The sequence below is a fragment of the Microvirga sp. VF16 genome, assembly GCF_016864375.1.
Taxonomy (GTDB): domain Bacteria; phylum Pseudomonadota; class Alphaproteobacteria; order Rhizobiales; family Beijerinckiaceae; genus Microvirga.
This window is the reverse complement of sequence record NZ_CP069354.1, coordinates 3518125-3744958: the sequence shown is the minus strand read 5'-3', so window position 1 is coordinate 3744958 and position 226834 is coordinate 3518125. Positions and strand designations below refer to the sequence as shown.

Genomic DNA, 226834 nt, shown 5'->3' with positions numbered 1-226834 from the left:
TAGCGGTCTGCAGGCAATATCAATTCAAAGCTGCAGAACGTTATTCCGTGCAATGTGTGGCCCCGCACGGCCCGGGACAAGCCGTTCAGCATTAAAAAAATTGCCAAGCTGTTGCAAAGATTAGCAAACCGGCTGCAGCGATCATTTTCGACAGCGTACTCCTTCGTCTTTGCAATCTTGCAGGCTCTCTTTGCACATGCGTAAACGGCCGAGCTTAGGCCTGAGCAAACAATCCTAGAAACGTATGTTCGAAGTGGACGAAACTTTGTCTGAACAACATCAGTACCTCGACGATTCAACCAGCTTGTCGGCCTTGGCTGCGATTGAGCCGGATATCATTCACGGCAATGACACCGCTGAAACGCTGAATGGACACAACGACATTTCCGTCGACTACGCCGACATCATTTACGGTCATGGCGGCGACGACACGATCAACGGCGGAGACGGCAAGGATTATCTCGACGGTGGCGCCGGCAACGACGTTCTCAATGGTGGCGACAACTATGATGACACTCTTGTCGGCGGAGAAGGCGCGGATGTTCTGAACGGCGGTTCCGGAAGCACGTATTGGGACTACGCGTCCTATGCAGGCTCTGGGATCGGCCTGACCCTGAACCTGCGCAACACGACGCTCAGCACCGGCGAAGCGAAGGGCGATGTCTACAACTCCATCGAGGGCATCATCGGCACGGCTCACAACGATCTGATCATCGGCAATGGCGAGAAGCATAAATTTCTCGGCGGCGCCGGCAACGACACCATCATCGGCGGATCGGGCCAGGAGGTCATGGATGGTGGTGATGGCATCGACACCGTGTCCTATGCTCTGTCAGGCCAGGGTATTTCCGTCAGCCTCGGCGCAGGCGGAGGCGGGGTCAACGACTCGCAAGGCGATACCTGGGTGAACTTCGAGAACGTCGTCGGTTCCAATTACAACGACTCTCTAACCGGCGATGGACAAGCCAATTCCATCTTCGGCGGTTTCGGCAATGACTCGCTCTATGGTTCCGGAGGCAATGACACCTTGGATGCCGGCGCAGGCACGGACCATATGCAGGGCGGCGACGGCAGCGATGTCTATTACGTCGACAGTGCCAAGGATGAGGCCCGCGAGCAGTCGTATCACGCCGGCACGGACACCGTGATCGCGAGCGTGAGTTATGACATCGGCATGAGCGCCGTGGAAGTTCTGCGAGCTGCCGATGGCTATGCTCCGATCAACCTGACGGGGAACGAGTACACCACGACCCTGGTCGGCAACGAGGGCAGCAACGTCCTCAGCAGCAAGGGCCGCGGCAGCGTCATGCAGGGCGGTGGCGGAAACGACGTATATTACGTCGACAACGTCAATGACGTCATCGTCGATACCGGTGGTGTGGATGTCGTCTATGCCAGCACCAGCTTCACGCTGGGGTCGAACTCCGGAATCGACACGGTTTATGCGGTCGGCAACGTGCCGGTTCTCAACGGCAATGCGTTCGACAACGTATTGCTCGGAACCTCGTCCAAAAACACGATGAATGGCGGCGCCGGAAACGACAAGATCTACGGCAAGTCCGGAAAGGATGTTCTAACCGGCGGCATCGGAAAGGACTGGTTCGTGTTCGATACGACGCTAGCCAAGTCAAACACCGACACTGTCAAGGATTTCAAGGCGGGGCAGGACAAGATCGTGTTGGACAACAGCTTGTTCAAGTCGAGCAAGTCCTTCTACAGCGCGATCAAGAAGGGCAATCCGGACAAGCCCCTCAAGCTTGCAAAGGCGTTCTTCACCATTGGCAGCCATGCCAAGGACAAGAGCGATTATCTCGTCTACAACAAAAAGACCGGTGTCCTCTCCTACGACAAGGACGGTTCAGGCAAAGCTGCAGCTGTCGAGATCGCCAAGTTCAGCAAGGCATCCATCAGCGAGAAGGACTTTTACATTATCTGAGCCATGCGCATCGGCCCCGCAGGAGACTGCGGGGCTTTCGCTTGGGACAGTGAGGTTGCGCCCGAAGTGCCTCTGAGAGTGCTAGATTGACGAACCATCGATCACTGCCGAATGTAGGCGCCCTCATTCGGGAGAGTCTTGAAAGGTTAGGTTGATGACGACGTTCGATGTGGCGGTGATCGGGCTTGGCGCCATGGGCAGCGCCGCTCTCTTCAACCTCGCTCGCCGGGGACAGCGCGTCATCGGCATCGAGCAGTTCGAGCCGGGACATGACAAGGGCTCGTCGCATGGCGAGAGCCGGATCATTCGGCTCTCCTATTTCGAGCACCCATCCTATGTTCCGCTGGCGCGCCGGGCGATGGAGAAGTGGCGCGAGTTGGAACAGCTCTGCGGCCAGACCATTCTCACCGTCACCGGTATCCTCGAGGCAGGCTATCCGGGCTGCCAGGTCGTCGAGGGCTCTCTCGAAGCATCCAGGCTCCATGGCCTGGACCATGAGGTTTTGAGCGCCGCCGAGATCAACCGGCGCTTTCCCGCTTTCAAGGTGCCGTCCCATTGGACAGGGCTGTATCAGCCCGAGGGCGGTTTCCTGCGGCCGGAACTCGCGATCCAGCAATTCGTCGGACTGGCGGAAAGGCATGGCGCAGAGGTTCGCACGCAGACCCGCGTCCTGGCCATCGAGCCGCTTGGCTCCGGCGTGCGTGTGCGAACGGAAACCGGCGAGATCGAGGCCGGGTCCGTGATCATTGCGGCAGGTGCCTGGATCGGTGATTTTGCGCCCAAGCTGAAGCCGCATCTCAAGCTGACGCGTCAGGTGCTCGGCTGGTTCGAGCCCCTGCAACCAGCCTATTACTCTCCGGATCGATGCCCGGTCTTCATTCTCGAATCCGAAGACGATGCCTGCTATGGTTTCCCGGATTTCGCCGGCACCGGCGTCAAGACCGCCTCTCATCGCAAAGGTGCCTATCTCACGTCGGCCGACGACCTGACTCAGGACGGTGGCCCCGCCGACGAGGCGCAGATCCGGCGCATGCTGGCACTTGCGATGCCGGACGCGAACGGTCCGCTCAAGGCCATGCGGACCTGCATCTACACCCGCACGCCAGACGAGGATTTCGTGATCGATCGTTCGTCTGTCGATCCGCGGATCGTCCTGGCCTCGCCCTGTTCCGGGCACGGCTTCAAGTTCGCAAGCGTGATCGGGGAAGTGCTGGCCGATCTCGCTCTTGGAAAACCGCCTGCGAACGACATCTCTCGTTTCAAGCTCGATCGCTTCCGGCTGCAATCGGCCTGAAGTGTCGAAGCATGAAGCTGGAGGCATAGCCATGAAGAGAGGGTACGCCTATCACCTATCCGTCCTGGCCCTGCTGGCGGGAACCGGATTTGCTCGCGCAGAGGATATCACCATCGCCGTGGCCGGTCCGATGACCGGAGCAGTGGCCAGCATCGGCGAGCAGCTTAAGCACGGCGCCGAACTCGCGGCAGAGGCCATCAACAAGAATGGTGGCGTGAACGGGAAGACCGTCAAGGTTGTCGTCTACGACGATGCCTGCGATCCCAAGCAGGCCGTTGCCATCGCCAACCGTATCGTCGCCGAGGGCATTAAGTTTGTCGACGGCCATGCTTGCTCAGGCTCCTCGATCCCGGCCTCCGAGGTCTATGCCGAGGCGGACGTCCTGATGATGAGTCCGGCCTCCAGCAATCCGGCGATGACCGAGAAGGCGGCCGAGCAGGGCTGGTCGACCATCATGCGCCTTTATGGCCGTGACGATGCGCAGGGCAAGTTCATCGGGCCATGGATCAAGCAGAACTACGGCACCAAGAAGATCGCCATCCTCCACGACAAGAGCGCCTACGGCAAAGGCCTCGCTGATGTGGTGAAGGCGTCCCTCAATGGGGCCGGAGTGAAGGAGGTGCTCTACGAGGGCATCAACGCGGGCGAGAAGGATTACAAGGCGGTGGTCAACCGCCTCCAGAGCCAGGGTGTCGAATTCCTCTATTTCGGCGGCTACCACACCGAAGCCGGCCTCATCATGCGTCAGGCCGCGGATCAGGGTTACAAGTTCCAGCTGATGATGGGAGACAGCATCGCGACGCCGGAATTCGGGGCTGTGGCGGGCCCGGGGGCCGAAGGAACCCTGTTCACCTTCCCGCCCGACGGTCGTGACAGCGAGGCGGCCAAGGGAGCGCTGGAGCAGTTCAAGCAGATCGGTTTCTCGCCGGAAGGCTTTACGCTGTTCTCCTACGCGACTGTTCAGGCCCTCGCCGAAGGAATCGGCAAGGCCGGCAGCACAGATCCGAAAGCCGTGGCAAAGACCCTGCGCAGCACGAATGTCGATACGGTGCTCGGGCCGGTGACCTTCGATGAGAAGGGCGACATCAAGGATCCGAAATACAACATCAATGTCTGGAAGGGTGGCAGCTACAGCAAGCTGACTCAGTGAGGGAAGACTTGCTCGGGCAAAGCAAAGGGCGGCTCCTGACGGAGCCGCCCGGATGGTGTTAAGGGTGGTTTATTCGCCTGCCGCAGCCTTGTCGGGCTCCTGTGTTGGAACGAGGTGCTCGATGGAAACCCAGTCAGTGCAGGCTCTGAGAATAGGGGCGAGATATGCACGATTGCCCTCGATCTCGACAACCCGGCAGGAATAGGCTCTGCGATCACCTGGCGGACGGTATACGACCGTCGTGCCGGGCCTGATGTCCTCATGGACCGATGAAGGCAGTCCGCCGCTCGAGGACATCTCGCCCTGGCTATTGTCTTGCGCGAGGGTGGCCTTCTGACCGGCCCGATAGCGCTCAAGGGCTTGAATAGCCACCCTGGCCCTATCGCGGTAACGGTCGCAGACGACCCTCATGAGGGTTCCTTTTTCGCGTCCTGGATACCAAGTCACGCCACCGATCTTGGCCAGTTCCTCCGCAACGATTTCGATTTCTTCCTCAGTCATTGTCGACAATCCCTCATGAGCAGTTGGTATGTGCTCAGGTCTTGTGAACGCACCCATCTAACCTGACTCGTTGAGTGCTTATGCCCCTGGAGAATTACTGTTCTTGGCTTCGGCGGCTGGCGTTTGGATCGCGCCGAATGATGAGACGTTTGACTACGCTCTTAATTCCATCATGCGTTTCTGCAGGACGGCGAGTTGCTGGATGTAAGGCTGCCGGCGCTCATAGTGGCGGGCCTTCAGCTTCTCGAGAGCGCGGATCTTGATGTTGGTGTCTGGTGAGGTGTTGCTCAGCTTCTCGCGTTCCTTTTCGTAATCGAAATCGATATCGGCCAAGGTCGCAAGGAGAGATTGAAGCAACGGCTGGTAGGTGGGCGAGTACATTCTAGGAAGGAGAGCCCCGTTATTAGGTTCATTGTTATGAAACTTAGTATCGCTCATCTCGTCCCTCATATTAACTTTTCGTTAATAGGGTTTGAAGGTACTAAGGTAGGGTTACTCCGTCTGTTGGGAACCCGACAAAACCAGAAGAAATCTTTCTTTCCGATCAAGCCACTGTGTTTCGATGCTTTGCCGGGGTAAGGCGAGAACTCGCGCTTGGCTCAGTCCGTTTGTGGCCTGCCGGCAGGAGCCTTTCGAAGCTTTGATGGATCGCGTGGTAGCACTCGCAGGCCGTTTCCTCGAGCCCGGCACGGTCGGTAATCCTGATCGTTCCCCGACCCTGGCTAATCAGACCCATCCGCTGGAGCGCACTCGTGACGCTGCTCACTGTCGAGCGCTGAACCCCGAGCATCTCGGCCAGAGTTTCATGGGTGAGAGGGATGTCGTCCTTGTCGGTTCGGTCGTGGGTGCTCAGAATCGCGCGACAGCATCGGGCTTCCACACCGTGCACAGCATTGCAGGCAACGGTCTGGAGGGTCTGGGCTAAAAGGGCTTCTGTGTATCGGAACAGCACCCTGCGTATTTTGGGGCGTTGGTCGATGGCGTCGCTCAGCCGATCCAAAGCAACGCGAGATGCCTTGCCGGAAATCTGGGTGATATAACGGCCGAACGATTGCCGGGTGACGAGCGCGCTCACGAAGCCTAAGACAGATTCCTTGCCGAATACCGCCATCTCGACGGATCCGCCATTCTGCAGCACGGTGACCAGAGAAACGACGGCATCATGTGGGAAGTAGGTATGCCGGATGGTCTCGCCGCTTTGATAGATGACCTTGCCCCGAGGCAAATCCACGATTTCGAGATGAGGTTCGAGCCATGAATAATCGTCCGGCTCCAAAGCGGCGAGGAGCCGATTTCTTCGGTGAATGGCAGCCTTCGCACCATTCTTCATGGCAGGGTATCACCGTGTTGCAGATCCCCGGTCGGAGAACCGAGCATCTCCTCATGATAATAATAACACAACCTTAAGATGTGCAATTTCGCACATTACTTATAAACAGACGGCTCAGGCTCTGAGGGGACGCCTCACAGGAAGGCGGTCGGCTGCGGAGAAACTATAGGGGCTCCGCTTTGTGCCGGAATCTGACGGACATGCCTCCAAAGAGTATGACGCCGCAAGCGCTTACGGACGCCTTCCTGGCCTGCCTCTGCGTTGATGTCATGGGCCCATGCACATGATCAAAGACAAAACCGGTTTACCGGTCTCATGGAAGAATCCAGCATGGCTGCGGCCGATTCCTTGAGGAGAATTTCGCATTGAGTACGCAATCGTCTTCGTATCAGACACAGGGCAATTCACCGGCAGATTTGGCCGATTGGTCCGCTCCTCAGCTTCTCGAAGCTTATGGCCGCAAGGCGGTATCTCCTGTCGAGGTCACGAGGGCTGTGATTGCACGTATCGATGCTTATGAGCCGAGACTCCAGGCTCTGTATGCCTTCGATCCGGATGCGGCGCTTCGCGATGCGAAGGCGTCGGAGCAGCGCTGGATGAACGGGGAGGCGAGGGCGCTCGACGGCATTCCCGCGACGATCAAGGAGAACATCGCCACCAAGGGCACGCCGGTGCCGCTCGGCACGGCGGCGCGTCCGCTCATCCCGGCTGCAGAGGATGCCCCCTCGGCAGCACGCCTGCGCGAGGATGGCGTGGTCATTCTCGCCAAGACGACCATGCCGGATTACGGGATGCTTTCGTCTGGTCTTTCGAGCTTTCACCCGCTGGCGCGAAATCCGTGGGATCTGTCGAAGAACCCGGGCGGCAGCTCGGCGGGCGCGGGCGCTGCGGCGGCGGCCGGCTATGGACCGTTCCATATCGGCACCGATATCGGCGGATCGATCCGCCTGCCGGCCTCCTGGTGTGGCGTATTCGGCCTGAAACCGAGCTTCGGCCGCATTCCTATCGACCCGGCCTATTATGGCCGCGTGGCCGGGCCGATGACGCGCACGGTGCGTGACGCCGCTCTCATGATGACGAGCCTCACGCGTCCCGATGTGCGAGATCCCATGAGCCTGCCTTACCAGGATCTGCCCTGGCTCGATCTTGGCATAAACATCAAGGGGCTGAAGATCGGCGTGATGATGCAGGCAGGCGTTGGCATGACGCTCGATCCGGAGGTCCGCGCCACGGTCGAGAGTGCAGCAAAGGCATTCGAGGACGCCGGCGCCATCGTCGAAGAGGCGCCGCCCTTCAGCACCCGTGAGATGCTCGATGGCCTCGACGACTTCTGGCGCCAGCGGGCCTGGATGGACATGGCGCCGCTAAGCGATGAGGAGCGCGCGAAGATCCTGCCCTACATCCTACAATGGGCCGAGGGCGGTAAGGCGCTGACGGGTGCGGAAGTCTATCACGGCATGAATCAGATGCTGGCGATGCGGCATGCCGCCGTTGCCGCCACGCACCGCTTCGACTTCGTGATCTCGCCGGTGGCGCCCTGCGTTGCCTACTCTGCCGAGTTGGCATCGCCCATCCACAATCCGGAGGAGCCGTTCGAGCATATCGGCTACACGGTCGCCTTCAACATGTCGGACCAGCCTGCATCCTCCGTCAATGCCGGCTTCACGAAGGCGGGCCTCCCCATCGGTCTCCAGATCATCGGCCGCCGCTTCGACGATGTGGGTGTGCTGCGGCTCTCTCAGGCCTGGGAGGAGATGTGCGGGGATAAGCGGCCTTGGCCGAAGCTTTGACGGGATTTGGATTCCCTTCCCCTCCGCGTCGCTTCGGCCGGGAATGACACCACGGTTAGCGCCACGCTGTCATCCCCGGCGAGCCGTAGGCGAGGGAAGGGGATCCATTGAGCCCATGCATCCGGGGCGACATCGAGGCCTGGGGGCATGGGTTTCTTCGCGTGAAGGCTGCTGATAAACAGCAGCCATGACGTACAAAGTTGCCGCTCTCTACCAGTTCGTCCCGCTGCCTGACTTCCGGGAGTTGAAGGATCCGCTGCACAAGCTTTGCCTGGATCTCGGGATCAAGGGCACGCTTCTGCTCGCCCATGAAGGCATCAACGGGACTGTGGCCGGGGACGATGAGGCCATCGATGCCCTCGTGGCCGAGCTGCAAGAAGGTATGCTCTTTAAGGGTCGTCTCGACAATCTCGAGCTGAAGTTCTCGACAGCGGCCGAGATGCCGTTCAAGCGGATGAAGGTGCGCCTCAAGAAGGAGATCGTGACCCTGGGCGATCCGCAGACCGACCCGTCGCGCCGGGTCGGGACCTATGTGACGGCGGCCGAGTGGAACAGGTTGCTGGACGAGCCCGGCATCGTGCTGCTCGACACACGCAACGATTTCGAGGTCGAGATGGGCACCTTCGAAGGAGCGGTCGATCCCCGGATCAGCCGCTTCGGCGAGTTCAAGGATTTCGTGAAGAACGAACTCGATCCGGCGAAGCATAAGAAGGTCGCCATGTTCTGCACGGGCGGCATCCGCTGCGAGAAGGCCAGCTCCTACATGCTCGCCCAGGGCTTCGAGGAGGTCTTCCACCTCAAGGGTGGCATCCTCAAATACCTGGAAGAGGTTTCGGAAGCGGAGAGCCGCTGGAACGGCGGATGCTTCGTCTTCGACGAGCGGGTTGCGCTCGGTCACGGACTCCTGGAGCAGCGGGGCGAGATAGGATCATCCGATGAGTGATCTTGAGGCCCACATTGAAGCGCTCGAGGTGCGTGTCGCCTATCAGGATCAGGTGATTGAGGATCTGAACCAGACCGTCATCACCCAGTGGAAGCAGATCGACAGCTTGAAGCGGCAGCTGAACGAGCTCCTCGACCGCGTTCAGGAGGTCGAGGACAATGCGGGCGGGCCATCCGCACCCGAACCTCCGCCGCCGCATTATTAATCCAGATGATGTATACTTTGTGGGATTGGTTTTCCTGCCCCTTCGCTCTGGCCGGGAATAGCAGCCGGATGTCGTCCCCGGCGGCCTGCAAGGCCGGAAAGTGGGGCTGGAAGGAGAGGGCTCTTAAACCTTCTTCACGAAGCTGGTCTTGAGCACGAGGCCTTTGATCTGGCTTGACCGGCACTCGATCTCACCTTCGTCATCCGTCAAATGAATGTTCTTGAACACGGTTCCTCTTTTCACCACGGTGGACGAGCCCTTCACCTTCAGGTCCTTAATGACCTGAATGGAATCGCCCTCGTTGAGGGTGGCCCCGTTGCTATCCTTGACAACCATGCCGTCTCCTTGATGCTCATGCGAGATTGTTAAAGAGGGCTTTGGAGCCTGGCGGCTGAAATGTCCATCAGGTTATCGTCGATGCTGTGCCCGGGGCTCTTCTGCGATGAATACCAAAAATTTTTCGCGACCCCTCATAAGGCCGCAAGCTCTTCGGGCAGGAGATCGCGTTGCTATAGTCTCGACGAGTTGGGGCGGGCCGGCCACTTTTCCTCATCGCTATGAGGCGGGCAAGAAGTACTTGGCGGAAGCCTTTGGTCTCGAACTCGTCGAGATGCCCCATGCGTTGCGTGAGGCGGCTTGGCTCGACCAGAATCCGCAGGCACGGGCTGAGGACATCAACCGCGCTTTCGCGGATTCGTCGATCAAAGGTATCATTGTTAGCATCGGCGGTGACGATGCGATTCGTCTGATCCCGCATATTGACCTGAACGTGATCGCGGACAATCCAAAAATCTTCCTCGGCTATTCCGATCCAACCGTCCTGCATTTCGGCTGTCTCAAGGCAGGCCTCGGCTCCTTTTACGGTCCGACGATCATGACGGGCTTCGCCGAGAACGGCGGCATGCATGCTTATGCCGAGAACTCCCTGCGCAAGGCGATCTTTCAAACGGCGCCTATCGGCGAGATCGAACCGAACAGGGAAGGGTGGACCGTCGAGCACCTACCTTGGAAAGACCCTGAGAATCAAAACCGCCGCAGAACGCTGATGCCCTCGACGGGACCGCGAACTCTGCAGGGAACCGGTACCATGCGCGGGCATCTCATCGGCGGATGCGCCGAGGTTCTGGAGATGCTGAAAGGCTCGGATTGGTGGCCGCCGCTGGACTACTGGAACGGAGCGATCCTCTTCTACGAGACCTCCGAGGAGGCGCCGCCGGCAAATCTGGTCCTGCGCTGGCTGCGCAATTTCGCTGCTCAGGGCATCCTGTCCCGGCTATCCGGGATCGTTCTCGGCCGTCCCGGCGGCCAGACAGATGAGACATACAGGAGCGAGCAGGAAGAGGCAGTCGTGCGTGCGCTTGCTGAGGCAGGCCTGGAAAGCCTTCCGGTTCTGGCCGAGTGCGATTTCGGGCACACTGATCCGATCGCCACACTGCCCTATGGCGTGATGGCTGAGATCGATTGCAGCCGGGCCCGACTCACGATTTTAGAGCCGGGCGTGTCAGACATTCGCGGTTGATGCTGATCTGAAAACTAGCGATGCCGGATCAAAGAGCCGTCCTCCGGTTCGGCCACGCTGGTTACGATCGAACCGGTCGTTTCCTCAGGCGCGACTTTGCGCAGCTGTTTCACGAAAGCCATCAGACTGTTTGTGTTCTCCGGTTCGGGAGCGAGGAAGGATAGAGCGCTGCTGTCAAACGGCTCCTCCTCGATCGTACCGTCGATCATGACCGTCGTCTTGATGCCGGACTGGATATCGAAGGAGACGGACTTCACCTTTGTCTGACGCTCCGGATCGACCGGTTCGGCGATGACGAGAGCCACTGGAGGCGCTACCCGCGTCGGGCTGGCCGGTGCCCGGACCACGACGATGGATTTTTGCGGAGCCTTGGCGATGGAAGCTGGACGAGACGGCTTGTCCTGGGGCTTCTTGTCGGAGACGTCGGCAGGTTCGCGGGCAGGTTCCGAAACCGCCATGTACTCAGGCGGCCCGGAAAGGAGTTTCTGAAGTCGCTCCTCCGCCTCTGAGGCTTCTCTCTGCGCTGATGAGCCGAAGGCCGCAGTGAGAGGGTACTTGGACTTTTCCGCCTCGGCCTTTGCTTTCGCAGCTTCTGCCGCCTTCGCCGCCGCAATCCGCTTCTTGGCCTCGGCAGTCTGGGCGCGGTTGTTGGTGCTGTAGGAGTACTGTTTTCCGTTGATCTCATAGCGGACCAGCCGGGCCTCCGCACCGCTAAACATCATCCCATGCGTGACGATGGAGGCTCCAAGCAAAATAAGCGTCTTGTTCATCGGCCTATAAGAGCGCGTTGGCCCTTCCCCTTGCTCGGGTAAAACTCATTTAATGACTGTGGCAAATCTGTGGCCAGGGATAAATAATCCGATGACTCGTAAGGGGTATGCTTTCGTAATACTGATGCTTCACAAAGTAATTGCTACAAGATTCTCATAGTTTATTTATGAGAATTATTTTTCGCGATGATGATTAAGTTCATCTACTTTATATCATATGCTATATGTTATATCATTTCATTTAATCAAGCCTGAAGAGGCGATCGATAAGCTCAAATCGGGTAGCGCCTCTTTAGATTTAGCTGCCCCTCGTCATGCTTCTCATGCAAGCTTGGCAGGGACCCGTTGCATAGAAATCATGCCCGGGCAATTTGTGGCGATGCCATTCAGCTGGCGCCTCGTTCGTCGGAGTCCGCTACATCTCCGTCAAATCAACGGTTTGAGGTGGAGGCAGCCCACGGAACAGGAGGGAGGGCTATCCGGTTGCCAGGGACGCAGCTATGCGAACTTCGCCTTTCGTCTAACTTTACTCGGGCTCAGCCATCCCTTGTTACCGAGCCTCTCTCAAAAGCGCGACATGCCCTCGAACTGGAGTAGGCACTCATGAAACGCCGCAATTTTCTCGCCACGGCTGGCGCCGGCCTTGCCGCAGGCGCCGTCGCCAAGCCCGCCATTGCTCAGTCCAGCCCGGAAATCCGTTGGCGTTTGACCTCCGGCTTCCCGAAGTCGCTCGACACCATCTATGGCGGCGCCGACTTTTTGGCGAAGTACGTATCTGCAGCCACCGACGGCAAGTTCCAGATCCAGCCGTTCTCGGCCGGTGAAATCGTTGGCACCTTCCAGGCTGCCGATGCGGTCGCTGCCGGTACGGTCGAGATGTCCCATACGGCGGCCTATTACTACGTCGGCAAGGACCCGACCTTCGCGGCAGCAGCGGCACTTCCGTTCACGCTCAATGCCCGCCAGCTCAACGCCTGGAACTACCACGGCGGCGGCATCGGCCTCGTGAACGAGTTCATGGCCAAGCACAACCTCTACGCCCTTCCCGGCGGCAATACCGGTACCCAGATGGGCGGCTGGTTCCGCAAGGAGATCAAGACGCTCCAGGACCTGCAGGGTCTGAAGATGCGCATCGCCGGTATCGCCGGGCAGGTGATGCAGAAGCTCGGCGTCATTCCGCAGCAGGTGGCCGGCGGCGACATTTATCCGTCGCTCGAGCGCGGCACCATCGATGCGGCCGAATGGATCGGCCCGTACGACGACGAGAAGCTCGGCTTCCAGAAGGTTGCGCCGTATTACTACTATCCAGGCTTCTGGGAGGGCGGCCTGACGATCCACTTCCTGTTCAATAAGGGCAAGTGGGAATCCCTGCCGAAGAACTATCAGGCGATCCTCGAATCCGCCTGCATGGCCGCCAACATGGACATGCTCGCCAAGTACGACGCCAAGAATCCGGCCGCTCTGCGCAGCCTCGTCGGCGCCGGCGCTCAGCTGCGCCCGTTCTCGCAGGAGATCCTCGACGCCGCCTACAAGGCGACGAATGAGGTTTATGCTGAGATCTCCGCGCAGAATGCGGACTTCAAGAAGGTGATCGACTCGATCCGCGCCTTCCGCAACGAAGAATACCTCTGGTTCCAAGTCGCCGAATACGCCTTCGATACCTACATGATCCGCGCCCGCACCCGCGGCTAAGCATTTTGCCGTGACTTGATTGAGAGCCCGGCGCTGATCCTTCAGTGCCGGGTTTTCTTTTCGCTGCATCCCGCGCACGGCTCAGTTGAGCTCAACGGTGCGGACCGTGACTTGCATTGAGGACCCGCAGACCTGATCTGATAAGTCTCTGCGGCTCAAGCGCAGAAGCAACCAGAAAGCTGCCTCGCCATGCCTCTCTTTTCGGTCCTCGATCTCGCGCCCGTTCCTGAAGGCTTCACACCTTCCGATGCCTTGCGCAACACGCTTGATCTGGCCCAGCACGCTGAACGATGGGGCTACAATCGTTACTGGCTTGCCGAGCACCACAACATGGTCGGCATCGCGAGTGCTGCGACGAGTGTCGTGATCGCCCATGTGGCCGGCGGCACCAACACCATGCGCGTCGGCGCGGGCGGCATCATGCTGCCGAACCACTCGCCCCTGGTGATCGCAGAACAATTTGGTACGCTAGACGCCTTGTTCCCGGGCCGCATCGATCTCGGCGTTGGGCGTGCGCCCGGCACCGACCAGCGTACGCTTCGTGCGCTACGTCGCGACCCCACCAGCGCCGATACTTTCCCGCAGGACGTGCTCGAATTGCAGGCTCTGCTCGGAGCCGTGCAGCCGGATCAGGCGATCCGGGCGGTGCCGGGAGCGGGTTCGAACGTGCCGATCTGGGTTCTCGGCTCCAGCCTGTTCGGGGCGCAGCTCGCCGCGATGCTGGGTTTGCCTTACGCCTTCGCGTCGCATTTCGCGCCCGGCGCCCTGATGCAGGCGCTGCAGGTTTATCGCGAGCGTTTCCAGCCATCAGTCCAACTCGACCGGCCATACGCCATGGTCGGCGTCAATGTGATCGCCGCCGATACGGATGACGAGGCGCGCCATCTCTTCACCTCGGCGCAGCAATCCTTCACTAATCTGTTCCGCGGCGCCCGCGGCAAGCTCCAGCCGCCCATCGACGACATCGAAAGTTACTGGACGCCCAGCGAGAAGGCGCAGGCCATGAACATGTTGTTGTGCTCCTTCGTCGGATCGCCCAAGACGGTGCAGGACGGGTTGGAGAATTTCATCGCACAGACCGGCGCCGACGAGGTCATGGTCGCAGCCGCGATCTATGACCATTCCAAGCGCCTGCGCTCCTACGAAATCCTCAGCGACGTGCACAAGACGATGTCCGCCTGAGCTTTAGGCCGGAGCGCCTCGCCCTTTCAACGTCGGATCAAGCGCATCGCGCAGGCCGTCGCCTAAGAGGTTCAGACCCAGCACCGAAAGTGCGATGGCGACGCCGGGCGCGATGGCGAGGTGAGGAGCCTGCGAGAGATAGGTCTGCGCGTCGCTGAGCATCCGGCCCCAGCTCGGATTGGGCGGACGCACGCCGAGGCCGAGATAGCTCAGGCCCGCTTCCGTCAGGATCGCGAGTGCAAGTTGGATCGTCACCTGGACGATGAGCGCGCCCGCGATGTTGGGCATCACGTCTTCCCAGGTGATGCGCAGCGGATGCTTGCCGATGGCGCGGGCTGCTGCGATGTAATCGAGCGTCCAGACTTGGAGTGCGACGCCGCGCGTGACGCGGGCGAAGACGGGAATGTTGAACACGGCAATCGCAAGGATCGCCGCAAGCGGACCCGAGCCCACCAGTGCGCCGATCATGATCGCGGAAAGCACGGCAGGGAAGGCGAAGACCACGTCCGAGACGCGCATGGCGATCTCATCGGCGAGACCCTTCCACGCGGCCGCGGCGCAGCCGATGGCGGTGCCGATGGCTGCGCCCAGGAGAACCGCCGGCCAAGCGATGGCGAGCGAGTTCCATGCTCCCACCATGAGAAGCGAAGCGACGTCGCGGCCGAAATGATCGGTGCCGAGAAGTCCCACTTCGCCAGGGCCTTTTAGGCGCATGGCGACGCGCACGCGCGTCGGCACTTCCGGAGTCCAGACGAGCGACACGAGCGCGGTGGCAATGAGCAGCGCGGTGAGAATTCCGCCGACGATGAGGGCAGAATTCAGTGGGATGCGGGAGCGCTTGCTCATGACCGACCCCTCAAGCGCGGATCGAGAATGGCGTAGCCGATGTCGACGAGGAAATTCACGACGATCACAAGTCCGGAAAAGATCAACACGATGTCCTTGATCACCACGAGATCGCGCTGGTTGAGCGCCTGATAGGCCAATCGTCCGAGGCCCGGCAGGTTGAACACGTTCTCGACAAGGATTGCGCCACCGAAGAAGAATGAGAGCTGCAGCCCGAGGATCGTCGTAACAGGAATGAGCGCATTCGGCACCACGTGACGGCGCAGGGTCCCGCCCTTGTCGACGCCCTTGGCCCGCGCCGTGCGCACGAAATCGGCGCCGATCACTTCGAGAGTCGCGGAGCGTGTAACGCGGGTGAGCACAGCCGCCTGCGGCAGGGCGAGCGCTACAGCGGGCAGCAGAAGCGCTTGGAAGGCCGGCCAGATTCCGGCGCTCCAGCCGGGAAAACCGCCGGCGGGAAACCAGCCGAGCCAAGTCGAGAAGAAGAGGATGAACAGAAGGCCGATCCAGAAATTCGGAACGGCCACACCGAGTTGGCTGAACACCAGCACGGCGCGATCCACCGGCCCGTCGCGACGCGCCGCGGCTGCAACCCCGAGCGGAAGTGCAAGTGCGGTCGAGATCAGAATCGCGAGCAGGCTCAGCGGCAGAGTCACGTTCATGCGCTCGGCCACGAGAGTGGCGACCGGCATCTTGTAGGTGATCGACGTGCCGAGATCGCCGTGAAGAATCCCGCCGATCCATTGCAGGTAGCGCACGAGCGCAGGCTGATCGAGCCCGAGCTCCTGCCGCAGAGCCGCAAGCGTATCCTCACGCGCGGCCGTGCCGAGCATGATGGCGGCCGGATCGCCCGGCAGGACTTCCATGATGAGGAAGATCGCCAGCGAGACGGCAAGCAGCGTGACGGCTAGCGAGACGAGGCGGGAGAGAATGAGACGCAGCATGAATTTACTCGACGCCTGCTCCCCCTTGCGGGGAGGGGTAGGACGGGGGTGTGCAAGTGTCATCCCCGGCGGCCGCAGGCCGGGAAGGGGATCCATAATATAGCACGTGTCCGTGGATTCCCTTCCCCTCCGTTGACGCTTCGGCCGGAAAAGACACCCACTCGTCATGGCCGGGCTCGTCCCGGCCAACCCGATTATGTGGAACGCAGCGCCTCTCGCATCGGGATCACCGGCACAAGGCCGGTGATGAGGTGGCGTTCCAGAGGAAACGGCGCGCGTCGATGCGCCAGGCTCACTCGCTCCACGAAACCTCCGTCACATCGTTCGACGGGATCGGTGAGTTTTCCCACAGACCCTTCACCTTCGCGTTCCACACGCCGAGCTTCGGCAGCTGGAAGAGGAATAGAGCGGGGACATCTTCCGCGAGGATCTTCTGAGCTTCCGCATATTTGGCGTAGCGTGCCTTCTCGTCCGTTGTCTTGGCGGCTTCCGCCAGAGCGGCCTTGAACTTGTCGTTCTTGTAATTGAAGTAATAGTTGTCGCGGGCGAAGATATCGATGTCGAGCGGCTCCGTGTGCGACACGATGGTGACGTCGTAATCCTTGTTCTTGAAGACCTCTTCGATCCACTTGGCCGGAAACTCCGTGGGAATGATCTTCAGGTCCACGCCGACCTCGGACATCATGGCGGAGAGCAGCTCCGCCGAGCGGCTGGCATAGGCCATCTGTGGACTCTTGATGGTGATCGACAGACCGTTACCGTAGCCTGCTTCCTTCAGCAGCGCCTTAGCCTTCTCGACATCGTAGGCAACGATATTGGTCGTATCCACGAAGGCCGGATGGTTCGGCGAGAAGAAGCTGCCGATGGGCTGGCCGAAGCCGGAATAGGCTCCCTCGACCAGCGCCTTGCGATCCACCGCATGCATGAGCGCGCGGCGCACGCGCACGTCGTCAAACGGCTTCTTCGCGCTGTTGAGGCCAGCGACGATCTCACCTTCGGTGTTGCCGGCAACCGCCTTGAAGCGCGAATCCTTCTGGAACTCGGCGAAGAGTTCGGGTGCGCCGAGATTGGAGAAGGCATCGACATCGCCGGCTTTAAGGGCTGCGACCTGCGCCTGCGCATCATTGATGAAGCGGAAGGTGACGCTGTCGAGCTTGATCTTGTCCTTCTGCCAGTAATCGGGATTGCGCACGAGTTCGACCCGGTCGCCGCGCGTCCAGGACTTGAACTTGAAGGGCCCGGTGCCGACCGGATTGGCTTTGTTGTTCTCCGCCGTCTCCGGCGCCACGATCACCGCGTCGCCCCAGCCAAGATAATAGAGGAAGTTGCCCGAAGTCTCCTTCAGCTTGATCACCACGGTCGCGGGATCAGGCGTCTCGATGGAGGCGATCGGCGCGAAGATCTGCTTCTGCGCGTTGGTCGATTTCGGATCGCGGGCGCGGTCGAAGGCGAACTTCACGTCGGCGGAATCGAAGGCCGAGCCGTCATGGAACTTCACACCCTCCTGCAGGCGGAAGGTATAGGTCAGGCCGTCCGGCGAGACCTCCCAGCTCTTCGCCAGAAGCGGCTGGACCTTGCCGGTCCGGTCGATGCGCACGAGGCCCTCATAGAGATTGACCCAGGTCACTTCGCGAATGGCCACGGGAGCGGCCACGGTCGGATCGAGACCCGGCGGCTCGATGGGCATGCCCACCACGAGGGAGGTCTTGGCGGCATAGGCCGGGATGACGCTGACGGAGAGAAGAAAGGCGGCAGTCAGGAAGCGCTTCGTCATCAGGCTTGAACTCCATCCGGTATAGGCGGCGACAGATCGCGGTGGCCTAACCTTACGCAGGACGGCGCCGGATGGAAGATGCTCATTACCGATTCTTCACTTAACTTCAGCGTGACTGAGGCTTAAGCATTGGAGTGAACAGATCCGCCGGATGCCGGCCGGTTCGAGGCTACAGGCGGAATGAAAGGCTAAAAGAATGGCTCTTGAGACCGCGCGGGTGTCCACCGCGAACGGCGCCAGATACCTCCAGCAGCTTTGCAAGCACTGGAGCCACAAGCTGGACGTTCAATTATCGGAGAACGAGGGCATCGTGCGCTTTCCGAGCGCAGTTGCCACCATGAAGGCTGATCCCGAGGCATTGACGGTGAGCGTGGAAGCGCAGGACGATGAGACCCTTCAGAGGATGAAAGGCGTCGTGACCTCGCATCTCGACCGGTTCGCCTTCAAGGAGGCGCCGCTGCCGTTCGAGTGGCGGAAGAATTGAGGCGGGGACGTCTTGTGTCATCCCGGACGCCACAGGCGATCCGGGATCGCGGGACGAGGATAGCGCGGGTATCCCCTCCCTCCTTGTGGGGGGAGGGCTAGGGAGGGGGCTGGCCGCCGGACCTTGATCGGCTATCGCTCCCACCCCCTCTCCATCTCTCCCCCACAAGGGGGGAGAGGGCCTGTTGCGCCTGATCAGTGAGGCTTTAAATACACCGCCCGCCGTCGACCTCCAGCACGACACCGGTGATCATGCTGGCTTCGTCCGAGGCGAGGTAGAGCGCTGCGTTGGCGATATCCTGCGGGGTGGAGAAGCGGCCGAGGGGAATCGAGTTGACGAACAACTCACGCTTCTGGGGCGTGTCTTCACCCATGAAGGTGGCGAGCAGCGGCGTCTCGCCGGCGACTGGGGCCAACGCGCAGACGCGGATCTTGTTGGGGGCGAGCTCCACGGCCATGGATTTGGTCATGGTGTGCACGGCGCCCTTGGTGCTGTTGTACCAGGTGAGGCCCGGACGCGGGCGCAGGCCAGCCGTCGAGCCGACATTGATGATCGCGCCGCCGCCTTGACTTTGCATCAGCGGAACGGCCGCCTTGGCGAAGAGATAGATCGACTTCACGTTGACCGCGAAGACGCGGTCGAACTCATCTTCCTCGACCTCCAGCATCGGCCGGTTGCGATGGCTGATGCCGGCGTTGTTGACGACGATGTCGAGCTTGCCGAAAGCGGCAACGGTCTTCTCCACGGCCGCGTTCACATCGGCGGCCTTCGACACGTCGGCGGCGAGGCCGATGGCGGATGCGCCGATCTTCTCCGCCGCCGCCTTGGCTGCTGCTTCATTGATGTCGATGATAGCGACCTTTGCACCCTCGCGGGCGAAGGTTTCCGCAATCCCTAAGCCGAAACCGGAGCCGGCGCCTGTGATCAGCGCGACCTTGCCTTCAAGGCGATTCATATTTCTTCCCTTTTCAAAAAGTCAGCTTGTTTCATCCTCGGCCTCATTCTGAGAGGCGTTCGTTTTCGTGTCCCTTCCCCTTGTAGGTAGGGTAGGGGGATGGTGAGATGGGCAAACCATTCTCTGACGTCATGGCCGGGCTTGTCCCGGCCATCTCGACTGGAGGAGCGCGGCGCTTCACCGAAGCGGGATCACCGGCACAAGGCCGGTGATGACACGGGAGGGGCGACCCGTGGCCACCTATCCATGCGCGATCACGAGCGTCTTCGTCGTTGTGAACTCGATCAGACCCTCAAAACCCTTCTCGCGGCCATGGCCCGAGCGGCCGAAGCCGCCGAAGGGCAGCTCGATGCCGCCGCCGGCGCCGTAGCAGTTCACGAAAACCTGGCCCACGCGCATGGAGCGGCCGACGCGGGTGGAGCGCATGGCATCGCGCGTCCATACGCCTGCGGCAAGGCCGTAAGGCGTACCGTTTGCCAGCCGGATTGCGTCCGCCTCGTCCTCGAAGAGCGTCGCCACCAGAACCGGGCCGAAAACCTCTTCCTGCGACAGGATGCTCTCATGCGGCACCGGCGCCAGGAAGGCCGGGGCTACGTAAAAGCCGCCTGCCGGTGCGTCGAGCGCGACCACGCCTTCGCCAATGACATTCAGGCCCTCGTTGCGGCCGCGCTCCAGATAGCCGAGGACGCGGCGCTGCTGGGCCTGGTTGATCATCGGCCCAAGATCGGGCTCGCGCTCAGGATGTCCGGCGCGCAGGCCGCGGAAGCGCTCGGCCACCGCATCGACCACGTCCTGGAAGATGGCGCGCTGGATCAGGAGGCGGCTACCGGCCGAACAGGTCTGGCCGCCGTTCTGGATGATGGCGTTGACGAGGGTGGGCAAAGCGCGTTCGAGATCTGCATCGTCGAAAACCAACTGGGCCGATTTGCCGCCGAGTTCGAGGGTGACGCCTACATGGTTCTTCGCCGCCGCCGTCTGAACGGCCGTGCCAGTCTCCGGGCTGCCGGTGAAGGATAGGAAATCGATGCCCGGATGAGCGGCAAGGGCCGCGCCCGCCGTGCGGCCGAGGCCCGTCACGATGTTGAGCGCGCCATCGGGGAAGCCGACCTCGCGGGCCAGCGCCGAGACGCGCAGGATCGTGAGCGAGGCATCCTCCGCAGGCTTCACCACGGTGGCGTTGCCGGCGGCAAGCGCCGCACCGACCGAACGGCCGAAGATCTGCATCGGGTAGTTCCACGGCACGATATGCCCGGTCACCCCATGCGGCACCCGCTCGACACCGATGAAATGGGTGTTGAGATAGGGGATCACATCGCCGTGCAGCTTGTCGGCGGCGCTGCCGTAGAACTCAAAATAGCGGGCGAGCGCGATGGCATCGGCCCGCGACTGGCGCAGAGGCTTGCCGTTGTCGCGGCTCTCGAGAATGGCGAGTTCGTCCGCATGGGCCTCGACGGCCGCAGCGAGCTTCATGAGCAGGCGTCCGCGCTCGGTCGCCGTCAATTTGCCCCAGGCACCGTCAAAAGCCTCACGGGCGGCCTTGACTGCCTCGTCGATGTCCTGGGCGGTTCCGGCTGCGATCCGGGCGAGGAGCGAGCCGTCGATAGGCGACAGGACGTCGAGGGTCAGGCCGTCTGAGGCCGGGCGGTCGCGTCCGCCTATGAGATTCTGGAACACCATGTTGGGCGCGAGCGTCGCACTGACCTGATCGTTCACGGATTTCGTCTCCCTAAATCATCTTGTTCATGCCCGGCACGGCGGCCAGGAGCTGGCGCGTATACGCGTCCCGCGGATGGGCGAAGAGTTGCGCGGTTTCGGCCATTTCCACAATCCGCCCTTTTTGCATAACTGCCACGCGGTCGCAGATCTGGGCTGCAACCCGCAGATCGTGGGTGATGAAGAGAATGGCAAGGCCGAGCTCTTCCTGCAGCCCTCGGATCAGCTTGAGGATATCGGCCTGAACCGACACGTCGAGGGCTGAGACCGCCTCGTCCGCCACCAGCACGTCCGGCTTCATGGCGAGCGCCCTGGCGATGCCGATGCGCTGGCGCTGGCCGCCGGAGAACTCGTGCGGATAGCGCTCGATGGCCTTGGCGGGCAGGCCGACTTTCTCCAGAAGGATGCGCGCCTCGTCCAGGGCCTTGGCCGGGTCTTCGCCTTGCGTGATTGGCCCCTCGGCGATGATGCGCCCAACGGTTCGCCGTGGGTTGAGGGAGGCGAAGGGATCCTGAAACACCATCTGGATCCTGCGCCGGTAGGGACGCAGCTCGCGCTGGGACAGGGAGCTGAAACTCAAGTCACCGATCTCGATGGCGCCGCCGTCCGGCTCGATGAGGCGCAGCACGCAGCGTCCCACGGTCGACTTTCCGGAGCCGGATTCGCCCACGAGCCCCAGGGTCTCGCCGCGTCTGATGTCGAAACTCACCGCGTCGGCGGCCTGGACCTCGCGACTTCTCCGGAAGAAGCCGCGCCCGCCATAGGATTTGGTCAGGGCATCCACCTTCAGGGTGATCGGTTCACCGGCGAGGAGCTTCGGAGCGGGAGGGGTCAGCGATGGCACCGCTGCCAGGAGGCGCTTGGTATAGGGATGCTGCGGGCGGGTGAGCACCTCCACGGCCGGTCCCTGCTCGACGAGTTCGCCGTGCTGGAGCACGGCGACCCGGTCGGCGATCTCGGCCACCACGCCGAAATCGTGGGTGATGAAGAGCACCGCCGTGCCCTTCTTGTGGCGTAGGTTGTCGATCAGCTTCAGCACCTGGGCCTGGGTGGTCACGTCGAGCGCGGTCGTGGGCTCGTCGGCAATGAGGAGTTTGGGTTCCAGCGCTAGGGCCATGGCGATCATTACCCGCTGGCGCTGACCGCCGGAGAGCTCGTGCGGATAGGCTTTCGCGATCAGCTCGGGGTTCGGCAGGTTGACCTCGGTGAGGAGGTCGAGCACTCGACGGTCGCGCTCGGCAGGGGTGAGTAGGCCGTGGGCGCGAAAAGTCTCTGCGATCTGGTCCGCCACACGCATCACCGGGTTGAGCGAGGTCATCGGCTCCTGGAAGACCGTGCCGACCTCCCTGCCGCGCACGTCGCACCAGCCAGCCTCATTGAGGGCGAGAAGATCGCGCTCGCCGAGCCTGATCGAGCCGGACAGGGCCTCCACGCCAGCGGGCAGGAGGCCGATGGTCGCCATGGCGGTCATCGACTTGCCCGAGCCGGATTCGCCCACGACACAGAGCGTCTCGCCCGGATTGATGGAAAGCGACAGATTCTTGATCGCGTGCTGCCGGTCGGCCAGGGCAGGAAGGCCGATGGAGAGGTTTTCGATCGACAGCACAGGGGAGGGGCTGCTCAACATCATGCTCCTGATAACGATTGAGCTCATCCTTGCGATCTCTGCCGCTTCGTCAATCCGTCTTGTCCGATGCCGTGTTGAGAATGGTTTCAGTCTCGATTCACGAGATGAAGATCGCCGATCTCTAGGCTGCCGCACTCGCCGTGTGAGCGAGGGGGACAGAGATGTCATAGGCGACGCCGCCTTCCGCGAAGTTGAGCACCATGTAGCCGCCCAATTCACCCTCGATGCTGCGGCGGATCAGGCGCGAGCCAAAGCCCTGGCGTTTCGGCGGCGCGACGGGCGGCCCACCGCTCTCGGACCAATGGATTCGCAATTGATCCGGGCGATCATCGTTCTCGACGATCGACCAATTCATTTCGAGGCGCCCCGCATTGGTCGAAAGCGCTCCGTATTTGGCGGCATTCGTCACCAGTTCATGCAGCACAAGGCCCAGGTTGATGGCATAGCGCGCCGGTAGCCTGACATTCGGCCCATTGAGAACAATCCGTTCATCGCCCTGCTTGCGATAGGGTGCCAGTTCCTGCTCGGCCACATCGCGCAATTCCGCCTCGCGCCAGGATTTGCGCGTCAGCAGGTTGTGCGTTTTCGACAAAGCGAGCAGGCGGCCCTCGAAGGCTTCCTTGAATTGGGCCGGGGTCTCGGTCGTGCGCAGGGTTTGGGAGGCGATGGATTGCACGGTGGTCAGGGTGTTTTTCACCCGGTGGTTCAACTCGTCGAGGAAGAAGCGCTGCTGCTCCTCCGCATGTTTCTGTTCCGTGATGTCCTGGAAGATCCCGATGAAATAGACCGGCCTTTTCTGGATGTCGAAGAAAACCCGGCCCCTGGAATTGATCCAGCGAAGACTGCCGTTCGGCAGCCGGATCCGATATTCGTCCTGGTAATCCCCCTGGTTTTTTACGGTATCGTACCATTTCTGAACGACACGATCCAAATCCTCGGGATGGAGGATGTCCAGCCAGTATTGGTGGTCCATGATCTCGTTCGCATGAGGAAGCCCTAGCATCGCGGTTGCCTGGCTGGACCAGCCGCCGACACTCTTGGTCGGGTCGTACCACCAGGTTCCCATATGCCCAGCTTCAAGGGCCAGGCGTGCTCTCTCTTCGCTCGCCTGAAGCGCCTTCTGGCGCTCGGCCACGTCATCCATCAGATCGTTGAAGGCCCGCGCCAGGATGCCGAACTCACCGGACTTCCCCGGAAGATCGATGCGCGCCTGGTAATCGCCCTGGCGCCAGGCTCGGATGCCGTTCGTCAAGAGTTCGAACGGTCTCGTGATGAAGGCGCGGCTGAGGAGGGCGGACAGGGACAGGGCCAGGATGAGCGCCGCTGCGATCAGCATGAAGCCGCGCCTCGCTGCCTGGTTGATCGACGCGAAGGCGGCCTTCGTCGACAGGCCTACGTTGATGTAAATATTTCTGGGCGGGACTCCGAGGGGGATATAGCCCAGAACCCGCTTGACGCCGTCCGTGCTGATGGTTTCGGCAGTCCCGGCGGTCTTCGCCCTGGCTTGAGCCTGATACTCCTGGGGAAGCAGCTTTCCGAGCATGCGTTCCGGATGAGGGTGCTGCACGATCACAATGCCTCTCCGGTCGGCAATCGTCACCGAGCCGTCCTCCGGCACGGTGCGCTCTTTCACCTTTTGATTGAGCCAGCGCAAATCCAGGGCCGCCGCCAGGACGCCGACCACGTCACCTCGGTCGTTCCAGATCGGCAGAGCCAGGGGCAATACGGGGTGGGGCCCAAGACCCCCTTCCTCGAAGACAGGAGTATAGTCTCCGACAACGAATCCCAGCTTGCCCAGCGCATCATGGAAATAGGCGCGATCGGCGAAATAGTGCTGTGTGTCGATGGTCCCGACCGGCCGACAGCGAACATGTCCGCTGATGTCCATCGCCACGAAGGACAGGATGTAGGGAACCTTTTCCTGAATGGCCTTCAGATAGGGGCTGCACGCAGCTGTGTCGAAAGAGCGGATGGAGGGGGTCTCGTCTACGGCAAGCAGAAGGCTGTGGATGCCGTCGAAGATCCGCTCAAGCTCCGCTCCCACCAGCTGCGCTTGCCTGATGGCGAGGTCGTTCACCTCGGCTTCCCGGGCGCGGCGCAGAGAGACTTCCGTGTAAGTCCAGATGACGATCGCCGGCAGAACCGAGATCACAGCAAGAAGAAGCAGACGCCTCGTCAGTGTCATTCAAACGCTCAGCTTAACGTTGGAAGGGGAACATAAAGTTCGACGACCGTCCACCCCGTAACAAAACGGAGCGGCCTTGCATCTGCGACTAAGAGGTGTCAGGTGAGCGGCGATGGCGCTTCCTCCTCTTCTCCTCCTCCAAGACATCGCTCTCACGTTCGGCGGCACGCCCCTGATCGAGAGCGCCGAGCTTTCCGTCTCCCCAGGCGAGCGGGCCTGCCTTGTCGGCCGCAACGGTTCGGGCAAGTCCACCCTGCTTAAAATCGCCGCAGGTCTCGTCGAAGCCGACCATGGCAAGCGCTTCGTGCAGCCAGGAGCCACAGTGCGCTATCTGGCGCAGGAGCCGGATCTCTCCACCTATCCGACGACGCTCGCCTATGTGGAGGCGGGGCTTGGACCAGGCGACGATCCCTACCGGGCCCGCTACCTGCTAGAGCAGCTAGGCCTGACCGGCGAGGAGAAGCCCGCTGACCTTTCCGGCGGCGAGGCCCGGCGTGCGGCGCTCGCCCATGTTCTGGCGCCAGAGCCCGACATCCTGCTCCTCGATGAGCCCACGAACCATCTCGACCTGCCGGTGATCGAATGGCTCGAAGGGGAGCTGAAGGGTCTCCGCTCGGCCCTCGTGCTCATCAGCCACGACCGCCGCTTCCTGGAGAGCCTGTCCCAGGCGGCCATCTGGCTCGACCGCGGCAGGACCCGGCGCATGGACCGAGGCTTTGCCCATTTCGAGGAATGGCGCGATCAAGTCCTGGAGCAGGAGGAAGCGGAGCACCACAAGCTGGGCCGCAAACTCGTGGCCGAGGCCGACTGGCTGCGCTACGGCGTGACAGCCCGGCGCAAGCGCAATGTGCGGCGCCTCGGCAATCTCCATGCCATGCGACAGCAATTCCGTGAGCGCACCCGCGCCGTCGGCACCGTCAATATGAGCCTGGCAGAAGCCGAGCAGTCCGGCACCCTTGTGGTCGAGGCGGAGGGCATCGCCAAGACTTATGGCGACCGCCCCATCGTCTCGAACCTGTCCCTACGCGTTCTGCGCGGCGACCGGCTCGGCATCATCGGGCCGAACGGGGCCGGCAAGACGACCCTCATCAACATGCTCACCGGCGCCCTGGAGCCGGATGAGGGCCGGGTGCGGCTCGGCTCCAACCTGCAGATGGTGACGCTCGATCAACGCCGCGCGAGTCTCGATCCCGACGCCACCGTGGCGGAAACACTCACCGGTGGGCGCGGCGATACGGTCACCATTGGTGGCCAGACCAAGCATGTGATCGGCTACATGAAGGACTTCCTGTTCTCGCCCGAACAGGCCCGCACCCCCGTGGGTGTGCTCTCCGGCGGCGAGCGCAACCGCCTCATGCTGGCCCGTGCTTTGGCGCAGCCCTCGAACCTGCTCGTGCTCGACGAGCCGACCAACGATCTCGATCTCGAAACCCTCGATCTCCTGGAAGAGATGATCCAGGATTATTCCGGCACCGCGATCCTTGTCAGCCACGACCGCGATTTCCTCGACCGCACGGTCAGTTCCGTCCTGGTCTCGGAAGGCGAAGGGCGCTGGCTCGAATATGCAGGCGGCTATACCGACATGGTGGCCCAGCGCGGCCGTGGTGTTCAGGCCCGCGTGGTCGAGAAGGAAGCAAAGCCGAAGAGCGCCGATAGGCCGGCCACGGTTGCTCCGGCTCAAGCAAAGCGTAAGCTCTCCTTCAACGAGCAGCACGACCTTAAGACTCTGCCTCAGCGCATGGGTGAGATTGAAGCCAAGATCGCCAAGGTGCAGGAGATCCTTGCCGATCCGGAACTCTATTCCCGCGACCCCGCCCGCTTCCAGAAAGCCATGGACGCGCTTACGCAATTGCAGACGGAGCTGCACGCGGCCGAGGAGCGGTGGCTGGAGCTTGAAATACTGCGCGAGGAACTGGAGGGGTGATGTTTTTTTGCAACATCCTTTCAAAAGCGCGTTGAATACCTCTTCTGGGATATACTCCTAGGCCCATGGATGAATAATCTGAGACGATATATCGTCTTGGAGGGACATCGTGGCCAATTTTAGCATTATCTCCGACGAGGGGTTCGCTCTCGACCAGTTCTTTCCCGCGCCCTTCCCAGAGGTGCCTGACGGAGAGTCTACCAGCACGAGACTGGTCTATACGATCGGGATTCGGAAGGTCGTCGTCACGGGAACCGGCCTCAATACGGGTGCAGGGACGATCAGCGAAATAGAGCTGGTCGAAGCGGACGGCACGACTGTCGTTGCGGAATTCACGGGGCTGAACCTTGCCCAGTTCGTGTTCGATGATGCGCTGGCGAATCCCGCCTACACAATCCGTGACATCTTCGACCTGTTTCTCGTCGGAGATGACGCGATCTTCGGGAATGACAATAACAATGAACTGGTCGCGGGCTTCGGGAACGACACGATCGATGGCGGCGAGGGGTTCGACGATCTCATCTACCTCGCCGAATCCAATCTGATGAACCGGCCGAATGGCATTACCGTTGAGTTTACGAGCGAAGGGACCGGAACGGTTCGGGCCAACGGTTTGAACGAAATCGACACGTTCACCGGCATCGAGGCGGTTCACGGAACTCAGTTCGACGATCACTTCATCGGCCATGATGGCTTCCAGCGTTTCCGCGGCTTCGGGGGCAACGACACCTTCGACGGCGGGGCCGGTGACGACGAGGTCGATTATCGGAACGATGCACGCGAGAGCGGCATTGGCGTCGACGTCGATCTGTCGAAAGTCGGCGCCGACGGGTTCGTGACCGTTTCGTGGTTCAACGGCGACGTCGACAAGCTGAAGAACATCGAGTTCCTGCGGGGAACCCGCCATAACGACCACCTGATCGGGGACAGCCTCAACAACCGGCTGCGGGGCGACAGCGGCAACGATACGCTGAATGGTGGTCTTGGCAGCGATACACTGGATGGCGGTGAGGGCAACGATGTCATGATCGGCGGCATCGGCGGAGGTTTCGGGGAGGATCTGTTCGAGGGCAGCGCCGGCGACGATACGATCCATGGCGGCAAAGTCGGCGCAGACGACGACCCGGACGCGAACTGGAATGTGCTCAACTACCACAACGCTGCCGGGTTTACGGGCATCACGGTCACATTCGGCGCGACCTCTCGGGCCGGAACCGTACAAAAGACGGGCGGCGGTGGCGGCATTGACACGTTCCACGCCATCGATGCCGTGTTCGGCACCGACGGTGCGGACATGTTCATCGGCGGCTCAGGCGCCAGCAACCAGCGCTTCGTCGGTTATGCCGGCGATGACGTCTTCGACGGCACCTTGGGCATCAACGAGGTCGATTATCGACAGGAAGGGCGGAGCACGAACCTTACGTCAGGCCTAACCATCGATCTCGTAGCGGGCGAGGTAACCGACGTCTTCGGCGATACCGACACGCTGATTAAAATCGAGCGTGTCCGCGGCACGGACCTCGCCGACACGATCATCGGCAACGAACTCAACAACCGGCTGCGCGGCGCCGGCGGTGACGACACATTGAGCGGCGGTCGCGGCAATGACACGCTGGATGGCGGCGACGGTAATGACGTTCTCGTCGGCGGTTCCAACGTGGGATCAGGCGAGGAGGAGGATCTGTTCGTCGGCAGCGCCGGCAACGATACGATCCATGGCGGTGAGATCGGGGCTGACGACAATCCGGACCTGAACTGGAATGTGCTGAACTACAGCAATCTGGGCTTCACGGGGATCGTAGTGACCTTCGGTTCGACCGCCCGCTCTGGAACTGTCAAGAAAACCGGCAACGGTGGGGGCACCGATACTTTCTTCGCCATTGACGCGGTGTTCGGCACCGACGGCGCGGATACGTTCATTGGCGGCTCGGGCGCCGGCAACCAGCGCTTCATCGGCTATGCGGGGAACGATATCTTCAACGGCACCCTCGGCATCAATGAGGTCGACTACCGGGCTGATGCAAGAGCCGTGGGGCTCCAGACCGGATTGACGATCGATCTCACCAAGGGACAGGTCCGGGATGCCACGGGTAATCTCGACACGCTGATCGCCATCGAGCGTATTCGCGGCACGGACAATGCGGACACGATTATCGGCGATGGCCTCAACAATCGCCTGAGAGGGGAAAACGGCAACGATACGCTCTCGGGTGGGGCAGGCAATGACACGCTGGACGGTGGGACGAGCGTCGACGTCGTGGCCTATGCGGGAAGCCGCTTGAACTATGCGGTCACAACGAATGGGACCGATCAGGTCGCTATCATCGACAACCGAGCCGGTGATGGTCAGGATACCGTTCTCGGTGTCGAGTTCTTTGATTTTGCCGAAGGCCGGTTCACCCTCGACCAATTGCTGGCTTCACCGACGGTCCAGGTCACGAAGAGCGTGACGCTGGACCCGGGCGTGGTGAGCGTCACTGCCTCCGGCAAGTCCAACCTGAACATCACCGGTAACGCCCTCGACAACACGATCAAGGGCAATGTCGGCAAGAACACGATCAAGGGCGGCGAGGGAGATGACACGATCTCCGGCGGTTCGGGCAGCGACAAGCTCTATGGCGGTGTGGGCCGCGATATCTTCGTTTTTGACGCCAACAAGCCTAGCAAGAGCAAGAACCTCGATACGATCTACGACTACAAGGCCGCAGACGACGCGATCTGGCTCGACAACAAGTACATGCCAAAACTGGGCAAGGGCTCGGAGGTCAATCCGGGCAAGCTGAACAAGAAATTCTTCATGATAGGCGACAAGGCCAAGGATCAGAACGATTATCTGGTCTACAGTAAGAAGACGAAGACCCTGTACTACGATGCCGACGGCTCGGGCTCGAAGAAGGCGATCGAAATCTTCAAGTTCTCCAAGGACGTCAGCAAGGAACTGAAGTACACCGAGTTCTTCATCCTATGAACCAGCGGCTTGCTTCATGAAGGGGCGCTACGGCGCCCCTTTTTACAGAATGCAGGCTTTCTTCCTCCACGGAGAGGATGGGCGGCGTCAACGTCATGGCCGTCCCCGGACGCGACCGGGGCAGTCCCGGCCATCCTGATCCTGTGAGGCGCGGCGCTTCAATCCCTCGGGATCACCGGCACAAGGCCGGTGATGACGTGAGATTTGGGGCAGGCGTTCGGCTCTTCGTAGAGATCGCGGGATAGAGATCGCGGGGCGCTATCATCCTCTGCGGCCCAGGATGACGGCCTACTTGCGCGTCGCCAGGGCTGCGGTGACCCCGAGGCCGATGAACGAGGTTCCGGAGAACCAGCGCAGGAGACGCTGGAGACGCCGGCTGCGGCGAAGGGCATCGCCGGCTGCCCCGGCCAGCAGCGCGAAGATTCCATCGCTCAAGATGCCGAGCCCCATGAAGGTCAGGCCAAGGATGAGGATCTGCCAATGGAGCGCGCTGCGCGCGGGATCGACGAATTGTGGCAGAAAGGCGAGGAAGAAGATCGCCGTCTTCGGATTGAAGAGATTGACCACGAAGCCGTCGCGAAAGGCGCGGTGCAGTGGCTCGGCGGGGACCAAGGGCATTTCGGGGCTGGGATCCTTGGCCATGAGGGTGCGGATGCCCATCCAGATGAGATAGGCGGCACCGAGATACTTGACGATCGCAAAGGCAAGGGCCGAGGACACGATCAGGGCTGAAAGCCCGACCGCTGCCGCAACGATGTGGACGATGGTGCCGAGATGGATCCCCATCACGGAGACGAGCCCCGCTGTCCGGCCCTGCTGGACCGAGCGCGCGATGATGAAGAGCACGGCCGGGCCGGGTGTCAGAAGCAGCACCACCGATGCCACGACGAACAACCCCCACAAGGTGGGATCGGGCATGGATATTCTCCCTCGCATTGCACTTTTTGCGACCAAGCCACATCGCGGCGGTCAAGACAAGAGGCCCAGAAAGGAGGCCCTCGACTAAAACGTCTTTACGAATGGATAGCGGGACGTCGGGCGCGACACTAAACTGACATCACCCGCTCGTTAGAAGCGGATCGTCACTGAAGGAGGAACGCGATGGGCTGCTTTTCGAGACGTTGCCTGACTACGATTCTGACGATGCTCTGCCTCGGGGCTGCGCCCGCGGCCCTCATGGCTGCGGAGCCCGACCGGGACGCGCTGGCCGAGCGCGTGACGAAGCTGTCGCGCGGAACACAGTGGAAGCCCGTTTCCGCTGTTCCGGTCAATTTCCTCACCCATCATCCGCAGGGCATGGTGAAGATCGGCGATACGCTGTTCGTGTCGTCCGTCGAGATCCAGCAACCGACCAAGCGGTTTCCGCAGCCGGTGGACGGATATGATCGCGATACGGGCGCCGGTGTCGGGCACCTGTTCAAGCTCGACATGAAAGGCAATCTCATTGCCGATATCACCCTGGGTGAAGGTACGATCTATCATCCGGGCGGGATCGACTATGACGGGAAATATATCTGGGTTCCCGTGGCCGAGTATCGGCCGAACAGCCGTTCCATCGTCTATCGCGTCGATCCGGAGACCATGAAGGCCGAGGAGATGTTCCGCTTCGCCGATCATATCGGCGGCGTGGTGCACAACACCGCCGACAAGTCCCTGCACGGAGTGAGCTGGGGTTCGCGCCGCTTCTATCGCTGGTCTCTCGATTCCAATGGCAAGCCCACCAATGCGAACGAAAGTCCCGAGAAGCTGCGGGCGCTCAACACCTCGCATTCTCTCGATTACCAGGACTGCAAATATGTCGGCAAAAGCCGCATGCTGTGCTCCGGCGTGACCGAGATGCGCGTGACGCCGGAGGCTGCTCCGTTCCGTCTCGGCGGGCTCGATCTCGTCAACCTCGCCGACGGCCGCCCGATCTTCCAGACGCCGGTCCTGCTCTGGTCGGCCGGCGGTATGGACATGACCCACAACCCGGTCTGGATGGAAACGAGCGATTCCGGAATCCGCGGCTACTTCATGCCCGAGGACGACAAGTCCACGCTCTACATTTACGAGGCCGAGGTGAAGTAGCGGACTGACTGCGGAAGGATCCAGTGCGTTGCACGCCTAGAGCACCGGACCTAAAAGTGGGCTCACTTTTGGGTCCGATGGCCCACTCTTTGAAGAGCGCATCGGTCGGAGCGGACCCGGAGGTCCGCGTCAGCGACCCGAAGGGCCACGTCAGTGAAAACCGGGTCCACTTTTCACTCGCGTGGCCCTTCGGGTCCGCACGATGCGCTAGACCGAAACTCTCACGTCATCACCGGCCTTGTGCCGGTGATCTCGATGAAGTGAGGCTCAGCGCTTTTCCAATCGGGATGGCCGGGACAAGCCCGACCATGACGAGGCGGTTGTCATCCCCGGCGAGCGAGGCGAGAGCAGGGGATCCAGCTGCACGCTAACATCGTGAATTCCCTTCCCCTCCAATGGCTCCGCCATCTCCGGCCGGGAATGACACCGGGGAGCGGCCGGTTACCCACCTGCCTCCAAAGTAAATCCAGCCTTGATCACCACCTGATAATGCCGCACCTCGCCGTCCTCCACATGGCCGCGGGTCTGGATGACCTCAAACCAGCGCAGGTTCCGCAAGGTATGGTTCGCGCGCCGGATCGCCGTCTGGATGGCATCCTCGATGCTGGTCTCGGACGAGCCGACGAGTTCGACGATCTTGTAGACATGGTCATCCATGGGCCGCTCCATGCTTTGCTGGAAGCATGAACGTAGAGCGCCGAATGGCGTCGCCTATGGGGCCTTTCAGCCTTCCTTGCGATAGGCCTCGACCTTCTGCTCGATGGCTCCGAAGATCGAGTGGCCCTGCCTGTCCTTCATCTCGATGCGGATCGTGTCGCCGAAGCGCATGAAGGGCGTCTTCGCCTCGCCCTGAAGGATCGTCTCCACGGTGCGCAGCTCCGCCAGGCAGGAATAGCCGAGGCCGCCATCTGTGATCGGCTTGCCCGGTCCGCCTGCCTCGTCCTTATTGGAGACCGTTCCGGAGCCGATGACCGTGCCGGCTCCGAGCGGCCGGGTCTTGGCCGCGTGAGCGATCAGGGTCGGGAAGTCGAACGTCATGTCGACGCCCGCATTGGGCTTGCCGAAAGGCTTGCCGTTGAGGCTGGAGAGCAGGGGGAGGTGGAGTTTGCCGCCGTCCCAGGCCTCGCCCAGCTCGTCGGGCGTGACGGCCACCGGCGAGAGGGTGGAGGAGGGCTTGGCCTGGAAGAAGCCGAAGCCTTTTGCCAGCTCGTCGGGAATCAGGTTCCGGAGCGAGACGTCGTTCACGAGGACGATCAGGCGGATGGCTCTGGCTGCCTCCTCGCGGCTCGCGCCCATCGGGACGTCGTCCGTGATCACCGCGACCTCGGCCTCGAAGTCGATCCCATGGGCCTCGCCCATCGCCAGGATCGGATCCCTTGGTCCCAGGAAGGAATCGGAGCCACCCTGATACATGAGCGGATCAGCCCAGAAAGAGGCCGGCATCTCGGCACCGCGCGCCTTTCGCACCAGCTCCACATGGTTCACATAAGCCGAGCCGTCGGCCCATTGATAGGCGCGGGGCAGCGGCGAGGCACAGTCATGCTCGTGGAAGCGGAAGGCCGGTACGGAACCATGCTCCAGCTGCTCTGCGAGGTCACGCAATTGAGGCTCGACTTTTTCCCAATTGTCCAAGGCTTGCTGAAGCGTCGGAACAATGAAAAAAGCATCTGTCGCGCGGGTCAGGTCTTTCGAGACGATGACGAGGCGGCCGTCACGGCCTTGGTTGAGGGAGGAGAGCTTCATTGCCACCGACCGGGTTGTTATGGTCCATTCAACTTGCAACAGAATGCTTTCCGGGGAAACGCCAATGACGACGATGAAGAGAAGAAACTTTCTGAAAGGGGCAGGGCTTGCTGCTGCGGCCGGAACGGTGGCGGCCCCGGCCATCGCCCAGAGCATGCCGGAAATCCGCTGGCGTCTGACCTCGAGCTTCCCGAAATCCCTCGATACGATCTTCGGCACCGCCCAGACCTTCGCCCAGTACATGGCGGAGGCGACCGACAACAAGTTCCAGATTCAGGTCTTCGCCCCAGGCGAGATCGTTGGTGGCCTGCAGGCCATGGATGCGGTGCAGAACGGCGTCGTGGAATGCGCCCATACCCCGCTCTACTACTACATCGGCAAGGAGCCGGCCCTGGCCATGGGCACGGGCCTGCCGTTCAGCCTCAATGCACGCCAGCTCCATTCCTGGTGGCACTTCGCCGGCGGCAAGGAAATCATCAACGAGGTGATGGCGCGGTATAACTGCACCTCCCTCGTCTGCGGTAATTCCGGCGCCCAGATGGGCGGCTTCTTCCGCAAGGAAATCAACACCATCGATGACCTTAAGGGCCTCAAGTTCCGCATCGGCGGCCTGGGTGGGCAGGTTCTGGCCAAGCTTGGCGTCGTGCCGCAGCAGATCGCTCCCGGCGACGTCTATCCGGCGCTGGAGCGCGGCACCCTCGACGCAGCCGAGTTCGTCGGTCCTTACGATGACGAGAAGCTCGGCTTCCTGAAGGTCGCCAAATACTATTACGCTCCCGGCTGGTGGGAGGGTGGCGCGATGCTGCACCTCGTCGTCAACCAGCAGAAGTGGAACGAGCTGCCGAAGCAATATCAGGCCATTATGAACCAGGCGACGGAAGCCGCGAACAACTGGATGCTGGCGAAGTACGATGCGGTGAATGGCCAGGCCCTGCGCCGCATGGTCGGTGCGGGCGCTGAGCTGCGTAGCTTCTCCCCGGCCATCCTGGAGGCCTCGCTCAAGGCCGCCAACGAGCTCTATGCCGAGCTCTCCGCCAAGAACGCGGACTTCAAGAAGGCCTATGACTCGATGGTAGCCTATCGCAACGATGTTCTACCCTGGTGGCAGCTCAACGAATATGCGTTCGACACCTTCATGATCCGCACCCGCGGACGGGCGTAGTCCTTGAAGGATGTTCCCGGAATGGGGCGGCGCATATTCTGGCCCATTCAACCGGTCGCGAAAGCGCCGCCAGTTATATTGGCGGCGCTCGTCTGCATGGCGACGATCGGGAGCTTTCTTGGCCCCTGGTCGTGGCAGCTCGATCTCCTGACGCATTTCCGCCCGCAGCTTGCTACCATAGGATTGGTCGCCATCGTGATGGCGCTTCTGACGTCTGCACGGATGGCTTTGGTCGTGAGCCTTATAACGACCCTGATCAACGTTGCTCCTCTGGCACCTTACCTATCCGGCGGCGTCCGTGCCGCTGAAGGCAGTAGTGCCGCTGATCATGTCCGGCTTCGCGTTCTGACCTTCAACATGCATGGGCAAGGCGCCGACCCGGATGCTTTTCGGCAGATGGTCGAGCGGGAGAATCCGGATGTGATCCTGTTGGCCGAAGCGCCACATGACACAAGCTATCTCCTGCATGGATGGGAGAACCGCTACCCTCATCGCATCTCAGATTATCAGGGCTTCCCGCTCGGTGTCGTACTCCTCAGCCGCTGGGAGCCCAGGAGTTGGTCCGCGGACAGGAGTGCCGCGCGATTTCGCTCTGTCCTGACGACGCGTCTGTGCCATCCCAACCTCTCTACCCGTTGCTTCACATTGGTCGGCCTGCATGCCGCTCAACCCTTCGGGAACGATCTAAAACGACAGCGCACACAGCTCGATATCGCCGCACGCGAGGTCAAGGCAGCTTCGACCGATGCTGTCATCCTTATGGGGGATCTCAATTTGACGCCCTGGTCGCCGGCATTTCAGTCGCTGATCGGCGATGCTGAATTGTACGACACGGCGAGAGTGCGCAAATTCACGGCAACATGGTCTTCTCGGTTTCCGTTGTTCGGGCTGCCGATCGATCACATTCTCATCAATCGAGGCTTTAGCGTTATCGAGAGCAGGGTGGGCAGGGACCTGGGATCGGACCATTTCCCAGTCCTTGCTGACCTGATGCTTGCCGCGAAACCATAGGTGCGGGGAAGGTTGTCGCAAGTTTCGCCTGGGCGTTGAAATCCTGAGCTCATCGCAGAAGTCCTCGTCTCCGCCCAAACATGTTGGTGCTCCGAGGGAAACCAGGAGTTCTCAAACCTGGTTGCATGCGCAACGAACTTGATCTATTGGTTGCATGAGCAACGGTTTTTGTCCACTATGGCACCTCAGTCTGCAATGAAGAACGAGGACGCGCCAGGCCCCCTGGTGGTTCTGGAGCACTTCCTCCCTTATCGCCTGAATGTTCTGGCGGGCCTGACGTCGAGTGCGCTTGCCCAGATTTATGCCGAGCGATTTGGCCTCTCGATTCCCGCTTGGCGGGTCATCGTCACGCTTGGGCAATATGAAGTCCGCACGGCGCGGGACATGGCACCCGACGGTGTCATGCATAAATCCACCGTTTCACGGGCAGTCTCGGCTCTCGAGAAGCGCGGGCTCGTTGTTCGCCGCCCCAATCTCGACGACCGGCGCGAGGAATGGCTCGCCCTGACCCCGGAAGGGCGGGCGATCTACGAGGCTGTCGCTCCCGAGGCTCTCGCCGTCGAGGAGCGTCTCCTGTCGGCTCTGACCCCGCAGGAGCAGAAGATGTTTGCTGCCTTGATCGACAAGCTCACCCAGCAGGCCCGTTCGCTGGCGCCTCAGGACGTCGAGGGGGATGACGCGTGAAGCTCTATACCTATTTCCGCTCCTCTGCCGCCTACCGTGTCAGGATCGCTCTCAACCTGAAGGGCGTGACATACGAATCCGTGTCGATCAATCTGCTGAAGGGGGAGCAGCGCGAGGATGGCTACAAAGCCGTCAATCCTCAGCGACGCGTGCCATCCCTCAATATCGGCGCCACGACCCTGATCCAGTCTCCGGCCATCCTCGAATATCTCGACGAGGTTTATCCCGAGCCGCCCCTGCTGCCGGTCGGTGCGGTCACTCGCGCAAAGGTGCGGGCGATTGCCAGCCTGATCGCCTGCGATATCCATCCGCTCAACAACTCCGGAACGCTGGCCTATCTCAAGAACCGACTCGGGCACGATAAGGCCGCTGCCGACGAGTGGTATGCGCATTGGGTGCGCGAAGGTTTCGAGGCTATCGAAGCTCTCATCGGGCCCGGGCCCTATGCCTTCGGTGCCCGGATCACCCTGGCCGATATCTATCTGGTGCCGCAGGTCTTCAATGCACGGCGCTTCAACATCCCGCTCGAGGCCTATCCGAAGATCGTGGCAGTCGATACGGCCTGCGCCGCGCACAAAGCCTTTCAGGATGCAGCCCCGGCCAATCAGCCCGACGCGGCCTGACGAAGAATCGCATCCGTTCCAGGGCGAATGCGTTGTTTTCAGAAGCACAGGCCTCTCGATCGTCAGAGGCAAAACAGGAGGATAATCATGGGACCGTTCCCGCACGATGCGCCGCCAGCCGCCATCTCTGAAGAGAATCCCATGGGCACGGACGGCTTCGAATTCGTGGAATATTGCCATCCCGACCCGCAGGCCCTGGATCGCCTTTTCAAGACGATGGGCTTCAGCGTCGTCGCCAAGCACCGCTCGAAGAACGTCATTCTCTATCGCCAGGGCGATATCAATTTCATTGTCAATGCGCAGCCAGGCTCCTTTGCCGAGCGTTTCGCCGCGCAGCACGGCCCGTCGGCGCCGGCCATGGCCTTCCGCGTCGCCGATGCGAAATACGCCTATGAGCGCGCACTCTCGATGGGCGCCAAGCCGGTCGAGACGCAGGTCGGCCCCAACGAGCTCGAGATCCCGGGCATCGAAGGAATCGGCGGCCTGCAGATCTATTTCGTCGACTGCTATGGCGCGAAAGGCTCGATCTACGATGTGGATTTCGAATGGCTGGGCGAGCCCGATCCGAAGCCGAAGGGCGTCGGTCTCTATTACATCGACCACCTGACCCATAACGTCTATCGCGGGCGCCTGAATGAGTGGGCCGGCTTCTACGAGCGCCTCTTCAACTTCCGACAGATTCGCTACTTCGACATCGAGGGCAAGCTGACGGGTCTGCATTCCCGCGCCATGACGAGCCCGGACGGCAAGATCCGCATCCCGATCAACGAGGATGCAGGCGAGACCGGGCAGATCGAGGAATATCTGCAGGAGTACAAGGGGGAGGGTATCCAGCATGTGGCTCTTGGCTCGCACGATCTCTACGAATCCATCGAGGCGCTTATTGAGGGTGGGCTGGAGTTCATGCCGGCACCGAACGAGATTTATTACGCGCGTGTCGACAAGCGCCTGCCCAGCCATGAGGAGCCTCTCCACCGTCTGAAGAAAAACGGAATTCTCATTGACGGGGAGGGCGTGGTCGAAGGCGGCTTCACGAAGGTCCTGCTCCAGCGCTTCGGCAAGACCGCCATCGGACCGATCTTCTTCGAATACATCCAGCGCAAGGGCGACGACGGATTCGGTGAGGGCAACTTCAAGGCGCTCTTCGAATCCATTGAAGAGGATCAGATTCGCCGAGGCGTGATCGGTCCCAAGGTCGCCTAGCCTCTGACAGTCCTACGATTCGAGAGAGGCCGGGTCCGCCCGGCCCTTTTCCTATGTGCCTTGGTAAGCGAGCTATCGAAATTGTGACGGGCGTTATTCACAGCCCCGGTCTATGGGTTGCCCTCCAATCATTGCCTGGCCTCTCCTCCACCGGCATCCGGGCTCAAGCTAAAATCCTTGTTCCTTAAGGATTTCTGAAGAACGGGCGCATAGTCTTAACAAGCAGTTAAGGGGGAGGTGCCGAACGTTGCGTTTGTGCAACATGCCCCTGAAAAGCCCCCTCTCTTGCCCATTTTGTGCCTTCATTCGGTTGCTTGCGGAAATGTCCTGGATAATGTGGCTGCAGCGACGGGGGCACCCCAGTCGTCATCCTGGTGAGTTCGAATGAAAACGGGCCGCCGGGTACTAGGGGAAAAGGGACGTGTTTGAAGGCTTCGTTGAAGCTGCCGAAGCACAAAAACCCGGCCCCCCAGGGTCTCGAAACTTTGGAGGTTTAACCATGAAGCTCGCTAAGAGCCTCTTCCTCGGGTCGGTCGCGGGTCTCGCGGCTGTCGCCGGGGCTCAAGCCGCCGACCTTCCCGCGAAGAAGGCCGCTGCTGTCGAATACGTGCGCGTCTGCTCCACCTACGGTGCAGGCTTCTTCTACATCCCCGGCACCGAAACCTGCCTCCGCGTCGGCGGCCGTGTTCGCGCCGAGTTCCGCTACCTCGAGCCGACCGATCGCGCCCAGGATGCGATCGGCTTCCGTGCTCGTGGCCGCATCCAGCTCGATGCCCGCACTGCCACCGCTTACGGTCTGCTCCGCACCTTCGTGCGCTTCGAGATGACCCGCGACACCGGCGTCTATGGCTTCAGCGCCACGACGGCCAACGTCGACCAGGCCTTCATCCAGTTCGGCGGCCTCACCGCCGGTCGCGTCGTGTCGTTCTACGACAACAGCGACCTGCCGACGGGCCACTTCGGCACGCTCCGCTTCTCGGACGCCCCGACCGTGAACCTGTTCGCCTACACCTTCTCGTTCGGCAACGGCTTCTCGGCCACGCTGTCGGCTGAAGAAGGCCGCTTCGCTGGCACCACCTTCGCTGGCACCTCGGTGTTCGCCGAAGCCGGTCAGACGATGCCTGACATTGTCGGTAACCTGAAGTACGCCGGCACCTGGGGTTCGCTCCAGCTCTCCGGTGCTCTGCACCAGCTGCGCAGCGACAACCTGGTTGAAGTTGCTCCTGGCATCTTCGACTTCCCGGACTCCGAGCTCGGCTGGTCGGTCTCGCTCCAGGGCTCCGTGAACCTGCCGATGCTGGCCGCTGGCGACGCCCTCTGGCTCGCCGCGTCCTACGCTGACGGCGCGCTCGGCTACCTCGGCTTCGGCTCGTCGGTCACCGTCGGCTCGCTCACCGAGTCGGTTGTCGACGCTTACGTCGGCGTGGACGGCGACATCCACACCGGCGAAGGCTGGTCGATCGCCGGTGGTCTGCGTCACTACTGGACCCCGACCATCCGTCAGAACGTGTTCGGTTCGTGGGCTCGTGTTGAGTACCCGAACGTGGCTCCGGCCGTGTTCCCGGGTGGCCTCGGCATCGGTGTTGACTTCACCGAGTGGCGCGCCGGCACGAACGTGATCTGGACGCCGGTTGCTGGCCTGGACCTCGGTGTCGAGGTTCTCTACGCCAACATCGATCCGCGCGGTCCGGATCCGGTCGACCTGAAGAACGACGTTTGGGAAGGCCGTATCCGCGTTCAGCGCGACTTCTAATCGGCTTGTCCTGATCGGATGAGAGAACCCCGGTGGCAACACCGGGGTTTTTCTTTTCGTCAGCGTGAACGATCAAATGGTTCGTTCACGCTGACAAAGCGTTCTCGGCAACGTGGATTGGTTTGGCGTTAGAAGAAGCGGAAAACCGAAGAAGTGGAATGGGCCACGGCACTGAAAAAGCTCGCAAGCCTTTTCCATCTGATCTCGGGGAGAAGAAGCTTCCTGTCAGTCCTGGACATCAACCCCGACGGCAAAATCTCTGATGATCTGAATGAGATCGCCGTCGAGAGAGGGGGTATGACCCTGGTCCGGCAGCGTGATGGCTGTGAGGTGCGGATGCCGCTCCTGCATCATCCGCAGGGTTTCGACCGTCAACAGGTCGGAATTGTTCCCCCGAATGACGAGAAGGGGAACCGGCTTCAAATTCTCGAACAGCGGCCACAGATCCGGCAAAGGCCCTTCGAGATCGAGAGTCTCGAGGTTTTTCGCCAAGTTAGGATCGTAGTTGAGAACGAAGCCGTCTTCACTCTCACGCCAAGTACCCCGCGCCATCCTTTCCCATTGCTCGTAGGTGTAAAGAGGAAACTGAGACTGCGAGATCTGCCGCAGGATTTCTGCGGCTTCACTCATAGTCCGGGGGGTAGAGAGCTTGCCGACATAGCCTCGGATCCGCATCAGCCCTTTGGCTTCAAGGACCGGACCGACATCGTTCAGAACCGCGCCGGCGATAAGTTCAGGACGGACCGCACTCAAGGCCATCGTGATCAGGCCGCCGCGGGAAGTTCCGATGAAGATTGCCCTTTCGATCCCGGCTGCTGCCAGCATTCGTAATGTATCGTCGAGTTCGATCTTGAGGTCGTAATTGCGCCAGTCCTCGTCCCATTCGGAGCGCCCACGTCCTCGATAGTCCAGAGACAGAACACGGCGCGGGTGGGATGGATCCCGGCTCAGGGCCTCGGCCAGATCGTGAAAGTCTTCAGAGGTCCTGGCCAGTCCAGGCAAGCATATGACGGGAAGCGCATCCCCGGTCTCAGAGCCATAGTCGCGGGCGTAGAGCTTCAGCCCGTCGGTGGCAGATACGAAAAAATCGCGATAGGAGCAGTTCATCTCAGTCCGAACTCAAGGGGCGCAATGAGCCGCATCCTGCATCATTAATTGGTGCTTGTCGCATCCGCCGTTGCCGGAACGAGCGGCGCGGGCTTTTCGTTCAGCCGCTGCCGGTAGACGCGCAAATTCTCCAGCACGCGTTGGACGTAGTTGCGAGTCTCATAAAACGGGATCCGCTCAATCCAATCGACCTCGTCCACGTCCGGCCTGCGGGGATCGCCATAGGTCCTGACCCACTTGATCACATTGCCGCCGCCCGCATTGTAGGACGCGAAGGCGAGGATATAGGAGCCCTTCCAGTCCTCCATCAGCTCGCCGAGATGGGCCGAGCCGATTTTGGCGTTGTAGGATGGGTCCTCGATCAGCCGCTTCAGATCGAAGCCGACGCCGAACCGCTGTGCGGTTCTCTTCGCGGTAGCCGGCATGAGCTGCATGAGGCCCCGGGCCCCTGCGCTCGAGATGGCGCGTGGATTGAACGCGCTCTCCTGCCGGGCGATGGCATAGATCATGGCGGGCTCGACCTCGTCGCCGACCGGCTGGAAATCCGGGATGGCCGCAAGTGGATAGGCATGCTGGTCGAGCGGGAAGCCCCGCTGCAGGGCCATCTTGCCGATCGAGAGCACCGCCCGGGGATTCTGCTGAGATGTGGCTAGGCTCGCCAGCGCATCGAGCTGTCCCGGATCGCTCAAGGACTGGGCGAGATCGGTGTAGAGGCTGAGAGCGAGATCCTGCTCGCCGATCTGCTGCAGCAGTTTCACCGCCTGAACGGGAATGAGAGCATCGAAAGCCTTGCGTTCCTCTTCTGTCAGGGGATCGACTTTTCGCAGCGAGATGGTCTGACCGAGCTTCGCCTGGGCCAATTGGCCGTAATAGGTCGTCGGCTGGTCGGCTGCGCGTCCGTAGAAGATTTTGGTGTCCTGTCCCAGGCCGGCCGCCTCTGCCGCGCGTCCCTGCCAATAGGCGATGCGCGAGATGGAGATGGGAGTCGAGGCCGTTTGGGCGACGGTCGCGAAATGCTTGGAGGCCGTCGCGGGATCGTTCAGGAAGCGAAGGGCTATCCACCCCGCGTGAAACTCCGCCTCGATCTGCTGCACAGGCGATTCCGCGGCATGATGACTCGCTACTTCATAGGCGGTCGTGGCATTGCCCTTGTCGAGCAGGGCACGGGTGATCAGGCGCTGTTCGGCCCACCATTCATCGCCGTCGACCCGTAATTCGGGGTCCCGTGGCGCCTGCATGATGATCGCGGCCGCTTCCACCAGGTTGTTGCTTCGGCGTTGGAGGAGCGCCTTGGAGAATAGATAGGAGGGGTCGCTCCGCAGGGAGGCCGGCACGGCCGCAAAGGCCTTCTCGGCCTTCTTCTTGCCTTGGAAGACAGCCATGCGTGCCTTGACCAGCAGTTCATATTCCTTGCCTGCACGGCCGGCCGCGCGCTGGGCTCCGCCCCAATTCTCCTTCAGGAGAAGCCGCTCCATGCGAAAGCGGTGATCGGCTTTTGCCAGGACGTCCGGAAAGCGGTCGAGGATGCGGCGCTCCGCGTCGGGGCCGAAGGTATCCTCCCGCCAGATATGGCGGATTTTCTCATTCGCTTCCTGCGTGAAGCCCTCGGCCTGAAGTGCGAAGGCGAGGGCGATCCGAGCGGCGGGTGTTCCTGGAGGCTGCTTGGCGAAAAAGGCGCGCACCTGCGACGGGGGCCTGCGCTCGGCCAGCAGCGCGTCCTCACTCCGTCTTCGAAGCTGGCTGGTGACCGGCCAGCCCGGATAATCCTTCTGAAAGGCCAGGATGCGGTCGAGACCCATGGTGAAGCCGCTGCGGATCGCAAACCACTCGACCAGGGCGTGGGCGGCGGGCTGGGAGAGCTTCGTCTTGAGGATCTGAGCCTCGGTCAGATCGTTGTCCCGATAGGCCTTGAAGATCCCCGGCAGGTGGTCCAGGTCTCCCGGAACCGGGGCGACGGGCACGAAGCTTTCCAGAGAAGGTGGTTGGGTCGGTTCCGGCGTGTTGAGGGGAGTTTCGGTTGCGTGGGCAGTAAGAATGGAGAGTTGGACAAGCGCGACGGATGTCACAAGACATATGAGAGGACGCATGTTGAGGCTCACCCGCTAACCCCCTTGCCGCCGTCTTATATCTTATTGTGACGACGTTTCTCTTGAGGAAACACTAAGAGCCGAGCTAGGACAACTCCCCGAAGGAACGTTTGCGCGCATGCGCCGCACCCCCTATGTGTTAAACCCTTGTGGCTTCGAAGAAGAGCCGGCGCGATTATTGAGGATAACCCCATGACCCAATTCAAAGGCTCCATCACGGCTCTGGTGACCCCCTTCAAGGATGGAGCCGTGGATGAAGCGGCGTTCCGGTCCTTCATCAATTGGCAGATCCAGGAGGGGACGAACGGATTCGTGCCCGTCGGCACGACGGGCGAGAGTCCCACGCTCAGCCACAAGGAGCACGAGCGGGTCGTCGAGATCTGTGTCGATGAGACGAAGGGCAGGGTGCCCGTGATCGCTGGCGCCGGCTCCAACAGCACGGCGGAGGCGGTGGCCTTCTCCAAGCATGCCGAAAAGGTCGGCGCCGACGCGGTGCTGATCGTGACGCCCTATTACAACAAGCCGACGCAGGAAGGCCTCTACCAGCACTTCAAGGCCATCAATGATGCCATCGGGATCCCGATCTTCATCTACAACATCCCCGGCCGCTCGATCATCGATATGTCGGTGGAGACGATGGCACGGCTCTATGAGCTGAAGAACATTGCCGGCGTAAAGGATGCGACCGCCAATATGGCGCGCGCGAGCCAGCAGCGGCAGGTGCTGGGGCCCGATTTCATCCAGCTCTCCGGCGAGGACGCGACCGCGCTCGGCTTCATGGCCCATGGCGGTCATGGCTGCATCTCGGTGACCTCGAACGTCGCGCCTCGGCTCTGTGCCGAGATGCAGAACGCCTGTCTGAATGGCGATTACGCTTCGGCCCTGAAGGTGCAGGACCGCCTCATGCCCCTGCACACCAACCTGTTCATCGAAACGAACCCGACGCCCGTGAAATATGCCGCCTCCCTGCTCGGCCTGATGGAGGATAATGTGCGCCTGCCGCTGGTGCCCGCCTCCGAGGGCGCGAAGCAGGCTGTCCGCTCGGCCATGGTCCATGCGGGGCTGATCAACGCTTAAAATTGCTCATGTCAAAAGATCCAAAGAGTGCCAACCGCGTCGTCGCCGACAACCGGAAGGCGCGGTTCAATTACGAGATCCTCGACACCTACGAGGCGGGGATCGCGCTGACCGGCACGGAAGTGAAATCCTTGCGTCAGGGAAAGGCGACTATCGGCGAGGCCTATGCCGGGCCGTCGGGCGAGGAGTTCTTCCTCTTCAACGCCTATATCCCGGAGTATCTCCAGGCGAACCGCTTCAACCACGAGACGAAGCGTCCGCGCCGTCTGCTGCTGCACAAGCGCCAGATCGACAAGCTGATCGGCGCCACACAGCGCGAGGGCTTCACCGTGATCCCGCTCAAAATCTATTTCAACGACCGCGGACGGGCGAAAGTGGAACTCGGCCTTGGCCGAGGCAAGAAGCTGCACGACAAGCGTGAGACGGAGAAAGAGCGCTCCTGGAACCGGGAGAAGGCGCGTCTCATGCGCGAGAAGGGCTGACGGAACGTTCTCCCGCGCTAATTCCCTCTCAATCTTTGGGAGGGAAGAATGGTGTCTGTTGCTCTGGTCTCGGTTCTGGGCCCCGATAGGGTCGGTCTTGTCGCGGCGATCGCGGAACATCTGTTCGATGTCGGCGTGAACCTGAGGGATACGACCTTCGCGGCCCTCGGCTCGGGCGCCGAATTCGTCGCGCTCTGTGAGCTTCCCACGGATCTGACGGCCGCCAGCATCGAGGCCGGCCTGAAGCGGCTGCCCGAGCTGGAGGGGGCCGAGATCCGGGCGGTTCCCTATGCCTTCGACCCGAGCCCCGGTCCTGCAGGCAGCATCACGCACCGTATCGCGATCAGCGGCGGCGATCAGCTCGGCCTCGTGGCCCGGCTCTCGGAAGTCTTCAAGCAATACCAGGCCAATATCGTGCGCCTCGAAGCGCGCAAGCTCCCGGATAGCGAGGGCGGTCTCTATGTGACCCGGTTCGCCGTGTCGATCCCCACCGGACAGACGGATCTGTGCCTGGCGACGGTCAGCAACACAGCCGGGTCGCTCGGCTTGAACTGTCAGGTCGAAGAGAGTTCATTCTAAAAAGCAAATGGCCGGGACTTGCCCAGCCATGGATGCTCTGTGCGGAATCCGACACTCAGATGTCGAAATCGTCGTCCTGCGGCTGCCGGATGCCGTAGCGGCTCTCGAGGGCACCGTTGCGTGGCGGCTGCTGCGGGCGCACGCGGTCCTGACGGTCTCCGTTCTCATTTCCGACACGCTGCGGACGGTCGGAGGGGTCGCGCCCGATGCGGGACGCGAGCTGTGACAGGTCAAGGAATTCGTCGGCCTGGCGGCGCAGCTCATCGGCCACCATCGGCGGCTGAGTCGTGACGGTGGAAACGACGGAGACCCGCACGCCACGACGCTGCATGGCCTCGACCAGAGATCGGAAATCACCGTCGCCGGAGAACAGGACCATGTGGTCGATATAAGGAGAGAGCTCGAGCGCATCGATGGCGAGCTCGATATCCATGTTGCCCTTCACCTTGCGGCGGCCGGCGGAATCCACGAATTCCTTGGTCGGCTTCGTCACCACCCGATAGCCATTGTAATCGAGCCAGTCGATCAGTGGGCGGATGGAAGAATATTCCTGATCTTCCACAAGCGCAGTGTAGTAAAAGGCCCGGACCAGAACACCCCGACCCTGGAACTCCTTCAGCAGACGCTTGTAATCGATATCGAAGCCGAGGGTTTTAGTGGTAGCGTATAGGTTGGCGCCATCAATGAAAAGCGCGATCCTCTGCTGGCCTGACATAAGTATTCTCTATTTGTATCTGCCGAAGCGGCATAACAACCTTTATTATTCAAGCGGCATCTATTATTTACGTTCGCAATATAATTGCGCGATAAAATCACGACGCGCCTTAGAACAGGCTGCTATTAACCCTTCGGACGAGCAAAAACGACAAAGTAAAATACTTAATGGCGTGTAAATGCCAAGAGTCAAGTTGGCAGAACCAAGGCAGTCAAGCCTGTGTGTGACAAATAAACAGCTTTTATGATTTAAGACTGCGACTGCCCGGTTTGGTTGCCGGAAGGACGGCCAATTCGGCCGGAACCTGGTCCGGTGCATAGGCCGGGATGTCGAGTTGAACCAGGGACACCAGGGGGACGCCGAGATCCGCCTTGCCACCGGAGCGGTCGATGAGGCAGGCGGCGCCGAGAATCGTGCCGGGATATTCTTTCAGAGCCGCCAGACATTCCCGAGAGGAAAGTCCGGTCGTGACGATGTCCTCCACCATGACGACGCGAGCGCCCTCCGGAATGGTAAAGCCACGTCGCAGGACGAAAACACCGTTCTCGCGCTCGACGAAAATCGCCTTGGCCCCCAGATGCCGAGCGGTCTCATACCCCGGAACGATGCCGCCGACGGCCGGCGAGACTACGTAATCGACAGCCCCGAAGGTCTCCCTGATCTTCTCCGCCAGTGCCCGGCAGACCCGCTCGGTGCGCGCCGGATCCTGGAACACGAACATCTTCTGCAGGAAGACCGGGCTGTGCAGCCCCGACGACAGAATGAAGTGCCCCTCCAGCAGCGCACCGGCAGAGCGGAATTCGTCGAGAACGTCTTTCGGGGTCATGGGCTCAGGTCTCCTGCGTCGGCGCTGTTTGGCAGGGGCAAGGGCAGGAGGCAAGGGGCAATGCCGCAACAGAAGCAGCCACGCTAAGAAACTTACTTGACGAATACAGTTCTCAGTGCTGTTGTATCGTATCGACTTGCGGGGGCAAGATGAGCGTCGAAGAGAAGCTACGTATTCTGTCAGAGAAAATAAGGTCTCACTCAAGTGCTATGGTCACGGAGGAGGCTGTGAAAACAGCTGTCGTCCTGCCATTTCTTAATGCTTTGGATTACGACATATTCAATCCTCATGAGGTTGTGCCGGAATTCACCGCAGACGCAGTTGGTAAAAAAGGAGAGAAAGTCGACTATGCAATTAAGATAGATGGGTCGATCAGAATACTTGTCGAATGCAAGCCGATAATGACTAATTTGGATAAAGTGCACCTTGCGCAGCTTTACCGATACTTCTCTGTCACTGACGCTAAGTTTGCGATCTTAACTAATGGGCGTACGTTCCATTTTCATACTGACCTTGAAGCCCCAAATAAATTGGACGAGCGTCCATTTTTAACTTTCGATTTGTCGGATCTTCAGGGACATCTGACTCATGAGTTGAAAAAATTCTCCAAGGGAGAATTCAGTGTCGACAGCATTCTGCAATCTGCGCACCAACTCAAATATACATCAGCTATCAAGAAAGAAATTATCAATCAGATAGAAGCTCCATCTGAAGACTTCGTCCGGATGATGATAGCTGGCCTGCAGATCCCTCGATTCACAACTGCCGTCAAAGATCAATTCACTCCAATGGTGAAGGTCGCATTTCGAGAAGTTGTTCGAGATGCTGTTCAAGCTCGCCTATCGACTGCTCTCGCAGAAACAGAAGTCATTGAGCCTGGTGTTATAGAGATAAATGCGTCGACGGGAGACGATGAGATCGTAACGACAGATGAGGAACGCGAAGGCTTTATGATCGTTCGCGCAATTGTGCGTGACATCCTCAAGCCTGCACGTATCGTGATGCGTGATCAAAAGAGCTACTGTGGCATTCTGGTTGATGACAACAACAGAAAGCCATTGGTTCGTCTCCACTTTAATAGAACCGTGAAATATCTGGGTCTGTTCGACAAGGAACAGGAAGAGCGAGTAAAAGTCGATACGCTCGACGAGATATATGAACATGCGGATCGCATTCGATCAACAGCTCAAATTTATGTAAGCTAGATCGATCTACGAACTGCGCTAGTTTGTGTGGAGTTTTTGCAGAGCATCTAACTACGTAGTTTGGATCATAACGAACCAGAAACCTCAGCCAGCCATCTCGGCAGCTCCGCCAGCGACGGCAGTTCCGTGAAACGCGGATGCGCGGTTGGGGGCGGGGCGTCCTCGTGCGCCCAGACGAGATGGTAGGGAATGAGGGCGGCGTAGCTGCCGGCTTCGAGGGCGGGCAGGACGTCCGAGCGCACGGAGTTGCCGGCCATCGCGGCATGTTCTGCGCCAGCGCCGTGACGCGAGAAGATGCGCGTGTAGGTGTCTGCCTTCTTCTCGCTGACGATCTCGACCCCTGAAAAGAAGTTGCCCAGACCCGATGCGGCGAGCTTGGATTCCTGATGGAAGAGATCGCCCTTCGTGATCAGAATCAGCCTGTATTGCGCAGAGAGTTCTTCGAGGGCCTTATGAACCCCGGGGAAGGGCTCTACCGGATGCCTCATCATCTCCCGCCCGGCTGACAGGATCTCCGTGATGACATGATTGGGCACCTGTCCCTTGCTGACCGCAAGCGCCGTCTCCAGCATCGAAAGCGTGAAGCCTTTCGCGCCGTAGCCATAGAGGCCGAGATTGCGTTTCTCCGTCGCTTCGATCTCAGCTTCGAGCGTCTCGCTATCCGCGAAATTCGCGAGCAACTCGTTGAAGCGCTGCCGCGTCACTCGATAGAAGGTTTCGTTGTGCCAGAGCGTGTCGTCGGCATCGAGGCCCAGAACGGAGATGGCCATCTGGAAGCTCTATCGCAGTCCGGTCAGTGTTGCGTCGCGTGTACGAACGCGTCGAACAATCTGTTGCAGGGATGATCCTGGTTTGCAAAGGCCTCCGGATGCCACTGGACGCCAATGGCGAAACGCCTGGATGGGATCTCGACGGCTTCGATTACGCCGTCATCCGCCCTAGCCGCAATGACGACTCGACCGGGAACTTCAACAACGGCTTCCTGATGGCGGCTGTTCACGTCCACGCGCCCCGTGCCCACGATGCGCGCAAGCATTGTGCCCGGGACGATCTCGACGGAATGCATGGCGGTCCGATCATCGTGGGTGAGAATATGCGGCCCCGTTTTCCGAACCTCATGCACCATGTGACCACCATGGAGGCAGGCGAGCATCTGCATACCGTTGCAGATGCCGAGCACTGGCTTGTCACGATCGAGGAAACCTCGCATGAGCGCCTGCTCAACCTCAAGCCGCTCAGAGGCCGGGTATCGCGATCGGTCGCCAGTGACGTACCATTCATTGGGGAACTGGATGCGTCCGCCGACGCTGACGAATCCGTCGAACTCCTCGACCACCGGCTCGATCATCTCATTGATATAAGGAATGCCGAAGGGCAGGCCCCCGGCGCGCTGGATCGCGACGAAATAAGCCTTAGTCGTGTCGTAGCGCGTTCCGTCGACACTGGTGTTCTCGTCCATGATGACGGCGATACGGGGTTTGCGAGACATTGGAATCCTAACCGGTTATGCGATCCACACGGCTCACCACGCGCTTCGCGCGCAACTCCGCGATGATGGCATTGAGATGTTTCAGGTCCCAGACCGTGAGGTCGATGGTCATATCGGTGAAGTCCTGTGTCCGGCGCTTCATCGAAACGTTGTCGATATTGCCGTCATGATCGGCGATCACCTGGGTGATCTGGGCAAGAGATCCCGGCTCGTTGATCGATTGCAGCTTGATGCGTGCGGGGAAGCGCTGCGTGGAGCCTGATTCCAGATCCCATCGCACATCGATCCAGCGATCCGGCTCGTTGTCGAAGGCGGCCAGCGATGGGGACTGAATCGGATAGATCGTGACACCCTCGCCGGGCGTGAGAATGCCGACGATGCGGTCTCCCGGCACGGCACCGCCTTCCGACGCGAAGCGAATCGGCATGTCCTTGTTGAGGCCGCGGATCGGAATGCCATCCGGGTGCTCGCTTGCCGCTTTCTTGCCCGCACCGTCGGGCTGTCCGCTGCCCTTGCCGTCGGAACCGGCGCGGCGCTCTTCCAGGTAGTCGGGATAGACGGCCCGCACGACGTCACCCGAAAACATCTCGCCCCGGCCCACGGCTGCGAGAACGTCCTCGACGGAGACCCGCGCCAGACGGGGCAGGGCACCTTTCAGCTTCTCGTCGGAGAAGGGGCGGCCGGCACGCTCGAAGGCGCGTTCCAGGATCTGATGGCCGAGGCCGGTATATTGCCGGCGCACGGCGGTGCGGGTGGCACGGCGGATCGAGGCGCGCGCCTTGCCGGTGACCACGAGCGATTCCCAGGCAGCCGGCGGAGTCTGTCCTTCGGCGCGGACGATCTCCACCTCGTCTCCGTTCTGCAATTCGGTGAGAAGCGGCGACATGCGGCCGTTGATCTTGCAGCCGACCGCCGTGTTGCCGACATCGGTGTGCACTGCATAGGCGAAGTCGATGGGCGTCGCGCCGCGGGGCAGGGCGATGAGGCGGCCCTTGGGCGTGAAGCAGAAGACCTGATCGTGGAAGAGTTCGAGCTTGGTATGCTCGAGGAACTCCTCCGGATTGTCGCCCTCGGCCAGCAGGTCGATGGTGCGCCGCAGCCATTGATAGGCGCGGCTTTCCGTGGCGAGGCGCGAGTTGTCGTTGACGCCTTCCTTGTAGAGGGCATGCGCCGCGATGCCGTATTCCGCTACCTCGTCCATGTCCTCGGTGCGGATCTGCAGCTCCACACGCTGGCTGCCGGGGCCGATCACTGTGGTGTGGATCGAGCGGTAATCATTCTGCTTCGGCGTCGAGATGTAATCCTTGTAGCGCCCCGGCACCATCGGCCAGCTGGTATGGACGACGCCAAGCGCCCGGTAGCACTCGTCGATGGTGTTCACGATGATGCGGAAGGCGAAGATATCGGACAATTGCTCGAAGGAGACGGACTTCCGCTCCATCTTGCGCCAGATGGAATAGGGACGCTTCTGACGTCCCGACACCGTCGCCTCGATTCCCTGCGCGCGCAGCTTGGTCGTCAGTGTCCGTTCGATCTCGTCGACGAGCTTCTCATTCTTGATGGAGAGTTCGTGCAGGTGCCGCTTGATGGCCTCGTAGGCTTCCGGATCGAGATTCTGGAACGACAGCTCTTCCAGCTCTTCGCGCATCTCCTGGATACCCATGCGTCCGGCAAGCGGAGCATAGATGTCGAGGGTCTCCTCGGCGATGCGCTTGCGCTTCTCCGCTGGCATGAACTGGAGGGTGCGCATGTTGTGCAGGCGGTCGGCGAGCTTGACCAGCAGTACCCGCACGTCATCGGCAACGGCCAGAAGCAGCTTGCGGAAGTTCTCGCCCTGGGCTGCCCGCTTCGAGACGAGGTCAAGACGCTTGATTTTCGTCAGGCCGTCGACGAGGGCGCCGATCTGAGGGCCGAAGGTCTTGTTGATCTCCTCCAGTGTCGCCTGGGTGTCCTCCACCGTGTCGTGGAGAACCGCAGCCGCGATGGTCGCATCGTCGAGCTTCAGGTCCGTGAGGATAGCCGCCACCTCGAGGGGATGGCCGAAGAACAGGTCGCCGGATGCGCGCTTCTGGTTGCCATGGGCCATCATGGCATACACGTAAGCGCGGTTGAGAAGCGCCTCATTGGCCGAGGGGTTGTAGCGCTTGACCCGCTCGACGAGTTCATATTGGCGCATCATGCGGCCGACGTCTCCTTTTGGCCCGGTTATCTGGCTGAAATCACGAAGCTATTGAAGATATTGTACAACGTCTTCCGACCGCAAGCCGAATAGCTTGCCGCAGGCGGCCTATGCTGGGGCGTGGTTAAGCCGGCCAACAAAAAAGCCCGGCATCGAGCCGGGCCTTTGGAAATGCGGTGCGAAGCTTATTCGCGGTCGTCGTCGTCCGCGCTGCTGCTCGGAGGAACGAGACCCTCCAGGCCGCGGAGCAGGTCTTCCTCGCTCATGCGATCGAACTGGACATCCGCGTCGTTGTCGCTGCCGGTCGAAGGCGCGGCAGCCGTGTTGCTGAGCATGGGGACAGCTTCGGCCTCCGGCTCGTCCACCTCGACATATTTCTGCATCGAGTGGATGAGCTGCTCCTTCAGGTCGTCGGGAGCAATCGTCTCGTCCGCGATCTCGCGGAGGGCCACGACGGGGTTCTTGTCGCGGTCGCGGTCGACCGTGAGCGGCGAGCCCGACGAGATGAGGCGGGCCCGGTGGCTGGCCAGCAGCACGAGCTCAAACCGGTTGTCGACCTTGTCGATGCAGTCTTCGACGGTCACGCGAGCCATGCGGGGCTCCTTCTTCAGTCATTGAGAATATCGGAAGGGGGACCGGATACACCGGTTGCCTTCAGAAAACAAGAGGAAGCGTTTCCCGGCAGAAGCTTAACAGGACGTGCGGGTGCACACGCCGGAGGTATCTCGGAATAGGTAGGTTCTCCTATGGTCAGGCCTGGGAGGGCTGGTCTTGAGAACTCCAAGCTTAGCTTTGCAAAGCCTCGCGCGCGTCGTTGCGAGGGTGCTGGGGCGCCTTACGTTCCAGAAGGCCGAGATTGACCGAAACCTCTTGAGAGGCTGGCGGCGCCTTATCTGATAAACAACTCAAGTGCCCGATTGCGGGCGCTTCGCCTTGACTCCTCGGCGTCCTGGTGCGAGTCCCGCGCAAATTCGATAATCGAGGGAACCGTTCCTGATGAAGCGCGCATTCATTTTCCCGGGTCAGGGGAGCCAGGCGGTCGGGATGGGCAAGGCCCTTGCCGACGCCTTTCCGCAGGCCAAGGCCGTGTTCGACGAGGTGGACGAGGCTCTCTCCCAGAAGCTCTCCACAATCATGTGGGAGGGGCCGGCGGAGGAACTGACGCTCACCGCCAACACCCAGCCTGCCCTGATGGCTGTGAGTCTGGCGGCAATCCGGGTCCTGGAGGCCGAGGCCGGTCTCGACCTCAAGAAACACGCCGCTTTCGTCGCCGGTCACTCTTTGGGCGAGTATTCGGCGCTCGCTGCTGCCGGCAGTCTCTCGATCTCCGACACTGCCCGGCTCCTGCGGATCCGCGGCAATGCCATGCAGAACGCCGTTCCGGTAGGGCAGGGGGCCATGGCCGCGCTCCTCGGACTGGAATATGACGCCGCCCTCGAAGTCGCCCGCGAGGCAGCGCAGGGCGAGGTTTGCGATGCGGCCAACGACAACGGGGGCGCCCAGGTCGTGGTCTCGGGTCACAAGGCCGCCGTGGAGCGGGCCGTGGCGATCGCCCAGACCAAGGGCGCCAAGCGTGCCGTGATGCTGGCCGTATCCGCCCCCTTCCATTGCGCCCTCATGCAGCCGGCCGCCGACGCCATGCGCGAGGCTCTGGCGGGCGTGACCGTCAATGCCCCGGTCGTTCCGGTCGTCGCCAATGTGGAAGCCGCCGCCATCACCGACCCGGCAGCGATCCGCGATGCTCTGGTCCGCCAGGTCACCGGCACCGTGCGCTGGCGCGAGTGCGTGGCCTACATGGCCGCCCAGGGCGTTGATTCATTTTATGAGGTTGGGTCGGGTAAGGTCCTGACCGGACTCGTGAAACGCATCGCCACCGGGGTGTCTGGCACTGCCATTGGCACCCCCGAGGACGTTGCGGCGTTCAAAGCCTCTCTGAACGGATAAGAGGAACTCTGCATGTTCGATCTCACCGGCCGCAAGGCTCTCGTCACCGGTGCCACAGGCGGCATCGGCGGCGCCATCGCCCGCGCGCTCCACGCCCAGGGCGCGACTGTGACCCTGTCCGGAACCCGCCGCGCTGCCCTCGACGAACTCGCCTCGTCCCTGGGCGAGCGGGTCCATGTGGTCGAGGCGAACCTATCCGACAAGGACTCAGTCGAGGCTCTCGTTCCGGCAGCCGAGGCCGCCATGGACGGGCTCGACATCCTGGTCAACAACGCCGGCGTGACCAAGGACAACCTCTTCATGCGCATGAAGGACGAGGAATGGGATACGGTCATTGCCGTGAACCTCACCGCCGCCTTCCGCCTGTCGCGGGCCGCCGTGAAGAACATGATGCGCCGCCGCTACGGTCGTATCGTCAATATCGGCTCGGTCGTGGGTTCGACCGGCAATCCGGGGCAGGGCAACTACGCCGCCTCCAAGGCTGGCCTGATCGGCATGACCAAGGCACTGGCAGCCGAGGTCGCCAGTCGCAATATCACGGTCAATCTGGTTGCTCCGGGCTTCATCGAGTCGCCCATGACCGACGTTTTGAACGAGAAGCAGCGTGAGGGGATTTTGGGCACGATCCCGATGGGAAGGCTCGGCCAGGGCGAGGAAATCGCTTCTTCCGTCGTCTATCTTGCCTCCACCGAGGCCGCCTACGTGACGGGCCAGACCCTGCACGTAAACGGCGGAATGGCTATGTTCTAAAGGAACTTATCGCCGTTTCCGGAATCTGTTTGCAGGTGCCGTTCACCTCTCGCCAGACCGGATAAGCTTGTGTTAAGCATGATCCCGATCAGGTCAAAGGGGTTGACCGGCGCTTAAAAATGCGGCTTTGCACGGCGCAGGGTAGCCGTTTCAGCGTTGTCAGCTGAACAGCTGATCTAATTTGATTTCTTAATCCGCCCAATTCCTGAGGCGGCAGCCACTGAGGAAAAAACGATGAGTGACGTCGCTGATCGCGTGAAGAAGATTGTTGTCGAGCACCTCGGCGTCGAAGCCGACAAGGTGACCGACAATGCCAACTTCATCGACGACCTGGGCGCGGACAGCCTGGATACGGTCGAGCTGGTGATGGCGTTCGAGGAAGAGTTCAACGTCGAGATCCCGGACGACGCGGCTGAGACCATCGTCACGGTTGGCGACGCCATCCGCTTCCTCGAGAAGAACGCAGCCTAAAAGCGCTGAAGGGGCGTCGGATGACTCATTCGACGCCCGAATTTTATTGATCGATAGGGCAGGAATTCATGCGCCGGGTAGTTGTTACAGGTCTTGGCATGGTCACTCCGCTGGGCAGCGGGGTCGATGCCACATGGTCCCGCCTCGTCGAGGGGCAGAGCGGCGCCAATAAGATCACCGATTTCCAAGTCGATGATCTCGCCTGCCAGATCGCCTGCCAGATCCCGCGCGGCGACGGTTCCAACGGCACCTTCAATGCCGACGAATGGATGGAGCCCAAGGAACAGCGCAAGGTCGATCCCTTCATCGTCTATGCGATGGCCGCCTCCACCATGGCGCTGCGGGATTCCGGCTGGGAGCCCAAGTCCTATGAGGACCAATGCGCGACCGGCGTGCTGATCGGCTCCGGCATCGGTGGCATTGGCGGCATCTATGAGGCCTCCGCTACCCTGATCGAGCGCGGCCCACGCCGCATTTCGCCCTTCTTCATTCCCGGCCGCCTCATCAATCTGGCCGGCGGCTACGTGTCCATCGAGCATGGCCTCAAGGGCCCGAACCACGCGGTCGTGACGGCTTGCTCCACGGGCTCCCATGCCATCGGCGACGCCGCCCGTCTCATCGCCTTGGGCGATGCGGAAGTCATGGTCGCTGGCGGCACGGAATCGCCGATCAACCGGCTATCCATCGCAGGTTTTGCCGCCTGCCGCGCCCTGTCCACCAATTTCAACGACGATCCGACCCGCGCCTCGCGTCCTTATGACAAGGACCGCGACGGTTTCGTCATGGGCGAGGGCGCCGGCGTCGTGGTGCTGGAAGAATACGAGCACGCCAAGGCGCGCGGCGCCAAGATCTATGCCGAAATCATCGGCTACGGTCTGTCGGGCGATGCCTACCACATCACCTCGCCGTCGGAGGATGGCGACGGGGCGTATCGCTGCATGGCCGCAGCCCTCAAGCGCGCCGCCGTCGATGTCTCCGAGATCGATTACGTGAACGCCCACGGCACCTCGACTCCGCTCGGCGACGAACTGGAGCTGAAGGCGGTCGAGCGCATCATGGGCAATGCAGCGGGCAAGCTCTCCATGTCCTCGACCAAGTCGGCGATCGGTCACCTCCTGGGTGCAGCGGGCGCCGTCGAGGCAATTTTCTCGATCCTGGCCATGCGCGACGGTGTCATCCCGCCGACCATCAACCTCGACAATCCGTCGGTGGAAACGGCTATCGATCTCGTGCCCAAGCAGGCCAAGCGCAAGGAGGTCAACGTGGCTCTGTCGAACTCCTTCGGGTTCGGCGGCACTAACGCTTCGCTCATTCTTCGTCGCGTATCTTAAAGCTGGCGACGGCACGTTACGGCTTTTCGCCATAATCCCTGTTAGGGTGTCGGCGGACCGGCAGGACCGCCGGCCGATACCAGAAAAGCGGCGTAATGTTCGGACGAAAGAAAAAGATCCTTTTGCCACCTACTGACGAAACCGACCACGGTTCGGCACAGCCCCGCTTGGCACCACGATCCCCGAGCGAGGCTATCAAGCCATCGATGGCGCCGCCCCCGCCACCGAAGCTTCGCCGCCGCCGCCGGGGCATGCTGTCGCTCCTGAGCGGCCTGCTGACCCTTTTCGTCGCCCTGGCGATTGCCGGAATCTTTGGCTTTTCCATGGTGCAGCAGGAGGTGACGGCCCAAGGGCCGCTGCAGAGCGACAAGGTCGTCGTCATCCCCCGCAACACCGGCACGGGCGAGATCGCCAACATCCTCAAGAATGAGGGCGTGATCGATCAGCCGCTGTTGTTCCAGGTCTATGCCCATATCAATCGGCAGCGCGGCCAGCTGAAGGCGGGCGAATTCCAGTTCAAGGCCGGCACCAGCATCGAGGACGCCATCGATACTCTCATCCAGGGTAAGGCCATTCTGCATACGGTGACGGTTCCCGAAGGGCTGACCAGCGAACAGATCGTTGGCCGTCTCTACGAGCATGAGATCCTCACCGGCGACGTCATCGAGACGCCGCGCGAGGGTTCGCTTCTGCCCGATACCTACAAGTTCGAGCGCGGCACCACCCGCCAGCAGATCATCAGCACCATGCAGACTGCCCAGCGTCAGGCCATTGAGCAGATCTGGCAGCGCCGCACCAGCGAACTGCCGATCAAGTCGCCGCAGGAGCTCGTGATCCTGGCTTCCATCGTGGAAAAGGAAACGGGCCGTGCGGACGAGCGCACCCGTGTCGCCGGCGTCTTCATCAATCGCCTGATGAAGCGCATGAAGCTCCAATCCGACCCCACCATCGTCTACGGGCTTGTCGGTGGTAAGGGCACGCTGGGCCGTGGCATCCTGCGCAGCGAGATCGAGGCGGCGACCCCCTACAACACCTATGTGGTCGAGGGCCTGCCGCCCGGCCCCATTGCCAATCCGGGCCGCGCGGCTCTCGAGGCGGTAGCCAATCCCTCGCGCACCAAGGATCTCTACTTCGTCGCCGACGGTTCCGGAGGTCATGCCTTCGCCGAGAGCTACGAGCAGCATCAGCGCAACGTGACCCGTTGGCGGCAGATCGAGAAGAGCCGTCCGGCTCCCGATGCCAACGATGTGGACCGGGTGGTGCCCGATGCCGATCAGACGAATCTGCCTCCGGGTGTGGCCCCCGCACTGCGTGGCACCGCAAATGCGTTGCCCGCTTCCGGGGGACGGCTGGGGCGTGGCTTCGATGCGAGCGAGGGGACCGACAAGGATCCGCTCAAGAACAAGACCTTCGACCTGAACAATCCGAAGAACGTTCCGCCTCTCCGGCAGCCTTAAGCTACGGGGGCAGATCCTAAATCCCTGTAATCGACTCTTGGATCGGCGCGCATTATGGTCGCGCCGATTTTTCATTCCGTTCGAGGTTAACGCATGTCCATTGCGAGCATGACCGGCTTTGCCCGCGAGGCCGGCGTCACCGGTTCCTATCAATGGGCCTGGGAACTCAAGACAGTGAACGGACGCGGGCTCGAGGTGCGCGTTCGGACTCCCTCTGGTCTCGATGCCATTGGCGAGGAGGCGAGAGGGCAGATCCTCAAAGCGCTGACCCGCGGCCAGGGCCAGCTCAACCTGTCGCTCAGCAAGGCATCATCCGTACCCAAGCTGCGTGTAAATCAGGACGTGCTGCAATCGCTGCTTTCAGCCATCGGTGGCCTGAGCCTTCCTGCCAATGTGCAACCGGCTTCTCTCGACGGTCTGCTGTCCGTGCGCGGCGTAGTCGAGCTCGATGACGATGCCGCCGATCCGGCCCAGGACGAGGAGCTCATGGTGGCCCTCAGAGCGGGAATCGGCACGCTGATCGAATCCCTCAAGGCGGCGCGGCTGAAGGAAGGTCAGGCGCTCGCCACCGTTCTCGGACAGCAGCTCGATATCATTTCGCGTCTCGTCGATGACGCAGAGGCGGCACCGGCGCGCCAGCCCGAAGCCATCCGGGCTCGGCTGGAAGCGCAGATTGCCGAGCTATTCGAGGCCAAGGCGACACTCGATCCGGCCCGCCTGCATCAGGAGGCGGTGCTTATCGCCGCCCGGGCCGACATTCGTGAGGAGCTCGATCGGCTGCGCGCCCATGTGGACGCTGCCCGGGGGCTCCTGCAGGAGGGTGGATCTGTCGGCCGGCGGCTCGATTTCCTGGCCCAGGAATTCGGCCGCGAGGCGAATACCCTGTGTGCAAAGGCCAATGATGTGTCTCTCTCGCGGATCGGGCTTGAATTGAAGGCCGTGATCGAGCAATTCCGCGAGCAGGTTCAGAACGTGGAGTGATGCGGTGAGCCCAGATTCGAAGTCTCCAGTCGGTCGGCGCGGCCTCATCCTCATTCTGTCCTCGCCATCCGGTGCGGGAAAAACCACGCTCACCCGCAGCCTCGTGGAAGAGCGGGCCGGTGTTCTCTCGGTTTCCGTTACGACGCGTCCGAAGCGCCCCTCCGAGATCGAGGGCAAGCACTATCACTTCATCGATGTGGAAGAGTTCAAGGCGATGCGCGATCGCGACGAACTCCTGGAATGGGCCGAGGTGCACGGCAATTTCTACGGCACGCCGCGCAAGCCCGTGGAGAAGACGCTGGCCGCCGGCCAGGACATGGTCTTCGACATCGACTACCAGGGCACTCGCCAGGTGCGGCAGAAGCTGCCCGACGATGTGGTGACCGTGTTCGTCTTGCCGCCGAGTTTCAAGGAGTTGAAGGCGCGGCTGGAACGGCGGGCCGAGGACGCGCCCGAGGTCATCGCCAAGCGTCTCGCCAATGCCCGCGTCGAGATGGAGCGCTGGGTCGAGTATGACTACGTGATCGTCAACGAGGATCTCGGCAGGTCTTTCGAGAGCCTCAAAGCCATCCAGGCCGCCGAGCGCCTGAAGCGCGATCGCCTCGTCGGTCTCTCGGACTTCGTCGAAGGATTGCTGGCGGAAAAGATCGACTAGAGCTGTTTCCACTGACGTGGAATCATCTCTTCTTTGCCTTGCCGCATTTTTTGTCGGCGAACCGGATCCACTTCGCCGAAAAATGCTCTGGCCCTGCTCACACCAGAGCGAGCGCGTTTCTGCGCTCGTGGCGCGCGATGGCATGGCCGATCAGCACTTCCATCAATTCGCTCTGAGGCAGGCCGCCGGCCTCCCAGAGCTTGGGATACATGCTGATCGCCGTGAAGCCTGGCAGGGTGTTCACCTCGTTGACGAAAAGGCCGTCGTCGTTCTTCGGATCCAGGAAGAAGTCGACACGGGCCAAGGCCTCGCAGGCGAGAGTCTTGAAGGTCTCGACAGCGAGTTCCTGGATGCGGCGTGCCTGGGTCGATGAGAGTTCCGCCGGGATGCGCAGGAGGGCGCCATCGGCGTCGATATACTTGGCGTCGTAGCTGTAGAAACCGTGGCTGTCGGCGGGCACGATCTCGCCCAGCGGAGACGCCCGGACTTCGCCCGCGGCATCCTCCAGCACCGAGCATTCGATCTCGCGAGCACCCGTGACGCTGCGCTCCACGAGCACCTTGGCGTCATAGCGGAAGGCCTGCTCGCAGGCCTTATCGAATTCTGCTGCGGACGAGGCGCGGGACACGCCGACGGATGAGCCCATATTGGCCGGCTTGACGAAGAGATCGGGCGTGCCGAGTGCGTCCACGGCTGCCCGGTAGTCGACACAGGTGCGCGGCGTCAGCGTCAGAAAGGGAACGACCGGCAGGCCGCTGTCGCGCAGCAGGCGCTTGGCGATGTCCTTGTCCATGCCGGCCGCCGAGCCCATCACGCCGGAGCCGACGTAAGGAACATTGGCGAGTTCGAGAAGGCCCTGAACCGTACCATCCTCGCCGTTCGGCCCGTGCAGCACCGGAACGACCGCGTCGAGGCGCAGGGAACGTGGCGGCGCGCCACCATTCAGCACGATCGTCTCGCCCGCGCCACCGGGAAGCAGGGCAACCTGCGGCGCTCCCTCCGGGATCTCCAGGGATTGAGTCCCCCTTCCGCCGCCATTGCCGTTCTCGCAGAGAAGCCAGCGTCCGTCCCGGCCGATGCCGATGGGGATGATGTCGTAGCGGTCCGGATCGAGGGCACGCAGAACATTGGCCGCCGACAGCTTCGAGACCTCATGCTCCGCAGAGCGCCCTCCGAACAGAAGCCCGATTGTCTTGCGCGGCTGCGACATGCCCGCTTCCTCCTCTCGCAGCCATCAGGGCCGCATATATAAATCCGATCATGGAAGAGGCGCAGTTAAGGTCTCATGAAGAGGAGCCCCGCGCCGATCCAGGGGCTTCATATAGGCGGCGATGGCGATAGGGCGAGCGATGAGACGGCGCTCAGCCCCGTGGAGGTCTCATGGCATCGAAGGCATTGGCGAGCGCCACATAACCTTCGACCGGGATATTCTCGGCGCGGATCGTTTCCTCAAGGTCGGCTGCCCTGATGATCGCGGTCGGGTCGGGAGCAATGGATTTCAGGCTCTGGCGCAGCATCTTGCGGCGTTGCCCAAAGGCGGCGCGGGTGACGGCTTCCAGCGCGCCGATGCGGCAGGGCAGCGGGTTGGTCCGTGGGGTCAGATGAACCACGCTCGACGTGATCTTTGGGGGCGGCACGAAGGCGGAGGGTGGCACGTCGAAGAGGATGCGCGCTTCCGTCCGCCAGCCGCAGAGAACGCCAAGCCTGCCATAGTTCTTCGGGTCGCTCTCGTCCGCGACGATACGCTCGGCCACCTCCCGCTGGAACATGAGCGTGAGCGAAGCCCACCAGGGCGGCCATGCGTCTCCGGTGAGCCAGCCGGTCAATAAGGCCGTCCCGACATTGTAGGGGAGGTTGGCGATGATCCGCACAGGCCCGTCGCCGACCAGGGGCCGCGGGTCGAATTCCAGCGCATCGGCTTCGATTACATCGAGCCGGCCCGGATAGCGCTCGGCGATCTCGGCCAAGGCGGGCAGGCAGCGGGTATCGCGTTCGACGGCAATGAGCTTCCTGGCGCCGGCCGCCAGGATCGCCCGGGTCAGGCCGCCGGGGCCTGGGCCGACCTCGATGACCGTGGTCTCTTCCAGCGGTCCTGCGGAGCGGGCGATGCGGCTGGTGAGGTTGAGGTCGAAGAGGAAGTTCTGACCAAGCGACTTCTTGGCCATCAGCCCGTGCGTGCGGACCACCTCGCGTAAAGGAGGAAGATCGTCGATCTGGCTCATGGGCCACCTAAGCGGGCGGCGAGCTTGAGGGCGGCCATCAGGCTGTCGGGCCGGGCGATGCCCTTGCCGGCGATGTCGAAGGCCGTGCCGTGATCGGGCGAGGTGCGGACGAAGGGGAGCCCTAGGGTCACGTTAACCGCCTCGTCGAAGGCGATGGTCTTGATCGGGACGAGGGCCTGATCGTGATACATGGCAAGCGCCGCATCGTAGCGGCTCCTCGCGCGGGCGTGGAACATGGTGTCCGCCGGCAGGGGACCTGCCACGTCGATGCCGTCGGCGCGTAGGATATCGATGGCCGGGACGATAACGCGCCCGTCTTCCGCTCCCATCGCACCGTTTTCTCCGGCGTGAGGATTGAGACCCGCGAGGGCGAGCCTTGGGTTGGCGATGCCGAACCGCTCCCGCAACTCCCGGGCGACGATGCGTCCTGTGAGGACGATCAGGTCCGTCGTCAGGGATGAAGGAACATCCGAGAGGGGAATATGGACCGTGACGGGGACCACGGCGAGTTGCTCACTCCAGAGCATCATCACCGGATGGTATATTTCCTTCCCGCCTTGCGCAGCGAGTGCAGCGAGAAACTCCGTATGCCCCGGATACCGGAAGCCCGCCTCATAGAGTACGTGTTTGGCGATGGGATTGGTCACGACAGCTGCCGCTGCGCCCGCGCGGACGAGCCGTACCGCCGTCTCGATGGATTCGATCACGGACGGCGCATAGGCCGCGTCGGGCTTCCCCGGCTCAGCGGAAACCGAGACGCTCAGCGGAACAACGGGGAGAGCGTTTGCAAAGGTCGGCAGGATCTGCCGCGGCTCGACGGACGCGATGGGAATTGTCCATCCGAATGCGTCGGCGACCCGAGCGAGATGATCAGGATCGCCGACAATGGCGAAGGGTGGCAAGGCGGCTCGATCCCGTTTAAGCCATGCCATCAGGCTCAGTTCCGGCCCGATCCCAGCCGGATCACCTTGGGTAAGCAGGAGAGGGTGCTGGTTCAAACCTGACACCGGGCCTCTGCCCCATCATTCATCGTCAGTGCCGCTGAGATTCTGAGTATATCCCACTTCGCCGAGAGACCGGAACTCGAGGCTGAAGGCAATGGTGTGGTTCTGGTTCTTTTCGCCCGAGTTCCGCACCACTTCGCGCGGGGTCACGCTGTAACTGATCGAGAAGGTCGTGCACTCGTCGATATAGCCCAGGCCGAGCGACATGCCGCTGACATAAGCGACGTTGTCGTTCTGGTCGATAACCGCTGCCGGATTGATGGCTTGTTGCTGGCGCACCAGGAGGTAGCGGTCAAGATCGAGAAGGACCGAGCCCGTCACATACCAATTTGGCGAAATGTCCCACCGGGCGGAGCCGAGCAGGCCCTCGCGACGCAACGGGAAGCCGATGGCGGGCTGAGCAGCATAGTTGGCATAGGTCAGCGAGGTCGATACCGGCAGGTACGGATTGAAATTCGCCCTGAAGCCGGCTTCGATCCGGTTGACGTCGAAGTCTTCCTGGTCGAAGCGCGCACGGGTCACGACAGCGAAGTTCGCGTTCGGGGAGATCTGGAAGCGGCCAACATAGTCGGAGGCGCGTGAATCAAGGCCTGAGTCCAGCCCCACGTTGGCGAGGTCAGGCTCCCGGAACGAGTTGAGGCCTGCGATCTGGTAAGACTGACCGAACAGCACGTTGGCGTAGAAATCGTCGGCGCCCGTCACGGTGTACTGGACGCCGAGGTTAGCGCGAACGCCGCCCTCGACCCTGTCATAGCCGGAGAACTTGTCCCAGTCGAACAGGGAGGTGTCGTCGAAGACAAGGCTCTGGGCATCCTCGTTGGGGAGGCTGCCGACCCGGGTTTCGCTCGGACGGGCGATCACCTGCGCGATCGGCTCGAGGATCTGCTTGCCGGAGGTTCCGAGGTTGGCGATGAAGGGATAGCGGTACTCGACGCCGACGGCCGGCATGGCGCGGAAGAGATAATCGTCGTCCGCGTCGATGAAGTTGCTGAGTTGAGCGTTCTGATACCCGTTGAAATCCGGGGAAATCCAGAAATTGTCGGCCCGGACATAGGCAAACGGTGTCCAGACCTGTCCGATCGGATCGACAAACTCACGACGCCAGGACGCGGTGACCGACGCGCGGGAGGTTGAACCGCTGATTCCGCGGACGAGGCAGGATGCTGGGTCGAAGACGATGCAGGTCTGAGCCACGCCGAAATAGGTCGTGTTGGCGACCGACAGCGGATCGTACTGGGCGGCCTGGCGCGAGAGGCTCGTCACGTTCACGTCGAGGGCGAACTCGCCGCCGATGGTCGAAGGGGTGAAGCGCTTGTTGTAGTCGAGGACCGGAGCGACGACCGGCTGCTGCTTCTGCCACTCGTTGCTCGACAGGGTTTGGAAATAATAGCCCCGCACGTCGAAGAAGGAGCGATCCCCCTGGCCCTGGAGATACAGGGTCGAGATTGATTCCTTGATGTAGTACGCGCTCAGGCTTTCGCTGCGGATCTTGTAGTTCGACAGGAACCACTTGTCCGAGAGCAGGGCGATGTCCCAGCCCCAGCGCCAATTCTGATTGATGTAGAAGAGACCGGTCGTCTCGAGCGAGCCGCGGAAGTCGCGATTGCCGGCCCCAAAGGGGGGCTGGAGGAAGGCTTCGGGCTCCTGCTGCGAGATGCCGGCCGCCCGGACGGTGTAGACGCCGGTCTCGAGCCGGTGGCGCCATTCAGCTTGCGCCAGGAGGCCCTGCCGGCTCAGGAAGGTCGGGCTGATCGTCAGATCGTAATTCGGTGCAATCGCCCAGAAGAACGGGACGGAGACGCCGTAGCCGATCGAGGTGGAATAGACATAACGCGGCGACAGGAAGCCCGTCTTGCGCTTGACCGTCGGATCGGGGGTCCAGAAATAGGGCAGGTAGGCGACTGGAATGCCGAGGAGCTCGAGGGTCGCATCCTCGTAATAGATCGTCCGCTCGCTGTTGTTGTGGATGATCTTGGCGGCCTTGACCTGCCACAGCGGGGGCCGTTCCGGATTGTCCTTACAGGGTTCGCAGGCGGTATAGGTGCCGCGCTCGAAAACCGTGGTTTCGCCCTCGGCGCGCTCGGCGCGCGGAGCGGAAAATCGGGTCGTGAGGGGGCGGCCCTGCTCGACAGTGGTCTGAACCACCCTCAAGGAATCGATAAAACCGTTCTTGAAGTCGTCCGTCAGCTCGAATCGGTCGCCCGTGGCGACGGTTCCGCTGGCATCCGTCAGGCGGGCATTGCCTTCGGCGAAGACGCGGCCGGTGTTGCGGTCGTAGGTGACCCGGTCGGCCTGAAGCGTCCGGCCCTGGTAGTTCATCTGGACGTCGCCGGAGGCGGAAATCGTGTTCTTGTCGTTGTCGTAGATGATTTCCTTGGCGTCGACGAGGAGGCGGTCCTGGCCCGATCCCGACTGGGCGCGCCCTGCGATGGCCTCGTTCAGGGTTGCCTGGGCAAGCGCAGGCATAGACCCAGCGGCATAGAACAGAGCCGCTGCGACCGCAGACGTTGCGATCGTTGTCTTAAGCCGCCGCATCCCCACTCCTTCGCAAACCTTCTTATTGAGGCCGGTCAGCCGTCCTCTTGGTGCAATAACGCCAAGGTCCCTAAGAGACTGCCTACTACAGCCGGGAACCAGGCCGCAACAAGGGAACTGATGATTCCGGAGGCGCCAAGCTCCGCCATAAGCTCCGTGGCGACATAAAGCACGAAGCCAGCCGCGACGCCACCCAGAACCATCATCGCTACACCGCCAAATCGAAAGAATCTTAACGATACGGATGCGGCCACGAAAACCATGGCGATGAACAGCAGAGGACGGGCCAGAAGCAGGTCGTAATGGAGCCGATAGGTGGTGGTGTTGATATCCGCCTTCTCCATGCGATCGATGGTATCCTTGAGGTCCCAGAACGGGACTGCATCGGGGTCGATGAAGCTCTGTCGAACCTGCGAGGGCTGCAGACTTGAGGCGATCAGATAGCGGTCATGGGCCTGAGGCTCCTCGGTAGCCGAGAGGATTCGAGCATCCTTCAGCTCCCAGAAGCCCTCATGCAGGGTCGCCTCCCTGGACTCGACACGGTGAGTGAAGGTTCCCGCATGATCGAAGGCATAGACGGTGACCCCGTAAAGGGTCGCCGAGTCGGTGGCTGAGCCATTCGCTCGGAAGATGGCCTGTCCGTCCTGGCTCCTCTGGCGGATCCAGATCGGCTTCTCCCTGGTCTGAACGGCCCGGGAGAAAATCTGCGTCTCCAAGGCAGATGCGCGCTGTTTGAGGACGGCCGAGACCGGGTTGTAGACGGTCACGGACACGACGCCGATCAACAGGGCGATCAGAATCCCCGGCTGCAGGAATTGCCACGCGGAAATGCCGGCCGCCCGCGCTACCACCAGTTCGAGCTTGCGGCTGAGCTGGAGGAGGGCGGCCATGCTGCCGAACAGCACGGCGAAAGGCATGACCTGCTCGGCGATGGCCGGTGTGCGGAACAGGGCGAGCTGGGCGATCACCCCGGTCGTTGCGGCCGGCGCATCACCGGCCCGCCGCATGAGTTCCACGAAGTCCAGGGTATAGACGAGAGTGAAGACAGTTGCGAAGACCAGGAAAATAGTCTTAATAAACTGTCGCGAGAAATAGAACCCGAGGGTGCGGCCGATCAGCATGGTCAGGCCTTCTGAGGTGCGGGAGAGCGCGACGTTAGCAGATTGCGGATGGCCGCATGCAACCGGGCTTGTGCCGACCGCATGGCCGGTCCCTTGAAGATGAGCAGCAGACTGACGAGAATCCCTGCCAAGGGCACACCGTAGATCGCAACCACCGCCAGAGGCGTCCGTGCGACAGCGCTCGATGCGGCAAAGCCGAGAATTCTCAAGAGCACGATCGCAACGACCGCACCGGCGATGGCGAGGCCGCGGCCCTGCCGGGTCGTCCGGGCTTCGCCTAGGGCAGCGAAGGCAATGACCATCATGGCGAGCGGGTAGAGCCAGGACGACAGGCGATCGTGCAACTCGGCCCGGAAGCGACCCCGCTGCTCCTGATAGAGCGGTTCGTTTTTATCCGGGAAGAAGAGCTGAGTGGTGCTCCGCTCGCGCGGCTTGTAGATGACCTCCCCGCCTTCCTTGTTGAAGGCGGACAGGTCGACCGCATAGCGCTCGAAGGCCACGATCGACGAATCGCGGCTGCTCGGTTCCTTCCGCTGAACGCTGCCCTTCTGGAGCACGAGATAGGCGTTTCCGCCCTGCTCGACGGTCTGGCCGCGTTCGGCGAGATAGACGATGGCTTTGTCCTTCTCCCGGAGGTCTTCCATGAAGATTCCGAGGAGGGCATCTCCCGAGCGTTCCCGGTAATGGAAGGTGATGCCGCTCTCCAGGGTGATGAACTGCCCTTCCTTGGCCATGGTGCCCACGAAATCGGCCCTGATCTTCGTGAACAGCTGGCGCAGCTCCTGGAAGCTTGCGGGCATGAGATAGATCGAGATGATGGCCACGACGGCGCAGACGAAGGTGGCCAGGGCCAAGAAGGGCCGCAGAAGACGCTGCGGCGGCATGCCGCCGGCGCTCATGACGATCAGCTCGGAATCGCCGTTCAGCTTGTTGAGGGTGTAGAGCGTGGCGAGAAACAGGGCGACCGGCGCGATGACGTTGATCAGGGCGGGCAGGGACAGGCCCGTCACCGTGAGGAAGATCATCAGAGTCTGCCCCTTGCCGGTCAGCAGGTCGAGTTCGCGCAGGGCCTGCGTGATCCAGATCACGCCCGTCAGCGCGACGAGGCATGCGGCGAAGGCATTGAAAGTGTTTTTGAGGATGTAGCGTTCGAGAAGTGTCATAAAGCCCTTCGCCCCCGGGCGGTGGAGCCCTGGGTATCGTGTCACATGATCTCAGGCAAGACGGCTGTTTTCAACAGCCCGAGATTGCGCCGATTTCACGGCAGCTTCCCCGTGCCTTAACCCGCCATATGATATATGTCCCAATCGTCAGCGTCGCAGCCGGCTCGAAGACCGGCGATGTGCATCAAAACAAAGAGGATTTCATGGCCGACAGCTTCAAGATCGACTTTCAGGCCCACGGCAAGGTCGAATCCGGCGATCTCATCGTCTTCGTTGGAGAGAATCTCAAGCCCACGGCCGCGGTTGCCAAGCAGCTGGGCCCGAAGTCCGTCGATCTCATCGCCAAGGCTGCGGCCGCCGAGAATTTCAAGGGCAAGGCGAAATCCGCCATGTCCATCGTCGTTCCCGCCGGCCTGCCGGTCGATAAACTGATCGTGATCGGCACAGGCGGAGAGAAGGACCGGGCCAATCTCGATTTCGCTCAGTTGGGTGGCCTGATCGCCGGAAAGGTGAACGGAAAGCTTGCGACGGTGGTGCTGGATCTGCCCGAGATCGAAGTCTCGCCGGATGCGGTTGCCGATATCGCGCTGGGCGCTCAGCTGCGCCGCTACAGCTTCGACCGCTACAAGACCAAGAAGGAGGACAACGGCGCCAGGAATGACGGCCGCCTCGTCCTCAATGTAGCGGATCCCGCGGCGGTCAAGAAGATCTACAAGGCTCGCGAGGGCGTCCAACAGGGCGTCATCATGGCCCGCGACCTCGTCAATGAGCCGCCGAATGTCCTCGGTCCGCAGGAATTCGCCGCCCGCGCCCAGGCCCTCACCAAACTGGGCGTCGAGGTCGAGATCCTCGACGACAAGGCCATGCGTAAGCTCGGCATGCATGCGCTTCTCGGCGTGGCGCAGGGTTCCGTACGCGGCGGCCGGGTCGCCATCATGCGCTGGAACGGCAGCAAGGCCAGCGACAAGCCCATCGCCTTCATCGGCAAGGGCGTGGTGTTCGATTCCGGCGGCATCTCGATCAAGCCGGGTGCCGGCATGGAGGACATGAAGGGCGACATGGCGGGCGCAGCCTGCGTCGTCGGCCTCATGCATGCGCTCGCGAGCCGCAAGGCGAAGGCCAATGTGGTCGGCGCCATCGGCCTCGTCGAGAACATGCCGGACGGCAACGCCCAGCGCCCAGGCGACATCGTCACCACCATGTCCGGCCAGACCATCGAGATCATCAACACGGATGCCGAAGGTCGCCTCGTACTGGCGGATGTGCTCTGGTACGTGCAGGACCGCTTCAAGCCGAAGTTCATGATCGATCTGGCGACCCTGACCGGTGCGATCCTCGTGGCGCTCGCTCAGGAATATGCGGGTCTGTTCTCGAACAACGACGAACTGGCGGAGCGCCTGACGGCAGCCGGCAAGGCGACGGGCGAACGCGTGTGGCGCATGCCGCTGGGGCCGGAATTCGACAAGATGATCGAATCCAAGTTCGCCGACATGAAGAACTCGGCGGGCCGCTTCGGCGGTTCGAGCACGGCCGCGGCATTGCTCCAGCGCTTCGTCAACGACGTGCCCTGGGCCCATCTCGACATTGCCGGCACCGCCATGGGCTCGCCGGCGACCGAGATCAACAAGGGCTGGAGCTCCGGCTGGGGCGTGCGCCTTCTCGACCGTCTCGTGCGCGATCACTACGAGGCCTGAGGATGATGGTGGAAAAGGACCTCGCACGCACTGCAACCCTTTGCAGTCGCAAGGGATTGTGATCATCGATGACCGAGGTCCTTTTCTATCACCTCCAGCATCAGCCGCTCGAGGCCGTGCTGCCCACGCTCCTGCAAAAGACCCTGGAGCGGGGCTGGCGCGCGGTGGTGCAGGTGACGACGGAAGAGCGCATGTCCGCGCTCGACGATCACTTATGGACTTTTACCGACGAAAGCTTCCTGCCGCACGGCACGGACCGCGAGGCCCATGCGGCGGATCAGCCGATTCTCATCTCCCTGTCAGGTGAAAATCCCAACGGCGCCTCGATCCGCTTTCTGGTTGAAGGCGCCGAGCTGCCGGGAGACATCGCCTCATATGAGCGACTGGCGATCCTGTTCGACGGCAACGACATCCAGGCCCTCGCCTTCGCCCGCGACCAATGGCGCGCCGTGAAGGAGGGCGGCCACGACGCGACCTACTGGCAGCAGGACGAGCGTGGACGCTGGCAGCGGAAGGCGTGAGGGTGCTCAACTCCGTGCGTTCGTTGCGCAGCCCTAATCGACTTGAATATTTTTATGTAATGTAGTTTCATTGTTGTTGATAATTTTTCAGCCGAGAATGCAGCCGTGTTTCCCATCTTGCGCCTCTTCAAGATTGCCCTGCTTGTCACGTTAGTGCATGCCGGGAATGCGCAAGCCCAACACCGAAGCCCGATCGTTAATCGGACAGCATTTTCTCAAAGCTATACGACGCGTCATGAACTCGACCTTCCGGGCCGGAAAATAAAGTTTACCGCGACCGCAGAGAATCTCGTTTTTACGGAACCTCGAGGCTTCCCGCGTGCTGAAATCACCTATGTTGCCTACACCAAAGACGGCTCTGATCCAGCCACGCGTCCCGTTGCCTTTATCGTGAATGGCGGCCCTGGCGCGTCCTCTGCTTATCTGAACTTGTTGGCAATCGGTCCATGGCGGACCTCCTTGGGAGGGGCACGCACCTCGACCAGTCTTTCGACACTGCAACCAAATGCAGAGACTTGGCTCGATTTTACGGATCTCGTCTTCATCGACCCGCCCGGCACGGGCTACAGCCGTGTAACCGGCGGTGAGAGGTTGCGGCAGCATTACCATTCCGTTGGCGGCGATATCGACGGTCTTGCGAGTTTCATCCATCGATGGATGATAGAAAGAGAGCGTCAGAATTCCCCAATATATTTCGTGGGTGCAAGCTATGGCGGCTTTCGCGCGCCGCTCTTGGCGCGCAAAATTCAGAAAGAAAGGCCGAAAGGCTTCAGTGGCCTGATTCTCATTTCTCCTGCTCTTGATTTTGACCTGTTGCCATTCGGCCGCGCGATCCGACATCCGTGGGTCAGCGCATCGATCCTTCCGAGTCTCGCCGCAATATGGGCAGAGCGAAACTCGTCCTTTACGCCTGAGCTTTTGCAGGAAGCGGAAACTTATGCTTCAGGCGAATACATCTCAGATTTGTTGCGAGGGGTAGACGATACGCCGGTGATCGATCGTATTGCTCAGAAGGTTGGAAAGCTGACAGGTATTGCTCCTGAAGCGACGAGGCTTTCAAAGGGGCAAGTTGATATTCAGGCTTTTCTACGGGATTTAGGGAGATGGCCCGCGCCAAATCTGGGATCCTACAATGTCTATGAAGCGCGGAGAACGGTTGAGTATTCAGAGGATCATGATCTTGAGTATTTGACCCGTATTATTTCTGGAGAAATGGATGTATACTTCAAGAACATGATGAAATTTCAGACAAGCGAGAAATATAAGGTTATAGATCTTGAATTAAACCGAGCCTGGATATGGAACAACGGGCGTTATGGTGTCGAGTCGCTCTCAAGTCTTGAGCAAGCGCTTAACGCCGACAGGGGGATGAGGGTTCTCATCGCCCACGGTACAAGCGATCTGACAACACCATACTTTGCAACAAAGATGCTTGCAGCGCAGATAGAGGTAAGAGAGACGAGCCGGTTGGACTTCAAGCTTTATGGCGGCAACCACTTGTTCTATACGCGAGAAGTATCGCGAAGGGCCTTCCGCGACGATGCCAGAGTTTTCTTTCAACATGGGCAGGACGCACAGACTCCAAGTCATCGATAGGATAGCGCCTGCTTAGCGCCCGAACACGAAGACTTCATCGCCTCGGAACTTGCAACGGGAGGGATGCTCTCCAGTTTCAGGAAAGCCAAAAGGATTTCCTGATGACCCGAGCGATGCGTCTTCCTCTCTATGCTGCCCTTGTCCTGTCTCTCGTGATGCCCCTTGGGGTTGGGGCACAGGAGCAGGCGGGTAATCGGGAGCAGCAGTCCCAGCAACAGGAGGCGCGCCGGCCCCGTCCAGAGACCAGGGAGACGCAGGCGCTGCCGCCGGAATCGGTGACGCGCCACAGCCTGCAGCTTCCGGGGCGGACCTTGTCATTTACCGCCACCGCAGGACATCTGACGCTGACGGATCAGCAGGGCGCGGCCCAGGCCGAGATCGGATTCGTCGCCTATACGCGCGACGATGCGGATCAGGCGACGCGGCCGGTGACATTCGCCGTGAATGGCGGGCCGGGGGCATCCTCCGCTTACCTTCATCTTCTTGCGGTCGGTCCCTGGCTTCTGCCGCTTGATGGACCGACGATCAGCCCCTCGGCTCCGCCAGCGCTCGTGCCGAATGCCGAAACCTGGCTCGACTTCACGGATCTCGTCTTCATCGATCCGCCCGGCACCGGCTACAGCCGCGTGATCGGCGGCGATCAGGTGCGGGAGCGGTTCTATTCCGTTGGAGGAGATATCGACGGACTCGCTGCCTTCGTCATGCGCTGGCTGAAGGAGAAGAACCGTCTCAATTCGCCGAAATTCTTCGTCGGCGAGAGCTATGGCGGCTTCCGTGGGCCGCTCTTGGCGCAGAAGCTGCAGAGCGATCAGGGCATCGGCTTCAGCGGTCTCGTTCTCGTCTCGCCAGTCTTCGATTTCGATTGGCTGGAGCAGGGAGCCGCGGGGGCGCCCTGGACCAACGCGGCGCTGCTGCCGTCCCTTGCTGCTGCAAAACTCTCGCGCACCGGGCCGGTATCGCGCGATGCCCTCAAGGAAGCGGAGGCTTACGCATCAAGCGAGTATCTTGTCGATCTCATGCGAGGTTTGCAGGACAAGGAGGCGGTCGATCGGATCAGCCGGCGCGTGGCGGAATTGAGCGGGCTCGATCCCGAGCTGACGCGCCGCCTCGCCGGGCGCATCGACATGCGCACGATCCAGCGGGAGCTGCGGCGTGCTTCGTCCGAGATCGTCAGCGCCTATGATACCAATGTCGCCATCGCCGATCCCAATCCCACATCCCAGTCTTCGCGCTTCGAGGATCCGGTGCTCGATGCGATGACAGCGCCCCTGTCGAGCGCGATCATCCAGCATCTGACTCATACCCTGAATTACAAGGCAGAAGGGCGCTACAACCTGCTGAATGGATCGATCAACGGTGCATGGCGCTGGGGTGGGGGACGCAATGGTCCCGAAAACCTCGACGAGTTGCGTCAGGCCCTCTCTCTCGACGGCAAGCTGCGCGTGCTCGTCACCCACGGCTTCACCGATCTGGTGACGCCGTATTACGCCTCCCAACTTCTCCTGAACCAGCTTCCCGAACTCGGCCCGCAGAAGCGTGTGGCTTTGAGTGTTTACGAAGGCGGCCACATGTTCTATTCGCGACAGGCGTCACGGCAGGCTTTCAAGGCCGATGTGCAGCGGCTCTTCGAGGAGGCTCTGCAGGCGAGGGCGGCCGACAACAGGGATTGATGGTGATGCGTACAAAAGTTCTCTCGGGCGTCGCTTTTGTGGCGTTGGCTTTGGCTGGCTGCACCAGCACGAGCAGCACGCTGCCTTCCGCCGCAGTTGCGACGGCTCCTGCGCCCACAGCCTCATTGGGGCCGGTCATCGAAGGACCGGTTCTCGGGCCGGACGGCCGCTGCACCGGAACCGCCTTGGGTACAGCTTCCGCCATCGAGCCCGGCATCACGGAATGCGATCTTGTGCGTCTGAAAGGCAAGCCCGCCACGGATGTGCTCGTCGGCGAGAGCGGCAAGGGACAGCGCGAAGTTCAGGTGCTCTATTCAGAACCCGGTGGACGCGAGCTCTATTTCTTCGTGAACAACCGGCTCGATCGGGTGGTGAAGCCTTAAAGCATTTGGGGTGAATTGTGCTCGTCTACGCGGCTGCTCCTAGCGCATCGTGCGGACCCAGAGGGCCGCGTCAGCGACCCGAAGGGCCACGTCAGTGAAAAGTGGACCCACTTTTGGGTCCGATGCTCTAGGAGGGACCACGAGGCGATGGCGTGACCGCGATATCGAAATGCAGCACCTCCTCGCGGGTGCCGAGCTTTTCGTAGAGTGCGATGGCCGGATCGTCGCCGTAATCCGCCTGCACATAGACGACCCAGCCGCCGCGGTGCGCGGCAATCTCGCGCACGTGTTCGATGAGCGTGGTCGCGATGCGCCGACGCCGATGCTCGGCTCTGACGGCGAGATCGTAGATATAGAACTCGCGCCGCGCCTTCTCGAATTTCTCGAGCTCATAGGCCACGAGCCCGCCCAGAACCTCGTTGTCCGCCAGCGCTACGAGGACGACGACGTGTTCTTTCGCGAGCAGGTTCTCCAGATAGGCGTCGCTCGGTGGCTTGGATGCATAGGAAACAGGATCGCCGAAAACATCGGCGAACAAAGCATTCAGCTTGCGCAGAAGCTGGATGTCTCCGGAACCGAGGCGATGGATTGCAAAGGGTTCTGACCGCATGGCGTCGGTATAGCGCAGGCGAGACGCAGGCGCCATGACTGACAGTTTTTTTGCAGGAAATGGATCAGACAGACCGCTTGGCACAGCACCCGGTGACGGTGACCGCACGATCATAAAGGCGTCTGATGTCGTCGAGGTTGCGGATGGCCGGACCTGAGCGCCGTTGAATGACAGCGCTCAACTGCCTGAACTTGTCGTCGGACCAATCCTCAATGACCAGGGTGACTGCTTTCTTGAGAGGAAGGGTCGCGATCTTCACCGGCAAGAGTTCGGCGTTGCTCGACGGCCTGCCGATGGCAAACAGATCGACGATCTCTTCAAGATCATGAGCAGCGGTCAAAGTCCTCTCCATCAGGCGCTGGGTCGGCGCAGTCAACGGCAGAGGAATGTCGCAGTCCAAGCCACGACCGTTCAAATGACCAAAGGAGGTAAGTAACAGCCATCATGGGCGAGCACGTTCCGGGTTCGCGACATCGGAGCTTCTCTTTATCGCCACACGCACGGGAACGGAGCCAACGGATCGTTGTCGTTGCCCGGTTCGACCGTCCTGGCCTTGAACGGGGCGAGCGGCACGAGTGCCCGCGTGAAGAGCCGTGCGGTGCAATAGGACAGGACTTGGTTCATCGTGGCCTCCATCAAAGGCAGCAAAAGCTACCTCACGTATGGTCAGCCAGATGTGCTGTCCCGCACTCCATATTTACCTAACGGCATGTTGGGCGAGACAGCCCATGCGCTTCCAATGCAGGCGAACTTTCGATTTGGTCTGAGAGCGGGCCGCATTGTCGTTGACGGCCAGCGCCGAACTCTCGGTCAGATAGGCCATCGGCAGCAGGCCCTCCGAAAACACTTTATCGGTGCAGGCGGAAATCTGGATCCTCATCTGTCAGCCTCCCCCATAAGGCTCCTTCGAGAATACGTTCCTGTTCCGATTCTGCATGGACGCCGAGTAGGTAACCCGGCGCCCTGGGGGAGTAGACAGGAGGTGGTACGGGTTGGGATGACGCGGTCGCGTCGTCAATTTGGCGGCTGGGTGGCCGCCGGCCCGTGCCTTCCATCAGTAGACGTCGTAGCGTCGGACAGGCCGGTCATAGCCGTCATCGTAGTCCCTGAAACCACGATCGTAACCGCGCTCGTATCCGCGTGGCGGAGGCCCACGGTAATAGCCGTCGTCGCGCCAGCTTTCGCCCCGGTCATAGCGGCGGGCAACATAGGCGCAGCGCTTGGGCACGCCCGGCGCCGGATCGCCGAAGACCCGGTTCGAGCAGGGAATACCGCGTTCCCGCACGAAGACCTCTGTGCTCCGTCCGGGAATGCCATAGACGACGCGAGTGGGATAGGGGACGCGGCAGAACCCGTGTTCCCGCGCACAGGGCACCAGGCTTTGCGCCTGGGCCTCCGGCAGCGCCCCAAACATTACTCCAGTGGCAAGCACCGCTGTCGCCAATACCGTGCGAAGCATTTTTGTTCTCCTTCTCGAGAACGCCAATCTATGGCTCCGAGGATGAACGCCGCTCTAACGGTCGGGATCCTTGGTTCGCGGCAGCTGGGGCTAAACGCTCGCTTCCTCGATCTCGCTGCTGAGCATCAGCCATTCCTCCTCGACGGAGACCAGGGTCGCGGCAGCCTCTGCGCGCATCTTGGACAGCTCGGTCGCCTTGGCCGGATCCTTCTGGAAGGCGGTGCCGTCGGCAAGCGCCGCATCGACCTTGCCGATTACGCCCGTGAGCTTCCCCATCCGGCTCTCGAGCGCCTCAAGCTTCTTGCGCAGAGGAGCCAGCGCCACCCGGCGCTCTGCTGCGGCGCGGCGCTCGTCGACCTTGGACGCAATGGGCGCCTGTGGCTTGTCGGGGCGCTTCTGCGGATCGAGATCGCCGGAAAGCACGAGCTGGCGATAATCGTCCATGTCGCCGTCGAAGGGCTTCACGCTACCGTTGCCGACGATCCAGAGCCGGTCGGCGCAGGCCTCGATCAGGAAGCGGTCGTGGCTCACCAGAATGACAGCGCCGGTATAGTCGTTGATCGCCTCCATGAGCGCTGTGCGGCTGTCGATGTCGAGGTGGTTCGTGGGCTCGTCGAGAATGAGCAGGTGAGGGCCGTTGAACGCCGCCAATCCCATCAGCAGGCGCGCCTTCTCGCCGCCTGACAGCGCGGAGACCGGTGTGTCGGCCTTCGCGCCCGGAAAGCCGATCTGCGCCGTGCGGGCGCGGATCTTGGCGATCGGCGTGTCCGGCATCCGCTCGGCGACGTGGTCGTAGGCAGTCGCCTTCGGGTTCAGCTCGTCGAGCTGGTGCTGAGCGAAATAGGCGACATCCATGCGGGTGGGTGTGCGCATCTCGCCCTTCATCGGTGCGAGCCTGCCGCCGATGAGCTTGCAGAAGGTGGACTTGCCGTTGCCGTTAGAGCCGAGCAGCGCGATCCGGTCGTCCGGCGCGATCGTCAGGTTGAGGCGATCGAGCACGATCCGCTCACCATAGCCGACGGCACCGCTCTCGACCGTGATCAGCGGCGGCGCAGAGGGGCGCTCCGGCCCCGGCAGGTTGAAGGGCAGCACATCGTCTTCCACGATGGTGGCGATGGGCTCCAGCTTGGCGAGCCGCTTGACGCGGGATTGCGCCTGCCTGGCCTTCGAGGCCTTGGCCTTGAAGCGGTCGACGAAGGCCTGGAGATGCTTGCGTTCGGCCTCCTGCTTCGCCGCCATCTTGGCAGTCAGCTCGCGCTTTTCCGCATATTGCTTGGCGAACGAGGTGTAGCCGCCGCGATAGATCGTGAGCTTGCCCCGGTCGAGATGGAGGATGTGATTGACGCAGGCGTCGAGGAGCTCCCGATCGTGGCTGATGACCAGCACCGTATGTGGGTAGCGTCCGAGGTAATCGTAGAGCCAGAGCGTGCCCTCGAGGTCGAGGTAGTTGGTCGGCTCGTCGAGAAGCAGCAGGTCCGGTTCGGTGAAGAGCACGGCAGCGAGCGCTACGCGCATGCGCCAGCCGCCCGAGAAATCCGAGCAGGGCCTGTTCTGCGCCTCCGCATCGAAGCCGAGGCCGTGCAGGATCGCGGCCGCCCGCGCAGGCGCGGAATGGGCACCGATATCGGTGAGGCGCGTCTCGATCTCCGCCCGGCGGATGCCGTCCGCCGCCTCGGCCTCGGCCATGAGGGCAGAGCGCTCCTTGTCGGCGGCGAGCACCACCTCGATCAGGGTCTCAGGACCGCCCGGCGCCTCCTGGGCCACGGCGCCGATCTTCATGCCGCGGGGGAGGGTGACGCTGCCGCTCTCGGTGGCAAGCTCCCCCTGGATGATCTTGAACAAGGTGGTCTTGCCCGCGCCGTTGCGCCCGACGAGCCCCACCTTCGCGCCGGTGGGCAGGTTGAAGGAGGCGTGGTCGAGGATCAGCCGGTCGCCGATGCGGTAGGTCAGGTCGTTGACGTGAAGCATGCCGCCTTTTGGCGTGGGATGGCGGCGCTGGCAAGGTCCCTGGAGGTCTCAGGGGGCAGGCGAGGATGCTTCCGGTCGCCCGCGAAGCCTAGCCTGAATCGCCAGTGACAAAATCGCTGAGGGCTGAGAAAGGGATAGGCGATAGGACCATACTGGCTATGGAAAATTTATGCTATAGCCAAGGATAGCATTCAGGGGGAGAAGACCGATGGCGCGGCTCGCCGGGATTAAGCTGTTCAAGGGATTGGATATCGACCTTGAGCGTTTCGAGTCGCGGGCCAATTGGCGCCGGTTCGATCCCGAGGAGGTCCTGGTCGACTTCGACGAGCCCTCGACGGACGTCTATTTCCTCCTCTCAGGCGAAGTCCGGGTCCTCATGCGGACGGCCTCGGGCAAGGAGGTCATCCTCTATGAGATGAAGCCTGGTGACTTGTTCGGGGAGCTGGCCGCGCTCGATGGCGTGCCGCGTTCCGCCAATGTGACGGCGCTCACCCGTGGCGAGGCCTGCGTGATGCCGGCTTCCGTCTTCAAGGAGCTTCTCTTCTCGCATCAGCCCGTTGCCGAGCGGCTTTTCTGCCTCATGGCCTCTCGCATCCGCGAGTTGAACGCCCGTTTCATGGAGCAGACGGTGCTCGATCTCCGGCACCGGCTCTATTCGGAACTGCTGCGCCTCTCGACGCCCCGGCAGGATCGGTCGGGGGAGCGGGTCATCACGCCTCCGCCCTTCCACCATATCGTGGCGGCCCGTATCGGCTGTCGCCGCGAGCAGATCACGCGGGAATTCACCATGCTGACCCAGGAAGGGCTGATCGAGCGTACGCGCGGCGCCCTGATCCTGCGGCAGCCGGACGTGCTCAAAGCGCGCGTAGCCGAGGCCCTGCAGACGGATCACTAGACGGATCTTTCGGCCCATAGGCCGCGAAGAATACCCGGAGTGCATTTTCCACATTCTTCTGAATCTCGGCCTCCGTTGGCGGTTCTCCGACGGAAAAGAGCATGCGGCGCAGGATGCCGGAGACGCAGAGATCGAGGAGATGCTGTGCGGCGATGCCGGTATCCTCGATGGAGAGTCGGCCGGCCTCGACCTGCCGATCGAAATAGGCACTGAGGCGGGCGATGCCCTGGCAGGGACCGGCTTCGTAGAAGGCCTGTCCCAGGCGCGGAAACTTCTCCGCGGCCCCCATCACCATCCGGATCGATGAAATATGTTCGGGCGTGCCTAGGCGACGCAGGTAGCTGATCCCGAGCCTCGTCAGAGCTCCCCGGACGTCGGGATCCTCGGCATCGAGCTTGAACAGAACCTCGGCCAGCCCCTGCTTCTCTTCCGTTGTCAGAGCCGCGAACAGACTCTCCTTGCTGTCGAAATAGACATAGAGCGTGCCCTTGGAGACGCCGGCGACCTTGGCGATCTCACCCATGCTTGCGCCGTCGAAGCCCTGCGCCAGGAAAACCTTCCGGGCGCCCTCCAGGATCTGGCGGCGCTTGGCGTTCTCGGGGCTTTCGTCAGCAGCGGGGGAAGGATTCCGGTCCCGGGTGCTGTCATGGACGGCGCTCATGGTGTCTATTATTTCCTTCTTCACCTATTGACCGAACGGTTCGGTCAAATCATATATGGCAAGCATTCAACAGAGATCAAGGCTGAACGATAGTCCCGAGCCGCTTCGGCTCAAGGGCTTTGTGCCGGCTTTGAAGAGGTTTGAGATGGCTTACCGGGACGAGTTTGAGCAAGGCGCAACGAACGGCTCCGAGACCGCCCGGGAAGGGCAGTCCGGTCAAGCCTCCCAGCCGGTGCAGATGGCTCCGGAGACGGCAGCGCCCACGATCAAGAAGAAGAGGGGCCTCGGCAAGAAGCCGATCATCCTGGCCGTTCTAGCGGCAGTTCTAGCCTTTGGCGGCTACGAGGGCTTCCACTGGTGGACCGACGGACGCTTCATGGTTTCGACCGACGATGCCTATGTTCAGGCGGACATCACGATCCTGTCGGCCAAGATCTCCGGCTACGTGTCCTCCGTGGCGGTCACGAACAACCAGAGCGTCAAGGCGGGCGACCTGATCGCCAAGATCGACGACGGAGATTACCGCCTTGCCCTCCAATCCGCCAAGGACAAGCTCGCGACGCAGCAGAGCGCCATCGCGCGCATCGGCCGCCAGATCGAGGCAGGGCGGGCCTCTGCTGCCCAGGCAGACGCCCAGATTGCGGCTGCGCAGGCAGAAGCCGAGCGGGCCGAGAGCGATTATGCGCGCCAGCAGCAGCTCGCCAAATCCGACTATACCAGCCGGGCCGCACTCGAGAATGCCAAGGCCGCCCGCGACCGCGCCGACGCCAATGTGAAGAGCGCCCAGGCCGCGCTCGCCGCCGCCCAGGCCAATGTGGAAGTTCTCTCCGCCCAGCAGATCGAGGGTGAGCGCCTCGCCGCCGAGTACCAGACCGCCGTTGATAAGGCGCAGCGCGACCTCTCCTTCACGGAAATCCGCGCTCCTGTCGATGGTGTCATCGGCAACAAGGCCATGGAAGTCGGCACCTATGTTCAGCCCGGCGCCCGTCTGGCGGCTCTCGTTCCGCTGACCAGCGTCCATGTGGATGCCAATTTCAAGGAGACGCAGCTCGCTTCCGTGAAACCCGGTCAGAAAGTGCATGTGAAGGTCGATGCCTTCCCCGATTCCGACATCGTCGGGACGGTGGAGAGCGTTTCGCCTGCTGCCGGCGCGGTGTTCAGCCTGCTGCCGCCGGAAAATGCCACCGGCAACTTCACCAAGATCGTCCAGCGCGTGCCCGTTCGCGTCACTGTGAGCCCCGAGGTCGCCCAGCAGGGACTGCTGCGTCCCGGCCTGTCGGTGGTGGTTGACGTCGACACCCGCACCTCGGCCGAGCCTTCAAAGACGGCCAGCATCAAAGAGTAAGGAACCATGGCCGCATCCGCTGCCATCTCGCAGAGGCCGCAAGGCCTACCTGCCGCGAAGCCGGCGCCGCTCGACCGGCGCCGGACCTTCGCGTTCTTCTGCATGGTCTTCGGTATGTTCATGGCGATCCTGGACATCCAGATCGTCTCCGCCTCGCTCGCCGAGATCCAGGCTGGCCTGTCCGCCTCGTCCGAGGAAATCTCCTGGGTGCAGACGAGCTACCTGATCGCGGAAGTGATCATGATCCCGCTCTCGGGCACGCTCTCGCGTGTGCTCTCGACCCGTTGGATGTTCGTGATCGCGTCGGGTGGCTTCACCTTCATGAGCTTCATGTGCGCGACCGCGACGAATATCGAGCAGATGATCGTCTACCGCGCGCTGCAGGGCTTTATCGGCGGCGGCATGATCCCGACGGTGTTCGCTTCGGCCTTCACGATCTTCCCACCGGAGAAGCGGCCCGTGATCTCGCCGATCATCGGCCTCGTGGCGACGCTCGCACCGACGATCGGTCCGACGCTTGGCGGTTACCTGACCGATCTTTTCTCGTGGCACTGGCTGTTCCTCATCAACATCGTGCCGGGCATCTTCGTGACCGTGTCGACCTATCTCCTGGTCGATTTCGACGAGCCGGATCTCAGCCTGTTCAAGTCGTTCGACTGGGCCGGCCTCGGCCTCATGGCGGCCTTCCTCGGCAGCCTCGAATACGTGCTGGAGGAGGGACCTCTGAACGACTGGTTCCAGGATGAGGCGGTGCTGATCCTGACCATCGTCTGTGTCGTCGGCGGTGTCGGATTTTTCTACCGGGTGTTCACGGCAAAGCATCCCATCGTGGATCTGCGCGCCTTCGCCGACCGCAACTTCCTCGCGGGCTCCGCCTTCAGCTTCGTCATGGGCATCGGCCTCTATGGCCTGACCTATCTCTATCCGGTCTATCTGGCACGGGTGCGAGGGTACTCGTCGCTTCAGATCGGCGAGACCATGTTCGTGACAGGCGCCACCATGTTCCTCATGGCGCCGGTCGCGGGAATGCTGTCGCGCAAGATGGATCCGAGATTGATGATGGCCATCGGTTTCGGCGCCTTCGCCTTCGGCACTTGGCAGATCACCGGTCTCACCAAGGATTGGGACTTCTGGGAGCTGTTCGTGCCGCAGATCTTCCGCGGCGTCGGCCTCATGATCTGCATGGTGCCGATCAACAACATCGCGCTCGGAACGCTACCGCCGGATCGGATCAAGAATGCATCCGGTCTGTACAACCTCACCCGCAATCTTGGCGGCGCGGTTGGTTTGGCGGTCATCAACACGCTCCTGAACAACCGCCTCGATCTCCATCTTCAGCGCCTGCGTGAGAGCGTCACGTGGGACAGCTCCACGGCGATGGAGACGCTTAACGCCTTGACGATGAAGTTCCAGGCGCTCGGCACGGACGCGAACGCGGCAGCACTAAAGACCATGGCGAACATGGTCCGGCGCGAGGCCCTGGTGATGTCCTTCGCCGACGTGTTCCTGCTCCTGACCGTGCTGTTCCTAGGCTTGGTCTGCGCCTTGCCCTTCATCAAAAAGCCGCGCGCCGCGCCCGCGGGAGGCGGGGGACACTGAGAAAACCTCCGAAACTTCAGCCCGGCCTCGAGCCGGGCTTTTTTTATTCCTTCGCTTTCAGCTTGAGCTTGCGCAGAAGGTCATAGACTTCATCCACGGAGCGACAGGTCCGGTTCAGGACGATGGGCTGGCGCAGCGACACATGAATGTGGTTCGGCGCATGCATGCGGATGGTGCCGAAACCGGGGAAGCGTCCGTTGCCGGGATGCCGATTGTTCCAGCGGTTGGGTGGCCGTCCAATCCAGGGGCGGTAGGTGTGCACGACGTCGAGCAGCCGCGCGCATTCCCGATAGAAGCTCTCTTCCAGAGCATGCTGTTCCGCTTTCATCGATCTTCGGCGGCATTCTCACCCGGCCAGCCTACCATCCTGGAGGGATGAGCATGCTTCAGGCTTCGCGGGAGAGGCGTGTCTCGTCGATTTCCATCTCGACCCGCGTTTTGTCTCCAGACGGAGCAGTTTCCGGCCACAGAACCCGGATATCCTCCGGCAGGGCATGCCGCACCTTCTGTATCTGCCCCTCGGGAATGTGCCGCGTCAGCACGGTGAAGACGGCGACGGCTGCATTCCGCGGCTCGACGGGGCGGGTCGAGCTCAAATCTACTGCAAGGATATCGAGAAATTCATCGAGCGAGCGATAGCGCTCGGGCGCCGCCGCAGGCCGCCACCGATCATAGTAGAGACCGCGCACAAGGAGCGGCAGCTCCGCGCTTAAGTGAGCGGTCAGCTCCACCGGGATGCGGTCACGCAAGGCGCGCAGCACAGAGCCCAGCACATGCCAGGCCACGTGACGGTCGGTGCCGAGCGCCTCCATGATTTCCTTGAGCCAAGTATTGGTGGTGTGAAGGGTTTTATCGAAAACTTCGAGACCGGTGGCGCTCATGGCGAACCTCCTTGGCCATTGCACGCCGAACGATAGAGACAGCCGGTTGTTCCGACTGTCCAGCTCAAAACACCCCGATTAAGACAAGGCAATGATGAGATACGGATCTTGTCTCAGGTGCGCCGCGCGTCGGTGTCGACGCTCACCACCACCGACATGCCTGGCGACAGACGCTCCGCGAGCGCCTGGCCGGGATCGATGGCGATGCGCACCGGTACCCGCTGCGCAACCTTGGTGAAATTGCCGGTCGCGTTGTCGGTTCTGATCACGCTGAATTCCGAACCCGCGGCTGGCGAGAAGCGTTCGATATGGCCCTTCAGCTCGGCATGCTGGAGCGCATCGACGGTGAAGGTGACGGACTGGCCGGCTTCCATGCCGGCGAGCTGTGTTTCCTTGAAGTTCGCGATGACCCAGATCCGCTCCGGCACGAGGGCGAGGAGCTGCGTGCCGGCGGCCACATATTGCCCGACGCGGGCGCCGACCTCTCCGAGCTGGCCGTCCGCCGGCGCCACGATGCGCGTGTTCTGCAGGTCGATCTCGGCAAGCCTGACGGCCGCCTCGGCACCTTGCACCGCAGCCTCCAAGGACTGGCGGCTCACGAGCGTCGCGGCAAGGTCCTGGCGCGACACCTCCAATGCGGCTTGTGCCTGATGCAGGGCCGCTGTGGCCTGATCGAGAGCGGCACGGGCCTGGTCGGCTTGGCTCTGCGTCGTGACGCCGCGCTCCAGCAGCGGCTCGATCCGCTTCCAGCTCGCTTCCGCCGCCTTGAGCGCCGCCTGGGCGCTGGCGACCTGGGCCTCGCTGGAGACGATACGCGCTTCGTCCGAGCGGCGCTTCTGCTCGGAATTGGCCAAAGCAGCCTGCTGGCCGGCAAGCGTCGCCTTCGCCTGTTCCAGCTTCTGGGTGAAGATGCGGTCGTCGATCTTCACCAGAAGCTGACCGGCCTTCACGCGCTGGAAATCCTGCACCGCCACTTCGGCCACGTAGCCGGCGAGCTGAGGGCTGACGAGCGTCACCTGTCCGCGCACATAGGCGTTGTCCGTGATCTGGACGGAGCTCTCGAAGGGCGGCAGGCGCCAGGCATAGAGCACCAGGACGATTCCGATGGCGCCGATGGATGTCGCGATGAGTATCGTGGTGGAGCGAAGGAACTTGAGCATGGCAATCGGTGTGGTGTTAGGCGACAGCGGTTTCGGGAACGGTTGAAAGACGTGCGCCGATGGCCCGGACCGCGACGTGGGCAATCAGGGCTGCGAGCGCGAAGGCGGCGAGCAACGCGATCGCCAGGAAGGCATCGTTGTAGGCGAGTACGGTTGCCTCCCGGTTGACCTGTTGGCCGAGCAGGACGATGCCCTCGGCGTTCAAAAGCGACTTGTCCGTCATCACGCGGCCATAGGCACCGGAAAGCTGGCTCAGGCGCTGCGCGACCAGTGGATCCGTGGATATCAGATGGTTGGCGAGATCCTGGACGTGGAATTTCGTGCGCCACGTCATGAAGGTTCCGACGATGGCGGATCCGAGCACGCCGCCGATGCTCTGGGTGGTGAGGAAGACGATGACGAAGCTGAGAATGTAGGTCGGTCCCTTCTTCAGAGCCATCATGAGGCCCGATGCCATGGCTGGCGGCAGGAAGAGCGCGCCTGCGAAAGCGATGAGAGCCTGGCTCAGATACATCTCGGCAGGACGCGTCAGGTTCGTAGCGCGACCGTCCATGACGGCACCAATGATGAGGAGCGCGAGAGCAACCATATGGATGGCAGGCTCGCGCCCGGGCTTCATCACCGCCGCGCAGGCAAGACCGCCGGTCACCGATGCGGCGAGAATGATCAGGGAGAGCACCTGCATCTGATCGTTCTGCAATCCGAGAGCCTGGAAAAAGCCGAAGGCGCCGCTCGTCTGCTCCGACAACACGATGCGGAAGATCAGGAGCGCGCCGGTGAAGTGCACGACTTCCCGGCTCGCGAGCCAGCGGATATCGAGCAACGGGCTCTCGCGATTCAGTTCGAGCACGATCGCGACGGTGATGGCTGCGATGCCGATGGCCAGCATGATGCCGAGCCAGGGCGCCTCGAACCACCAATAGACGCGACCCAGGGTGAGCACCATGGCGGTCAGCCCGAAGCCGACAGCAATCAAAAGATAGCTCACCACATCGCGCCAATGGATCACCTTCGCGCGGGGCTGAGGCGTCAGCGGCAGAAGATAGACGGCGGCGAAGGCCATCATGGCAATGGCGATCTCGAACACGTAGAGGCCGTGCCACTGCCCGATCATCAAAAGGTCTGGCGAAATCAGCCGTGCGAGCGGCGCGCCGAGGGAAATGTTCGTAAGGGCCAGGGACAGGCCGATGTTCAGCTTTTTGGCCGGCGGAAACGCTTCCAGCATGTAGAGAAAGCCGAGCGACGACATCGGCGCTGCCGCAATGCCGCTGAAGAAGCGCACGATCAAGGCCGAGTGCAGATCCTCGACGAAAAGATGCATGAGCGTGACGAGCACGAAGACGAGGATGCTCAACTCCGCGAAGTTGCGCAGGCCGTATTGCGTCCGGATCTTGATGAGGGCGAGCGCGAGGCTGACATTGGGCGCCATATAGGCGGCCATGAGCCAGGTGGCTTCGTTGGTGGTTGCGCCAAGCGCGCCCTGGATCTGCGGCAGGTTCGCCGAAATGAGGTTCATGCCCAAGCCCTGGGTGAGGGCAAGGAGAAGCGAGGCGAGCATGTAGCATGCCGCCCTTAAGGCAGGCATGGGGGCAGGTGCCGCCGGAGGGGAGGGCGGAGCCTGCGGTGTCTCGATCCCGGAGCGGCCGGCGTCGGAGCTCTCGTTCTCAGTTGCGCGGCTTTCGGACATTGCAGTCACGGGAGGAACACCATTCAGTTTGCGGCTTCGATGTTCCGGCCCATGGCCTCGCAGACGCGAATAGCGACCTTGAGATCGTCCTCGCTGATGTCCTTGAGTACGTCGCTGCGGAATTCCTTCACGAGCCGATCCACATGGGCCGCCTGTTCCTGACCCGTTGCGGTCAGGGCAATCTGCTTGGCCCTCCGGTCGCCGTTCACCGGCCGGCGCTCGATCAGGCCCTGTTTCTCCAGGCTGTCGAGTAGCGGGACAAGGGTCGGGCCTTCGATCTCGAGCATCTCTGCAAGCTCCGTCTGGGTCATGCCCTCTTTCTTGCTGAGAAAGATCAGCGTGCGCGCCCGCGCCAAGGTCAGGCCTTTGGCCCGCACGCGGGCATCGAACAGGGTGCGCATCTTCCGACTGACCTTCCAAAGTTCCTCGGAGAATATCGCTTTGGCCGGGGGCATCATCTTTATCCTAGTGGGCATATTATTAGTATGCTAATAATGTGGGTGCTTGGTACTCCCATTCCAAGCCCATCGCAAGGCAGTTTGCGGCTCAGATCCGGCAGGGCAGGGTTGCGCCCAGCATCGCTCTCAAGCAGGTGAAACAGCGCGTTTAAGCTGTTGTTCTCGGAGGCCGAACATCATAGCTTGCCCGCTGGTTTCCTCGTTCAAGGTTGAAGTCAAAACATCTTGCCTCCTCCGTCTCGACAATCCGCCTCCGTCGGCGCCGTGCGCCGCGCCTTCGCGCCCTGGTCCAATCCCGATGCCAAGCCGCTCATCCGCTTCGAGAACGTGACGAAGCGGTTCGGCGATGCGATGGCGGTGGATCACCTCTCCCTGAACATCTTCGAAGGCGAGTTCTTCTGCCTGCTCGGCCCCTCCGGCTGCGGCAAGACGACCCTCATGCGCATGCTCGCGGGCTTCGAGACGCCGAGCGAGGGTACGATCACCTTGGGCGACCAGAACCTTGCCGGCGTGCCGCCCTATCGGCGACCGGTGAACATGATGTTCCAGTCCTATGCGCTCTTTCCCCATATGAGCGTGGAGAAGAACATCGCCTTCGGCCTGAAGCAGGACGGGATGCCGAAGGACCAGATCGCGGAGCGCGTCGGCGAGATGCTTCGCCTCGTCCAGCTCGAAAAGCTCGCCCGGCGCTATCCGAGCCAGCTCTCCGGCGGCCAGCGCCAGCGCGTGGCGCTCGCCCGTGCGCTTGCCAAGAAGCCGAAGGTGCTGCTTCTCGATGAGCCCCTCGGTGCCCTCGACAAGAAGCTGCGCGAGGAGACCCAATTCGAGCTGATGGACATCCAGCACGAACTCGGCATGACCTTCGTGGTCGTCACGCACGATCAGGAGGAGGCCATGACCATGGCCGACCGCATCGCCGTGATGGACCAGGGCCGCATCGCCCAGGTCGCGACGCCGGGTGAGATCTACGAGCAGCCCAAGACCCGTTTCATCGCCGAGTTCGTCGGCGACGTGAACATTCTGGAAGGTCATGTGCAGGGGCAGGAGAACGGTCTCTGGCGCGTGGAGACGCCGTCGGCTCGCGCACCGCTGACCATTGACGATCCGGACGAGGTGCTGCATTCCGGCCAGGCCGTGGCGATTGCCGTGCGGCCCGAGAAGATGGTGATCCAGCGCGACCCGCCGGGACCCGGCGCCATCAACGTGCTCACCGGCGAAGTGTGGGATATCGGCTATCTCGGCGACTGGACGGTCTATCGCGTGAAGCTCGCCACCGGCGAGATCCTGCGTGTGACCCGCGCCAATGCTTCGCGCTTCGTCGAGAACCCCATCGACTGGGACGAGCAGGTCTATGTCACCTTCGCGCCGGATGCGGCCGTGATCCTGGCGGAATAGCCATGATGGACCGCTCTCTCACGCGACGCCTCACCGCGGGGCTCGTGCCGGCCATTCCCTATCTCTGGCTCGGCGTGTTCTTCCTCGTGCCGTTTCTGATCGTCCTCAAGATCAGCCTGTCGGACCCGGCCGTGGCCCAGCCGCCCTACAAGCCGGTCTTCGACTGGAGCGATATTTCCGGATTCTTCAGCGGGCTCGATCTCGAGAATTTCGAGCTCCTGACCCAGGACGACCTCTATTTCCGCGCGACACTCTCCTCCGTGCGCATCGCGGCGATCTCGACATTGCTGCTGCTTCTGGTCGGATTTCCCATCGCCTATGGCATGGCCCGCGCGCCGGAGCGCTATCGTCCGCTGCTGGTGGCGCTCATCATTCTACCGTTCTGGACGAGCTTTCTCATCCGCATCTATGCCTGGGTCGCAATTCTGAAACCGGAAGGGCTGCTCACGCAGGCGCTCATGGGGATCGGTCTGATCTCCGAGCCGCTCGACATCCTCAACACGGAAACGGCGGTCTATATCGGCATCGTCTACGCCTATCTGCCCTTCATGGTGCTGCCGCTCTATGCGACGCTGGAGAAGATGGACGATACGCTTCTGGAGGCAGCGCTCGATCTCGGCTCGACGCCCTGGCGCTCGTTCTGGACCATCACCGTGCCGCTCGCCATGCCGGGTATCATTGCCGGTTCGCTCCTGTGCTTCATCCCGGCGGTGGGCGAGTTCGTCATCCCCGATCTGCTCGGCGGCTCGGAGACGCTGATGATCGGCCGTCAGCTCTGGAGCGAGTTCTTCTCCAACCGCGACTGGCCGCTCGCTTCCGCCGTGGCGATCCTGCTGCTCATCATCCTCGTCGTGCCCATCGTGATCTATCGCGATGTCGAGGCGCGGCGCGTGGAGGCACGGCCATGAACCGGCGTCTGAGCCTCTTCAATGTCACCTCGCTCGTGATCGGTTTCGCGTTTCTGTATCTGCCGATCCTGCTGCTGGTGATCTATTCCTTCAATGCCTCGCGCCTCGTCACCGTCTGGGGCGGATTCTCCACGCAGTGGTACGGGGCGTTGTTTCGCAATGAGGGGCTTATCGAAGCAGCCTGGGTGACTTTGCGCATCGCGCTCCTGTCGGCGACGCTGGCGACCGTCCTCGGCACCCTCGCGGCACTCGCGCTCACGCGCTACGGGCGTTTTCCCGGCCGCACGCTCTTCACCGGCATGGTCTATGCGCCCATGGTCATGCCGGAGGTGATCACCGGCCTGTCGCTGCTTTTGTTCTTCGTCGCAGTGGATCTTGACCGCGGCTTCTGGACGATCACGCTCGCGCATACCACGCTTACCATGTGCTTCGTGACGGTGGTGGTGCAGTCGCGGCTCATGACCTTCGACCGCTCGCTCGAAGAGGCGGCGATGGATCTCGGCGCGCCGCCCCTGCGTACGTTCTTTTCCGTGACGCTGCCGCTGATCGCGCCATCCATCGTGGCGGGCTTCCTGCTTGCCTTCACCCTGTCCATGGACGATCTGGTGATCGCAAGCTTCAACGCGGGGCCGGGTGCGACGACCCTGCCGATCAAGATCTACAGCCAGGTGCGGCTCGGGCTTTCGCCGGAGGTGAATGCGGCATCCGCCATCCTGATCGGCATCGTGACCCTGGGTGTGATCTCAGCGACCCTGCTCAGCAAGCGCTCGGCCCTGCGGTCGCGGCGCTAGAGCATCGTTGATACGGAAAATCGGATCCACTTTTTGCTGATGCGGCCCTCTGGGGCCGCACGATGGCGAGGCTCACTGAGCAGTAGCCTGAGGCCGCTGCTGGTTGGCCGGAACGCGCTCGGAAGGGAAGAGAGGCTTCGCTGCGCCCGAGCGCTCGATAAGGGAGCGGACCTGCGGGGACACCGCGACATTGTCCCAATCGCCCATGACGTTGAAGACGAGGGCGGGTGACTGGCCCGTCTGGGCATCGGCCGGCGAAACATTCGCCGTCATGCTGAGCTGGCGGTCGACCAGAAGCACCTGCCCCTTCAGGTCGGCCTGCACGTCAGGTCCCCAGAGACGGGCTTCCGCGATCTCGCCGATACCGTTCTTCACCACGACCTGCGCCTGTGCCTTGTCGAATGGTGTGCGCCCGCCCTTCCAGTTGAGCGAGGCAAGGAGCGGACGCTTCTCCACCCGGCGAAGGGCGTCATGGAGGGCGATGCCCACGAGCTCGCCTTCGGTGACCTCGATCGAGGAGCGGCCCTGGGCCTCACGGATCACATCTGCAGGATTCTTGCCCAGTCCCTCGAAACTGAACTGCCCGGTCGCCTGGCCGGTGATCCAGCGCGGCTCGCCCATGGCGGCGAGGAAGGGAGCGATCTTCACGCCAGCAAATGTGCCCTGACTCTTCAGTTCGACCTGACCGTTGTGCTTCACCAGGGACAGACGGCCCTTGAGGCTGCCGTCATGGAAGCCGGCCCGTCCGATGGAAGCCTCGATCCGGCCGGGTTGCACGAGCACGCTAGCGGCCATGTCGTCGAGGCTGAGGCGGCCGAGGCTGGCGCTCGCGGCCGAGAGGCGCAGGTCGAGATCGGTGCCGGTGGCCCGCGTCAGATCGATGGTTTCCTCGCTCCAGGAGCCGGAGGAGGTCCGGGCCTGAGAGAAGGGCGCGAACAGATCCGACAGATTGAGCGTGTCGGCCGCGAGCGTCCCGGTGATGACGGGCCGGTCGGTATCGAAGCGGACACCCAGAGTGCCTTCGAGCTTGTCGTCGCCCAGCATCACCGAAACGGCGGGCCATGACAGGCGCCGACGGTCCATGGAGAAATCACCGCCGACGGAGACCGCTCGCAGCAGCGACCCGAAGGGCAGCTCCACGCCGCTCCAGCGGGTGAAATCGCGCACGGATTTGGCCTGGATGGTGCTCTCCCCGGTGATCCGCGGGGTTTCGCCGAGTTGCGCCTCGCCTTCGGCCGCAATGCGCGCCGAGGGAGTGGCGAGAGTCAGGGTGAAGGGGCTGATCCGGTCGGAGACCAAAAGATCGGGGAAAACCGAGGCCTGTTCGAGGGAAATCACCTCGTCCCGCCAGTGAGCGGATCCCACCATGGTCATCGGCTCGGCCGCGTCGGCCCAGCGGATGACGAGGTTGAGCTGGTCGAGATTGGCTTCCTTCAGATCGGTCCAGCGCAGGGTGGATTTGCTCACGATGAGGCGCCGGGCATAGGTCGCGCTCGACCGATCCTTGAGAATCTCCGTCCATTTGACCGATTGCAGGGCCTGGAAGGAACCTGTGATGCGCGTTTCTGTCAGGTCGAAGTCGGAGAGCTCGATCCGCCCCATGAGAAGCGGCAGGAGGCGAAGCTCGCCCCTCAGGGTTCCGCCCTCGGCCTTAAGGGCCCGATCCGGGAACTGAAGCGTGACATTCTCGAACTTGACCCGGGGAATGGGGAGGACGGCGAAGGTGCTGCGACCTCTGACCGTCAGCTCGAGGCCGTATTTGTCTTTCACGTGCTTGGTCAGAGCCGCCGAAAGGCCGCCCCCTGGAAGCGTCCAGGGAGAGGCTGCCGTTCCGAGAACGGCGAGCGAAATCAACGCAATGAGGAGGACAACGCGGCGGGACATGGGATGAATGTTGTAAACCTTAAGTCCTGCCTCGCAAGCGGGGATGAGGGAATGTCCTCAGGCAAGACCGAAATCATGGATCGTTTCCATATATCCATATGAAGGGATTGTCTAAATTGAGGCCAGGTTGCAGGGTGGCCGCCATTCGAGCCAGACCTGCCCTGCGACCTAATGGCCGCGGGTCGGTTTGGAGTGCTTCGAAGGGCAGGAATCTGCTCACAGGGAGAAGTTTTGATGGATAAAGTTTACAGCGATGCGCGGGCAGCGCTGGCTGGAGCGGTCAAGGATGGCATGACCATCATGGCCGGCGGTTTCGGCCTGTGCGGCATTCCGGAGACGCTGATCGAGGCGATCCGTGATTCGGGGGCGAAGGACCTGACCTTCATCTCCAACAATGCCGGCGTCGACGGCATCGGCCTCGGCCGCCTGCTCGAGACCCGCCAGATCCGCAAGATGATCAGTTCTTATGTGGGCGAGAACAAACTGTTTGCCCAGCAATATCTCTCCGGCGAGCTGGAGCTGGAATTCAACCCGCAAGGCACGCTGGCCGAGCGCATCCGCGCTGGCGGTGCCGGCATCCCGGCCTTCTACACCAAGACCGGCGTCGGCACGCTGATTGCCGAGGGCAAGGAGGTGCGCGAGTTCAACGGCGAGCCATACGTCATGGAAACGGGCCTGTTCGCCGACATCTCCATCGTGCATGCCTTCAAGGGCGACACCGAGGGCAACCTCGTCTACCGCAAGACCGCCCGCAACTTTAACCCGATGATGGCGACCGCTTCGCGCCTCACCATCGCCGAGGTCGAGCATCTGGTCGAAGCCGGCAAGATCGATCCGGATGGCATCCACACGCCGGGCATCTTCGTCAAACGCATGGTGCATGTGCCGAACCCGGTCAAACACATCGAGCAACGCACGACCCGCAAGCGCGCCGAGGCCGCGCCTGCCGGAGCAGGAGAGGAAGTCTGATGGCCTGGACCCGTGACCAGATGGCCGCCCGCGCGGCCAAGGAGCTGCGCGACGGCTTCTACGTCAATCTCGGCATCGGCATTCCGACGCTGGTGTCGAACTACATCCCGAAGGGCATGCGCGTGCAGCTGCAGTCGGAGAACGGCATGCTCGGCATGGGCCCATTCCCCTATGAGGGCGAGGAGGACGCGGACCTGATCAATGCCGGCAAGCAGACGATCACCGAGCTGCCGACCACGAGCTATTTCTCCAGCTCCGATTCCTTCGGCATGATCCGCGGCGGCCATATCGACCTGTCGATCCTGGGCGCCATGCAGGTGGCCGCAAACGGCGATCTCGCCAACTGGATGATCCCCGGCAAGATGGTGAAGGGCATGGGCGGCGCCATGGATCTGGTGGCGGGCGTCAAGCGCGTCGTCGTGGTCATGGAGCATGTCGCCAAGGCCAAGGATGGCTCGGAGGATCCGAAGCTGCTGAAGGCCTGCAACCTGCCGCTCACCGGCACCGGCGTGGTCGATCTGGTGATCACCGATCTGGGCGTGTTTGCCATCGACAAGAAGGGCGGCTCCGGCATGACCCTGATCGAGCTCGCCGACGGCGTCACCCTCGATGAGATCAAGGCCAAGACCCAGGCCGAGTTCAAGGTCGCCCTGAACGGAAGCCAGTCCAACGCGGCCTGATCGTTACGGCGCGTTGCACGTCAAGTCAGTTCTCTTTCCTGCAGGTCCCGGGGTAACCCGGGGCCTGTCGTTTATCATGAGTGGCCAAGCGCGGAACTGGGCTCCTGCTGATCCGTTTTTCTTTCCACCATGAGTGGCCAAGCGCGGAACTGGGCTCCTGCTGATCCGTTTTTCTTTCCACCATGACGCCATTAAGCCCCGCTACACTTCACCTTTGCATCGATATGCAGCGCCTCTTCTCGGTCGATGGGCCGTGGCCGACCCCGTGGATGGAGCGCGTCCTGCCAACTGTTGCGCAGATTGTCGAGCGGGCTCCCGACCGCACGGTCTTCACCCGCTTCATTCCCCCGTTCCGTCCCGAAGACATGCCGGGGACATGGCGCGGCTATTACGAGCAATGGCGTCAGGTCACCCGCGAGTACTTCGATCCGCGACTATTGGAGCTGATGCCGCCGCTGAAACGGCTTGTTCCACCCGCAGTCGTCCTGGACAAGCCGGTCTATTCCGCCTTCGCCGGCCACAAGCTGCGCGATCTCGTGAGCGAGCGCGGCATCGATACTCTGCTGATCACCGGCTCCGAAACCGATATGTGCGTGCTCGCTACCGTGCTCGGCGCAGTCGATCTAGGATTGCGGGTCGTGATCGTGGCCGACGGCGTCTGCAGTTCATCGGACGAGGGACACGATTCACTTCTGACGCTTTATTCGAGGCGCTACCGCTATCAGGTCGAGACGGTGAGCAGTGAAGTCGTGCTGGACCAATGGCCGTCGTGAAGGATGATTTCTAGAGCATCGGACCCAAAAGTGGAGGGCACTTTTGGGATCGATCCGATGCTCAATCCCTTAAGTGGCGCATCGTTCGATGCGCTAGGCGAGCGTCAGCGTCTGTATTCAAGCTGCATGGCGACGAGATCGGCCGTGGGCATTCCATATCGGGTCGCAATTCCCTGCAGGGCCTGATCCAGTGCCTGGGCCGGCCGCTGGCTTCCGATGGCTGGCAGCAGGTGTTCCGCGGACCAGTTCGTCGCAACCTTGTCGGGAATGATGCGGATGTGGTTCCGGGTCTCGAGCGCATCTGCCGTCCGCGCAAATGTCACCGCGTGTGACCGGTAGGTCCTCGACCAGGCATCCGCCACGAGGGCGAGCGAAACCTCGTCGGCGCCGGCCCGAAGGTCGATGCCGAGCTGCTCGCGGTTCCAGAAGGCGAGCGTATTGGCGAGGGCCGTAAGGGCGAATGGCCGTGTGAATGTGAACGCGTCGCTTTCATGGCGCGCGTCCCAGTGAGGAAGACCGAGATCACGGGCGACAGCCTCGGCCTTGTCCCGGCCCGCGATAGCCTCGATCAGTGTGAGCGACATCGGCATGGAGGCCGTGATTCCCGTCGTCGTCACAACGCCCCGATCGACCACCAGCCGTCGGTCCGCGACATAGCGGATCGCCGGATGCCTCTTGCGCAGCTCATCGAGATAATACCAGTGCGTGGTCGCCAGCTTGCCGTCGAGGAGCCCGGTCTCGCCAACGATCTTGGCGCCTGCGCAAACGCCGATGACGGTTGCGCCCTTGGCGGCCTGGTTTCTGAGCCATTGCAGGACGGTCGGGTCATCGTCCCGGCTCATGGCGGGAACAATGACATAATCGGCGCCATCGGGGTGCCGCGTGTCGAAATCCGCGACCGTCATGTCCGGCACGACCTTGAATGCCGGGTAGAGTGTCACCGGCTCCGGTTTCGTTGCCAGCGCCACCACATCGGCAACATCGGCGCGCCGGAGAATGCCATAGGGCATGAGATAGTCGGTGGTCTCAGTGGCGTCGTTGATGCCGATAATCGCGATAAGGGGGCGCTGGCGCTTCGGCGGCTTCAAGGCCGCGAGCATGGCATCGGCCTCCTCCTTCGCAATCGGTGGCGCGGCGCCGACATCCGGTGCTGGCGGCAGGGAGAGGACCCAAGCCGCGCCGATGGTCGCGAGGAGCGCGGCGACGCCCAGGCTACTCCACAAGACAAGCCGCTTCTTCATGCCACTCACGCTCCGATGAGCCTGTTGTCAGACATCTTAAGTCGCGTTCCTGACCTGGTCCACTCTATCGGGAGGTGATAGCTCCGAAGTCTAGCTTGGTTAGCCTATCGAGGATGTGCCTCAGCTCCGATCGTCCGGGCTCGGAGAACCCGATGCTGAACTGCCTGGGCTCTCCGGCACTCTCGGCCGGGCTTCGGCGCTGCGCACGAGCTGGATCACCGGAAGCAGCCCGACGAGGACGATGACGAGAGCGGCAAGTGATCCATCCTCGAAGCGGCCCCGCGAGGCATAGGTGTAGACAAGCGTCGAGAGCGTCTCCGTGTTGAGAGGCCGCAGCAGCAGGGTCGCCGGAAGTTCCTTGATGCAATCGACGAAGATCAGCAGGGCGGCGCTGGCAAGGGCTGGGCGCATGAGCGGGATCTGGATCGCCCAGACCATTTCCCTTCGCGAGGCGCCGAGAGTGCGGGCCGCATCCTCAAGGCTCGGCGACACCCGGTCCAGCCCGGCTGAAAGCGAGCCGGTCGCAATCGACAGGAAGCGGATGACATAGGCGATGACGATGCCGCCGGCGGCTCCCATGAGAAGGAGGCCGAGGCGCTCTCCGGTAAGGCTGCGCCAGACGGTGCCGATGAGATTGTCGATCCCGACCAGTGGCGTCATCAGTCCCAGCGCCAGAACAGTCCCGGGAAGCGCATACCCTAAGCCTGCGACGAAGAGGGCTCCTCTGGTCAGGGAGTTCTTGGCGAGGCGGGCTGCCGAGACCAGAACGACGGCGAGAAGCAAGACCATGCACGTCGCCACGACCGAGAGGCCGATGGTCGTCATGAAATGGGCGAGGAAATCCGCGTCGAACTGGCCGAAGAGACGGCCGCGAAACGTTTCGCGCAGCAGGAAGGCCGTCGGCAGGATGAAGCCGAGGACAACCGGCATGACGCAGAGGAATGTTGCAATCCAGCCGCGCGGGCCAAAAAGGGGAACGGGATGCACGGTGCGGTGCCGCTTGGGTGAAGCGGCATAGCGCCGGTCACGCCGTCCGTAGCGCTCGATCAGGATCAGCGCGATGACAAAGGCGAGCATGACACAGGCGATCTGAGCTGCGCCCGCAAGACTGCCGCGATTGAGCCAGGTATTGTAGACGGAGACGGTGAGTGTGCGCACCCCGAGATACTCGCTCGCGCCGATGTCGTTCAGCGCTTCGAGCAGCGCGAGCGACACGCCGACGGCGAGAGCCGGGCGGGCGAGGGGAAGCGCGATGATGCGGAAGAGCTTGATGCGGCTGGCGCCGAGCGTGCGCGCCACTTCCAGCATGCTGGCGCTCTGCGTCAGGAACATCGCGCGCGCCGCGATATAAATATAGGGATAGAGCACCGCCGACATCACGAGGATGCAGCCGGGGAGCGAGCGAATCTCAGGAAACCAATACTCGCTACGCGACTTCCAGCCCATCATGTCGCGCAAGGCCATCTGCACGAGGCCGGCGGAGTCAAAGATTTCGACGTAGATATAGGCCGTGATGTAGGTCGGCACCGCGAGCGGCAGCGGCAGCAGCCATACCAGAATGCTGCGGCCTGGAAAGCGATGCGCGGTGACGAGCCAGGCCGTCGTGATGCCCATGGAGCCTGCGACGATTCCGATCCCGGTCAGCAGGGCCAGCGTGTCGATGGTGCTCGCCGGCAGCACGTTGGCGATGAGGTGCGGCCAGATCTCCGCATCGCCTTCGGCGGCGATCCCGATCAGCGCGGCAAGCGGCAGAAGAACGATCAGGCCGATCGCAGCCACAGCGGCCGAAAGCCACCAGGGAAGGCGCTGTGCCTTTCGTCGGAACGAGAGGCGGAATGCGGACTTCGTTTGTGCGATCACGGTCAAATGGAAACGGCGCCACCGTCGCTGGCGGCGCCTCTCTGAAATAGGAGAGGGCGGCTGGAGCAGCCGCCCTTTGTCTTATTGGTCAAAGCCAACCTTGTCGACCAACTCGCTGGCCTTCTTACGCAGCTTCGCGATTTCGGCGATCTGGATATTGTCGGCCTTGAGCTCGCCGAAGGAAGCGATGGTCGGGTGGATCTTGATGCCGGCCTTGATTGGATATTCGGAATTGGCTTCGGCGTGGATCTGCTGAGAGGCGTCCGAGACCATGTATTCCATGAACTTCACAGCGTTGGCCTTGTTCGGAGCGTTCTTCGCCAGGGCCAGACCGGAGACGTTCACGTGCGTGCCGCCGCCCTCGAAGGTCGGCAGGATCACGTTGATGGCCTCGCCCCACTTCTTCTGCTCGGCGTCGTTGCCATTGAGCATGAGGGAGACGTAGTAGGTGTTGCCAACGGCGATATCGCAGACGCCGGCCAGGATGTCCTTGGCCTGCTCGCGGTCACCGCCCGAGGGCTTCTTGGCGAGATTGGCCTTCACGCCCTTCAGCCATTCCTCGGCCTTCGCCTCGCCCTTGTGGGCGATCATCGCGGCGATCAGGCTGATGTTGTAGAGGTGCTGGCCCGAACGGATGCACACCTTGCCCTTCCACTTGGGATCGGCGAGTTCCTCATAGGTGATCTTGTCCTGCTTCACACGCTCCTTGGAGGCATAGACGACGCGGCCGCGCAGGGCGATGCCGAACCAATGGCCTTCCGGATCGCGATAGACGGCCGGGATGACCTTCTCGAGCGCCTCGGACTTCACCGGCTGCGTCACGCCGTAATCCTTCGCGGCTGCCAGACGGCCGATGTCGACGGTGATGATCAGATCCGCTGGGCTGTTCTGGCCCTCGGTGCGGATGCGCTCTTCGAGACCGTTGGCGATGAAGATCGTGTTGACCTTGATGCCGGTCTCCTTGGTGAATTCGTCGAGGACAGGCTTGATCAGGCCGGGCTCGCGGGTCGTGTAGATGTTCAGCACTTCCTCGGCAGAAGCCGAGAGGCTCGATCCTGCCAGGGCACCAAGAGCGGCTGCACCGGCAATGAGACCGCGTCCAAACGAAAGTTTCACCATTATGAAATCCTCCAGCAAACCGTGGCAGGCGGGCGATGTGCCCTGTCACCTTGGTGCTGGAGGAACCATGATCGGCATGCCGCGTCAATTAAAAATCGAGTGATTTCAATACCTTATAAGATTTCTAAACTGGGCTTTTCTTATAAGTATTCTAAGCTGAGGCCGCCTTCTGAACCGACGCGACCTCGGGGAGGACGGCACGAAGACGGGCGATCTCCTCCTCCATTTTCTCCATGTTGGAGAAGAGCCGTTCGCTGGTGAGGCGCAGGAAGTAGAAGCCGAATTCTGGGTTCTGGAAATAGAGCTGGCGCACCTCGTCATAGGAGATGCTGAGCACCTCGCCCGCCTCCAGGCATTCGAGCGTCTGGGTGCGCGTATTGCTCGGCGACATGAAGCCCATCTCGCCGACGACCTGACCCTGAAGGAGATCGATGCCGATCTCCTTCAGGCGGTAGCGCCCGGAAATCGTAAAGAACATGCAATCGGCGACATCGCCCTTGGCGAACAGAACTTCTCCCGCCTTCGTCTTGCGGCGCGTCATGAAGGGCTTGAGCCACTCCATGGACAGATCGCTCTTGGAGGCGTGTTTTACGCGCTTGATCAGGCCCAGCATCTGATACAACCGCACGCCATTGAGCGGTAAAAGGATCAGGTTAACGACGAGGCTCGGATAATTGCCCGTAAAGGAGGAGAAGATCAGGGAGCAGATATTGGCTCCGATCCCGATGCAACGCAGCGGGATGATGGTCTTCATCGCGCTGCCCGTGATGGCAAGCGCTGCCCCGAGCCAGCCGATTGCCTCAAACCAAGTCATGAATCGTCATCCCGCAAGCTTATTGGTCGTTACGGCATATAGCACCAGGGTAGGAATCTGCGCCAGCTACGCATTGGCGCAGGATGAAATGCTCTTTGGGAGATGTTGCGCCTCAAGCAAAAGCATCGGCAGATCCGGTCCGATCGATGCAGGCATTCCGAGGCGATCAGGGACGGGGCGCAGGGGTTTGTCCGGGCACGCTCAGGCCGCGGCGCTGGGATGTGGCACCGGTCCGTGGCGTGGCGGCAGGGCGCCTCGCGCTCTCACTGGAGACGGACGGCGGGGGAGGAACGGGCTCGCGCGGCAGGACCCCCACTGGGGTCGTGGAGGCGACGCAGCCGCCCAAGGCGAACCCGGCAAGCACGATAACGGGAAACGTTACGGAAAGGCGCATGGTTTTACTCCACAAGGATCGCTGCAGAAGCTAGACCATAAGAAGTGGAAGTCGAGTCTTGTATCGATGCTTCCGTCTTCAACCAAGACATCGTTCAGTGTGCAAAACGAAGCCACTTTTCGGCGGCTCACGCCAGGAAAGTTGCCCCGGAAGGGCTCCCCTGGCGGGGTGCGATGCCTAATTATTGAAAGAGAAACCTGAGAGGACATTATGGAGGATCGTTTTCGCGTGAGGATTGCGGTAGTCTTGTTCGCTGTTGTCGTCTGTTCCGGGCCGGCTTTGTCCAAGTGCCAGGATGGCCCGGGTCCCGGAGTCGACTGGTCCGGATGCTCCAAGGCGCGCCTCATGCTGACCAACGAGGATCTGACAGGCACGGTCTTCCAGCGTTCTCTTCTGACCTTGAGCGATTTTGCGTCCTCGAAGATGGCCGGCGCCAATTTGAGTGAAACGGAGATCAGCCGCACCCGCTTCGAGGGGGCCGACCTGACCAGGGCGGATTTCACCAAGGCGCTCGGCTGGCGCGCCAATTTCGGACAAGCCAATCTGACTGGTGCCGTCTTCAGTGCTGCGGATATGAACCGCTCGAACTTTGCCCAGGTCAAAGCCGCGGGAGCGAATTTCAGCAAGGCCGAACTGAATCGCTCCGACTTCAGCGGCGCTGATCTCACCGGCGCCAACATGTCGAAGGCTGAACTCGCGCGGGTTCTCTTTCAAAGTGCGAGAATGACCGGTGTCGACTTCAGTTACTCCAACCTCTCTCGGGCTCGTCTGGATGGCCAGGACCTGCAAGGTGTGAACCTCACGGGCTCGTATCTGTATCTGACGCAACTCGGCGGTGCGAATTTGAGCGGGGTCACGGGGCTCACTCAAGCGCAAGTCGACATCGCCTGTGGGACGGCTCAGACGAGGCTCCCAGCCGGTCTCAATCCACCGAAGGCCTGGCCCTGCAAGGATGAGGAGGAGTGATTCCGCCTAGCGCATCGTGCGGAAAAGCGGATCCGGTTTTCCGTCCGAACGATGCGCTCTTTAAAGAGTGAAGCATCGGACCCAAAAGTGGATCCACTTTTGGGTCCGATGCTTCAGGTTTCAGTGAAACCAAGCTGCAGCGTGGCCGTTGAATTTGTTGAAGGCGTAGCATCGAGAGGTCTCTCATTTCCGTTTCTTCGAAGGAGTGCGTTCGATTTGACCACGCTCAAGGAATTCGAGGATGCCCTGCGAGAGCAGGGAATGCACATGGCGCTCGCCATCCTGCAGAAGCTTCGCGATCGGGATCGCACCAAGCGGTCAGTGGCGCCCGCCCGCCGCATCGCCGGCCGCAAAATGACACCTGAACTCGCCCGGCGGATCCTGGAGCTTCATGGAACGACGGAGATGACGCAGCAGGAAATTGCCTTCCAGCTTGGTGTCAATCAGGGACGGGTCAACGAGGTCATCAAGCGCGGCAAATGGCTGGACGACAATCCGGCCTCGACGGAAGCGATTGCTCGTGACAAGGCCAAGGCGCGGATGCGCGGCGATGACAGTCGAAAGCGGCCTGAACAGCGCGCCATGAAAACTGTCTCTTCATCTCAGAAAAAGAGCTCGATGCTGAAGTCGAGCAATCAGGCGCAATTGCTGCTGGGCGATCTGTAGCAGCGACCCACAGGCCTTCATTTTCCAGAAAAAACCCCGCCCAAAGGGCAGGGTTGAGTGATCTCCTCGCCTTCGGTTGTCAAGCCGAAAACGCGATTATTAGGGCATGTCTTCAAAGTAATGTCAAATGACTTTCAAGATCTTGTTAAGAGACTTATTTTCTGCATTATTGGACAAAATTCTTTATATCAAAAGTAGTACTACTTTTGCACCCATTGAATACTGATCCAACATGTAGGTGTTGCACCTTTGCCATAGCATTCCTGAACGGAAGAGGCGTAAGTTTTCACCGTGAGTCCTCACACTAAGGGGTTACGGTTATGAGAAAGTGCGTACTTAGCCTCCTTGCAGGGGTTGCAAGCGTGACGCTTGCTGCAACCGCTGCCTCTGCGGCGGATCTCCCGAGTCAGGCGCCGCCGCCGGCACCGATCGTGGCGCCGATCTTCACCTGGACCGGCTTTTATGCCGGTGTGAACGCCGGCTGGGGCTGGCGCGACAGCAACCGCGAGACCGTCGTGCTCGGCGGCGATGTGCCGGGCACCCTGTTCTTCCCGGACAATGGCGACGGCGGCTTCACCGGCGGTGCCCAGATCGGCTACAACTACCAGATCGGCTCCTTCGTGATCGGTCTCGAGACCGACATCCAATGGGCCGACACCGATCAGGACGAGACCGTGGCCTTCATCCCGGCCGGCCTGCCCGGCACCTTCGTGCCCGGCGAGTTCCGCTCCAACCTGTCGGACTGGTTCGGCACGGTGCGGGCCCGCGCCGGTGTCGCGATCGACCGCGTGCTGATCTACGCCACCGGCGGTCTGGCCTATTCCGATGACACCACCGGCTGGGTGGCCGGCGGCGGTGTCGAGTGGGCGCTGCCGGTGAACTGGTTCGGCTCCTCGGCGGTGACCTTCGGGCTCGAGGGCCTGTGGCTCAGCTTCGATGAGGACGACGACGATTTCGGCACCGGCTTTGTCGGCACCTTCACGCCGGCCGGCGGCGGCGCCCCGGTCGACATCTTTGCCCCCGCCGTCGGCAACGACGACAACGACTTCTTCGTCGCGCGGGCCAAGCTGAACTTCAAGTTCGGCACCTACTGAGCCGGCCTCCCCAACCACCGACAAGGCCCGGAGCTTGCTCCGGGCCTTTTTGTTTGCCTGGGTCAAAGGGAAAGGGAATTTGGCTGTCCGCGATAGTCCGTGCGGTTCTTAGGAGACCACCGGGCTGCGTTCTAAGCGGCGCCCGCTTTGGATCCGATGTCCATCGTCTCTCACCTCAATAGCCGAGCTTGAGAAAAGAGATGGCCGCGACCCGTCCTTGAAGGATCTATGGTCGCGGCCCCGGCCCGTGTTTGCCCCCACGGGAAGCTCAGCCCTAGACTCTGAAAACGTGACCTCAATGAGGCGTGGGCTTGGCTATAGAAATTTTTCGAAAAACTTTGGAACCAACTCTACGAACCAGCGTTTATTGGCATCTCCGGTCTTTTTTGCCCCTACGGCCGGACACCTTAAGAGCACCCCATGGGTGCTCTTTCTTTTTGAAGTTTCAAGATTCCCGCCTCGAATCGCCGATAAACTTGAGCTTATGGAGGGTGAGTCTGGCGTTCAAGGCTAAAAGCTTCGATTGTCTTGCAGTGTCGCAAAGCTAAATTGCCAGAATGAAAGAATAGAGGGTCAGTCGTACTTGCGCTCGTCTGCAATTACCTTGCCGTCGTTTGGAAGGCTTCCTGGGGCGGTAAATTTTACCAGCCCTTTGAGCTTTGCGATGCTTTGAAGCGTTGCGTCCACAGCCGCGGAGAGAGCATCGCTCGGCTCGACCGTTTCCGCCGCGAGGGTCATGACATCCGTCTCCCCTTCGCGCGTAACGATGAGGCGCAGACGGCCGAGCTCAGGATGCCGCCGACCGATCTCTGCCACCTGTTCGGGACGGATGAACATGCCCTTAACCTTGGTGGCCTGATCGGCGCGACCCATCCACCCCTTGATACGCATGTTGGTGCGCCCGCAGGGGCTGACCCCGCTCATGGCTGCGGTCAGGTCTCCGAGAGCGAGGCGGATGAACGGCCGGTGCGGATCGAGCGTCGTCACGACGATCTCACCCACATCGCCCTCTGGTACCGGATCGCCCGTTCCAGGGCGCACGATCTCGACGATGATGTCTTCGTTGACCACAAGCCCTTCGCGGACAGAGGTTTCATGCGCGATGAAGCCGAGATCCGCTGTGGCATAGGCCTGATAGGCCTCAATGCCTCTGGCAGAGAACTCCTCCTGCAGGGATTTTGGAAACGCGGCCCCGGAGACGAGCGCACGCTTGATGGACGAAATATCGCGTCCGGACGATGCCGCGCCGTCGAGCAGGATCTTCAGGAAATCCGGCGTGCCGCAATAGGCGACAGGACGATAGGCCTCGATCAGCTCGAATTGCTGTTCGGTATTGCCGGGTCCCGCCGGGATGACGGCGCAGCCGAGCGCGCGCGCACCGGAATCCATGATGAAGCCGCCAGGCGTCAGGTGATAGCTGAAGGTGTTGAGAACCACGTCGCCGCGTCGGAACCCGGCGGCGAAGAGGCCTCGTGCCGAACGCCATGGGTCGGATGTGGTTGCCTCCGGCTCGAAGATCGGACCGGGTGATGTGAAGAGGCGGCCGAACGAGCCTGGCGCCTCGGAGACGAAGCCGCCGAAGGGCAGGGCTGCTTTCTGTAGTGCCGGCAGTTCGGCCTTGCGCAGTACCGGCAAGGCAGCGAGTGCCTCGCGGCTTCGGATGTTGTCGAGGTCGATGCCATTGAAGCGCTCCGCATAGGCGGGAGCCCTGGCGGCCTGCTTCAGGATTTCCGGCAGTCGTGCGAAGAGCGCGGCATCGCGTTCGGCAGGGGAGCGGGTTTCACGATCGTCATAGTGATCTGCCAAGAGCCTGCTCCGAAAAAAATTTCTATCTTGAGCATGCCGTCAGGTCGAAGATCGCGCCTGACGGCATGCGAGAGATGGTGTGCACTTGCCTCGCGGCAAGAGATTTAGGTGCCGGCCATATGTGCGCCCGAAATGGAGGCCTGCAGAGGATCGGGCCCGAACTGGTTGGGACCGACCGTTCCGCGCTGGCAGAAGAATACGATCAGAACGATGGCGCCGACCACCGGAATAAGGCCGAGCAGCAGCCACCAGCCCGACTTGTCCGTATCATGCAGGCGCCGCACGCCTGCAGCAATGCTCGGGAGGAGAAGAGCCAACGTGGCGATGAGGTAGAGGACGGACATGTCGCCGAATATTGCGGTGTCCAGAATACTCGCCACGATGTCGACGATGATGATGAACAGAAAGAAATACCAATACTCCGAGCGCTGTGCGCGTCCGGAAAAGGTCGCGTATTTGTTGAGACAGGTCTTGATCGCTTGTCCGAAGTCCATGGAATGCCCCCAGAAGAAATTAGGTGAGTCGTTGATCGCTCACAGGTTTCGACCGTAGGAATAGTTATCACGTAACGTCAAGTGCGGTTCGACACATCGCTTCTTCACGCGAGCCAGCGCTTGCGGCGCTTGTAGCTCTTCACGGCGCGGAAAGATTTGCGGTCTCCTTCCGAAACGCCGAGATAGAACTCCTTCACATCCTCGTTCTCGCGCAGCATCTGCGCGGGCCCGTCCATCACCACGCGGCCGGTTTCGAGGATATAGCCGTAGGTGGCGTATTTCAGTGCCATGTTGGTGTTCTGCTCGGCGAGCAGGAAGGATACGCCCTCCGTCGCATTGAGCTTGCGCACGATCTCGAAGATTTCCTCCACGATCTGCGGCGCGAGGCCCATGGAGGGTTCGTCGAGCAGGATCATGGAGGGACGCGACATCATCGCCCGGCCGATGGCGCACATCTGCTGCTCGCCGCCGGAGGTATATCCCGCCATGGAAGAGCGTCGCTGCTTCAGACGCGGGAAATACTCGTAGATCGCTTCGAGATCGCGGCGGATTGCGGCGTTGCCGTCCTTGCGCGTGAAGGCGCCGGTCAGCAGGTTTTCCTCAATGGTGAGGTGTCCAAAGCAGTGACGGCCTTCGAGAACCTGGATGCAGCCGCGCCGCACCAGTTCGTTCGGCGAAAGACGGTCGACACGCTCGCCCTTGAACTCGATCGAGCCCTTGGTCACTTCGCCGCGCTCGGCGCGGAGCAGGTTGGAGATGGCCTTGAGCGTCGTCGTCTTGCCGGCGCCGTTCGCGCCGAGCAGCGCCACGATGCCGCCTTTAGGCACATTGAGCGAGACGCCTTTCAGCACAAGGATCACGTGGTCGTAGACGACCTCGATGTTGTTGACGTTGAGGACAATATCCGCCGGTTGCGGTTGGTCCTGCAGGTGCGTCTGAGCAGCGCTCGTCATCGATGGCTCTCTCCCTTTCCCTCTCCCTTGTGGGGAGGGATTAAGAGTGGGGGTGCTGGCGCCAGACCTTCATAGGTTATCGCTCACACCCCCACCTCCAACTCCTCCCCACCGCAAGTCGGGTGTTCCCGACTTGCGGCAGACCCAAGACAAGTCTCGGGCAAGCCCGAGGCTTGCGGGGGAGGAGGGCTGGTTGCGCTCAGATCAGCTCGCCTTATCGCAAGCCTCAGTCCGCTTGGGCCAGCCGGCGTTCTTCTCGGCATAGTCCTTCGCGGCGGCATCGAGCTGGCCTTTCACGCGGTCGGTCATCGGCTCGATGGGGTTGGAGATCTTCACCCATTTCGTGCCGTCCCATTCCTGCATGAAGGCGGCGCGGTGGCCGTTATGGTCGTTGCAGGAGAGAACGAGCTGGTCGGTGAAGCCCTCGAGCCCGAGCTCCTTCAACCGGGCCGGATCGAGCTTGATGTTCTCCATGCCGCGGCGCACGTCCTCGCCGGTCACGGCCTTCTTGCCCGTGAGCTTCTGCGCCTGTGCGATGCCCTCGGCGATCAGCAGCGAATTATAGATGCCGCGGTTGTAGAGAAGCTCGCCGACCTTGTCCTTCGGAGCCTTCGACAGACCCTTGTCGACCACGTGCTTCTGGATGTCCTGGATCGCGGGGAAGTTCGCACCCACCGCATGCCAGTTGAGCATCTTGAAGCCCTTGGCGCCCGCACCGCCAGCGCGGGCATCGTCCTCACCCGGCCACCAGACCGAGTAGAACTTGTCCATCGGATAGCCGGAGCGGACGGCCTCCTTGACCGCCGCGCCGTTCATGGAGCCCCAACCCCACATGATCATGTAGTCGGGACGATCGCGGCGAGCGCTGAGCCATTGCGAGGACTGGTTCTGCATGTCCTGCGCGGCGACGGGATAGAGCGCAACCTCGAAGCCCAGTTCCTTCGCTGTTTCCTGGAGCAGCGGGATCGGCTCCTTGCCGAAGCTGGCATCGAGATGCAGGAAGCCGATCTTCTTGCCTTTCAGCTTGTCGAGGCCGCCTTCCTTCTCGCCGATGTACTTGATGATCATCGACATGCCGTCCCAATAGGTCGCCGGCGGGTTGTAGACCCAGGGGAAGATATCGCCGCGGGCGGAGGCCGAGAGGCCGTAAGCCATGGAGAGGATCGGGATCTTGTCCACGGAGGCTCGCGGGATCAGCGGCAGGGTGATACCGGTCGACCACGGATTGACGATGACAGGGTTCTTGCCCTTCACCGCTTCATAGCATTCGACGCCCTTCTTGGTATCGTAGCCGGTCTCGCATTCCTCGAGCACGAGCTTCACGCCGCCGATACCGCCATCGCGCTCATTGAGCATGCGCAGGTAGTCGTGCATGCCGTCGGCGATGGGCGTGCCGGAGCCGGCAAAGGGACCGGTGCGGTAGGTGAAGAGAGGCACATAGACCGAATCCTGCGCGAAGGCAGGCAGGGCAATGCCGGCGAGCATCGTCGCGGCGGCTAATCCAAGACCAAATTTGCGAAACGACATGGTTGCGTTTCCTCCCGTTGTATCGGCTGAAGGCCGAATTCTTGTTTCATGTCTCGTCTCCTTCTCGGACCGCTGTCAGTAGGGGAACGGCCAGACCAGGAGCTTCTGTTTGCCGATCTGCCAAAGCCGCGCGAGGCCGTGCGGTTCGACGATCAGGAAGAAGATGATGAGCGCGCCCACGATCATGAAACGCAGGTGCTCGATGACATCGGCGCCGATCGAGATGCCGAAGGGCGCCAGGATTGCCGGCAGAACGATGCCGAGGATGATCGGCAGAATGAAGATCAGCGCCGCACCGAAGAACGAGCCGATGAGGCTGCCGAGCCCTCCGATGATCACCATGAAGAGGATGAAGAAGGACTGGTTGATGTTGAACACGTCGTATTCCGCACCGCCGTACCAAAGGAAGACGAGCAGGGCGCCGGCCACGCCGCAGTAATAGGACGAGACGGCGAAGGCGAGCAGCTTCGTTTGGAGCGGTCTGATGCCCATGAGTTCGGCCGCGAGATCCATGTCGCGGATCGCGATCCACATGCGTCCGATGCGGCCATGGACGAGATTCGAGGCGAGCCAGGTGAGCAGGATGACGATGGTGAGCACGACGAGATAGCGCGTCTGCGGCGTGGCGGTGGCGCCGATGATCGGAATGCCAAACAGGGTGCGCAGCGGTGCGTCGAGCGCGCCCGAGACATTGTAGTTCACGAGCCACGGGATGCGGATGAAGCACCACTGCAGGAAGAACTGCGCGGCGAGCGTCGCGACGGCCAAGTAGAAGCCCTTGATGCGCAAGGAGGGCAGGCCGAACAGGGCGCCGATGCCGGCGGAGAAGAAGCCGGACACGAAGATCCAGACGATCACGTTCACGCCGGGAAAGGCCGTCATCAGTTTGTAGCAGGCATAAGCTCCCACGCCCATGAAGGCGCCGGTGCCGAGCGACAGGAGGCCCGTATAGCCGGTGAGGATGTTGAGCCCGATGGCCGCGAGCGAGAACACCAGGAACGGGATCATCACCGCCTGGAGCAGGAAGCTGTTGCCGACGAATGCCAGCGCATAGGCGGCCACGATGATGAGGGTGAGCCCAATCCGATCCTCGCGCAGAGGAAAGATCGCGCTGTCCGCAACATAATTGGTCTTGAACTGGCCGGCTTCGCGGTAGAGCACTGAAGACGTCTCCCTAAATCCGTTCGATGATCTTTTCGCCGAACAGACCCTGCGGCCTGTAGAGCAGGAAGAGCAGGGCGATGACATAGGCGAGCCAAGTCTCGACGCCTCCACCGACCAGCGGCCCCCAATAGAACTCGCCAAGCTTCTCGCCAACGCCGATGATCAATCCGCCGATAATGGCACCCGGAATGGAGGTGAAGCCGCCGAGGATAAGGACCGGCAGGGCCTTGAGCGCGATGATCTGGAGCGAGAACGACACGCCCGAGCGCGCACCCCACATGATGCCCGCAACCAGCGCCACGATGCCGGCGGCAAACCACACGATGACCCAGATCTGATTGAGCGAGATGCCGACGGAGAGCGCTGCCTTGTGGCTGTCGGCCACGGCCCGCAGCGCACGGCCGATGCGCGTCTTGGAGAAGAATACCGCGAGCAGGCCGATCATGATCGAGGCGATGACAGCGGCGGCGATGTCGAGATGCTGGAAGCGCACCATCCCTCCCAACATGTCCACCTCTGTCGTGCCCTGCGGCAGGAAGAGCTGACTCGTGATCATCTCGCGCGGGCTGCCGCCGAAGATGAGCTCGCCGAAGCCGATGAGAAAGTAAGTGAGTCCGAAGGTCGCCATGAAGAGGATGATGTCGGGCTGGTTGACGAGCGGGCGCAGCACCACCCGCTCCACCACCACGGCGAGCACGAGCATGGCGAGAACCGCCAAAATCAGTGCCAGGAAGGCCGGCACGCCTTTCTCATAGAGGCCCACCAGGATCAGGGCCGCGAACACGACCATGATCCCTTGCGCGAAATTGAACACGCCGGACGCCTTGAAGATGAGCACGAAGCCAAGCGCGATCAGCGCATAGAGAACGCCGGATACGAGACCTTCCCAGAGGGTCTGAATCAGGAGATCCGGGGCCTCGCCCATGAAGACGAAGGGTTCGATGAAGACCTTGTAGAGCATGTCCATCGTCAACAACCCTTCAATGCGCCACGCCGAGATAGGCGTCGATGACGCGCTGATCGCTCTTGACCTCGGTCGGCGTGCCGTCGGCAATCTTGCGCCCGTATTCCAGCACCACGACCCGGTCGGAGAGATCCATCACCACGCCCATGTCGTGCTCGATCAGCGCGATGGTGGTGCCGTATTGCTGGTTCACCTCCAGGATGAAGCGCGACATGTCTTCCTTCTCTTCGAGATTCATGCCGGCCATGGGTTCGTCGAGCAGGAGAAGCTCCGGTTCCATGGCGAGCGCCCGCCCGAGCTCGACGCGCTTCTGGAGACCGTATGGCAGCCGTCCTACGGGGGTCTTGCGAATGTGTTGGATCTCGAGGAAGTCGATGACCTCTTCCACGAAGCGGCGATGCTCGACCTCCTCCTTCATGGCAGGGCCATGACGGAAGAGCTGCCAGAAGAAGTTCGAGTGCATCTTGATCGAACGGCCGGCCATGATGTTGTCCAGCGTCGACATGCTCTTGAACAGGGCGACGTTCTGGAACGTGCGGGCAATGCCACCACGCGCCGCCTCATAGGGGCGCATCTTCGGGCGCTTGATGCCCTTGAAGGTGATGCGGCCTTCGGTTGGATAATAGAAGCCGTTGATGCAGTTGAGCATCGAGGTCTTGCCGGCACCGTTCGGTCCGATAATGGCGCGGATCTCGCTCTTGCGGATATCGAAGGACACGTCGGTGAGCGCCTTCACGCCGCCGAAGCCCAGCGACACGTTCTCGACGGCAAGCAGCACATCGCCCTTGCTGAGGACGGGATGGTCGGGCGCTCTCATTCCGCTGCCTCCAGCACCGATCCCGGCTCCCGTGATGGATGAACCTTCATGTCTCTGATCTTGACCCGTGCGGAGATCACGCCCTTACGCCCGTCCTCGAAGGTGACTTCGGTCGAGATGTCGGCCTCCGACGAGCCGTCGTAGAGCGCGTTGATGAGTGGGGCGTAACGCTCGGCGATGAAGCCGCGACGCACCTTCTGCGTGCGCGTGAGTTCGCCGTCGTCCGCATCGAGCTCCTTGTGCAGGATGAGAAAACGCTTGATCTGCGCGCCGCCCATGCGCGGCTCGGCGGACAGCGAGCGGTTCACCTCGTCCACGTGCTTCTCGATCATGTCATAGACCAGCGGATGGCCGGCGAGTTCCTGATAGGAGGCATATGTCACGCCATTGCGCTCGGCCCAGTTGCTCACGGCTACGAGGTCGATATTGACGAAAGCGGCGACATGGTCGCGACCGTCGCCGAAGCAGACCGCTTCCTTGATGTTGGGATAGAACTTCAGTTTGTTCTCGACATATTTCGGCGGGAAGAGCGCGCCGTCGCGCATCTTGCCCACATCCTTGGCGCGGTCGATGATCTTCAGATGGCCGTTCTGGTCGAAGAAGCCGGCGTCGCCCGAATGCACGAAACCGTCCGGTGTCTTGGTCTCCGCTGTCTTCTCGTCGTCCTTGTAATAGCCTACGAACACGCCGGGCGAGCGGTAAAGAACCTCACCATTGTCGGCGATGCGGATCTCCACCTGTGGGGCAGGACGGCCCACCGTGTCGGCGCGGATTTCGCCGTTCGGCTGCATGGTGATGTAGACGGAGGCCTCCGTCTGTCCGTAGAGCTGTTTCAGGTTCACGCCGATGGAGCGGTAGAAGCGGAAGATCTCCGGCCCGATGGCCTCGCCCGCCGTGTAGCCGACCTTCACTCTTGTCATGCCGAAGCGGTTGCGCAGCGGCGCATAGACGAGCACGTTGCCAATGTTCCAGAGCAGGCGGTCCCAGGCTCCCACACCCGGTTCCTTGTTCAGGATCTTCTCGCCGACCTTGTTGGCGTGGTTGATGAAGTAGTGGAACATGCGCCGCTTGAGCGCGCCCGCATCCTCGATGCGCACCATGGTAAGCGTGAGCATGCTCTCGAAAACGCGTGGCGGAGCGAAGACGTAAGTTGCACCGACCTCGCGGCGGTCCTCCGCGATGGTTTCCGGGCTCTCGGGGCAATTGACGCAGAGCCCAGACAGGATCGCCTGCGCATAGGAGAAGATGTGGTCGCCGACCCAGGCGATGGGCAGATAGGCGATGATCTCGTCCGTCTCGTCGAGCTTGTCGAAGTCGCAGCCGATTTCGGCCGCTGCGATGACGGCATCGGAGGTCAGCATCACGCCCTTGGGCCGCCCGGTCGTGCCGGAGGTATAGAGAATGATCGCGAGATCGGAGCCTTGCCCTACCTGCAGCGCCTGCTCGATTCCAGCGGCCTCAGCAGCATCGGCAAGGCGCGTGCGGCCTTCCTCTACAATGGATTCGATGGAATGAAGCCGGCTATGATCGTAGTCCCGCAGGCCTTTCTGCTCGTCGTAGAGCACATGCTGCAATTGCGGCAGCTGTTCCGAGACGGAGAGAATCTTGTCGACCTGCTCCTGGTCCTGCACGGCCGCGTGGGTCACCTCGGCATGGCTCAGCACATAGGCCATCTCGTCGGCGACCGAATCCGCATAGACCGGGATCGGGATCGCGCCGAGCCATTGGGCGGCGCAGATGGTCCAATAGAGATAGGGCCGGTTGTATCCGATGATGGCAATCTTGCCGCCGCGCTTCAGGCCGAGGGATTGCAGACCGCTGGCATAGGCGCGAACGATGTCGTGCACCTCGTCCCAGGTCCAGGATTGCCAGATCCCGAGATCCTTGTGCCGAAACGCGGTGCGTTTCGGGCGTAGGCGCGCATTGCGCGCCAACAATTTCGGGAATGTATCCGCGCGCGCATCCGCAGCCGTCGTCAACGACGTCAACCTCCCTGGCATCCGCGCGTCAAACGCGTGGTATGGCTTCGCTTCCTCTGATGCATGGAAGGCTCTCCATGCGCCTGCCGATCTGTGCCGGCTTGCCCGTTCGGGCGTTGTTGGAGGGTATTCTGTCGTGCCCGTCAGGGTACGGCAAGGTGCCTGCCACCGCTACCATGGGCTAATAGGCAGATGGGCGCCGTCGGTGCAGGCGAGGCTATGCCGTTCGAGCCCGGAACGGCGAGACCGTTATGGCACGGCGGTCAGCGCCGCGGGTTCGATCTCGTCGGGTTTGACGAGATGTTCGATCCCGACCGTATTCTTGATGCGGTAAAGCGGGGTGTCGTCCTCGTCCGGCACGAGGCAGACGATGCAATAGGTGCGATGGTCCGCATAACCCGAAGACGTTTTGGCAATCCGGACAAGCTGTCCGAGATGGAATGCCTCTTTCATCAGCGCCTCCAATGCCCTGGGATGCGATGAACAGGAGCTTGGGCGATCCGAGGCGCGGGTCAGGGACCCGTCCGCCGATCCGTCAAGCTTGATTGTCCTCCCCGACCCCTTTCAGGCTTCGATACGGATCAAGAAGGATGGCTGGGGCGAAACGATGGCGATTTGCCGTTTCGGGCCCATGCCGCGTCACGATGTCGTCTCCCCGATCCGGAAGCGCTTCAAGGAAATCGCGAGCAGGCTGGCCCGCATTAACATGGGATAAGCGCTCGAAGACAATGCCCCGAGCCGGAGAGCCCCGGTCAGCTTTGGGGTATCAACCGCGCCGTGCCGCCTCGATCGCGGCGACGTCGATCTTCCTCATGTCCATCATCGCTTCGAACGCGCGTTTGGCTTCAGCGCCGCCCGCCGCCATCGCCTCCATCAGGACGCGCGGCGTGATCTGCCAGGACACGCCCCACCTGTCCTTGCACCAGCCGCAAGCGCTCTCCTGGCCGCCGTTGCCGACGATGGCATTCCAGTAACGGTCGGTCTCGTCCTGATCGTCGGTGGCGATTTGGAACGAGAAGGCTTCGTTATGTTTGAACGTGGAACCTCCGTTGAGGCCGATACAGGGAACACCCGCAACCGTGAACTCGACCATCAATACGTCGCCCTCTTTGCCGGCCGGGTAGTCACTGGGTGCACGGTACACGGCACCCACTGCGCTATCAGGAAAGGTCTCGGCATAGAAGCGGGCCGCAGCCTCGGCATCCTTATCGTACCAGAGGCAGATCGTATTCTTTGCCATTGCGTGTTCCCTTCGCTTTGATGCCGCTATTCCGGCCTTTTTTCCCACCGCTCTTGCGAAATAGGGAGTGAATCGCATTTCTCCACCCCGGATGGGCCAGTTCGGACGGGCCATCGTCGCATGCGGCAGGGGCGAACAGCGGGGCCAGGGGCAAGATCATCCCTGAGCGATGGCGTGGAAGAAGCTTCCCGTCACGAGCCCGCGGCGATGTCCGGCAAAGCCGAGATCGTTGCCCTCAGCATCCGCAATACGGGCAAAGGCGGCCTCCCGTGACGTATCGCTCTGCGTGACCGAGGCATAGTGAAACTCGTGGCCGACGAGGCGCCGGCCGGCTTGTCCCATGGCGCTGTCACCGAGCAGATGCGCCACCCGGTATCCGAGATGCATCCTGCGCTTGGCATAGCTCGTCTCGACGGGGAGCAGGCCTGCCATGGGATGAGCATATCCCTCCGCATCCTCCAGGGACCGGCCCAGCACCATGTAGCCGCCGCACTCGCCATGGACCGGACGGCTTTCGGAAAAGGCTCGCAATCCTTCGAGGAAGTTTTGCGCTCCCGCGATGCGGCCGGCGTGAAGCTCTGGATAGCCCCCTGGCAACCAGCAGACGTCGCAATCGGATGGCGGGGGCTCGTCGGCTAGGGGGGAGAAGGGAACGATCTCGGCCCCGGCCGTACGCCATCCCATAAGCACATGCGGATAGACGAAAGAAAAGGCTTGATCCGAGGCCAGCGCGATCCGCTGGCCCGGCGGCGGCAGAGATTGTGCGTTGCCGGCGGTCTCGAGCCGGGTCGGGCGGGACAGGGCCATCAGCCGGTCGATGTCGAGCGCGCCTTCCACCGCGTCGGCAAGGCGCTCCAGCCGCGCGTCGAGCTCGTCGGTTTCGCCTGCCTGGACGAGGCCGAGATGGCGCTCCGGGAGGGTCAGCTCGGTGTTGCGCATGAGGGCGCCGAGGACGGGGAGGCCGATGCGCGTCATGCCGTCCTCGACCAGCCTGCGGTGGCGTTCGCTCGCGACCTTGTTCAGCACGACACCGGCCACGTCGATGCGGGGGTCGAAGCGGGCGCAGCCGAGGGCGACGGCGGCGGCCGACTGCGCATGGCCCGACACGTCGAGAACGAGGATCACCGGCCAGCCGAACAGGGCGGCGATGTCGGCGCTGGCGCCGGTGCGGCCGGTCTCCTGGCGGATGCCGTCGAAAAGGCCCATCGAGCCTTCCGCGATCACAAGCGTCGCATCGCCGGCCGCCTCGGATGCGAGCGCTTGCAGAAGCGGTCTGCTCATCGCGAAGCTGTCGAGGTTGAAGCTCGGGGCGCCGGTGGCGGCGGCGTGGAAGGCCGGATCGATGTAATCCGGCCCACATTTCATGCCGCGCACACGCAGGCCCCGGCGAGCGAGGGCCCGCTGGAGCCCGAGGACGATGGTCGTCTTGCCGGAGCCGGAGCGAGGCGCAGCGATAAGGAGGCCGGGACCGACGCTCACTGAGCCGCCTCGCTGCCGAATTCGAGCAGATGATTGGCAATGGCCGAGCGGAAGGCGGCGATCGCCCCGATGGCAACGATGGCTGGCGAGCGGATGAGACCGTCCTCGGCGAGCTTCGGCAGGGTTTCGAGCGTTCCTTCCACCACGCTTTCCTTGGCGGTTGTCGCTCCATACACGGCCAGCGCCGGCGTATCGCCGGAAAGTCCGCCATCCATAAGCCCCTTCACGATGGACGGGAGGCTGGACACAGCCATGTAGAGCACGATGGGAGCACCGGTGCGGGCAAGCGAGGTCCACTCGATCTCCGAGTCGGGTGCGGCATGGCCGGTGGCGAGGATGACCGCATGGTTCGTTGTGCGCATGGTTGCCGGCACGCCGTGGATGGCGAGCGAGGCAAGGCCGCTCGACACGCCGGGGATGATGCGGAACGGAATGCCGGCGTCCGAGAGCGCCAACGCCTCTTCGCCGCCGCGGCCGAAAATGAAGGGATCGCCTCCTTTCAGCCGCAGGACACGCTTGCCCTCGCGGGCGAGCTGGATCAGCCGCTCGCAGATATCCCGCTGGACGGCCGAGGGCTTGCCCCCGCGCTTGCCGGCGAATTCCAGCACGGCGCCCTCGCGGGCAAAGGACAGCACGGCCGAGTCGACGAGGGCGTCGTAGACAACGACATCGGCCGCTGCGAGGGCGTTCAACGCATGGATCGTGAGCAGGCCAGGATCGCCAGGGCCTGCGCCCACGAGCCAGACCGTGCCCGGCGCAAAGGGGGGCGAGAGGCGAGAGAGGGAGGTCATGCGGGCCTCCGGGCAGGACTGGCGGTCACGAAGCGACGATTGGAATTCATGGCGACGATGTAAGAGCGCGTATGGACGAGAGTAAACCCGCGGCTGCAGGAGCGGCGTATCTTGGTGGTAGACAGAAGATTTTCCCGATCAGCCCGAGATCGCCGTTTCACGCTGTTGCCCGAAGCCATGCACATCATCGGCTATCCTCCCGGGCGCTGGGGCGGAAGCGGCGGTCGTAATCGGTCGAATAGAGCGCGCTGTCACGAAATTCTTTTGCGGCAAGCGTGTGTCCGACCAGGATCAGCGCCGTACGCTCCAGCTTTTCGGCCCGGACCATGGCGGCAATCGTCTGCAGCGTGCCCTTGATCACCCGCTCATCCGGCCATGACGCGCGCCAGACGACCGCTGCGGGACAATCGGCGCCATAGAACGGCAGCAGGTCCTCGACCACCTGCTCGATTACATGGATCGACAGATGGATGGCGAGCGTCGCCTTCGTCTGCGCGAAGGTGGTAAGCTGCTCCGTTTCCGGCATGGCGGAGGCGCGGCCCGAGGTGCGGGTGAGCACCAACGACTGGCCGACCTCCGGTACCGTGAGCTCGCGTCCTAGTGTGGCAGCGGCGGCTGCGAAGGCGGGAACGCCCGGTGTGATCGTGTAGGGGATGCCGAGCGCATCGAGGCGCCGCAACTGCTCGCCCATGGCGCTCCAGATCGAGAGGTCACCGGAATGGAGACGCGCCACGTCTTCACCCTGCTCATGGGCCCGTACGTATTCAGCCGTGATGGCATCGAGATCGAGAGGTGCCGTATCGACGAGCCGCGCGCCTTGCGGACACCAGGACAGGATCTCCGGCGGCACGATGGACCCCGCATAGAGGCAGACGGGACAGCGTTCGATGAGCGAGCGACCGCGCACGGTGATGAGATCGGCAGCGCCGGGGCCAGCTCCGATGAAGTGGACTTTCATGGAGCGATCTCCAGGCGCGCGAGGGCGCAGGTGGCGGAGGCAGACGCGATGCGCTCCAGAATGAGGTGGGCGCGGGGGCCGGCCGCGGTGAGTGCCGCCGCTTCCGCGACGGAGCCGACGCCATGCGCCGCGATGGAACGGGCGGAGTGCGTGCGTATGCGAGGCGCCGCTGCAGACAACTCGCTCTCTTCCACCGCAATCGCAGAAATCGCAAGCCTGCGGGCCGCCTCGGTAAAAGCTGGCTGGTCGGCGAGGGCTTCGATTGTCGCGAGTTTGGCTAAAGCATCGCGTGCAAGCGCCGCACGCTCCAATGCCTGTTCCACGAGAGTAACGATTTCCTCGGCAGTGACGCTGCGCCTGAATCCGATACCTGCGACGATCATGGCTTCGTCACCACCCATTGCGTGACGGGCATTGCCGCCCGCCAGCCATGCATGCCGCCGACGGGTTCGAGGCGCGAGACCGTCAGGCGCCGCATCGTTCCTCCATGCTGCGCGTAAAGCGAGCCGAGCAACGTCTCGGTTTCCAGCGTGACGCCGTTGATGACGAGACGCCCGCCTGATTTCAGCACGGCCCAGGCGGTGTCGAAGACGCCGGGCTCCGAGGCTCCACCGCCGATGAAGATGGCATCCGGTGCGGGCAGATCGTTGAGCGCCCCAGGTGCGCGTCCAATGCGGATGTCCAACGCCGTTGCGCCGAGTTCAAGCGCATTGCGGCGCGCGCGCGCGGCACGCTCAACACGTTCCTCGATCCCGATGCAGCGGTTGCGCGGATGGCGCAGGCACCATTCGATGCCGATGGAGCCCGCGCCCGCGCCGATATCCCACAACAGCTCACCGGCCCTCGGGGCAAGCGCTGACAGCGTCAGCGCACGGATCTCCGCCTTCGTGAGCTGACCGTCATTCTCGAAAAAGGAATCGGGCAGGCCCGGCGCGAGAGTGACCACCTTGGCATCGCTCGCGGCGACGACTTCGATAGCAATTGTATTGAGCGGATCGATCTCGGCGATGGCGAAGTCGGCAGCGACCGCGCGACGGATGCGCTCGCGTGGACCGCCCATGGCTTCGCAGACGGTGATTGTCGAGGCTCCGAAGCCGCGCGTCCTCAGCAGCTTTGCGAGCTTACCCGGTGTCGAGCCGTCCCAGGACAGCGCGAGGATGCGGGCGCCCGGCTGCAGATGGGGAACGACCCGCTCCAGCGCCCGGCCGTGCAGGCTCACACAGTCGCAATCCGGCAGCGACCAACCCAGGCGCGCCGCGGCAAGGCTGAAGGCGGAAGATTGCGGGAGGCAGGTGATTTCTTCCAGCGGGACGAGGCGTGCAAGCTCCGCCCCGACACCGTAATGGAACGGATCGCCGGTCGCCAGAACGCAGGTCGGCCGGCCGCGACGGGCGACGATCCACGGATAGCCCTCCGCAAAGGGGCTTGGCCAAGTCTGCGTCTCTGCTGAGAGAGGAGCCGCCAAGTCGAGATGGCGGGCTCCACCGATGACGAATTTCGCGCGATCCAGCGCGGCGAGTGCCGTAAGAGAGAGCCCCGCGCGGCCATCCTCGCCGATGCCGATGATAGTGAGCCAGGGTCCATTGGGCGCCATGCTCGACTCCTGCTCAGAATTCGGGGAAAAGGAGGCCATGCGCATCCTCATTCTGGGCGGCACGACGGAGGCCTCCGCACTCGCGGCGCGTCTGGCCGGACGGCCCGATTTCAGCCCGCTCCTGTCCATGGCCGGTCGCACCAGCGATCCGCGACGGGCGCCGATTCCGACCCGCATCGGCGGCTTCGGCGGCGTGGCGGGGCTCGCGGGTTTTCTGCGCGAAGAGGGGATCGAGGCCGTGATCGACGCGACCCATCCCTTCGCCGCCGTGATGTCCCAAAACGCGGCCGAGGCCTGCGCACAGACTCGGGTGCCGCTGCTCGCTCTGCGCCGTCCGGCCTGGACGCGTCGGGACGGCGACCGCTGGACGAATGTGACGTCGATGGAGGCAGCCGCTCGGGCTCTCGGAGATACGCCTCGTCGCGTGTTCCTCACCGTGGGACGCCTCGAACTCGCAGCCTTCGCGGCTGCGCCGCATCATACTTACCTCGTGCGCAGCATCGAGCCCATCGGCGATGTGCTGCCGGTGCCGAACGTCATGACCATCCAGGATCGCGCGCCCTTCGACGAGGCGGCCGAGCGCGCGCTTATGGAACGCGAGCGCATCGACGTGGTGGTGACGAAGAATTCCGGCGGGGCGGCGACCTATCCAAAGATCGCGGCGGCGCGGTCTCTCGGCCTGCCGGTCATCGTCGTGGCGCGACCGGACAAGCCGCCCGGTGTCGAAGAAGTCGCCAGCGCCGAGGCCGCGCTCGATTGGCTGGAGCGTCTTCACGGTCGCTCTCCATAAAAGCGCGGCGTATAGACGTAAGGCGCTTCGCCTCCGATCCGCTCGATCAGCCGTGTCGTAGTCGCGCCGATGATGATGACGGTCGACATGTCGGCCATGGATGCTTCCACTTCGGACAAAGGTAAAATCCGGATCCGTTCGTCGGGCCGGCCCACGGCGCGGGCCAGGATGATCGGCGTGTCCGGGCCGCGCGTCTCCGCGACGATCTCGAAGGCCGCACCGAGCTGCCAGGGGCGGGCGGAGGAGATCGGGTTGTAGAGCGCTACCACGAAGTCCGCCATGACGGCTGCTCTCAGACGTGCCTCGACGACCTCCCAGGGCTTGAGGTTGTCCGAGAGCGACATGGCGCAGAAATCGCCGCCGAGTGGTGCACCGATGCGAGCTGCGGCGGCGAGCATCGCCGTGATGCCGGGCTCGACGCGGATGTCGAGGTTGCGCCACGCCGGATCGCCATTCTCCACCGCTTCGAACACCGCCGCGGCCATCGCAAAGACACCGGGATCCCCGCCGGAGACCACGGCGACGCGGGCTCCCTTCGCCGCAAGATCGAGTGCGAAGCGGGCGCGATCAAGCTCGACGCGGTTGTCGGAGGCGTGCCGCCGCAGGCCCGGCCTGTCCGGTACGCGATCCACATAGGGACCGTAGCCGACGATGTCGGTGGCGGAAGCGAGTGCCTCGGATGCGGCGGGCGTCAGATAGCGTGGATCGCCCGGGCCGAGGCCGACGACAGTGAGGACGCTCATCATACACGCCTCCCTTGGCCCGGCACGATGATGAGTGAGAAATATGGCGCCTCGACATCGCTCGGCAGATCGGGCAGCGGAACGATCTTCTCCTCTGCCATGGTGGCGCGCTCCACATAGATGGCGCGCTCGAAAAGCCCGGTGGATTTGAGTGCCGCACGAACCTTCGGCAGATGGCTTCCGAGTTTCATCACCACGGCGGCATCGGTGCCTGAGAGGCGGCGTGTCAGCTCCGCCTCGGGCAGGGTTGCGGGCACGATTGTGAGCACGTCGTCGCCCCAGGTGATCGGCGCGCCGGCGCGGGTCCAGGCGCCCGACATGGCTGTGACGGCGGGTACCACTTCGATGGGAATGCGATCTTTCAGGCGCCACCAGAGATGCATGAAGGAGCCGTAGAAGAACGGATCGCCCTCGCAGAGGACAGCGATGGTGCGCCCTTTCTCGACCTCGGCGAGAAGCCGCGCTGCCGCTTCCTCGTAGAAGGGATTGAGAGCTGCCGCATAATCCGGATGATCGGCCGGGATCTCCGTCGTCACGGGATAGGCAAGAGCGATCTCACGCTCCGGGTTCTGGCCGACGACGGCATCCGCGATCGTGCGCGCGTTGCCGCGCCGCCCGCGCTTGCAGAAATGGACGAGGCGGTCGGCGCTTTCCAGCACCTTGCGGGCGCGCACCGTCATGTAATCGGGATTGCCGGGGCCGAGCCCTAAGCCGAAGAGGCGGATGGGATCCTGCATCGTCATAGGTTCACTCGACCGGGTTCGCGAGGGCGTTGACCGCCGCTGCCGCCATGGCGCTGCCGCCGCGCCGTCCGTGGACGACGAGATACGGCACGCGTCCGTCACGGGCGAGCGCCTCCTTGGATTCCGTCGCGCCGATGAAGCCGACCGGAATGCCGATGATCGCGGCAGGCCTCGGTGCGCCAGAATCGAGCATTTCGAGAAGTCGGAAGAGAGCAGTGGGCGCGTTGCCGAACACCACCAGCGCACCCTCCAGCCGCTCGCGCCACAATTCCATGGCGGCGGCCGAGCGCGTGTTGCCGAGGTCTGCCGCAAGCCCCGGGACGCGCGGATCGTCGAGGGTGCAGACCACGTCGTTGGTCGCCGGCAGCCGCGCGCGGGTGATGCCGTTCGCGACCATCTTGGCATCGCACAGGATCGGCGCGCCGCGCTGCAAGGCCGCTTCCGCCACCTCTGCGAAGTCTGGCGAGAGATCGACATCCTTCGGCAGATCGGTCATGCCGCAGGCATGGATCATGCGCACGACGACGCGTTCCGCCGTGCCTGAAAAGCGCGAGAGATCGGCCTCGGCACGGATAATCGCGAAGGAGCGGCGATAGATCTCCGCGCCCTCGCGGATGTAGTCGCGGGAGCCGGTCATCGCTTGCACTCCGGGAAGGTGCGGTGCAGACCGGCAGGCGTCTTCGGCAATAAACGGGTCATGATCTCATCAACGGACAGATGAAGCGAGGAAACATCGCGGGGGGAGCCATGGGGCACGACGTCATAGCGGCCATCGTCCCGTCCGACCAGTGTCAGGTCGGCCCTGCCTGGATGGGCGCAGCCTTTCGGGCAGCCTGAGACGTGAACAGCAGCGCCTTGGGGCAGGAGATCGCCCCAGGCTTCGGCGAGCCGCACAGCATCCGCGGGAGCGGATGTCAGAGCGCTGGCGCAATCCGGCTTGCCGGGGCAGGCGATCAGCGACAGGCGGGGATCGTTCGCCTCGGTGATGAAGCCGGCGCGGGTGGCTTCGTTTAGAAGCACCAGCACATCCAGATCCGACACTGCTGGTACGAGGAGGCCGCGCGTGAATGAGAGGCGGATCTCGGACGTGCCGAAGCGCTCGCTCCAGGCCGTCACATGCAGCAGCTGTTCGGTATTACAGCGGCCGAAAGGCAGCGCGAGAAGAACAGCATATCCGCCCTCGATCGGGATGACACCCGCGCGCAGGGGCGCTGGGCGCTGAGGGATAGCGGCTGCCCGTTCAAGACCAGCCAATGCCGTCAATTCCTGAACGAGATGCGGCTGGAGATCGCGAAGACGCCGCGCATCGGTGCGTCCGGTGCGCCTCATATCCGCGAAGTTCGATAGGATAGTGCAGGCGGCCTCGGGGGCGTGACAGAGGGCTGCCGCACCGATCACATTCAGGTCCTCGGACGATGGAACGCCGAAAGCAACCGTGCCATCCCCGCCCGCAACCAGCTGAAGATCGGCGCCGATGGCATCGAGGGGCATGGAACCGCCACCGTCGACCGCGACGAAGAATTTAGCGGGCAGGCCGTCCAGGTGGCTGGCTCCGACTTCGATGGCTTGTGCCAGAGCGAACGCATCGAAGCGGTCGAGCGGATCAAGACCCGCCAGCGGGGACACGGCGGTGAGGCGGTTCGGGACATCACCCTGCGGTTCGGCGAGGCCTTCGCGTTCGAGGAGAGAGAGCAGCGCGGGATAGGTCTCGTCGCTCACGCCGCGGATCTGCAGGTTGCCGCGGGCGGTGATGTCGAGATGGCCGTTGCCGTGCTCGCGTGCAGCCCCCGCGATGAGACGTGCCTGATCGGCACTGAGCCTGCCGCCGAAGGGATGCAGACGCACGAGCAGGCCGTCGCCAGTTTCCATCGGGCGGCGGACGCCGGGGCACCATCCGCGGCGCCGTTCGCTGACAGTCCGCGCGCTCATTCGGCCGCCTCCTTTCGCTCATCGTCGAAAAAGGCTGCAACGGAATTGAGGCGGCTTTCCCACAGGCCGCGACTGCGGGCATCGGCCAGGCGATCGCGAATGGCCTGCGCGGCAGGAGGATTGGCGTCCTCGATCCGCTTCCAGGTTGGCTCGTCGGCGACCAGGGCGGTGAAAACGAGATCGAAGGTCGTCGAGGGAACCGCATCCGTGGTCGCGGCAAAGGCGAAGAGAGCATCGATCCCTTGCGCAATCTCCGCCCCGCCGCGCCAGCCATGGCGGAGCTGCCCCTCGATCCAGTGCGGATTGGTCAGGCGTCCGCGCACCAGACGGTCCACATCCTCGGCGAGCGTGCGGGCTTTGGGCTGTTGCGGACGGCTCGTGTCGAGACTATAGACGGCAGGCGAGGCGCCAAGCGCCCGGGCCGCCGCCGCAAAGCCGCCGATGCCGTCGGCGGCGGAATCGCCGTCGAGGATATCGCGCTCGGCCACGTCGCTCACATGGACGAACGCTTCTGCCTGCTCGACGCGTTGCGGGAAGCTCTCGTCGGTAGAGGCCTCACCTGCGGCGCCGAAGGCATGGGAGGTGCCTTCGAGATAGGTCCGGCCGAGATCGCCTTTCGTCGTCCATTCGCCATCGAGTGCCTGGGCCGATACGCCGGCGCCGTAGGTGCCCGGCGCTGAGCCGAAAACGCGCGACAGCTTTTCGCCGCGCCGGCGCGCGGCGGCAAGCTCGTTCCACTCGTCGTCTTCATTGAGTGCGGCAACGGCGCGGGCCGCCTGGTCGAGCAGGGCGATCTGATCCGGGAAGGTATCTCGGAAGGCACCGGAGACACGAACCGTCACATCGGCGCGCGGTCGGTCGAGCAGCGGCTGCGGCACGATCTCGAAGCCGGTGACGCGGGTGGAGGCATGGCCCCAGGTCGGGCGTGCGCCCATGAGGGCGAGCGCGTGGGCGATGTCCTCGCCGCCGGAGCGCAGGGTCGGTGAGGCCCAGAGATCCATCACGATCCGACGCGGCCAGTCGCCTTCCTCTTGCAGGTGCCGACGCACCACTTCGGCTGCTGCGCGCTGCCCAAGTTCCGTGGCGGCGCGGGTGGGGATCGAACGCGGATCGAGGGTCGCGAGATTGCGGCCGGTGGGCAGCACATTGGTTTGGCCGCGCGAGGGGGAGCCGGAGGGGCCAGGGACGACGAAGCGGCCGTCCAGCGCCTTCAGCAACCCTTCGCGCTCACCGGTGGCGCAGGCCTCGAAACCGTTAGGAGCGCTGCCGAAGATGTGGAGCCCGCCACGGATCGTCACCTCGCCGAGATCGCAGAGATGCGCATCGAGGCGCGTCAACGCCTCGTCCATCGGCATGCCATCATCGACACCGCAAGCGGCCGCAAGTCCACTTGTCCTGGCACGCTCCAGAATCTCTTTCGCAACGAGTTCGGCGCGGCCGGGATGGAGCACCTGCGCAGATGAGAATTCCTCGACCAGTTCGCGTAAGGCGGCCGCCTCGCCATCGAGACCCGCTTCCGCCGTCTGCGGCGTGAGGTGGCCGATGGTGACGGCGCCGATGCGGCGCTTGGCGGGAGCGGCCTCGCCCGGATCGTCGACGATGAAGGGATAGATCACCGGCACCGCGCCAATGGCGAGACGCGGCCAGCAGGTGGTGGACAGCGCCACCGCCTTGCCGGGCAGCCACTCGGTGGTGCCATGGGTGCCGAGATGCACGAGCGCGTGAATGTTCTCCAGCGCGCGCAGGCCGCAATAGAAGGCGAGATAACTGTGGCTCGGCGGGCATTCTGGGTCGTGATAGAAGCCCTTGCGGTCGAGGCCGTGACCGCGATCGGGCTGCAGGGCAACGAAAATATTTCCGGCACGGATCGCGCGGAAGCGGAAGGCATCGTCGGCGAATGCAGGATCGTCCTCAGGCTGGCCCCAGCGCTCGTCGATGACGGCACGCTGCTCGGCCGGCAGCGCGTCGAGCCACGCGCGGTAATCCGCCAGCGGAACGGCGAACGAAGCTTCGCTCTCGGTAAGACGCGGCATCAGTTCATCGGCCGTGAAATCCCGCGCGGCCGCGTAACCGGCTTCTGTGAGCGCGTCGAGGATTGCGCAGGTGCTGGCCGGCGTGTCGAGGCCGACCGCAAAGCCGGCGCGTCCGCCGCGCGCGGGGTAATCGGAGAGAACCAGCGCGAGCCGCCGCTCGTGACGCGGCGTTTGGGCGAGGCGCACCCACGCAGCGGCCATATCGGCAACGGCGGCGATGCCAGCAACATCCGGAGCCTGCACGCGGCGCGAGAAGGCGAGCGTTGCGTCGGCAGGCTCTTCGGCCTTGAACGAGACAGGACCGGCTGCGATGCGGCCGTCGAATTCAGGCAGGGCGATCTGCATGGCGAGATCGGCGGCGGAGAGGCCGCGCGGCGAGGCTGCCCAGGCTTCCTTCGCGCTGCCGACGGGGGTCGCCTGCAGGATCGGGCAATCGGCTTCGTCGAGCACGAAAGCTTCATCGTCGCGCGACGAGAAGGCGGTCGTGGTCACGATGATGTCGGGATGGCGCGCTTGGGTGGCCCGCCGCACGACCGCGACGGCCTCCGGATCCTTCAGGCTCGAGACGGCGAGCACAAGCGAGTCGATGCCGCGCTCCGTGAGAGCCGCTGCCAACGCTTCGATGGCCTGCGTGTCGCCGGAGAGAACGGCGGAACGGTAGACGATGAGGTGAGCGAGGGGGCAGTTGCCGGAGAGGCGGGTAAGAGCGGCTTCGGGTTCGAGGATGCTACCGGCCTCTCCCCCCCACAAGGGGGAGGGAAAAGCGCCTCGGACCTCATCCTGAGGAGCAGACGAAGTCTGCGTCTCGAAGGAGCTTCCAGCCCGCATTCGATCCTCCTTCGAGACGCCGCTGACGCGGCTCCTCAGGATGAGGTCCGAGTGATGGGTCGGAAAAGCAGGCAGCCACGCGAAAGCGCGCGGAGCCGCGCGCGGCGGCTCGATGGCCTGATCCGTTTCCCCGATCTCTACCCCGACCCGCGCGAGCAGGCGGCGCATGTTGTCGAGGCCGCCGGCCTGGAAATAGGCCTCCAGCTCGTCGCAGAGCATCTGTGAAACCGTGGAGTAAGCCGACAGGCGCGGATCGGGTCGGTCGTCGCCCGGCAGCACCGCGAGCCTCACGCCATGAGATCGGCACGCCTGCGAGAGGTGCTCGATGCCGTAGCGCCAGTAATCGAGCCCGCCGAGACAGCGCACGAGGACGAAGCGCGCCTTGGTGGCGGTCCTCTCGATGTAGAGATCGACGGAGAGGGGATGGCGCAGGCGGCGCAGCGAGGCGAGGCGCAGCGATGCTCCGCCTGCCGTCAAACGATGTGCCGTCGCCAGTGCGCCGAGGTCACTGTCCGCGAAGGAGAGGACGACGATATCCCCCGGCGGCTGCTGGAGGTCTGTGGCCTCCGAGCCTTCGTCGAGGAAAATCGCTGTGACCGGAAGGAGGTGCATCTCATCCTGCGCGCAAAGCGGCTTCGACGGCCTTCACATCGAAGCCTTTGAGGCCGATCACCACCATGCGGCCGTCGCGCGCTTCGCCGGCCTTCCACGGCCGGTCGAAATGATGCGCGACGCGCTGGCCTACGCCCTGGACGACGAGACGCATCGGCTTGCCGTCCACGGGCGCGAAGCCCTTGATGCGCAGCACGCCGGCCGCTTCGGCCGCGCGTTCGACGCGGGCGACGAGAGCCTCGGGTGTTGAGACAGGATCGACCGGGATTGCGACGCTGTCGAAATCGTCATGGTCGTGGTCTTCGGCCGTCTCATGATGGGAGGGACGGGAATCGAGATCGGCTTCCGCCGCAGCGCCCATGCCGAGGAGAACGGTCGGGTCCACTTTGCCGTGTGCGGTCTCGATCACTTTCACGGCGCGGGGCAGATGTTCCTCGATCTCGGCGATTACCTTGCCCTTGTCGCCGGCTGCCATTTGGTCGGTCTTGTTGAGGATGATGAGGTCCGCGCAGAGGAGCTGGTCCTCGAAGACTTCTTCCAGCGGATTCTCGTGATCGACAGACGAATCCGCTGCGCGCTGCGCTTCGAGCGCATCGGGATCGTCCGCGAATGCGCCGGAGGCAACGGCCGGTCCATCGACGACGGCTATCACGCCGTCGACCGTGACGCGGGAACGGATATCCGGCCAGTTGAAGGCGCGCACCAGCGGCTTCGGCAGGGCGAGACCCGAGGTCTCGATCAGGATGTGCTCGGGCGGATTCGGGCGGTTGAGCAACGTGTTGAGGGCCGGGACGAAATCGTCGGCCACCGTGCAGCATATGCAGCCATTGGGCAATTCGACGATGTCTTCCTGCGTGCAGCCTTCGATGCCGCAGCCTTCGATGAAGGAGCCATCGAAGCCGAGATCGCCGAATTCATTGACGAGAACGGCGATGCGGCGTCCACCGGCATTTTCCAGTAGATGGTGCACCAGGGTGGTTTTGCCGGCGCCGAGGAATCCGGTGACGATGGTGCAGGGGATCTTTTGAAGATCGCTCATGAAGTGAGCCTTTCGGCAGCTATATTAAGCCGCGTTGTTTGTCTTAAGGGGGGAATCCGGGCGACAACGCCTTTGCGGAACGCCTCAGGGCGCTCGCGCCAGGGCACGAGGCCGTCGGCCGTCGCCGCATAACGGCGCAATCCGTCGAGGATGGTCTCGACCGAGGTATCGGGGTTCAGGTCGCCATAGATATAGGTCCAGCGTCCGGGGCCCGAGACCGCGATGGTGCAGGGGCGCTTGCAGACGGAGAGACACTCCACCGCCTCCACGCGCACCTTCGGTGCATCGGGATGCGTGAGTGCCTCCGTGAGGGCCCGGTGAAGGATCGCACCGGGCCGGAGTTCCCTGTCGTCCGGGCCACCCGCCTGACGACAGGTGACGCAGACATGCAGGCAGATCTCCTCATGGGATGAGGGCATGGCCTCAAGCCGACGCGATCAGGCGGAGGCGTGCAGCGACAGGATCAGGGTTGCCGTTCCCATCACCGTAACGGCAAGTCCGGCCAGACGCAGCTGGAGGGAGGGCGTGAGAGACGCCTGGGTGAACCGGCGGGCCGCGAAAGCGATGCCGGTCGTGAGTGCCGTCTGAATCACGACCAGACCGACGAGATAGGCCACAAGCGGAGCGGATTCAGCACCGATGATAGACTCGCCCAGGGCATAACCGTGAACGGCACCTCCAACGGCGAAGAGAGTTGCGATCGCTGCATAGGGCAGGGTGGTGCGCACGGTCGCCGCGATGCCGATGATCACGACACTCAGCGCCACGAGCGCCTCGGCATAGGGTAGGTCGAGGCTGGCGAGGTGCAGGCCGACGCCGGCCGCCATGGCCACGACCCAGAAGGCGGGAAGCGTCAGGCCACGGGCGAAGCGGGCGGCGACCAGACCGACGCCGACGAGGGCGGCGAGGTGGTCGAGACCGATGACCGGGTGACCGAAGCCCGAGAGCAGACCTTGCATGAAGGTCGTAGGCGTCATGCCGCCCATAGGATGGTGGGCCAGAGCGGGCGTCGCGGCGACAAGGCCGGCGAGGGTCAGGGCTGTGAGGTGGGTCTTGGTCAGCAGGCGTGCGGTCATCGTTCTCTCCGTCGGGAGACTCTTCGGTTCGAGTCTGTTGCGCTTCCACGGACGGAACCGAACGACGGAACGTCATTCGACTACGGTCACCGTCGGCGCACCCCGTCCGACAGACCCGATAGAAGCAAAGGCTGACGGCAGGTCTCCTGGCTCGCGGGTCGATGCTTTTCTCCGCCTTCCCGGGTTTTAAGGCCCAGTGGCAATTGGAGCGAAGGCTCGCCGCTTACAGTTGCGGGGGCAGCCGCGGTGTCTCACCGCATTCCCTTTTCACCCCGTGTCCGGGGCACCGTCTGTGACATGCTTACCGGGGTGAGTGGCATCTTTCAAGCCTGGGCATGGCTCTCGGGACTGGTCTTGAAATCGGGCTCTAGCCTGTTCATGGTGCGGCCCTCTGATGCGAAAGCAGGCCCCGATGACCCAGGAAGAAGAGGCGCGCCATCGCGCCAAGATGATCAAGCGCAAGGAAGTCCAGGACAGGGAGGTCGCCTCGAAGACGGTCGAGAAGGGGCTCCTTATTGTCCATACCGGGCCGGGCAAGGGCAAGTCGACGGCAGCCTTCGGCCTCATGCTGCGGGCGCTCGGGCGCGGTTTTCACGTGGGCGTTGTGCAGTTCATCAAGGGCGGCTGGGAAACCGGCGAACGCTTGGCTCTCGACCGATTCTCCGATCAGGTCGAGTGGCACACCATGGGCGAGGGTTTTACCTGGGAGACGCAGGACCGCTCCCGCGACGTGGCGGCGGCCGAGCGCGCGTGGGCCAAGGCCAAAGAGCTGATGGCCCGGGAGGATATCCGTCTGCTCGTGCTCGATGAGCTCAATATCGCGCTTCGCTATGAATATCTGGACTTGGCCGAGGTGGTCGAGACCCTGCGCCAGCGTCGGCCCGATCTCCACGTGGTCGTCACTGGCCGCAACGCGAAGCCGGAACTCATCGAAGCCGCCGATCTCGTGACCGAGATGACCCTGGTCAAGCATCACTTCGCAGCCGGCGTGAAGGCACAGGAAGGCGTCGAGTTCTGATGCGTGCGCTCATGGTGCAGGGCACCGGCTCCAATGTGGGCAAGTCGCTTCTGGTGGCGGGCCTATGCCGGGTTTTTGCGCGGAAAGGTTTGAAGGTCCGGCCGTTCAAGCCGCAGAACATGTCGAACAACGCTGCGGTGACGGCCGATGGCGGCGAGATCGGCCGCGCCCAGGCGCTGCAGGCGCGGGCGGCGGGCGTGGCACCCAGCGTCCACATGAATCCGGTGCTGCTGAAGCCCCAGAGCGAGATTGGCTCGCAGGTGGTGGTGCAGGGTCGCGTGGTCGGAAACGCCAAGGCGCGGGAATACCAGGCTTGGAAACCGCGCCTCATGGAGGCGGTGCTCGACAGCTTTTCCAGGCTTTCCGAAGAAGCCGATCTCGTGCTCGTCGAGGGCGCGGGCTCGGCATCCGAGGTGAACCTGAGAGCCGGCGACATCGCCAATATGGGCTTTGCCCGCGCGGCGAATGTGCCCGTGGTGCTCGTCGGCGACATCGACCGGGGCGGCGTGATCGCGAGCCTCGTCGGCACCAAGGCGGTGCTCGATGAGGCCGATGCCGCGATGATCCGCGGCTTCATCGTCAACCGCTTTCGGGGCGATCCTGCCCTGTTCGAGAACGGCATGCGCTTCGTGTCCGAGCGCACCGGCTGGCCGGCGCTCGGTCTCGTGCCGCATTTTTCTGACGCCGCGCGCCTGCCGGCCGAGGACGGCCTAGGACTTCGGCGCGAGGGACGCAAGGGCGCGGTCGTCATCGCCGTTCCGGTGACGCCCTGGATCTCCAACTTCGACGATCTCGATCCTCTTCGCGAGGAACCGGGCGTCGAGGTGATGCTGGTCGAGCCCGGCCAGCCGCTTCCCGTAGTGGCCGCGCTCATCCTGCTGCCCGGTTCCAAGACCACCATCGATGATCTCCTGTTCATTCGCGCGCAGGGCTGGGACATCGACCTCAAGGCGCATGCTCGCCGGGGAGGGCGCGTACTCGGCCTCTGCGGCGGCTACCAGATGCTGGGCCAGCGGATCGACGACCCCTTCGGCATTGAAGGTGAGGCGGGTCGTTCCATCGAGGGCTTGAGTGTCCTCAATGTCACGACGACGCTCACCTCGAGGAAGCGGCTGGAGGCGGTGGTGGGTGCGACGATAGCCGATGGCACACCGCTCTCCGGTTACGAGATGCATATCGGCGAGACGTCAGGGCCTGATGCAGCCTCGCGTCCTTTCGCGGAATTGGCGAACGGGCAACGCGATGGCGCTGTCTCAGCCGATGGTCGGGTAACCGGCACCTATGTCCACGGCCTGTTCTCGGATGATCGTCAGCGGTCGCGGTGGCTGCAAATGCTGGGAGCCGAGACAAGCGATCTCGCCTATGAGGCGCTCGTCGACGATATTCTCGACCGCTTCGCCGATCACCTGGAAGTGCATCTCGATTGCGAGCGGCTGCTCGCGATCAGTGTCCGATGATCCAGGCGAGTGTCGTCAATCCCGCTGCCAACGCAAACAGCAATCCACAGGCCGTGCGGTAGAGCGCAAGCGCCCGGTCGATATCGTCCGCATTCGCCTCGGCGCGGCCGTCGCCCATCCAGCGGTCCTCGACGCGCACATCGCCATAGACGCGCGGTCCGGCCAATCGCAGGCCCAGCGCTCCCGCCATCGCGGCTTCCGGCCAGCCGGCATTGGGCGAACGGTGATGCGAAGCATCGCGCCAAACAGCGCGCCACGCGCCTCGCGGCGACGCGCCCCGGTTCAGGGCGGCTGCGCTGATGATGAGCAGCGCCGTGAGGCGCGAAGCAGGCAGGTTCACGAGATCGTCGAACCGGGCGGCAGCCCAGCCGAAGGCCTCGTGCCGGGGCGTGCGGTGGCCGATCATGCTGTCGGCGGTGTTCGTGGCCTTGTAGAGGGCCGCACCCGTCAGCCCGCCGAGCCCGAGCCAGAAGGCAGGCGCCACGATTCCATCGGAAAAGTTTTCAGAAAGGCTCTCGATGGCGGCACGGGACACGCCCGCTTCGTCCAGGCTCAGCGGATTGCGTCCGACGATCATCGAAACCGCTGAACGTCCGCCCTCGATCCCGCCCACCCGCAGCCCTTTCGACACGGCTGCCACGTGCTCATGCAGGCTGCGCTGGGCGATGAGGGTAGTGGAGAGAAGAGCGAGGATCGCAAAGCCCACCGGGCCGAGCGGCAGAAGGGCCGTCTGCAATGCCCAGGTCGCCGCTCCCGTGATGGCCAGTAGCAGCAGGAGGGCGAGGACACCCGCAGCGCGGCGGCGACCAAAGGACCAGTTCTCGCGGTTCAAGCTCTGGTCGAGCCCTTTGATCAGCCGCCCGATCCAGGTGACGGGATGCCCGATCCACGTGTAAAGGCGGTGGGGATAACCGAATGCCGCCTCTGCTGCGAGGACGAGGCTCAAAATCAGCAGGCTATCGGAGAGGGCCATGGGTGAATCGGATGAGTGAGGCGCGGATCTGGCACGGGGGCGATCTGGACGAGGCCCGGCGACTCTTTCCGGAAGCGCCCGAACCGTGGATCGACCTGTCGACAGGGATCAATCCCATAGCCTATCCCATGCCCTCCTTGCCAGCCTCCCTGTTCGAGCGGCTGCCGTCGCCTGCCGACCATAAGGATCTGGAAGCGGCTGCAGCGGAGGCCTATGGCGCGTCAGACGTTACAAAAGTGGTGGCCGCACCGGGAACGCAGGTTCTCATCAGCCTGCTGCCGGCCCTGTGGACCCCGTCGCGCGTGGCCATCCTCGGGCCGACTTATGCGGAGCATGCTCATGCTTGGCGCGGGGCGGGGCACGAGGTTGCGGAGATCGGCACGATCGATGCGGCTGAGAATGCGGATATCGTTGTTGTGGTGAACCCCAACAATCCCGATGGGCGTCTGCTCGGACGCGAAGCACTGCTCGAAGTCGCCGCCAATCTGCAACGGCGCGGAGGCTGGCTCGTGGTCGATGAAGCCTTCGCCGATTTTGACGGGGGCGAGACGCTAGTCCCGGTTTTGCCGGAGAATGCCATCGTTCTGCGCTCCTTCGGCAAGACATACGGGCTTGCAGGCGTGAGGCTCGGTTTTGCGATTGCAGCCACTGGTGTTGCGACGAAACTGCGAAGGGCGCTTGGCCCCTGGTCCGTCTCAGGTCCCGCCATGGAGGTCGGACGTTGGGCAATGCGCGATCACGGATGGAGACTAGCGGCACAGGAGGCGCGAACTGCGGATACCCGCCGCCTCGACGCGCTGCTCGCGCCGCATTCGGATCGGGCGCTTGGCGGCACGATCCTCTACCGTCTCATGGGCAGCAGCCGCGCTCCTGAGTTGTTCGCTCATATGGGGCGTCACGGCATCTGGGTTCGACGCTTCCAATACGATCCACGTCTACTACGGTTCGGGCTGCCGGGTTCGGACGAAGCTTGGCGGCGTCTCGAGAGCGCGCTTGCCAGCTTTTCTTAAGTTTTCCAGTTGAATCCGAGAAAGAGAAAAAGCCGCGTCCGATCTTTCAATCGGGACCGCGGCTTACAACCGTGCTAAGCCCCCCAGGCACGGTAGTTTTGAAATATATCTTTGGTGACTGTTGTTTTAATTGTCCCGCATCAATGGTTTGAATCTATAACCTAACTCCCGTGGAAAAATAAATAGTGGAAAATACGTACCACTAATGATCGAGCTTGGCCGTACTCTGCGTATTGTTAAGTTTACGAATGAGAATCCTGCCTGGTGTTAAACTTTCACAGAGCTTTCTTTGAATGGAGGACAAGGAATGCTTGTCCAAGCATACGGGATGGTGAATAGTTTAGGAATAAATATTTATACTGAGTTTTCGGATTCTGATCATGCAGGAACCTATCGACGAAACGGATGGAACGCCGGCGTGGGCCAAGGCGATGTTTCGCCGCTGGCAGGCCATTCGGACCAGCATCCTGGTCCTGATGACGATGGTGGGGCTTCCATTGATCGGCGGCTACGAACTCTATCGCGCGGTCTTCCACGGTCAGGTTTGGCGCATCACACTCGGGCGCTCCCGCGGCTTGGTCAGTTTTGCGGACGAGCCAGTCCATTTTACCTTTGGCGTGGCACTGGCGATTTTTCTTCTGGTCATATGGGGCATGGGGTTGGCGCTGTACCACCGCGTCCGCAGAATGCCGGAGCAATGGAACGGATCCGGGAGGCTTGAGTCTGAAGGACACTGATGAGACATCGAGAGATGAGGTTGAATGTCATTTGGGCGCATTGAAGAGAAGACCATCAGGCCCTGGAACACGCCCGGGCTGGCCTGTCTCGGCGCATTTGTCGGCATCGGACTCGCAACGGCCCATCAATTCCATCATGTAAGTGCCGATGATCTCCCCGAGCAGAGTGCCATCGTTCACATCTTCGGCGAACTCTTTGTCGTGACGATCGGCGGTGCTGTTCTGATGGCGATTATCTCCGTAATTCGGAATTGGCTTGTGGGACGTGAGGCTGAGGGGAGAAGCCGCTCAAGAGCCGATTTTGAATCTTGATCTGATCTTTTCGGTCGGCGTTTGCGCGGACATCGAAAGTTTTTCGGCGAAGTGGATCCGGTTTACCATCAAACAACGCGGTAAAGCAACGAGAAGAGCCGATTCCACGTCAGTGAAATCAGCTCTCATCGTCACCGCCTCAGGCGCTTCACATTGGCCCGGACTTTCTTGCGATATCCCTTCACCACCTTATGGGCCGACCCGCCGGTTGCGAGTGTGGCGGCGGCTTCCGCAAAGGCGGTGACCTTCTCCGTCACCATCAGCAGATTTTCCGCAGCGGAGCCCTGGCCCATGGCGGCTCGGGACAGGCGGGCCCAGATCACCGTCTGAGCCTCGAAGGCAAGCATCGTGGTGTCTGTGGCAAGTTTCATCCAGGGCAAAAGCATCGTAACTCCTGAAGAATATATCGGCGTATGGAAACTATGGGCTTGGGTATTCGATCCGCTGAACGCGGAGGAAGAGTGGGCAAGGCCATCAACGTGGTGTCATGGACGTCATAAAGGATAGGGCCTGTCCGGAATAGTGAGCGGGGATTCAGAGTGAATTTCAAGATCTGTCATTGCAAATTAACATAGGTGAATATCATGATGGGAGCGGTCCCATCAATTCAGAGTTGCCGAGGGGATGCGTCGTGCCCCGCTATTACATTGATGTCAGGAGCCATTTCGGCATTGATGAAGATCCAAGTGGAATCGTGTTGCCCGACATAGCGGCCGCCAAGACAGAGGCCTTGAAGGTGGCCGAAAAGCTCCTGAAAAGTTGGGCCGGAATGTCGCCCAGTTACAGCAGCGAGATCGTGATCGAGATCGTAGGGGAGGATCTCCGTCCCGTCCTGATCATCCCATGTGAGGATCTCGGGCTGATATCTCGCGAATAAGTTCGGAACATGGCCGGTCGCGCAATTCAGGGTTCCACGCCCCTGCCTGTTCGTGAACGAGATATGCGCAAGATGCTGCGCACATCTGACATCATCTTCGACATCGCTGCCGTGATGCGCGACTGAAAGCCTGGTCCGGCGTTCTGCGCAGCCAGTTCAATAATCCTGCTGCTTCACTTAAGGATTAGCCCGAGCGGCGAAGAGCCAATGACCGTACCTTGAACCTTATGGACTGCTGGCCCAGCTCACCAGAGCACTTTCAGGATTCTGGTCCAAGGGAGTTGCCACATTCACCGGAGCAGGAGGATTGGCCCTGGTCATACAGACCTGCATATGAGCCTTGCGGGCCTCCTTGATCTCGTGCCGGTAATCGTCGAGCGACAGGTTACGGGTTCGGTAGATCAGTCTCGTCTCCTTGTAGCATGCATTCCAACGGGCTTTTCCCTCCGGTGCAGACGCCCAGCGATGTTCCTGTGCGGAGACGCCACCGGAGGTAAGTGCAGCTACGGCCAGTATACCAAGAGTTAAATGACGCATATGCAGTGCTCACGTTGTGAGTATTGGCTCACTCGGCGAGTATAAGCACTCAAGGCCACTTATGTCTCAATGAAGGGAGCTGAGCAAAAGTGGATCCACTTTTGCTCCATCGCTTCACGGTTGGGTCCGAGGAGATCGTTCAGCTGCGACTAAAGTCGGAAAAAGCTTCCTGATCGCATGGAATTTTCACGAGCTATGCGCCTTGAACCTTCAATGTGCACGTCATCAGCAAACGTTATCATCGCCAGTGAATTTGCCGGATCGGCGCATGGAATCCTCCCGCATTACGGGAGCTGACAGCACAAAAGAAAGGCCGCCAGGGCTGCTGTCACGGCCGTAGCGATCAAGCCCTTGTCGATGACATGGTCCATCAGGGCAGTGCGATTTGGCATTCGCTTGATCAAGCCGCGGCTCGCTTGCAGGGGTAACTAGGCTGCCTTAGCTGGGGCAGGCGATTGCCAAGTCAACAGTTCAACTCAACGGTCCAACCGCCCCCTCCTATGGCATGGAGTGCGGCAGTAGCTGGGAAAACTTCCGGCGGATGATCTCGTAGCACTCGCAGGATGTCTCTTCGAGACCGCGGTGATCGACGATGGTGATGACGCCTCTGCTCTGACTGATGAGGCCGGCTTCATGAAGGGTGCGAGTGATGGCGCTGACCGTCGAGCGCTGAACGCCCAGCATCTCCGAGAGGAATTCATGCGTCAGGGGCAGCTCATCGCTGCCCCAGCGGTCGCGTGTGCTGAGGATCCAGCGGCAGCAGCGAGCCTCGACACTGTGAGTGGCATTGCAAGCAACGCTCTGGAGCGTTTGCGCCAGCAGAGCCTCGGTAAAGCGTAAGACGAGCTGCTGAATGCTGGGCCGTGTTCTGAACGCATCATTCATCCAGTCGAGCTCGATCCGAGATGCTGAGCCCGAGACTTGCACGATATAGCGTCCAAATGAGCTGCGGGAGACGAAGGCGCTGACGAGACCGAACAGGGATTCACGCCCGAAGGTCGCCATCTCGGCCGATTTGCCGTCCAGCATGACGGTGACGAGAGAGATCACTGCATTATGAGGAAAATAGGTGAATTGGATCGTCTCCCCGGCCTCGTAAATCACCTGACCTCTTTGAAGGTCAACGAGGTTCAGATGCGGCTCGAGACAGGCGAAATCCTCAGGATCCAGAGCGGCCAGAAGTCGATTCGAGCGGTGAGGGCTGTCCAACTGAACCTGTGCCATGGCGAAGGTCCCGTTCTGAACGGGTGTCATTCTACCACAATGAGCAGGCTAAGGATTGCCGAATATGGGCCCAACTGGGACGCGAGAGGCTTTTAAAAAGTCCATCGCGCTTCTCCTTGAACATCTTGACGAGTGCGGCCCTAGGTCCCGATCCTCAACCAACCTTCGAAAGGCGGCAGAGGCACGGCAAAATACGTCAGAACTTCAGTCTGGCGACGAAGGAAACCATGGTATGCTTCCTTAGCGCAGTCGCGGTGAGGGTTCCATCGGTCATCAAATCCTATCTCCGTCATGGAAATGCCTGGGAGAGGGGCAGGCCGAGGTTCTGCATGAGGGAATGAGGTCATTGACGAGCGAGCACGAAGAAAAGCCGCGCCTGATCCTTTTGGCGGATTAAGGCGCGGCCCCGGCCCATAGTTGCCCCTACGGGAGGCTGTTAGGTAAAAATTAACCTTGACCGGAATGCGGCTTAGCTTCGGACTTTCCTTGACCATTCTGTGGAGCTGCCATCCCTCGGATCAGGTGCTGGCGGGCTGGCCGGAAGGCTCGGAGGGGCAGGAAGAGGCCGGGGTCGCCTAGGTTAGGAGGCGAGGCGATCCAGAGGAAGCCGTCATTATCTTCGGCTGGTCAGGAGAGTTAGGGGACCGTTCGACCGCAGGTGGCTGTTATCTAGGAGCGTCCCTTCCAAGCCGTCTGAGCCCCATCAGGAGGGCCCTGCCTGATGAGCTCCCTTTTGTGCGGGCAACGATAGCTCAGCGTGACGCGCCCCATCGGTAAAGTTCGTCCCCGTAGGGGCGAATGCCGGTCAGCTTGCTTTCCGCTTCCGGGTGGCGGCCGCCTTTTTTGCCGATGCAGACCGAGCTGCGGCGGGACGCTTGGCTGAGGCCGCTCCGCCACGAGCACCGCCCTTTTTCGCGGATACATTCGTATCCTTCTTGCCGCGTCCAGAGCCGCTCTTGTTGCCGCCCCCGCTTTCCTTGTTGACGGTCGCCCAAGCACGCCGCTCGGCCTCTTTTTCCGGAATACCACGCTTCTCGTAGCCTTCCTCGATGTGCTCGGCTTTTCGCTTCTGCTTGTCAGAATAGGCTGACTTGTCACCGCGGGGCATCGACGCCTCCATGAACCGTACGCGAAATGCATGAGGTCCAGCCCGTTTCCTGCTGACCACAAGGGTCATAGAGCTCGGACCTCGTCCATTTGCGGAAACGAGGAGTCGAAGCATCGGTTCCGGGCCATGCGTTGGACGAGGCAGGTCGATCCCGAGGAAGCCGTCATTGCCTTCGGCCAGGTATCAAAGGAGTAAGCGAGGCTGGCCATCGTCAGGGGAGCAGCGTTCCTTCCGAGCCCCTACCGGAGCCCTGCCAGCCCGTCCCGAATGAGGCTTCTTTTGCGCGGGCATTCGAGCAATGACGGGCAGGAGGCTTCTCATAGATGTTTAGATGGCCACGGAAACAATGCGGGCTCCCGCGCGTCCAGTGCTCGTAGCCAAATCACCAGGGAGTGCACCATGACTACAGGATATGGAGCCGCAATTGTCGGTTTCTTACTCGCTGGGCTCGGGCCTGCAGTTGCGGAGCCCGGCCCTCGCGAGAGACCGTGCATGGTGGGGGAGCGGCGTGTCGATGGTGAGTGCCGGCCCTTAACGCAAGGCTCCGGCAGTCGAGGAGACCAGGGCAATACGGGGAATCGAGGTGATTCCGGCAGATAGCGGGACCGTTTCCCAGCCCACGGGTTCGCCGATAAGGAGTGGCGGTGGTGTCGCGGGAGCAGGTCATGGGGAGGTCATGGGATGTGGCGACCACCCCTGGAAGAAATGCAGCTCCCTCTGCATCGCAGACATGCTATCCGGCCTGACTCCGACATCACTTCTGTATGAAGGTCCCGCACCTTGGTTCATGCTGAGCAGCGGCCTTGGCGGCGATGATCCCCTTTTCTGTGGCACGCCTCCCGGCCCTAGCAGCGACCCTGGCATCGACCCGCTTTTTTGCGGCACGCCCCCCGGACCTAACGAGCCGCTGGAATGCTGGTAAGCGAACCTGGAGCGTCGCGGGTCAGAGAATTGCGACGCTCCGTCGTTGCGCGGTGCTGAGGCCCCGGGCTGAGCAGTCAACGGCCTCCGCATGCATGGAGCAGCAGGTACAAGGATATAAGTGCGCCTACTGCGAGGATCACGACAGTGGCGACCAGAGTGGGCCAGCCAATTCTGGTCTCACGGGCCAAACGCGTTGTCACCTCTTGCCGCTTTTGATCGAGTACTCTGTCAGTCTCGTTAGCCCCGTGAACCATCGCTGCCCCACTGTAAAAGGCGCATCTTGGGTAAGGTTCGCCAAGCGCGCTCTTGTTTCCATTTTTAGACAGCCTCGGAACGAGGGACCATGTCCCTAAAGGGGTAGAGCAGTGCGGCGGTACGTCATACCGAGGGTATCGCAGGAAGGGGCGAAGAGAGCGCCTCGCATGAAGTCGCCCAAGCCCCTTCTCGTCTGGAAGAGAAGCTGGATGGGACGTGCCTTACCGGCTTCTAGAGCTGTTCCACTGACGTGGATTATCTCTTCTCCTTGGTTTGCTGCTTTTTTGACGGTGAACCGGATCCACTTCGCCGAAAACTGCTCTAGCGCTTTGCTTGGCTGACAATGTTCGTGGGCTCGGGTGGAATCAGCTTCACGATTTGGCCGAACACGAGCCCAACCACCAGTCCCAGGATGATAACGATAGGCAGATCATGCCATGCACGTCCTGTGATCATCGGGAGCTCCATCGGCCGACCGGTCCGGAGCGTTGCTGCCGCCAACGCACCGGCACCGGCAACTATCGAACCTGTGATGCTGACGATCACAAGTCAATGTTCGGGCTACTGGTGGATAGGGCGTGTCCTACGGCTTGGACGTAAAGCAGTCTCTGCTGAAGTTGTTCTTCTCTCGTCATAATGTCTTCCATCGGTTGAGTCGCATCTCCGATGGTACGAGGCTGGGATCATCTCCCAAGCTGCTATGCGGAGGCTCAAATGACCATCGACCGCAATATAGTTTTGGCACGTTTGGAAGTCGTAATCGACAGCCTCGGACTTCCCGAGCTAGACCCGAAAGCCATTGCCGAGGATGATGAGCGCCTCATTGATTTTGCCATTAAGCACGGACAGAGCCTCGATTGGCTCGTTATGGGCGATATCCGGAGCTACATCCTGATGGCTGCGAAGATACGCTGAGGAGACGGTGGCGAGGCCGGAATCAGCTCGCAAGGCTGCCGGCCATTTTGAGGGTCTATGTTGGACGATTTGCGCGCACCGCGCTGGCGATAGCTCGCGAGGTATTTTGATCCGCATCCCATTCGGGTTTGCGATTGAGAGTGAATTCATAGAGAACGCGCGGCAGAGTAGTTAAATAGTACCTCGATTTTTGCGGATCCTCGTAATAATATCGCGTATTAATAAAGGCATCGCCACAATCTGTGAGTGCCTCTCGCAAGTTCCTTTTTAGCTTTTTTCCTTTCAATCTCTCGATTTCGTCAAGATGTAGCTGCGCATCAATCATTGATACGCGCCACCTCACATCAAGCTCATTCTTGGATTTATTATCGAGTCGCTTATAGAGCGTGTTTAGATTGTGCGTTTCTATAGGGAGCTTACCTTCCAAAACCATCAATGTCTTGAAGAAGAGTTCGCATGCGAAAGCCGAAAGAACCGTTGAGGGGAGTGCCAGCCAAACAAATTCGTGGAGCTCGGATGTTCCGCCGTCGCCCTTTCGTCGGACTTGCTCATCGGCAAGCATAAACCGACACGCATGGGTGAAGACCTTGAACGGGTCTGGGAGCGGCTTTGCACGCTTCGGATACGCCTTCGCCGCCCGCTTCTGTCCTTGCTTAACCAAATTCGCCCCCACGATTTTGAAGCAGGCTATCGTGCAGGCGTACGCGCGAAAACCCCTCCCGACTTGCCGGGCGGTGGGTGGCGAAGTGACGAAGGTTCGAAACCTAACGTGTTACATGCCTGTTGCACTGAGCCGCCAGCAACGGTTGGGAATTTCTTGATTTTCCTTGGTAATCGTCGGGAATGGCTTGCAACACAATTTTGAGCCGTTTTGGGCATGAAAAAACCCGCTAAGTCATTGACCTAGCAGGCTAATCAAATTGGCTGGGGGACCTGGATTCGAACCAAGACTAACGGAGTCAGAGTCCGCTGTGAAATCAGCTTTATCAATAGCTTAGGATGTAAACAGCAGTATTTTGCGACCCTACGTCTCCCTTCGAATGCGATTTCAACTGTAAACCGTTTGGCCATTACAGGTGACGTAAAAAAGGGCTCCGAAGAGCCCTGTTTCTGATGTCCCAATGATCCTGCTAAAGCATCGCAGCATAAGAGATCACGCTACCTCTTTCTCCTTCACAACGCGGCTGGCTTCTAACTTGTCCATGGCGTTTTCGGCCATCTTAATGGTTGGGGCGAGATAATGAGCTTTGAGAATCTCGTTCACATATCGCTCGTCGTGACCGGTTACTGCCGCGATCTCCGGAGTTGTGCATCCTGCCTCGGCGAGCCGCGTTATCGCGGTCCCGCGCAAATCGTGAAAGGTCTTACCTTTTAGGCCGGGAACCTTGTCACGTGCCTTCCCGAAGGAGGAGCGAAAACCATTCTCAGACCAAGGCATGCCAGTTCGTTGGGTGACGAGGATGTGGTGGTCTCGCTTACTTTGCTCCTCGGGCGACGCAGCCTTAGCGCGCGTCCACTCGGCATCGAGAACCTCCTTCAAAGGCTTTGTAGCACGAACCTTTACGAAGGTGTTGGACTTACCTTGGCGAACAAAAAGGTGGGTTCCATCATACCAAGGTTGGGTACCATCGCCTTTTCCAAAACGGAACTTCAGAATGTCGCCTTCGCGCTGGCCGGTCCATTCGGCAATCTTAACCGGCAGCTTGAGATGCTCGGGAGCCTGCTCGTAGAATTTTTCGAGGTCCGCGTCCTCCCAGATGATCTCCTGACGATTAGCCGTGTAAACTCGTCCGCCTCTCTCGCAGGGGTTGGTCTCGATCTTTCCTCGGTTCAAGGCAACCGAGCAGACACGGGCGAGTACCGTCCAGTGATAATCGGCCTGCCGAGGCGACTTCTTGGCGAGTTCGTCGCGCCATTCCAGAAAAAAGCCCCGAGTGCGATGCTTATTCGACGGCTTAAAGGCTGAGAGGGGCAGGGTCGCAAATCTAGCTCCGATGGTGTCGAGGAGTCGGTTGTAGTCCTTCTGAGTGCGCTCGGCCTTGGGGAAATCCGTCGATGCCTTGAAAAGGGCGATTAGGCTCTGGAACGTGGGCTGGGGAGTCTTGGCGGCTTTCCGGTCACTCGTCAGACGCTCGAACTCGCGAACGAAGGCTATGGTACCATAGCGCTCCTTTAGGGCAGGACCGCCTCGCCACGCATAGTAATGGGTGCGGATTTCACCACCGACAAGTCTACGCTCGACTCGGTGCAGACCCTTCAGTTCCTTCGAATCAAGTTTCACTTCACGTTCTCCCTGATCCAGCGCTTGTAATCATCGTCAGCTTCTGCGGTGATCTTGTGCGTTGCAATCCCGGAGAGTTCATCTAGCCGCAAATCAATGGCTTTGAGATCCCACCGCCGCGTGCCGGGAATAGGCCCAGGCAGCAGACCTTTGTCTACCCATTGGTCAAATCCTCGCAAACTGAGGCAACAATGCTCGGCAGCCATTTTCCGAGTGACCCCTCGGCCTGCCGTATTTAACGTCTTCATTGAAAATGCTCAAACGATGCCAGGACGTACTGGTCCCGACGAGGCGGCCAATTCCGCCTCGTGATCGCTCTGCCGTGTGCTGCTTTAGGAGTGCTGCATGCATCCTGAAATCCTCAAAAACAATTTTAGTTAGCTATGACCGGGCTCCCACACGGTGACCTCGGTGATCTCTTTGACCTCCTCGCCAAGTGAGCGGGAGGCCCACTCTAGCATCTCTTCGTAGCCTCGCCGGGTCATCCCATAACGGGTCACACGTCGGTCGTTAGAATCGCGTTCGCTGCGGATCAGTTCGAGTGCGGTGAGACGCTTGAAAACACGACTGGCAGCGTCAGGGGAGAGATTCTCGGCCTCTGCAATATTGGAAGCTGGAGTTCCAGGATGTGCGGCAATGTAAGTGAAGGTTCTGCGCTCAGTTGGCGTCAGCGGGTCCACATAGCGGGCGATACTCAGCAGCCGCCTCAACTCAACGAACTGGGGTGCTTCGGTCATCAGGTGTTCTCCAGTAACCGGACTTATAGACGATATTTGATGTATATGTCAACTATCTTTGTTGATGCCAAATTTTGGTTGACGATGCGGAACGGAAAGAGTACTACGCGTTCATCCCAGTTCGTAGTCGCTGGGACAATGGCAAAAATCGGAAGGGCCACCGAGGTAACTCGGTGGTCCTTTTGCGTTTCCTCGTAGGCAAGTCAGCGCGGGCGAGCCTCCTCGAATCTGACTGCATGCCGCTTGTTTATCATCCAGTCGCTCATGCCATAGAAGGTGGTGGTCATATGGCTCACCGCACGTGTCAGAGCCGAGTTCGCACCGCGACCTCGTAAGGACCGCTGTAGATATAGGTTTGCCCCCTGCTAGACCGGGTGCCCTTCTCGAAGGGAACTTTGCCGGGACTGTTGTCCATGAGGCGCTTCATCTCATGGCCCCACTCGTTGATCGACAGACGGCCATACGAGCCGGGGAACATGACCCCTTCCCACTCGCTGTAAAGCTGGAACAGATCGCTCGCCTGAACCCGATTGCCCTTGGAAATTTGGGCGAACGTGATGCCATAGTCGCCACGAGAAGACGGGGCGTTCGGATCGAAAACGGACAACCACTCTTCGACACGGCCTTTCTCACGCTCATCCTCCTGCTTCACGGTCAAGAAACCCATGAAAGGCAGCATCGGATCGGCAGCATTCGGATCGACCGAAAGCCACAGGAGACTGTAGTCGATGCTGTTCATGGTCTGCCAGCAAGGGCGCGACGAGAACTGCAAGCCAACGAACCTCCTGATTCCGGTCGGATCTTTGATCAACTGGGCCACGGTCTTGTTCGAGCAACCGATGAAGGTGGCGTTCTGCTGAACCATGACTTTCGTGTTGGTCCGCATTGGACGACGAGCCAGATGGTTGGCCGTGATGCAGTGCTTGATGGTGTCCACATTGGCCTTGGACGCGTAGCCCATCTCGTCCAAGAACAGGATGAACGAAGACCAAATGTCGATGTTGCGGTCATCCTCGATCATCCTGAAATCGACTTCGAGGGTGAGTTCCCGCAGCGGTGTGATGAGCTTGTTGACGAAGGTCGATTTGCCTACGCCCTGCGGCCCCAGGAGAACCGGCATTAGGTGGTTGGTCACGGGAAGAACGGTGCCGGGAGCGTTACGGATCTTGCGCTTGGTCTGCCAAATAAACTTTTTCAGCACGGCGATCACGAACTCTTCGCTATCATGGCTGGTGTCAAAGACCTTTGCCGCAAGGTCATGCCATACCTTCTCAGCATCCTGGATCTCTTTGGGCAGCAGCGGATAGGCTCCGATGTGTCCGTAAAGCTCATACAGACGGGCCTTCTTGGAGGTTTCGTACCACTGGGTCAGGGCATCAGAAATCGCGTCACGTGAGAAACCGAGCTTGAGATCATCGTTGAGGATGCGAAGCTGGCGCTCGAAATCCAGGAAGTTCAACGTCTTCGGGAAATGGAACTCGCAATAGGTTCGGACCGTCTCGTCCTTCATCGACTCGGCGTCGTAGAAAAGCTTCTCCCCAGTGGCCGGACAGATCATGTGAGGGGTAACACTGCGGGTCAGCATTCCATCATACTGGCACTCTATCTTGTCCCGCTTGACGACAATATCGACGAGATGGGTGGCCGAAACCGGGATGGTGCCAAGCTCTTCCTTGATCTTGGCTCTACGCAGGATGTCGGCAAACTGGGACTTCGTGCAGATGCCGTTTTTGAGCGCAAAATCACGGAACAGGCTGTTGTCGAGATTGGGATCGACTAGGATCTCGAACTCTGCCGGATCGACTTTGTCACCCTGAACAATCCGCGAAGCCATCTCCTGGATCATCTGGCGCTGAAATTGATTGTGCTCCTCCCACTTGTTCGTCGGGGCGACGACCTGGATAGGAGTGGAAGTAGTCTCGTTGGTAGGATTGGTATTGGTGTTGCTCATATTACCTTTCAAAAATACATTGAGGTTAATGCAGATGGGATGTTTGTGTTGAGTGTAGTTCTCGTGCTGACATCATCTGCATTTCTATTTATCACGGAGGTTGTTTTCCGTGCAATATTATTCGATTCCGGAGCGTTTGGGAGGGTTTTAGGGCGCGAGGGTGCGGGAAATCGTCATCTGCACCGAGATCTACACGGCTCTAAATGCATTACTATGTAAGGCTTTGTGTAGTAGATGTAGATGATGTATATCTATTTCTTTATCAGAAATAAATTTAGATATAAATAGATTGGAGTGATGAGGAATAGGGGTCGTGTACAGCATAATTTACATATCAGAGCAAAAAGGAGCCGTAAGAGATCACCATGTAATACGTGGCTTCGCTACGAATTATTCGTTGATCTCGGTGCCAATACGTCGATTAGATGTCGGTATGAACACTTGTTGCACGCGCTTGCAGTCCCCCACGCGCAACAATCGCACAAAACCCGCCCCCGAAACGCAACAGTTTAAGGTGCAGCGACGAACTAGATAGTCGGCTATGTAGTTCGTGATGAACAGGGAAGCGACGCCGAGCCATCCATAGGACCGGTCAAGGCCGTACAGGACATGCCGGGCGGTCGAGTGGAAACAGCTTCATCAGTAATGGTCCGTCAGCCTTCCCGCAGGCACCGTTCACCTGATCTCCAGACGATCTCAAAATGATTTTACGGAGACGAGGGACAGACAGAAGGTGTCCCTGCTGAAACGTGGGGAGGCTCTGGAGACGATCCGGAGAAAGGTGAACCGGAGCGAGGATCAGGGGAAGGAGAATCCGGAGAAAGGTTCACCGGAAAGCCGCAAAGATGAAGGAGGTTGGGTCGCGGGGCAAGGCGATCCAAAATTGTTTTGGAAGAAGATGTGATGGAGGTTGAAGTCCGACTGGGAGGAGTTCTGGACGATGGGGACCAGAACAAGAAGGATGAATAGCGAGGTAATGTCCATCCACCCCACTGAACGAGAACGACAACTACTCTTGTCCGCGCTGAGGCGACAACCGCGTCCTTTTACGAGAAGCTCCAGTTATGTGGCAGCCGATTTCAAGCAGCTACAGAAAGTTTTGCCGCTCCCCTAGTTGTGATCGCTGCCACAGACATCGAGCACTAACGGGCTGAAAATGATTGTGGACTGGGCCGACGATCAGGACTGTCGTTCGTTGCGTCAGGTTCGGGTCACGACGGCGAGGTTTCCTAACCCTGCTTCCCTTCTTGCAGGATACGCTCGGGTAACTTGAGGCGAAGTACGCGGTCTACAATAGCGTCTCCATACTTCTCTCTCATTCGGTTCACGAAAAGTGGTTCATTGGCAAGGCTGAAACCGAGGAGTCCTTTTAGATGGCCAGTTGATTCAAGATCGAGTTCCCCAAGCAATGCCTTATGTAGCATCGCCGAAATGGTTCTCTTTCGCTCGCGCCCAATCGAAAGAGTGCCATTCGGCGTTATGATCAGACCGGTAACCATGCGCCGCTGCCCGCGAGTGTAAAGACCACGCTTCTCCTCATTAAAGATTAGTCGCGGAGATCGCAGTGACTTTACGATCTTACGTGCAAGTTTTTCAAACGCCGTCACTTGCTCGACTGTCGAACCCGAGACTGTGATATCATCGGCATAGCGCGTGTAATTAACACTACACTTCCTCGCAGCTTCATCTAGTTGCTCGTCGAGCGTGAACAGAAGAAGGTTCGAGAGCATAGGTGAAGTAGGTGCGCCAATGGATAAGCATCTCGGCGTTCGAGACCGCTGCCCCCAGAAAAGGATTTTGCTGTATAATTTAATATCCTCAACTGGAATTACTTGGACAGGGTGCTTCTTGGCGAAGGACTCCCAGTCCTTCACAAGGATGCTCGGGAAGAAGTTTTCGAAGTCAAGCTTCAGTAAGATATTTCCGTTAAGGTGCTCCTCAGCGTTCCTCGCGATATTCTTGCCAGGAAGATAGGCCATAGCTGATTTATGGACCGGAAATTTCACAAGTTTGGTTGATAGGATGTATCGCTGGAGCGCTTTGAGTTCGCGTGACGGTTGCGCAATCGTTCTGGTGCCGCCACTCCTTTTAGGGATGTCATAGACCTTGTAACGCGCGGGTGCCGTTTCAACGATTGTTTCAATCTCTGCGGTCCCTAGACCGAGATTGATGGCCAACTCTTCAAGGAGCCTCATCGCGACCCGCCCCTCTTACGGACAACCACGGTTCGAACATGATTTGGTGCAGCCTCAATCTTCTGCATGGCTGCTGTAATTTTGTGCTTTCGCCTGATGGAGTCCTTCTCACGCACGCTGTCCTTGTATGCGTAATCAAAAGGGTCAGCCGAGCTTAAAGTGTAGTAATAGTCTTTGCCTGAATAGGACTCTTTACTAATCCAGCCAGCAAGCTCCATGCAGTAAAGTCGGTTTCTAAGATCTGATGCAGTAAGAGTTGGATATAGCAGAGCCATATAGCCGTGCAGAACGGTTTGGGATACAGCCATAGCTAGGTATATAACCCAATATGTTACGTAAAATTGCTTGGCATCTCCGAGGTTGCGAAACAGTTCAGAGGCGGGCGTTTTGTCTATGTGCTGGTTTATGAACTTTACTATTTCCCCGTAATGGGGTGCGGCTGAGCCTGTGACTACGACACCCCGCTGATTGATCCGCCAGGGATAGAAGCCAACAAAGCTCCTCTCGACCCGTTTTATGCGCTCGACGGGTCCGAAGCGAATGAATGATTCTGTGTTTGCGTATTGCGCCTGCATCACAATGCGCAGAGCCCGTGCTATTGTATTGTTTGTCGCGAAGGCTCCCAATTCAGCGAGCGAGCCTGGGCTCTCAGCAATAACGAGTACGACTGCGGCGATACGAGCGATGTCTTCTTCGAATGATATCAGATCGCCATAGTTCGTCTCGCGGTATAGTTGGTTAGCCTTCTCCGCTAAAACTATCGGCCCCTTGAGCTTTTTCTCGATCCCGCGAATCCGAAACAGGTAATCTCTGAGGCTAATAGCCTTCGAATGAGGGACGGACGAGATAACACCGCCACACAGAAACACTAACTTTGACGGACGGGTAACACGTAATTTGTCCTGATTTATATCGTTATACAGGATCGCAAGCTCGTCAGGCACTTAGTGACTCTTTACCTTTGAAGGTATGAAGGAGGCTGGAGAGGTCATCGTACCGAAGGGCGAGGAGCTAAAGGCGACGAGAGATGAACTCTCCAGCCTCCTTCATGCCGATAAACCTACCCAATAACGGTCTGTCTGGCGAAGCGCCCGACCGAGTTTCACAAGGGGAAACCTTGATCGACTCGAAACGCGTAAAGAGTGCGCGTAATATGATCTGAGGCTTGGACGCGGTCAAGGCGCTGATCCTGTCTGTAGATATCGGATGGATCTCTTCTACCGGTCTCTCAGCCACGTCCTGACGCATACCGCACCTGAATTTGCCTTCCCTAGAGCAGGGAGCATAAAAAGCTGAAACTCAAACACGTTCATTGCACCGGTTAAACTCTTTGCAATCCAAGAAAATGCTCGTTTTCGTCGAGCCATGCCTTCCGGATCTCCCAGTCAGGCAGGATGCTGCCGACCAGTCCCCAAAACTCGCGATGATGATTGCGATACCTCAGATGGCAGAGTTCGTGGACGACTGCATATTCGAGGATGGTCCTTGGTGCGAAGATCAGGTGCCAATTCAGGTTCACGACCCGATCTGGTCCGCAGCTTCCCCACAAATGCTTCTGATCCTTGATCTCGACCCGCTTGGGCTTGAGGCCATTCGGCTCTCCATGCTGGCGGACGAAGCTCGTCACATCCTCCCGTAACCGCTTGCGAAGCCATAGGCGCAGGGCACTCTCGATGAGGGTGGCACGCGATGCGTCCGGAACCGTTCGTGGGCAGTGGACGATAAACCCGTTCCGGTACGAGACCTCAACCAAGGTTCCATCTGATGGTTCGACTTTGAGCCGCATCAGCCGACCGCGATAGGGAATCTTGGCTCCGGTCACGAAGTGAACAACCTTTGGGGCTGCTGCCACACGGTCCGCCATATGCCGGGTCTGCTCAACCAGCCATTCCTTACGACGGTGGAGAACGCCAGCAATCTCATCATCCGAAGCCGATGTCGGCACCACAACCTCGACGGCTTCAGGGGTCACAGTGATCCGTGCGCTCTTCGCCCTTTCGGAGCGGCGCAGAGTGTATGGGATCTCTGTTTCGCCAATCGTCAGGATCGGCATAATCACACCTTGGCAAAGTGCTTGAGGGCAAAGTCCTCCACCTGTTCGGGGATGGCCTTCAGGTCCGCCAGCTTGAACTCGTGCGCCATGCTGCGCACCCTCTGGCGCAGGCCCTTGCGGAGTTCTGGCTTGTCTTGCCAGCCGGGTGGCGCGGTAGCACCGTCGGAGTAGAGGCTCTCAATACGGATCGCCAGATCCTCGGCCCCACCATCTGCCCCGAAGGCGTGCAGAACTTTCAAGATGCCGTAGGCTCCCGCCGACAGGCCGGTGCCTTCATGCGCCTTCGCCTCAATGTCCAAGTCTTTGGCAAGCTCTTCAGCGATCTTCAGCTTGTCGGCCCAGGACAGTTGGGCTTCGTCCAACTTTTCGAGCAGTTCACGGAGCCGGTCGGAGAACTTGGCATACTGATGATGGTTCTGCGCAATCCGCTCGGTCACGACCTTCCGCAGTTCGGTCGTTTTGCGGATCGCCGCCGTCTTTAGATCACTCTCCGTCTTGCCCTCGACCTCGAAGTCCTCCCAGAAGTCCGGGTCAGTGATATGACGGAGTTTCACCGTGACGCTCAGCCCGGTGGCATCGAGATGCTGGGCCAGCATGTCCCGGATCTTGCGGCTGTAGGTCTGCTGGTCGAAGGCTTCACGCTTTTCAAAGACCTGGGTGCCGTATTGCAGGAATGCAGCCAACCATTTGAGGTCGGCGGTAAACTCAAGGACACTGGGATCGGGGCTGACGGCCTCGTAAAGGCTGATGAACTCCCGCGCCTTGCTCCGGAACTCGAACCATTTGTCCTCAGTCTTGAGGAGGTTCACAAGCTGGTCGAACTCGGCTTTCAAGCCGTCCTTTGAGGAGCCGGTCTGCCGCTTCAAGCCTTTCATAACAGCCATGACAGCAGCGTGCGCAGCCTGAAGCTGGCTCCGGAGATCGTCCAGGTTCCGCATGGCGTTCTTCACGTCGTCGGCCCTGTAAGACGACAGCGCCTCCTCCAAATGGGACGACACGCCGATGTAATCGACAATCAGGCCATTCTTCTTCTGAGCATCGGCGACCCGATTAGTACGGGCGATAGCCTGGAGGAGCCCGTGCTCCTTCAGAGGCTTGTCGAGATACATCACCGACTCGATAGGGGCGTCGAAGCCGGTTAGGAGCTTGTCGCAGACGATCAGGAACTCCGGGTTTTGGCCCTTCTTGCCGAAGTTCTGCTTGATGATGGTTTCGGCCTGTTGGTCGAGATAGTGGGCCTGAAGGTCGTTCCTGATGGATTGGATATAGCTGTCCTCGCTTGGTTTGCTGTCCTCCTGGGAGGCGGAATAGACACAAGCCGACATGGCAGCAGCCCTGGCCCTGGCCTCGCCCTCGGGGATATCTTGAGCCATCAGGTCTTCGGTGATCACCCGGTCGAGTGCTCGCTTATAGAGAATGACCGCTTCCCGGTCGATGGCGACAATCTGGGCTTTGAAGCCGTCAGGGCGAGCATATGCCTTGAAGTGGGTCCAGATATCGTAGGCGATGAGGTCGATGCGCTTCGGGTGCTTCACCAGATCGGCGAATGTCACACCCCGCTTCTTGACCTTCTCTAACTTGTCATCGGGGAGATCCGCGAACCACTGGTCGAAGAGGATGTCGATCTTGGCCTCATCAATATGCCAGTCGGTCTTGCGACCCGTGTAGAAGATCGGGACTGTCGCCCCATCAGCTACGGCGTCGTCGATGCCATATTTGTCCAGGTAGCCTTCACCGACCACGCCGAAGTTGGCGTAGGTATCCTTGTCGTTCTTCTTGATCGGGGTGCCGGTGAAGCCAAAGAACCGGGCTTCCGGCATGGTCTTGCGCAGATAGGCCCCGAGATCCTTCTCTTGGGTCCGGTGGCACTCATCGACCATCACGATCCAGTTCTTCGAGTTCGGGATCGGCTCCTGGGAACCTTGGAACTTGAAGATTGTGGACAGGACCGTCAGGCCGTCTGTGCCCTTGGATATGAGGGCTTGGAGATTGGCAATGCTCTCCACAACAATGGGGTTTGGCAGTCCGCAGGCAGCGAAGGTGCCACTGATCTGACCATGAAGATCAAGACGGTCCGTCAGCACCATGATGTTGGGATTGGTCAGTTCGGGCGAGGAGACGGTCAGGTGCGTCTTCAGCTTCAGGGCTGCAAACACCATCGTCAGGGACTTGCCCGATCCCTGCGTGTGCCAGATCAGGCCACGACGGTGCTTGTTCTCGGTCACCCTTTCGACGATCTTGTTGACCGCTCGGAACTGCTGGTAGCGGCACATCTTCTTGACCGTGCCGCTCTCGGTCTTCTCGAATACGATGAAGTGGGCGATCAGGTCGAGAAGTCGGGAGGGTTCCAGCAGACTCCAGAGCCCCTTCGAGAGAGCGTCTCCAAAATCATTGTCCTTCCGAGGCCACGGGTCACACCACTCGGCCCAGAACTTCGAAGGGCTGCCAGTCGAACCGTAGAGGCAATTGGTGCCGTCCGTAACGATGTTGAAGCAGTTCGAGAGGAAGAGACGCGGGATTTCCGCCTCGTATTGTTTGATTTGCTCGAACGCCTCGCCCGTCTTGTCCTTGGCATTGATCGGGCTCTTGCACTCGATCACGACCAGAGGAATGCCATTCACATACACTACCATGTCCGCGATCCGGGTCTTTTCGGCCTTGACCCGGAACTGATGGGTGACGGTGAAGAGATTGTTTTCGGGCTTCAGGAAATCGATGACCCGGAGAGTACGACGCGTGGCGTTACCCTGAACCATACGGCTGAAGTTGCCCCGGAGAATCGAAAGCCATACCTCGTTATCCGATACGGAGGCGAGATCGGCATATGCTGCTTGGGCATCAGCCTCCGATACGCCGTTGATCCGTTGGATTGCTGCGATCAGATGGGATCGGAAGAGAACCTGATTGTCGCCCTCGCGAAGAGACGAGTGATCCGCAGGCGCGACGAACGCGTAACCCATGCCCTTCAGGCATTCGAGCGTTGGCTGCTCGGCCAAATGCCATTCCATCCCCGCCATGTTAATCCCCTACTTACTCTGCGGCCATTAGAAGGTCGCTGGAGACCCGTTTTCTGCCCGTGAGGAGGTCGGTCATTAGGGCGGACTTGAGACCGTTTAACCGGTCCAAAACCTGTTCCTGCTCATGGTAGGTCCGATCAATTGGAGCGAGACATTCCAAGATCCTATCCTGCTCGTCAGTAGGTGGCAGAGGAAACATCATTTGCTCTATTCGAAACAAAGCGAGCTTTGGTACGCCACCGCCAATGCCTTTTGCGGTAGCGATCTGCTTTTGTACTAGATCTGCTTCCATAGCCCTCGCGAGGAATGCGGGTCTCAGCTTTTGGATGTCTCCGATAACAATCTTTGCAGCGTTCTCGGTCAGTTGAGCGCCATCAAGATCTGGCGGAACCATGCCGGTGACGCCAATAGTACCGGCGATAGAAATGTACACGTCTGAGATGATATCGTATAATTTCGGATTAACTCTCTGTCCTCGGGAAGTACATAGACAAGACTCTCTCTGGAGATTGTTCCGTCCCTGAAGTCACTTACGCGAATATAAGGATACGGAGTGACACCAGTAGCAAAAGGGCGACCCTTCGGCATTCTCTTCCCGCCCTTTGCAGCGGCGACATCGGCGATACGAACTAACTCCCAGTCTTCCGGGATCTCCCCGACCTCCGTTCGCGTAAACCGGGTATGTCCAATACCTTTAGTGAGCAGGCGCTTCAGCACACCCCCTTTGACCTTACGGGTCTGCTCTATTACTGCCTGCGTTGTCTGAATGGCCTCATCCACGCTGGAGAGGATTTCCGCGATCTGTCTCTGCTCAGAAAGAGGAGGGAAGACGACCGTTTCTTTATGGACGATGTTGCGATTTAGCGTCGGAACGCCAGTGCCTGTTCCAAACCGCTGAAGGTCGAAGTGCTCTAAAAACCGGTGAACGAAATTAGGATCGTTGCCGTGAAAATCCCTCACGTATAGCGTCGTGTTGAGTGGCCAACATCCGTCTGGGTAGTAGAAAACCTTGCCAAGCGTACCGCTTCGGCCCGTCACCACTGATGGCCCAGAAATACGTGCCTCACAGTGGTCCCCGATCACTCCGTTCGAGGCATAAACGGGTACATCTCCAGGTAATCTATCCTGGACCGGAAGGTCGAAGCCTCTTTGAAGAGTGATGAACCTCTCGAAGGCACCTTCAGACCAGCCATTGGGTACCTTATGCGACATATCCAAGCTCCTTCAGGAAGCCCATCATCTTGGCCTCAGCAGCATCCCGCTGCTCGCACAATTCAAGGAGCTTCTTGACCTCTTCAGCCACATCGAGGTCTTCTGTCTCCTCAGCGACATGGACGTAGCGGCTGATGTTGAGGTTGTGGTCGTTAGCTGCAATCTCCGAGAGCGGCACCACGCGAGCAAGACGATCCACATCCGCATAGTTATGGAACGCTTTTGCCAGGGTAGCGACATTCTCGTCCGAGAGATGGTTTTGAGCTTTTCCCTCGACGAACTGCTCGACGCCATTGATGAACACCACCTTGCCCTTCCGCTCGGCAGGCTTGTTCTTCCGGATGATCAGGATGCAGGCCGGGATGCCAGCGCCATAAAACAGGTTGGGAGCAAGGCCGATCACCGCCTCGATCATATCCTCCTTCAACATCCCTTCCCGAATGCGCTCTTCGGCCCCACCCCGGAAAAGGACACCGTGCGGGAGAACCACACCCAGCATTCCATCCGACTTCAAGCTCGCGATCATGTGTTGGACAAATGCAAGATCGCCAAAGGATCTCGGTGGGCAGCCGAACCGGTCGCGCCCAAAGGGATCGCCGTTGCTCCAGGTCTCGTAGCCCCAGGATTTGAGCGAGAACGGCGGATTGGCGAGAACCCGGTCGAAGGTGCGGATCGCCTTGGTGCCGTCGCCCGTCAGGTGCTTCGGATCGAGCAGGGTGTCTCCACGGGCAATCGACGCATCGTCGATGTCATGGAGAAACAGGTTCATCTGGGCGATGGCCCAGGTGTTTAGGTTCCGCTCCTGACCGAACAGGGACAGGCTCTTGGGGTTTTTATCCTGCCGCTCCAGGTGGTGGACTGCTTCTAGCAGCATTCCACCCGAGCCACAGGTCGGATCGTAGACCGACATGTTCTCGTCAGGCCGCAGGCATTCCACAATGAGCCGCACGACCATTTTCGGCGTGTAGAACTCGCCACCTTTCTTGCCTGCATCGTCCGCAAACTGGGCGATCAGGTACTCGTAGGCTTGCCCGAGGACATCCGGTTCCACATCCGAGTTTCGCAGCCGGTAGGTCTCGAAGTGCTGGAGGAGCTTTTCGAGGGTAGCGTCTGGGAAGCGCTCCTTGTTGTTGAAGTCCACGTCCTGGAAGATACCCCGGAGGCGCTGGTTTGCGTCTTCGACAGCGTGGAAGGCAGCATTCAGATGCTCACCAATGTTGGTGGTGTGCTTCCGGACATCTGCCCAGAAATGCCCTTCGGGAATGTGGAACCGATGCTCATCCGGATCGGCGGCAAGCTCGGCATCGCCGTACTTCTTCAGGCGGTCGTCATACTCCTCCTGCCAGACATCACAGAGACGCTTATAGAACAGAAGGCCAAAGATATAATGTTTGTAGTCGGAGGCGTCGATGGCACCCCGGAGGATGTCAGCGGCTCTCCAAAGGTGAGCTTCAAGCTGATTGAGCGTCAGAATGGCCATGATTCAAGTGCTTCGGTGACAGAAATTGATAGGGCGGATATCCTAACAGCCACGGTTAGATAGACAATATCGTTGGAATGGGGTGGACGTGGATCGGGCACAGGGTGTTTCTTCAATATCACTAAGCAACCGTGTTACCGGTTGCCTTCTTGGTGGGGCCTGCGGCGACGCCCTTGGCTGGCCTATCGAGTTCAAGAAGCTGCCCGAGATCGTTCGGATCTACGGACCAGAAGGAGTCTCCCGCTTCGACCAGACCCGGCAGGGTCAGGTCACCGACGACACCCAGATGACCCTCTTCACGGTCGAGGGTCTCATCCGGGCGCATATCCGGGGATCGCTAAAGGGCATCTGCCACCCTCCAGGCGTGGTGCACCACGCCTATTTACGCTGGCTCGAAACTCAGGAACCGGGCTCGTACCGGAGGGCGTTGGGCCAGGAGCCAGATGGGTGGCTCATCACCGAAAGGCGTCTGTGGGCGCAACGTGCCCCTGGCAATACGTGCCTTGCTGCCCTGCGCTCCAATCGAACCTTTGGAGCAGCCTCCGAAAACGACAGCAAGGGGTGCGGGACGGTGATGCGCTCGGCACCCTTCGGGTTCTTGGCGCAGCGGCGGGAGGATATGACCTCTATGTTCGAGATCGCGGTCGAGAGCGCCCGCACCACCCACGGGCACCCATCCGGCTACTATGCCGCTGGAGCATTTGCTTGGATCATCAGCCTGATCGTTCAGGGATTGCCTCTCCAGGATGCGGTCCAGCAGACCATCCGGATGTTGCACGAGCATGACGGATCGCAGGAAGTCTGGACCCGGCTGGAGCAGGCGCTGCAAGTGGCCGAGGAACCCAGTTGGCAGGAATTGCTGCCCCGGCTCGGCCAAGGCTGGGTTGCCGAGGAGGCACTTGCAATAGCCGTGATGTGTACCCTGGCTGCCGAGACGCCGCGTGACGCTATTCTCGCCGCAGTCAATCACGATGGAGACTCGGATTCCACCGGATCAATTGCTGGAAACATTATTGGCGCAATGTATGGGATTGAGGCTCTACCGCAGGACTGGGTTGGGAGGGTTGAACTTCGGGATGTGATCGAGACCCTTGCAGAGGAGTTCACGGCGATGCTGGAGGGTCGGGTTGATCCGGAGAAGCTGTGGGATCGGTATCCAGGATGGTGAAAGTTCATGACTTCCATCAGCAGATCGCTGATCTCGAAATCGAGATCAATCAGTTATCTGATGCCGCCGAGCAGTGCCGGAAGAGTATGATCGTGGCGCGGGTGGCGACTGTGGTTGGTATCCTGGTGTTCGGAGCCGCTCTCCTGGGCTTGTTCCGATCTGATCCGATAGTCCTCGTCATATCGATTGCGGCCACACTCGCCGGATTAGGCTACTATGGATCGAGCCGAGGCTCCCTGGAGCAAATCACTGGAAAAATAAGAACCTATGAGGCACGTCGAGCCGAGATGATCGATGGAATGGACCCCCAGACGGTGCAGGATCATCAATAGGGGCGCTGAAAGTCATTTGAACGGGCAGTGATCTCAAGAGCGGGAGCCTTTGTGAGCCCCGTTCATGTAACCCCGTTTTAACGGGCCTCGTAGTCCATTCGGTCCCGCCGCGCGGGAATGCAGCCGCACCAGAACTGTCGCGAGCCCAGGTGAGACTAGGAGGGAGTTCATGCTGACCCGAAGCGAGGATGCGGCCCTGCTCCTTGGCCGTGTGCTGATCGCTGCTCTGTTCCTGCCCTCTGGCTACAGCAAGCTGATGAATTTCTCGGCCTTTGCGGCTTCACTTACGGCTAAGGGAATGCCTTATCCGACCATCATCACAGGCGTGCTGGTGGCAGCAGAATTTCTCGGTCCCTTGGCTCTGATCATTGGCTTGTGGCCGCGCTGGACAGCCCTGGCACTGATCGGCTTCACCGCCGCCATGCTCTGGCTGACATATGGCCCATCAATGACGGGGCTGGTCTTCCGTCCCCGGCAGAATGTGGAGTTCTTCCAGAACCTCGCCATCATCGGCGGGTTGCTGATGTATTTTGCCTGTGGGCCAGGAGTATGGAGCCGAACCCGTCTCCGGTAAAACCAACCTTAGTTGAGATGGCTGGGCGAAGTGGGCGCGGATAACGTATTGAAATGCCCAATGGTCTTGGATCAGGCTTGATTGATGGAAAACCTACTAACGCTTACCCATGCAACTGAGCGGGACATCGATCTTCTGTTAGTCGAGGAGCTAAAGTGCAGTTCGGACTTTGTCCGATGGTTTGTGAACGAGGCGCAAGGCAAAGGGCAGTCTCTAGGTACATTTTCGACAAGTAGTGTCGCGCATAGCAAGCGCCGAACCCATAACCGACGTGAGATCGATATTTGTCTGAAACTCTCCCCGAGAGCGGGGCTCCCGAGCTACGTCCTGATTGAGAATAAGCTCGATACTAGCGAGCAACCTCATCAGGCGGAATCGTACCGGGAAGAGGCCGAACTCCTGGTCCAAAGGGCTGAAGCAGCGGCTGTTCGTAGTGTTCTCGTTTGCCCATCCAAGTATGCGGAGCAAAACCGGACGTTTGCCGGAAAGTTTAATGCAGTCGTACTGTACGAAGATATATCCCGCTATCTGGCCGAAAGAAGTCTGGGTTTCGACGGGGAATTGAAGGCAAGGCTCAACCATAGGCATGAGCTTCTTGAACAAGCCATCCAGAAGTCGCGTCGTGGCTATGAGGCGGTTCCTTTGCCGATCATTGAGGAATTTAACGCCAAGTATGTCGCTCTGTGCCAAAAGGAGTGCCCAACCCTTAAACCGGGTCCATCCATGCTCAAAGAGGGCCGTCCTGGGGAGAGCAAGACTATGATCTTTGCTCCCGATACTCTGCCTGACTGGTCCTTCCTTCCTCAAATGCGGATTGTGCACCAGCTTCGCGAAGGCAATGGGAACATCAATTTCTATGGCTGGGGCGATCACTTTACAACGCTCGCTGCCACCGTGGCCGCTGACCTGAAAGGCACTCCGTACCGGGTCGTTCCGACGATCAACAAACGAGCAAACGGGCGCTCTGGCCTGATGATCGTCGTAGAGACTCCGCAAATCGATAACCTCAAAGGCTTCGACGAGCAGCGCGAGGCAATCCTCTCAGGGATGCGAGCCGTAGACACCCTCAACGCCTGGATCTGGAAGAACCGCGACGCAGTGGAGCAATGGGCTGAAACTGTGGCTCGGACCTAACGCCGTCCTCGTCGCCACTCCGAGGGTGGGATGAAAGCTCCCGCCCATAGCCCTTCACGGGCTCGTTGGGCAGCCAATTCATCCGGAACATACTCCCGGCTGTACTCCCGATAAGCAACTGCCCATCCCTGGCGGACCATCCATCGATTAATCTCCGTCCCTCGGGTACGGCAGACGGCGACCACCCGGCCATACCGGTCGGTGTCTCGCGGCTCGCAGAGAACGGTCGCCCGACCGATCCAGTCGGCCAGAGCAAAGGCTGCCCGCTGACCGCAGCGAAAATCCCGGCCTCTCGCGTCCTGGCATGTTTGGCCACTCTCGGGCGCATCGATCCCATGCAGTCGGATGCGCGTTCCCGCGATCTCAATGGTGTCACCATCTATGACAGTCGCTTGCCCTCTGATCGGTTGTGCAGAGGCAGGGAATGAGAGGAGAGTCAGAAAGAGGGTAAGGAGAAGGCGCAAGTCGAGTTCCTAATGATGCCGTAGGAGGCGAGCAGAATCTCTGAAAAAATAGTTTACAGCTAAAAAATCCGTGAGACCCTGGATCGATCAGAGGCAATCACGGAGCCTGCCATTGACACCGATGCCTGCGAACAAAGTTTTGAAACCTCGCCCTTTTGGAGGAGAGCAGTTAATTCGAGCTATTGAACTCGATGCCCACTGTCCATCCTTCTTGGCATACACGCTCTCAGCCTCAGTTTTGAAGCGGCAATCCATCTTTGCGGCCTTGGGAATGCTCGAACAGGAAGGGCCTGATCTCCTTGCCGCCCGCCTGAGCGCCCTGACTCCTGCTCATTATGCTGTGCCGTCCCATCCGATGGCGCGGATTGCCCAGGCCCTTACGGTGATGCGGGCGCGTACTATTGTGCAGGCGGTGTTCGGCGCTGCGCCACCAGGACTGCTGGGAATGCTCAGCCGCTTGGGCGACAGCCCGCTTCCGCAACGTCGATTCTACCGCCTCATTTTCGAAATGTTTTCAAACCCCGAGCATCGTCAGCGTGCGGAAGCACTCCTGCAAATCACCGGAAAGATCAGCCCATCACACATCGAGATTGCTCGGTATCTCGACCCAGTTCTTATGCACCGAAACATTTTGAACCGCATCAGCCTTTCTCAGGTGGATGACGTGAACGCCACCCTTACGCTCATCCGCAAGACCGTTTCAACCGCCACAGATGCAGCCCTTCGCCAGTCCATCGAGCAGATCGACCCGAAGACACGACTTGAAACCTTCTTCTCTCGCTGGCTCAAGAAGGTGGACCAGCCGATTGCGTCTCCCCAGATCCCGGCTGACGATCCCGACCTCACCCTTCTGGCAACAGGTGAGGCGATGGTGGCGCTGGGTCGGCGCTTCCAAAATTGTTTGGGCAGCAAGACCCCATTCGTTGCGACCGGTCGGCACGCTTATGTCCATTGGCGGCATTCGCCAGAAGCTATCGCTGAACTCCACCGGCTCTCGAATGGTCAATTCGTGCTGGCCGATGTACATACCGTCCTGAACCAGCGGCCCGACCCAGGATTGGTCGCAGCAGTCCGGAGCAAACTCCAGTCGCTCGGTATTCCAGCCCTTGAGACCAGCGAGCACGACCTACGTGCATGCGGCGTCCTTCGGCTCGCGGGCGCGTTCGACATCATAATCGGCCCCCGAGTTTTCGGGGACATCGACGAACAACTGAATGAATTGGAGCGGGAGTTCGCTGATGCCGCATGATCGCACGTCTCCCTACCAGGAGCGCTGGGACGAAGTTCGGCGGCAGCGCAATCAACGTGAGAGGCAGCAACGCCAAGAGCGTGCTCGTATGGACCAGCAACAGCGTAGCGAATCCAGCGTCGGCGCGGACAACATCGAAGCACTGTTTGCGAAGGGCGATCAGGCTATCCTCGACTGGTCGGCCACGGCGGCAGACTACAGCCGCTTCAGGGTCGAGGATCACCACACGGACGCTGACGCGGTCCAGATCGTGCTCTTAGCCCTCAACTGCATGAAAGATGAGCGAGACCGGGCGATCTCGCTCATTCAACTCCTCGTCTCTGAACGGAAGGCTCTTCGCTCGCATATCGCGACTTTCCATCGTCTCGATACACCCGCCCACCGACTTTACGCGAGGGTAGGGTTGCACGAGGGTTGCCCCAACTTTGTCTTACAGGCTGCTCGAATGGCTTATCGAAGGGCACTCCACCCAGATGGTCAGCCCGAGCAATATCGAGCCGATGCCCAGCGCCGGTTCGTAGAGGCAGAGGGGGTATTCGAGGAGATTAAGCGTCTACGAAGCCGTTGATGTTGGTCGCAGCCGGTTCGACCTTCTTGCTCGTTTGCCTCGGCGGGATATTGAGACGCTGACGCATTTCCTTGCCAGCCTTGAAGACAGGAACAGCCTTTTCGGAAACGGCAACGGCTTCACCCGTTCGTGGATTGCGGCCTGTGCGGGCACCCCGTTTCTTCACCGCAAACGAGCCGAAGCCGCGAATCTCGGCCCTGCCACCCTGTGCAAGAGCATCAGCAATGGTGTCGAGGATCGCATTCACGACCTTCTCGATGTCACGCTGGTACAGATGCGGATTCTGCTCGGCCAGCTTCTGGACCAATTCGGATTTGATCATTGATGGCGTATGTCTTTGATGTATCGTTATTTTCTTGGATGCTGCCAGAGCCTTACGAGACCGTCAAGTAATTGGCAGCCACCGTCGTTTGCCCCACCACCCTGTTGGCTCACTCCACGAGTTGCTTGAGCCGGGGGCGTAGAACATTGACGTACTGATTGAGAACCGGCTTTAGCCACTCGCGTTTCTCATCATCGTTTTTGAAGGTGCCAATCAACCTTGTCGTCTTGATCGCCATTCCTCCCGAAGACCGGACGTTGCCGATCTCTGTACCTTCGGGGAGTTCAGAAGCAATCTGGTCTAACTGAGGCGAAAGGAGATGGAGAACTTCCTCAAGTTCATGTTCGCGTCCCGCGAGGAAAACACCGCATGTTTTCGTACTCTGGTAGGCAGTAATCCAAGTCCCAGGCCATGGGAGTTGCGCGCGAACATTGTTCGGCCAGTACAGCTTCAAGGGCTCCTGATCAGGATCATCGAAGCTCATGTCGAGGACAGGCTGCCACCATCGGCGATACTCGGCCTGTTTCGGGTTTTCGGCCCCTCCCGGACCGCCTGTTTTCTTTACGGAATCGGCACTCTGAATACGTTCTGCCTCCTGCTCGGAGCCAATTTCCTCGACCTCAACTGACCCATTCGTTTGATAGATGACGACATTGCGTTCGAAGACGTGCGTCCGCGCCGTTACGCGAGGTTGGATCGCGAGGTCACCCGCGCCGAGATCGTAGAGCCCGACCTCGACAAGGCCAAAGGAGAAGCCAAGGGCCGCATTGCGGTTGATGAGTTCCGCCAGAGCACCAATGTCCTCCCGAATCCCATCTCCCGCGATCAGGAGAAGGAAGCGGCCCGAGCGCATCGTGCGGACGACCGCGTCGGCAAACTGGTGCTCGACCAGCGTTGGATTAACGGCCTTCGCGAGTTCGAACGGGATGTTGCCCTGCCTGCCGGTTGCCATTGAGACTTGGCGTTGTAGGTCGGAGTAGCTCCAGCGAGAGATCGCCCGCGCATAGTCCAACACTTGGGCAACCACTTTTCGCCGCGCCTCCGGGTTGCGCCAGAGCTTGCACTCCACCAGCGTCAGTCGCCCGGTTGGGTTGATGTAGGCGATGTCGAGCGGTCCTGCTTCGGTTCGTAGTTCCCGGCACAGCGGCAGGAGCGGTCCGAAGGAGGGGTCAATGTCGTTGATCGGCAATAGCTCTGGGTTGGAGAAGAGCGTATCCCTGAGCCAAGCCTCGTTGCGGCCACCGGTATCCCCGATGGGGAGCCTGACCGCCCGCTTCGACGGAATGCCTGCTTTTTCGACCAGAAAGAAATCGCCGTACATCATAAAAACCAAAGTGGAAGCCCGCGCAGCACGTGTTGCAGATTTGGATTAGGTTTGCCAATCAGCCTATTGGTTCAGATCGATGAAACCGTCACACTGTTGCCGAGATGTGACTGGGAGAACGCCATGGCTATGAAGTACGTCATGCTGAAGCTGGACGGCGGTGAGCTATTGCCGGTTCTGTTTCCCGAGTTCATGCAGCACTCCCACATCGCCCAGGCAGTTCCAGCTACAGTGGTGAGTGCCGGTCGGGTCCACTTGGACGATGGAAGGATCGTTGCCCATGGCGCGTCCTCATCTCTTGGAAGCTCGTCGCGAGAGGAGGATAGCCAGATCATCCAAGCCTATTTCGACGGGCAGAATACCATTCAGCAGGAGGTTTGATCTCCGCGATCTAGCCCAGGCCCGCTCGAACGCACGATCTGGAGTTTGCAGGGATCGCCTTCATAACGGGGGTGGTTTTTCCCTGAAGTCCGTCTTCTTGCCTGGGGTATTATGCAATTAGAAAGGGCATCGGATCGTCGAATGGATCACGTGCCTGTGCATCAGCAGGGGCAGGATCGGTCGGTGTTACGCGAGAGCGACTTGGGCGCACTGTCATCTGTCGGTGCTGATAGCGAGCATGGCTCGAATCGTCAGCCAGGATGACATCCGGACGAACGACCTCGCAGAGTTCGTCATACAATGCTTCTGGCATGATCTGGCGAAGGGTCATCGGCCACCGTGCTCCAAGGGCGATCAGAAACTCGTTTTCAGTGATCGACCCGAGAGCGACCAGCCCGCGAATGCATCCGTCGTGGCAACACCAAACGCGCAGATGGATATCGTTCCACCAGCGGCATACGCTCCTCCTGTAGGAAGCAGCATTCCATAGGCTGACCCGCCATCGTCTGAATGCATCAATGCTGTCGATACCGGCAGCGATGGAAATCGCATAGATCGGCCCCGTGACCCGGCACTGGAAATCACGGGCAATTCGGCGGGCATATCTCTTGGCGCATGTGGGGCACTCGATCCGAGCACATCGATTTGCGGAACAACATCTGCGGAACATGTAATAATTTATCAGATCTGCGCCTGCGCAACGTCTGACGATCACGTTCACTAGGTGTGCGATATTGCCAAGGACTGGTTTTCAGCGGTGCAGCTTTTCCGGTATAGGGGCGCGAAAGACCAACGTCCTCGCATCCTCCGATACCCATGAATGTCCCGATTTTTGAGGGTGGGTTGACCACTCTCGGTGCTGAAATTCGTGCCCTTCGCCGTCACAGACGGATCTCCCAGGTTGGGCTGGCAGAGGCAGTCGGTTTGGTGCCGGATACAGTTGCCGGATTGGAGGCGGGGCGTGGGACAGTGAGTTCGTTGTTTCTGATCCTGAATGCGCTTGAAGGACGGCTCGATGGCCAGCCAGTCAACGAACCGCTCTCGAAATGGATTCGACAACTTCGACTGGCGAGGCACCTGTCGCAGGAGAAGGCCGCAGTAATCGCTGGTCTGGCAAAGCGGACGATCATTGCGCTGGAACGTGATCATGGGAATCTTACGAGCCTCGTCACGCTCTTGAGCAGCTATGGGGTAGTGGCGCGGATTGTCCCCCGAGAGACGGATAGCCTCTGGCCAAGAGTATCCCGGCCCTTTGAGGTTCATCACGGCGATGCCGGTGCAGTCTTAAAACAATTTGAGGATGCCCGGTTCGATGCGGTGATTACGGACCCGCCGTATGGCCTCGGTGAGTTGAGCCCCGCGCTTGTGGCCGAGATCGCTAGAGCCTGGAGCAACGGCCTCGACTGGGATGCCGCAGGATCTGGTTTCAAGAGCTACATGCGCTCGCAAGGGCAAAAAGTTCATTGGGACGACGGGCTTCCGCAACCGTCAGTCTGGGCCGAAGTTCTGAGAACTCTGAAGCCTGGAGCCCATGCATTCGTCTTCTCCGCTCCAAGAACCAGCGATCTTATCAGCCTGAGTCTGCGATTGGCTGGCTTTGAGATACGTGATCACATCGTGCGCGTTTACGGGACCGGCTTGAGAATGGGCATGAACGTGGGCGGCGTCCTGGCGAAACGCCATATCCATGCGACGAAACCGGCTGATGAAGTCGCAAAGGTGTTCTCCAAACGCCGTCGTTTTCCAGTGCCAGGGGCAAGAGGAGCACCTCGGAGCGGTTTCGACGTGAGCCCAGACGAACTGATCGCAGCCTTTCCTGATACCGCTCCCATTTTAGAAGAGTACGGCGGTATCCGAGGGCATCTGAAACCGGCCCATGAAGTTGTGATCGTCGCCCGTAAGCCGCTGGAGAACGGCAATCTCAGCGACAATGTGGTCCGCCATCGAGTGGGCGGCATCAATGTCGGTGCAGCACGACGCCTTCACCAAAATGGTTTTATGCAGTTGCCGACCAATGTCTGGGACGAACTTGGTGAACTTCCCCGGTACTTCCACGCGCCGCGTCCCACGCGCGAGGAGCTTGATCGTCACCTTCCCGAAGGGATGACGAACTCGCATCCGACTGCAAAGCCGATCTCGATCCTGAGTTTTCTGTTGCGGATATCGACCCAGCCGGGGGTACTTGTCTTGGACCCATTTAGCGGAAGTGGATCGACTGGTTGTGCGTGCATAGTCGAGGGCCGATGCTTTGTCGGGATTGAGCGCGAACTTGAGTATGTGACTTTGGCGCGGAAACGGCTTGAAGGGTGGGCAGACTATGTGCGGAGATCACCGGAGCAGGGCGCGTCTACTAAATAGAGGATGGTATCAAAAACTCTTGGATGCGCCGCAGCAGCAATGGCTTGCTCAAAAGCTGGCTTTGTCACCGACGAGCGCCGTGCCGCCACGCCCTACATCGTCGATTCTGCTAGCCTCAATGGCGAGGACTTAGCTTACAGTGTGTATGTGACCTAGTTACGTGAGCGAGAGAACTGGTGTCGGCAACACTGCCCTCGTGATCACGAAATCGAGCCTCTTTACGAGCATGGACGCCTCATTGGTCGGCGCTATCGATTTGCTCACGAAAGTGATGCTGCCCTGTTCAAGATGCTGTTCGTGTGACTGCGGGGGACAGAAATGCTTGAGAGGGAGTCCCACACGACCAATCTCGTGTGGGACTCTGTAAAATCATTTTGGAACGTCCCACACGAGTTGTCCCATTTGACGAGCTTGGCAATTCCCATTAGATTGTCCCAAAATGAGGGGAAATTGGCATGCTCGTGGGACTGGCCCGGACATCGACAACGGAACAGCAGGCTGGCCTGGAGCATCAGATCGAGACCCTGAAGAAGCTGGGTTGCGAAAAGCTATTCATCGAGGAGACCTCCTCGGTTGGTCGTCGCCCAGTCTTGGAGCAGGCCATTGACTGGGTACGCGAAGGAGATGCTCTCTGCGTGACAACGCTCTCCAGGCTGGCAAGGTCGGTGCCTCACCTTTGGCAGATCATCCAGCGTCTTGAAGAGAAGAAGGTCAGCCTTCGTATCCTTGATATGGGCGTGGACACTGCAACCTCTCATGGGCGTCTTTTGCTGAATCTGATCGGCTCTATCGTTCAATGGGAGCGAGAGGTCATGTTGGAGAGGCAGGCCATCGGAATAAAAAAGGCCCAGAAGGAAGGGAAATTCCGGGGGCGGGTTCCCGTGGCACGTCGTCAAACGGATGAAATCATTCGATTGAGGAATGATGGTTTGAATGCGGCTGATATAGCCAAAACCCTAAAAGTCGGGCGGTCGAGTGTCTACAGGGTTTTGGCTGACAACCCGCTCAGGATTGAAATATAAATCAGCCATGAAGAAAACCCAGTAAGGACACCGCTTCGGTGCTGCCGCCGTCAATTAGCTGCTAGGACAGTGTCCGCAGAGTTCTAAATTGGTTCGCAAAATTATACCTCTGCGGATTTTGCCGATATATCTAAGAGGGTGAATTGTTTCGGTGAAAGCATGCCTTAGAGGTCAGTTTATCGCATCGACGGTAACCTCTTGATCGGCTTCAAGCACTTCACCTTCGTGTATGTACTCTTCATTTTTGTTACCCAGGGTCGCAAGTTCAATCACATCCTGCTTTTCCCAGAACATCAAACGTAGGGCTCGGTCACTTTTCGTGACATGAACCCGCTTTGCTCTGGCATCATCCCGTTTGCGAATGCGGACTTCAGTTCGAGTGGTGTCGGTGTGAAAGTCGTTGATTTCGAGATTTTCCGCTTCCGCAAGAACTTGCGCGCACTTCTTTCGAACAACCGATGCAAAAATCCCATCTCCTGCGGCGTCATTCGCATTGAGGGTAGACAGAAATTCACTTCCGATCCTGAGAGTCTTCATAATCGGCCGCCTCTGCTCCTTTGCTATCTCTTGAGCTTCGAGTTCAATTGCCATCTTGATATGGATTTCCGTTGAGGCATTTTTCCAAAGCAATTCCGCATCAAAGCAATTTAGGTATTCATCAGGCTTCCGAATAACATTCATTTTCACAGAGATCGGACTTCCAACCACTGGCTCAAGTTCTTGCGGATGTAGCCCAGAAACATCGCAGTTTACTACAATAGATGTTTCTCCGGAAACGTCTCTGCTGTATCCATAAATAAAGCTATTGCCCTGTTTTATGTTCGCTGCGACGAGACATGCATTATCAGCCGACATGGTTTTCATGGCGTCATCGTTGATGCTGTCGAATAGGCATGGAGTTGCGGAAAAGCTCTCAAAAAGCCCATCTTTTACGGCGGCTTCATCCTCGAAAATATGAATATTAGCTAGGAATCGAGAGATGTCCCTGGCAAGTTGCTTTGGTGACACCACATGCGACAGTCCCGTCGCTTCGATCACTTTTGTAAAGTGAGGCTCTGCTGGAAACATACCCGCTTGTTGTAGGCGAGTAAGAGCGCGTTCAGAAATTACCAATCGGGCAGAGTGCCTCGTGTCGGGTTTGATCCACTTTACAGCTTGCTTCAGAAACTCTTCCGCGCGAGCACTCGGTGACTCCGAACCATCAAGAAGCCAAAGAACAACAGGGTCAAGCACAACCGTCGGGAGCATCACTTTTCACCCTGCTGCGCTTGCGCTCTCTCCACTCTCCGACGTTCAAGCGCTTTCATAACGATGCGCTCTGACTCTTTTTGCGACTGATCGAAGAAGTCCTTCGGCCAATCGTCGATTGCTCCGTAGCGCGTCAATGGAACGTCTCGATATTTGGTGGCTCCATCCTTCTGTTCGAAGAAGTAAATTTTGGTGTCGTTGATGATTGTATTGTTAAAGTCACTGACGATTCGGAAACGGAGCCTCTCCACGAGGTATTCTCCGTGTGTTTCAATAATGCACTGTTTGCCTGCGAGGAGCATAGCGATGAAAAAGTCCGCAAGCCGTGCCTGAACTGCTGGATGCAAGTGCAATTCTGGTTGTTCAAGGATGATGGTGGAGCCGCGTGGTGCAAGTAGACAAGTTACAACAATCGGTAGAACTTGACTGACACCAACGCCGACGTTGGTCAGATCTTGGAAATCTGCTGTGGGATTCGTCCGAACACGGAGTTCGTGGCCAAACTTGCCCTTTTCTGAGCTTTGAAAATCTACAGCGACACCAAGATATTTTAGCCAGTCAATGACAGCATTGCGGAGTTGGGTTTGCTGAAGTCCGTCTTTTACTTGGTCGTCTGAGAAATTTTTTGCGGGGATGTATTCAACAGGGCGCTTTTCATTCAGATGCAGCACAGCGGCCGTTAGTTCGCCCTTCGGGCCAACATCAGTCGGGCTTACCAGTGCGTGAAGCGGGTACAGCGGCTTCGGCTCATCTCGTAAAGGACCAAGATAGCGAACCGAAAATTTGAAGAAGTTCTCATTGAGAACCGCTGCGTCGCGCAGCGTTTCTACCCGTGCTCGCCCTAATGTTAGATCTTTGCCAAAAGCTTCCGCCAAGAGCTTTTCGATTTTGCCTCTGCGTTTGCTGAGAGCGGCCTGAATGCTACGTCTTGTGGAAAATGGTAACTCGCCAAACCTCCGGAAGAGTTCGATTGCAGAAATATTCTCTCCATCAGTGGGTCGGAGAAGGGAATGTATGACCTCGTCGGCCCGGGCATCAGGTAAGGAGCCCTCGCGGAGTGATGAACCAATCACTCCGATTACAGTTTCGGGAAGAATGACGTTGAAGAGCGTAGCCCGTCTAGAATTGATAGAGGTTCTCGTGTTGCAAATGAGATGTGCAACCTGTGATGCCATCTCCTTGTTACGGTCATACCGCAATACTGGCGCTATGGGAAAAAATTGTTCAGTAATAAAACCGACTACCTTCGCGTCTGGCTTCCCCTCTACTGCTCTAGCAGAGGTTTCACTATCGACCTCCTCAATAGCGAGGGCAAAAGGGTCCGACAAATCATCAAAGAAGGTAGAATCAAATTTGATTTTACGTTTTCGGCGCAATGGCCTTTTCAACTTCACACAAAGTTTGTGAGTGTTGTTCTCTAGATCACGATAGTCAGCATTGACCTCAACATCACGCAGGCTGGGCTGGATCTCAAGAGTTTCCTGCTCTGTGATCCGCCCATTCGTGTCAAACGAGAAGTCTACTGAAACACTTTGCACTTCCTCCTGAACGATGCGGACGCTCTCTGGGGTATCACTGCGGGCGCGCTTCCGGATTTCCCAGCCGATCCCAACGAAGCGTTCGACCTCCGACTCCCGAGCCTGAAAGTTCTCAATATCAGTGAAAGTCCCTAACCTCACCAATGGACCGTTAAGGGCTATCGCTCGGCTGGCAGGGGCATGCTGTAATGTCTGCTTAATTAGCAGTATCGATTGAAGCACACTGCTTTTCCCGGAGCTATTCGCTCCACAAATTAGCGTGAGTGCTCTCAATGGAAGAGGGTTGTTGCCGTGGAATGATTTGAAGTTTTTTAGAGTCCACTTGTCGAACATTTGTTCCCCCAACTGCCTCTTGGGCAGAATTTAGGCGCAACCTACCTTATTGCTGCCATGCCCTCAATCATGGAGCAGCATGCTTGGAGCCATGCTCCTGCATACTCGTTGGCAAAAAATTGAACAGCGGTCTTATCCTTTTTGTCAGGGCAGGCACAACCGGATGCACACTTATCCAGAGTGTTTCCTGAAGGCTGTGACCACTTTCGGACCCGCTACGTGAGGAGAAGTTTCAGGAGCCACTGGCCCAGAACAGATCTCAGTAATAGGAGTCGCCATCTCGCTCCTCAGGCATTGCTCTGTTCACGCGGCTCCCTGTTCATAGTCTGTTCGACTCTTTCCGTCAGCATCTAATTCAAAGACAATATCACGGAGGGCAGTGATGTTCGGCCAGTCACATTCGCATAGGATCTGGCGCATGATGAACGCCCTGATCGATGCTCGCCCCGAATGGGCTGACCAAGTCATGTTCGAAGCCGACCGGGAGAAGATGCTCCAGCACGGCCTCTCAAACGGCATGACGCTAGAGCATCTTCTCAGGATCACCGATCCTGATGAGATCTTGGGACTGTGGACGGCGGCTGAGGCAAAAGACGCTGGAGTGTGAGAAGCTTCGGCTTTCTGGACCCGATGACAGGGATAGCTTCGATGACCACAGGCATTCTCTGTGCGACACCCGAGGAGTTCGATGCTCTTCACCACCGCTTCGAGTTCGACCCGTAGCCTACAACCCTTGCCGGTTTCCAGTTCTGGCGAGGGCACGTCCCAGACCGTGCTCGATCCATCGTCTTAGCTCATCAGGTGCGAATAGCCCGCCACGTAGGCAGCGAAATGGTTGACAGCCGCTGTTCAACCTTATGCTCTTACGTCCCCATGACGGCCCCAGCGGACAGATCGGACCTCACGTTGTCCCTGCTCGGGAGTAGCGTCCAGATTGTAAGACACGGTAGTAAACTCAGAGGCGATATTCGCAAGACCGGGCTTTGAGCGGCCAGAGTAGATGCCACTGTTTCTCGTCAGCCCAACTTGTCCTGATGCCATTCTTCTAAGGACGGACCTCGATCATGCCCTCCAGCATGATCTTATCAAAGTCCGACACGAGCGCATCGACCCGCACCAGCCACTGTCCAGGAATAGGAACCACCAGATCATCGACGTGCCAAGTGCCCCCGTCCATGCGGACACCATGCCGTTCGAAGGGTTCAATGCCTGATGAGGGGTTGGAGAAGGCGATCACAACGTCCTTTGGGTTCAAGGGAGCACCTGACGCCGAGACAAGTTTGATCAGCATCGTCGTCCTACCCGCCCGTCCGGGATCGAGGGTGATCTGAGCCATCGCTTTACTTGTATGGAAGTGGGCCGATATTGGTTCAGGTGCCGCAATGGACGGACTGGCGGGAATTGGAACAGTGGCCCGTGGAGGCGGCGTGAAACGCCAGCCAGCCACCAAACCTAAGATCAAGAGGACTAGCACGCCTTCCGCTGCAATCGAGCGGGCGAACCACGTCCTCTGCTGCGCTTGGTTCTGCGCAAGGACTGGCGTGAGCACCAGACGGTTGGCTGCTGCAAGAGCCAGAAGGCCGACGACAGCTAGGAGTTTAAGGAGCAGGATGGTGCCGTACGGAGTGCTCCAGAGCGCCTGTACAGATCCGACCTGAATGACAGCGAGGACCGCGCCAGCAATCATCAGTATGATCACAATGGGAAGGATTGCGACCGAGAAGCGGTTCATGATGGTCACGCCCTGCGGATCAGCGCGGCGCAACATCATGAGCAACATCATGAAGAGAGGCATGAGGGCACCGATCCAGAAGGAAAGCCCCGTGACATGAAGGAAGATGCTGGTCCGGGTGAGCCACTGCGGCTCTGCCGTGCTTGCGTGCCCGCTCGCGGCGAGAGCTATGCCGACGCCTACCAGCGCGGCTCCCGAGAGGACTTGCGCATACCAGCGCTTCTTGACAGCGAGAGAGAGCAGCCCCGTTAGGAAGCCAAGGAGCACAAGGACAGCCGTGATCCCAAAAGCCGTCCTGAACCCCTGGAGCCAAACAGCCCCATTGCCAAGGGCCTGGAGCGGAAGAGCAAGAGCATCGAGCCCTTGCAGGCCCACCGACAAGACCGTGGCGAAAGCGCCACCCCACAGGGAGATCACAATGCCCAGGCGGGCTGAGCCCCAGAGATTGGATCGACCCGCAATCCAGGCAACGAAGAACGCACCGCCGCCTCCGACGAAAGCCCCGATGTACATGAGCCATCGCGCGGACCAAAGGCCAACTTGGACTGGTCGGCTCGCCTGCACCGTGCCTGCCCGCTGGCCTGGGGACAGCGATCCAATGGAGAAGATCAGCGATCCGCCGATAGGATGACCATCAGCCGATATGACACGCCAGCTAAGGGCATAGCTTCCGCTGCGAAGGCTCGCAGGCGGTGTGATCTCGACTGCTTGATGTCGCACCTGACCTTGCGTGAGATCCGTTGCTTCACCATTCGGGCCGATCAGCCGCAGGATGAGAGGCGAAACGGGTTCAGTGAAGTGGAGAACAATTCGATTCGGGGCTTGCTTTAGCACGGCTCCATCAGATGGCTCGGTGGTCATCAGCGAAGCATGAGCCCGCGCCTCCCTTGGACCGAGCGCGACACACGCGGTCATCAGCAACAGGGTGAGGAACATCCGAACCATCATCGACGCACCGGGGGTGGACGCGCGGATACTCGATGCACCCGCGCGTCAGAGCCTTATTGCGTGGCTTTCGCCGGGAGCAACTTTACCCCAGGAGCGGGATACTTGTAGTCGTCGGCCCTCTTGCCCTCTGCTGGAATCTCGATCCAACGGTCGGCCTTGCCGCCCTCGCAATCCTGCACCACGGGGAAATAGAGCGTCGTTCCCGGCTGAAGGCTGTCCGTCAGGGCTCCCCGGAAAGCGAACTCATCATAGTGCTTGTCCAACAGCTTCCCGGTCCAGACGATCTCCTGGACGCCTTCCGACATAGGCGTGCCGTGATTGTCATAGGTCTTGGCGTACGGCCCTTCGACGGTCTCCAGTTCCCAGCCGGGTTTAGGCATCGGCTTGACGGCGATGACACCCTCGGGAATGCGGACGCGGACCTTCAGGGTCGCTGCGCCATCGCAGCCATGGCCGATGCGGATAATGCCCTTGTAGGTTGACTTGATAGGAGCCTCTTGAACCTCAAGGGTCGCATGGCCAAAGGCAGCAGAGGCAGAAAGGCATAAGGATACGGCGGCACCGAGCATGCCGACGTGATGGATAAGAGACATGGTGTTCGTCCAGTTGTTCGGGTTGATCTGAGAGGCGGGCATCAACCGGGAACTGGTGGTGCGCGTGCTCCTACTGGAAGAACGGACGCCACTCTACTCAAAGTCTGATGGTCTTGGGCAAAACGGATGGTCGAGGCGACCAGACGCAGGACCGGGAGGGACAGGGGGACGGGAGATGGGCCGATGGCTGTCCCAAGCTTGCTGCACAGAATGCAGCAGAAGCGAAGGTCGTGGCTGTTTTGCTGGTTATCGGCTGGTGCAGGGCCTCGGTCGTGATCGGGGCTGCCAGCGTGAACATGGATGAGTGACGCTGCGGCTTGAGTACGTGGTTTCGGCGAAACGGCAGACGCGAGCAGCAGAGCATGCAGGACCAGCGACAAGGCCGCAGTTAACGAAATTACCTTCCTCAAGAGATATGGTCCGAGGTGCATGGTGTATAGATCTCGATGCCGTGTAGCTCCAGTACATCTTCTAGTCGGGTCCGCCCTGCGTCTCTTTGATCAGCCGCAATCTACTGTCCAGATTGGATGCAACAGCCTGATAGCAAGTTCCCTTTATCACGACGGTTGAAATCATACCGACAAGGAAGCGGCGAGTATCAAGAGGTACATAGATGCACCTTGGGTGCACATTGTGCGTGGGAGTGGTCTCCTCAAAGCAGACCCATAGGAGTATTCTGCTTATGCCGGTCGCGTTTTGACAGGAGGTGAGCCATGAACAGGCATCACACTCTAGCTTGGATCGCGTGCAGTGTTGTTACCTTAGCTTCCATTGCCTCGGCCTCAGCCCAGCATCAGCATACGACTGGCCCGATGAGCGATGAGGACATCATCAAGAGTGCCATGACGGCAGCCCCACCCGCCATCGTCAAGGACGCGACCATCGTGGACGTGTCAGCGGATGGCAAGACACGGGTCGTGCGCAAGGGGACGAACGGCTTTACCTGTCTGCCTGACAGCCCGAGCACACCAGGGCCTGATCCCATGTGCGGTGACCAGAATGCCATGGAGTGGGCACAAGCTTGGATCGGGAAGAAGGAGCCGCCGAAGAATAAGGTTGGCTTCCTGTACATGTTGGCGGGTGGCACGGACGCCAGCAACACCGATCCGCATGCTGAAAAGCCCGAACCCAACAACAACTGGGTCGAGACGGGTCCACACGTGATGATCGTGGGAGCCAAAGGCATGATGGAGGGCTACCCAAGAGCCGCCAAGCCAGACACCACGAAGCCTTACGTGATGTGGCCAGATACGCCCTATGAGCACCTGATGCTCCCAGTGCAGATGCCTGAAACCGCCACGAGGTAGGCTCGAACCCTGCCGCCGTGCCTCAGACTGGCAGCACGGCGGTTGCTTGAAACCTCAACGGCCCTCAAGCGAGAGCCGTAAGCTCGTGCCACAGCACGTCGAACGCTGGAGGTTGGATGATGAAACGCAGGATTATTGCAGCATTCATTCCAGGATTGTTCGTCTTGTCCTCGTTAGCGATGGCGCAGCAAACCTTTGTCGCGAAGCCGCTGGTCGAGAAAAGGGTGACGGAGTTGCCACCCGGCGAGCTTTTCTGGCGCATTGATAACTTCGAAACCAAAGAGCAGGCGCAGCAGGCCGCTGGTCCGATGGGGCTGGTAGCTGAGGCTAAAGGCAAGTTTTGGCTCTTCACGCTTGGCCCCGCAGGAGAAGCCTCAATGGGCGGCAAGAAGGTCGCCGAGATTGGACCGATCCCCCGGATCAATGCAACCCAGTATCTGCTCCGCGTCAATGAAGCAGGCGGTCCTCCAGGCAGCGTCACGTCCGTCCACACCCACCCTGGTTCGGAGGCGTTTTACGTCATCAGCGGGGAACTGACCCAGAAGACCCCGCATGGCGTGATTCGAGTCCCTGCTGGCCAGACCACGGTGGGCCATGGTGGCGATACACCGATGGAGGTGTCGAGCAGCGGCTCAACCAACTTGGAAGAGTTTGCCCTGTTCGTGGTGGACGCCAATAGACCATTCTCGTCCCCAGCCAAGCTCGACTGAGGAGTGCGGGCGTTGAGTGCTCCGGACTTCGATGGGGCACCTAACCGCAGCAGCGACGCTTGGGAAGTCGAGTAGGATACTTTCATCAGCTAGGAAGAACCGGTTATTGCCGCTTCCATAGCCATGCGGGATCAGCTTTCTCGCGGAACAGTCGGAGTGCTTCTGGGGACAAGCTGAGCAGAGGCTTGGACACAACTGGCTGGGTCAGCCTGGGACCGCGCCGCTCCTCGCGCTTGTACGACCGCAGGGCTTCTGCTGAGAGCTTCGGCAACCCCTCAGTGGCTATCCGGTGACGCAACTCCTGCAAGATCTGATCAGGGTCGTCGGGCATGGCTGGTCCCGCAGCCAGAAGAGCACAGAATCGATATCAGCGCTCAAGGGCAGGGGAGGTTCCATTCCGTGTCCTACCCAAGAAGGAGAACGGATCGGGGAGGGCGGCTGAGGCCAAGGAGGCAAAAACGTAAGGCAGAGCCAACGTAGATTCTTGCTAATGGGCTCTGATAGCGATTTCAGTGCTCTATGATTGAACGAAGAGCCATAAATTATAATAGCCTCAATGTAAATGTCTTTGGATGTGAGTGTTCACGGGCGTGCACATCCAAAGAATTTGCGTCAGTACGCATTAATCATAATTAACATTGCGGTAAGCGTTTTTAGACTCGAAGGGAATTAATAAGGAATTGTTGATTGCCCACACCCTACGATTGGCCAATTCGCTCGGCCCATGCCCTCACGCTTCTTTTTCACTCTTGTCAATCGTGAAGACGTGATCCCCGATGAAGAGGGCGTGCTGGTAGCAGATGCTCAGTCAGCCTTGAACTCTGCGATGGAAGTTATCCGGGAGCTTCAGGCTGAAGATCCATCGGCAGCGGCGGAATGGAAGGGCTGGAGGCTTGAGATTACAGGTGAGGCCGGGCAAGTGATCGGAAGTCTCGCCCTCGACGAACCACTCTCGAAAATGCCATCACGACACTAGAGCAGACCCACACCTATCCAGAACTAAAATACTGGGGTTGGCTATCGTTGTATCTCTCCAGACGCTTTATCTGAACACCATCATCTTAAAGCTGATCTGCAAAGAAGCAGCGGGAAAACTTTGAAGTTCGGAGAACTGCCAATGACGGTAGAACTTAACCATCTTAGTGAGTTCAGTTCTGTGGCCCTAGCGCTATTGTCCTTACCTGTGCTGTAATCGATTACATAGGTCTGAGATCATCACAGGAGGGGGGGTGATGACTGAGGAAGAGATTGATGCAGTCGCACAAGAGCTTGCCAAGGTCGGTGGACTGTCGTGGTATCCAGGGCGGAAACGCGGTCCTCTCCTACGAGCGGTGAGCGAGCGCTACCGAGACCGGGCACGTGTTGCTATTGCAGCCCTTGAGCGACTGAAAGCTAGCAAGGAGGAAAGGATAGCACCACAGGACATCCTGTCCGACCGTTCAACGCATACTCACAGTGCAGCGTCAGACCACGAGGAGCACCTCCAAGTTGGTGCTGTCGTCATATACCGTCCCCCAGGTGACCGCAGGGCGATGCCGTGCCAGATCGAGAAGATCGAGGATGGCCGAGCCTACTTGGTTCCGTGTCCCCGGCCTGACATTGGTTGGGTGTCCCTCGCGGATCTCTCGTTGCCAACTAAGGCAGAGTCCCCAAGCACACGATAGGACGTGTAGGCAAGCATTGAGACGGCGAAGGCTCATGAGAACGCGACTGCCATCCAGCGGCAGTGCTCGAAGTAGCCCGCCGCTTCGATAAGGCAGCCTATATCATCCGCACCGTCTCGGATGGGGCAGGGGATGACAGTCACCTCTCCTATGCCGAGATGGTCGCTACCGTGGCCCACAACTCCGCGCTGTGCGTTGAGGATCTGCTCAGGATCATGCCCTGACGGGAGCATCAGTCAGGGGTGCGGACAGTCGCGGGAGAGTTGGAACCGGCTTATCTTTTGCCATCGCATCCGACAAGCGATGGAGAAGCTTAATACACTTGATCCCAACAACGTTCCGCTACCAAGCAAGTCCAGTATCAGAATCACGTGTGGAGGGGCCTATTCGGGGAGCCCCAATGCCCGAAAGGCTTCGACGAACTTTCCCCTGGAAAAATCACTGCCCGGCGTGCGCTCAAGAAGCCCAGAGATGGTCAGATCGGGGAAGTTCTTTAGAAGCGTCGCGTACGTTATTTTTGCCTCATCAATTCGCCCCGCATGATAAAGTGAGGCTGTCAGAGCGCGATTGGCCCAAACCGCGTCTGGTTTCTCTCGCAGCCCCTTCTCAATCCAACGTGCTGCCTCGTCATATTCAGTCTTCGCGAAATAAGCGCATCCGATCCCGATGAAGATGTTGAATATAAGCGGGTCAACTGGACTCAAGCGCATCGCACGATTGAAGTGCTCAAGCGCTTTGTCAGACTGGCGGACGTAGACGTTGATCCAGCCGCTGCGTTGACATGTCCATGCCGAGTTGGGGTCTAGTTTCATAGCTTTTTCGATCAGGCTTTGGGCGAGCGCGTGCTCCCTTAAAATCGAGTGAGCGGACCCTGCACAGGTGAGCACCAGCGGATCATTGTCGTCCAGTCGGACCGCATCTTGGGCCAGGGTTGTGGCTCGGCTTCGATCCTCGGCAGGATTCTTGGTTCGCAAGTAGGACAGGCGCTGCGCGTAGCACCATGCGGCGAGCGCCTTTGGAAGAGCATAGGTGGAGTCAAGTGCAATTGCCTGTTCAGCCAGTCGAAGTCCCTCCGCTGTGGTTTCGGCATCCTGCGACCAGATGGCGGGCAGCGCCCGCATCACGCAATCATAGGCATCAAGACTGTCCGGACGCTTGCGCTTGGCCCGCTCGATCTCGCTCAGAGTGATGGTCGGCTCGATAGCTCCGACTATCGCCTCTGTCACCCGGTCCTGAAGGTCAAAGATGTCGGCAAGTTCCCCGTCATACCGCTCGGACCAGATGTGGTTGCCCACTGTGGCATCAATCAATTGGGCGATGATGCGAAGGCGGTTCCCCGCTTTCCGGACGCTGCCCTCCAACACGTAACGAACTCCAAGCTCGCGGCTGACTTGGCGCACATCAACAGCCTTGCCCTTGTAGGTGAAGGTGGAGTTACGGGCGATGACGAACAGCGACCGAAAGCGCGACAGAGCCGCAATGATCTCCTCAACAATTCCATCGGCAAAATAGTCCTGCTCTGGGTCGCCGCTCATGTTCGTGAACGGGAGCACGGCAATCGACGGCTTATCAGGCAGAGGGGGTGATTTGACGGTCTCTGTCCTAGATTGGGCCGTTGACGTTGCCTTCAGAGCGTAGGCTCGTACGGGCTCCCCGATATTCTTGATCTTCTGGGGTCCGAGGTCCGTGAAAGCGAGAGGAATGACCTTTCGCACATATCCGTAGGCGGCTTCAGAGAGGCAAATGCCCCCTGGATCAGCAAGGCTTTCCAGCCGAGCGGCGATGTTCACGCCGTCCCCGAGCAGATCGCTTCCGCGCACCATAACATCACCAACATGAACCCCGATCCGGAACTGGAGGCGGCGCTCCCCCGAGGTGTCCTGGTTTGCCGCTGCGAGGGCATGCTGGATGTCCACAGCACATTGAACGGCCTCCACAGCGCTGGGGAACTCGACCAGGACACTATCGCCTGCGGTGTTGGCGATCCGTCCCCCATGCTCGACGATCAACCGGTCCATGATCTCGCGATGGTTGGTGAGCGTGCGGAGCGTTCCTACTTCATCGTGCTCCATGAGCCGCGAATAGCCTGCCACGTCAGCCGCGAAGATGGCTGCCAGCCGTCGCTCGACCTTGTGCTCCTGCGGACCCATCGGACCCCCGGTGCAGTTTCGGATCAGATTCTGATGTGGGTAGGGTAGGGTGTCCAGCCCGCATCCAGGGTATGATCTCACAGCCAAGTTTTTGCAGGATGGCGGCTGGGCGAATGGCTAAGCCTTATACGCAATGAAGTTACGCATCTCCCAGGATCTCCTGAGTCGCTCGTTCGATTTGATCAATCCAAGATGGATTGGATACGGGGACGAGACGCGCGAGGCTCCCCTCGGCATCGCTGGTGGATCGGATCTCAGACGCCGCAGAATGAGCCTGACGGGTATCGCCGAGCGTCTTGCAGCAAAGGACAACCACCTTCAGCGCAGGAATCCAGTGGGGCCGTAGGGACAGCGCTCGGCGGGCAGCGCTAAGCCCTGGCTCTGCGTTCCCCGAGAAGTAGTAGGCCACAGCAAGCAAAAACAGCCATGCGAAGTTCTGTGGATCATAGGGAGAGAGCCGTAACCCGTGCTCCAGAGGCTCAATCGCATCCTGTGGACGACTCGCATGGAGGAGCGCCGCCCCAAGGATCAGATGGCCGAGAGCGAAGCTGGGGCTGAGGCGAATGGCTCGCTGGGCGGCTGGAGTGGCGATCTCAAACTCGCCCCCAAATACGTGCGTCACGGCGACAGCGTAATGGGAATATGGATTCTTCTCATCAAGCTGCACGGCTTTCAATCCAGCAGCCATGCCGTTTCGGAGATCTGCCTCAGCATCATCACCCCAGCCATACGCCGCAAGACCGGCTTCGACGCGAGCCAACCAGATGTAGCCGTCCGCTGAGTCGGGTTCGACCTTGATTGCCTTGAGGAAAAGCTCGCGGGCACGACGATGCGACTCCGGTCTGATCTTGTGGAACTCCCACATGCCGCGACGAACGAGATCCCACGCGGTCAAGCTCTGTGGCCGCTGTGCCCCGCGTTGCCCTTCTTTCTTGAGAAGTTCGGGCTCGATGGCTCCGCAGACTTCTTCGGCAATTTCGTCTTGGAGAACGAGAATATCCCCGAGGTCGCGGTCGTATCGCTCGGCCCAGAGCGATCCACCCGTTTCAGCTTCCATCAGTTGAACCGAAACACGGACGTGAGAACCACTCCGACGTATGCTGCCGCTGAGGATGTAACGAACCCCAAGCCGCTGCGCGACCTGTTCTGTTTCGATGGCCTTTCCCTTGAACGGAAAAGAGGAGTTGCGGGGAATGACGAACAGCCATCGTGTCTTCGCGAGGGCTGTGATGATGTCATCCGTGATCCCATCCGCAAAATACTCCTGCTCAGGATCACCGCTCAAGTTCGTGAAGGGCAGAACCGCGATAGAGGGCTTATCAGCATGGCTTGGGCTTGATCGTGCCGCCTTCGGCTCCCCGGATGACGTGTTCTCACGTTTAAGGGCATAGACATGGATGGGGCGGGCAATGTTCTTGAGGCGGTGCTCGCCCCGATCCTCGAAGGGCAGGGCCAACTTGCCCTCCAGTTCGTCGAAGACCTTGGCCGAGACGCAGATTCCGCCAGGATCGGCAATACCTTCCAGGCGAACCGCCACATTGACGCTGTCACCGAGGATGTCCCCGTCTTCACCGACGATGAGGTCACCGAGATTGATCCCTATCCGGAGCAGGATGCCCTGACCGTCAAGCTCGCGCTCAACCCGGTCGGTGACACTGGCCTGCACCTCAATGGCGCAGAGGACAGCCTCGACCGGGCTGGCGAACTCCAGCAGTGCCCCGTCCCCCATGGTCTTGACGACCCGTCCATGATGCCGCGCAGCGGCTGGCTCAAGAACCTCTGCCAAGATCGTGCGGATGGCCGAAACTGTGCCTTCCTCGTCCTTCTCCATGAGACGCGAGGAGCCCACCACATCGGCAGCCAGAACGGCAGCGAGCCTGCGCTGTGACCTGGGACGCAAATCGGACATGGACGTGTCCACATGCTCACAGCAGTGCAGTTTGCGACGATCCTCGACCTGGGTCTAGCGCCTCATAGGTTCTCAAGAGTGAGATGAATCACGCTATTGGGTAGCGTGATTACACGGAGGGATGGTTCTGTCGAGGCTTTGCCTCAGCCCTTTCCACCCTGGATGGCGGTGAGTTTCCGCATCATCGGTGGAAGGTCCGGGGGGCAACGCACAGCCTCCAAGTCGGTGAAACGGGCCTTGCACCTGGGATCGAAATGGTCAGGAGGCCGCTCCCATGGGAGAGACTTTCTCGGGCAGTCGAGGGCGATCCTGTCGATGAGGTGGTGTTGGTGGGCTTTCGTTGGGTCACCATCCAAGACCTTCGGGCAGAGGCCACGCTGACCACAAACGCACGAAGACCTAACGTTTGAGAGCGCGGTCGAAGAAATCATGCGCGCGGCGCAGCGAGTCCTCTGCGGCCTGCGCGTTGTATCCGACTTTGAACCCTTGGCCTGAAACCCAGTCCTGTTCGACAAAGCCGTGATGAGCGCCGGGATAGATCGCGAGGTCCACAGAGGCGCTGTCACTCGCTCGTCCCGCCACCAGTTCTTCGCAGGCCCGAGCCGGGGTCCACTGATCCTCGCTGCCCACCATGATTAGCAGCGGGAACATGGTCTTGTCGGCCAGCACCCCACATCGCGGATAGTATGCCACCCCGGCCTTGAAGGTCAGGTTGTCAGGGTTCACCACCCCTTCACTGACTTGTCGTTCAGCCATGGCGAGAACCGCCCTCGCGCCCATCGATACGCCGAGAAGACCGACGCGGTTGCGGTCCACAAAGGGTTGAGCCGCGAGGTAGGAGAGAGCGCCATAGGCATCGGCAACCCGATCCACTGAAGCTGGCTCTTTCACACAGGCGTCCTCAGCCTTCCGGCTTGTGAAGCTGTCAACCGACAGCGCGACATAACCCCACGAGGTTAGGAGTTCCGGCAGCTTCTGGCTCTCAAGTGCTGATACTCCTCGGCAACCATGGAGCACCACGACCGCAGGGAAGGGGCCATCGCCCTCTGGCTTTGCAAGATACGCTTGAAGGCGGCTTCCAGGGGTTGGTTTCGGGTCTTCTCCCCGCTGCCGAGCCCGTTGTTCTTGGAACTTGCCAAGAGGACGAGCCGCACCGTCGAGTTCAACTTTCGCGATCACGGGAGTAGCCGAATCCGATGGCTTGACTGGCTGTCCCCAAGCGTGGCTCGCGAAGACCATCCCAAGCCCGATGAGGGATAAGGCAACTGATCGACACATGGCACCCTCCGCGCCAAAGACCGCTCAGCAGCGCCATCATCCTACCTGTGACAGTGGTGTTCAAGAGGAATGCGGGCACCTGATCTTGGGCGGGCGCAGAAAACGAAGTAGATCCGTTTTGAGCGAGCCGCCGAGATCGCTTACCGCTCAGAGGGTGAGACGGCAGTTCGTGAGCCACAGGTATCAGCATCCCAAAAGGATCATCTCTTTCCACCCAGGATCACCGTCAGCTTCCGCATCATCGGCGGTAGGTCTGGGGGAGGGCGGCTGGTCGCCTCAAGATCAGTGAATCGAGCCTTGCAACGGGGATCGTACTGGCCTGGAGGCCGCTCCCACGGAAGAGACTTTCTAGGGCAGTCGAAGGCGATCTGCTCGATCAGATCGCAAAGCGGGATGTCCGCTCCGAACTTCTCGGCCAACCGGGCTAGTCGATACTGTCCCTTCCGGTGAGGGCAGATGGGACAATCGACACGGACGACCACCCGTGGGAAATCCGATAATCGCTCGACCATTGCTGCCCCAAAGCTATATGCGAACGAAATGAGAACGAATGGGCAGGGGTTCCAAACGATTTGCGAGGACCGGGTTGCGGCTCTTTGCACCTCCCAAGCAAGGAAGGTTCTGGGCCGAGTTATAGAAGCCTGCCGGTGGGCTGGAACTCAACTCGAACTACGCGTCCGAGCGGAGAGGGTAGGGTGAGTAAGAGCAGCCTCATAAGGTGGGTAATAATGGGGTCAGTCCCCTTACCCACCTCAAGCTAAGCCTTTGATATGCAATGGTGTTGCGACCCCTCTCCTGGGCAGCACTTTCACTGATGTTCAGCCAATCACATTCTCACCGGATCTGGCGGATGATGAACGCATTGATCGATGCAAAGCCGGAATGGGCCGACCAGGACACGTTCGAAGGCGACAGGAAGAAGATGCTTCGTTACGGGATCTCCATCGGCCTGAGCATTGAAGAGCTTTTTAGGGTCGCCGATCCTGATGAGATCTTGGGACTGTGGGCGGTAGCTGAGGCAGCCAGCAGCGCTGAATGACAGAGACAAGTCCCTCAAAATAGGTTCCTTCTCAACTCTCAGGCACCCCTGCCTTCGACAGTCCCTCAGCGATGATCGGTCCAGTGGCGTACTTTTTCAGTTGGCTCCGGTTTAGGCTGACGGTGAGCGGCGGGCCGAGAGTGTTCCGGTGTTCCAGGAGCATTTGAGCCTCCTCCCGCAGCCCCAGATGGCCACAGCAGCTAATGAGGAGCGTATAGTGGGTCGGGAACTCGGGAAACGCCGCGATGGACTTGCGCAGAAGGGGAAGTGCTTCACCGCATCGGCGGGAGACCAAGAGCGCGAACCCGTGGAGCAACTCGTAAAAACTGAGAAAGCTGTCGGCAGGGCTCAAGCGGAGAGCCGCACCGGTCTGCGCCACCGCTTCATCAAATCTTCCGGCTCGTGCGAGAGCCCAACCATAGATCGAGTGCGCCAGTGCGAAGCTCGGGTTGATCCGAAGGGCGTCTTCCAGTTCACGCAGCGCTCTTTCATGATGACCTTCAGAACTCAGGCAGAGACCCAGCATCATCCGAGCCCATGGCTCACTCGGGTCAAGAGTCAGAGCTTCCTGAGCATGTCGCTTGGCGTGTTCAGCCCCTTGGGACTCATCAGGCAGCCAGTAATTCCATGCTGCCCACCAGACGGTCCAACTCAGAATGGCGTGGGCTTTCGCATAGGTCGGCTCGCTGGCAACGGCTCGCCCGAGCAGTGATCGAGCTTCTGCGTTGTAGCGCTGGCCGAGATGGCTGGCCAAAACGATGGCTCGGACGACAAGGCCCCAGGTACTGATGTCATCGGGAGGCTGGCCTGCCAAGCGAATGCCCTCTTGGGCGTACAGATGCGGCTCGATTGCGGCTATGACGCTCTCGGTAATCTCATCCTGTACCGCAAAGACATCTTCGAGGAGGCGGTCGTATTTTTCGGCCCAAATGTGCTTGCCCGTTTCAGCGTCGATTAGCTGCCCGGTGATGCGGATGCGCTTGCCCGACGCCCTGACACTCCCTTCCAGTACGTAGCGAATCCCAAGCTCCCGCGATACCTGACGAACATCAACGGCCTTGCCCTTGTAGGTGAAGGTCGAGTTCCGGGCGATGACAAATAGCCACTTCAGACGCGATAGGCCCGTGATGATGTCCTCGGTCATTCCGTCCGCGAAGAACTCCTGCTCGGGATCGCCACTCATATTTGTGAAGGGAAGGACGGCAATGGAGGGCTTGTCGGGCAGAGGGAGCGGCTTGGCCTGTTTGGCACCGCCTGGAGCGAAGGACGGCGCATTCACAGAATAGGCCCGGATCGGCTCCTCAATATTCTTGACCCGCTGTGGTCCGAGATCTGTGAAGGCGAGGGGCAGGGCCTTTCGAACATGCCCATAGACAGCCTCCGAAAGGCAGATGCCTCCTGGATCAGCCAACGCTTGTAGGCGGGCAGCCACGTTCACGCCGTCGCCGAGAATGTCGCAGCCCCGGAGCATCACATCCCCAACGTGGATGCCAATCCGAAACTGGAGGCAACGATCCTCGCCGATATCCTGATTCAATGACGCGAGCCCCTCCTGGACCTGGACGGCGCACTGGACTGCATCGACAGCACTGAGGAACTCGGCCAGAACACTGTCGCCAGCGGTGTTGGCGATCCGTCCACCGTGCTCCGCAATCAGCCGATCCATCGCCTCGCGATGAGTGGACAGGGTCCGGAGTGTGCCGACCTCGTCTTGCTCCATAAGGCGCGAGTAGCCTGCCACGTCAGCGGCAAAGATCGCCGCGAGTCGCCGCTCGACCTTGTGCTCCTGTGGACCCATCGGACCCTCGGTGCAGTTCCACAGGGATTCTGCTGTGGGCGGCGGTTTGTGTCCAGCCTACGTCCACTGATAGACAGGCTCTTACTGTTAAGCTTGGTACGAGACGAGATGGGTGTGGATGGTCGGAGAATTTGAACAGGAGAGGGTCATACTCGTACACCAGCCTTTCTCAAACCGTCGAACAAGAGTTCCCGCTTCTTAGGATTGCGGTAGCATGACCGGTTCAAGTGGGTTCGCATCGCTTCCCAGCGGGTGGATTGCAACACACGTCCGACTTCCGCCGCCTCGGCCAGTCGTCCCATCTGTGCCAACGCTGCCGTCAAATAGCGAAGCGCGATGGGATGATTGGGGTTCATCTCCAGGGCTCGCCGCGTGAACTGCTCCGCCTCTTGGAACCGGCTCCCCATGAAATGCACCGCCCCAATTGCGTTCAGCGTAATATAACCACGCGGGTCCAGTGGGTTGAGCCGACGTGCCTTCTCCAAGCAGGCGAGGGCGCGCTCGCACTCGTCGGTGTAGATCAGCACCCACCCGCAATTCGCCAGGACAAACGATGAGTTGGGCTGAAGATACAGGGCGCGCTCGCAGAAGGTGACGGCTCGCTCCAGCACGCCTGAGAGCGAGGCCAAGGACCACGCAGCAACGGCGAGCACCCGCGCATTGTCCGGATCGCACTGAACCGCTTGGAGAGCCGCCTCTCGGCTCCGGGCCGCATCCGCATCCCAGTCCTCGGTCCAACCTCCCACCACAAGGCGGCCTCGACAATCAGCGAGCGCCCCCCAGGCTTCGGCGTAGCCGGGATCACGTTCGACGGCTTGCCGCAGCAGCGCCTCGGCGCGGCGAAAGCCCTGCTCCGTGAAGGCATAGAACTCGGGCAGGGCGCGAAGATAGAGGTCATACGCCTCCAGGTTATTGGTCGCTTTGGCTCTGGCCCGCTCGATCTCAGCCGCCTGCAAGCTGGGCTCAATGGCTGACACCACACTCTCGGTGATCTCATCCTGTAAAGCAAAGATGTCGGTCAGATCGCGGTCGAAGCGCCCGGCCCAGATATCTGTGCCTGTGACAGCCTCGACCAACTGTGTCGTGATGCGTACCCGATTGCCCGCCTTTCGGACGGAGCCCTCCAGCACATAGCGCACACCAAGCTGACGACTGACCTCCTTGATATCCACGGCCCGGCCTTTCAGCGTAAAGACGGAGTTGCGGGCGATGACGAACAGCCAGCGGCACCGGGAGAGAGCCGCGATCAGGTCTTCTGTGATCCCATCGGCGAAATACTCCTGCTCGGGGTCGCCGCTCAGGTTGGTGAAGGGCAGGACGGCAATGAACGGCTTATCAGGTACCCGCAATAGGTTGGCGTCGGCTGTCGGGGTTTCGTTCATCGGAGCAGAGGTTAGGTTGCAAACCGCATAGGCGCGGACTGGCTCCTCAATATTTTTCACCTTCTGTGGTCCGAGATCGGTAAAGGCGAGGGGCACAGCCCTTCGCACATACCCATAGGCAACTTCCGAAAGGCAGACGCCACCTGGATCAGCGAGGCTTTCCAATCGGGCGGCGATGTTCACGCCATCGCCCAACAGATCGCTGCCCCGAAGAATGACATCCCCAACATGCACGCCAATCCGGAACCGGACGCGGCGCTCCTTGGGAGTATTCTGGCTCGCCAGTGCCAGGGCTTTCTGGACATCTACGGCGCACTGCACGGCATTCACCGCACTTGGGAACTCGGCCAAGACACTGTCGCCAGCCGTATTGGCAATCCGTCCACCATGCTTGGCAATGAGCCGGTCCATAGTCTCGCGATGGGCGGTCAGGGTCTGGAGGGTGCCGACCTCATCTTGGCTCATCAGGCGTGCGTAGCCCGCCACGTCGGCGGCAAAGATCGCAGCCAGCCGCCGCTCGACCTTGTGCTCCTGCGGACCCATGAGTCCCTCAGTGTCGTTCCAAGCCGGATTCTGCGGCGGGCCGCGTTAGGTGTCCAGCCTGAGTCTGAGATAAGCGAGATCCGGCTACCAAGCTTGGCTGAGTGTATTAGGCGGGGTTAACTGTTTCGGGAGAGTTTGAGGCGTGTAAGCATCCGGTAGATGCTTTTATCGTGTGATCCCGTCGATTGCCGCCGCGATGCCTCGCTGCATAAGAGACCCGTCAAACCCTATCACCAGGGCGCGACAGCCGCGTTCGATCATCGCAGTGGCTTGCGGCGGTGCGACCATCGCGCCAAAGGGCCTTGAGGCGATTGAGGCTACCAATTTCAGCCGTAGCGAGCTTTCGCGATTCGCTCAGCCACAAGCTCCTGCAAGTGCCAGAGATTTCGATCCTGAATACCATGTTCGGCGAGATGAGCGGTGGTGTTGTGAAGATACTCAGCGCATGAGCCCCAATGGCCACAAGCCTTGGCCAGAATATCCGCTGTCTCTTCTGGGGAGAGTTTGCCGACGTAGAACCGGGACTGCCGGTTCATCACGAAGGCAATTGCCCGAAGCGGTCCGTGCTCGGTCTCAACGGTGATCCAGCGCGGGATATTATTTGGGGGCTTCACTGTGATCTCGCGTCGGACCAGCTTTTGTAGCTGCGCCTCCAGATCCTCCGGGGGCAGCCTGAAAATGACGCCCTGACACTGGCCTCCTCGGTCGAGGGACATCATGAGCCCTGGCTGGTCTTTGGTGCCCCGGAACCGTTCAATTCGGAAGCAGAAGGAGCGGTGCCAACCTCGGGCCGTAGCCCTGCGCACTTCAACATGAGCGAGTTCAGGTTTCCAGATCAGGGAGCCGTAGGCGAAGAGCCACGTGTCCGGCCCACTAGGATGGGAGGCGAGCAGGCCCTGCACGAGAGCGTCATAGTCCTCGTCGGTGTGGTACGTCCAAGTCGGGTCTGGACCAGGATCTTCCAGCACTCGATGAACTCGCGCCACGAGGTCAGGGGTAAGCGCCATCTGCCGGGGAGCCCTCATGAGCCATCTCCAGGTCCGCGATGTGTCAGGCTGAGCTTAGCACCGTCTGACCTTCAATCAGACCAGAGCATTCCTGCCCTTTCGGGCCATAGCTTGGTTGGCGCGGACGGTCACGGAAGGGCGGTCCCGTTGGAGATTTATGCCTCACTCCTTCCCACCCTGGATCACCGTGAGCTTCCGCATCATCGGTGGAACGTCCGGAGGAGGGTGGCTCACAGCCTCCAAGTCGGTGAATCTGGCCCTGCACAGGGGATCACGCTGGTCCGGAGGTCGCTCCCAAGGGAGTGACTTCCTCGGGCAGTCAAGGGCAATCCTGTCGAGTAGATCGCATAGGAGGATGTCGGCTCCGAACTTCTCTGCCAATCGAGCCAGTCGATACTGACCCCTTCGGTGAGGGCAGAGGGGGCAATCGATTCGGACGATCACCCACGGAAAATCGGAGAGCCGCTCGACCATCGCTGCCCCATAGCTGCATGCGAACGAAATGAGAACGACAGATCGCGAGTTCCATAGGTTTCAGAACAGGCTTCGAACCCAAACTGTAAACCGAGATGTAAACGTGGAGATTCGGGAGGCTATCTGACCGGATCGTGAAGCGAATTTCGCTTCACTGTCAAACCTTTAGAATGGCTGGGGGACCAGGATTCGAACCTAGACTAACGGAGTCAGAGTCCGCTGTTCTACCATTAAACTATCCCCCACCGAAGCCATTGAAATCCTTTGCCATTTCTGAAATTCGTCTCAGCATTTCAGGCAGGGATTCGAAACCGGCGTCGCGGTTGGCGCTGAGATAGGGGGCTTTTGACGCCTCGTCAAGCCTTGAAATGGGGTCGGGGCGGGCGGGCCGCTACTCGTCCAGCGCACCGTCTTCGGGCGGCCCCTCCATGTCGACCCCTTTCCTGAAGGCGGCTTCATCCGCTGCCTCTGCCGCAGCGGCGACGATCCGCTCGTAGCGGTCCAACGCCCCTTGCAGGATGTAGGCGGCGGCCATCTTGTCGACCGCGTCGGCCCGCTTGGCCCGGGAGGCATCGGCGTCGAGCAGGGTGCGGGTCACCACCATGGTGGACATGCGCTCGTCCCAGAAAAGGACCGGGAGAGGCAGGAGGGGCTTCATGTTGCGCACGAAGGCACGCGTCGCCTGCGAGCGGGGCCCCTCCGTGCCGTCCATGTTGAGCGGCAGGCCGAAGACGAGGCCGCCGACCTCGTGGCGCGCGGCGAGATCCTTGATGCGGCCCACGTCGGGCGTGAACTTTACACGCTTGATGGTCTCGAGCGGGGTGGCGATGCGTCGCTCCACGTCCGAGAGGGCAAGGCCGATGGTCTTGGTGCCGAGATCGAGACCTATGAGGCGCGCGCGGGGGGAAAGTCCGTCGATGAAGGCGACCAGTTCGTCGTCTCGTGAGATCATGGGCCGCCTCCTCGTGCACCTGCCGGACCCAGCCAGTATAGGGGAAGTGGCCCGGCGTCGAGACGGGAGGTCGAAGGCTCTCCGATACTCCTCGGCGTCATCACCGGCCTCGTGCCGGTGATCCCGATCAGAGAGGTGTCGCATTTTTCCAATCGAGATGAGCGGGACACGCCCGGCCATGACGAGGAGGTGTCATCCTAAGCTGCGCTCGTCAGGTCAGGCGATGACGGGGTGGGGTTCACGGCGCCGGCGCGAGACGGCAGGGCCTCTCCGGAGCGGTCGAACAGGTGGCAGAACTCGCGGGTAAGGTCGAGGCTGACGGTCGAGCCCACATCGTGTCGTGCATCGCCCGGCTCGCGCACAGTCAGGCGATGGCCCTGGCCCACATCGACGTAGAGAAGGTGGTTTTCGCCCAATTCCTCCACCAGCTCGATGCGGCCGGTGAGCGGCCCTCGATCGGTCACCCGCACATGGTCGGGCCTGACGCCGAGGGTGACGGTCTCGCCCGGCTGAACCTCCGCCGGCGAGACCGGAACGGACAAGGGGCTGCCACCAGGAAGGTTCACCACCACCTCATTCGGTCCAACGCCGGCGACCTGGCATTCGATGAAATTCATCTGCGGCGAGCCGATGAAGCCGGCGACAAACCGATTGGCGGGCCGATGATAGAGCTCAAGCGGCGTGCCGACCTGTTCGATCCGTCCCGAATTGAGCACGACGATCCGGTCAGCCAGCGTCATTGCTTCCACCTGATCGTGCGTGACATAGATCATGGTCGCACGCGTGTCGTTGTGGAGCTTCGTGATCTCGATGCGAGTCTGTACGCGCAGCGCCGCATCGAGATTGGAGAGCGGCTCGTCGAAGAGAAACACCTTCGGGTCGCGCACGATGGCACGGCCGATGGCGACGCGCTGCCGCTGGCCGCCCGAGAGCTGGCGCGGCTTGCGGTCCAGGAGATGCTCGATCTGAAGCATGCGCGCGGCCTCGCGCACTTTGCGGTCGATCTCCGCTTTCGACGACTTCGCCAGTTCGAGGCCGAAGGCCATGTTGTCGTAGACGTTCATGTGCGGATAGAGCGCATAGGACTGGAACACCATGGCAATGCCGCGTTTGGCCGGAACAAAGTCGTTCACGCGCTCGCCGCCGATGAAGAGGTCGCCCGCCGTGATGTCCTCGAGGCCTGCAATGAGACGCAGCAGCGTGGATTTTCCGCAGCCGGAAGGACCGACGAAAACGACGAACTCGCCATCGCGGATGTCGAGATCGACTCCATGGATGACCTTCATGCGACCGAAGGATTTCCGGACATTCTTGAGAACGACATCAGCCATTGCGTTGCATTCCCGATTAGCCTTTCACCGCGCCGGCCGTGAGGCCAGCCACGATCTTGCGCTGGAAGACGAGCACCAGCGCGATGATCGGCAGGGTCACGATGACGGAGGCCGCCATGATCGTGCCCCAGGGCAGCTCATAAGCCGTTGATCCCGTCATGAGGGCGATGGCGGGCGGCACCGTGCGCCGTTCGTTGGTGAGGGTGAAGGTGAGGGCGAAGAGAAACTCGTTCCATGAGACGATGAAGGCGAGGAGGCCCGTGGTCACCGCAGCGGGCGCCATGAGAGGCAGGAACACGCGCCGCACGACGATCCCGGGCGTCGCACCATCGACGAAGGCCGCTTCCTCGATCTCCTTGGGCAATTCGCGCATGAAGGTCGTGAGAACCCAGATCGTGAAGGGCAGGGTGAGCATGAGGTTGGCGAGGATCAGGCCGGGCAGGGTGTTGTAGAGCCCGAAGCTGCGGATCAGCTCGAACATGCCGGAGAGCACCGCCACCTGCGGAAACATGGAGACGGCGAGGATCGTCATGAGCAGCAGCGAGCGGCCGCGGAAAGCGATGCGCCCGAACGCATAGGCCGCCGTGATCCCTAAGCCCAGCGACAGGGCGACGACGGAGCCAGCCACGATGATCGAGTTGATGATGTTCTGCCCGAAGGGTTGGCGCTCGAACACGGCGAAATAGTTCGAGAGGTCGAACCGCTCCGGGAAATACGCCACCGAGAACAGCTCGGCGCCCGAGCGGAACGACGAGATGATCGCGTAATAGAACGGGAAGACGGAAAACAATCCAATGACGATGACGAGGAGCCAGAATCCGATGCGGGCGAGAACCTTCATCGCGGATCCTCCCCAAGCCGCACGCGTCCCGCGGCCAGCGTCATGACGACGAGAAGCGCAATGATGAGGAAGATCAGCGTCGAGGCGGCGGAGCCTAAGCCCACCTCCTGGAAATCCACGAGTTGCTGGCGGGCATAGACCGACATCGACATGGTGTCGCGCGAATTGGCGGTGAGCACATAGATCAGGTCGAAGACGCGAAGCGCATCGAGCGCACGGAAGATGATGGCGACGATCAGTGCCGGCTTGATGAGCGGCAGCGTCACGCGGAAGAACACGCGCACTGGATGAATGCCGTCCACCTTCGCGGCTTCGTAGATGTCGCCCGGCAGCATCTGCAGGGCGGCGAGGATGAGGAGCGCCATGAACGGTGTCGTCTTCCACACATCGACCATCACGACGGTCCAGAGCGCAGTGTCGGGATTGGCTGTCCATGAAATGGGAGCGGCGATCAGGCCGAAACGCAGGAGCATGTCGTTGATCACGCCGAACTGGTCGTGCAGCATCCAGTTCCACATGCGTGCTGAGACCACGGTCGGGATCGCCCAGGGAATGAGGATGACGGCGCGCATGAGGCCGCGACCGGGAAAGGTCGCGTTGAGGATCAGCGCCACGATGATGCCGAGCACCGTCTCGATGGAAACTGACACGAGGGTGAACCACACCGTATTCCACACGGAGTGCCACCAATCGGGATCAGTGAGGAGACCGAGCCATTCGCTGTCGTAGTTGGCGAGGTAGTTCTCGAAGCCGATGAACTCGTAATCGCTTAAGTTGTTGAGGTCGGCATCGGTGAAACTGAACCAGATGGTTCGCGCCAGAGGCCAGCCCGCAATGAGCGCGACGGCGATCAGGCTCGGCGCGATGAAGAGCCACGCCGCCCTGATGCGCGAACGCGTGAGGGAGGAACGGCGGCGGCGCACGTCGCTCTGCATGGGAGCGCCTGCCTGGGCGACGGCGCCGCTCATGATCATTGCCAGCCGTTGCGCTTGATCCGCTTCAGGTCACGGTCGAGGCGGTTCAATGCCTGTGCGGGTTCTGCGCGCTTGGACAGAACCTGATGCACCGCGTTGAAAAACTCGGTCGAGACCTTGTTGTAGTTCTGGCCCGTCACGGTGGCGGGGCGGGCGACTGCGTTGCTGAACACGTCCACGAGATCGCCGATGAAGGGATTGGCCTTGGCGATGTCCGTGTCGCTGTAGAGCGACACGATGGTCGGGTTGAAGGAGCCTTCGACCGCGCGGCGCTTTTGCTCGGCCTCGCTCGTCAGGTACAGGACGAGGTCCGTCGCGGCTTGCGCGTTCTTGGAATATTTGGAGACGGCAAGAAGCTGTCCGCCAAGTGTTCCCGCATGGCGGCCGTCCGCGCCACCCTTGGGCAGGGGCGCGATGCCCACCTTGTCCTTGATCGTGCTGTCAGCTCCTTGAGCCAATGCCCAGGCATAGGGCCAGTTGCGCATGAAGAGGGCGTTGCCGGCCTGGAAGACGCCGCGCGATTCCTCCTCCGTGTAGTTGAGTACGCCTTCCGGCGTGACGGTGCCGACCCAGCCCGCCGCAGCCTTCAGAGCCTCGACGGCCTTCGGGTTATCGATGGTGACCTCGCCTTTCTCGTCGACGATGGTGCCGCCGTTGTTCGAGGCGATCCATTCGAGAGCATTGGTCGTCAATCCCTCATAGGCGCGGCCCTGCCAGGTATAGCCCCAGAACTCGCCCTTGCCTTCCTTGCGCTCGCCTTCCTGGATGAGGCGGGCAGTCTCGGTGAGATCCGCCCATGTCTGCGGTACGGGGCGCTTGTATTTGTCCAGGAGGTCCCTGCGGTAATAAAGAAGGCCGGCATCGGCGAACCACGGCACGGCCATCAGCTTGCCGTCGACGCGGCTCGTTTCGACCATGGCCGGAAGGTGGTCGCCAATTGCACCTTGCGCCTTCGATGTCAGGTCGAGCAGATGATTGCCGAGGGTGCCGGTCCAGACCACGTCGATCTGGAACACGTCGATATCGCCGGCACCGGCGGCGAGAAGTTGCTGGAAGAGGGCAAGGCGCTCGGTGGCGGAATTCGGCGTCGAGACGATCTTGACCGTGTTGCCGGTTCGCTGCGCCCAGGTATCGACGCCCTGCTTGCAGATCTCGTATTCCTTGCCAAGCGCGCTGCACGCGATGGAAATCTCGACCGCCCAGACGCTGGTCGATGCGGCGATGCCGGCCGCTGCAACTAAGCTGGTGACGAGGCGTGGCATGACTATCCTCCTGCAGGCCTGATGTTTATTGCTTAGCTTCTTAAAGCTCCCACCTTGGTTTTGTTCCTCTGGAACGTGGTCATGAGACGAGGATGCCCCATCTCATGTTCCCAAAACGAGGATGCTTCCATGAAAATCACTTGGTTCGGCCATTCCGCCTTCCGGCTCGACTTCGCGGGCAAAGCCGTGCTCATCGATCCGTTCTTCACCGGCAATCCGGCCTTCGAGGGCGACAAGGCGAAGATCGCTGAAGGCATCTCCCACATCCTGCTCACGCACGGTCACGGGGATCATGTAGGCGATACCGTCGACATCGCGAAGAAGACGGGTGCCCAGGTCGTTACCAATTTCGAGCTCTGCATGTATCTTGCCAAGCAGGGCGTTCAGAACTTCGACCCCATGAACACGGGCGGCACGACGGACCAGGGCGGCTTCAGCGTGACGCTCGTGCGCGCCGATCATTCGTCCGGCCTCGTGGAAATGGATGTGAACTTTCCCCTCGGCAGCGCGAACGGAATCATCGTCAAGGCGCCGGGCGAGCCGACGATCTACCACATGGGCGACACGGACATCTTCGGCGACATGGCCCTGATCGCGGAGATCCATAAGCCGGATGTGGTCATCGTCCCCATCGGCGACCGCTTCACCATGGGCTCCGAGGTCGCGGCCCTGGCGGTCGAGCGCTATTTCAGCGGCGCCAAGGCCGCTATCCCCTGCCACTACGCCTCGTTCCCGCCGCTCGTCCCCAACGCCGACCGCTTCGTCGCTGCACTGGACGGCAAGGGCGTTCAGGTGGTGGTGCCGCACAAGACGGTGGGCGTGACGGTTTGATTTTCTGAAGAATTGTCATCCCGGACGACAGAGGCGATCCGGGATCGGCTAAACCAGCTTGACACTGTCATCCCGGGGCCGCGCAGCGGAGCCCGGGATCCATAACCACGACCTTAGACCAGTTCGGCAATGTCAGTGGTTATGGATTCCCGCCTTCGCGGGAATGACAGTGTTGAGGTTCAAGCGCCACGTCCTGCCGACGATCCCAGATCTCCGCTTCACTTCGTCCGGGATGACGGGTGAATATCGGGGCTCACATCCAACATTGCCCCCCGAGGCGGGCGGGTGCTATAGGCCGGCCATCAGGTTTCCAAGAGGTTAGACCATTCATGTCGGTCGATGAGAAAACGGTCCGCCGCATCGCCCATCTCGCGCGCATTGCCGTGACGGATGCGGAGGTGCCTCATCTCCAGGGCGAGCTCAACGCGATTCTCTCCTTCGTAGAGCAGCTTAACGAGGTGAACGTGGAGGGTGTCGAGCCCATGACCTCCGTGACGCCCATGGTCATGAAGAAGCGCCAGGACGGCGTGACCGATGGCGGCTATCCGGAGAAGATCGTCGAGAACGCCCCCGCCACGGAAGATAGCTTCTTCCTGGTGCCCAAGGTCGTTGAATAACAACGTCATCTCGGCCGGAGCGTGAGCGGAGAGCCGGGATCGCCAGACCAGTTTTCATTTCCAGACGATCCCGGATCGCTGCAGGGCAGCGTCCGGGATGACCAGGATACCGCCGTGACCGAACTCACCCATCTCACGATTGCCGAGGCCCGCGATGGCCTGAAGGCCAAGACTTTCTCCGCAACCGAGCTCGCGAAAGCCCATCTCGCCGCCATGGAGAAGGCAAGGGCGCTCAACGCCTATGTGCTCGAGACGCCGGAAAAGGCGCTCGCCATGGCCCAGGCCTCGGACGAGAAGATCGCCAAGGGCGAGGGCGGGGCGCTCGAGGGCATCCCGCTCGGCATCAAGGACCTGTTCTGCACCGAGGAGGTCACCACGACCGCGGGCTCCAAGATTCTCGGCAGTTTCCATCCGCCCTATGAATCCACCGTCACCCGGAACCTGTGGAACGACGGCGCGGTCATGCTCGGCAAGCTCAACCTGGACGAGTTCGCCATGGGCTCGTCCAACGAGACCAGCGCCTTCGGGCCGGTCGTGTCGCCCTGGCGGCGCGAGGGGTCGAACGTGAGCACCGGTGCGTCTGGCGCCGTCGAGGGGACCCATCTGGTCCCCGGCGGCTCCTCGGGCGGCTCGGCGGCGGCGGTTGCCGCTCATCTCTGCCTCGGCGCTACCGCGACCGATACCGGCGGCTCGATCCGCCAGCCGGCAGCCTTCACCGGCACCGTCGGCATCAAGCCGACCTATGGGCGCGTCTCCCGCTGGGGTACCGTGGCCTTCGCCTCGTCTCTGGATCAGGCCGGTCCGATCACCCGCACGGTGCGGGATTCGGCCATCATGCTGCGTTCTATGTCCGGCCCCGACGCCAAGGACACCACCTGCGTCGATCTTCCGGTGCCGGATTTCGAGGCGGCGGTCTCCCGTGGCGTGAAAGGCCTCAAGATCGGCATTCCGAAGGAATACCGGGTCGACGGTATGTCGCCCGAGATCGAACAGCTTTGGCATGAGGGCGCCGAATGGCTGCGCGCGGCCGGCGCCGAGATCGCCGAAGTCTCCCTGCCGCACACCAAATATGCACTTCCGGCCTATTACATCGTGGCCCCGGCCGAGGCCTCCTCGAACCTCGCCCGCTATGACGGCGTGCGCTACGGCCTGCGCGAGAACGGCCGGGACATCGTCGATCTCTACGAGAAGACCCGTGCCGCCGGTTTCGGCCGCGAGGTCAAGCGCCGCATCATGATCGGCACCTATGTGCTCTCGGCAGGCTATTACGACGCCTATTACGTGCGGGCGCAGAAGCTGCGCACCCTGATCAAGCGGGACTTCGAAGAGGTCTACGCTCAGGGTGTTCATGCCATCCTCACCCCAGCCACGCCCTCCGCCGCCTTCGGCATCGGCGAGAAGGGCTCGGGCGATCCGGTCGAGATGTACCTCAACGACATCTTCACGGTGACGGTGAACATGGCGGGTCTGCCGGGTATTGCCGTGCCGGCCGGGCTCGACGCTCAGGGCCTGCCGCTCGGACTCCAGCTCATCGGCCGCGCCTTCGACGAGGAGACCCTCTTCGCCGCCGGTCAGGTGATCGAGGAATCCGCCGGCCGCATCAAGCTACCTGAAGCTTGGTGGGCGTAAGCGACGTGCATCCCACCGTTCCCGTCGTCCATCTCTGGGACTGGCTGCCCGCGGCCTTCGACCCGGTTCTGGTCCTCATCGCGGTCTGGCTCGGCTGGAAGGCCGACCAGTTCGGCAAGGTGCTGATCATCGGCATGGCGGCGCTGGCGGTGTCGGCGCTGGTCTCCTGGGTGATCAGCAGTTTGGGATTGCCCTGGATCGCCCCGGTGCGTTCCGATGCACTGACCCTGTTCCCTGTTCGCTTCGTCGCCGCGATGCTCTGGGCCAGCGGCGCCTATGCCGCCCGGCGGGTGGCGAGGCGCTAGGCAGGTCGGCGCTGCAATAGTTCGGCCGGCGCCGAAGCGTCGTGGGGCGACAATCGGCCCGGCTCGTGTCAGATTCGTGCCACCCTCCCACGCAGCGCACGGACCCTCATTCATGGCGAAGAGCCACCTCAAGCCCAACTACCCTGTCGAGCTCGCGCTCCTGGCCACCCTCGCGACGCTCTGGGCTTCGTCCTATACCTTCATCAAGATCGGGATCGACACGATCCCGCCCGTGACCTTGATTGCCGTCCGCACGCTGATCGCAGGCGGAATCCTCATGCTCATCATGCGGTGGCGCGGGATCAGCCTTCCCCGGGATGCGGCCAGCTGGCGGAACTTCGCGGTTCAGGCCTGTCTCAACAGCGTCATTCCCTTCATGCTCATCGCCTGGGCGGAAAAATCCATCGATGCCGGCCTCGCCGTCATCCTGAACTCGATGACGCCTGTCTTCACCTTCCTGATCACGGTGCTCTGGTCCCGTCACGAGGCGACGTCGTTCCGTAAGTTCGTCGGGGTCGTCCTTGGCCTTGGCGGGACCTGCATCATCGTCGGCGGCCAGGCTTTCACCCATGTCGGCCAGGAACTGGCGGCGCAGCTTGCCGTCGTGCTGGCAACAATCTGCTATGCCGGAGCTGCCATCTTCGGCCGCAACTTCAAGAATCTCGATCCTATGGCCCCGGCGGCGGGTTCGCTTCTCTCGGGGGCGACGATCCTGCTGCCGTTGAGCCTCATGGTGGACCGGCCCTGGACCCTGGCTCCGTCAGGAGCCTCGATCTTGGCTTTGATCGGCCTTGCCGTGTTCTCGACCGCCATAGCCTTCGCCATCTATTTCCGCCTGATCCGTACGCTGGGATCGGTCGGCACCACGGCCCAGGCCTATCTGCGGGCTCCCATCGGCATCGCCATCGGGGCGTATTTCCTCGGCGAGAGCCTCAGCGAGGCGGCCTGGATCGGGCTTCTCTGCATCCTTGCCGGCGTGGCCTTCATGACGATCCCGGACGGCAAACGGAAGGCCGCCGTGCAGGCGGCCTGACCAGGGTCAGGTCTCGGCCAATCCTGCGCCAGCCCCCGCCGGGTTGCCCAGCGCCGTGGCGATTTCCTCCAGGGTCGCTTTCTCGGCGTCGCTGACGGCGACACCGCCGAAGCCAAGGAAGCCGCCTTCCTTGCCGGCCTCCGCCGATTTCTGTGCGACACTCCAAAGCCAGGCTTTGAAAGATGCAGCATCTTCCGGAGCCTTGGTGTCGAGCAGGTTCGAGACGGCGCGAAGCTCCTCGATGGCCTTGCGTTTGATATCGGCGAACTGGCTGCCCTTGAACTGCGCCTGGAAGGACTCACGAACGGCGTTTCGCGTTTCCGTGTTGGCGATATCGTCGGCGACCGCCTTCACCAGAGGTGTGGCCTGCGCGTCCTGCTTGGCCTCCAGAAGCGCCCAGCCGCTCGCCATGGATTCCTGCAGCAGACTCCACAGCCCGCCCGGATCCGCAGCGGTGATCGCCATGCTGGCGACGACGGGACTCGCCACGAGGCGGGACCATTCCTCAGGGGTGAAGCTCGACTTGCTCGCCATCTCAATGCTCCTTGTGCGCTGCCGGGGGAGGCGGTTTTATCAAGCCTAACCGTTCGCGCTTCGGCTTGGTTCCTCGGGAAATGAGCGACGGCCCACGCAAAAAATGGGCCTGACCCAAAAGGGTCAGGCCCATCATGCGCAGTGTTACGCAGGACGCGAGGTTACTGCGGATTGGCCGGAGCCGACGGAGCGGCCGGAGAAGACGGGGTCGCCGGGGCTGCGGGAGCCGACGGAGCCGACGGGGTCGTCGGGGTGACCGGAGCGGTCGAGCCGGTGCTTGGCGAGGAGCTCTCGGTCTGGGTACCGGTGCTGCCGGTGGTGCTCGGTTCGTTGCTGCCGCCGTCATAGAAGAGGAAGGCCAGCAAGCCCAGCGCGACAACAAGGCCACCGATCACGTAAGCAAGAGTGTTCGAACCGCGTCCCGTGTTATCGTAGACATTGGTCTCGCGATTGTAGACATTCGGTTCGCGATCCATGGGATCCATAGCCATTTTGAAACTCCTTGACCGTTTTACCTCCCGAACAACGCAGTATTTCCGATGGGGTTTCATAGGAGCGTGGCAATTATTTTCGAAATCTGTGCATAATTTACGTCTAATCTTAACGATTGGTTCATCATCCTGAACATCCGTTCATCTTGAAGGGGGTTGACCCATTCAAGGGTCGCTCTTACTCCGGGCAGGCAAAGGCGAGAGATAAAGGCGCAGGTTCATGAACGCTCCGGTCAACCCTAAGAAGCTCATCAAAGGCGCGACAGGCGATTGGGAAGTCGTCATCGGCATGGAGATCCATGCCCAGGTGACGAGCCAGGCCAAGCTGTTCTCCGGCGCCTCGACGGCCTTCGGTGGCGATCCGAACAGCCACGTTTCCCTGGTGGATGCGGCCATGCCCGGCATGCTGCCCGTGATCAACGAGGAATGCGTGCGTCAGGCCATCCGCACGGGTCTGGGCCTCAAGGCCGAGATCAACCTGCGTAGCACCTTCGACCGCAAGAACTACTTCTACCCGGACCTGCCGCAGGGCTACCAGATCAGCCAGTACAAGAGCCCCATCGTGGGCGAGGGCGAGGTGATCGTCGACGTTCCGGAGTCCGGCGAGACCATTACCGTGCGCATCGAGCGCCTGCATCTCGAACAGGATGCCGGCAAGTCGATCCACGACCTGCACCCGACCTTGAGCTTCGTCGATCTCAATCGATCGGGCGTCGCGCTGATGGAGATCGTGTCGAAGCCGGACCTGCGTTCGGCTGACGAGGCGCGCGCCTACGTTACCAAGCTGCGCACCATCCTGCGCTATCTCGGTACCTGCGACGGCGACATGGAGAAGGGCAACCTGCGCGCCGACGTGAACGTCTCCGTGCGCCGCCCGGGCGAAGAGTTCGGCACCCGCTGCGAGATCAAGAACGTCAACTCGATCCGCTTCATCGGCCAGGCCATCGAGGTCGAGGCGCGGCGCCAGATCGCGATCCTGGAGGACGGCGGCAGGATCGATCAGGAGACTCGCCTGTACGATCCGGGCAAGGGCGAGACCCGTTCCATGCGCTCGAAGGAAGAGGCGCACGATTACCGTTACTTCCCCGATCCGGACCTGCTGCCGCTCGAATTCGACCAGGCCTACGTGGACGACCTCGCCCAGCATCTGCCGGAACTCCCCGACGAAAAGAAGGCCCGCTTCATGTCGTCCTATGGGCTGCCGGCCTATGATGCCGGCGTGCTCGTGGCCGAGCGCGTCTCCGCCGATTTCTACGAGGAGGTCGCCAAGGGCCGCGACGGCAAGGCCGCCGCGAACTGGGTGATCAACGAGCTCTTCGGCCGCCTCAACAAGGAAGGCAAGGATCTGACGGAATCGCCGGTCTCGGCCGCGCAGCTCGGCGCGATCATCGAGCTCATCGGTGAGAACGTGATCTCGGGCAAGATCGCCAAGGACCTGTTCGAGATCGTCTTCACGGAAGGCGGCGATCCGCGCGAGATCGTCGAAAAGCGCGGCATGAAGCAGGTGACCGACACGGGCGCCATCGAGAAGGCCGTGGACGAGATCATCGCCGCCAACCCGGACAAGGTGGAGCAGGCGAAGGCGAAGCCGACCCTGCTCGGCTGGTTCGTCGGCCAGACCATGAAGGCCACGGGCGGCAAGGCCAACCCGCAGGCCCTCAACGAGATCCTGAAACAGAAACTCGGGATCGAGTAAGGCCGCTCGGCCATTCCCGGCGGAGCACATCCGCCAGGACTCTTGCAAGGCGCTTCATCCTGTGACCTCGCAGCCCAATCCCTTCGCTCCGCACTGGCTGATCCGCGACATCGTGATCAGCTCGCACAAACCTGCAGTCGGGCCGGGCGGGCTGCTGTTCATCGGCGATTCCCTCGTCGAAGGCTTCTACTGGAACCGCATCGGGGCACTGCCTTTGCTCAATGCCGGCTATTCCGGCATCTGGACCGAAGCGCTGGAGCCGCGCGTGCCGCTTCTCCTGCAATCGGCCGAGCCCAGCATCGCCATGCTGCTCGTCGGCACCAACGATGCCAAGAAGGATTGCACCGATGGCGCGCTCGATGGCGCGATGGAGCATTTCGAGCGGATCGTCGGGCATTTCAGCGACGCGCAAGTTCCCGTCGTCGTGTTGACACCGCCGCCGATCGAGCAGGCCAAGCGCCTGACGAGCTTCTATTCCCTCGATGCGATAGCATCCTTGAGCCGCCGTATCGTGCAGATCGCAGACGGCCGCGTGGCCGACATCGTCGATCTGCAGCGAGCATTTGCGGATGACAACGGCACTGCGAGGGAAGGGATGACGACGGATGGCATTCATCTGTCGGCGAAGGCCTATCGCCTGCTGCACGACATGCTTGAAACGACGATCGCCGCCGTGACGGCGCGAAGCGAGGGGCGATGAACGAGGCCAGTCCGCCAGATAGCAGCCCTGCCTCTTCGCGAAGCGGCGCGCATTGGCCATTCCTGGACTTTCTGCGCCTCGGTGCGGCGTTGCTGGTGCTCTTCGGGCATACCCGCGGCCTTGTCTTCGTGAGTTTTCAGGATGTCGCTCAGGCAGGATTGGGAACGAAGGTTTTCTATTTCCTGACGGGCATCCACCGGGAAGGCGTGGCGATCTTCTTTGCCGTCAGCGGCTTCCTGGTCGGCGGTGGCGTGTGGCGCTCGCTGCAAAAGAGCAGGTTCAATGCGAAGACTTATTTCGCCAGCCGCTTTGCCCGCATTTACGTCGTCCTCCTGCCGGCCCTGGTGCTGACCCTGCTGCTCGATTGGATCGGACGATCCTACCTGATTGACACACGCTTCTTCGGCGAGCGGCCCCTGATGCCAATCGGCGTCACTTCGGATTGGAGCTGGGGGCAGATCGCCTGCAATCTCGCCGCCGTGCAGGGGATTTTCTGCAAGCCGCTCGGCCCAAACCCGCCGCTCTGGTCGCTCGGCTACGAATGGGTGTTCTATCTTCTCGCGCCCGTTCTGTTCGGCACCTGTCTCGCGAAATTCCCGAAAGCGCTCAAGCTCTGTGTTATTGCGCTGCTGTTCCTCGGCGTGTCCTCCCTTGCAGGCGGGCTATTGCGATGGACGCCTTGGTTCATCATCTGGCTCGCGGGGGCCTTGGCGGCCCAGATCGTTCGGGCGCGCGATATGCCTATGGCTGCAGGCCTCGCCGGACTGGTTGTGATTGCAGCTGGATTTTTCATCTCACGCCTGCAGATTCTGCCGCCCTTCGGCACCGATCTCATGGTCGGATTGGGAACGGCGCTCGCCATCGCAAACCGGCCGTTGCTGTCCTGGTGCCCGCTCGCGGGCCCGGTACGCATCGGAGCGGATTTCTCCTATTCGCTTTATCTCATCCACGTACCGGTTACCGTGTTTCTGGGCGGCCTTCTCGAGTGGTACGGTTGGCCCTCGATGCTGGTTCGTCCAAGCGTGTCGGCCTATGCGGCTTTCGCCGGCCTCGCGCTTGCCGCACTCGTCGCAGCCTTTGCCTTCTCCGTCTTCACTGAACGCCGGACCGGGTTCATGCGCGATCTCCTTCTTGGGCGCAGGGCCACCGCTTCCGTGCTCCCGAAACCTGTCTGAACCCATTGCACCGGCCAAAAGACCAATCGATCATGACGATGTCCCACCTCACGCCGCTCCTCGCGGCGGCTTCCTCCACACCCGTCATCCGGTCTGTCGTCGATGCCGACGCGCAGGATCTCTTCGGGCTTCTCTCGCTGTGCTTCGCGGAGTATCCGGGTTGCTTCGTCGATCCGCACGACGATCTGCCGGACCTGATCACCCCCGGTTCGTCCTATGCCGGGACCGGTGGCGCCTTCTGGGCCGTCGAGGATGAGCGCGGACGCGTCTGTGCCTGCGGGGCCGTCGACTTTCCTGAGGGTGGAACGGCGGAACTGCACCGGCTCTATGTGCGCTCCGACCGGCGCGGACAGGGGCTCGGCTCCCTGCTCGTGCGGCAGGCGGAGAGCCACGCCCGGACGAATGGCGCCAGCCGCATCGTTCTCTGGTCTGACACGCGCTTTACGACCGCGCACAGGCTTTACGCGAGGCTGGGCTACACGCAGATCGATGGGCAGCGCCAGCACACCGACATTTCGAAAACGGCGGAATATCGGTTCGAGAAGAAACTTTAGAAGATCTGTCTGGCAAAACGACTGAAGATCGAGTAATCTGTTCGAGCGGCTGATTTCTCAGCCGCTTTTTCATCAACCTCAGCCGAAGGAGGCGTCACATGGTTTTGCACTTTGTCCCATGCACCCACGCCGCAATCCTTCCATTCAACAACGCTGCAGGTTTCGATGAAGCAGATTACGCTTTCCCTCGTCTGGCTGACCATTCGCATTGATCTGATTCCAACCGTGCGTGAGCGCGGCCAGACATCCGCAAAAACATCCCCATCCTCCGAAGTGCTGGCTTCCCTTCGCGCAAGGCTCAGTCCTCATTTGCTCAAGGACATTGGGGAGGATGCGAGCGGGCGCGACTGACCATGATCGACGGTTTTTCGGAAGGGTACGGTCGTCCCGTATCCTTCCGCGATCCGCCATGAGGAATGTAAGGTCAGCCCATCACGGAATCTCGTAGACAGAGAACTCGTCGTTGATTCCGCGAAGCGCTGTCTTCTGCAGGGTGGGGCGCAGGCCCCGCCGCTCGATGATATGCGAGGCTTCCGGATATTCGACCACAGCGCCCGTTGCGAAGATGGAGCGCGAGACCGCAAGTCCCTGGACGCGGGAGGCGATGTTCACCGTCTGGCCGAAGTAATCCTGCCGGTCGTTCAGCGTCACGGCGAGGCATGGCCCCTCGTGGATGCCGATCTTGAGCAGCAGATCTTCGTTTCCACGCTGCTCGTTGAGCCCGCGCATCGCATCGCGCATGCGCAACGCCGCCGAGATCGCGTGGTCCGGTGTGGGGAATGTCGCCATCACCGCATCGCCGATGGTTTTCACGACCGCTCCGGCCTCGGCCGCGACGATCTCGTGGAGGACGCGGAAGTGCTCGCGCACGAGGTCGTAGGCCACGAGATCGCCGACGCGCTCGTAGAGTTCCGTCGAGCCCTTCAGGTCCGTGAACAGGAAGGTGAGGCTGGTGATCTTCAGGCGCTGATCGATGTCGAGTGTGTCGGTGCGATAGAGATCGCGGAAGGTCTGGTTCGTGAGCAGGCGCTTCGCCGTGAGGAAGGCCCGCCTCTGCTTCATCATGTGATGCAGCTCGTTGCCTGCAACCCATACGGCGGGCAGGACACGCCGGTTCGTGCGGTTCTCGAGCGAAATCCGCAACGGTCCCGGCTGCATGGTGAGTGTCTGGTTCTCCGGATGGCTCTCGTTGAGAACGAGCGAGAGGCTCTGGCGCTCGCGGGTAGGCTCGCCTTTCACGTCGATGAATTGCGCCGCGTGGGTGACCGGTTCGAAAACGATCACGAATTCCGCCGGAAGCTGAAGCGACAGGATCGCTCGCTCGCCGGGCGGAAGCTCCACTGCATCGAGCACAATTTCGTCGATCAGGCGTTCGAAATCGTCCGGGAGATCGATCCCCGAACTCCAGAAGATCTGGCGCATGTATTCATGCATGGGCATGGTGTCGGGATCATGCGCTGCGATCTTGCGCACCCTGGGGCTCACTGTGAACGTGACCTCGACCATCTCATCGAGGGTCGGCTCGTATCCGGCGGCGCAAAGGGCGCAGCTGTATTCGCACTGATTCACCGATTTGAGGCTCATGCCTGACTCGAGCACGCCGCCGCACCCAGGGCAAAGCACGTTCCAGGACATCTCAAACAGCCCGAGCCGGGCCGCGTGAAGGAAGGTGCCGATGACCTGTTCCTCATCGAGCTCATTCTTGGCCGCGAAGGCAAGCGCATTGATGCGGTTCAGTTCGTGGTCGGGCGCCTCGCGGATCAGGCGCTCGATGGCATTAACGACATCGGTATCGACATCGGCAGATTGTCGGAGAATCGCGAGGAGTTTCTCGTCTTCGCTCATGGTGCAGCCTTCTTAAGAGGTGCGAACTTGCAATGGACGATCTCGGAACGCTCAGGCTCGGAATGGGGGCCAACCTTCCGATTATCCAACCCCATGATAGCAAAGCTGGTGCAGTCAGGCACGTTCTTCAAGCAAAACAAGAACCGAGGCGGTACGAATACCGCCTCGGTTCCATCGAATAAACTCAAGCTTCGTCTCGGGAGGCTCACGAATGTTCAGGCGATAAGGCCGAGCTTCCCCAATCCCTGAAGAGCGATGATGGTGCCGATCACGAAGACGAGCGCCGCCGAGACATAGGGGAGCCTCTCGCCCCATTCCTCCAGCCTGGCCCATCGTGCTCGCACAACCCGTGTTCCCCAGGCTGCGAAGACACCGACGGCAATCAGCGTGATGGCAAGCCCGATGCTGAAGGCCGCCACCATACTGATGCCGAGCGTGAAGGCGCGCAGCTGCAGGCAGATCAGGAGCACTGCGATGGCTGCGGGGCAGGGCAGCAGGCCACCAGTGAAGCCGAACCAGGCGATGTCAAAGTTCGTGACATTCCGATTGCCGCCGAAGCGTTGCCGAACCTCGTGGGCATGAGCTGCGGCGTGAGCATCGAGACGTTCGCGAGGTTCATCGTGGTGGTGGTGATCATGATGATCATGATCCCTGTGATGAGTTTCATGGCCATGGTCATCATGATCATGGCCATGATGATGCATAGCCCGCAGCATCCAGAAGATGCGAAAGGCAAGAGCCATGATCAGAAGTCCTGAAAGCAGGACAAGCCACGGTTCCGCGCGATCAAGGATCAGCTTGTCGCCTAAATACAAACCGAGCAGTGCCAATGCCCAGACGACGATCGTGTGGCCGATAGCGGCCGAGATGCCGAGCAATGTGGCCTGCGCCGGCGTGCCCCGAACGGCCACGATGAACGCTGCCATCATCGATTTGGAATGGCCAGGCTCCAAGGCGTGCAGGGCGCCGAGCAGAATGGCGGCGGGAAGATAGAGCCATGGATTGGCAGCTCCCGCCTGAATGAGACCGGCAAGATCGGGCATAACCGCCTCGCTACTTCAAATAGGTGCGCACGACGTCGATCAGTTCGTCGGCGCCGCGCATCCGGTCGGATTCCTGCACCGGTTCCACCACATGGTGATGGATGTGATCCTCGATGAGTTCCGCCGTGAGACCGTTCATGGCTCCTCGCACAGAAGCGACGAGTTGAAGCACGTCGGCGCAGCCGAGCTCGTTCTCGAGCGCCCGTTCAATCGCCTCGACCTGACCGCGGATGCGGCGCACGCGAGCGAGCAGCTTCGTTTTGGCCTGAATGGTGTGAGACATCTCGATTTCCTTTAACCATAGTATAGGGGGGTACCCTATATTTGTCGAGGGTTCAGGCGGTCCGGTCGAGTGTATTCTTGGAGGGGCGCATCTAACTCTGCCTCATCCTGAGGAGCCTGCGCAGCAGGCGTCTCGAAGGAGGATCCAGCGTGCTCTGGAGGCGCTCCCGTCCTTCGAGACGCCGCCTTCGGCCCTCTGGATGCGGGCTCGCGGAACATGAGTCGGACTTTGAGGTCGAGCGAAGGCTTACGCCTCCGCGACCCCGTTACGCCTCCGCGACCCCGTATTCCTCGGCGTAGAGATTGGCGACACGCGTCTGCCATAGGCACAGCACCGGCGCGACGACGAGTTCCACGAACAGGCCGCCGATCATGAAGAACGAGGGCAGACCGGTCAGCCCTAGGCCGATCAATCGGCTCAAGCCCCCAATGACGACGAGCAGGGTTAAAAGCCGGAAACGGCCAGTCCTGATCTCGATGGAGGGTAGGGTGCTCCAGAAACAGAGACCGATGCCGAGGAGAAGGCCGGACATGAAGCGGAAATGGCTTTCCGCCGAAATCGACACCGCATCCCCCGTGAGCGCCTGCCCGAACAGGACACCGTAGAGCCCCGTGGCGACGGGAAGAGTGGCCACGATGGCCACACTCTGCTGCAACAGTTTCCGCTCTCGTTCCATGCTGGCCATGACATCCCCCGTTGATGAGATTCTGCTCCTTCCCGAGAAAGAGACAATCGACTAGGTTCCCGGGCCACAGAATTATCTCACAGGGGCACACATCATGCCGGCGCGCTTCGAACTCCACGGATTTGCCTATTCGGGGCCGACCTACAAGGTCGCTCTCACCCTGTCGCTCATGGGCGAACCGTTCGATTACGTGCACGTGAACATGATGGAAGGCGAGCACAAGCAGCCTCCCCATCTGTCCCGGCAGCGCTATGGTCAGGTGCCCCTGCTGATCGACCGGAACAATGGGCGCCATCTGTGCCAGTCGGCAGCGATCCTGGAATATCTCGCCGACATGACGAGCCGCTTCGGCGGCGCCAATCTCGACGAGCGCCTGCAGGTGCGCGAGTGGATGTATTGGGATTTCGACCGCCTCGCTGCGCCCTTGTACAAGGCTCGCGTGGTCAAAGCGGGGTTCCGCAAGGCTCCTGCCGAAGTGGTGGAGGATTGCATCCAGGCGGCCAAGAGCGCCTTGGGCGTTCTGGAAAGTCATCTTGCGGGCCGCGACTGGCTGGTCGGTGAGGGTGTGACCATTGCCGATATCGACATCTACGGCGTCGTGACTTTCGCCGGCGAGGCGGGGATCGACCTCGCCGAATTTCCTCGGGTGAGCACATGGGCGAAGCGCATCGAGGCTTTGCCCGGCTTCAAGGCGCGTGCGGATCTGCTGCCGATGGAATCCCAGGTGGCGGCATGAGCGCTCTGTCGATCCGCGAAGCGCAGGCCGGTGATCTCGAAGCGATCATCCGCCTGCACGAGGAGGACGAACTCGGTTCTCACGGCGATGTCTGGTCACCCGAGACCCGACCCGCCTATGAGGCCGCCTTCGCGGCCATTCAACGAAGCCCCGACAACAGGCTTTTCGTCGCTATCGATGGTGACGAAGTCGTCGGCACGTTCCAACTCACCTACATCCCCAACCTTACCGGGCGCGGAGCCATGCGCGTGAAGGTGGAAAGTGTGAAGGTGAAGGCGGCGCGGCGCTCGGGAGGCATCGGCGCGCAGATGATCGCCTTTGCGGAGGACCATGCCCGCACCCATGGGGCGAGGGCGATGGAGCTGACCTCCAACAAGACCCGCAAGGACGCTCATCGCTTCTATGAGCGCCTGGGCTTCGCCCGCAGCCATGAGGGGTTCAAGAAGAAGCTCTGAAGGGCTGGCGGAAACCTCACTGTCATCCCCGCGAAGGCGGGGATCCATAAACACGACGCTTAAAAGTGGGGCGTCTCGCTCTATTCTACATTGTCAGCGGTTATGGATCCCGGGCTCCGCTGCGCGGCCCCGGGATGACGCGGAAATCGTGATGCCTCAGGCCTTCGTTTCGCCCTTGAGGCGGGTGTTGCACTCGCTCCAGAACTTCGGCCACTTGGCGTCCTTGGCGAGCTTGCCGCCGGCCTTGGCATCCTTCCATTCCACGCTGCACTTGGCCATGCGCTCGCGGGCGGCTGCTTGAGCGGCGGTCGGCTCCTTCTTCGGCTTCGTCTCGGCGGCGGCCTGAACGGCGCCGGCCGTGGACAAGGCCAAAGCGGCGGCGAGAGCGGAGCTCACAATTCGGTTCATGATCGGATCCCCCTGGGCGCTTTTGAGCGTCACAGGATATCTCATCTGAAACAGTAAAACATGCAAGGCCTTGGGGGCAGCCATGCATCGTTTCCACGGAATTTCATTGCAGGCGCTGGTGCCAGCCCCGATCTTATGTCTTAACGTCCAGTCACCGACCCCTGTCGACCCGCAAGAAGAGGCTTTTCATGGCGGCTTCCGTGCAGCACCCGATCGATCTCTATTACTGGCCGACCCCGAACGGATGGAAAATCACCATCATGCTCGAGGAATGCGGGCTGCCTTACGCGATCCACCCGGTCAATATCGGCAAGGGTGACCAGTTCACGCCTGAGTTCCTGGCGATCTCGCCCAACAACAAGATGCCAGCCATCGTCGACCACGACGGGCCGGGTCATGAGCCGATCTCCGTGTTCGAGTCCGGTGCCATCCTGCAATATCTCGGCCGCAAGACGGGCAAGTTCTATCCGCAGGACGAGCGGGGTCGGGTCGAGGTCGATCAATGGCTGTTCTGGCAGATGGGTGGCTTCGGCCCCATGCTCGGCCAGACGCACCATTTCCGCATCTACGCGCCGGAACAGGTACCCTACGCCATCGACCGCTACACCAACGAGACCAACCGCCTCTATGGCGTGCTGAACAAGCGCCTCGCCGACCGGGAATTCGTGGCCGGCGATTATTCCATCGCCGACATGGCCATCGCGCCTTGGGCGAAGCTCTGGGAGCGCCAGGGCCAGAACATCGACGAGTTCCCCCATGCCAAGCGCTGGTTGGAGACCGTCCTCGCCCGCCCGGCGGTCCAGCGTGGCATCGCGGTGAGTTTCGAGGACCGCGAGAAGACCGACCTGACGGACCCGAAGGTCCAGGCCGTGCTGTTCGGTCAGCGGGCGCGGTAACCTCTAGATGGTCATCCCGGACGGAGCGCAGCGAAGATCCGGGATCGTCTCCAGGACAGCACCATTCTGGTCTGGCGATCCCGGGTTCTGCTGCGCAGTCCCGGGATGACGGCATTCGGTCAGGGCCTCAATTCGCCTTCGTCCAGGTCTGGGACCGGCAGATCAGGCCGCCGAGGACGCAGCCGGAGAGCTGCAGGGTGTTCGGGGTCATCACCTTGAGTTTGCCCGTATAGGTCTTGCCGTCCTGGGGGTTGTAGAGCTGGCCGCTATAGCCATCACTGGATGGCCTGATATCGGATATCATCTGGACGCCGACGATGTTGCGGTCCCGCAGCTTCGGATCTGCGTTGTTCGTATCTTTCTGGTAGGTCGAGGACACGATAGTCCCACAAAGGGCGGCTCCGCATTTGGCGATCCGCACGCGGGTATCGCCGCTCTGAGTGAGCCAGGTCCCGCTCGGATCAGCGGATTGGGCCATGGCCGGGACGCTGAGCAGGGCAAGGCCGACGGCGGCAAGGATCACTGGTTTCATTAGAAACTCCCTCCAGAGCCTCGGACCCAAAAGTGGACACCACTTTTGGGATCCATTCGAGGCTCATCCCTAAAGTGGCGCATCGTCTACGCGGAAAACCGGGTCCACTTTTCCGCACGATGCGCTATGTCGGCCTTCACCGGGCCGATCAGAGGGAGAGATTAGGGGAGGCGGTTAAGGTTTCCAAGCGGGCAGGGGCAAAAGGCGCTTGAGGGCAGAGGGGCTCGCCGCTATAAGCGCCGCACCTCATCATTTCCCATCTCAAATCAAAGCGAGTTGTCATGGCCATCGAGCGCACTTTCTCCATCATCAAGCCCGACGCGACCGAGCGTAACCTCACCGGCGCCATCAACGCCGTCATCGAGAAGGCTGGCCTGCGCATCGTGGCGCAGAAGCGCATCCTGATGTCTCGCCGCGAGGCCGAGACCTTCTACGCGGTCCACAAGGAGCGCCCCTTCTTCGGCGAGCTCGTGGACTTCATGATCTCCGCTCCGGTCGTCGTTCAGGTTCTCGAAGGCGAGAATGCCGTTCTCCGCTACCGTGAGATCATGGGCGCCACCAACCCGGAGAGCGCCGCGGAGGGCACGATCCGCAAGCTCTACGCCAAGTCGATTGGCGAGAACTCGGTCCATGGCTCCGACAGCCAGGACAACGCCCAGATCGAGATCACCCAGTTCTTCTCGGGCAACGAGATCGTCGGCTAACGCGCCGCTGTCATCCCCGGCGGCCCGCGAGGGCTGGGAAGGGATCCATGGCTGGAAGCGTATGGGTGGATTCCCTTCCCCTCCGCTACGCTCCGGCCGGGAATGACATCAAGATCAAAAGGCCGCCTCCGGGCGGCCTTTTCATTTCCGGCCCTTTCCCCCATCATGCGCCCGCCATGAACCAAGCTCCCCGCATCGAACGCCGCGCCTCCGTCTGCCCCCATGATTGCCCCTCGGTCTGCTCCCTCGAAGTCGAGGTGATCGACGGGCGCAGTATCGGGCGCGTACACGGGGCGAAGTCCAACACCTACACGGCCGGCGTGATTTGCGCGAAGGTGGCGCGTTATGCGGAGCGCATCCACAATCCGGACCGGCTGCTCTATCCGATGAAGCGCACGGGTCCGAAGGGCTCAGGATCGTTCGAGCGCATCTCCTGGGACGAGGCGCTCGACATCGTGGCAAGTAAGTTCCTGGAGGCAGAGCGGGAGTTCGGCTCGGAATCCGTCTGGCCCTACTACTATGCCGGCACCATGGGCTATGTGATGCGCGACGGCATCAACCGCCTGCGCCATGTGAAGAAGTATTCCGGCCAGTATTCCACCATCTGCACGGCCATGAGCTGGACCGGCTATGTGGCCGGTACCGGTCATCTGCGGGGAGCCGACCCGCGCGAGATGGCGGCGTCCGACTGCATCGTGATCTGGGGCACGAACCCGGTTCACACCCAGGTCAACGTGATGACCCACGCGATGAAGGCCCGCAAGGAGCGCGGCGCCAAGATCGTCGCCATCGACATCTACAATAATGCCACCATGAAGCAGGCCGACATGGCGCTGCTGGTGAAGCCGGGCACCGATGGCGCGCTTGCCTGCGCGGTGATGCATGTGCTCTTCCGCGACGGTCTGGCGGACCGGGATTATCTGGAGCGCTACACCGATCATCCGCGCGAGCTCGAAGAGCATCTGCGCACGCGCGATCCGGCCTGGGCCTCGGCCATCACAGGCCTGTCTGTGGAGGAGATCGAAGCCTTCGCGAAGCTCGTGGGCACGACCAAGCGCACGTACTTCCGCCTCGGCTTCGGCTTCGGCCGCCAGCGCAATGGCGTGGTCAACATGCACGCAGCGCTTTCCATCCCGGCCGTGACGGGCGCCTGGCAAGTTGAGGGCGGCGGTGCGCTTCATTCCAACAGCGGCATCTTCCATTGGAACAAGGCACTGATCGAGGGCCATGACGCCATCGACAAAAGCATCCGCATTCTCGACCAGTCGCAGATCGGCCGCGTTCTCACAGGTGACGCCGAGGCGCTCTACAATGGCCCGCCGGTCAAGGCGATGCTGATCCAGAACACCAACCCGGTCTCGGTCGCCCCTGAGCAGGAGTTGGTGAAGCGAGGTTTTGCTCGGGAGGATCTTTTCGTCTGCGTCCATGAGCAGTTCATGACCGAGACGGCGCTCATGGCCGATATCGTGCTGCCCGCGACCATGTTCATGGAGCACGACGATCTCTATTCCGGCGGCGGGCATCAGCATTTCCAGGTCGGACCCAAGCTCATCGACCCGCCGGGCGAGTGCCGCTCGAACCACGAGGTTTTTCGCGGCCTCGCCGAACGCCTCGGTGCCGAGCATCGTGGTTTCGCCATGGAGCCGCGCGAGATCATCGACTGGACGCTGCAAAACTCCGGCTGGGGCTCGCTCGAGAACCTGGAGGCTCACGTTCATTTCGACGCACAGCCGCCCTTCGAGGACGCGCATTTCCTCAACGGTTTCGGCTATCCGGACGGCAAGTTTCGCTTCAAGCCCGATTGGACGAAGGTACCGTCCTACAACAACGGCGCAATGGGCCCCTGGGCCAGCATGCCGGCCTTGCCCGACCATTGGGGCGTGATCGAAGCGGCGACCGAGGAATATCCGTTCCGCCTCGCCACGAGCCCGGCCCGCAACTTCCTCAATTCCAGCTTCACGGAAACCCCGACCTCCCTCGACAAGGAGCGGCGGCCCGAGGTGATGATTCACCCGCTCGATGCGCATCCTCAAGGCATCGCCGACGGCGATTGGGTGAAGCTGAAGAACCATCGCGGCGAAGTCTTCTTGCGCGCCAAGCTCTTCGACGGCGTGCGGCGCGGCGTGCTGATCGCCGAGGGTATCTGGCCCAACGCGGCCCACCCTTACGGGCGGGGCATCAATACGCTCACCGGCGGCGATCAGGTGGCACCCTATGGCGGTGCAGCCTTCCACGACAACCGCGTGGCATTGGAAAAAGCCGATCTCGATCCGGCGCTTGAGTTGCCGATTGCGCGAAAGCACCATCGCGCTGAGGCGGTTGTTGGCTAAGTCTTAAGCCTGTTTTCGGCTTCCCCCTTGATCCTCAACGGCCAAGCCTATTCTTAAGGCCGAACGTGATTTCGTCTCTGGGAAGCCATCCATGACCTCGATCGTCCGCACGCTGCTCGTCGCAGCCTCCGTCACTCTTGGCGCAACGGGCGCCTTCGCCGCCGCCTCCAACACGCCGACGCAGTATCAGCCGGATCCGGCGCTGAAGACTGAAACCGTTCCTCAGCTGCGCGCCCGGGTGAGCCAAGCTTGCACGATCATCCAGGCGAAGCTGCAGAGCGGTGTCAGCGAGGCGTCGCTCAGCCGCCCCTGCGACTGCTATGCCGGCCGCACCATGCGCTCTCTGAGCGCCGACGAGCTCCAGGCGTACCGGGACACAGGCGTGTTCAACGACGCGGCCCGCGCAAAGGCACTCACGGCTCTCGATGCCTGCAAGCTGCCCCGTCCGCAGATTTAAGACAGTTACGCTTTCGCGCGTCATGGTCGGGCTTGTCCCGGCCATCCACGTCTTCGGGGTCAAATCGGAGGAAAGACGTGGATCCCTGGCACAAGGCCGGGGACGACGGGCTGGATTAAGCTGATGTCGGAGAATGCAGCGACCCGCTCGCATTCCAGCCCTTCGAAAACACCACCCGTCCGTTCTCCAGCCAGGCCGTCCCGTCGCAGATCATCCGCAGTGCGTGCGGGTAGAGCTTGTGCTCCTGCACGATCACCCGCGCGGCGAGACTCTCTTCCGTGTCGTCCGGCACTACCGGCACGACGGCTTGGGCGATGATCGGACCGGCGTCGAGCTCCGGCACCACGAAATGAACGGTGCAGCCATGCACCAGCACACCGTCCTCTAACGCCCGCCGATGGGTCCGGGTGCCGCGATAGAGTGGCAGGAGCGAGGGGTGGATATTGACCATTCGTCCGGCCCAGCGTTCCACGAACCCATCGGTCAGCACGCGCATGAAGCCGGCAAGGCAGATGAAGGCGATGTCGTGCGAGGCCAGTTCCGCATCCATCGCCCGCTCGAAATCCTCCCGGGTCGGATGGGCCTTGTGATCGACGATAGCTGTTGCGATTCCGGCCGCCTCTGCCCGCTCCAGTCCCGCCGCATCAGGGCGGTTCGACAGGACGAGAGCGATCTCGGCCGGGAAATCCGGCTGGCTCGCGGCCTCGATCAGCGAGACCATGTTCGAGCCGCGGCCCGAGATCAGGATGGCGACGCGGCGGCGGGTCATCAGAGCTTCAAGGTGCCCGAGGTCTGGACGCGCTCGCCGCCCGCATGCGCCACGGTCTCGCCGATGCGCACCGGGCTCTCACCCGCTTGGCGCAGACGCTCTATGACGGCATCGGCCTTGTCGGCGCTCGCCACCGCGATCATGCCGATGCCGCAATTGAAGGTGCGCAGCATCTCGGCCTCAACGACACCGCCGGTTCGGCTAAGCCAGCCGAAGACGGGCGGGGCGGCAATCGCATCGAGATCGAGCCGCACGCCAACGCCGTCGGGCAGGACGCGCGGGATGTTGTCCGGGAAGCCGCCGCCGGTGATGTGGCAGAGGGCATTGATGCCGTCGCCGCCTTTGATCACTTCCAGCAGGGCCTTCACGTAGATCCGGGTCGGCTCCAGCAGGGCCTGAGCCAGTGTCTTGCCGGAAGCAAAGGGCGCGGGCGCGTCCCAGGCGAGGCCGGAATGTTCGACGATCCGGCGCACGAGCGAGAAACCGTTGGAATGGACGCCGGAGGAGGGCAGGCCGATCAACACGTCGCCGACGCTGACATCCTTCGGCAACAGCGTGCCGCGCTCGGCGGCGCCGACCGCAAAGCCCGCAAGATCGTAATCGCCCTTGGCGTAGAGGCCAGGCATCTCGGCCGTCTCGCCGCCGATCAGCGCACAGCCGGCCTGGAGGCAGCCCTCGGCGATGCCCTTGACGATATGGACGCCGACTTCCGGCGAGAGCTTTCCGGTCGCGAAATAGTCGAGGAAGAAGAGGGGTTCGGCGCCCTGCACGATGATGTCGTTCACGCACATGGCGACGAGATCGATGCCGATGGTGTCGTGGATGCCTGTGTCGATGGCGATCTTCACCTTGGTGCCGACGCCGTCATTGGCCGCCACCAGGATCGGGTCCTTGAAGCCGGCCGCCTTGAGGTCGAAGAGCCCGCCGAACCCGCCGATTTCTGCATCGGCCCCCGGCCGGCGCGTCGAGCGCACCAGGGGCTTGATCTGGTCGACCATGGCATTGCCCGCGTCGATATCGACGCCCGCTTGGGCATAGGTCAGGCCGTTCGTCTGCTTCTCAGTCATGGCTCACCCCGTGTTGAGGGGGCAGTAAGACGAGAGGGGGCGAGAGGCAAGGGAAGAATTCGCATTTTGGGAAACCCATTTATCCCGCGTCATCCCCGGACTTGTTCCGGGGATCCACGTCTTTAGCAACGCTGTGGTTCCAAGATGTGGATGGCCGGGACAAGCCCGGCCATGACGGGTGAGTGGCATCTTATCCCCACCCTCAGACCCGACGATTGAACTCCGCCCCTCAACCGGCCATCATCGCCCCGATGACCATTCCGAACATCATCACCATCGGCCGCCTCATCATCGTCCCCATCGTGATCGTCATGATCATGCAGCAGCGGTGGAGCGCGGCCTTCATTCTGTTCGTGGTTGCGGGGATTTCCGACGCGGTAGACGGCTTCATCGCCCGGAAATTCGACATGCGGAGTGAGTTCGGGGCCTATATCGACCCGATCGCCGACAAAGCCCTTCTGGTGTCGATCTACGTGACGCTTGCCATCGTGGGGGCGATCCCGAGCTGGCTTGCCATCATCGTCGTGTCCCGGGACGTGATGATCGTGGCGGCCGTGCTTCTGTCCTGGGTCATGAGCCGCCCGGTCGAGATCAAGCCGATCCTCCTGAGCAAGCTGAATACGGGAGCGCAGATCGCCTTTGCGGCCTTCGCGCTCGCCGCCAATGCCTTCGGGGTTGATCTCGCCGGGCTGGAGGAGGTCGCCATGGTGCTGGTGGCCACCTTGACCATAGCCTCCGCCGGTGCCTATCTCGGGGGCTGGCTGCGACACATGACCACCTGAAGGCCAGAATTGTTGGCTATGGAGTACCGATGACGGTCCAACGGCAGATCGGATTCTGGATAGCGGCGCTCGTCGTCACGGTGCTGCTGCTGTTCATCCTGCGCGGCATCCTCCTGCCGTTCGTGGCGGGCTTCGCGCTGGCCTACCTGCTCGACCCGCTCGCCGACCGACTGCAGAAAATCGGCATTGGACGTCTGGGCGCGAGCCTGCTGATCCTCGTCCTGTTCGTCCTGATCCTCATCATCTCCCTCATGATCCTGGTTCCCTTCGCGGCGCAGCAGGTGGCGGCCTTCGTGGAAAGGCTGCCCGGCTACGTGACGAGGCTCCAGGAACTGGGGGCAGAGCAGCTCGGTCCGCTGATCCAGAAACTAGGACTCGAAGATGCTCTGCCCGCGGCGCCGCCCTCCGTCGGCAACCTCATCAGCCAGGGAATCGCCTGGATCACCGCCTTCCTGCAGGGGCTGTGGTCGGGCGGGCAGGCCCTGCTCGGCATTTTCTCCCTGTTGGTCGTGACGCCGGTCGTGGCATTCTACATGCTCGTCGACTGGGATCGCATGGTGAAGACCGTCGATTCCTGGATGCCGATGAAGCACCGCGACACGATCCGCGCCATCGCCCACGACATCGACCGGGCCATTGCCGGCTTTGTGCGCGGCCAGGCCATGGTCTGCATCATCCTCGGCACATTCTATGCGGTCAGCCTTGCCCTGGTCGGACTGAATTTCGGCGCGCTGATCGGCATGACGGCGGGGCTCCTCAGCTTCATTCCCTATGTGGGTTCTCTCACGGGCCTCATCCTGTCGGTCGGCGTCGCCATCGTGCAATTCTGGCCGGACTGGACCATGATCGCGGCGACGCTCGGCATCTTCGTCTTCGGCCAGTTCGTGGAAGGCAACATTCTCTCACCGAAGCTGGTGGGCGATTCCGTCGGCCTGCACCCGGTCTGGCTCATGTTCGCCCTCGTGGCCTTCGGTGCTCTCTTCGGCTTCGTCGGTCTGCTGCTCGCCGTGCCGCTCGCCGCCGCCGTTGGTGTCATTGCACGCTTTGCTCTGAGGCAATATCTGGCAAGTCCCCTCTATCGCGGCGCGGAATCTGCGATCATCAAGCCCAAGGTCGAGCTTGAGAAGGTCGATCTCGATGCGTGAGGGTCCCAGACAGCTGACCTTCGATCTCCCGCTCGATCCCCGTTTCGGAGCGGAGGATTTTCTCGTCAGTCCGTCGAATGAGCAGGCCTATGGCCTCATCGAGAGCTGGCCCGACTGGCCGGACACGATCCTGCTCCTCGTCGGCCCCCGCGGCAGCGGCAAGAGCCATCTCGCCTCGATCTGGGCGACGAACGCCCGTGCCTGGACCATCGACGCGTCCGAGATCACGCAGAACAAGGTTCCGCATCTCGTTTCGAACGGCGCGCTCGCCATCGAGGATATGGACCGGGGCGAGCGGGACGAGGCGACGCTGTTTCACCTGCTGAATCTGGCGCGGGAAAAGAAAGCCTCGCTCCTGATCACCTGCGAGACGCCGCCCGACCGCTGGGGTTTGCGGACGCCGGATCTGCTGTCGCGCCTGCGCCTGGCACCAAGCGTATTGCTGGAGGCGCCGGACGATGCCCTGCTCAAGGCAGTTCTGGTGAAGCTTTTCGTCGACAGGCAACTCGTGGTCGACACCTCCGTTGTCGACTATATTGCTCTGCGGATCGAGCGTTCGCTGGCGAAGGCCTCCGAACTCGTGGCTCTCCTCGACAGGGAGGCCCTGAGCCGGGGGCGGCGCGTGTCGCGAGCGATCGCGGCGGAGATCCTTGGTGCCGCGCAGGAAACGGATGAGAACGAGTGAAGCCCGAGACCAACGCCGCGTTATCGAACCGTCGTGAAACCGTCACGAAGCCGAGAGCAAAACGGTCGCCGAAGAAGGAAACGGCGGAGAATGAAGTGCGCAGCGCGATTGCTCTGAAAGAGGTGGAGACCGTCAGCGAGGCTCCGCTGCCGAAGGCTCCGCCGGATATCGAACTTGATGGTGCGGTGCTCCGGAAGTTTCCCCAGCGCTTCATCAACCGCGAGCTGTCCTGGCTGCAATTCAACCGGCGGGTGTTCGAGGAGGCATCGAACCGCAATCATCCGCTCCTGGAACAATTGCGCTTCCTGTCGATCTCGGCCGACAACCTGGACGAGTTCTTCATGGTCCGCGTCGCGGGCCTGATCGGACAGGTGCGCTCCGGTGTTGCCACAACGTCACAGGATGGGCTCACGCCCCAGGAGCAGCTGGCGAAGATCGCCGTGGCCGTCTCGAATCTCGCTTCGGACCAGCAGCGGCGCTGGCGCGAATTGCGCGACGCTCTTCTGGAGGAGGGCATCGTCCTCACCGAAGGGGGAGGCCTGACGAAGGCGGAGGCCTCCTGGCTCGAGGATTACTTCCTCAACCACGTCTTCCCGGTCCTGACGCCGCTCGCCATCGATCCGGCGCATCCGTTCCCGTTCATCCCCAATCTCGGCTCCTCCATCGCCCTGAAGCTGGTGCGCCAGAGCGACGGCAAGGTACTGAATGCGCTGATCCGCCTGCCGTCGCGCGCCGAGCGCTTCATCCGCCTGCCGGATTTCGCGGAAACGGGCGCCACCCGCTTCATCGCGCTGGAGCAGATGATCGTGCTCTACACGAGCCGCCTGTTCCCTGGCTATGAGGTGCAGGGGCAGGGCGCGTTCCGGGTGATCCGCGATTCCGATATCGAAGTGGAGGAAGAGGCGGAAGATCTGGTGCGCCTGTTCGAGACCGCGCTCAAGCAGCGCCGTCGCGGCAGCGTGATCCGCCTGGAGGTTGAGGCGGCGATGCCCGAGGACCTGCGGCTCTTCGTGGCCGAGGAACTGGAAGTGTCCAAGGATGAGGTTTTCGTCGTCGAGGGCATGATGGGCCTGCGGGATCTGTCGCAGCTCGTCGCGCTGGATCGTCCGGACCTCAAGTTCAAGCCCTACAATCCGCGCTTCCCCGAGCGCATCCGCGAGCATAGCGGTGACTGCTTCGCGGCGATCCGCGAGAAGGACATCATCGTCCACCATCCGTACGAATCCTTCGATGCGGTGGTGCAGTTCCTGCGTCAGGCAGCGCGTGATCCGAACGTCGTGGCGATCAAGCAGACGCTCTACCGCACCTCATCCGATTCCCCCATCGTCGCTGCCCTCGCGGAAGCGGCCGAAGCGGGCAAGTCCGTCACGGCCCTCGTGGAGCTGAAGGCGCGCTTCGACGAGGAGGCCAATATCCGCTGGGCGCGCGATCTCGAGCGCGCCGGCGCGCAGGTGGTGTTCGGCTTCATCGAGCTGAAGACGCACGCGAAACTGTCGATGGTCGTGCGCCGCGAAGGCAGCCAGCTCATCACCTATTGCCATGTGGGTACGGGCAACTACCACCCGATCACCGCGCGCATCTACACCGACCTGTCCTACTTCACCGCCGATCCGGTCATCGGACGGGACGTGTCGCGCATCTTCAACTTCGTGACGGGCTATGCGGAGCCTGCCGAACTGGAGCGCATGGCGGTCTCGCCCCTGACCCTCAAGAAGCGCCTGCTTCAGCACATCGCCGAAGAGGTGGAGCATGCCAAGGCGGGGCGGCCCGGTGCGATCTGGTGCAAGTGCAACTCCCTGGTCGATCCCGACATCATCGATGCGCTCTACGACGCGAGCGCGGCCGGCGTTCAGGTCGATTTGATCGTGCGCGGCATCTGCTGCCTCAGGCCTGGCATCAAGGGCCTGTCGGAGAACATTCGGGTCAAGTCCATCGTCGGGCGCTTCCTGGAGCACACGCGCATCTATGCCTTCGGCAACGGGCAGGCACTGCCGAACCCGAAGGCGCATGTCTACATCTCGTCCGCCGATCTCATGTCGCGCAATCTCGACCGGCGCGTCGAGGCGCTGATGCCGATCCTCAACCCGACCGTGCATCAGCAGGTGCTCGACCAGATCATGCTCGCCAACCTGCTCGACAACGAGCAGAGCTGGAATGTCCTTCCCGACGGCACGAGCCATCGGGTCGTGCCGGCCAAGGGCGAGGAACCATTCAACGCGCACAAGTATTTCATGACAAACCCAAGTCTGTCGGGCCGTGGCAAATCCCTCAAGACCTCCAGCCCCAAAGCGCTCGCCAAGCGCGGGCAGCGCTGACATGCCGGCCCTCAGCTTCGAGGCTCCAGGGCGGCTCAAGATCGGCCGTCCTGTCGCCATCATCGATATCGGCTCGAACTCCGTGCGTCTCGTGGCCTATGAGGGCCTCTCCCGCGCCGTCACGCCGATCTACAACGAGAAGGTCCTCTGCGGTCTCGGACGCCATGTGGCGACCACCGGCCGCCTCGACGACGAGGCCGTCGATAGGGCCTTGCGCGCGCTCGCGCGGTTTCGCGTTCTCTGCGACACGATGAACGTATCCGAGGTCTTCGTTCTCGCGACCGCCGCGGCGCGCGATGCCTCCAACGGTCCCGCGTTTCTGCAAGCCGCGGCCGAAGCCTGCGGCCAGCCGATCAGCCTGCTTTCGGGAGCCGAAGAGGCGAGGGCCTCGGCGCTCGGCGTCGTCGCCGGTTTCCACGAGCCGGACGGCATGGTCGGCGACATGGGCGGCGGCAGCCTGGAGCTGGTCGACGTGCAGGGCTCGCAGGTGGGGCAGGGGATCACCATGCCGCTCGGCGGTCTCGCCCTGCAGGACGTCAGCGGCGGCTCGTTGCGAAAGGCCCAGCGCATCGTACGCGAAGCGCTCGAGCGCGCGCCGGAATATCTCGAAAACCTGCATGGCCGTACCTTCTATGCGGTCGGTGGCACGTGGCGTGCGCTGGCGCGGCTGCATCAGGCGGCGCGGGACTATCCGCTCCATGTCATGCACGGCTACATGATCGACCCGGATGACGGGCTCGACTTCCTGCATCTCGTGGAGGAGGCCGATTCCAAGACCCTGAAGGACATCGAGAGCGTGTCCGAGGCCCGCCGTCCGCTGCTTGCCTATGGTGCCATCGTGCTGGAGGAGATCATCCGGCTCGGCGAGCCGAAAGAGGTCGCGATTTCCGCCTTCGGTGTGCGTGAGGGTATTCTGTACGACAGGCTCGATCAGGAGACACGAGAGCAGGATCCGCTGCTCGCGGCCGCCAACGATCTCAACCTCCTGCGCTCCCGCTCACCCCGCCACGGGGTCGAGCTGTGCCAGTGGACGCAAGCCTTCATCGATAGCCTGGGCCTGCCGGAAACGGAGTACGACACCCGCCTGCGCCGTGCCGCCTGCCTTCTGGCAGATATCGGCTGGCGCGCGCATCCCGACTACCGGGGTGAACAGAGTCTCAACCTGATCGCCTACGGCGCTTTTGCCGGGCTCGATCATCCGGGCCGTGCCTATCTGGCTCTGTCGATCTTCTTCCGGCACGAGGGCCTCTCGCCGGACAAGGTGAGTTCACGCATCAAGACCCTGGCCGGTCCAAGGCTCATCGAGCGCGCTCGCCTGCTCGCCGCATTGATGCGCATCGCCTATCCGGTTTCGGTCGCCATGGAAGGCGTCCTGGCGCAGACTCCTCTCATGGCCCGCGGCAGTCAGGTCGTGCTGCGATTGCCCTCCCACATGGGACCGCTCGCCAATGAGCGCCTGATGGGCCGCATGCGCGCCCTGGGCAAGCTCCTCAATATGGATCCGGTTGTCGAGATCGTGTGAGCCGGTCTCAGTTTCGGACGATAATCCCAGCAAAAAAAGCCTTTTCAAATAAGCGTTTACAGAAGATTACGCTACGTTACCATGCGGGCCGCAATAAAGCGCGACTAAGCGGGGAAACGCCAATGGAATTGATCGATCTCACAGCGGTTCGCAATGCGGAGCGCTCCAGCGAACCGTATGACTACATTCTCGCATCACATCTCCTGAAGCAGGACCGGATCGACGAACTACGGCGAGACTTTCCCGACATTAACAAGCCCGGCTACCTCACCGTAGACGAGGTTAACCTCCACGGAAGCTTCAAGCGGCTCATCGAAGAGCTCGAAGGTCCGGAGCTGACCGAAGAACTGTCCAAAAAGTTTGGCCAGGACCTACACCGATATCCGCGCCTGACCACCATCATGAAGAAGTCGCAGCCCAAATACGGCGCCATCCACACGGATGGGCCGTCCAAGGTCATGACCATGCTGGTCTACATGAACGAAGAATGGCAGCAGGGCGAGGGTGGCCGCCTGCGCGTTCTCTACGACGAGAAGAACTACGACCGCTACAAGCTCGAAGTGCCGCCCACCACGGGCACCATGTTCGCCTTCCTGCGCGCCGACAATTCCTGGCACGGCCATCTGCCTTTCGCCGGCGAGCGCCGCGTCGTCCAGATCGCCTGGGTGAAGAGCCAGGCGGATGTGGATCGCAAGAAGAAACACAATAAACTGGCCCAGGTCTTCAAGGGTATCTTTGGGCGATAAGAGGTCTGTGCATCATCCTGGTCGGTGTATAAGCGATGGCCGGGGTCCGCCCGGCCATCTGCCGATTGGGGGACTCGTGGCGCCGGAAATCAGAACCACTGTGACGCGCATCGTCTACGAGAACCACTGGATGCGCGTGCGCGAGGACGCGATTATCCGTCAGGATGGCTCGCCGGGCATCTACGGTGTCGTCGAGAAGACAGACTTTGCCATCATCGCTCCCATCGAGAACGGTATGATCCACCTCGTGGAGCAGTACCGCTATCCTGTGCAGGGCCGCTATTGGGAATTGCCGCAGGGCTCCTGGGAGGAGGCGCCGGCCATCGATCCTCTGGAACTCGCCCGTGCAGAATTGCGCGAGGAGACCGGATTGACCGCTGAGACCATGCGGCATGTGGGCCATCTGTTCGAATGCTACGGCTATTCGAACCAGGGTTTTCACATCTACCTCGCGCAAGGCCTCCGGCAGGGCGAGACCTACCGCGAGCAGACCGAGCAGGACATGATAAGCCGCGCCTTTCCGATCGACGAAGTCCTGGCGATGATCACGGAAGGTGTCGTCAAGGACGCCGCGACCGTCGCAACATTAGGATTGCTGCGGCTGAAAGGGCTTATTTGACCGATCAAGCCTGAGCAATCGCCCTGAGCCTCACTCGCCCGCGCTCCAGCACCAGGCCGAGCTGGCCATTCTTCAGCGCCAGGGCCTTTTCCCCGAACAGCTTGCGCCGCCAGCCGTGCAGGGAGGGGACATCGGCGTTGTCGCTCTCGGCGATGGCTTCCAGCTCTTCGACGGTGGCGATGATCTTGGGCGCCACGCCCTCCTGCTCGGCCACGGCCTTGAGCAGAACCTTCAGCAGATCGACGACGGAGCCGGTATTGGCGCGGCCGCGGCTGCGCTCGGGCATGGGGATCGTCGCGGGATCGCGGGCGAGCGCGCGCTCCACCGCCTCCAGGATCTCGCCACCGGTGCGGGAGCGCTCGAAGCCGTTGGGGATTGTGCGCAGGCGCCCGAGGGCTTCCACGCTGCGGGGAGCGGAGGTGGCGATGTCGATCACCGCATCGTCCTTGAGGATGCGTCCGCGAGGCACGTCGCGGGCCTGCGCCTCGCGCTCGCGCCAGGCGGCGACCTCCATCAGCACGGCGATCTCGCGCGGCTTGCGCAGGCGGCCGGCCAAGCGGCGCCAGGCGTTGTCGGGGTCGGCCTGGTAGGTCTCGGGCGAGGTGAGGATCGCCATCTCCTCGGTGAGCCATTCGAGGCGGCCGTTTGTCTCGAGCTGGGCCATAAGCGCCTCATAGACCTTCACCAGATGGGTGACGTCGGAGAGGGCATAGGTGAGCTGCGCGTCCGTGAGGGGACGGCGCGACCAGTCGGTGAAGCGGGAGGACTTGTCGATCTTGGCCTTGGCGAGGTCGTTGGTGAGCTGCTCGTAGGAGACCGAGTCCCCGTAGCCGCAGACCATGGCGGCGACCTGGGTGTCGAACAGGGGAGCCGGCACGATGCCGCCGAGATTCCAGACGATCTCCAGATCCTGGCGGGCGGAATGGAAGACCTTCACCACATTCCTGTCGGCCATCAGCGCCATAAAGGGCTCAAGGTCGATGCCTTCGGCGAGCGGGTCGATCAGATGGGCTTCCGCAGGGTCGGACCCCGCCACCTGAATCAGGCAGAGCTTGGGATAATAGGTCGTCTCACGCAGGAATTCCGTATCGACGGTCACGAACGGATGCTGGCGGAGGCGGTTGCAGGCGGCGGCCAGGGCGTCGGTGGAGGTGATCAGGTCCATGAAGCGTACATAACCCATCAGGATTGGCGCTGCGAGTCCGCCGTCAGGATATCCGCCAACGGCCCTAAGATAAGGTAAAACGTTGCGATTGACTTACGTAGCCGGAGCTTTGTTATTTTGTATCACTGGCCGCTGAGCCAGAGTTTGGTGCCTAACAACACCTCAAGTGTGGGGGAGGTCTTCATGAAGAAGACGCAGACCAGGACCGATAAGAAGGCTGTCAAGGCCGTCGTCGAGCTGAGCGAGAAGGAACTCGCCGGCGTCGCAGGCGGTCGCCGGATTATCATCTATCAATGCCGTTGATGGTTTCCGGCGCGTAAGCGCCGGATTGCCAGGCACGGGGGCGCGGTTTCTAAGGGACCGCGCCCTTTTTCATGTCAGGTCCGGCTAAGGCCCTGCCGGGCGGCCTCGGCGAAGGCGAGGGCATCGCCGTCCATGGGCGGGGAGACCCGGCCTTCGCGCAGGACTACAATCCGGTCCGCGGCGCGGATCGTCTCGGGGCGGTGGGCGATGACGATGCGGGTGATCTTGAGTTCCGCCAGCGCCCGGTTGACCTCGCGCTCCTTGTCGAGATCGAGATTCGAGGTGCCCTCGTCTATGAAGAGCATGCGCGGGCGGCGGTAAAGCGCGCGCGTGAGCAGCACTCGCTGCCGCTGGCCGCCTGAGAGCGTGGTGCCCATGTCGCCGATGAGGGTGTTGTAGTTCATGGGCATGGCCATGATCTCGTCGTCGATCCCGGCCATCTTCGCGCATTCGCGCATCCAGTCGAGATCGAGAAGCATATCGAAGAAGCAGATGTTCTCCGCGATGGAGCCCGATAGAAGCTGGTCGTCCTGCATCACCACGCCGATCTGCGAGCGGAAGGACTGGCGGCCGAAATGATCCAGGGGAATGCCGTCGATCAAAACGATGCCGGCCTCCGGCTTGAAGAGGCCGAGCATGATCTTCAGCAGTGTCGTCTTGCCGCCGCCCGAGGGGCCGGTGATGGCGACGAACTCGCCCGCCTCGACCTTCAGATCCGCGCCGGACAGCACCTCCGGTTCCGTATCGGCATAGCGGAAGCTCACGCCCCTGAGCTCCATTGCGCCGGCGACGGGCCGCGTCACGAGGCTTTCTCCATGCCGGTCCTGCTCGCGCTCGGCGAGCGCGATGTCGGAGAGCCGATCAAGATGGAGATCGAGCATGCGATATTGGATGCCGGTCTCGATCAGGTTGGTGGCCTTGTCGAGGAATTGCTGCTTGTAGGCCATGAAGGCGTAGAGCATGCCGATGGTGAGTTCGTTTCCCATGATGGCGCGCGCGCCGATATAGATCACGAGCACGTTCTCGATACCGTAGATCAGGTCGTTCGCCGTCTTGAAGCCGATGGTGAGGCGGCCCTGGCGGATGGAACGGCTGATCGATTCCGCATTGCGGTTCTGCCACACGGCTTCCCGATCCGATTCACGCCCGAAGATCCTGATGCTCTGGATCGCCCGCGCCGTCTCGATGAAGGTGGTCTGCTCCTTGGCGGCAGCCTCGATCATCTCCTCCTGTCGCTGACGCAAGGAACGATAGAGGGCAAAGCGCAGGAGCGCATAGAGCGCGAGCGCCGCAAAGACGATGCCGGAAAGCTTCGGGCTGTAGATCAGGATCATCACGAGAGTGAGCGTCGCCATCGCCCCGTCGACCAGAGCAGCGACCAAGCCTTCGGAAATGAGCCGCTGGATCGGCTCGGCCGAGCGGAAACGGGAGACGAGATCGCCGATATGGCGCTTCTCGAACCAGCTCAAGGGAAGCCGCACGAGATGATGGAAGAGGTTCGCACCCATCTGGAAATTGAGCGCGCCACTCAAGAACAGCAGCACGTGCGAGCGCAGCCAATCGGCGCCGATATGGATGAGGGTGAACAGCCCGAAGCCGAGAGCGAGCGCGGTGAGCAGGCCCTGGTCGTTCTTCATCACCGCTTCGTCGACGGCTAGCTGCATGTAGAAGGGGGCCGCGAGCACGGCGAGCTGCAGCACGGCGGAAAGAACGAGCGCCTGGGCGAGCGCCCGCTTGATGCCGCGCATCCGGCCCCAGAGGGCGGTGAGGCTCAAGCGCGAGGTTTCCTTCCTGCGCTCGAAGGTGCTCGTCGGCGTCAATTCCAGGGCGATGCCGGTGAAATGGTGCCCGACCTCGTCGAGGGTCAGCGTGCGCAGGCCGACAGCCGGATCGTGGATCGTCACCTTCCGGGCGCTAACCTCTTTCAGCACCACGAAATGGTTCATGTCCCAGTGCAGGATGCAGGGCAGTTTGATCTGATTGAGCTGCTCGGGCTCAAGCCGCAAACCGCGCCCGGTCATGCCGAGGCGCTGGCCCATGACGAGCACATCCTTGAGTGTCACGCCTTTGAGCGAGATCGAGAACAGGCGGCGCAGGGCCGTAAGGTCTACTTCGCGCCCGTGATAGGTCGCGACCATGGCAAGGCAGGCGAGACCGCATTCCGCCGCTTCCGACTGCATGATGGCGGGCAGGCGAGGGGAGCCGAAATAATCGAGATGGGCGAACAGCTTCACATCCGCCCCCTGACGCTGATCAACGGCTCGAACAGCCAGGCGACGAGGGAGCGGCCCTCCAGCACGATATCGGCCTTGAGAGTCATGTCGGGCTGAAGGGCGACGCGCCGGCCGAAGGCCTCGATGTCCTGCCGGTCGAGGCGCACGGTGACGCGATAGGCGGGCTCGGTGAGCGCGACCCGGCCGATGACGTCGCTGGGCGAAAGCACGGCCTGCGAGACGGTCTCCACGTGGCCGCTCTGCGTGCCGAAGCGCTGATAGGGAAAGGCATCGACCATCAGCCGCACCCGCTGTCCCGGCTCGACGAAGCCGATGGCGCGGCTCGGCACGAAGAGTTCCGCGAGCAGGCTCGCACCGTCGGGGAGGAGGGTCATGAGCGGCTTGGCGGAATCGACGATCTGACCGTGTGCGGCCTGCAGTGCCGTGACCCGCCCGCCGATGGGGGCGGTGATGACCTGCGCCCGCTGTCCTTCAGCTTCCGCCCGCTGGCGCTCCCGGTCGGCGAGATTGAGGCGAAGCTGCGCCAGCCGCTCGGCCTGCTGCACCGGCAACTGCTCGCGCTGGAGCTGGGTCTGGCCCAGCTCCTTTTCGGCTTCAGCCAAGTCGCGGTCGATTTCGGCCAATGACTGGTGGCGGGCGAGCAGCGTCTCGTCCTGCTCCTGCAGGGCGGCGCGGGTGGCGTGTCCTTGTTGGGCAAGGCGCGCGATGGTATTGCGCCGCTCCTCGGTCACCTGCACACGCTCGATCATGAGCCGGCGCTGGACGATGAGCGCATCCCGCTCTGCCGTTGCGGCAGCAATCGCTGCGTCGAGACGCCGGATCTCGTTGGCCGTGCGGGCAGGATCCGCTGCAATTTGCCCCTTCAGAACGTCGACCTGTGTTTCTAGGGACGCGAGAACCGCACCGTCCAGGGTGCCGCCGGCCTCGAGTCCCTGGCGCGACGCGACCGTGAATAGCGACTGGCCCGCCGCCACCCGGTCGCCTTCTTTCACCATCAGCGCGGTCACCACGCCGCCGCGCATGGCGGCCACGCGCACCGCTCCGCCCGCAGTGACGAGGGCCCCGCTCGCCGTCTCCTTGCGGGCATATTCGGCCGTGCCGAGGAAAAGGGCGACGACGGCCACGCAGGCGACGACGAAGCCGCCGAGGAGACGCCAGGAGAGGGGAGCAACCGGCAGCGACACGGACGAGTGCTCGCCCGAGGCTGCCGCCATGGCCTGTGGCCGAAACAAGGATTGCTGAGCCACCCCGACCCCTCAACGCAACGAGTTATGTGACTATGTTGCAGAAAGGGCGAGGCTGCACAAGGGAAGTTGACGCTTTGCTGTCGCAGCAGATGTTAGACTTACAGCCGTCAGAGGCTGGCCGGAACGCGCGCAAGGTGCTTCTTCCGCACCTTGGCCTGCCGCTCGGCGCGCTTCATGAGCCAGTCGAGGATATTGTGCTCGACCACCAGCCCGGTTTCCGCATCTTCCAGACGCTGGATCCGGTCGACCCGGAAGCCGCGATAGCCGTCTTCGGACAGGATATCGATCCCGCCGAGCAGCATCTTGCCGGGCCCCACCTTCAGCTCGCGCGCTAGCACCCAGCGCCGGCTCGCATGGCCGGCCTGGTCGATATAGTCGAGTTCCAGCGCCCCCTCCAGCGGATAGACGTGCCAATTGCCCTCGATCCGCTCCTCAATGGGAGCGTTCCGGACTGGCCTCAACAGGGATGTTGCAAGGGTGCTAACCATAGGCAGAATATGGGTATTCACTCTTTGTTCTGCAAGGAATTTGGGACCGCTGAAGGTAGAAAAAGCAGCGAAAAATCTAGGAAAACTGGGTGCGGTGGCTGCCCCCATATCACCTCTGCTTGAATATCCGGAGGCTCTCCTGAGGAGCGAGGCCCGCCGCCATGCCGGGGTCGCCCCTCAGGAAGTCAACCACACTGCATCCTGGAAGAGAGGCTCGCTGAAAACCTAGGGCTATTGAGACAGGCCAGCGACGTCCGTGTCCAATAATCGGATCACCGCTGCAATCAGAAGTATCGTGGTGAGAATCCCACTTGCGATCACAACGAACCGGAAGACGTATTCGGCGAATTCCTCAGTCGGCAGCTTCATAAGGCCCTCTCCTGTAACTCTTCTAGAGAGGGGCGCGCCAGTTGGCGCTAACCTTTGCTAGAGCTATGCCTCAGGCTCCTTCAATGGTTAACAGGCCGGAATCTTTCGCGGCCGATCCATAGCGGAGAAGCTGCTGAGAGGTCAGAGTTGCCCGGCAGAACGATGAGGGAAGTCATCGGTGAATGTGTCCGGGCGCACA

General features: G+C 61.1%; 215 protein-coding genes, 1 tRNA gene and 1 riboswitch. Of the genes, 93 read left to right on the top strand and 123 right to left on the bottom strand.

Annotated elements, in window-relative coordinates:
* Positions 1-265 precede the first annotated feature (265 nt).
* The 3 genes from JO965_RS17440 (at position 266) to JO965_RS17430 (ending at position 4380) form a co-directional block, all read left to right on the top strand.
* A complete protein-coding gene (locus tag JO965_RS17440) occupies positions 266-1936 on the top strand; it encodes a calcium-binding protein (RefSeq protein ID WP_203440256.1) in 1671 nt (556 codons plus the stop codon).
* A gap of 154 nt (positions 1937-2090) precedes the next feature.
* Positions 2091-3230 carry an N-methyl-L-tryptophan oxidase gene (gene solA, locus JO965_RS17435; RefSeq protein WP_203440255.1) on the top strand — a complete coding sequence of 380 codons (1140 nt, stop codon included), beginning with the start codon at positions 2091-2093 and terminating at the stop codon, positions 3228-3230.
* A 31-nt stretch (positions 3231-3261) separates the two neighbouring features.
* The gene (locus JO965_RS17430) at positions 3262-4380 is read left to right on the top strand and encodes an ABC transporter substrate-binding protein (protein WP_203440254.1); all 1119 of its coding nucleotides are present in this window, start codon (positions 3262-3264) and stop codon (positions 4378-4380) included.
* Positions 4381-4449: 69 nt separating this feature from the next.
* Here JO965_RS17430 and JO965_RS17425 read toward each other — a convergent pair whose 3' ends face one another.
* The 3 genes from JO965_RS17425 to JO965_RS17415 form a co-directional block, all read right to left on the bottom strand.
* Positions 4450-4881 (bottom strand): hypothetical protein, encoded by a 432-nt coding sequence (locus JO965_RS17425; RefSeq protein ID WP_203440253.1) that lies wholly within the window; start codon positions 4879-4881, stop codon positions 4450-4452.
* 153 nt (positions 4882-5034) lie between these two features.
* Complete coding sequence (locus JO965_RS17420) at positions 5035-5319, bottom strand: hypothetical protein (RefSeq protein WP_203440252.1); 285 nt, start codon at positions 5317-5319, stop codon at positions 5035-5037.
* 106 nt (positions 5320-5425) lie between these two features.
* Positions 5426-6211 (bottom strand): Crp/Fnr family transcriptional regulator, encoded by a 786-nt coding sequence (locus tag JO965_RS17415; RefSeq protein ID WP_203440251.1) that lies wholly within the window; start codon positions 6209-6211, stop codon positions 5426-5428.
* A gap of 365 nt (positions 6212-6576) precedes the next feature.
* On the opposite strand from JO965_RS17415, the gene JO965_RS17410 reads away from it, so the two are divergent.
* The 3 genes from JO965_RS17410 (at position 6577) to JO965_RS17400 (ending at position 9149) form a co-directional block, all read left to right on the top strand.
* Positions 6577-8001, top strand: a complete 1425-nt coding sequence (locus tag JO965_RS17410) for an amidase (RefSeq protein WP_203440250.1) — start codon at positions 6577-6579, stop codon at positions 7999-8001.
* A gap of 187 nt (positions 8002-8188) precedes the next feature.
* Entirely contained in the window at positions 8189-8944 is a 756-nt protein-coding gene (locus tag JO965_RS17405; protein WP_203440248.1) for a rhodanese-related sulfurtransferase, read from the top strand.
* The gene (locus tag JO965_RS17400; RefSeq protein WP_203440246.1) at positions 8937-9149 is read left to right on the top strand and encodes a SlyX family protein; all 213 of its coding nucleotides are present in this window, start codon (positions 8937-8939) and stop codon (positions 9147-9149) included. The genes JO965_RS17405 and JO965_RS17400 overlap by 8 nt, the downstream gene beginning before the upstream one ends.
* A 123-nt stretch (positions 9150-9272) precedes the next feature.
* Here JO965_RS17400 and JO965_RS17395 read toward each other — a convergent pair whose 3' ends face one another.
* Entirely contained in the window at positions 9273-9485 is a 213-nt protein-coding gene (locus JO965_RS17395; RefSeq protein ID WP_203440244.1) for an alkylphosphonate utilization protein, read from the bottom strand.
* Between the two features lie 106 nt (positions 9486-9591).
* Here JO965_RS17395 and JO965_RS17390 point away from each other — a divergent pair, with 106 nt between their 5' ends.
* A complete protein-coding gene (locus JO965_RS17390) occupies positions 9592-10668 on the top strand; it encodes a S66 peptidase family protein (protein WP_203440242.1) in 1077 nt (358 codons plus the stop codon).
* Positions 10669-10682: 14 nt separating this feature from the next.
* On the opposite strand, the gene JO965_RS17385 is transcribed toward JO965_RS17390, so the two are convergent.
* A complete protein-coding gene (locus JO965_RS17385; protein WP_203440241.1) occupies positions 10683-11438 on the bottom strand; it encodes a hypothetical protein in 756 nt (251 codons plus the stop codon).
* 603 nt (positions 11439-12041) lie between these two features.
* Between JO965_RS17385 and JO965_RS17380 the strand changes: the two genes are divergently transcribed.
* Positions 12042-13130: a TRAP transporter substrate-binding protein gene (locus JO965_RS17380; RefSeq protein ID WP_203440240.1), complete on the top strand. Its 1089-nt coding sequence runs from the start codon at positions 12042-12044 to the stop codon at positions 13128-13130.
* 189 nt (positions 13131-13319) lie between these two features.
* Positions 13320-14312, top strand: a complete 993-nt coding sequence (locus JO965_RS17375) for an LLM class flavin-dependent oxidoreductase (RefSeq protein WP_203440239.1) — start codon at positions 13320-13322, stop codon at positions 14310-14312.
* A gap of 3 nt (positions 14313-14315) precedes the next feature.
* Here the strand turns inward: JO965_RS17375 and JO965_RS17370 are convergent, their stop codons facing one another.
* The 3 genes from JO965_RS17370 to JO965_RS17360 form a co-directional block, all read right to left on the bottom strand.
* The gene (locus JO965_RS17370; protein ID WP_203440238.1) at positions 14316-15158 is read right to left on the bottom strand and encodes an ABC transporter permease; all 843 of its coding nucleotides are present in this window, start codon (positions 15156-15158) and stop codon (positions 14316-14318) included.
* Positions 15155-16102 (bottom strand): ABC transporter permease, encoded by a 948-nt coding sequence (locus JO965_RS17365; protein WP_203440237.1) that lies wholly within the window; start codon positions 16100-16102, stop codon positions 15155-15157. The genes JO965_RS17370 and JO965_RS17365 overlap by 4 nt, the downstream gene beginning before the upstream one ends.
* 292 nt (positions 16103-16394) lie before the next feature.
* Positions 16395-17876, bottom strand: coding sequence for an ABC transporter substrate-binding protein (locus JO965_RS17360; protein ID WP_203440236.1), 1482 nt, complete (start codon positions 17874-17876; stop codon positions 16395-16397).
* Positions 17877-18072: 196 nt separating this feature from the next.
* Here JO965_RS17360 and JO965_RS17355 point away from each other — a divergent pair, with 196 nt between their 5' ends.
* Positions 18073-18360, top strand: coding sequence for a DUF2218 domain-containing protein (locus JO965_RS17355; RefSeq protein ID WP_203440235.1), 288 nt, complete (start codon positions 18073-18075; stop codon positions 18358-18360).
* A gap of 205 nt (positions 18361-18565) precedes the next feature.
* On the opposite strand, the gene JO965_RS17350 is transcribed toward JO965_RS17355, so the two are convergent.
* The 4 genes from JO965_RS17350 to JO965_RS17335 all read right to left on the bottom strand — a co-directional run bounded on the left by JO965_RS17350 (position 18566) and on the right by JO965_RS17335 (position 24840).
* The gene (locus JO965_RS17350) at positions 18566-19315 is read right to left on the bottom strand and encodes an SDR family oxidoreductase (protein WP_203440234.1); all 750 of its coding nucleotides are present in this window, start codon (positions 19313-19315) and stop codon (positions 18566-18568) included.
* A 240-nt stretch (positions 19316-19555) separates the two neighbouring features.
* Positions 19556-20992 (bottom strand): aldehyde dehydrogenase family protein, encoded by a 1437-nt coding sequence (locus tag JO965_RS17345; protein ID WP_203444241.1) that lies wholly within the window; start codon positions 20990-20992, stop codon positions 19556-19558.
* Between the two features lie 49 nt (positions 20993-21041).
* Positions 21042-22682 carry an ABC transporter ATP-binding protein gene (locus JO965_RS17340; RefSeq protein ID WP_246776601.1) on the bottom strand — a complete coding sequence of 547 codons (1641 nt, stop codon included), beginning with the start codon at positions 22680-22682 and terminating at the stop codon, positions 21042-21044.
* Between the two features lie 94 nt (positions 22683-22776).
* Positions 22777-24840 (bottom strand): sensor histidine kinase, encoded by a 2064-nt coding sequence (locus JO965_RS17335; protein ID WP_203440232.1) that lies wholly within the window; start codon positions 24838-24840, stop codon positions 22777-22779.
* A gap of 112 nt (positions 24841-24952) precedes the next feature.
* On the opposite strand from JO965_RS17335, the gene JO965_RS17330 reads away from it, so the two are divergent.
* Together JO965_RS17330 and JO965_RS17325 are read left to right on the top strand one after the other, a co-directional pair.
* Positions 24953-26764 (top strand): ABC-F family ATP-binding cassette domain-containing protein, encoded by a 1812-nt coding sequence (locus tag JO965_RS17330; protein ID WP_203440221.1) that lies wholly within the window; start codon positions 24953-24955, stop codon positions 26762-26764.
* Between the two features lie 109 nt (positions 26765-26873).
* The gene (locus JO965_RS17325; RefSeq protein WP_203440211.1) at positions 26874-29732 is read left to right on the top strand and encodes a calcium-binding protein; all 2859 of its coding nucleotides are present in this window, start codon (positions 26874-26876) and stop codon (positions 29730-29732) included.
* Between the two features lie 288 nt (positions 29733-30020).
* On the opposite strand, the gene JO965_RS17320 is transcribed toward JO965_RS17325, so the two are convergent.
* On the bottom strand, positions 30021-30650 hold the full coding sequence (locus tag JO965_RS17320) for a LysE family translocator (protein ID WP_203440209.1): 630 nt from the start codon (positions 30648-30650) through the stop codon (positions 30021-30023).
* A gap of 183 nt (positions 30651-30833) precedes the next feature.
* Between JO965_RS17320 and JO965_RS17315 the strand changes: the two genes are divergently transcribed.
* Positions 30834-31799, top strand: a complete 966-nt coding sequence (locus JO965_RS17315) for a DUF6454 family protein (RefSeq protein ID WP_203440207.1) — start codon at positions 30834-30836, stop codon at positions 31797-31799.
* A gap of 441 nt (positions 31800-32240) precedes the next feature.
* Here JO965_RS17315 and JO965_RS17310 read toward each other — a convergent pair whose 3' ends face one another.
* Positions 32241-32456 (bottom strand): dodecin, encoded by a 216-nt coding sequence (locus JO965_RS17310; RefSeq protein WP_203440205.1) that lies wholly within the window; start codon positions 32454-32456, stop codon positions 32241-32243.
* Between the two features lie 66 nt (positions 32457-32522).
* Positions 32523-33542 (bottom strand): fumarylacetoacetate hydrolase family protein, encoded by a 1020-nt coding sequence (locus JO965_RS17305; RefSeq protein WP_203440203.1) that lies wholly within the window; start codon positions 33540-33542, stop codon positions 32523-32525.
* A gap of 73 nt (positions 33543-33615) precedes the next feature.
* Here JO965_RS17305 and JO965_RS17300 point away from each other — a divergent pair, with 73 nt between their 5' ends.
* From JO965_RS17300 to JO965_RS17275, 6 genes are all read left to right on the top strand, one after another.
* Positions 33616-34704: a TRAP transporter substrate-binding protein gene (locus JO965_RS17300; RefSeq protein ID WP_203444239.1), complete on the top strand. Its 1089-nt coding sequence runs from the start codon at positions 33616-33618 to the stop codon at positions 34702-34704.
* Positions 34705-34800: 96 nt separating this feature from the next.
* Positions 34801-35715 carry an endonuclease/exonuclease/phosphatase family protein gene (locus tag JO965_RS17295; protein ID WP_203440201.1) on the top strand — a complete coding sequence of 305 codons (915 nt, stop codon included), beginning with the start codon at positions 34801-34803 and terminating at the stop codon, positions 35713-35715.
* Positions 35716-35910: 195 nt separating this feature from the next.
* Positions 35911-36399: a MarR family winged helix-turn-helix transcriptional regulator gene (locus JO965_RS17290; RefSeq protein ID WP_203440199.1), complete on the top strand. Its 489-nt coding sequence runs from the start codon at positions 35911-35913 to the stop codon at positions 36397-36399.
* Positions 36396-37022, top strand: coding sequence for a maleylacetoacetate isomerase (gene maiA, locus JO965_RS17285; protein ID WP_203440197.1), 627 nt, complete (start codon positions 36396-36398; stop codon positions 37020-37022). Before JO965_RS17290 ends, maiA begins: the two co-directional genes overlap by 4 nt.
* 87 nt (positions 37023-37109) lie before the next feature.
* Positions 37110-38225 (top strand): 4-hydroxyphenylpyruvate dioxygenase, encoded by a 1116-nt coding sequence (gene hppD / locus JO965_RS17280; protein WP_203440195.1) that lies wholly within the window; start codon positions 37110-37112, stop codon positions 38223-38225.
* 499 nt (positions 38226-38724) lie between these two features.
* Entirely contained in the window at positions 38725-39978 is a 1254-nt protein-coding gene (locus JO965_RS17275; protein WP_203440193.1) for a porin, read from the top strand.
* 225 nt (positions 39979-40203) lie between these two features.
* Here the strand turns inward: JO965_RS17275 and JO965_RS17270 are convergent, their stop codons facing one another.
* A complete protein-coding gene (locus tag JO965_RS17270; protein ID WP_203440191.1) occupies positions 40204-41085 on the bottom strand; it encodes an alpha/beta fold hydrolase in 882 nt (293 codons plus the stop codon).
* A gap of 44 nt (positions 41086-41129) precedes the next feature.
* Positions 41130-43046, bottom strand: coding sequence for a lytic transglycosylase domain-containing protein (locus JO965_RS17265; RefSeq protein ID WP_246776600.1), 1917 nt, complete (start codon positions 43044-43046; stop codon positions 41130-41132).
* 318 nt (positions 43047-43364) lie between these two features.
* Here JO965_RS17265 and dapA point away from each other — a divergent pair, with 318 nt between their 5' ends.
* Genes dapA through JO965_RS17250 form a run of 3 tightly spaced genes read left to right on the top strand, consistent with a single transcriptional unit; the run spans position 43365 to position 45310 of the window.
* Complete coding sequence (gene dapA / locus JO965_RS17260) at positions 43365-44249, top strand: 4-hydroxy-tetrahydrodipicolinate synthase (protein WP_203440187.1); 885 nt, start codon at positions 43365-43367, stop codon at positions 44247-44249.
* Positions 44250-44257: 8 nt separating this feature from the next.
* The gene (gene smpB, locus JO965_RS17255) at positions 44258-44731 is read left to right on the top strand and encodes an SsrA-binding protein SmpB (RefSeq protein WP_036350314.1); all 474 of its coding nucleotides are present in this window, start codon (positions 44258-44260) and stop codon (positions 44729-44731) included.
* Between the two features lie 48 nt (positions 44732-44779).
* Positions 44780-45310 (top strand): glycine cleavage system protein R, encoded by a 531-nt coding sequence (locus tag JO965_RS17250; protein WP_203440185.1) that lies wholly within the window; start codon positions 44780-44782, stop codon positions 45308-45310.
* Positions 45311-45365: 55 nt separating this feature from the next.
* Here the strand turns inward: JO965_RS17250 and JO965_RS17245 are convergent, their stop codons facing one another.
* Both JO965_RS17245 and pyrE read right to left on the bottom strand, forming a co-directional pair.
* On the bottom strand, positions 45366-46025 hold the full coding sequence (locus JO965_RS17245; protein WP_203440183.1) for an NYN domain-containing protein: 660 nt from the start codon (positions 46023-46025) through the stop codon (positions 45366-45368).
* A 241-nt stretch (positions 46026-46266) separates the two neighbouring features.
* Entirely contained in the window at positions 46267-46851 is a 585-nt protein-coding gene (gene pyrE, locus JO965_RS17240; protein WP_203440182.1) for an orotate phosphoribosyltransferase, read from the bottom strand.
* Between the two features lie 149 nt (positions 46852-47000).
* Between pyrE and JO965_RS17235 the strand changes: the two genes are divergently transcribed.
* A complete protein-coding gene (locus JO965_RS17235) occupies positions 47001-48056 on the top strand; it encodes a type I restriction endonuclease (protein ID WP_246776599.1) in 1056 nt (351 codons plus the stop codon).
* A 65-nt stretch (positions 48057-48121) separates the two neighbouring features.
* On the opposite strand, the gene JO965_RS17230 is transcribed toward JO965_RS17235, so the two are convergent.
* The 4 genes from JO965_RS17230 to rpoZ all read right to left on the bottom strand — a co-directional run bounded on the left by JO965_RS17230 (position 48122) and on the right by rpoZ (position 52317).
* Positions 48122-48826: an HAD family hydrolase gene (locus tag JO965_RS17230; RefSeq protein WP_203440180.1), complete on the bottom strand. Its 705-nt coding sequence runs from the start codon at positions 48824-48826 to the stop codon at positions 48122-48124.
* A gap of 23 nt (positions 48827-48849) precedes the next feature.
* Positions 48850-49545, bottom strand: a complete 696-nt coding sequence (locus JO965_RS17225; RefSeq protein WP_203440179.1) for a gamma-glutamyl-gamma-aminobutyrate hydrolase family protein — start codon at positions 49543-49545, stop codon at positions 48850-48852.
* A gap of 7 nt (positions 49546-49552) precedes the next feature.
* Positions 49553-51724, bottom strand: coding sequence for a bifunctional (p)ppGpp synthetase/guanosine-3',5'-bis(diphosphate) 3'-pyrophosphohydrolase (locus JO965_RS17220; RefSeq protein WP_203440177.1), 2172 nt, complete (start codon positions 51722-51724; stop codon positions 49553-49555).
* Between the two features lie 185 nt (positions 51725-51909).
* Positions 51910-52317: a DNA-directed RNA polymerase subunit omega gene (gene rpoZ, locus JO965_RS17215; RefSeq protein WP_203440175.1), complete on the bottom strand. Its 408-nt coding sequence runs from the start codon at positions 52315-52317 to the stop codon at positions 51910-51912.
* 403 nt (positions 52318-52720) lie between these two features.
* On the opposite strand from rpoZ, the gene fabD reads away from it, so the two are divergent.
* The 7 genes from fabD to gmk all read left to right on the top strand — a co-directional run bounded on the left by fabD (position 52721) and on the right by gmk (position 59313).
* A complete protein-coding gene (gene fabD, locus JO965_RS17210) occupies positions 52721-53668 on the top strand; it encodes an ACP S-malonyltransferase (RefSeq protein WP_203440174.1) in 948 nt (315 codons plus the stop codon).
* 12 nt (positions 53669-53680) lie between these two features.
* Positions 53681-54418 (top strand): 3-oxoacyl-[acyl-carrier-protein] reductase, encoded by a 738-nt coding sequence (fabG, locus tag JO965_RS17205; protein ID WP_203440172.1) that lies wholly within the window; start codon positions 53681-53683, stop codon positions 54416-54418.
* 234 nt (positions 54419-54652) lie between these two features.
* Complete coding sequence (locus JO965_RS17200) at positions 54653-54889, top strand: acyl carrier protein (protein WP_009764365.1); 237 nt, start codon at positions 54653-54655, stop codon at positions 54887-54889.
* 68 nt (positions 54890-54957) lie between these two features.
* Positions 54958-56220 (top strand): beta-ketoacyl-ACP synthase II, encoded by a 1263-nt coding sequence (gene fabF, locus JO965_RS17195; RefSeq protein WP_203440170.1) that lies wholly within the window; start codon positions 54958-54960, stop codon positions 56218-56220.
* A 95-nt stretch (positions 56221-56315) separates the two neighbouring features.
* Positions 56316-57677 (top strand): endolytic transglycosylase MltG, encoded by a 1362-nt coding sequence (mltG, locus tag JO965_RS17190; RefSeq protein ID WP_203440168.1) that lies wholly within the window; start codon positions 56316-56318, stop codon positions 57675-57677.
* A gap of 93 nt (positions 57678-57770) precedes the next feature.
* Positions 57771-58658, top strand: a complete 888-nt coding sequence (locus JO965_RS17185; RefSeq protein ID WP_203440166.1) for a YicC/YloC family endoribonuclease — start codon at positions 57771-57773, stop codon at positions 58656-58658.
* Between the two features lie 4 nt (positions 58659-58662).
* Positions 58663-59313: a guanylate kinase gene (gene gmk / locus JO965_RS17180; protein ID WP_203440164.1), complete on the top strand. Its 651-nt coding sequence runs from the start codon at positions 58663-58665 to the stop codon at positions 59311-59313.
* Between the two features lie 97 nt (positions 59314-59410).
* On the opposite strand, the gene JO965_RS17175 is transcribed toward gmk, so the two are convergent.
* The 6 genes from JO965_RS17175 to lptF form a co-directional block, all read right to left on the bottom strand.
* Positions 59411-60523 (bottom strand): D-alanine--D-alanine ligase family protein, encoded by a 1113-nt coding sequence (locus JO965_RS17175; RefSeq protein ID WP_203440162.1) that lies wholly within the window; start codon positions 60521-60523, stop codon positions 59411-59413.
* A 151-nt stretch (positions 60524-60674) separates the two neighbouring features.
* A complete protein-coding gene (gene rsmA, locus JO965_RS17170; RefSeq protein ID WP_203440160.1) occupies positions 60675-61535 on the bottom strand; it encodes a 16S rRNA (adenine(1518)-N(6)/adenine(1519)-N(6))-dimethyltransferase RsmA in 861 nt (286 codons plus the stop codon).
* Positions 61532-62542: a 4-hydroxythreonine-4-phosphate dehydrogenase PdxA gene (pdxA, locus tag JO965_RS17165; RefSeq protein ID WP_203440158.1), complete on the bottom strand. Its 1011-nt coding sequence runs from the start codon at positions 62540-62542 to the stop codon at positions 61532-61534. Before pdxA ends, rsmA begins: the two co-directional genes overlap by 4 nt.
* Positions 62543-62557: 15 nt before the next feature.
* The gene (locus tag JO965_RS17160) at positions 62558-65074 is read right to left on the bottom strand and encodes an LPS-assembly protein LptD (protein WP_203440156.1); all 2517 of its coding nucleotides are present in this window, start codon (positions 65072-65074) and stop codon (positions 62558-62560) included.
* A gap of 35 nt (positions 65075-65109) precedes the next feature.
* Positions 65110-66195 carry an LPS export ABC transporter permease LptG gene (gene lptG, locus JO965_RS17155; protein ID WP_203440154.1) on the bottom strand — a complete coding sequence of 362 codons (1086 nt, stop codon included), beginning with the start codon at positions 66193-66195 and terminating at the stop codon, positions 65110-65112.
* Between the two features lie 2 nt (positions 66196-66197).
* A complete protein-coding gene (gene lptF / locus JO965_RS17150; RefSeq protein ID WP_203440152.1) occupies positions 66198-67358 on the bottom strand; it encodes an LPS export ABC transporter permease LptF in 1161 nt (386 codons plus the stop codon).
* A 203-nt stretch (positions 67359-67561) separates the two neighbouring features.
* Between lptF and JO965_RS17145 the strand changes: the two genes are divergently transcribed.
* The 5 genes from JO965_RS17145 to JO965_RS17125 all read left to right on the top strand — a co-directional run bounded on the left by JO965_RS17145 (position 67562) and on the right by JO965_RS17125 (position 73222).
* Complete coding sequence (locus tag JO965_RS17145) at positions 67562-69052, top strand: leucyl aminopeptidase (RefSeq protein ID WP_203440150.1); 1491 nt, start codon at positions 67562-67564, stop codon at positions 69050-69052.
* Between the two features lie 68 nt (positions 69053-69120).
* Positions 69121-69573 carry a DNA polymerase III subunit chi gene (locus tag JO965_RS17140; RefSeq protein WP_203440148.1) on the top strand — a complete coding sequence of 151 codons (453 nt, stop codon included), beginning with the start codon at positions 69121-69123 and terminating at the stop codon, positions 69571-69573.
* A gap of 105 nt (positions 69574-69678) precedes the next feature.
* The gene (locus tag JO965_RS17135) at positions 69679-71169 is read left to right on the top strand and encodes a serine aminopeptidase domain-containing protein (protein WP_203440146.1); all 1491 of its coding nucleotides are present in this window, start codon (positions 69679-69681) and stop codon (positions 71167-71169) included.
* A gap of 101 nt (positions 71170-71270) precedes the next feature.
* Positions 71271-72839, top strand: coding sequence for a S10 family peptidase (locus tag JO965_RS17130; RefSeq protein WP_203440145.1), 1569 nt, complete (start codon positions 71271-71273; stop codon positions 72837-72839).
* Positions 72839-73222, top strand: a complete 384-nt coding sequence (locus JO965_RS17125) for a hypothetical protein (protein ID WP_203440144.1) — start codon at positions 72839-72841, stop codon at positions 73220-73222. The genes JO965_RS17130 and JO965_RS17125 overlap by 1 nt, the downstream gene beginning before the upstream one ends.
* 127 nt (positions 73223-73349) lie before the next feature.
* Here JO965_RS17125 and JO965_RS17120 read toward each other — a convergent pair whose 3' ends face one another.
* From JO965_RS17120 to JO965_RS17095, 6 genes are all read right to left on the bottom strand, one after another.
* The gene (locus JO965_RS17120) at positions 73350-73832 is read right to left on the bottom strand and encodes an AAC(3)-I family aminoglycoside N-acetyltransferase (RefSeq protein ID WP_203444237.1); all 483 of its coding nucleotides are present in this window, start codon (positions 73830-73832) and stop codon (positions 73350-73352) included.
* Between the two features lie 64 nt (positions 73833-73896).
* Positions 73897-74172, bottom strand: coding sequence for a hypothetical protein (locus tag JO965_RS17115; protein ID WP_246776598.1), 276 nt, complete (start codon positions 74170-74172; stop codon positions 73897-73899).
* Positions 74173-74318: 146 nt separating this feature from the next.
* Positions 74319-74456 (bottom strand): hypothetical protein, encoded by a 138-nt coding sequence (locus JO965_RS17110; RefSeq protein WP_203440143.1) that lies wholly within the window; start codon positions 74454-74456, stop codon positions 74319-74321.
* A 73-nt stretch (positions 74457-74529) separates the two neighbouring features.
* Complete coding sequence (locus JO965_RS17105) at positions 74530-74712, bottom strand: hypothetical protein (RefSeq protein WP_203440142.1); 183 nt, start codon at positions 74710-74712, stop codon at positions 74530-74532.
* A gap of 174 nt (positions 74713-74886) precedes the next feature.
* Positions 74887-75291, bottom strand: coding sequence for a hypothetical protein (locus JO965_RS17100; protein ID WP_203440141.1), 405 nt, complete (start codon positions 75289-75291; stop codon positions 74887-74889).
* 90 nt (positions 75292-75381) lie between these two features.
* On the bottom strand, positions 75382-77259 hold the full coding sequence (locus JO965_RS17095) for an ABC-F family ATP-binding cassette domain-containing protein (protein ID WP_203440140.1): 1878 nt from the start codon (positions 77257-77259) through the stop codon (positions 75382-75384).
* A 208-nt stretch (positions 77260-77467) separates the two neighbouring features.
* On the opposite strand from JO965_RS17095, the gene JO965_RS17090 reads away from it, so the two are divergent.
* A complete protein-coding gene (locus JO965_RS17090) occupies positions 77468-78154 on the top strand; it encodes a Crp/Fnr family transcriptional regulator (RefSeq protein WP_203440139.1) in 687 nt (228 codons plus the stop codon).
* On the opposite strand, the gene JO965_RS17085 is transcribed toward JO965_RS17090, so the two are convergent.
* Complete coding sequence (locus JO965_RS17085; protein ID WP_203440138.1) at positions 78114-78815, bottom strand: TetR/AcrR family transcriptional regulator; 702 nt, start codon at positions 78813-78815, stop codon at positions 78114-78116. The two genes, JO965_RS17090 and JO965_RS17085, sit on opposite strands and share 41 nt — an antisense overlap.
* A gap of 145 nt (positions 78816-78960) precedes the next feature.
* On the opposite strand from JO965_RS17085, the gene JO965_RS17080 reads away from it, so the two are divergent.
* Positions 78961-80160 carry an HlyD family secretion protein gene (locus tag JO965_RS17080; RefSeq protein ID WP_203440136.1) on the top strand — a complete coding sequence of 400 codons (1200 nt, stop codon included), beginning with the start codon at positions 78961-78963 and terminating at the stop codon, positions 80158-80160.
* A gap of 6 nt (positions 80161-80166) precedes the next feature.
* Positions 80167-81759, top strand: coding sequence for a DHA2 family efflux MFS transporter permease subunit (locus tag JO965_RS17075; protein WP_203440134.1), 1593 nt, complete (start codon positions 80167-80169; stop codon positions 81757-81759).
* A gap of 43 nt (positions 81760-81802) precedes the next feature.
* On the opposite strand, the gene JO965_RS17070 is transcribed toward JO965_RS17075, so the two are convergent.
* The 5 genes from JO965_RS17070 to JO965_RS17050 form a co-directional block, all read right to left on the bottom strand.
* Entirely contained in the window at positions 81803-82087 is a 285-nt protein-coding gene (locus tag JO965_RS17070; RefSeq protein WP_203440132.1) for a hypothetical protein, read from the bottom strand.
* A 58-nt stretch (positions 82088-82145) separates the two neighbouring features.
* Positions 82146-82640 carry a DUF2267 domain-containing protein gene (locus tag JO965_RS17065; RefSeq protein WP_203440130.1) on the bottom strand — a complete coding sequence of 165 codons (495 nt, stop codon included), beginning with the start codon at positions 82638-82640 and terminating at the stop codon, positions 82146-82148.
* A 113-nt stretch (positions 82641-82753) separates the two neighbouring features.
* Entirely contained in the window at positions 82754-83800 is a 1047-nt protein-coding gene (locus JO965_RS17060; protein WP_203440128.1) for an HlyD family secretion protein, read from the bottom strand.
* Positions 83801-83816: 16 nt separating this feature from the next.
* Positions 83817-85385, bottom strand: a complete 1569-nt coding sequence (locus tag JO965_RS17055; RefSeq protein WP_246776895.1) for an MFS transporter — start codon at positions 85383-85385, stop codon at positions 83817-83819.
* Positions 85386-85510: 125 nt separating this feature from the next.
* On the bottom strand, positions 85511-85945 hold the full coding sequence (locus JO965_RS17050) for a MarR family winged helix-turn-helix transcriptional regulator (RefSeq protein ID WP_371826802.1): 435 nt from the start codon (positions 85943-85945) through the stop codon (positions 85511-85513).
* Positions 85946-86170: 225 nt separating this feature from the next.
* Here JO965_RS17050 and JO965_RS17045 point away from each other — a divergent pair, with 225 nt between their 5' ends.
* Genes JO965_RS17045 through JO965_RS17035 form a run of 3 tightly spaced genes read left to right on the top strand, consistent with a single transcriptional unit; the run spans position 86171 to position 89039 of the window.
* Positions 86171-87340: an ABC transporter ATP-binding protein gene (locus tag JO965_RS17045; protein WP_203440126.1), complete on the top strand. Its 1170-nt coding sequence runs from the start codon at positions 86171-86173 to the stop codon at positions 87338-87340.
* Positions 87341-87342: 2 nt separating this feature from the next.
* Entirely contained in the window at positions 87343-88248 is a 906-nt protein-coding gene (locus JO965_RS17040) for an ABC transporter permease (RefSeq protein ID WP_203440125.1), read from the top strand.
* Positions 88245-89039 (top strand): ABC transporter permease, encoded by a 795-nt coding sequence (locus tag JO965_RS17035; RefSeq protein WP_203440123.1) that lies wholly within the window; start codon positions 88245-88247, stop codon positions 89037-89039. The genes JO965_RS17040 and JO965_RS17035 overlap by 4 nt, the downstream gene beginning before the upstream one ends.
* Positions 89040-89111: 72 nt before the next feature.
* Here the strand turns inward: JO965_RS17035 and JO965_RS17030 are convergent, their stop codons facing one another.
* On the bottom strand, positions 89112-90923 hold the full coding sequence (locus tag JO965_RS17030; RefSeq protein ID WP_203440121.1) for an AsmA-like C-terminal region-containing protein: 1812 nt from the start codon (positions 90921-90923) through the stop codon (positions 89112-89114).
* Between the two features lie 234 nt (positions 90924-91157).
* Between JO965_RS17030 and JO965_RS17025 the strand changes: the two genes are divergently transcribed.
* The 3 genes from JO965_RS17025 to JO965_RS17015 all read left to right on the top strand — a co-directional run bounded on the left by JO965_RS17025 (position 91158) and on the right by JO965_RS17015 (position 93345).
* Positions 91158-91892, top strand: a complete 735-nt coding sequence (locus JO965_RS17025; RefSeq protein ID WP_203440120.1) for a CoA transferase subunit A — start codon at positions 91158-91160, stop codon at positions 91890-91892.
* Positions 91892-92572, top strand: coding sequence for a 3-oxoacid CoA-transferase subunit B (locus tag JO965_RS17020; RefSeq protein WP_203440118.1), 681 nt, complete (start codon positions 91892-91894; stop codon positions 92570-92572). The genes JO965_RS17025 and JO965_RS17020 overlap by 1 nt, the downstream gene beginning before the upstream one ends.
* Before the next feature lie 224 nt (positions 92573-92796).
* A complete protein-coding gene (locus JO965_RS17015) occupies positions 92797-93345 on the top strand; it encodes a cysteine hydrolase family protein (protein WP_371826801.1) in 549 nt (182 codons plus the stop codon).
* Between the two features lie 104 nt (positions 93346-93449).
* Here the strand turns inward: JO965_RS17015 and JO965_RS17010 are convergent, their stop codons facing one another.
* From JO965_RS17010 to JO965_RS16990, 5 genes are all read right to left on the bottom strand, one after another.
* Positions 93450-94586 carry a DJ-1/PfpI family protein gene (locus JO965_RS17010; protein ID WP_203440114.1) on the bottom strand — a complete coding sequence of 379 codons (1137 nt, stop codon included), beginning with the start codon at positions 94584-94586 and terminating at the stop codon, positions 93450-93452.
* Between the two features lie 120 nt (positions 94587-94706).
* Complete coding sequence (locus tag JO965_RS17005) at positions 94707-96446, bottom strand: iron ABC transporter permease (RefSeq protein WP_246776597.1); 1740 nt, start codon at positions 96444-96446, stop codon at positions 94707-94709.
* An 81-nt stretch (positions 96447-96527) separates the two neighbouring features.
* Positions 96528-97565 carry a Fe(3+) ABC transporter substrate-binding protein gene (locus JO965_RS17000; RefSeq protein ID WP_203440112.1) on the bottom strand — a complete coding sequence of 346 codons (1038 nt, stop codon included), beginning with the start codon at positions 97563-97565 and terminating at the stop codon, positions 96528-96530.
* Between the two features lie 151 nt (positions 97566-97716).
* Positions 97717-98379 (bottom strand): Crp/Fnr family transcriptional regulator, encoded by a 663-nt coding sequence (locus JO965_RS16995; RefSeq protein WP_203440110.1) that lies wholly within the window; start codon positions 98377-98379, stop codon positions 97717-97719.
* Between the two features lie 166 nt (positions 98380-98545).
* On the bottom strand, positions 98546-98773 hold the full coding sequence (locus JO965_RS16990) for a hypothetical protein (RefSeq protein WP_203440108.1): 228 nt from the start codon (positions 98771-98773) through the stop codon (positions 98546-98548).
* Positions 98774-99118: 345 nt separating this feature from the next.
* Here JO965_RS16990 and JO965_RS16985 point away from each other — a divergent pair, with 345 nt between their 5' ends.
* The 3 genes from JO965_RS16985 to JO965_RS16975 all read left to right on the top strand — a co-directional run bounded on the left by JO965_RS16985 (position 99119) and on the right by JO965_RS16975 (position 101499).
* A complete protein-coding gene (locus JO965_RS16985) occupies positions 99119-99739 on the top strand; it encodes a pentapeptide repeat-containing protein (RefSeq protein WP_203440106.1) in 621 nt (206 codons plus the stop codon).
* Between the two features lie 216 nt (positions 99740-99955).
* Positions 99956-100405, top strand: coding sequence for a sigma factor-like helix-turn-helix DNA-binding protein (locus JO965_RS16980; RefSeq protein WP_203440104.1), 450 nt, complete (start codon positions 99956-99958; stop codon positions 100403-100405).
* Between the two features lie 320 nt (positions 100406-100725).
* Positions 100726-101499: an outer membrane protein gene (locus tag JO965_RS16975; RefSeq protein WP_203440102.1), complete on the top strand. Its 774-nt coding sequence runs from the start codon at positions 100726-100728 to the stop codon at positions 101497-101499.
* A 573-nt stretch (positions 101500-102072) separates the two neighbouring features.
* Here the strand turns inward: JO965_RS16975 and JO965_RS16970 are convergent.
* The 15 genes from JO965_RS16970 to cbiE all read right to left on the bottom strand — a co-directional run bounded on the left by JO965_RS16970 (position 102073) and on the right by cbiE (position 117265).
* The gene (locus JO965_RS16970; RefSeq protein WP_203440100.1) at positions 102073-103305 is read right to left on the bottom strand and encodes a phenylacetate--CoA ligase family protein; all 1233 of its coding nucleotides are present in this window, start codon (positions 103303-103305) and stop codon (positions 102073-102075) included.
* Positions 103306-103409: 104 nt separating this feature from the next.
* The gene (locus JO965_RS16965; protein ID WP_203440098.1) at positions 103410-103799 is read right to left on the bottom strand and encodes a DUF805 domain-containing protein; all 390 of its coding nucleotides are present in this window, start codon (positions 103797-103799) and stop codon (positions 103410-103412) included.
* A gap of 104 nt (positions 103800-103903) precedes the next feature.
* The gene (locus JO965_RS16960) at positions 103904-104752 is read right to left on the bottom strand and encodes an ABC transporter ATP-binding protein (RefSeq protein ID WP_203440096.1); all 849 of its coding nucleotides are present in this window, start codon (positions 104750-104752) and stop codon (positions 103904-103906) included.
* Positions 104753-104956: 204 nt separating this feature from the next.
* Entirely contained in the window at positions 104957-106279 is a 1323-nt protein-coding gene (locus JO965_RS16955; RefSeq protein ID WP_203440094.1) for an ABC transporter substrate-binding protein, read from the bottom strand.
* A gap of 75 nt (positions 106280-106354) precedes the next feature.
* On the bottom strand, positions 106355-107440 hold the full coding sequence (locus JO965_RS16950; RefSeq protein ID WP_203440092.1) for a branched-chain amino acid ABC transporter permease: 1086 nt from the start codon (positions 107438-107440) through the stop codon (positions 106355-106357).
* A gap of 13 nt (positions 107441-107453) precedes the next feature.
* Complete coding sequence (locus JO965_RS16945; RefSeq protein WP_203440090.1) at positions 107454-108410, bottom strand: branched-chain amino acid ABC transporter permease; 957 nt, start codon at positions 108408-108410, stop codon at positions 107454-107456.
* A gap of 13 nt (positions 108411-108423) precedes the next feature.
* Entirely contained in the window at positions 108424-109224 is an 801-nt protein-coding gene (locus tag JO965_RS16940; RefSeq protein ID WP_203440088.1) for an ABC transporter ATP-binding protein, read from the bottom strand.
* Positions 109221-111224, bottom strand: a complete 2004-nt coding sequence (locus JO965_RS16935) for a long-chain fatty acid--CoA ligase (protein ID WP_203440086.1) — start codon at positions 111222-111224, stop codon at positions 109221-109223. Before JO965_RS16935 ends, JO965_RS16940 begins: the two co-directional genes overlap by 4 nt.
* 228 nt (positions 111225-111452) lie before the next feature.
* A complete protein-coding gene (locus JO965_RS16930) occupies positions 111453-111656 on the bottom strand; it encodes a hypothetical protein (protein WP_203440084.1) in 204 nt (67 codons plus the stop codon).
* Positions 111657-111969: 313 nt separating this feature from the next.
* Positions 111970-112443, bottom strand: a complete 474-nt coding sequence (locus tag JO965_RS16925; RefSeq protein ID WP_203440082.1) for a VOC family protein — start codon at positions 112441-112443, stop codon at positions 111970-111972.
* A gap of 156 nt (positions 112444-112599) precedes the next feature.
* Positions 112600-113922, bottom strand: coding sequence for a cobyrinate a,c-diamide synthase (locus JO965_RS16920; protein WP_203440080.1), 1323 nt, complete (start codon positions 113920-113922; stop codon positions 112600-112602).
* A complete protein-coding gene (cobA, locus tag JO965_RS16915; RefSeq protein ID WP_203440078.1) occupies positions 113919-114713 on the bottom strand; it encodes a uroporphyrinogen-III C-methyltransferase in 795 nt (264 codons plus the stop codon). The genes JO965_RS16920 and cobA overlap by 4 nt, the downstream gene beginning before the upstream one ends.
* A gap of 184 nt (positions 114714-114897) precedes the next feature.
* Positions 114898-115671: a precorrin-4 C(11)-methyltransferase gene (cobM, locus tag JO965_RS16910; protein WP_203440076.1), complete on the bottom strand. Its 774-nt coding sequence runs from the start codon at positions 115669-115671 to the stop codon at positions 114898-114900.
* Positions 115668-116054: a cobalamin biosynthesis protein gene (locus tag JO965_RS16905; protein WP_246776595.1), complete on the bottom strand. Its 387-nt coding sequence runs from the start codon at positions 116052-116054 to the stop codon at positions 115668-115670. The genes cobM and JO965_RS16905 overlap by 4 nt, the downstream gene beginning before the upstream one ends.
* On the bottom strand, positions 116051-117265 hold the full coding sequence (cbiE, locus tag JO965_RS16900) for a precorrin-6y C5,15-methyltransferase (decarboxylating) subunit CbiE (RefSeq protein ID WP_203440072.1): 1215 nt from the start codon (positions 117263-117265) through the stop codon (positions 116051-116053). Before cbiE ends, JO965_RS16905 begins: the two co-directional genes overlap by 4 nt.
* Positions 117266-117302: 37 nt before the next feature.
* On the opposite strand from cbiE, the gene JO965_RS16895 reads away from it, so the two are divergent.
* Positions 117303-118055 (top strand): cobalt-precorrin-6A reductase, encoded by a 753-nt coding sequence (locus JO965_RS16895; protein WP_203440070.1) that lies wholly within the window; start codon positions 117303-117305, stop codon positions 118053-118055.
* Here JO965_RS16895 and cobJ read toward each other — a convergent pair.
* The 8 genes from cobJ to JO965_RS16855 are packed head-to-tail and all read right to left on the bottom strand — an operon-like array spanning position 118037 to position 127058.
* Positions 118037-118801: a precorrin-3B C(17)-methyltransferase gene (cobJ, locus tag JO965_RS16890; RefSeq protein WP_203440068.1), complete on the bottom strand. Its 765-nt coding sequence runs from the start codon at positions 118799-118801 to the stop codon at positions 118037-118039. The two genes, JO965_RS16895 and cobJ, sit on opposite strands and share 19 nt — an antisense overlap.
* Entirely contained in the window at positions 118798-119541 is a 744-nt protein-coding gene (locus JO965_RS16885) for a precorrin-2 C(20)-methyltransferase (protein ID WP_203440066.1), read from the bottom strand. Before JO965_RS16885 ends, cobJ begins: the two co-directional genes overlap by 4 nt.
* A gap of 4 nt (positions 119542-119545) precedes the next feature.
* Positions 119546-120178, bottom strand: coding sequence for a precorrin-8X methylmutase (locus JO965_RS16880; RefSeq protein WP_203440065.1), 633 nt, complete (start codon positions 120176-120178; stop codon positions 119546-119548).
* On the bottom strand, positions 120175-121470 hold the full coding sequence (gene cobG / locus JO965_RS16875) for a precorrin-3B synthase (RefSeq protein WP_203440063.1): 1296 nt from the start codon (positions 121468-121470) through the stop codon (positions 120175-120177). The genes JO965_RS16880 and cobG overlap by 4 nt, the downstream gene beginning before the upstream one ends.
* Complete coding sequence (gene cobN / locus JO965_RS16870) at positions 121467-124943, bottom strand: cobaltochelatase subunit CobN (protein WP_203440062.1); 3477 nt, start codon at positions 124941-124943, stop codon at positions 121467-121469. The genes cobG and cobN overlap by 4 nt, the downstream gene beginning before the upstream one ends.
* 1 nt (position 124944) lies before the next feature.
* Positions 124945-125982 (bottom strand): cobalamin biosynthesis protein CobW, encoded by a 1038-nt coding sequence (gene cobW, locus JO965_RS16865; protein WP_203440060.1) that lies wholly within the window; start codon positions 125980-125982, stop codon positions 124945-124947.
* Positions 125979-126401, bottom strand: coding sequence for a DUF1636 domain-containing protein (locus JO965_RS16860; protein ID WP_203440058.1), 423 nt, complete (start codon positions 126399-126401; stop codon positions 125979-125981). The genes cobW and JO965_RS16860 overlap by 4 nt, the downstream gene beginning before the upstream one ends.
* Before the next feature lie 18 nt (positions 126402-126419).
* Positions 126420-127058: a HupE/UreJ family protein gene (locus JO965_RS16855; protein ID WP_203440056.1), complete on the bottom strand. Its 639-nt coding sequence runs from the start codon at positions 127056-127058 to the stop codon at positions 126420-126422.
* A 118-nt stretch (positions 127059-127176) separates the two neighbouring features.
* Positions 127177-127364, bottom strand: a riboswitch (cobalamin riboswitch).
* Positions 127365-127470: 106 nt separating this feature from the next.
* Here JO965_RS16855 and cobO point away from each other — a divergent pair.
* Together cobO and JO965_RS16845 are read left to right on the top strand one after the other, a co-directional pair.
* Positions 127471-128076 (top strand): cob(I)yrinic acid a,c-diamide adenosyltransferase, encoded by a 606-nt coding sequence (cobO, locus tag JO965_RS16850; RefSeq protein WP_203440055.1) that lies wholly within the window; start codon positions 127471-127473, stop codon positions 128074-128076.
* Positions 128077-128087: 11 nt separating this feature from the next.
* Positions 128088-129533: a cobyric acid synthase gene (locus JO965_RS16845; protein ID WP_203444232.1), complete on the top strand. Its 1446-nt coding sequence runs from the start codon at positions 128088-128090 to the stop codon at positions 129531-129533.
* On the opposite strand, the gene cbiB is transcribed toward JO965_RS16845, so the two are convergent.
* On the bottom strand, positions 129520-130506 hold the full coding sequence (gene cbiB, locus JO965_RS16840) for an adenosylcobinamide-phosphate synthase CbiB (protein ID WP_203440053.1): 987 nt from the start codon (positions 130504-130506) through the stop codon (positions 129520-129522). The genes JO965_RS16845 and cbiB overlap by 14 nt on opposite strands.
* An 11-nt stretch (positions 130507-130517) precedes the next feature.
* On the opposite strand from cbiB, the gene cobD reads away from it, so the two are divergent.
* The 3 genes from cobD to JO965_RS16825 all read left to right on the top strand — a co-directional run bounded on the left by cobD (position 130518) and on the right by JO965_RS16825 (position 132565).
* Entirely contained in the window at positions 130518-131516 is a 999-nt protein-coding gene (gene cobD, locus JO965_RS16835) for a threonine-phosphate decarboxylase CobD (RefSeq protein WP_203440051.1), read from the top strand.
* 380 nt (positions 131517-131896) lie between these two features.
* The gene (locus JO965_RS16830; RefSeq protein ID WP_203440049.1) at positions 131897-132253 is read left to right on the top strand and encodes a hypothetical protein; all 357 of its coding nucleotides are present in this window, start codon (positions 131897-131899) and stop codon (positions 132251-132253) included.
* Between the two features lie 24 nt (positions 132254-132277).
* Positions 132278-132565 (top strand): hypothetical protein, encoded by a 288-nt coding sequence (locus JO965_RS16825; RefSeq protein ID WP_203440047.1) that lies wholly within the window; start codon positions 132278-132280, stop codon positions 132563-132565.
* A 131-nt stretch (positions 132566-132696) separates the two neighbouring features.
* On the opposite strand, the gene JO965_RS16820 is transcribed toward JO965_RS16825, so the two are convergent.
* Entirely contained in the window at positions 132697-132951 is a 255-nt protein-coding gene (locus JO965_RS16820; protein WP_203440045.1) for a hypothetical protein, read from the bottom strand.
* Between the two features lie 245 nt (positions 132952-133196).
* Here JO965_RS16820 and JO965_RS16815 point away from each other — a divergent pair, with 245 nt between their 5' ends.
* Entirely contained in the window at positions 133197-133442 is a 246-nt protein-coding gene (locus tag JO965_RS16815; RefSeq protein WP_203440043.1) for a hypothetical protein, read from the top strand.
* 225 nt (positions 133443-133667) lie between these two features.
* Here JO965_RS16815 and JO965_RS16810 read toward each other — a convergent pair whose 3' ends face one another.
* From JO965_RS16810 to JO965_RS48925, 4 genes are all read right to left on the bottom strand, one after another.
* Positions 133668-133979, bottom strand: coding sequence for a hypothetical protein (locus JO965_RS16810; RefSeq protein ID WP_203440041.1), 312 nt, complete (start codon positions 133977-133979; stop codon positions 133668-133670).
* A gap of 498 nt (positions 133980-134477) precedes the next feature.
* The gene (locus JO965_RS16805; RefSeq protein WP_246776594.1) at positions 134478-135233 is read right to left on the bottom strand and encodes a Crp/Fnr family transcriptional regulator; all 756 of its coding nucleotides are present in this window, start codon (positions 135231-135233) and stop codon (positions 134478-134480) included.
* A 775-nt stretch (positions 135234-136008) separates the two neighbouring features.
* Positions 136009-136311, bottom strand: coding sequence for a plasmid stabilization protein (locus tag JO965_RS16800; protein ID WP_203440039.1), 303 nt, complete (start codon positions 136309-136311; stop codon positions 136009-136011).
* Positions 136312-137811: 1500 nt separating this feature from the next.
* Positions 137812-137946, bottom strand: coding sequence for a hypothetical protein (locus JO965_RS48925; protein ID WP_256451892.1), 135 nt, complete (start codon positions 137944-137946; stop codon positions 137812-137814).
* A 258-nt stretch (positions 137947-138204) separates the two neighbouring features.
* Between JO965_RS48925 and JO965_RS16795 the strand changes: the two genes are divergently transcribed.
* Positions 138205-138405, top strand: coding sequence for a hypothetical protein (locus JO965_RS16795; RefSeq protein ID WP_203440038.1), 201 nt, complete (start codon positions 138205-138207; stop codon positions 138403-138405).
* Positions 138406-138460: 55 nt separating this feature from the next.
* Here the strand turns inward: JO965_RS16795 and JO965_RS16790 are convergent, their stop codons facing one another.
* From JO965_RS16790 to JO965_RS16735, 12 genes are all read right to left on the bottom strand, one after another.
* Complete coding sequence (locus tag JO965_RS16790; protein WP_203440037.1) at positions 138461-139066, bottom strand: hypothetical protein; 606 nt, start codon at positions 139064-139066, stop codon at positions 138461-138463.
* Positions 139067-139558: 492 nt separating this feature from the next.
* Positions 139559-140686 carry a tyrosine-type recombinase/integrase gene (locus JO965_RS16785; protein WP_203440036.1) on the bottom strand — a complete coding sequence of 376 codons (1128 nt, stop codon included), beginning with the start codon at positions 140684-140686 and terminating at the stop codon, positions 139559-139561.
* The gene (locus tag JO965_RS16780) at positions 140683-140892 is read right to left on the bottom strand and encodes a hypothetical protein (protein WP_246776593.1); all 210 of its coding nucleotides are present in this window, start codon (positions 140890-140892) and stop codon (positions 140683-140685) included. The genes JO965_RS16785 and JO965_RS16780 overlap by 4 nt, the downstream gene beginning before the upstream one ends.
* 171 nt (positions 140893-141063) lie before the next feature.
* The gene (locus JO965_RS16775) at positions 141064-141423 is read right to left on the bottom strand and encodes a MarR family transcriptional regulator (RefSeq protein WP_203440034.1); all 360 of its coding nucleotides are present in this window, start codon (positions 141421-141423) and stop codon (positions 141064-141066) included.
* A 304-nt stretch (positions 141424-141727) separates the two neighbouring features.
* Complete coding sequence (locus JO965_RS16770) at positions 141728-143374, bottom strand: VapE domain-containing protein (RefSeq protein WP_203440033.1); 1647 nt, start codon at positions 143372-143374, stop codon at positions 141728-141730.
* Between the two features lie 1229 nt (positions 143375-144603).
* Positions 144604-145569, bottom strand: coding sequence for a retron St85 family RNA-directed DNA polymerase (locus tag JO965_RS16765; RefSeq protein ID WP_203440032.1), 966 nt, complete (start codon positions 145567-145569; stop codon positions 144604-144606).
* Entirely contained in the window at positions 145566-146513 is a 948-nt protein-coding gene (locus JO965_RS16760; protein ID WP_203440023.1) for a retron St85 family effector protein, read from the bottom strand. Before JO965_RS16760 ends, JO965_RS16765 begins: the two co-directional genes overlap by 4 nt.
* Before the next feature lie 377 nt (positions 146514-146890).
* Positions 146891-147622 (bottom strand): M48 family metallopeptidase, encoded by a 732-nt coding sequence (locus JO965_RS16755; protein ID WP_203440012.1) that lies wholly within the window; start codon positions 147620-147622, stop codon positions 146891-146893.
* Positions 147623-147624: 2 nt separating this feature from the next.
* Positions 147625-150639 carry a type I restriction endonuclease subunit R gene (locus JO965_RS16750; protein WP_203440010.1) on the bottom strand — a complete coding sequence of 1005 codons (3015 nt, stop codon included), beginning with the start codon at positions 150637-150639 and terminating at the stop codon, positions 147625-147627.
* 13 nt (positions 150640-150652) lie between these two features.
* Entirely contained in the window at positions 150653-151033 is a 381-nt protein-coding gene (locus JO965_RS49395) for a restriction endonuclease subunit S (RefSeq protein ID WP_371826800.1), read from the bottom strand.
* Positions 151000-151851, bottom strand: a complete 852-nt coding sequence (locus JO965_RS16740; RefSeq protein WP_203440005.1) for a restriction endonuclease subunit S — start codon at positions 151849-151851, stop codon at positions 151000-151002. Before JO965_RS16740 ends, JO965_RS49395 begins: the two co-directional genes overlap by 34 nt.
* Positions 151841-153331, bottom strand: coding sequence for a class I SAM-dependent DNA methyltransferase (locus JO965_RS16735; protein WP_203440003.1), 1491 nt, complete (start codon positions 153329-153331; stop codon positions 151841-151843). The genes JO965_RS16740 and JO965_RS16735 overlap by 11 nt, the downstream gene beginning before the upstream one ends.
* A gap of 82 nt (positions 153332-153413) precedes the next feature.
* Between JO965_RS16735 and JO965_RS16730 the strand changes: the two genes are divergently transcribed.
* The 4 genes from JO965_RS16730 (at position 153414) to JO965_RS16715 (ending at position 156539) form a co-directional block, all read left to right on the top strand.
* Complete coding sequence (locus tag JO965_RS16730; RefSeq protein ID WP_371826799.1) at positions 153414-154499, top strand: ADP-ribosylglycohydrolase family protein; 1086 nt, start codon at positions 153414-153416, stop codon at positions 154497-154499.
* Entirely contained in the window at positions 154493-154831 is a 339-nt protein-coding gene (locus tag JO965_RS16725) for a hypothetical protein (RefSeq protein ID WP_203439999.1), read from the top strand. The genes JO965_RS16730 and JO965_RS16725 overlap by 7 nt, the downstream gene beginning before the upstream one ends.
* Before the next feature lie 169 nt (positions 154832-155000).
* Positions 155001-155405, top strand: a complete 405-nt coding sequence (locus JO965_RS16720; protein ID WP_246776592.1) for a DoxX family protein — start codon at positions 155001-155003, stop codon at positions 155403-155405.
* Positions 155406-155489: 84 nt separating this feature from the next.
* Positions 155490-156539 (top strand): PD-(D/E)XK nuclease family protein, encoded by a 1050-nt coding sequence (locus JO965_RS16715; RefSeq protein ID WP_203439997.1) that lies wholly within the window; start codon positions 155490-155492, stop codon positions 156537-156539.
* On the opposite strand, the gene JO965_RS16710 is transcribed toward JO965_RS16715, so the two are convergent.
* Positions 156536-157003, bottom strand: a complete 468-nt coding sequence (locus JO965_RS16710; RefSeq protein WP_203439995.1) for a thermonuclease family protein — start codon at positions 157001-157003, stop codon at positions 156536-156538. The two genes, JO965_RS16715 and JO965_RS16710, sit on opposite strands and share 4 nt — an antisense overlap.
* 112 nt (positions 157004-157115) lie before the next feature.
* Here JO965_RS16710 and JO965_RS16705 point away from each other — a divergent pair, with 112 nt between their 5' ends.
* Positions 157116-158252, top strand: coding sequence for a hypothetical protein (locus JO965_RS16705; RefSeq protein WP_203439993.1), 1137 nt, complete (start codon positions 157116-157118; stop codon positions 158250-158252).
* Positions 158242-158820, top strand: a complete 579-nt coding sequence (locus JO965_RS16700) for a hypothetical protein (RefSeq protein WP_203439991.1) — start codon at positions 158242-158244, stop codon at positions 158818-158820. The genes JO965_RS16705 and JO965_RS16700 overlap by 11 nt, the downstream gene beginning before the upstream one ends.
* On the opposite strand, the gene JO965_RS16695 is transcribed toward JO965_RS16700, so the two are convergent.
* Together JO965_RS16695 and JO965_RS16690 are read right to left on the bottom strand one after the other, a co-directional pair.
* Positions 158798-159142 carry an integration host factor subunit beta gene (locus tag JO965_RS16695; RefSeq protein WP_203439989.1) on the bottom strand — a complete coding sequence of 115 codons (345 nt, stop codon included), beginning with the start codon at positions 159140-159142 and terminating at the stop codon, positions 158798-158800. The genes JO965_RS16700 and JO965_RS16695 overlap by 23 nt on opposite strands.
* Positions 159143-159251: 109 nt before the next feature.
* Entirely contained in the window at positions 159252-160466 is a 1215-nt protein-coding gene (locus JO965_RS16690) for a hypothetical protein (RefSeq protein WP_203439987.1), read from the bottom strand.
* Between the two features lie 123 nt (positions 160467-160589).
* On the opposite strand from JO965_RS16690, the gene JO965_RS16685 reads away from it, so the two are divergent.
* The 3 genes from JO965_RS16685 (at position 160590) to JO965_RS16675 (ending at position 164227) form a co-directional block, all read left to right on the top strand.
* Positions 160590-160847, top strand: a complete 258-nt coding sequence (locus tag JO965_RS16685; protein ID WP_203439985.1) for a hypothetical protein — start codon at positions 160590-160592, stop codon at positions 160845-160847.
* An 843-nt stretch (positions 160848-161690) separates the two neighbouring features.
* A complete protein-coding gene (locus JO965_RS16680) occupies positions 161691-163205 on the top strand; it encodes a DNA methyltransferase (RefSeq protein ID WP_203439984.1) in 1515 nt (504 codons plus the stop codon).
* A gap of 455 nt (positions 163206-163660) precedes the next feature.
* Positions 163661-164227, top strand: a complete 567-nt coding sequence (locus JO965_RS16675; RefSeq protein WP_203439982.1) for a recombinase family protein — start codon at positions 163661-163663, stop codon at positions 164225-164227.
* A 171-nt stretch (positions 164228-164398) separates the two neighbouring features.
* Here the strand turns inward: JO965_RS16675 and JO965_RS16670 are convergent, their stop codons facing one another.
* Together JO965_RS16670 and JO965_RS16665 are read right to left on the bottom strand one after the other, a co-directional pair.
* Positions 164399-165478, bottom strand: a complete 1080-nt coding sequence (locus JO965_RS16670) for a hypothetical protein (protein ID WP_203439980.1) — start codon at positions 165476-165478, stop codon at positions 164399-164401.
* Positions 165475-167346 (bottom strand): DUF3696 domain-containing protein, encoded by a 1872-nt coding sequence (locus JO965_RS16665; protein ID WP_203439978.1) that lies wholly within the window; start codon positions 167344-167346, stop codon positions 165475-165477. Before JO965_RS16665 ends, JO965_RS16670 begins: the two co-directional genes overlap by 4 nt.
* Positions 167347-167764: 418 nt before the next feature.
* On the opposite strand from JO965_RS16665, the gene JO965_RS16660 reads away from it, so the two are divergent.
* Entirely contained in the window at positions 167765-167953 is a 189-nt protein-coding gene (locus JO965_RS16660; protein WP_203439976.1) for a hypothetical protein, read from the top strand.
* Positions 167954-168391: 438 nt separating this feature from the next.
* Here JO965_RS16660 and JO965_RS16655 read toward each other — a convergent pair whose 3' ends face one another.
* From JO965_RS16655 to JO965_RS49390, 3 genes are all read right to left on the bottom strand, one after another.
* Positions 168392-170014: a copper resistance CopC/CopD family protein gene (locus JO965_RS16655; RefSeq protein WP_203439974.1), complete on the bottom strand. Its 1623-nt coding sequence runs from the start codon at positions 170012-170014 to the stop codon at positions 168392-168394.
* 65 nt (positions 170015-170079) lie between these two features.
* Positions 170080-170619, bottom strand: coding sequence for a YcnI family protein (locus tag JO965_RS16650; RefSeq protein ID WP_246776591.1), 540 nt, complete (start codon positions 170617-170619; stop codon positions 170080-170082).
* Between the two features lie 41 nt (positions 170620-170660).
* Positions 170661-171050: a DUF2946 family protein gene (locus tag JO965_RS49390; protein ID WP_371826798.1), complete on the bottom strand. Its 390-nt coding sequence runs from the start codon at positions 171048-171050 to the stop codon at positions 170661-170663.
* A 282-nt stretch (positions 171051-171332) separates the two neighbouring features.
* On the opposite strand from JO965_RS49390, the gene JO965_RS16645 reads away from it, so the two are divergent.
* From JO965_RS16645 to JO965_RS16630, 4 genes are all read left to right on the top strand, one after another.
* Positions 171333-171926, top strand: a complete 594-nt coding sequence (locus tag JO965_RS16645) for a hypothetical protein (RefSeq protein WP_203439973.1) — start codon at positions 171333-171335, stop codon at positions 171924-171926.
* Positions 171927-172042: 116 nt separating this feature from the next.
* Positions 172043-172636, top strand: coding sequence for a cupin domain-containing protein (locus JO965_RS16640; protein ID WP_203439972.1), 594 nt, complete (start codon positions 172043-172045; stop codon positions 172634-172636).
* Positions 172637-173360: 724 nt separating this feature from the next.
* Positions 173361-173612 carry a hypothetical protein gene (locus JO965_RS16635; RefSeq protein WP_203439971.1) on the top strand — a complete coding sequence of 84 codons (252 nt, stop codon included), beginning with the start codon at positions 173361-173363 and terminating at the stop codon, positions 173610-173612.
* A 750-nt stretch (positions 173613-174362) separates the two neighbouring features.
* Positions 174363-174524 carry a hypothetical protein gene (locus JO965_RS16630; RefSeq protein ID WP_203439970.1) on the top strand — a complete coding sequence of 54 codons (162 nt, stop codon included), beginning with the start codon at positions 174363-174365 and terminating at the stop codon, positions 174522-174524.
* Between the two features lie 159 nt (positions 174525-174683).
* Here the strand turns inward: JO965_RS16630 and JO965_RS16625 are convergent, their stop codons facing one another.
* The 3 genes from JO965_RS16625 to JO965_RS16615 all read right to left on the bottom strand — a co-directional run bounded on the left by JO965_RS16625 (position 174684) and on the right by JO965_RS16615 (position 179598).
* Positions 174684-176372 (bottom strand): adenylate/guanylate cyclase domain-containing protein, encoded by a 1689-nt coding sequence (locus tag JO965_RS16625; RefSeq protein ID WP_371826888.1) that lies wholly within the window; start codon positions 176370-176372, stop codon positions 174684-174686.
* 217 nt (positions 176373-176589) lie between these two features.
* On the bottom strand, positions 176590-178359 hold the full coding sequence (locus JO965_RS16620; RefSeq protein WP_203439968.1) for an adenylate/guanylate cyclase domain-containing protein: 1770 nt from the start codon (positions 178357-178359) through the stop codon (positions 176590-176592).
* Between the two features lie 399 nt (positions 178360-178758).
* The gene (locus tag JO965_RS16615) at positions 178759-179598 is read right to left on the bottom strand and encodes a dienelactone hydrolase family protein (protein ID WP_246776893.1); all 840 of its coding nucleotides are present in this window, start codon (positions 179596-179598) and stop codon (positions 178759-178761) included.
* Between the two features lie 889 nt (positions 179599-180487).
* Here JO965_RS16615 and JO965_RS16610 point away from each other — a divergent pair.
* Complete coding sequence (locus tag JO965_RS16610) at positions 180488-180676, top strand: hypothetical protein (RefSeq protein WP_203439966.1); 189 nt, start codon at positions 180488-180490, stop codon at positions 180674-180676.
* Between the two features lie 31 nt (positions 180677-180707).
* On the opposite strand, the gene JO965_RS16605 is transcribed toward JO965_RS16610, so the two are convergent.
* The 9 genes from JO965_RS16605 to JO965_RS16565 all read right to left on the bottom strand — a co-directional run bounded on the left by JO965_RS16605 (position 180708) and on the right by JO965_RS16565 (position 191240).
* Positions 180708-182474, bottom strand: a complete 1767-nt coding sequence (locus JO965_RS16605; protein ID WP_203439964.1) for an adenylate/guanylate cyclase domain-containing protein — start codon at positions 182472-182474, stop codon at positions 180708-180710.
* A gap of 146 nt (positions 182475-182620) precedes the next feature.
* Positions 182621-184399: an adenylate/guanylate cyclase domain-containing protein gene (locus JO965_RS16600; protein WP_203439962.1), complete on the bottom strand. Its 1779-nt coding sequence runs from the start codon at positions 184397-184399 to the stop codon at positions 182621-182623.
* A 326-nt stretch (positions 184400-184725) separates the two neighbouring features.
* On the bottom strand, positions 184726-185424 hold the full coding sequence (locus JO965_RS16595) for a gamma-glutamylcyclotransferase (protein WP_246776590.1): 699 nt from the start codon (positions 185422-185424) through the stop codon (positions 184726-184728).
* 627 nt (positions 185425-186051) lie between these two features.
* A tRNA-Gln gene (locus JO965_RS16590) sits at positions 186052-186125 on the bottom strand.
* A gap of 146 nt (positions 186126-186271) precedes the next feature.
* Positions 186272-186832: a Holliday junction resolvase RuvX gene (gene ruvX, locus JO965_RS16585; RefSeq protein ID WP_203439960.1), complete on the bottom strand. Its 561-nt coding sequence runs from the start codon at positions 186830-186832 to the stop codon at positions 186272-186274.
* Between the two features lie 197 nt (positions 186833-187029).
* Complete coding sequence (locus JO965_RS16580) at positions 187030-188163, bottom strand: ABC transporter ATP-binding protein (RefSeq protein ID WP_203439958.1); 1134 nt, start codon at positions 188161-188163, stop codon at positions 187030-187032.
* Between the two features lie 16 nt (positions 188164-188179).
* Positions 188180-189004: a carbohydrate ABC transporter permease gene (locus tag JO965_RS16575; protein WP_203439956.1), complete on the bottom strand. Its 825-nt coding sequence runs from the start codon at positions 189002-189004 to the stop codon at positions 188180-188182.
* Positions 189001-189972 (bottom strand): carbohydrate ABC transporter permease, encoded by a 972-nt coding sequence (locus tag JO965_RS16570; RefSeq protein WP_371826797.1) that lies wholly within the window; start codon positions 189970-189972, stop codon positions 189001-189003. The genes JO965_RS16575 and JO965_RS16570 overlap by 4 nt, the downstream gene beginning before the upstream one ends.
* Positions 189973-189974: 2 nt before the next feature.
* Positions 189975-191240 (bottom strand): ABC transporter substrate-binding protein, encoded by a 1266-nt coding sequence (locus JO965_RS16565; RefSeq protein WP_203439954.1) that lies wholly within the window; start codon positions 191238-191240, stop codon positions 189975-189977.
* Between the two features lie 129 nt (positions 191241-191369).
* Here JO965_RS16565 and JO965_RS16560 point away from each other — a divergent pair, with 129 nt between their 5' ends.
* The 5 genes from JO965_RS16560 (at position 191370) to JO965_RS16540 (ending at position 195655) form a co-directional block, all read left to right on the top strand.
* Positions 191370-192071, top strand: coding sequence for a metal-dependent hydrolase (locus tag JO965_RS16560; RefSeq protein ID WP_203439953.1), 702 nt, complete (start codon positions 191370-191372; stop codon positions 192069-192071).
* A 329-nt stretch (positions 192072-192400) separates the two neighbouring features.
* Positions 192401-192688: an Asp-tRNA(Asn)/Glu-tRNA(Gln) amidotransferase subunit GatC gene (gene gatC, locus JO965_RS16555; protein WP_203439952.1), complete on the top strand. Its 288-nt coding sequence runs from the start codon at positions 192401-192403 to the stop codon at positions 192686-192688.
* A 114-nt stretch (positions 192689-192802) separates the two neighbouring features.
* Positions 192803-194317 carry an Asp-tRNA(Asn)/Glu-tRNA(Gln) amidotransferase subunit GatA gene (gatA, locus tag JO965_RS16550; RefSeq protein WP_203439951.1) on the top strand — a complete coding sequence of 505 codons (1515 nt, stop codon included), beginning with the start codon at positions 192803-192805 and terminating at the stop codon, positions 194315-194317.
* A gap of 5 nt (positions 194318-194322) precedes the next feature.
* On the top strand, positions 194323-194622 hold the full coding sequence (locus JO965_RS16545) for a hypothetical protein (protein WP_203439950.1): 300 nt from the start codon (positions 194323-194325) through the stop codon (positions 194620-194622).
* A gap of 112 nt (positions 194623-194734) precedes the next feature.
* Entirely contained in the window at positions 194735-195655 is a 921-nt protein-coding gene (locus JO965_RS16540; RefSeq protein ID WP_203439949.1) for a DMT family transporter, read from the top strand.
* Between the two features lie 6 nt (positions 195656-195661).
* Here the strand turns inward: JO965_RS16540 and JO965_RS16535 are convergent, their stop codons facing one another.
* Together JO965_RS16535 and JO965_RS16530 are read right to left on the bottom strand one after the other, a co-directional pair.
* The gene (locus JO965_RS16535; protein ID WP_203439948.1) at positions 195662-196189 is read right to left on the bottom strand and encodes a hypothetical protein; all 528 of its coding nucleotides are present in this window, start codon (positions 196187-196189) and stop codon (positions 195662-195664) included.
* Positions 196190-196350: 161 nt separating this feature from the next.
* Positions 196351-196680, bottom strand: coding sequence for an LPXTG cell wall anchor domain-containing protein (locus JO965_RS16530; RefSeq protein ID WP_203439947.1), 330 nt, complete (start codon positions 196678-196680; stop codon positions 196351-196353).
* Between the two features lie 220 nt (positions 196681-196900).
* Here JO965_RS16530 and gatB point away from each other — a divergent pair, with 220 nt between their 5' ends.
* The 5 genes from gatB to JO965_RS16505 all read left to right on the top strand — a co-directional run bounded on the left by gatB (position 196901) and on the right by JO965_RS16505 (position 201156).
* Positions 196901-198376 (top strand): Asp-tRNA(Asn)/Glu-tRNA(Gln) amidotransferase subunit GatB, encoded by a 1476-nt coding sequence (gatB, locus tag JO965_RS16525; protein ID WP_203439946.1) that lies wholly within the window; start codon positions 196901-196903, stop codon positions 198374-198376.
* A gap of 61 nt (positions 198377-198437) precedes the next feature.
* Entirely contained in the window at positions 198438-199076 is a 639-nt protein-coding gene (locus JO965_RS16520) for an SGNH/GDSL hydrolase family protein (protein ID WP_203439945.1), read from the top strand.
* On the top strand, positions 199073-200251 hold the full coding sequence (locus JO965_RS16515) for an acyltransferase (protein ID WP_203439944.1): 1179 nt from the start codon (positions 199073-199075) through the stop codon (positions 200249-200251). The genes JO965_RS16520 and JO965_RS16515 overlap by 4 nt, the downstream gene beginning before the upstream one ends.
* A 32-nt stretch (positions 200252-200283) precedes the next feature.
* Positions 200284-200805 carry a GNAT family N-acetyltransferase gene (locus JO965_RS16510; protein ID WP_203439943.1) on the top strand — a complete coding sequence of 174 codons (522 nt, stop codon included), beginning with the start codon at positions 200284-200286 and terminating at the stop codon, positions 200803-200805.
* A 165-nt stretch (positions 200806-200970) separates the two neighbouring features.
* Positions 200971-201156: a hypothetical protein gene (locus JO965_RS16505; protein WP_203439942.1), complete on the top strand. Its 186-nt coding sequence runs from the start codon at positions 200971-200973 to the stop codon at positions 201154-201156.
* 81 nt (positions 201157-201237) lie between these two features.
* On the opposite strand, the gene JO965_RS16500 is transcribed toward JO965_RS16505, so the two are convergent.
* The 4 genes from JO965_RS16500 to JO965_RS16485 form a co-directional block, all read right to left on the bottom strand.
* Positions 201238-202650, bottom strand: a complete 1413-nt coding sequence (locus JO965_RS16500; protein WP_203439941.1) for an adenylate/guanylate cyclase domain-containing protein — start codon at positions 202648-202650, stop codon at positions 201238-201240.
* 215 nt (positions 202651-202865) lie between these two features.
* Positions 202866-203693, bottom strand: a complete 828-nt coding sequence (locus JO965_RS16495; RefSeq protein WP_203439940.1) for a nickel/cobalt efflux transporter — start codon at positions 203691-203693, stop codon at positions 202866-202868.
* 10 nt (positions 203694-203703) lie between these two features.
* The gene (locus JO965_RS16490) at positions 203704-203976 is read right to left on the bottom strand and encodes a metal/formaldehyde-sensitive transcriptional repressor (RefSeq protein WP_203439939.1); all 273 of its coding nucleotides are present in this window, start codon (positions 203974-203976) and stop codon (positions 203704-203706) included.
* Positions 203977-204241: 265 nt separating this feature from the next.
* A complete protein-coding gene (locus JO965_RS16485; protein ID WP_203444227.1) occupies positions 204242-204652 on the bottom strand; it encodes a DUF4345 domain-containing protein in 411 nt (136 codons plus the stop codon).
* Between the two features lie 103 nt (positions 204653-204755).
* Between JO965_RS16485 and JO965_RS16480 the strand changes: the two genes are divergently transcribed.
* Both JO965_RS16480 and JO965_RS16475 read left to right on the top strand, forming a co-directional pair.
* A complete protein-coding gene (locus JO965_RS16480) occupies positions 204756-205397 on the top strand; it encodes a glutathione S-transferase family protein (RefSeq protein WP_203439938.1) in 642 nt (213 codons plus the stop codon).
* Positions 205394-205852: a GNAT family N-acetyltransferase gene (locus JO965_RS16475; protein ID WP_203439937.1), complete on the top strand. Its 459-nt coding sequence runs from the start codon at positions 205394-205396 to the stop codon at positions 205850-205852. Before JO965_RS16480 ends, JO965_RS16475 begins: the two co-directional genes overlap by 4 nt.
* 156 nt (positions 205853-206008) lie before the next feature.
* Here JO965_RS16475 and JO965_RS16470 read toward each other — a convergent pair whose 3' ends face one another.
* Positions 206009-206260, bottom strand: coding sequence for a hypothetical protein (locus JO965_RS16470; RefSeq protein ID WP_203439936.1), 252 nt, complete (start codon positions 206258-206260; stop codon positions 206009-206011).
* Positions 206261-206460: 200 nt separating this feature from the next.
* Here JO965_RS16470 and JO965_RS16465 point away from each other — a divergent pair, with 200 nt between their 5' ends.
* Complete coding sequence (locus JO965_RS16465) at positions 206461-207156, top strand: glutathione S-transferase N-terminal domain-containing protein (RefSeq protein ID WP_203444226.1); 696 nt, start codon at positions 206461-206463, stop codon at positions 207154-207156.
* A gap of 127 nt (positions 207157-207283) precedes the next feature.
* On the opposite strand, the gene JO965_RS16460 is transcribed toward JO965_RS16465, so the two are convergent.
* Positions 207284-207688, bottom strand: a complete 405-nt coding sequence (locus JO965_RS16460; RefSeq protein WP_203439935.1) for a DUF2147 domain-containing protein — start codon at positions 207686-207688, stop codon at positions 207284-207286.
* Positions 207689-207969: 281 nt separating this feature from the next.
* Between JO965_RS16460 and ndk the strand changes: the two genes are divergently transcribed.
* The 3 genes from ndk to JO965_RS16445 all read left to right on the top strand — a co-directional run bounded on the left by ndk (position 207970) and on the right by JO965_RS16445 (position 211179).
* Complete coding sequence (gene ndk, locus JO965_RS16455) at positions 207970-208392, top strand: nucleoside-diphosphate kinase (RefSeq protein ID WP_203439934.1); 423 nt, start codon at positions 207970-207972, stop codon at positions 208390-208392.
* A 176-nt stretch (positions 208393-208568) separates the two neighbouring features.
* Positions 208569-210722, top strand: coding sequence for a molybdopterin-dependent oxidoreductase (locus tag JO965_RS16450; protein WP_203439933.1), 2154 nt, complete (start codon positions 208569-208571; stop codon positions 210720-210722).
* 91 nt (positions 210723-210813) lie between these two features.
* Positions 210814-211179 carry a hypothetical protein gene (locus tag JO965_RS16445; protein WP_203439932.1) on the top strand — a complete coding sequence of 122 codons (366 nt, stop codon included), beginning with the start codon at positions 210814-210816 and terminating at the stop codon, positions 211177-211179.
* 115 nt (positions 211180-211294) lie between these two features.
* Here JO965_RS16445 and purN read toward each other — a convergent pair whose 3' ends face one another.
* On the bottom strand, positions 211295-211948 hold the full coding sequence (purN, locus tag JO965_RS16440; protein WP_203439931.1) for a phosphoribosylglycinamide formyltransferase: 654 nt from the start codon (positions 211946-211948) through the stop codon (positions 211295-211297).
* The gene (gene purM / locus JO965_RS16435; RefSeq protein ID WP_203439930.1) at positions 211948-213015 is read right to left on the bottom strand and encodes a phosphoribosylformylglycinamidine cyclo-ligase; all 1068 of its coding nucleotides are present in this window, start codon (positions 213013-213015) and stop codon (positions 211948-211950) included. Before purM ends, purN begins: the two co-directional genes overlap by 1 nt.
* Before the next feature lie 251 nt (positions 213016-213266).
* On the opposite strand from purM, the gene JO965_RS16430 reads away from it, so the two are divergent.
* The 7 genes from JO965_RS16430 to JO965_RS16400 all read left to right on the top strand — a co-directional run bounded on the left by JO965_RS16430 (position 213267) and on the right by JO965_RS16400 (position 220829).
* Positions 213267-213797, top strand: a complete 531-nt coding sequence (locus JO965_RS16430; protein WP_203444225.1) for a CDP-alcohol phosphatidyltransferase family protein — start codon at positions 213267-213269, stop codon at positions 213795-213797.
* Positions 213798-213826: 29 nt separating this feature from the next.
* Positions 213827-214942 carry an AI-2E family transporter gene (locus JO965_RS16425; RefSeq protein WP_203439929.1) on the top strand — a complete coding sequence of 372 codons (1116 nt, stop codon included), beginning with the start codon at positions 213827-213829 and terminating at the stop codon, positions 214940-214942.
* Complete coding sequence (locus tag JO965_RS16420; protein WP_203439928.1) at positions 214935-215627, top strand: DnaA ATPase domain-containing protein; 693 nt, start codon at positions 214935-214937, stop codon at positions 215625-215627. The genes JO965_RS16425 and JO965_RS16420 overlap by 8 nt, the downstream gene beginning before the upstream one ends.
* A gap of 122 nt (positions 215628-215749) precedes the next feature.
* Positions 215750-217942, top strand: a complete 2193-nt coding sequence (locus tag JO965_RS16415) for an RNA degradosome polyphosphate kinase (protein WP_371826887.1) — start codon at positions 215750-215752, stop codon at positions 217940-217942.
* Between the two features lies 1 nt (position 217943).
* Entirely contained in the window at positions 217944-219464 is a 1521-nt protein-coding gene (ppx, locus tag JO965_RS16410) for an exopolyphosphatase (protein WP_203439926.1), read from the top strand.
* Between the two features lie 122 nt (positions 219465-219586).
* Positions 219587-220210 (top strand): 2OG-Fe(II) oxygenase, encoded by a 624-nt coding sequence (locus tag JO965_RS16405; protein WP_203439925.1) that lies wholly within the window; start codon positions 219587-219589, stop codon positions 220208-220210.
* A gap of 76 nt (positions 220211-220286) precedes the next feature.
* The gene (locus JO965_RS16400; protein ID WP_371826796.1) at positions 220287-220829 is read left to right on the top strand and encodes an NUDIX domain-containing protein; all 543 of its coding nucleotides are present in this window, start codon (positions 220287-220289) and stop codon (positions 220827-220829) included.
* A gap of 4 nt (positions 220830-220833) precedes the next feature.
* On the opposite strand, the gene rnd is transcribed toward JO965_RS16400, so the two are convergent.
* The 5 genes from rnd to JO965_RS16375 form a co-directional block, all read right to left on the bottom strand.
* On the bottom strand, positions 220834-221994 hold the full coding sequence (gene rnd / locus JO965_RS16395; protein WP_203444223.1) for a ribonuclease D: 1161 nt from the start codon (positions 221992-221994) through the stop codon (positions 220834-220836).
* A 377-nt stretch (positions 221995-222371) separates the two neighbouring features.
* Positions 222372-224531, bottom strand: coding sequence for a peptidase domain-containing ABC transporter (locus JO965_RS16390; protein WP_203439924.1), 2160 nt, complete (start codon positions 224529-224531; stop codon positions 222372-222374).
* A complete protein-coding gene (locus JO965_RS16385; RefSeq protein WP_203439923.1) occupies positions 224528-225778 on the bottom strand; it encodes an HlyD family secretion protein in 1251 nt (416 codons plus the stop codon). Before JO965_RS16385 ends, JO965_RS16390 begins: the two co-directional genes overlap by 4 nt.
* Positions 225779-225885: 107 nt before the next feature.
* Complete coding sequence (locus JO965_RS16380) at positions 225886-226287, bottom strand: hypothetical protein (protein ID WP_246776589.1); 402 nt, start codon at positions 226285-226287, stop codon at positions 225886-225888.
* Between the two features lie 210 nt (positions 226288-226497).
* Positions 226498-226635 carry a hypothetical protein gene (locus JO965_RS16375; protein WP_203439922.1) on the bottom strand — a complete coding sequence of 46 codons (138 nt, stop codon included), beginning with the start codon at positions 226633-226635 and terminating at the stop codon, positions 226498-226500.
* Positions 226636-226834 lie beyond the last annotated feature (199 nt).

Coding starts and splice junctions, on each gene's coding strand:
- solA (WP_203440255.1), top strand. CDS start 2,091: ATGACGACGTTCGATGTGGCGGTGATCGGGCTTGGCGCCATGGGCAGC.
- JO965_RS17430 (WP_203440254.1), top strand. CDS start 3,262: ATGAAGAGAGGGTACGCCTATCACCTATCCGTCCTGGCCCTGCTGGCG.
- JO965_RS17425 (WP_203440253.1), bottom strand. CDS start 4,881: ATGACTGAGGAAGAAATCGAAATCGTTGCGGAGGAACTGGCCAAGATC.
- JO965_RS17420 (WP_203440252.1), bottom strand. CDS start 5,319: ATGAGCGATACTAAGTTTCATAACAATGAACCTAATAACGGGGCTCTC.
- JO965_RS17415 (WP_203440251.1), bottom strand. CDS start 6,211: ATGAAGAATGGTGCGAAGGCTGCCATTCACCGAAGAAATCGGCTCCTC.
- JO965_RS17405 (WP_203440248.1), top strand. CDS start 8,189: ATGACGTACAAAGTTGCCGCTCTCTACCAGTTCGTCCCGCTGCCTGAC.
- JO965_RS17400 (WP_203440246.1), top strand. CDS start 8,937: ATGAGTGATCTTGAGGCCCACATTGAAGCGCTCGAGGTGCGTGTCGCC.
- JO965_RS17395 (WP_203440244.1), bottom strand. CDS start 9,485: ATGGTTGTCAAGGATAGCAACGGGGCCACCCTCAACGAGGGCGATTCC.
- JO965_RS17390 (WP_203440242.1), top strand. CDS start 9,592: ATGAATACCAAAAATTTTTCGCGACCCCTCATAAGGCCGCAAGCTCTT.
- JO965_RS17385 (WP_203440241.1), bottom strand. CDS start 11,438: ATGAACAAGACGCTTATTTTGCTTGGAGCCTCCATCGTCACGCATGGG.
- JO965_RS17380 (WP_203440240.1), top strand. CDS start 12,042: ATGAAACGCCGCAATTTTCTCGCCACGGCTGGCGCCGGCCTTGCCGCA.
- JO965_RS17375 (WP_203440239.1), top strand. CDS start 13,320: ATGCCTCTCTTTTCGGTCCTCGATCTCGCGCCCGTTCCTGAAGGCTTC.
- JO965_RS17370 (WP_203440238.1), bottom strand. CDS start 15,158: ATGAGCAAGCGCTCCCGCATCCCACTGAATTCTGCCCTCATCGTCGGC.
- JO965_RS17365 (WP_203440237.1), bottom strand. CDS start 16,102: ATGCTGCGTCTCATTCTCTCCCGCCTCGTCTCGCTAGCCGTCACGCTG.
- JO965_RS17360 (WP_203440236.1), bottom strand. CDS start 17,876: ATGACGAAGCGCTTCCTGACTGCCGCCTTTCTTCTCTCCGTCAGCGTC.
- JO965_RS17355 (WP_203440235.1), top strand. CDS start 18,073: ATGGCTCTTGAGACCGCGCGGGTGTCCACCGCGAACGGCGCCAGATAC.
- JO965_RS17350 (WP_203440234.1), bottom strand. CDS start 19,315: ATGAATCGCCTTGAAGGCAAGGTCGCGCTGATCACAGGCGCCGGCTCC.
- JO965_RS17345 (WP_203444241.1), bottom strand. CDS start 20,992: ATGGTGTTCCAGAATCTCATAGGCGGACGCGACCGCCCGGCCTCAGAC.
- JO965_RS17340 (WP_246776601.1), bottom strand. CDS start 22,682: ATGAGCTCAATCGTTATCAGGAGCATGATGTTGAGCAGCCCCTCCCCT.
- JO965_RS17335 (WP_203440232.1), bottom strand. CDS start 24,840: ATGACACTGACGAGGCGTCTGCTTCTTCTTGCTGTGATCTCGGTTCTG.
- JO965_RS17330 (WP_203440221.1), top strand. CDS start 24,953: ATGGCGCTTCCTCCTCTTCTCCTCCTCCAAGACATCGCTCTCACGTTC.
- JO965_RS17320 (WP_203440209.1), bottom strand. CDS start 30,650: ATGCCCGATCCCACCTTGTGGGGGTTGTTCGTCGTGGCATCGGTGGTG.
- JO965_RS17315 (WP_203440207.1), top strand. CDS start 30,834: ATGGGCTGCTTTTCGAGACGTTGCCTGACTACGATTCTGACGATGCTC.
- JO965_RS17310 (WP_203440205.1), bottom strand. CDS start 32,456: ATGGATGACCATGTCTACAAGATCGTCGAACTCGTCGGCTCGTCCGAG.
- JO965_RS17305 (WP_203440203.1), bottom strand. CDS start 33,542: ATGAAGCTCTCCTCCCTCAACCAAGGCCGTGACGGCCGCCTCGTCATC.
- JO965_RS17300 (WP_203444239.1), top strand. CDS start 33,616: ATGAAGAGAAGAAACTTTCTGAAAGGGGCAGGGCTTGCTGCTGCGGCC.
- JO965_RS17295 (WP_203440201.1), top strand. CDS start 34,801: ATGGCGACGATCGGGAGCTTTCTTGGCCCCTGGTCGTGGCAGCTCGAT.
- JO965_RS17290 (WP_203440199.1), top strand. CDS start 35,911: ATGAAGAACGAGGACGCGCCAGGCCCCCTGGTGGTTCTGGAGCACTTC.
- hppD (WP_203440195.1), top strand. CDS start 37,110: ATGGGACCGTTCCCGCACGATGCGCCGCCAGCCGCCATCTCTGAAGAG.
- JO965_RS17275 (WP_203440193.1), top strand. CDS start 38,725: ATGAAGCTCGCTAAGAGCCTCTTCCTCGGGTCGGTCGCGGGTCTCGCG.
- JO965_RS17270 (WP_203440191.1), bottom strand. CDS start 41,085: ATGAACTGCTCCTATCGCGATTTTTTCGTATCTGCCACCGACGGGCTG.
- dapA (WP_203440187.1), top strand. CDS start 43,365: ATGACCCAATTCAAAGGCTCCATCACGGCTCTGGTGACCCCCTTCAAG.
- smpB (WP_036350314.1), top strand. CDS start 44,258: ATGTCAAAAGATCCAAAGAGTGCCAACCGCGTCGTCGCCGACAACCGG.
- JO965_RS17250 (WP_203440185.1), top strand. CDS start 44,780: ATGGTGTCTGTTGCTCTGGTCTCGGTTCTGGGCCCCGATAGGGTCGGT.
- JO965_RS17245 (WP_203440183.1), bottom strand. CDS start 46,025: ATGTCAGGCCAGCAGAGGATCGCGCTTTTCATTGATGGCGCCAACCTA.
- pyrE (WP_203440182.1), bottom strand. CDS start 46,851: ATGACCCCGAAAGACGTTCTCGACGAATTCCGCTCTGCCGGTGCGCTG.
- JO965_RS17235 (WP_246776599.1), top strand. CDS start 47,001: ATGAGCGTCGAAGAGAAGCTACGTATTCTGTCAGAGAAAATAAGGTCT.
- JO965_RS17230 (WP_203440180.1), bottom strand. CDS start 48,826: ATGGCCATCTCCGTTCTGGGCCTCGATGCCGACGACACGCTCTGGCAC.
- JO965_RS17225 (WP_203440179.1), bottom strand. CDS start 49,545: ATGTCTCGCAAACCCCGTATCGCCGTCATCATGGACGAGAACACCAGT.
- JO965_RS17220 (WP_203440177.1), bottom strand. CDS start 51,724: ATGATGCGCCAATATGAACTCGTCGAGCGGGTCAAGCGCTACAACCCC.
- rpoZ (WP_203440175.1), bottom strand. CDS start 52,317: ATGGCTCGCGTGACCGTCGAAGACTGCATCGACAAGGTCGACAACCGG.
- fabD (WP_203440174.1), top strand. CDS start 52,721: ATGAAGCGCGCATTCATTTTCCCGGGTCAGGGGAGCCAGGCGGTCGGG.
- fabG (WP_203440172.1), top strand. CDS start 53,681: ATGTTCGATCTCACCGGCCGCAAGGCTCTCGTCACCGGTGCCACAGGC.
- JO965_RS17200 (WP_009764365.1), top strand. CDS start 54,653: ATGAGTGACGTCGCTGATCGCGTGAAGAAGATTGTTGTCGAGCACCTC.
- fabF (WP_203440170.1), top strand. CDS start 54,958: ATGCGCCGGGTAGTTGTTACAGGTCTTGGCATGGTCACTCCGCTGGGC.
- mltG (WP_203440168.1), top strand. CDS start 56,316: ATGTTCGGACGAAAGAAAAAGATCCTTTTGCCACCTACTGACGAAACC.
- JO965_RS17185 (WP_203440166.1), top strand. CDS start 57,771: ATGTCCATTGCGAGCATGACCGGCTTTGCCCGCGAGGCCGGCGTCACC.
- JO965_RS17175 (WP_203440162.1), bottom strand. CDS start 60,523: ATGTCGCAGCCGCGCAAGACAATCGGGCTTCTGTTCGGAGGGCGCTCT.
- rsmA (WP_203440160.1), bottom strand. CDS start 61,535: ATGAGCCAGATCGACGATCTTCCTCCTTTACGCGAGGTGGTCCGCACG.
- JO965_RS17160 (WP_203440156.1), bottom strand. CDS start 65,074: ATGCGGCGGCTTAAGACAACGATCGCAACGTCTGCGGTCGCAGCGGCT.
- lptG (WP_203440154.1), bottom strand. CDS start 66,195: ATGCTGATCGGCCGCACCCTCGGGTTCTATTTCTCGCGACAGTTTATT.
- lptF (WP_203440152.1), bottom strand. CDS start 67,358: ATGACACTTCTCGAACGCTACATCCTCAAAAACACTTTCAATGCCTTC.
- JO965_RS17145 (WP_203440150.1), top strand. CDS start 67,562: ATGGCCGACAGCTTCAAGATCGACTTTCAGGCCCACGGCAAGGTCGAA.
- JO965_RS17140 (WP_203440148.1), top strand. CDS start 69,121: ATGACCGAGGTCCTTTTCTATCACCTCCAGCATCAGCCGCTCGAGGCC.
- JO965_RS17130 (WP_203440145.1), top strand. CDS start 71,271: ATGACCCGAGCGATGCGTCTTCCTCTCTATGCTGCCCTTGTCCTGTCT.
- JO965_RS17125 (WP_203440144.1), top strand. CDS start 72,839: ATGGTGATGCGTACAAAAGTTCTCTCGGGCGTCGCTTTTGTGGCGTTG.
- JO965_RS17120 (WP_203444237.1), bottom strand. CDS start 73,832: ATGCGGTCAGAACCCTTTGCAATCCATCGCCTCGGTTCCGGAGACATC.
- JO965_RS17110 (WP_203440143.1), bottom strand. CDS start 74,456: ATGAACCAAGTCCTGTCCTATTGCACCGCACGGCTCTTCACGCGGGCA.
- JO965_RS17105 (WP_203440142.1), bottom strand. CDS start 74,712: ATGAGGATCCAGATTTCCGCCTGCACCGATAAAGTGTTTTCGGAGGGC.
- JO965_RS17100 (WP_203440141.1), bottom strand. CDS start 75,291: ATGCTTCGCACGGTATTGGCGACAGCGGTGCTTGCCACTGGAGTAATG.
- JO965_RS17095 (WP_203440140.1), bottom strand. CDS start 77,259: ATGCTTCACGTCAACGACCTGACCTACCGCATCGGCGACCGGCTGATC.
- JO965_RS17090 (WP_203440139.1), top strand. CDS start 77,468: ATGGCGCGGCTCGCCGGGATTAAGCTGTTCAAGGGATTGGATATCGAC.
- JO965_RS17085 (WP_203440138.1), bottom strand. CDS start 78,815: ATGAGCGCCGTCCATGACAGCACCCGGGACCGGAATCCTTCCCCCGCT.
- JO965_RS17080 (WP_203440136.1), top strand. CDS start 78,961: ATGGCTTACCGGGACGAGTTTGAGCAAGGCGCAACGAACGGCTCCGAG.
- JO965_RS17075 (WP_203440134.1), top strand. CDS start 80,167: ATGGCCGCATCCGCTGCCATCTCGCAGAGGCCGCAAGGCCTACCTGCC.
- JO965_RS17070 (WP_203440132.1), bottom strand. CDS start 82,087: ATGAAAGCGGAACAGCATGCTCTGGAAGAGAGCTTCTATCGGGAATGC.
- JO965_RS17065 (WP_203440130.1), bottom strand. CDS start 82,640: ATGAGCGCCACCGGTCTCGAAGTTTTCGATAAAACCCTTCACACCACC.
- JO965_RS17060 (WP_203440128.1), bottom strand. CDS start 83,800: ATGCTCAAGTTCCTTCGCTCCACCACGATACTCATCGCGACATCCATC.
- JO965_RS17055 (WP_246776895.1), bottom strand. CDS start 85,385: ATGCCTGCCTTAAGGGCGGCATGCTACATGCTCGCCTCGCTTCTCCTT.
- JO965_RS17050 (WP_371826802.1), bottom strand. CDS start 85,945: ATGATGCCCCCGGCCAAAGCGATATTCTCCGAGGAACTTTGGAAGGTC.
- JO965_RS17040 (WP_203440125.1), top strand. CDS start 87,343: ATGATGGACCGCTCTCTCACGCGACGCCTCACCGCGGGGCTCGTGCCG.
- JO965_RS17035 (WP_203440123.1), top strand. CDS start 88,245: ATGAACCGGCGTCTGAGCCTCTTCAATGTCACCTCGCTCGTGATCGGT.
- JO965_RS17030 (WP_203440121.1), bottom strand. CDS start 90,923: ATGTCCCGCCGCGTTGTCCTCCTCATTGCGTTGATTTCGCTCGCCGTT.
- JO965_RS17025 (WP_203440120.1), top strand. CDS start 91,158: ATGGATAAAGTTTACAGCGATGCGCGGGCAGCGCTGGCTGGAGCGGTC.
- JO965_RS17020 (WP_203440118.1), top strand. CDS start 91,892: ATGGCCTGGACCCGTGACCAGATGGCCGCCCGCGCGGCCAAGGAGCTG.
- JO965_RS17015 (WP_371826801.1), top strand. CDS start 92,797: ATGCAGCGCCTCTTCTCGGTCGATGGGCCGTGGCCGACCCCGTGGATG.
- JO965_RS17010 (WP_203440114.1), bottom strand. CDS start 94,586: ATGAAGAAGCGGCTTGTCTTGTGGAGTAGCCTGGGCGTCGCCGCGCTC.
- JO965_RS17000 (WP_203440112.1), bottom strand. CDS start 97,565: ATGGTGAAACTTTCGTTTGGACGCGGTCTCATTGCCGGTGCAGCCGCT.
- JO965_RS16995 (WP_203440110.1), bottom strand. CDS start 98,379: ATGACTTGGTTTGAGGCAATCGGCTGGCTCGGGGCAGCGCTTGCCATC.
- JO965_RS16990 (WP_203440108.1), bottom strand. CDS start 98,773: ATGCGCCTTTCCGTAACGTTTCCCGTTATCGTGCTTGCCGGGTTCGCC.
- JO965_RS16985 (WP_203440106.1), top strand. CDS start 99,119: ATGCTGACCAACGAGGATCTGACAGGCACGGTCTTCCAGCGTTCTCTT.
- JO965_RS16975 (WP_203440102.1), top strand. CDS start 100,726: ATGAGAAAGTGCGTACTTAGCCTCCTTGCAGGGGTTGCAAGCGTGACG.
- JO965_RS16965 (WP_203440098.1), bottom strand. CDS start 103,799: ATGGACTTCGGACAAGCGATCAAGACCTGTCTCAACAAATACGCGACC.
- JO965_RS16960 (WP_203440096.1), bottom strand. CDS start 104,752: ATGACGAGCGCTGCTCAGACGCACCTGCAGGACCAACCGCAACCGGCG.
- JO965_RS16955 (WP_203440094.1), bottom strand. CDS start 106,279: ATGTCGTTTCGCAAATTTGGTCTTGGATTAGCCGCCGCGACGATGCTC.
- JO965_RS16945 (WP_203440090.1), bottom strand. CDS start 108,410: ATGGACATGCTCTACAAGGTCTTCATCGAACCCTTCGTCTTCATGGGC.
- JO965_RS16940 (WP_203440088.1), bottom strand. CDS start 109,224: ATGAGAGCGCCCGACCATCCCGTCCTCAGCAAGGGCGATGTGCTGCTT.
- JO965_RS16935 (WP_203440086.1), bottom strand. CDS start 111,224: ATGCCAGGGAGGTTGACGTCGTTGACGACGGCTGCGGATGCGCGCGCG.
- JO965_RS16930 (WP_203440084.1), bottom strand. CDS start 111,656: ATGAAAGAGGCATTCCATCTCGGACAGCTTGTCCGGATTGCCAAAACG.
- JO965_RS16925 (WP_203440082.1), bottom strand. CDS start 112,443: ATGGCAAAGAATACGATCTGCCTCTGGTACGATAAGGATGCCGAGGCT.
- cobA (WP_203440078.1), bottom strand. CDS start 114,713: ATGACCTCCCTCTCTCGCCTCTCGCCCCCCTTTGCGCCGGGCACGGTC.
- cobM (WP_203440076.1), bottom strand. CDS start 115,671: ATGAAAGTCCACTTCATCGGAGCTGGCCCCGGCGCTGCCGATCTCATC.
- JO965_RS16905 (WP_246776595.1), bottom strand. CDS start 116,054: ATGATCGTCGCAGGTATCGGATTCAGGCGCAGCGTCACTGCCGAGGAA.
- cbiE (WP_203440072.1), bottom strand. CDS start 117,265: ATGGCGCCCAATGGACCCTGGCTCACTATCATCGGCATCGGCGAGGAT.
- JO965_RS16895 (WP_203440070.1), top strand. CDS start 117,303: ATGCGCATCCTCATTCTGGGCGGCACGACGGAGGCCTCCGCACTCGCG.
- cobJ (WP_203440068.1), bottom strand. CDS start 118,801: ATGATGAGCGTCCTCACTGTCGTCGGCCTCGGCCCGGGCGATCCACGC.
- JO965_RS16885 (WP_203440066.1), bottom strand. CDS start 119,541: ATGACGATGCAGGATCCCATCCGCCTCTTCGGCTTAGGGCTCGGCCCC.
- JO965_RS16880 (WP_203440065.1), bottom strand. CDS start 120,178: ATGACCGGCTCCCGCGACTACATCCGCGAGGGCGCGGAGATCTATCGC.
- cobG (WP_203440063.1), bottom strand. CDS start 121,470: ATGAGCGCGCGGACTGTCAGCGAACGGCGCCGCGGATGGTGCCCCGGC.
- cobN (WP_203440062.1), bottom strand. CDS start 124,943: ATGCACCTCCTTCCGGTCACAGCGATTTTCCTCGACGAAGGCTCGGAG.
- cobW (WP_203440060.1), bottom strand. CDS start 125,982: ATGAGCGATCTTCAAAAGATCCCCTGCACCATCGTCACCGGATTCCTC.
- JO965_RS16860 (WP_203440058.1), bottom strand. CDS start 126,401: ATGCCCTCATCCCATGAGGAGATCTGCCTGCATGTCTGCGTCACCTGT.
- JO965_RS16855 (WP_203440056.1), bottom strand. CDS start 127,058: ATGACCGCACGCCTGCTGACCAAGACCCACCTCACAGCCCTGACCCTC.
- cobO (WP_203440055.1), top strand. CDS start 127,471: ATGACCCAGGAAGAAGAGGCGCGCCATCGCGCCAAGATGATCAAGCGC.
- JO965_RS16845 (WP_203444232.1), top strand. CDS start 128,088: ATGGTGCAGGGCACCGGCTCCAATGTGGGCAAGTCGCTTCTGGTGGCG.
- cbiB (WP_203440053.1), bottom strand. CDS start 130,506: ATGGCCCTCTCCGATAGCCTGCTGATTTTGAGCCTCGTCCTCGCAGCA.
- cobD (WP_203440051.1), top strand. CDS start 130,518: ATGAGTGAGGCGCGGATCTGGCACGGGGGCGATCTGGACGAGGCCCGG.
- JO965_RS16830 (WP_203440049.1), top strand. CDS start 131,897: ATGCAGGAACCTATCGACGAAACGGATGGAACGCCGGCGTGGGCCAAG.
- JO965_RS16825 (WP_203440047.1), top strand. CDS start 132,278: ATGTCATTTGGGCGCATTGAAGAGAAGACCATCAGGCCCTGGAACACG.
- JO965_RS16820 (WP_203440045.1), bottom strand. CDS start 132,951: ATGCTTTTGCCCTGGATGAAACTTGCCACAGACACCACGATGCTTGCC.
- JO965_RS16810 (WP_203440041.1), bottom strand. CDS start 133,979: ATGCGTCATTTAACTCTTGGTATACTGGCCGTAGCTGCACTTACCTCC.
- JO965_RS16805 (WP_246776594.1), bottom strand. CDS start 135,233: ATGACACCCGTTCAGAACGGGACCTTCGCCATGGCACAGGTTCAGTTG.
- JO965_RS16800 (WP_203440039.1), bottom strand. CDS start 136,311: ATGCCCCGCGGTGACAAGTCAGCCTATTCTGACAAGCAGAAGCGAAAA.
- JO965_RS48925 (WP_256451892.1), bottom strand. CDS start 137,946: ATGATCACAGGACGTGCATGGCATGATCTGCCTATCGTTATCATCCTG.
- JO965_RS16795 (WP_203440038.1), top strand. CDS start 138,205: ATGACCATCGACCGCAATATAGTTTTGGCACGTTTGGAAGTCGTAATC.
- JO965_RS16780 (WP_246776593.1), bottom strand. CDS start 140,892: ATGGCTGCCGAGCATTGTTGCCTCAGTTTGCGAGGATTTGACCAATGG.
- JO965_RS16775 (WP_203440034.1), bottom strand. CDS start 141,423: ATGACCGAAGCACCCCAGTTCGTTGAGTTGAGGCGGCTGCTGAGTATC.
- JO965_RS16770 (WP_203440033.1), bottom strand. CDS start 143,374: ATGAGCAACACCAATACCAATCCTACCAACGAGACTACTTCCACTCCT.
- JO965_RS16765 (WP_203440032.1), bottom strand. CDS start 145,569: ATGAGGCTCCTTGAAGAGTTGGCCATCAATCTCGGTCTAGGGACCGCA.
- JO965_RS16755 (WP_203440012.1), bottom strand. CDS start 147,622: ATGCCGATCCTGACGATTGGCGAAACAGAGATCCCATACACTCTGCGC.
- JO965_RS16750 (WP_203440010.1), bottom strand. CDS start 150,639: ATGGCGGGGATGGAATGGCATTTGGCCGAGCAGCCAACGCTCGAATGC.
- JO965_RS49395 (WP_371826800.1), bottom strand. CDS start 151,033: ATGGTTCCGCCAGATCTTGATGGCGCTCAACTGACCGAGAACGCTGCA.
- JO965_RS16740 (WP_203440005.1), bottom strand. CDS start 151,851: ATGTCGCATAAGGTACCCAATGGCTGGTCTGAAGGTGCCTTCGAGAGG.
- JO965_RS16735 (WP_203440003.1), bottom strand. CDS start 153,331: ATGGCCATTCTGACGCTCAATCAGCTTGAAGCTCACCTTTGGAGAGCC.
- JO965_RS16725 (WP_203439999.1), top strand. CDS start 154,493: ATGGTGAAAGTTCATGACTTCCATCAGCAGATCGCTGATCTCGAAATC.
- JO965_RS16720 (WP_246776592.1), top strand. CDS start 155,001: ATGCTGACCCGAAGCGAGGATGCGGCCCTGCTCCTTGGCCGTGTGCTG.
- JO965_RS16715 (WP_203439997.1), top strand. CDS start 155,490: ATGGAAAACCTACTAACGCTTACCCATGCAACTGAGCGGGACATCGAT.
- JO965_RS16700 (WP_203439991.1), top strand. CDS start 158,242: ATGCCGCATGATCGCACGTCTCCCTACCAGGAGCGCTGGGACGAAGTT.
- JO965_RS16695 (WP_203439989.1), bottom strand. CDS start 159,142: ATGATCAAATCCGAATTGGTCCAGAAGCTGGCCGAGCAGAATCCGCAT.
- JO965_RS16690 (WP_203439987.1), bottom strand. CDS start 160,466: ATGATGTACGGCGATTTCTTTCTGGTCGAAAAAGCAGGCATTCCGTCG.
- JO965_RS16685 (WP_203439985.1), top strand. CDS start 160,590: ATGGCTATGAAGTACGTCATGCTGAAGCTGGACGGCGGTGAGCTATTG.
- JO965_RS16675 (WP_203439982.1), top strand. CDS start 163,661: ATGCTCGTGGGACTGGCCCGGACATCGACAACGGAACAGCAGGCTGGC.
- JO965_RS16665 (WP_203439978.1), bottom strand. CDS start 167,346: ATGTTCGACAAGTGGACTCTAAAAAACTTCAAATCATTCCACGGCAAC.
- JO965_RS16660 (WP_203439976.1), top strand. CDS start 167,765: ATGATGAACGCCCTGATCGATGCTCGCCCCGAATGGGCTGACCAAGTC.
- JO965_RS16655 (WP_203439974.1), bottom strand. CDS start 170,014: ATGTTCCTCACCCTGTTGCTGATGACCGCGTGTGTCGCGCTCGGTCCA.
- JO965_RS16650 (WP_246776591.1), bottom strand. CDS start 170,619: ATGTCTCTTATCCATCACGTCGGCATGCTCGGTGCCGCCGTATCCTTA.
- JO965_RS49390 (WP_371826798.1), bottom strand. CDS start 171,050: ATGCACCTCGGACCATATCTCTTGAGGAAGGTAATTTCGTTAACTGCG.
- JO965_RS16645 (WP_203439973.1), top strand. CDS start 171,333: ATGAACAGGCATCACACTCTAGCTTGGATCGCGTGCAGTGTTGTTACC.
- JO965_RS16640 (WP_203439972.1), top strand. CDS start 172,043: ATGATGAAACGCAGGATTATTGCAGCATTCATTCCAGGATTGTTCGTC.
- JO965_RS16635 (WP_203439971.1), top strand. CDS start 173,361: ATGCCCTCACGCTTCTTTTTCACTCTTGTCAATCGTGAAGACGTGATC.
- JO965_RS16625 (WP_371826888.1), bottom strand. CDS start 176,372: ATGGAGCACGATGAAGTAGGAACGCTCCGCACGCTCACCAACCATCGC.
- JO965_RS16620 (WP_203439968.1), bottom strand. CDS start 178,359: ATGTCCGATTTGCGTCCCAGGTCACAGCGCAGGCTCGCTGCCGTTCTG.
- JO965_RS16615 (WP_246776893.1), bottom strand. CDS start 179,598: ATGGTCTTCGCGAGCCACGCTTGGGGACAGCCAGTCAAGCCATCGGAT.
- JO965_RS16610 (WP_203439966.1), top strand. CDS start 180,488: ATGATGAACGCATTGATCGATGCAAAGCCGGAATGGGCCGACCAGGAC.
- JO965_RS16605 (WP_203439964.1), bottom strand. CDS start 182,474: ATGGGTCCACAGGAGCACAAGGTCGAGCGGCGACTCGCGGCGATCTTT.
- JO965_RS16600 (WP_203439962.1), bottom strand. CDS start 184,399: ATGGGTCCGCAGGAGCACAAGGTCGAGCGGCGGCTGGCTGCGATCTTT.
- JO965_RS16595 (WP_246776590.1), bottom strand. CDS start 185,424: ATGAGGGCTCCCCGGCAGATGGCGCTTACCCCTGACCTCGTGGCGCGA.
- ruvX (WP_203439960.1), bottom strand. CDS start 186,832: ATGATCTCACGAGACGACGAACTGGTCGCCTTCATCGACGGACTTTCC.
- JO965_RS16580 (WP_203439958.1), bottom strand. CDS start 188,163: ATGGCTGATGTCGTTCTCAAGAATGTCCGGAAATCCTTCGGTCGCATG.
- JO965_RS16575 (WP_203439956.1), bottom strand. CDS start 189,004: ATGAAGGTTCTCGCCCGCATCGGATTCTGGCTCCTCGTCATCGTCATT.
- JO965_RS16570 (WP_371826797.1), bottom strand. CDS start 189,972: ATGAGCGGCGCCGTCGCCCAGGCAGGCGCTCCCATGCAGAGCGACGTG.
- JO965_RS16565 (WP_203439954.1), bottom strand. CDS start 191,240: ATGCCACGCCTCGTCACCAGCTTAGTTGCAGCGGCCGGCATCGCCGCA.
- JO965_RS16560 (WP_203439953.1), top strand. CDS start 191,370: ATGAAAATCACTTGGTTCGGCCATTCCGCCTTCCGGCTCGACTTCGCG.
- gatC (WP_203439952.1), top strand. CDS start 192,401: ATGTCGGTCGATGAGAAAACGGTCCGCCGCATCGCCCATCTCGCGCGC.
- JO965_RS16540 (WP_203439949.1), top strand. CDS start 194,735: ATGGCGAAGAGCCACCTCAAGCCCAACTACCCTGTCGAGCTCGCGCTC.
- JO965_RS16535 (WP_203439948.1), bottom strand. CDS start 196,189: ATGGCGAGCAAGTCGAGCTTCACCCCTGAGGAATGGTCCCGCCTCGTG.
- JO965_RS16530 (WP_203439947.1), bottom strand. CDS start 196,680: ATGGCTATGGATCCCATGGATCGCGAACCGAATGTCTACAATCGCGAG.
- gatB (WP_203439946.1), top strand. CDS start 196,901: ATGAACGCTCCGGTCAACCCTAAGAAGCTCATCAAAGGCGCGACAGGC.
- JO965_RS16515 (WP_203439944.1), top strand. CDS start 199,073: ATGAACGAGGCCAGTCCGCCAGATAGCAGCCCTGCCTCTTCGCGAAGC.
- JO965_RS16510 (WP_203439943.1), top strand. CDS start 200,284: ATGACGATGTCCCACCTCACGCCGCTCCTCGCGGCGGCTTCCTCCACA.
- JO965_RS16505 (WP_203439942.1), top strand. CDS start 200,971: ATGAAGCAGATTACGCTTTCCCTCGTCTGGCTGACCATTCGCATTGAT.
- JO965_RS16500 (WP_203439941.1), bottom strand. CDS start 202,650: ATGAGCGAAGACGAGAAACTCCTCGCGATTCTCCGACAATCTGCCGAT.
- JO965_RS16495 (WP_203439940.1), bottom strand. CDS start 203,693: ATGCCCGATCTTGCCGGTCTCATTCAGGCGGGAGCTGCCAATCCATGG.
- JO965_RS16490 (WP_203439939.1), bottom strand. CDS start 203,976: ATGTCTCACACCATTCAGGCCAAAACGAAGCTGCTCGCTCGCGTGCGC.
- JO965_RS16485 (WP_203444227.1), bottom strand. CDS start 204,652: ATGGAACGAGAGCGGAAACTGTTGCAGCAGAGTGTGGCCATCGTGGCC.
- JO965_RS16480 (WP_203439938.1), top strand. CDS start 204,756: ATGCCGGCGCGCTTCGAACTCCACGGATTTGCCTATTCGGGGCCGACC.
- JO965_RS16475 (WP_203439937.1), top strand. CDS start 205,394: ATGAGCGCTCTGTCGATCCGCGAAGCGCAGGCCGGTGATCTCGAAGCG.
- JO965_RS16470 (WP_203439936.1), bottom strand. CDS start 206,260: ATGAACCGAATTGTGAGCTCCGCTCTCGCCGCCGCTTTGGCCTTGTCC.
- JO965_RS16460 (WP_203439935.1), bottom strand. CDS start 207,688: ATGAAACCAGTGATCCTTGCCGCCGTCGGCCTTGCCCTGCTCAGCGTC.
- ndk (WP_203439934.1), top strand. CDS start 207,970: ATGGCCATCGAGCGCACTTTCTCCATCATCAAGCCCGACGCGACCGAG.
- JO965_RS16450 (WP_203439933.1), top strand. CDS start 208,569: ATGAACCAAGCTCCCCGCATCGAACGCCGCGCCTCCGTCTGCCCCCAT.
- JO965_RS16445 (WP_203439932.1), top strand. CDS start 210,814: ATGACCTCGATCGTCCGCACGCTGCTCGTCGCAGCCTCCGTCACTCTT.
- purN (WP_203439931.1), bottom strand. CDS start 211,948: ATGACCCGCCGCCGCGTCGCCATCCTGATCTCGGGCCGCGGCTCGAAC.
- purM (WP_203439930.1), bottom strand. CDS start 213,015: ATGACTGAGAAGCAGACGAACGGCCTGACCTATGCCCAAGCGGGCGTC.
- JO965_RS16430 (WP_203444225.1), top strand. CDS start 213,267: ATGACCATTCCGAACATCATCACCATCGGCCGCCTCATCATCGTCCCC.
- JO965_RS16425 (WP_203439929.1), top strand. CDS start 213,827: ATGACGGTCCAACGGCAGATCGGATTCTGGATAGCGGCGCTCGTCGTC.
- JO965_RS16420 (WP_203439928.1), top strand. CDS start 214,935: ATGCGTGAGGGTCCCAGACAGCTGACCTTCGATCTCCCGCTCGATCCC.
- ppx (WP_203439926.1), top strand. CDS start 217,944: ATGCCGGCCCTCAGCTTCGAGGCTCCAGGGCGGCTCAAGATCGGCCGT.
- JO965_RS16405 (WP_203439925.1), top strand. CDS start 219,587: ATGGAATTGATCGATCTCACAGCGGTTCGCAATGCGGAGCGCTCCAGC.
- rnd (WP_203444223.1), bottom strand. CDS start 221,994: ATGGACCTGATCACCTCCACCGACGCCCTGGCCGCCGCCTGCAACCGC.
- JO965_RS16375 (WP_203439922.1), bottom strand. CDS start 226,635: ATGAAGCTGCCGACTGAGGAATTCGCCGAATACGTCTTCCGGTTCGTT.